168 protein-coding genes, 2 tRNA genes, 8 pseudogenes and 1 other annotated feature (1 of these 179 cut by a window edge) are annotated in these 185,011 nt (G+C 70.2%); of the genes and pseudogenes, 94 read left to right on the top strand and 84 right to left on the bottom strand.

Annotated features, from left to right (window positions below):
- Positions 1 to 790: 790 nt before the first annotated feature.
- Positions 791 to 1,068: pseudogene (locus AC1MGR_RS24530) on the top strand (transposase); the annotation flags it as partial.
- A gap of 268 nt (positions 1,069 to 1,336) precedes the next feature.
- Here the strand turns inward: AC1MGR_RS24530 and AC1MGR_RS24525 are convergent.
- Complete coding sequence (locus AC1MGR_RS24525) at positions 1,337 to 2,380, bottom strand: IS110 family RNA-guided transposase (protein WP_480233119.1); 1,044 nt, start codon at positions 2,378 to 2,380, stop codon at positions 1,337 to 1,339.
- Between the two features lie 72 nt (positions 2,381 to 2,452).
- Here AC1MGR_RS24525 and AC1MGR_RS24520 point away from each other — a divergent pair.
- A pseudogene (locus tag AC1MGR_RS24520) lies at positions 2,453 to 2,614 on the top strand (IS3 family transposase); the annotation flags it as partial.
- Between the two features lie 268 nt (positions 2,615 to 2,882).
- Here AC1MGR_RS24520 and AC1MGR_RS24515 read toward each other — a convergent pair.
- Together AC1MGR_RS24515 and AC1MGR_RS24510 are read right to left on the bottom strand one after the other, a co-directional pair.
- Positions 2,883 to 3,398: a thermonuclease family protein gene (locus AC1MGR_RS24515; protein WP_480233263.1), complete on the bottom strand. Its 516-nt coding sequence runs from the start codon at positions 3,396 to 3,398 to the stop codon at positions 2,883 to 2,885.
- A gap of 910 nt (positions 3,399 to 4,308) precedes the next feature.
- Positions 4,309 to 5,313 (bottom strand): IS481 family transposase, encoded by a 1,005-nt coding sequence (locus AC1MGR_RS24510; protein WP_480231791.1) that lies wholly within the window; start codon positions 5,311 to 5,313, stop codon positions 4,309 to 4,311.
- A gap of 170 nt (positions 5,314 to 5,483) precedes the next feature.
- Between AC1MGR_RS24510 and AC1MGR_RS24505 the strand changes: the two genes are divergently transcribed.
- Positions 5,484 to 6,539, top strand: coding sequence for a Hint domain-containing protein (locus AC1MGR_RS24505; protein ID WP_480233262.1), 1,056 nt, complete (start codon positions 5,484 to 5,486; stop codon positions 6,537 to 6,539).
- Between the two features lie 98 nt (positions 6,540 to 6,637).
- Entirely contained in the window at positions 6,638 to 7,669 is a 1,032-nt protein-coding gene (locus AC1MGR_RS24500; protein ID WP_480233261.1) for a glycosyltransferase, read from the top strand.
- 317 nt (positions 7,670 to 7,986) lie between these two features.
- On the opposite strand, the pseudogene AC1MGR_RS24495 reads toward AC1MGR_RS24500, so the two are convergent.
- Positions 7,987 to 8,190: pseudogene (locus tag AC1MGR_RS24495) on the bottom strand (transposase); the annotation flags it as partial.
- A 54-nt stretch (positions 8,191 to 8,244) separates the two neighbouring features.
- Between AC1MGR_RS24495 and AC1MGR_RS24490 the strand changes: the two are divergent.
- Positions 8,245 to 9,490 (top strand): annotated as a pseudogene (locus tag AC1MGR_RS24490) (IS3 family transposase); the annotation flags it as partial.
- Positions 8,546 to 8,662 (top strand) — a sequence feature (AL1L pseudoknot). It overlaps the preceding pseudogene by 117 nt.
- A gap of 131 nt (positions 9,491 to 9,621) precedes the next feature.
- On the opposite strand, the gene AC1MGR_RS24485 reads toward AC1MGR_RS24490, so the two are convergent.
- The 7 genes from AC1MGR_RS24485 to AC1MGR_RS24455 form a co-directional block, all read right to left on the bottom strand.
- Positions 9,622 to 10,014, bottom strand: coding sequence for a hypothetical protein (locus tag AC1MGR_RS24485; RefSeq protein WP_108037715.1), 393 nt, complete (start codon positions 10,012 to 10,014; stop codon positions 9,622 to 9,624).
- Positions 10,015 to 10,043: 29 nt separating this feature from the next.
- Positions 10,044 to 10,259, bottom strand: coding sequence for a hypothetical protein (locus tag AC1MGR_RS24480; RefSeq protein ID WP_108037717.1), 216 nt, complete (start codon positions 10,257 to 10,259; stop codon positions 10,044 to 10,046).
- An 83-nt stretch (positions 10,260 to 10,342) separates the two neighbouring features.
- Complete coding sequence (locus AC1MGR_RS24475) at positions 10,343 to 11,479, bottom strand: FAD-binding domain-containing protein (protein WP_480233260.1); 1,137 nt, start codon at positions 11,477 to 11,479, stop codon at positions 10,343 to 10,345.
- A 254-nt stretch (positions 11,480 to 11,733) separates the two neighbouring features.
- Positions 11,734 to 11,808 (bottom strand) — tRNA-Thr (locus tag AC1MGR_RS24470).
- A 159-nt stretch (positions 11,809 to 11,967) separates the two neighbouring features.
- The gene (locus tag AC1MGR_RS24465) at positions 11,968 to 12,426 is read right to left on the bottom strand and encodes an NUDIX hydrolase (RefSeq protein ID WP_056212083.1); all 459 of its coding nucleotides are present in this window, start codon (positions 12,424 to 12,426) and stop codon (positions 11,968 to 11,970) included.
- A gap of 333 nt (positions 12,427 to 12,759) precedes the next feature.
- A complete protein-coding gene (locus AC1MGR_RS24460) occupies positions 12,760 to 13,224 on the bottom strand; it encodes a MarR family transcriptional regulator (protein WP_181259704.1) in 465 nt (154 codons plus the stop codon).
- Between the two features lie 216 nt (positions 13,225 to 13,440).
- Complete coding sequence (locus tag AC1MGR_RS24455; RefSeq protein WP_480233259.1) at positions 13,441 to 14,508, bottom strand: HD-GYP domain-containing protein; 1,068 nt, start codon at positions 14,506 to 14,508, stop codon at positions 13,441 to 13,443.
- A 244-nt stretch (positions 14,509 to 14,752) separates the two neighbouring features.
- On the opposite strand from AC1MGR_RS24455, the gene AC1MGR_RS24450 reads away from it, so the two are divergent.
- The 3 genes and pseudogenes from AC1MGR_RS24450 to AC1MGR_RS24440 form a co-directional block, all read left to right on the top strand.
- Positions 14,753 to 14,842: transfer RNA gene (locus AC1MGR_RS24450), tRNA-Ser, on the top strand.
- A gap of 210 nt (positions 14,843 to 15,052) precedes the next feature.
- Complete coding sequence (locus AC1MGR_RS24445) at positions 15,053 to 16,567, top strand: site-specific integrase (protein ID WP_480233258.1); 1,515 nt, start codon at positions 15,053 to 15,055, stop codon at positions 16,565 to 16,567.
- A 302-nt stretch (positions 16,568 to 16,869) separates the two neighbouring features.
- A pseudogene (locus AC1MGR_RS24440) lies at positions 16,870 to 17,269 on the top strand (transposase family protein); the annotation flags it as partial.
- On the opposite strand, the pseudogene AC1MGR_RS24435 reads toward AC1MGR_RS24440, so the two are convergent.
- Positions 17,268 to 17,743 (bottom strand): annotated as a pseudogene (locus tag AC1MGR_RS24435) (transposase); the annotation flags it as partial. The pseudogenes AC1MGR_RS24440 and AC1MGR_RS24435 sit on opposite strands and share 2 nt — an antisense overlap.
- A gap of 178 nt (positions 17,744 to 17,921) precedes the next feature.
- Between AC1MGR_RS24435 and tnpB the strand changes: the two are divergent.
- Positions 17,922 to 18,272 carry an IS66 family insertion sequence element accessory protein TnpB gene (tnpB, locus tag AC1MGR_RS24430; protein ID WP_480233257.1) on the top strand — a complete coding sequence of 117 codons (351 nt, stop codon included), beginning with the start codon at positions 17,922 to 17,924 and terminating at the stop codon, positions 18,270 to 18,272.
- 133 nt (positions 18,273 to 18,405) lie between these two features.
- Here the strand turns inward: tnpB and AC1MGR_RS24425 are convergent, their stop codons facing one another.
- On the bottom strand, positions 18,406 to 18,858 hold the full coding sequence (locus AC1MGR_RS24425; protein ID WP_339158924.1) for a hypothetical protein: 453 nt from the start codon (positions 18,856 to 18,858) through the stop codon (positions 18,406 to 18,408).
- A gap of 370 nt (positions 18,859 to 19,228) precedes the next feature.
- Between AC1MGR_RS24425 and istB the strand changes: the two genes are divergently transcribed.
- Positions 19,229 to 20,047, top strand: coding sequence for an IS21-like element helper ATPase IstB (gene istB / locus AC1MGR_RS24420; RefSeq protein ID WP_480233256.1), 819 nt, complete (start codon positions 19,229 to 19,231; stop codon positions 20,045 to 20,047).
- 406 nt (positions 20,048 to 20,453) lie between these two features.
- Positions 20,454 to 21,692, top strand: coding sequence for a plasmid recombination protein (locus AC1MGR_RS24415; protein ID WP_480233255.1), 1,239 nt, complete (start codon positions 20,454 to 20,456; stop codon positions 21,690 to 21,692).
- Here the strand turns inward: AC1MGR_RS24415 and AC1MGR_RS24410 are convergent.
- The 11 genes and pseudogenes from AC1MGR_RS24410 to AC1MGR_RS24360 form a co-directional block, all read right to left on the bottom strand.
- A pseudogene (locus tag AC1MGR_RS24410) lies at positions 21,689 to 21,925 on the bottom strand (IS481 family transposase); the annotation flags it as partial. The gene AC1MGR_RS24415 and the pseudogene AC1MGR_RS24410 sit on opposite strands and share 4 nt — an antisense overlap.
- 182 nt (positions 21,926 to 22,107) lie before the next feature.
- Positions 22,108 to 22,497, bottom strand: a complete 390-nt coding sequence (locus AC1MGR_RS24405; protein WP_480233254.1) for a nucleotidyltransferase family protein — start codon at positions 22,495 to 22,497, stop codon at positions 22,108 to 22,110.
- A 10-nt stretch (positions 22,498 to 22,507) separates the two neighbouring features.
- Complete coding sequence (locus AC1MGR_RS24400; protein WP_480233253.1) at positions 22,508 to 23,251, bottom strand: PaeR7I family type II restriction endonuclease; 744 nt, start codon at positions 23,249 to 23,251, stop codon at positions 22,508 to 22,510.
- Positions 23,251 to 24,975 carry an Eco57I restriction-modification methylase domain-containing protein gene (locus tag AC1MGR_RS24395; protein WP_480233252.1) on the bottom strand — a complete coding sequence of 575 codons (1,725 nt, stop codon included), beginning with the start codon at positions 24,973 to 24,975 and terminating at the stop codon, positions 23,251 to 23,253. The genes AC1MGR_RS24400 and AC1MGR_RS24395 overlap by 1 nt, the downstream gene beginning before the upstream one ends.
- Before the next feature lie 3 nt (positions 24,976 to 24,978).
- Complete coding sequence (locus AC1MGR_RS24390; protein WP_480233251.1) at positions 24,979 to 25,293, bottom strand: HigA family addiction module antitoxin; 315 nt, start codon at positions 25,291 to 25,293, stop codon at positions 24,979 to 24,981.
- 709 nt (positions 25,294 to 26,002) lie between these two features.
- On the bottom strand, positions 26,003 to 26,722 hold the full coding sequence (locus AC1MGR_RS24385; protein ID WP_480233250.1) for a ribonuclease H-like domain-containing protein: 720 nt from the start codon (positions 26,720 to 26,722) through the stop codon (positions 26,003 to 26,005).
- Between the two features lie 141 nt (positions 26,723 to 26,863).
- Positions 26,864 to 27,181: a DUF6634 family protein gene (locus AC1MGR_RS24380; RefSeq protein WP_339158956.1), complete on the bottom strand. Its 318-nt coding sequence runs from the start codon at positions 27,179 to 27,181 to the stop codon at positions 26,864 to 26,866.
- A 95-nt stretch (positions 27,182 to 27,276) separates the two neighbouring features.
- Positions 27,277 to 29,457 carry an AAA family ATPase gene (locus tag AC1MGR_RS24375; RefSeq protein ID WP_480233249.1) on the bottom strand — a complete coding sequence of 727 codons (2,181 nt, stop codon included), beginning with the start codon at positions 29,455 to 29,457 and terminating at the stop codon, positions 27,277 to 27,279.
- A complete protein-coding gene (locus tag AC1MGR_RS24370; protein ID WP_480233248.1) occupies positions 29,454 to 30,326 on the bottom strand; it encodes a metallophosphoesterase in 873 nt (290 codons plus the stop codon). The genes AC1MGR_RS24375 and AC1MGR_RS24370 overlap by 4 nt, the downstream gene beginning before the upstream one ends.
- Entirely contained in the window at positions 30,326 to 30,904 is a 579-nt protein-coding gene (locus tag AC1MGR_RS24365; RefSeq protein WP_480233247.1) for a GIY-YIG nuclease family protein, read from the bottom strand. The genes AC1MGR_RS24370 and AC1MGR_RS24365 overlap by 1 nt, the downstream gene beginning before the upstream one ends.
- 186 nt (positions 30,905 to 31,090) lie before the next feature.
- Complete coding sequence (locus AC1MGR_RS24360) at positions 31,091 to 31,405, bottom strand: hypothetical protein (RefSeq protein ID WP_339158963.1); 315 nt, start codon at positions 31,403 to 31,405, stop codon at positions 31,091 to 31,093.
- 33 nt (positions 31,406 to 31,438) lie between these two features.
- Between AC1MGR_RS24360 and AC1MGR_RS24355 the strand changes: the two genes are divergently transcribed.
- Positions 31,439 to 31,678: a hypothetical protein gene (locus AC1MGR_RS24355; protein ID WP_480233246.1), complete on the top strand. Its 240-nt coding sequence runs from the start codon at positions 31,439 to 31,441 to the stop codon at positions 31,676 to 31,678.
- A gap of 168 nt (positions 31,679 to 31,846) precedes the next feature.
- Here AC1MGR_RS24355 and AC1MGR_RS24350 read toward each other — a convergent pair whose 3' ends face one another.
- Positions 31,847 to 32,017 carry a hypothetical protein gene (locus AC1MGR_RS24350; protein WP_339158964.1) on the bottom strand — a complete coding sequence of 57 codons (171 nt, stop codon included), beginning with the start codon at positions 32,015 to 32,017 and terminating at the stop codon, positions 31,847 to 31,849.
- A gap of 613 nt (positions 32,018 to 32,630) precedes the next feature.
- A pseudogene (locus AC1MGR_RS24345) lies at positions 32,631 to 32,909 on the bottom strand (PLP-dependent aminotransferase family protein); the annotation flags it as partial.
- Between the two features lie 95 nt (positions 32,910 to 33,004).
- Between AC1MGR_RS24345 and AC1MGR_RS24340 the strand changes: the two are divergent.
- Both AC1MGR_RS24340 and AC1MGR_RS24335 read left to right on the top strand, forming a co-directional pair.
- A complete protein-coding gene (locus AC1MGR_RS24340) occupies positions 33,005 to 33,181 on the top strand; it encodes a hypothetical protein (RefSeq protein WP_480233245.1) in 177 nt (58 codons plus the stop codon).
- On the top strand, positions 33,178 to 39,153 hold the full coding sequence (locus AC1MGR_RS24335) for a DUF3320 domain-containing protein (RefSeq protein ID WP_480233244.1): 5,976 nt from the start codon (positions 33,178 to 33,180) through the stop codon (positions 39,151 to 39,153). The genes AC1MGR_RS24340 and AC1MGR_RS24335 overlap by 4 nt, the downstream gene beginning before the upstream one ends.
- Positions 39,154 to 39,385: 232 nt before the next feature.
- Here AC1MGR_RS24335 and AC1MGR_RS24330 read toward each other — a convergent pair whose 3' ends face one another.
- From AC1MGR_RS24330 to AC1MGR_RS24305, 6 genes are all read right to left on the bottom strand, one after another.
- Positions 39,386 to 40,069 (bottom strand): class I SAM-dependent methyltransferase, encoded by a 684-nt coding sequence (locus AC1MGR_RS24330; RefSeq protein ID WP_480233243.1) that lies wholly within the window; start codon positions 40,067 to 40,069, stop codon positions 39,386 to 39,388.
- 57 nt (positions 40,070 to 40,126) lie between these two features.
- The gene (locus AC1MGR_RS24325; RefSeq protein ID WP_480233242.1) at positions 40,127 to 41,191 is read right to left on the bottom strand and encodes a glycosyltransferase; all 1,065 of its coding nucleotides are present in this window, start codon (positions 41,189 to 41,191) and stop codon (positions 40,127 to 40,129) included.
- Positions 41,188 to 42,105 carry a galactosyltransferase-related protein gene (locus AC1MGR_RS24320; RefSeq protein WP_108037729.1) on the bottom strand — a complete coding sequence of 306 codons (918 nt, stop codon included), beginning with the start codon at positions 42,103 to 42,105 and terminating at the stop codon, positions 41,188 to 41,190. Before AC1MGR_RS24320 ends, AC1MGR_RS24325 begins: the two co-directional genes overlap by 4 nt.
- A gap of 47 nt (positions 42,106 to 42,152) precedes the next feature.
- On the bottom strand, positions 42,153 to 43,286 hold the full coding sequence (locus tag AC1MGR_RS24315; RefSeq protein ID WP_480233241.1) for a glycosyltransferase: 1,134 nt from the start codon (positions 43,284 to 43,286) through the stop codon (positions 42,153 to 42,155).
- 21 nt (positions 43,287 to 43,307) lie between these two features.
- On the bottom strand, positions 43,308 to 44,114 hold the full coding sequence (locus tag AC1MGR_RS24310) for a glycosyltransferase family 2 protein (RefSeq protein WP_480234890.1): 807 nt from the start codon (positions 44,112 to 44,114) through the stop codon (positions 43,308 to 43,310).
- Between the two features lie 106 nt (positions 44,115 to 44,220).
- Positions 44,221 to 46,275 (bottom strand): HAD-IIB family hydrolase, encoded by a 2,055-nt coding sequence (locus AC1MGR_RS24305; RefSeq protein ID WP_480233240.1) that lies wholly within the window; start codon positions 46,273 to 46,275, stop codon positions 44,221 to 44,223.
- A gap of 75 nt (positions 46,276 to 46,350) precedes the next feature.
- On the opposite strand from AC1MGR_RS24305, the gene AC1MGR_RS24300 reads away from it, so the two are divergent.
- On the top strand, positions 46,351 to 47,391 hold the full coding sequence (locus AC1MGR_RS24300) for a glycosyltransferase family 4 protein (RefSeq protein WP_480233239.1): 1,041 nt from the start codon (positions 46,351 to 46,353) through the stop codon (positions 47,389 to 47,391).
- Positions 47,391 to 48,608 (top strand): glycosyltransferase family 4 protein, encoded by a 1,218-nt coding sequence (locus AC1MGR_RS24295; RefSeq protein WP_480233238.1) that lies wholly within the window; start codon positions 47,391 to 47,393, stop codon positions 48,606 to 48,608. Before AC1MGR_RS24300 ends, AC1MGR_RS24295 begins: the two co-directional genes overlap by 1 nt.
- Here AC1MGR_RS24295 and AC1MGR_RS24290 read toward each other — a convergent pair.
- Positions 48,596 to 49,627 carry a glycosyltransferase family protein gene (locus AC1MGR_RS24290; protein WP_480234889.1) on the bottom strand — a complete coding sequence of 344 codons (1,032 nt, stop codon included), beginning with the start codon at positions 49,625 to 49,627 and terminating at the stop codon, positions 48,596 to 48,598. The two genes, AC1MGR_RS24295 and AC1MGR_RS24290, sit on opposite strands and share 13 nt — an antisense overlap.
- 146 nt (positions 49,628 to 49,773) lie before the next feature.
- On the opposite strand from AC1MGR_RS24290, the gene AC1MGR_RS24285 reads away from it, so the two are divergent.
- Together AC1MGR_RS24285 and AC1MGR_RS24280 are read left to right on the top strand one after the other, a co-directional pair.
- Complete coding sequence (locus tag AC1MGR_RS24285; RefSeq protein WP_480233237.1) at positions 49,774 to 50,424, top strand: hypothetical protein; 651 nt, start codon at positions 49,774 to 49,776, stop codon at positions 50,422 to 50,424.
- Positions 50,425 to 50,452: 28 nt separating this feature from the next.
- Positions 50,453 to 51,139 carry a hypothetical protein gene (locus AC1MGR_RS24280; RefSeq protein WP_480233236.1) on the top strand — a complete coding sequence of 229 codons (687 nt, stop codon included), beginning with the start codon at positions 50,453 to 50,455 and terminating at the stop codon, positions 51,137 to 51,139.
- Between the two features lie 49 nt (positions 51,140 to 51,188).
- Here AC1MGR_RS24280 and AC1MGR_RS24275 read toward each other — a convergent pair whose 3' ends face one another.
- Genes AC1MGR_RS24275 through AC1MGR_RS24265 form a run of 3 tightly spaced genes read right to left on the bottom strand, consistent with a single transcriptional unit; the run spans position 51,189 to position 53,868 of the window.
- A complete protein-coding gene (locus AC1MGR_RS24275) occupies positions 51,189 to 52,082 on the bottom strand; it encodes an NAD(+)/NADH kinase (protein WP_480233235.1) in 894 nt (297 codons plus the stop codon).
- Between the two features lie 9 nt (positions 52,083 to 52,091).
- Positions 52,092 to 53,087, bottom strand: a complete 996-nt coding sequence (locus AC1MGR_RS24270; RefSeq protein ID WP_108037744.1) for an SPFH domain-containing protein — start codon at positions 53,085 to 53,087, stop codon at positions 52,092 to 52,094.
- Positions 53,088 to 53,115: 28 nt separating this feature from the next.
- Positions 53,116 to 53,868, bottom strand: coding sequence for an NUDIX hydrolase (locus AC1MGR_RS24265; RefSeq protein WP_480233234.1), 753 nt, complete (start codon positions 53,866 to 53,868; stop codon positions 53,116 to 53,118).
- Between the two features lie 413 nt (positions 53,869 to 54,281).
- On the opposite strand from AC1MGR_RS24265, the gene AC1MGR_RS24260 reads away from it, so the two are divergent.
- Positions 54,282 to 55,265: an NAD(P)H-binding protein gene (locus tag AC1MGR_RS24260; protein WP_480233233.1), complete on the top strand. Its 984-nt coding sequence runs from the start codon at positions 54,282 to 54,284 to the stop codon at positions 55,263 to 55,265.
- A gap of 50 nt (positions 55,266 to 55,315) precedes the next feature.
- On the opposite strand, the gene AC1MGR_RS24255 is transcribed toward AC1MGR_RS24260, so the two are convergent.
- Positions 55,316 to 56,317, bottom strand: coding sequence for a helix-turn-helix domain-containing protein (locus AC1MGR_RS24255; RefSeq protein WP_480233232.1), 1,002 nt, complete (start codon positions 56,315 to 56,317; stop codon positions 55,316 to 55,318).
- Positions 56,318 to 56,407: 90 nt separating this feature from the next.
- Positions 56,408 to 57,280, bottom strand: a complete 873-nt coding sequence (locus AC1MGR_RS24250; protein WP_480233231.1) for a helix-turn-helix transcriptional regulator — start codon at positions 57,278 to 57,280, stop codon at positions 56,408 to 56,410.
- Here AC1MGR_RS24250 and AC1MGR_RS24245 point away from each other — a divergent pair.
- The 4 genes from AC1MGR_RS24245 (at position 57,255) to AC1MGR_RS24230 (ending at position 62,991) form a co-directional block, all read left to right on the top strand.
- Entirely contained in the window at positions 57,255 to 57,488 is a 234-nt protein-coding gene (locus AC1MGR_RS24245; protein ID WP_146180493.1) for a hypothetical protein, read from the top strand. The genes AC1MGR_RS24250 and AC1MGR_RS24245 overlap by 26 nt on opposite strands.
- A 471-nt stretch (positions 57,489 to 57,959) precedes the next feature.
- The gene (locus AC1MGR_RS24240; RefSeq protein WP_480233230.1) at positions 57,960 to 62,015 is read left to right on the top strand and encodes a beta strand repeat-containing protein; all 4,056 of its coding nucleotides are present in this window, start codon (positions 57,960 to 57,962) and stop codon (positions 62,013 to 62,015) included.
- 83 nt (positions 62,016 to 62,098) lie between these two features.
- The gene (locus AC1MGR_RS24235; RefSeq protein WP_480233229.1) at positions 62,099 to 62,533 is read left to right on the top strand and encodes a flagellar biosynthesis repressor FlbT; all 435 of its coding nucleotides are present in this window, start codon (positions 62,099 to 62,101) and stop codon (positions 62,531 to 62,533) included.
- Positions 62,534 to 62,811: 278 nt separating this feature from the next.
- Positions 62,812 to 62,991 carry a hypothetical protein gene (locus AC1MGR_RS24230; protein WP_108037754.1) on the top strand — a complete coding sequence of 60 codons (180 nt, stop codon included), beginning with the start codon at positions 62,812 to 62,814 and terminating at the stop codon, positions 62,989 to 62,991.
- Between the two features lie 102 nt (positions 62,992 to 63,093).
- Here the strand turns inward: AC1MGR_RS24230 and AC1MGR_RS24225 are convergent, their stop codons facing one another.
- Both AC1MGR_RS24225 and AC1MGR_RS24220 read right to left on the bottom strand, forming a co-directional pair.
- Complete coding sequence (locus tag AC1MGR_RS24225; RefSeq protein ID WP_480233228.1) at positions 63,094 to 63,846, bottom strand: TerC family protein; 753 nt, start codon at positions 63,844 to 63,846, stop codon at positions 63,094 to 63,096.
- A gap of 116 nt (positions 63,847 to 63,962) precedes the next feature.
- Complete coding sequence (locus AC1MGR_RS24220) at positions 63,963 to 64,229, bottom strand: hypothetical protein (RefSeq protein ID WP_480233227.1); 267 nt, start codon at positions 64,227 to 64,229, stop codon at positions 63,963 to 63,965.
- A 274-nt stretch (positions 64,230 to 64,503) separates the two neighbouring features.
- On the opposite strand from AC1MGR_RS24220, the gene AC1MGR_RS24215 reads away from it, so the two are divergent.
- Positions 64,504 to 65,298 (top strand): ABC transporter ATP-binding protein, encoded by a 795-nt coding sequence (locus tag AC1MGR_RS24215; RefSeq protein ID WP_480233226.1) that lies wholly within the window; start codon positions 64,504 to 64,506, stop codon positions 65,296 to 65,298.
- Complete coding sequence (locus AC1MGR_RS24210) at positions 65,291 to 66,190, top strand: ABC transporter permease (protein WP_108037760.1); 900 nt, start codon at positions 65,291 to 65,293, stop codon at positions 66,188 to 66,190. The genes AC1MGR_RS24215 and AC1MGR_RS24210 overlap by 8 nt, the downstream gene beginning before the upstream one ends.
- A 30-nt stretch (positions 66,191 to 66,220) precedes the next feature.
- On the opposite strand, the gene AC1MGR_RS24205 is transcribed toward AC1MGR_RS24210, so the two are convergent.
- Complete coding sequence (locus AC1MGR_RS24205; protein ID WP_480233225.1) at positions 66,221 to 66,988, bottom strand: GntR family transcriptional regulator; 768 nt, start codon at positions 66,986 to 66,988, stop codon at positions 66,221 to 66,223.
- A 211-nt stretch (positions 66,989 to 67,199) separates the two neighbouring features.
- Here AC1MGR_RS24205 and AC1MGR_RS24200 point away from each other — a divergent pair, with 211 nt between their 5' ends.
- Genes AC1MGR_RS24200 through AC1MGR_RS24160 form a run of 9 tightly spaced genes read left to right on the top strand, consistent with a single transcriptional unit; the run spans position 67,200 to position 75,852 of the window.
- Positions 67,200 to 68,267, top strand: a complete 1,068-nt coding sequence (locus AC1MGR_RS24200; protein WP_480233224.1) for an ABC transporter substrate-binding protein — start codon at positions 67,200 to 67,202, stop codon at positions 68,265 to 68,267.
- A 3-nt stretch (positions 68,268 to 68,270) separates the two neighbouring features.
- Positions 68,271 to 69,056 (top strand): succinate dehydrogenase/fumarate reductase iron-sulfur subunit, encoded by a 786-nt coding sequence (locus tag AC1MGR_RS24195; RefSeq protein WP_480233223.1) that lies wholly within the window; start codon positions 68,271 to 68,273, stop codon positions 69,054 to 69,056.
- Complete coding sequence (locus AC1MGR_RS24190; RefSeq protein ID WP_480233222.1) at positions 69,053 to 69,382, top strand: succinate dehydrogenase; 330 nt, start codon at positions 69,053 to 69,055, stop codon at positions 69,380 to 69,382. Before AC1MGR_RS24195 ends, AC1MGR_RS24190 begins: the two co-directional genes overlap by 4 nt.
- Positions 69,379 to 69,774: a succinate dehydrogenase, cytochrome b556 subunit gene (locus AC1MGR_RS24185; RefSeq protein ID WP_480233221.1), complete on the top strand. Its 396-nt coding sequence runs from the start codon at positions 69,379 to 69,381 to the stop codon at positions 69,772 to 69,774. Before AC1MGR_RS24190 ends, AC1MGR_RS24185 begins: the two co-directional genes overlap by 4 nt.
- Positions 69,775 to 69,800: 26 nt before the next feature.
- Positions 69,801 to 70,673, top strand: coding sequence for a fumarate hydratase (locus tag AC1MGR_RS24180; RefSeq protein WP_480233220.1), 873 nt, complete (start codon positions 69,801 to 69,803; stop codon positions 70,671 to 70,673).
- A gap of 28 nt (positions 70,674 to 70,701) precedes the next feature.
- Positions 70,702 to 71,307 (top strand): fumarate hydratase C-terminal domain-containing protein, encoded by a 606-nt coding sequence (locus AC1MGR_RS24175; protein WP_480233219.1) that lies wholly within the window; start codon positions 70,702 to 70,704, stop codon positions 71,305 to 71,307.
- Positions 71,307 to 73,037 carry an L-aspartate oxidase gene (locus AC1MGR_RS24170; protein ID WP_480233218.1) on the top strand — a complete coding sequence of 577 codons (1,731 nt, stop codon included), beginning with the start codon at positions 71,307 to 71,309 and terminating at the stop codon, positions 73,035 to 73,037. The genes AC1MGR_RS24175 and AC1MGR_RS24170 overlap by 1 nt, the downstream gene beginning before the upstream one ends.
- 39 nt (positions 73,038 to 73,076) lie before the next feature.
- Positions 73,077 to 74,786 carry a thiamine pyrophosphate-binding protein gene (locus AC1MGR_RS24165; RefSeq protein ID WP_480233217.1) on the top strand — a complete coding sequence of 570 codons (1,710 nt, stop codon included), beginning with the start codon at positions 73,077 to 73,079 and terminating at the stop codon, positions 74,784 to 74,786.
- Positions 74,787 to 74,835: 49 nt separating this feature from the next.
- A complete protein-coding gene (locus AC1MGR_RS24160) occupies positions 74,836 to 75,852 on the top strand; it encodes an ABC transporter substrate-binding protein (protein WP_480233216.1) in 1,017 nt (338 codons plus the stop codon).
- 43 nt (positions 75,853 to 75,895) lie between these two features.
- On the opposite strand, the gene AC1MGR_RS24155 is transcribed toward AC1MGR_RS24160, so the two are convergent.
- Positions 75,896 to 76,414, bottom strand: a complete 519-nt coding sequence (locus AC1MGR_RS24155; RefSeq protein ID WP_480233215.1) for a c-type cytochrome — start codon at positions 76,412 to 76,414, stop codon at positions 75,896 to 75,898.
- A gap of 55 nt (positions 76,415 to 76,469) precedes the next feature.
- A complete protein-coding gene (gene soxC / locus AC1MGR_RS24150; RefSeq protein WP_480233214.1) occupies positions 76,470 to 77,858 on the bottom strand; it encodes a sulfite dehydrogenase in 1,389 nt (462 codons plus the stop codon).
- Positions 77,859 to 78,094: 236 nt separating this feature from the next.
- On the opposite strand from soxC, the gene AC1MGR_RS24145 reads away from it, so the two are divergent.
- Entirely contained in the window at positions 78,095 to 78,277 is a 183-nt protein-coding gene (locus tag AC1MGR_RS24145) for a hypothetical protein (RefSeq protein ID WP_480233213.1), read from the top strand.
- 37 nt (positions 78,278 to 78,314) lie between these two features.
- Here the strand turns inward: AC1MGR_RS24145 and AC1MGR_RS24140 are convergent, their stop codons facing one another.
- Positions 78,315 to 79,418: a PAS domain-containing protein gene (locus AC1MGR_RS24140; protein WP_480233212.1), complete on the bottom strand. Its 1,104-nt coding sequence runs from the start codon at positions 79,416 to 79,418 to the stop codon at positions 78,315 to 78,317.
- 477 nt (positions 79,419 to 79,895) lie between these two features.
- Between AC1MGR_RS24140 and AC1MGR_RS24135 the strand changes: the two genes are divergently transcribed.
- From AC1MGR_RS24135 to AC1MGR_RS24120, 4 genes are all read left to right on the top strand, one after another.
- On the top strand, positions 79,896 to 81,380 hold the full coding sequence (locus AC1MGR_RS24135; RefSeq protein WP_480233211.1) for a methyl-accepting chemotaxis protein: 1,485 nt from the start codon (positions 79,896 to 79,898) through the stop codon (positions 81,378 to 81,380).
- Between the two features lie 191 nt (positions 81,381 to 81,571).
- Positions 81,572 to 83,899 (top strand): putative bifunctional diguanylate cyclase/phosphodiesterase, encoded by a 2,328-nt coding sequence (locus AC1MGR_RS24130; RefSeq protein WP_480233210.1) that lies wholly within the window; start codon positions 81,572 to 81,574, stop codon positions 83,897 to 83,899.
- A gap of 386 nt (positions 83,900 to 84,285) precedes the next feature.
- A complete protein-coding gene (locus tag AC1MGR_RS24125; protein WP_480233209.1) occupies positions 84,286 to 86,160 on the top strand; it encodes a methyl-accepting chemotaxis protein in 1,875 nt (624 codons plus the stop codon).
- A 7-nt stretch (positions 86,161 to 86,167) separates the two neighbouring features.
- On the top strand, positions 86,168 to 86,482 hold the full coding sequence (locus AC1MGR_RS24120; protein WP_480233208.1) for a hypothetical protein: 315 nt from the start codon (positions 86,168 to 86,170) through the stop codon (positions 86,480 to 86,482).
- A 115-nt stretch (positions 86,483 to 86,597) separates the two neighbouring features.
- Here the strand turns inward: AC1MGR_RS24120 and mnhG are convergent, their stop codons facing one another.
- The 7 genes from mnhG to AC1MGR_RS24085 form a co-directional block, all read right to left on the bottom strand.
- A complete protein-coding gene (gene mnhG / locus AC1MGR_RS24115) occupies positions 86,598 to 86,939 on the bottom strand; it encodes a monovalent cation/H(+) antiporter subunit G (protein WP_480233207.1) in 342 nt (113 codons plus the stop codon).
- Positions 86,936 to 87,220: a K+/H+ antiporter subunit F gene (locus tag AC1MGR_RS24110; RefSeq protein WP_055957555.1), complete on the bottom strand. Its 285-nt coding sequence runs from the start codon at positions 87,218 to 87,220 to the stop codon at positions 86,936 to 86,938. Before AC1MGR_RS24110 ends, mnhG begins: the two co-directional genes overlap by 4 nt.
- Positions 87,217 to 87,705, bottom strand: a complete 489-nt coding sequence (locus AC1MGR_RS24105; RefSeq protein WP_108037794.1) for a Na+/H+ antiporter subunit E — start codon at positions 87,703 to 87,705, stop codon at positions 87,217 to 87,219. The genes AC1MGR_RS24110 and AC1MGR_RS24105 overlap by 4 nt, the downstream gene beginning before the upstream one ends.
- On the bottom strand, positions 87,702 to 89,309 hold the full coding sequence (locus tag AC1MGR_RS24100) for a monovalent cation/H+ antiporter subunit D (RefSeq protein WP_480233206.1): 1,608 nt from the start codon (positions 89,307 to 89,309) through the stop codon (positions 87,702 to 87,704). The genes AC1MGR_RS24105 and AC1MGR_RS24100 overlap by 4 nt, the downstream gene beginning before the upstream one ends.
- A gap of 46 nt (positions 89,310 to 89,355) precedes the next feature.
- The gene (locus AC1MGR_RS24095; RefSeq protein ID WP_108037798.1) at positions 89,356 to 89,724 is read right to left on the bottom strand and encodes a Na+/H+ antiporter subunit C; all 369 of its coding nucleotides are present in this window, start codon (positions 89,722 to 89,724) and stop codon (positions 89,356 to 89,358) included.
- Positions 89,724 to 92,657 carry a monovalent cation/H+ antiporter subunit A gene (locus AC1MGR_RS24090; RefSeq protein WP_480233205.1) on the bottom strand — a complete coding sequence of 978 codons (2,934 nt, stop codon included), beginning with the start codon at positions 92,655 to 92,657 and terminating at the stop codon, positions 89,724 to 89,726. The genes AC1MGR_RS24095 and AC1MGR_RS24090 overlap by 1 nt, the downstream gene beginning before the upstream one ends.
- Positions 92,658 to 93,000: 343 nt before the next feature.
- Positions 93,001 to 93,267 carry a hypothetical protein gene (locus tag AC1MGR_RS24085; protein WP_480233173.1) on the bottom strand — a complete coding sequence of 89 codons (267 nt, stop codon included), beginning with the start codon at positions 93,265 to 93,267 and terminating at the stop codon, positions 93,001 to 93,003.
- 520 nt (positions 93,268 to 93,787) lie between these two features.
- Between AC1MGR_RS24085 and AC1MGR_RS24080 the strand changes: the two genes are divergently transcribed.
- Both AC1MGR_RS24080 and AC1MGR_RS24075 read left to right on the top strand, forming a co-directional pair.
- The gene (locus tag AC1MGR_RS24080; RefSeq protein WP_108040014.1) at positions 93,788 to 94,417 is read left to right on the top strand and encodes a recombinase family protein; all 630 of its coding nucleotides are present in this window, start codon (positions 93,788 to 93,790) and stop codon (positions 94,415 to 94,417) included.
- A 121-nt stretch (positions 94,418 to 94,538) separates the two neighbouring features.
- Positions 94,539 to 94,838, top strand: coding sequence for a hypothetical protein (locus tag AC1MGR_RS24075; RefSeq protein ID WP_480233204.1), 300 nt, complete (start codon positions 94,539 to 94,541; stop codon positions 94,836 to 94,838).
- A 16-nt stretch (positions 94,839 to 94,854) separates the two neighbouring features.
- Here AC1MGR_RS24075 and AC1MGR_RS24070 read toward each other — a convergent pair whose 3' ends face one another.
- Both AC1MGR_RS24070 and AC1MGR_RS24065 read right to left on the bottom strand, forming a co-directional pair.
- The gene (locus AC1MGR_RS24070) at positions 94,855 to 96,990 is read right to left on the bottom strand and encodes a carbohydrate porin (protein ID WP_480233203.1); all 2,136 of its coding nucleotides are present in this window, start codon (positions 96,988 to 96,990) and stop codon (positions 94,855 to 94,857) included.
- A gap of 377 nt (positions 96,991 to 97,367) precedes the next feature.
- Positions 97,368 to 97,586, bottom strand: a complete 219-nt coding sequence (locus tag AC1MGR_RS24065; protein ID WP_146180535.1) for a hypothetical protein — start codon at positions 97,584 to 97,586, stop codon at positions 97,368 to 97,370.
- A 455-nt stretch (positions 97,587 to 98,041) separates the two neighbouring features.
- On the opposite strand from AC1MGR_RS24065, the gene AC1MGR_RS24060 reads away from it, so the two are divergent.
- Positions 98,042 to 99,733, top strand: a complete 1,692-nt coding sequence (locus tag AC1MGR_RS24060) for a methyl-accepting chemotaxis protein (protein WP_480233202.1) — start codon at positions 98,042 to 98,044, stop codon at positions 99,731 to 99,733.
- Here AC1MGR_RS24060 and AC1MGR_RS24055 read toward each other — a convergent pair.
- The 4 genes from AC1MGR_RS24055 to gntA all read right to left on the bottom strand — a co-directional run bounded on the left by AC1MGR_RS24055 (position 99,699) and on the right by gntA (position 102,497).
- On the bottom strand, positions 99,699 to 100,334 hold the full coding sequence (locus AC1MGR_RS24055) for a DNA-3-methyladenine glycosylase (RefSeq protein ID WP_480233201.1): 636 nt from the start codon (positions 100,332 to 100,334) through the stop codon (positions 99,699 to 99,701). The genes AC1MGR_RS24060 and AC1MGR_RS24055 overlap by 35 nt on opposite strands.
- The gene (rnhA, locus tag AC1MGR_RS24050; protein WP_480233200.1) at positions 100,331 to 101,095 is read right to left on the bottom strand and encodes a ribonuclease HI; all 765 of its coding nucleotides are present in this window, start codon (positions 101,093 to 101,095) and stop codon (positions 100,331 to 100,333) included. The genes AC1MGR_RS24055 and rnhA overlap by 4 nt, the downstream gene beginning before the upstream one ends.
- Before the next feature lie 105 nt (positions 101,096 to 101,200).
- A complete protein-coding gene (locus AC1MGR_RS24045; protein WP_480233199.1) occupies positions 101,201 to 101,809 on the bottom strand; it encodes a DUF1989 domain-containing protein in 609 nt (202 codons plus the stop codon).
- Positions 101,799 to 102,497, bottom strand: a complete 699-nt coding sequence (gntA, locus tag AC1MGR_RS24040) for a guanitoxin biosynthesis heme-dependent pre-guanitoxin N-hydroxylase GntA (protein ID WP_480233198.1) — start codon at positions 102,495 to 102,497, stop codon at positions 101,799 to 101,801. The genes AC1MGR_RS24045 and gntA overlap by 11 nt, the downstream gene beginning before the upstream one ends.
- A 239-nt stretch (positions 102,498 to 102,736) precedes the next feature.
- Here gntA and AC1MGR_RS24035 point away from each other — a divergent pair, with 239 nt between their 5' ends.
- Positions 102,737 to 103,963, top strand: coding sequence for a phosphatase domain-containing protein (locus AC1MGR_RS24035; protein WP_108039996.1), 1,227 nt, complete (start codon positions 102,737 to 102,739; stop codon positions 103,961 to 103,963).
- A 211-nt stretch (positions 103,964 to 104,174) separates the two neighbouring features.
- Positions 104,175 to 105,314: an HPP family protein gene (locus AC1MGR_RS24030; RefSeq protein ID WP_480233197.1), complete on the top strand. Its 1,140-nt coding sequence runs from the start codon at positions 104,175 to 104,177 to the stop codon at positions 105,312 to 105,314.
- A gap of 287 nt (positions 105,315 to 105,601) precedes the next feature.
- Here AC1MGR_RS24030 and AC1MGR_RS24025 read toward each other — a convergent pair whose 3' ends face one another.
- On the bottom strand, positions 105,602 to 106,513 hold the full coding sequence (locus tag AC1MGR_RS24025) for a DUF3471 domain-containing protein (RefSeq protein WP_108039991.1): 912 nt from the start codon (positions 106,511 to 106,513) through the stop codon (positions 105,602 to 105,604).
- A gap of 166 nt (positions 106,514 to 106,679) precedes the next feature.
- Between AC1MGR_RS24025 and AC1MGR_RS24020 the strand changes: the two genes are divergently transcribed.
- Positions 106,680 to 107,033, top strand: coding sequence for a cupin domain-containing protein (locus tag AC1MGR_RS24020; RefSeq protein ID WP_480233196.1), 354 nt, complete (start codon positions 106,680 to 106,682; stop codon positions 107,031 to 107,033).
- A gap of 4 nt (positions 107,034 to 107,037) precedes the next feature.
- Here the strand turns inward: AC1MGR_RS24020 and AC1MGR_RS24015 are convergent, their stop codons facing one another.
- The 4 genes from AC1MGR_RS24015 to AC1MGR_RS24000 all read right to left on the bottom strand — a co-directional run bounded on the left by AC1MGR_RS24015 (position 107,038) and on the right by AC1MGR_RS24000 (position 109,832).
- On the bottom strand, positions 107,038 to 107,856 hold the full coding sequence (locus AC1MGR_RS24015) for a TetR/AcrR family transcriptional regulator (RefSeq protein ID WP_480233195.1): 819 nt from the start codon (positions 107,854 to 107,856) through the stop codon (positions 107,038 to 107,040).
- Between the two features lie 66 nt (positions 107,857 to 107,922).
- Entirely contained in the window at positions 107,923 to 108,750 is an 828-nt protein-coding gene (proC, locus tag AC1MGR_RS24010) for a pyrroline-5-carboxylate reductase (RefSeq protein WP_108039987.1), read from the bottom strand.
- Positions 108,747 to 109,250, bottom strand: a complete 504-nt coding sequence (locus AC1MGR_RS24005) for a type III secretion system chaperone family protein (RefSeq protein ID WP_055957499.1) — start codon at positions 109,248 to 109,250, stop codon at positions 108,747 to 108,749. The genes proC and AC1MGR_RS24005 overlap by 4 nt, the downstream gene beginning before the upstream one ends.
- Before the next feature lie 303 nt (positions 109,251 to 109,553).
- On the bottom strand, positions 109,554 to 109,832 hold the full coding sequence (locus AC1MGR_RS24000) for an accessory factor UbiK family protein (RefSeq protein ID WP_108039985.1): 279 nt from the start codon (positions 109,830 to 109,832) through the stop codon (positions 109,554 to 109,556).
- 310 nt (positions 109,833 to 110,142) lie between these two features.
- On the opposite strand from AC1MGR_RS24000, the gene AC1MGR_RS23995 reads away from it, so the two are divergent.
- Both AC1MGR_RS23995 and AC1MGR_RS23990 read left to right on the top strand, forming a co-directional pair.
- Complete coding sequence (locus tag AC1MGR_RS23995; RefSeq protein ID WP_108040027.1) at positions 110,143 to 110,871, top strand: response regulator; 729 nt, start codon at positions 110,143 to 110,145, stop codon at positions 110,869 to 110,871.
- Positions 110,872 to 110,897: 26 nt separating this feature from the next.
- Complete coding sequence (locus AC1MGR_RS23990) at positions 110,898 to 112,331, top strand: ATP-binding protein (RefSeq protein WP_480233194.1); 1,434 nt, start codon at positions 110,898 to 110,900, stop codon at positions 112,329 to 112,331.
- A gap of 124 nt (positions 112,332 to 112,455) precedes the next feature.
- On the opposite strand, the gene AC1MGR_RS23985 is transcribed toward AC1MGR_RS23990, so the two are convergent.
- Together AC1MGR_RS23985 and AC1MGR_RS23980 are read right to left on the bottom strand one after the other, a co-directional pair.
- Entirely contained in the window at positions 112,456 to 112,725 is a 270-nt protein-coding gene (locus tag AC1MGR_RS23985) for a hypothetical protein (RefSeq protein WP_108039981.1), read from the bottom strand.
- Positions 112,726 to 112,940: 215 nt separating this feature from the next.
- Positions 112,941 to 113,597 (bottom strand): glutathione S-transferase family protein, encoded by a 657-nt coding sequence (locus AC1MGR_RS23980; protein ID WP_480233193.1) that lies wholly within the window; start codon positions 113,595 to 113,597, stop codon positions 112,941 to 112,943.
- 386 nt (positions 113,598 to 113,983) lie between these two features.
- On the opposite strand from AC1MGR_RS23980, the gene AC1MGR_RS23975 reads away from it, so the two are divergent.
- Complete coding sequence (locus AC1MGR_RS23975) at positions 113,984 to 115,198, top strand: polyhydroxyalkanoate depolymerase (RefSeq protein ID WP_480233192.1); 1,215 nt, start codon at positions 113,984 to 113,986, stop codon at positions 115,196 to 115,198.
- Positions 115,199 to 115,408: 210 nt separating this feature from the next.
- On the opposite strand, the gene AC1MGR_RS23970 is transcribed toward AC1MGR_RS23975, so the two are convergent.
- The 3 genes from AC1MGR_RS23970 to AC1MGR_RS23960 all read right to left on the bottom strand — a co-directional run bounded on the left by AC1MGR_RS23970 (position 115,409) and on the right by AC1MGR_RS23960 (position 119,597).
- A complete protein-coding gene (locus AC1MGR_RS23970) occupies positions 115,409 to 117,172 on the bottom strand; it encodes an ABC transporter ATP-binding protein (protein WP_108039975.1) in 1,764 nt (587 codons plus the stop codon).
- Between the two features lie 257 nt (positions 117,173 to 117,429).
- Positions 117,430 to 118,782: an MFS transporter gene (locus tag AC1MGR_RS23965; RefSeq protein WP_181259761.1), complete on the bottom strand. Its 1,353-nt coding sequence runs from the start codon at positions 118,780 to 118,782 to the stop codon at positions 117,430 to 117,432.
- Positions 118,779 to 119,597 (bottom strand): PRC-barrel domain-containing protein, encoded by an 819-nt coding sequence (locus tag AC1MGR_RS23960; protein ID WP_480233191.1) that lies wholly within the window; start codon positions 119,595 to 119,597, stop codon positions 118,779 to 118,781. The genes AC1MGR_RS23965 and AC1MGR_RS23960 overlap by 4 nt, the downstream gene beginning before the upstream one ends.
- Positions 119,598 to 120,031: 434 nt before the next feature.
- On the opposite strand from AC1MGR_RS23960, the gene AC1MGR_RS23955 reads away from it, so the two are divergent.
- The 4 genes from AC1MGR_RS23955 (at position 120,032) to AC1MGR_RS23940 (ending at position 125,193) form a co-directional block, all read left to right on the top strand.
- Positions 120,032 to 120,409, top strand: coding sequence for a hypothetical protein (locus AC1MGR_RS23955; protein WP_108039973.1), 378 nt, complete (start codon positions 120,032 to 120,034; stop codon positions 120,407 to 120,409).
- A 545-nt stretch (positions 120,410 to 120,954) separates the two neighbouring features.
- Positions 120,955 to 121,695 carry an aquaporin Z gene (gene aqpZ / locus AC1MGR_RS23950; RefSeq protein ID WP_108039971.1) on the top strand — a complete coding sequence of 247 codons (741 nt, stop codon included), beginning with the start codon at positions 120,955 to 120,957 and terminating at the stop codon, positions 121,693 to 121,695.
- A gap of 251 nt (positions 121,696 to 121,946) precedes the next feature.
- On the top strand, positions 121,947 to 124,100 hold the full coding sequence (locus AC1MGR_RS23945) for an FUSC family protein (protein WP_480233190.1): 2,154 nt from the start codon (positions 121,947 to 121,949) through the stop codon (positions 124,098 to 124,100).
- A gap of 418 nt (positions 124,101 to 124,518) precedes the next feature.
- Positions 124,519 to 125,193, top strand: coding sequence for a response regulator transcription factor (locus AC1MGR_RS23940; protein WP_108039967.1), 675 nt, complete (start codon positions 124,519 to 124,521; stop codon positions 125,191 to 125,193).
- A 120-nt stretch (positions 125,194 to 125,313) separates the two neighbouring features.
- Here AC1MGR_RS23940 and AC1MGR_RS23935 read toward each other — a convergent pair whose 3' ends face one another.
- Both AC1MGR_RS23935 and AC1MGR_RS23930 read right to left on the bottom strand, forming a co-directional pair.
- Positions 125,314 to 126,711 carry a flagellin N-terminal helical domain-containing protein gene (locus AC1MGR_RS23935; protein WP_108039965.1) on the bottom strand — a complete coding sequence of 466 codons (1,398 nt, stop codon included), beginning with the start codon at positions 126,709 to 126,711 and terminating at the stop codon, positions 125,314 to 125,316.
- Between the two features lie 342 nt (positions 126,712 to 127,053).
- Positions 127,054 to 127,359, bottom strand: a complete 306-nt coding sequence (locus tag AC1MGR_RS23930) for a PilZ domain-containing protein (protein WP_108039963.1) — start codon at positions 127,357 to 127,359, stop codon at positions 127,054 to 127,056.
- Between the two features lie 164 nt (positions 127,360 to 127,523).
- Here AC1MGR_RS23930 and AC1MGR_RS23925 point away from each other — a divergent pair, with 164 nt between their 5' ends.
- The 5 genes from AC1MGR_RS23925 to AC1MGR_RS23905 all read left to right on the top strand — a co-directional run bounded on the left by AC1MGR_RS23925 (position 127,524) and on the right by AC1MGR_RS23905 (position 132,478).
- Positions 127,524 to 128,075 (top strand): hypothetical protein, encoded by a 552-nt coding sequence (locus AC1MGR_RS23925; protein ID WP_480233189.1) that lies wholly within the window; start codon positions 127,524 to 127,526, stop codon positions 128,073 to 128,075.
- 184 nt (positions 128,076 to 128,259) lie between these two features.
- The gene (locus AC1MGR_RS23920; RefSeq protein ID WP_480233188.1) at positions 128,260 to 129,036 is read left to right on the top strand and encodes a DUF1217 domain-containing protein; all 777 of its coding nucleotides are present in this window, start codon (positions 128,260 to 128,262) and stop codon (positions 129,034 to 129,036) included.
- A gap of 6 nt (positions 129,037 to 129,042) precedes the next feature.
- Positions 129,043 to 129,768, top strand: a complete 726-nt coding sequence (flgF, locus tag AC1MGR_RS23915; RefSeq protein WP_108039959.1) for a flagellar basal-body rod protein FlgF — start codon at positions 129,043 to 129,045, stop codon at positions 129,766 to 129,768.
- Positions 129,769 to 129,772: 4 nt separating this feature from the next.
- Entirely contained in the window at positions 129,773 to 131,098 is a 1,326-nt protein-coding gene (gene fliI / locus AC1MGR_RS23910) for a flagellar protein export ATPase FliI (RefSeq protein ID WP_108039957.1), read from the top strand.
- A gap of 141 nt (positions 131,099 to 131,239) precedes the next feature.
- Complete coding sequence (locus AC1MGR_RS23905; RefSeq protein WP_108039955.1) at positions 131,240 to 132,478, top strand: flagellar hook protein FlgE; 1,239 nt, start codon at positions 131,240 to 131,242, stop codon at positions 132,476 to 132,478.
- Between the two features lie 2 nt (positions 132,479 to 132,480).
- Here AC1MGR_RS23905 and AC1MGR_RS23900 read toward each other — a convergent pair whose 3' ends face one another.
- Positions 132,481 to 132,603 (bottom strand): hypothetical protein, encoded by a 123-nt coding sequence (locus tag AC1MGR_RS23900; RefSeq protein WP_480233187.1) that lies wholly within the window; start codon positions 132,601 to 132,603, stop codon positions 132,481 to 132,483.
- A gap of 5 nt (positions 132,604 to 132,608) precedes the next feature.
- Between AC1MGR_RS23900 and flgK the strand changes: the two genes are divergently transcribed.
- The 6 genes from flgK to AC1MGR_RS23870 all read left to right on the top strand — a co-directional run bounded on the left by flgK (position 132,609) and on the right by AC1MGR_RS23870 (position 137,278).
- Positions 132,609 to 134,504 carry a flagellar hook-associated protein FlgK gene (gene flgK, locus AC1MGR_RS23895; protein ID WP_480233186.1) on the top strand — a complete coding sequence of 632 codons (1,896 nt, stop codon included), beginning with the start codon at positions 132,609 to 132,611 and terminating at the stop codon, positions 134,502 to 134,504.
- Positions 134,505 to 134,509: 5 nt separating this feature from the next.
- Positions 134,510 to 135,559: a flagellar hook-associated family protein gene (locus AC1MGR_RS23890; protein WP_108039951.1), complete on the top strand. Its 1,050-nt coding sequence runs from the start codon at positions 134,510 to 134,512 to the stop codon at positions 135,557 to 135,559.
- 143 nt (positions 135,560 to 135,702) lie between these two features.
- Positions 135,703 to 136,050, top strand: coding sequence for a flagellar biosynthesis regulator FlaF (gene flaF / locus AC1MGR_RS23885; RefSeq protein ID WP_108039949.1), 348 nt, complete (start codon positions 135,703 to 135,705; stop codon positions 136,048 to 136,050).
- An 8-nt stretch (positions 136,051 to 136,058) separates the two neighbouring features.
- A complete protein-coding gene (flbT, locus tag AC1MGR_RS23880) occupies positions 136,059 to 136,508 on the top strand; it encodes a flagellar biosynthesis repressor FlbT (RefSeq protein WP_480234888.1) in 450 nt (149 codons plus the stop codon).
- 28 nt (positions 136,509 to 136,536) lie between these two features.
- Complete coding sequence (gene flgD, locus AC1MGR_RS23875; protein WP_108039945.1) at positions 136,537 to 136,956, top strand: flagellar hook assembly protein FlgD; 420 nt, start codon at positions 136,537 to 136,539, stop codon at positions 136,954 to 136,956.
- Between the two features lie 55 nt (positions 136,957 to 137,011).
- Complete coding sequence (locus AC1MGR_RS23870; protein WP_055957424.1) at positions 137,012 to 137,278, top strand: flagellar biosynthetic protein FliQ; 267 nt, start codon at positions 137,012 to 137,014, stop codon at positions 137,276 to 137,278.
- Here AC1MGR_RS23870 and AC1MGR_RS23865 read toward each other — a convergent pair.
- The 4 genes from AC1MGR_RS23865 to AC1MGR_RS23850 all read right to left on the bottom strand — a co-directional run bounded on the left by AC1MGR_RS23865 (position 137,251) and on the right by AC1MGR_RS23850 (position 140,268).
- A complete protein-coding gene (locus AC1MGR_RS23865) occupies positions 137,251 to 138,075 on the bottom strand; it encodes a 5-oxoprolinase subunit PxpA (RefSeq protein ID WP_480233185.1) in 825 nt (274 codons plus the stop codon). The two genes, AC1MGR_RS23870 and AC1MGR_RS23865, sit on opposite strands and share 28 nt — an antisense overlap.
- 51 nt (positions 138,076 to 138,126) lie before the next feature.
- Entirely contained in the window at positions 138,127 to 139,155 is a 1,029-nt protein-coding gene (locus tag AC1MGR_RS23860; protein ID WP_480234887.1) for a 5-oxoprolinase subunit C family protein, read from the bottom strand.
- A 71-nt stretch (positions 139,156 to 139,226) separates the two neighbouring features.
- Complete coding sequence (locus AC1MGR_RS23855; RefSeq protein ID WP_480233184.1) at positions 139,227 to 139,988, bottom strand: 5-oxoprolinase subunit B family protein; 762 nt, start codon at positions 139,986 to 139,988, stop codon at positions 139,227 to 139,229.
- 43 nt (positions 139,989 to 140,031) lie between these two features.
- Positions 140,032 to 140,268 (bottom strand): hypothetical protein, encoded by a 237-nt coding sequence (locus AC1MGR_RS23850; RefSeq protein ID WP_480233183.1) that lies wholly within the window; start codon positions 140,266 to 140,268, stop codon positions 140,032 to 140,034.
- Positions 140,269 to 140,561: 293 nt separating this feature from the next.
- Here AC1MGR_RS23850 and flhA point away from each other — a divergent pair, with 293 nt between their 5' ends.
- From flhA to AC1MGR_RS23820, 6 genes are all read left to right on the top strand, one after another.
- Positions 140,562 to 142,643 carry a flagellar biosynthesis protein FlhA gene (gene flhA / locus AC1MGR_RS23845; protein WP_108039939.1) on the top strand — a complete coding sequence of 694 codons (2,082 nt, stop codon included), beginning with the start codon at positions 140,562 to 140,564 and terminating at the stop codon, positions 142,641 to 142,643.
- Positions 142,640 to 143,410 (top strand): flagellar biosynthesis protein FliR, encoded by a 771-nt coding sequence (gene fliR, locus AC1MGR_RS23840; protein ID WP_480233182.1) that lies wholly within the window; start codon positions 142,640 to 142,642, stop codon positions 143,408 to 143,410. Before flhA ends, fliR begins: the two co-directional genes overlap by 4 nt.
- A gap of 4 nt (positions 143,411 to 143,414) precedes the next feature.
- Positions 143,415 to 143,816: a hypothetical protein gene (locus tag AC1MGR_RS23835; RefSeq protein ID WP_480233181.1), complete on the top strand. Its 402-nt coding sequence runs from the start codon at positions 143,415 to 143,417 to the stop codon at positions 143,814 to 143,816.
- 82 nt (positions 143,817 to 143,898) lie between these two features.
- A complete protein-coding gene (locus AC1MGR_RS23830) occupies positions 143,899 to 144,375 on the top strand; it encodes a rod-binding protein (RefSeq protein WP_480233180.1) in 477 nt (158 codons plus the stop codon).
- A 6-nt stretch (positions 144,376 to 144,381) separates the two neighbouring features.
- Positions 144,382 to 144,711, top strand: a complete 330-nt coding sequence (locus tag AC1MGR_RS23825; protein ID WP_108039931.1) for a flagellar protein FlgN — start codon at positions 144,382 to 144,384, stop codon at positions 144,709 to 144,711.
- A gap of 15 nt (positions 144,712 to 144,726) precedes the next feature.
- A complete protein-coding gene (locus tag AC1MGR_RS23820) occupies positions 144,727 to 145,173 on the top strand; it encodes a hypothetical protein (RefSeq protein ID WP_056477721.1) in 447 nt (148 codons plus the stop codon).
- A gap of 9 nt (positions 145,174 to 145,182) precedes the next feature.
- Here the strand turns inward: AC1MGR_RS23820 and AC1MGR_RS23815 are convergent, their stop codons facing one another.
- On the bottom strand, positions 145,183 to 147,924 hold the full coding sequence (locus tag AC1MGR_RS23815; protein WP_480233179.1) for a heparinase II/III domain-containing protein: 2,742 nt from the start codon (positions 147,922 to 147,924) through the stop codon (positions 145,183 to 145,185).
- Between the two features lie 455 nt (positions 147,925 to 148,379).
- Here AC1MGR_RS23815 and AC1MGR_RS23810 point away from each other — a divergent pair, with 455 nt between their 5' ends.
- Together AC1MGR_RS23810 and AC1MGR_RS23805 are read left to right on the top strand one after the other, a co-directional pair.
- The gene (locus tag AC1MGR_RS23810; RefSeq protein ID WP_480233178.1) at positions 148,380 to 149,723 is read left to right on the top strand and encodes a lipopolysaccharide biosynthesis protein; all 1,344 of its coding nucleotides are present in this window, start codon (positions 148,380 to 148,382) and stop codon (positions 149,721 to 149,723) included.
- Positions 149,724 to 149,848: 125 nt separating this feature from the next.
- Positions 149,849 to 150,898 carry a glycosyltransferase family 2 protein gene (locus tag AC1MGR_RS23805; RefSeq protein WP_480233177.1) on the top strand — a complete coding sequence of 350 codons (1,050 nt, stop codon included), beginning with the start codon at positions 149,849 to 149,851 and terminating at the stop codon, positions 150,896 to 150,898.
- A 71-nt stretch (positions 150,899 to 150,969) separates the two neighbouring features.
- On the opposite strand, the gene AC1MGR_RS23800 is transcribed toward AC1MGR_RS23805, so the two are convergent.
- From AC1MGR_RS23800 to AC1MGR_RS23790, 3 genes are all read right to left on the bottom strand, one after another.
- Complete coding sequence (locus tag AC1MGR_RS23800) at positions 150,970 to 151,695, bottom strand: lytic transglycosylase domain-containing protein (protein WP_480233176.1); 726 nt, start codon at positions 151,693 to 151,695, stop codon at positions 150,970 to 150,972.
- 457 nt (positions 151,696 to 152,152) lie between these two features.
- On the bottom strand, positions 152,153 to 153,418 hold the full coding sequence (locus tag AC1MGR_RS23795) for an MFS transporter (protein ID WP_480233175.1): 1,266 nt from the start codon (positions 153,416 to 153,418) through the stop codon (positions 152,153 to 152,155).
- A 208-nt stretch (positions 153,419 to 153,626) separates the two neighbouring features.
- Positions 153,627 to 153,947: a hypothetical protein gene (locus tag AC1MGR_RS23790; RefSeq protein ID WP_146180534.1), complete on the bottom strand. Its 321-nt coding sequence runs from the start codon at positions 153,945 to 153,947 to the stop codon at positions 153,627 to 153,629.
- Between the two features lie 1,043 nt (positions 153,948 to 154,990).
- Here AC1MGR_RS23790 and AC1MGR_RS23785 point away from each other — a divergent pair.
- The 3 genes from AC1MGR_RS23785 (at position 154,991) to AC1MGR_RS23775 (ending at position 158,216) form a co-directional block, all read left to right on the top strand.
- Positions 154,991 to 155,745 (top strand): IS5 family transposase gene (locus tag AC1MGR_RS23785; RefSeq protein WP_480233174.1). Its coding sequence is split into 2 segments (ribosomal slippage): positions 154,991 to 155,321 and positions 155,321 to 155,745, totalling 756 coding nucleotides; the frame shifts between segments, so codons are not numbered across the junction.
- Positions 155,746 to 156,321: 576 nt separating this feature from the next.
- Positions 156,322 to 156,588 (top strand): hypothetical protein, encoded by a 267-nt coding sequence (locus AC1MGR_RS23780; RefSeq protein WP_480233173.1) that lies wholly within the window; start codon positions 156,322 to 156,324, stop codon positions 156,586 to 156,588.
- 410 nt (positions 156,589 to 156,998) lie between these two features.
- A complete protein-coding gene (locus tag AC1MGR_RS23775) occupies positions 156,999 to 158,216 on the top strand; it encodes an MFS transporter (RefSeq protein WP_480233172.1) in 1,218 nt (405 codons plus the stop codon).
- A 42-nt stretch (positions 158,217 to 158,258) separates the two neighbouring features.
- On the opposite strand, the gene AC1MGR_RS23770 is transcribed toward AC1MGR_RS23775, so the two are convergent.
- From AC1MGR_RS23770 to ptsP, 4 genes are all read right to left on the bottom strand, one after another.
- Positions 158,259 to 159,749 carry a carbohydrate porin gene (locus AC1MGR_RS23770; protein WP_480234886.1) on the bottom strand — a complete coding sequence of 497 codons (1,491 nt, stop codon included), beginning with the start codon at positions 159,747 to 159,749 and terminating at the stop codon, positions 158,259 to 158,261.
- Between the two features lie 222 nt (positions 159,750 to 159,971).
- Entirely contained in the window at positions 159,972 to 161,759 is a 1,788-nt protein-coding gene (locus AC1MGR_RS23765) for a fructose-specific PTS transporter subunit EIIC (protein ID WP_480233171.1), read from the bottom strand.
- The gene (pfkB, locus tag AC1MGR_RS23760; RefSeq protein ID WP_480233170.1) at positions 161,756 to 162,814 is read right to left on the bottom strand and encodes a 1-phosphofructokinase; all 1,059 of its coding nucleotides are present in this window, start codon (positions 162,812 to 162,814) and stop codon (positions 161,756 to 161,758) included. Before pfkB ends, AC1MGR_RS23765 begins: the two co-directional genes overlap by 4 nt.
- Positions 162,811 to 165,363, bottom strand: a complete 2,553-nt coding sequence (ptsP, locus tag AC1MGR_RS23755; protein WP_480233169.1) for a phosphoenolpyruvate--protein phosphotransferase — start codon at positions 165,361 to 165,363, stop codon at positions 162,811 to 162,813. Before ptsP ends, pfkB begins: the two co-directional genes overlap by 4 nt.
- Before the next feature lie 169 nt (positions 165,364 to 165,532).
- Here ptsP and AC1MGR_RS23750 point away from each other — a divergent pair, with 169 nt between their 5' ends.
- Positions 165,533 to 166,516: a LacI family DNA-binding transcriptional regulator gene (locus tag AC1MGR_RS23750; protein ID WP_480233168.1), complete on the top strand. Its 984-nt coding sequence runs from the start codon at positions 165,533 to 165,535 to the stop codon at positions 166,514 to 166,516.
- Between the two features lie 25 nt (positions 166,517 to 166,541).
- Here AC1MGR_RS23750 and AC1MGR_RS23745 read toward each other — a convergent pair whose 3' ends face one another.
- Complete coding sequence (locus AC1MGR_RS23745) at positions 166,542 to 166,739, bottom strand: hypothetical protein (protein WP_108035326.1); 198 nt, start codon at positions 166,737 to 166,739, stop codon at positions 166,542 to 166,544.
- Between the two features lie 197 nt (positions 166,740 to 166,936).
- Between AC1MGR_RS23745 and AC1MGR_RS23740 the strand changes: the two genes are divergently transcribed.
- From AC1MGR_RS23740 to AC1MGR_RS23650, 19 genes are all read left to right on the top strand, one after another.
- Complete coding sequence (locus AC1MGR_RS23740; protein ID WP_480233167.1) at positions 166,937 to 168,889, top strand: cytochrome C oxidase Cbb3; 1,953 nt, start codon at positions 166,937 to 166,939, stop codon at positions 168,887 to 168,889.
- 32 nt (positions 168,890 to 168,921) lie between these two features.
- Positions 168,922 to 170,232 carry an MFS transporter gene (locus tag AC1MGR_RS23735; protein ID WP_480233166.1) on the top strand — a complete coding sequence of 437 codons (1,311 nt, stop codon included), beginning with the start codon at positions 168,922 to 168,924 and terminating at the stop codon, positions 170,230 to 170,232.
- A 90-nt stretch (positions 170,233 to 170,322) separates the two neighbouring features.
- The gene (gene flgB / locus AC1MGR_RS23730) at positions 170,323 to 170,715 is read left to right on the top strand and encodes a flagellar basal body rod protein FlgB (protein ID WP_480233165.1); all 393 of its coding nucleotides are present in this window, start codon (positions 170,323 to 170,325) and stop codon (positions 170,713 to 170,715) included.
- Entirely contained in the window at positions 170,715 to 171,131 is a 417-nt protein-coding gene (gene flgC, locus AC1MGR_RS23725; protein ID WP_108035323.1) for a flagellar basal body rod protein FlgC, read from the top strand. The genes flgB and flgC overlap by 1 nt, the downstream gene beginning before the upstream one ends.
- A 9-nt stretch (positions 171,132 to 171,140) precedes the next feature.
- Positions 171,141 to 171,485 carry a flagellar hook-basal body complex protein FliE gene (gene fliE, locus AC1MGR_RS23720; protein ID WP_480233164.1) on the top strand — a complete coding sequence of 115 codons (345 nt, stop codon included), beginning with the start codon at positions 171,141 to 171,143 and terminating at the stop codon, positions 171,483 to 171,485.
- Between the two features lie 51 nt (positions 171,486 to 171,536).
- Entirely contained in the window at positions 171,537 to 172,325 is a 789-nt protein-coding gene (flgG, locus tag AC1MGR_RS23715; protein WP_108035321.1) for a flagellar basal-body rod protein FlgG, read from the top strand.
- Between the two features lie 225 nt (positions 172,326 to 172,550).
- The gene (gene flgA, locus AC1MGR_RS23710) at positions 172,551 to 172,934 is read left to right on the top strand and encodes a flagellar basal body P-ring formation chaperone FlgA (protein WP_480234885.1); all 384 of its coding nucleotides are present in this window, start codon (positions 172,551 to 172,553) and stop codon (positions 172,932 to 172,934) included.
- On the top strand, positions 172,934 to 174,049 hold the full coding sequence (gene flgI / locus AC1MGR_RS23705) for a flagellar basal body P-ring protein FlgI (RefSeq protein WP_108035319.1): 1,116 nt from the start codon (positions 172,934 to 172,936) through the stop codon (positions 174,047 to 174,049). Before flgA ends, flgI begins: the two co-directional genes overlap by 1 nt.
- 443 nt (positions 174,050 to 174,492) lie before the next feature.
- Positions 174,493 to 174,975, top strand: coding sequence for a MotE family protein (locus AC1MGR_RS23700; protein WP_480234884.1), 483 nt, complete (start codon positions 174,493 to 174,495; stop codon positions 174,973 to 174,975).
- Complete coding sequence (gene flgH, locus AC1MGR_RS23695; protein WP_480233163.1) at positions 174,975 to 175,691, top strand: flagellar basal body L-ring protein FlgH; 717 nt, start codon at positions 174,975 to 174,977, stop codon at positions 175,689 to 175,691. The genes AC1MGR_RS23700 and flgH overlap by 1 nt, the downstream gene beginning before the upstream one ends.
- 24 nt (positions 175,692 to 175,715) lie before the next feature.
- Positions 175,716 to 176,210: a flagellar basal body-associated FliL family protein gene (locus AC1MGR_RS23690; RefSeq protein ID WP_108035317.1), complete on the top strand. Its 495-nt coding sequence runs from the start codon at positions 175,716 to 175,718 to the stop codon at positions 176,208 to 176,210.
- A 5-nt stretch (positions 176,211 to 176,215) separates the two neighbouring features.
- A complete protein-coding gene (fliP, locus tag AC1MGR_RS23685) occupies positions 176,216 to 176,989 on the top strand; it encodes a flagellar type III secretion system pore protein FliP (protein ID WP_108035316.1) in 774 nt (257 codons plus the stop codon).
- Positions 176,990 to 177,100: 111 nt separating this feature from the next.
- Positions 177,101 to 178,798 (top strand): flagellar basal-body MS-ring/collar protein FliF, encoded by a 1,698-nt coding sequence (gene fliF, locus AC1MGR_RS23680; RefSeq protein WP_108035315.1) that lies wholly within the window; start codon positions 177,101 to 177,103, stop codon positions 178,796 to 178,798.
- The gene (locus tag AC1MGR_RS23675; protein ID WP_108035314.1) at positions 178,798 to 179,481 is read left to right on the top strand and encodes a hypothetical protein; all 684 of its coding nucleotides are present in this window, start codon (positions 178,798 to 178,800) and stop codon (positions 179,479 to 179,481) included. Before fliF ends, AC1MGR_RS23675 begins: the two co-directional genes overlap by 1 nt.
- A 4-nt stretch (positions 179,482 to 179,485) precedes the next feature.
- On the top strand, positions 179,486 to 180,886 hold the full coding sequence (locus AC1MGR_RS23670) for a MotB family protein (protein ID WP_480233162.1): 1,401 nt from the start codon (positions 179,486 to 179,488) through the stop codon (positions 180,884 to 180,886).
- 14 nt (positions 180,887 to 180,900) lie between these two features.
- The gene (locus AC1MGR_RS23665; protein ID WP_480234883.1) at positions 180,901 to 182,178 is read left to right on the top strand and encodes a chemotaxis protein MotC; all 1,278 of its coding nucleotides are present in this window, start codon (positions 180,901 to 180,903) and stop codon (positions 182,176 to 182,178) included.
- A complete protein-coding gene (locus tag AC1MGR_RS23660; protein ID WP_480233161.1) occupies positions 182,175 to 183,902 on the top strand; it encodes a flagellar hook-length control protein FliK in 1,728 nt (575 codons plus the stop codon). The genes AC1MGR_RS23665 and AC1MGR_RS23660 overlap by 4 nt, the downstream gene beginning before the upstream one ends.
- A complete protein-coding gene (locus AC1MGR_RS23655) occupies positions 183,856 to 184,479 on the top strand; it encodes a transglycosylase SLT domain-containing protein (protein WP_480233160.1) in 624 nt (207 codons plus the stop codon). The genes AC1MGR_RS23660 and AC1MGR_RS23655 overlap by 47 nt, the downstream gene beginning before the upstream one ends.
- Before the next feature lie 69 nt (positions 184,480 to 184,548).
- The gene (locus AC1MGR_RS23650) at positions 184,549 to 184,899 is read left to right on the top strand and encodes a cupin domain-containing protein (RefSeq protein ID WP_480233159.1); all 351 of its coding nucleotides are present in this window, start codon (positions 184,549 to 184,551) and stop codon (positions 184,897 to 184,899) included.
- Between the two features lie 24 nt (positions 184,900 to 184,923).
- Here the strand turns inward: AC1MGR_RS23650 and AC1MGR_RS23645 are convergent, their stop codons facing one another.
- Positions 184,924 to 185,011, bottom strand: the 3' portion of a protein-coding gene (locus AC1MGR_RS23645; RefSeq protein ID WP_181259612.1) for a hypothetical protein. 62 nt of this gene lie beyond the right edge of the window; only the last 88 of its 150 coding nucleotides appear in the window; its start codon lies beyond the right edge, outside the window; it ends in the stop codon at positions 184,924 to 184,926.

Raw genomic sequence — 185,011 nt, 5'->3', positions numbered from 1 at the left:
ATATAGCTCTGAGAGACCAAAAAATTTGGCGCGCAACAATATTTAAATTTGCTTTGAGATAACGTGCGGCACTGAGAGAGCGTGCAGGTGTTGTATCACAGTGGAAAGCGCTCATCACGAGGAACTGTCAAAAGGAGAATCACAAAACCCAGGGCAAGCACCAGGAGCATCGCGAGATGGTAGATACAATCCAAGAGCTTTTTTAGTGGTATGCAGGACATCCGCTGCCTGGGCTGATCCTTCAAATGTGAGAGGTGACCGCCCTCGACCTGCTACGGTACGTAGCCCTTCCTCCTGGTGCACCCATCTGTGTTTTCATCCTCCCAGAGAGAGTTGTGGCGGGTTTTCTTCTGGCTGATGTCGCCCACCGAAATAGTAATCAGGTTCAATATCGAGGGAACGCCGTTCTGATCGCAGGATCGTGTGTGCCAACTGTTCGGGAATAACGAACCAATTTAAATCTTGCTGGTATTCCACAAATTGCAATGCACTGCGGCGTGGAGAATCAATGGGGTACGCCCGACCGACACTTGCTGCGTGCGATCTGCCGCAGATGCGATCCTACTCCGCGATCACCCGCCATAGCGATGGACGCATCATCCATGTGCGTGACATCAGAGCTACCAGTGATGCCGAGGCAATCCGTGTCGTCACCGCGAGGGGCAGCACCATTCGGACAGATCTCTGGAGTGATAGAGGACTCGTCAAACGGTCCGGCGAAATATGACCTGACCGGCTGGCTTTGGACCAGGCTGATTGAGAGGATTAGCCGGGACCAAGAGAGTCGAACATGCGGCGAGGTCAGAAGACGAGCGCAGAGCAGGTGGTGCTGACGCTGCGCCAGATCGAGGTGCAAACGGCACAAGTTAAGAGTTTGGCGCTGGCCTGCAGGAGGCGGAGATCTCTGAGTAGAGCTATTACCGCTGGCGCAAGGAATACGGGGGTCTCCAAGGCGACCAGGTCCGGAAGATGAAGGACCTGGAGCGCGAGAACGGTCGGCTGCGGCGGCTCGTTGCGGACCTGTCTTTGGAAAAGCAGGTGCTGGCGGACGTCGCCTCGGGAAACTTATTCTCTATTCGGGGTTCATCGGTCAACTCCCTTTCGTGCGCATCCTAGTTCGGCGCGTGAACGGTCCTGTGGAGCTCTTGCTTCTCTCCGAGGTCGGCGTGGGCCGCCTCATGATGGGATCAGAGGGAGTGGGTGGAGCGATTCTCAAGCCGCGCGCTCGGCAGAACCGACGCTTGAGTTTCCTCGGTCTCACCCGCTCCCGTCGTCCCCACAGGGACCTCCTCCACGCCGGAGGAGCTCGGTGTTGCGTGATGCTGGTGTGCGGGCCTCAGGCCGCCGTAGCGGTCGCGACCGACCAGCGGAAGTCCGTCTCGTCGCGCCACATGCGGTGCAGCACAATCGCCAGCTTGCGGGCGACGGCCACGAGCGCCTTCTGCATGCCCCGCCGCTTGGCCACCGCCAGTCCCCAGACCTTCAGCGAGGACCACCGGCCGCGCGGGCTGGTCAGCAGCACGAGCGCGGCCTCATACAGCGCGGCACGCATCATCGTGTCCCCGCACTTCGAGATCCGTCCGATCCGCATCGTCTCGCCAGACTGGTAGAGCCGCGGCGTCAGACCGTAATGTGCCCCAACGCAGTGCGAGCGCCCGAACCGAGCCGGATTGTCGACGCAGGTGCGGTAGGTCAACGCCACGATCGGCCCGACACCGGGCGCGGTCATCAGCCGCCGGCAGATCGGATCGGTACGGACCTGGTCCAGCAGCATCTTGTGCAGCTTGGCGAGCTGGGTCCGCAGCGCGGAGCGTGCCTCCAGCAGCGGCAGGACCACGGCCGCGACGAACGGCAGATCAAGCACGAGGTTGCGCACGCGCTGCTCGAACCCGGCAGCCCCCACGACGCCGACCTTGAGGCCGAAGTTGCGCAACTGGCCGCGTAGGTCGCTCTCGATGTCGTAGGCCTTGCGCTGCAGGAGCTTGCGCGAGGTCAGGAGCAGGCGGCGTTGCTGGCTGGCCGGCGTCTTGACGTGAACCGGCTTGAACAGGCCGACCCGCATCATCTGGGCAATGCCCATGGCGTCGTTGCGGTCGGTCTTGTTGATGCGCGCCGAGAGGGCGGCGTGCATGTGACGGGTCTCAACGCAGATCGCCGGGAGCCCTGCCTCGACTAGGCCGGCGTAGAGCCAAGGCGAGAGCGGCCCTGCCTCCAGGCCGACACGCCCGTAGCTGTGCCCGAGGTCGCTGAGATGCCGGCTGATAACCTCGGGATGGCTCTCGACCGTGGCGCGGTGCACGACCTTGCCGTGGGGATCGACGATGCAGATCGCGGTCTCCTTCACGGAGACATCGAGGCCGACGTGGTGCTGCTGGTCCATGGCAGGGCTCCGAGGTTGGTTCGGAGCACCATCATGCCGCTTCCACCGCGCGACGCACCCCGAATACCCCATCTAGCCCTCGAGCGACGCAAGCAGACGGTGGATGGGATCCGGGAGAAGTACGGCCTCTTGGAGCGTCACGCCTGCCGGACCGTCGGCCAGCACTGGGGCACGCAGCGCTACGTGCCCACACTGACGGCCGACGAGGATGCGCTGACCCGAGCCATCATCGCCCATGGGTACGGCATGATCTGACGCAGCGCGAAGGATGGATGCAGGCCAAGCACCTGTCCGACCAAGCGCCCGCGGCGGAGGAAGCCAAACCGAAACCTCCGAGCGTCGCGCCGGCGCTTTCAACGGCTGCCATCGCAATGCTGCTCATCGCCGCGTCATTGGCCAGCTACCCGAGCTCGTGCGCTTGCCCCTACAACACTGATCGGGGCCGGCGGTTGTGCGGCCGGTGCAGAGCCTATACCCGCCCTGGCAGATATTCGCCGCTATGCTAGGCCAAGGACATCATATCCGAGATGGTGCAGCCTACTGAGCCAGCCACTGACCCTCGGCCCGGACGAGCCTCTGTTAAGCCCCGCGAGGCGCGCCGCCCAACCGCCTTCGCCTTGTTCTCCGAGCAGAACATGCATTCGCCGGCCGGGTCGTTGATGCGGGTCCGCTCGTAGTCGCACGAGCCAGGCAGCTGGTCGATTTGTTCGCCCCCGGTCGAGATCTTGCCCTTGACGTTACAGCCGCTCGGCGGCGTGACGGTCTCAGGCCGCGAATGCTTGCCGCCTGCGCTCATCTGGCGGCGCCACTCAGACGGCTCTTGGAACGTACCGGCCCAGATGCCCTGTCGCAGCGTCTTCGCGGCGAACACGGAATTGGCGTAGTTTTCGGCGTAGCGCCAGTACGCAATGGCGTCGCCCAGGCGGACCATCCAAGCGTTCAGATCCTCGGTTTCGGCTCGGCAGACGGCCACGACCCGGCCGTAGCGATCGGTGTCGGGTGGATCGCAGGTTACCAAGCGCTCGCCAATGTGGTCGGACAGGGCGAGAGCCGCCGTTTGGCCGCGGTGTAGTCCTTGCCGGCAGTGTCCTTGCAGACCTGCGCGCTCTCGTGCGCGTCGATACTCTGCAGGCAGATCCGGGTTCCGCGGACCTCAAGTGTATAGCCGTCAATCCCGAGGCCCGTCCGACGGTCGAATCGGTTACGATAGGCATGCTGTCTGAATTGGAACGATATCGGGAGGCGGAACTGACTGTGAATGGCAGGCCCGTTACACGGTGCGGACGAAACAACATCGCTATGACCATGCGGTTCGTCAAAGCGCGTAACGCATCAATCGGAGCTAGTTTCAGCAATTTCGGGAAGATCTGGCATTTTATGCGGGAGAATCTAGCAAAAAATGTTGCCATATAGTATTGAGCATGACTGGAACAAAACCATAAAGCAATAATGTGAGCTTATTTTGTGGCAATCAAGCAACACGCTTCTAAATACACCTAATGACTACCGTTATATGAGATTTTCACGAATTTTTAGATTGCAGTTTGGAAACTTATAGGCCATTTTTCGAGATGCAATCTTACCTTCTGTAGGGTAATTGATTTTCGTCAATAATAATATCTTTGGGGAGTAGGTAATGGCGCTGCCGATTACATTTAATAAAACCGTCTTTCAGGCTGGTTTCTTCGGCACAGACGATGGCGGTGTGCCTACAAATGCCACTCGAAGCTTCCGAATTGACGATACTTATGACTTTCCAGTCACCGTTAATGGAACTGTTACGGATAGCAACAGCACGGTCACTTTGACATATACGCTTCCAGGATCATCTACTCCGACGACCCAGACGCTGAATGCGACAAATTTAGATAATCCAGATATGATATTGTTCACGGGGAGTGGTGTCCCCGGGAATCAAGACGGCAGCCTTAGATGTTCGGTCCCGGCATGTGGTGTGACGGATCGAGCCTGAAGCGTTCTGGCTCTTTCGTCCAGGCCTGGCAGATGAACTCGTAGGGGGTAAGGCCGCGTAGGGTCTTGAGCCGGCGTCCGTAGTTGTAGGCATCCACGAACAGCTGCAGGTGCTGCCGGAGTTCTTTGTGGCTCTCGTAATGGTAGCGCTTGACCGTGGCGTCCTTGATAGTTCGGTTCATCCGCTCGACTTGACCGTTCGTCCATGGGCAGCGCGGCTTGGTCAGGCGGTGCTCGATCTTCGTCTGCTCGCACGCCCATTCGAACGAATGCCAGCGGTACAGGCGCGGCCCGTCCTGGGTCGCCCAGTAGGCGGCTGCCTTCGCTTCGACCTCCTCGTTCACTGGCTTGTTGTCGGTAAACTGGATGCCGTTATCAGTGAGCACCGTGTGGATCGTGTAAGGCACCGCCGCGATCAGATCATGTAGAAAGGCTGCAGCGATCCGTTGCGTCGCCTTCTCATGCAGTTGGACGAAGGCGAACTTGCTGGTGCGGTCGATGGCCACGAACAGGTGTAGCTTGCCTTGTTCGGTGCTGACCTGCGCGATGTCGATGTGGAAGTAGCCGATCGGGTAGGCCTTGAACTTCGAACGCTTCGGCTTGTCGCCCTCGACGTCCGGCAGGCGATTGATGCCGTGACGCTGCAGACAGCGATGAAGCGACGAGCGGGTCAGATGCGGCAGGCTCGGTTGCAGCGCGTAGAGGCAGTCGTCCAGCGGCAGCAGAGTGTGCCGGCGGAAAGCGACGATGACCGCCTCGTCCTCCAAGCTAAGTACGCTGGATCGGGGCTCCTTCGGTCCCATCCGAGCATCGGTGCTGGTCTGGCGTGAGCGCCACTTCTGCACCGTCGTGGCGCTGACGCCGTAGCGCTTGGCGGCGGCCCTCACGCTCTCTTGACGAGCTTGGATTGCCCGACGGACCGTCTCAGTCGTCGTGGCGCTGCCGTGAAGAACCTGTCCCATAGCGCGTCCCTCCAAGCGGCATCAGTCGTACCACCACACAGTGGGACCGAACATCTAATCGCTATGTTTTCTCAAATGTTCAGATGTATGGAAATCCGCCCCCGGCCGGTCAGACCCGCACTACCTTTGCTGACGACGGTAACGGTGCATTAGGAGAGTACGCCGCGCCGGTGTGTTTCACCATCGGCACCTTGATTCGTACGTCGCGCGGCGACATAGCAATCGAGAGCCTGTCGGTCGGCGATCTTGCGGTGACCGCATCGGGAGAGCACCGCCCGATACGTTGGATCGGCTCACGACGCATGGACTGCCGCCGGCATCCCAATCCAACCCATGTAATGCCAGTCCGAATCCGCGCCGGCGCGCTCGGCATCAATCGTCCAGCGCGAGACCTGCTCGTCTCACCAGGACACTCTATCGCATTTGATCTCCTGGGAGAGATACTGGTGCCAGCATCTGCCCTCATCAATGGGTGCACCATCGTTCAAGAGGACGTGGAGAGCATCACTTGTTGGCACGTCGAATTGGAAACGCACGACCTGATCCTGGCGGAGGGACAAGCGGTGGAAAGCTACCTCGAAATGGGGAACCGCACCTTTTTCGGCGGAGGTAGCGTAATCGATCTATCTGCTTTACCGGCTGCGATCAGCACAGCATCTCGCACGCACGCCGATTTCTGTCGTCCGTTCTACGACAACGGTGCATTCATTGAAGTGGTACGTACCCAGTTGCGAGCGCGGGCCGAAGCTCTTGGATGGATGCTTGTTACGCCTGGCGTTTGGGAGGATGTGTATTTGGAGGTGGACGGTAGGATCGTGCGCCCACGCAGTGAAGGGCTTTCAGCATCCTTCGAATTTACTGCGGACGCTAGGGAGATTTGGTTGGTGAGCGCAACCAGCGTCCCTGCATATGTCGACCATAACTCGGACGGGCGGACGCTCGGCTTGTGTTTATCGGGGTTGTCCCTAGGTGATGGCGCGACGGAAAGGCGAGCCGTCCCTCTGGACGATCCCCTGCTGTGCATCGGTTTTCATACACTTTCGCCTGGCCATCGGTGGACTACGGGCCGAGCAAAGCTTCCGCACACACTGACATCGGGAATGCACGGCCAAGTTACCTTGCATATCGAACAGGGTAAAGTTTGTCTTCCGCGTTGGGTATTTCCCGATGTCGATCTTTCCGGTAACACAGCACTGGAGGATCTGCAGTTAAGAGCAGTCGCCTGAAACAGTTTCTAAAATTAGGCTTTGTTCCGGCCGACCAGATTGGCCGGAACGAGCCATCGACCGTATCGCGCATCTTCTACTGGCGCGAGACTACAGATATGCAGCCGTTCGAGACAGGTATTCAACGTGTGACCCGCCGCCTCGCTGGTGGCTTGCTTCGACACGGCGTCGATCTTGTACCGACTGGATGGGATCCCGTACGCCGAGCGCTCCGCCTTCCCGAAGCCGCAGGCCGCATTTCAGAGCGGGATTGGCTTCTGGTACCCGAGATCCCATTGTCGATGCTGTGGGACGATCTCGATCCAATCCAAGTTGCACGCGCCTACGGTTTGCAGTCGGCTGCGATCGTCCATGATCTCATCCCAATTCGTTTGGCTCATCTGTACGATGAGGCGAAACGAACGTTGTTCCGACGCTACTACCGCATGTTCACAAGCGCTGATCTCGTGCTGGCCACCACTCATCTCGTTGCAACGCATCTGCGGAATTACCTTCTGAGCGAAGGAATGCCACTGCCGAACATCGTAGTTGTTCCGCTGCCTGCGCAATTCGGCAGCCTGCCGCGGGTTCAAGAGGTGCCTACGCGCCGACAACCAGCTGACTCTTTAAAGCTGCTCACGATCGCCACGTGGGAGCCGCGCAAGAACCTCCCGCAGCTTCTGCGTGCGGTAAAGACAGCGCAGGAACATAGCAAATATTCAATCGAGATGACGCTGGTTGGTCGCCGCAATGTCTACTTGGACTTAGATAGAGAAATCAGGGCGCTTGCCGCTGGAATAGTGGGCGTGAACCTAGTTGGCCAAATCGAGGATCATGTTTTAGCTAGGCTCTATTCTACGCACCACGCTAGCGTGTATCCTTCCTGCGAGGAAGGGTTTGGAATGCCGGTTCTTGAAAGCTTATGGCTCGGGCGGCCCTGCCTTTGCCACGAAGGCTCAGCGATGGCTGAGGTCGCACCGGGTGGGGGCACGCTCATGATCGACATGAGGAACGAAGCAGCCATCGCGAATGCACTTATTCGGCTCGCCGAGCAGCCCGAATTGCTTGATCAGCTTGCAAGCACAGTGTTGCAGCGACCGTTACGAACTTGGAGTGATTATGCAGTCGACGTGGCATCAAAGCTCAACTGATTATTACAAGCAGCAGCCTGTCCAGCAGCTTTTCATCGAAGGTCATGGTGCGCCTGTTCCGTCTTCTATACCTGGATGATCAGTCCGGGCCTCAGTGAGCGCCTCGGCCAGCACCCTTCGACCACTTGCGCCGCAGACCTTGACGTACAAAGCAGACCAATCGAGCCGTGAGATCAAGGGCGACCCGCTCGGCGTGAGGGTGCACCAGCGCCAGCGTCGGCATCCGCCGGCCGCGCAGATCGGCGACGAGATCCTGCCCATCCGTGCAGCGGAAGCGGTAAAACAGCGTGGGCATTAGGTAAGGGGCTCATGCAGGTCTATGCGATGACACAGAAAACGAGCGCGATCGCGGCCAGATAGTTGCAGGCTAAGCGATCATAGCGGGTCGCAACGCGCCGCCAGTTTTTGAGGTAGCTGAACAGCCGCTCGATCTGATTGCGCCGCCGGTAGGCGATCCGGCGGTGCCTGTAGGGCACCGTCCGAGTGGCCGTGGACGGGATGGTGGCGATCACCCGGAGGCTCTACTGAACCGCGCCGTGTTTTCCGGAGGCCTCAACTCTTGCGAGGATGGAGCCATGCCGAAGCGAAGCCCACCTTTTTCCCCTGAGGTCCGTGAACGCGCGGTGCGGATGGTGCTGGAGCACCCGGGCGAGCACGACTCGCAATACGGTGCGGTCCGCTCGATTGCTGCGAAGATCGGCTGCTCGGGCGAGACGCTGCGAAATTGGGTACGCCAGGCCGAGCGCGACCAGGCCCAACGAGCCGGCCCGACGACGGACGAGCGCGAGCGGATGAACGCGCTGGAGCGGGAAATTCGTGAACGCCGGCAGGCCAACGAACCGAAGGACCGCGCAGCGAGATCCTGAGAAAAGCATCGGCGTATTTTGTCCAGGCGGAGCTTGGCCGCCCGTTCAAGCGATGATCGCCTTTATCGACGATCATCGCGGGGCCTACGGGGGCGAGCCGATCTGCCGCGTGCTGCCGATCGCCCCGTCGACGTATCATGCCCATGTCGTGCGCCGGGCCGATCCCAGTCGGCTGCCAGCACGATCCAGGCGGGATGCGGTGCTGATGACCGAGATCCGGCGCGTGTACGAGGCGAATTTCTGCGTCTACGGCGTGCGCAAGATCTGGCGGCAGCTCGCCCGTGAGGGGATCACGGCGGCTCGTTGCACCGTTGCACGGCTGATGCGAGCGATGGGCCTGCAGGGCGTCGTGCGGGGCAAAACAGTCCGCACGACGATCCCTGATCCGGGGGCCGTCTGCCCGCTCGACCGGGTCAACCGGCAGTTCAAGGCCGCGTGTCCGGACAAGCTGTGGGTCGCGGACTTCACCTACGTCGCCACCTGGGGCGGCTTCATTGATGCGGCCTTCGTAGTCGATGTCTTCGCTCGCCGGATCGTGGGCTGGCGCGTGTCGCGCTCGATCCGGGCGGACTTCGTGCTCGCTGCCCTGGAAGAGGCCCTGCACGAGCGCCGCCCCTTCGCCGGCGGCGGTCTCGTCTGCCATTCCGACCGCGGGTCGCAATACGTCAGCGTCCGCTACACCGAGCGCCTCACCGAGGCAGATATCGAACCCTCCGTCGGCAGCGTCGGCGACTCGTGCGATCATGCTCTCGCCGAGACGATCATCGGCCTGGTCAAGACCGAGGTGATCCACCGGCGCGGCCCGTGGCGCTCTTTGAAGGCCGTCGAATTCGCCACCCTCGAAAGGGTCGACTGGTTCAACACCCGCCGCCTGCTCGAACCCATCGGGAATATCCCTCCCGCTGAAGCCGAAGCGCGCGACTATGCCCAAACCGAGGCGCAAGCGTTGGCGGCCCGACCAAAACTAAATCCCCTCCGGAAAACCCGGCGCGGTTCAATCGCGAAGAGGAAGAACCAGCGAGGCATACTGCCGGATAGCACGCTTGTGCATGCCGGTGACATGAAAGGCATCGCGAATAGCATCCGTCAGCGGATGAGCGCGCCTGCCTGCCCGAGCCCGACCCGGTCACCGGCGGCGTTCACGCGGCCTTGACCCAAGACCTTCGTCCGCAGGTGATCGATCGCTTCGATGGCATGGGCACGCGCTGTCGAGATGGCACGGGGTAACTGTCCGACGGTCGCCCCCACGGCGTTCGGACTTCTCTCCGGGTCCATGAGAAGCGTGATGCCTTCCAGCCTCTCGAGGACCACACGGCGTGCCTCCCAGATGCTCTGGTCCGGCTCCAGAAAGCGGAGCGTTCCATCGACCAACCGCATGACGTCGTCGACAAAGCTGGCGGCCGCCGCGCGATGCGCCCGCACCTGATCGCTGGCGGCATCGAGCGCTCGAACGACATCTGCGCGAAGCTGCGTCGACATGCGGGTGATCTCTCAGCCTGGCCGACCGCTCAGTGCTTCACCGTCGCCGGGCTCGGCTTCAGATGCAGGAAACTCCGCTCGCCCGTGGCCGCCTCAGCGATGTGGTCGATCGCGTTCAACAGCTCACCGAGGTTCTGGTCGGCCGAGGGCTGAAGCAGGACACGTCGGGCGGTTGTGCGCCCGGCGATGAGCTGCGCTTCGGTCAGGGGATCGAAATCGGGGCGAACCCGTCGCTTCTGGCTCATCGGTCTTCTAGCTCGCTGATGGCGTCAGCAAGGAGTGCCGACCGCATGGTTAACGAAGCGTTAGCCACCGCTGGAAGACGGTATCAGGCCCCAGTCGCCAGTACGGCCGGAATGGCAGAGCGCAGGCGAGAGTACCCGCGCGTGGATCGCGGCCAGGCAGTCTCGTCCCAGGCCCGGCGGATACGCAGGCAGCCGTCCGGCAACGCCTTCGCCGACGGTCCGACGGGTGCCCAGGCCGTCAGCACCGGCAGGTCGCCCGCCCATCCCGCCCCCGTTGCTTCGGCCGGGCATCCGAAATGCGCTTCGGCGCGGGCCAGCGCATCCGTCATCGCGACCGCGTCCGCGGATCGAACCCAATCGGACGCCCCATCCGCATGGGCGATCAGGCCGCCGACGCGTACAACGGTCGCGCCGCCCAGCGGCAGGCTCTCCGGGTGCAGGTCGTCGAGGTGCAGGAGCAGCGCAACGTCGCCCGACGGTGGGGCATCGGCCGGGAGCAGCGCGATCTCGCGTGGCGGCATCGCCTCGTCCAGCGCATCGGGGTACTCGTCGAGGCCGACGGGATCGTAGCGGCCCTCCGTGTAGCGGTGGATGTTCTCCGCCCGGGCGACGTAGTGCTTGCCGCGGGTGTGCAGCCCCGCCACCCAGCGCCACGACAGCGTATTGCTCGCCGGGTCGCCGTCGAGGAGGTGACGCATGAAGAAGTCCGCCCCGAGGGCCCAGGGCAGCCGCAGGGTGAAGATCCAGATCGAGGCGAACCACATCCGGGCGTGATTGTGCAGCCAGCCGGTCTCGACGAGGTCGCGGGCCCAGTCGTCGAAGCCGTCGATGCCGGTCCGCCCCTCCACGGCCGCCTCGTAGGTGCGGCGCAGGCCCGGCTCGGCAGAGAGGCGCGCGCGGTCCGCGGCGGCCAGCACAAGGGCCTCCGTCCAGGCCGAGGGGTGGGTCTCGAGGTGGCCCTTGAAGTAGGTCCGCCAGAACACCTCCGACACGAACTTCTCCGCGCCCCCGTCGCCGAAGGCTCTGTCGGCGGCGGCCACGACCTCCGCCTCGGTGATGAGACGGCGGCGCAGGTAGGGCGAGAGCGCCGATGTCGTCGGTGTGTGCCCGGGCCCCCGATCGGTGTTGCGGTCGGCGGCATAGGCCGCGCCGGCACCGGCGAGAAATTCGGAGAGGCGGTCGAGCCCGGCGGCACGGGTCATGGGGAAGCTGCGATCCATGCCGCTTACCTAGGGGCGGGCCCAGACCAGCCGATGCGACCCATTCCCTGGTGGCCGAGGAAATTTCGCGGTCGCGGAGGAGAGGGGGACATTCAATCGTCCTGAGCGACGCCAGCCTCAGATGTGGCTCGATGACGTAGGCAGGCACGATCAGGGACTCGCAATTGTGCTGCCCGCATGCTGCCCATAAAAATTTCGGATCAGCGAGCGGCTTGCACCACCGGTCCTAAGTCTTTGCGATTATTAGGAAAAGGTGGTGCTGCTGGACAGGATTGAACTGTCGACCTCCTCATTACCAATGAGGTGCTCTACCACTGAGCTACAGCAGCTAAACGTCCTGGGTTGCGGCGAGGGCCGTGCGAACCGGACGGACGGGCAATTAGCCGATCATCCTCCCCTTGGCAATCGCATCGCAGCGAATTGTGTCGGTTTCTCCCGGGGCGGTGGCCGAATTCCCACGGGCGGGGCGGGGACGTCGCCCGGGCGCCTCAGGCGAGGGCGCCGGTTTCCCGCTTGCAGGCGGCCCGAATGATCGCGGCGAGTCCCGCCTCCGCCACGGCGTCGGCCGCCTCGGAGGGCTTGAACCAGCGATCCTCGCGCTGGTGGCGCTCCGGCCAGTGCTTCAGCTGCTTGCGCACCTCCAGGGGGAACACCTTCACCTGGCACAGCACAGCGTCGCGGCTCTTCAGGCGCTTCTCGTAGAGGTAGAAGCCGAGGGGGCGCTTGCCCACCGTGCCGAGGAGGCCGGCCTCCTCGTAGGCTTCCCGGGCGGCGGCGTCGTAGGGCTTGCGCCCCTTCATCGGCCAGCCCTTCGGGATCACCCAGCGCCGGCTCTCGCGCGACGTGATGAGCATGATCATGAAGCCGCCATCGGGCATCCGCCGGAACGGCAGAACACCAACCTGCCGTCGCGGGGCCAGATCCGCTTCGCCCGCATGCGCACTCATCGGTCGGAAACGCCGGACCGACCGGCAAGTTCGACCCTGCTGTAGTCCGGCCCGGATACGCACCCGGTCCTTGGGCGCGGCCTCGGACATCTGTTCGCCGGACTCCGGGACGGGGTCGCGAGGGCCTGCAGAACCGGTCGCTGGAAATCCACGATACGCTCAATCCCGCACAGGTGTGAACGAGGGCTTGTCCGCGGCATCGCGCGCTCGACGGCACCGCCTTAGCGGCACTGTCCGGTCCGGTTCAAGAAAAACTTACCCGGCAAAGTTCCTAGGCTGTGGCGGTTCGACGGTGTCCGAGGACGGGCTCGGCCGGACCGGCCCGCCGGTCCCTCACCCGGCGGCACTGAGGTTCTCGATCAGGGCGTTCAGGTCGGCCCGCATGGCCTGTACCTCCGGCTCCGACATGTTGAGCTGGCACATCACGGATTCCCGCACCGCGGTCGCCTCGGCCCGGAGCCCCTGTCCGTGCGGCGTGAGCGCGATCTCGACCTCGCGCTCGTCGGAGCGCCGGCGGTTCCGGACGAGAAAGCCCGCCACCTCCAGGCGCTTCAGGACCGGGGTCAGGGTGCCGGAATCGAGGCGCAGGCGCCGCCCGATCTCCGAGACCGTGATGCCGTCGGTCTCCCAGAGCACCAGGAGCACGAGGTATTGCGGGTAGGTCAGGCCCATCCGCTCCAGCATCGGGCGGTAGGACTTCGTCATCCGGTGGGCGGCCGCGTAGAGGGCGTAGCAGAGCTGGTTGTCGAGGAGCAGCGGATCGGTGAGGGGCGCGGTTGTCTCGCGGGAAGCGTCCATCATGCATGCCATGCCACTGAAATCCCGAAGCCCGCGACCGCGGCGTCCCAGCAAGACGACGGGGAACGCCCCTGCGGACAAACGAGGATAGCGGACGTAGATGGCTCTAGTATATGCCTGTTTCGCCGCAGCGGTAACAGGATCCCGGCCTTCTTAGCCCCTCGGATGCGGTGATGTTTCGCGGCGAGAGCCCGGATCAACCGCGTCCGGCCGGGATCAGGCCGCCGCGCTCTCGGGCGGATGCTCCGCGATCAGCACGACGATGTCGTTCCAGCGCGAGACGAAGGCGGCGACGCAGTCGGGATCGAAATGCGTCCCGGCCTGGGCCTCGATGTGCTGGCGGGCCCGCTCCAGGGGCCAGGCCTTCTTGTAGACCCGCTCGGAGATCAGGGCGTCGAACACGTCGGCCACGGCGATGATGCGGCCGGCCAGGGGGATCTCGGTGCGTCTCAGGCCCTGGGGATAGCCCGCGCCGTCCCAGCGCTCGTGATGGGTGAGGGCGATGTCGGAGGCGAGTTGCAGCAGGTGGGACGGGCTGTCGTGGAGCATGCGGTAGCCCCGCAGGGCATGCTGCTTCATCTCCTCGCGCTCGGCCTCGGTGAGGGCGCCCGGCTTCATCAGGATATGGTCCGGAATGCTGATCTTGCCGATGTCGTGCATGGTCGACGCAAAGGCGATGTCGTTCGCATCCTGCTCCGAGAGCCCGAGCCCCTCGGCGATCGCGATGGCGCAGCCGGCGACGCGGGTCAGGTGGCCCCCCGCCTGATCGTCGCGGAACTCGGCGGCCAGCATCAGGCGGCGGATGATCTCCCGCTCCCGGGCGGCGGCCTCGACCACGGCCCGCTCGACGGTGTGGGCCGCCAGCCGGCCCTGGTGCTCGGCGGTCCGGCGGGCGAGGGCGAGCTCGATCAGGTTGCCGACCCGGATGCGCAGATCGAAGGGATCGACCGGATACGCCATGACGTCCGTGGCTCCCGCCGCCGCGGCCTCGCGCCGGACCGGGGCCGCATCCTCGGCCGCGATCAGCAGGATGGGCGTCCGGGCCTGCGCCGCCAGGCCACGCACCCGCGCGATCAGCGCGAGCACGGCGCGCGATTCCTGGGCGCCCGCCTCGACCACGACCAGGTCGCAGGCCGGTAGAGGCCCGCGATCGGTGGCGAGATCCTGGGGCAGGCCGGTGACCGGGCGGATCACGCAGCCGAGGGGGGACAGGACGCGGATGAGATGCAGGGGCGCGGAGCCGGCCAGGATGGCGATCACGGCAGTGGCAGCGTCCAACGCCATCCCTCGGCTTCCCGATCCTGCAATCCCCGTGCGGCGTCCAAGGCGTCGCCGACGGTGGGTTCGATTCGCGTTCCCCCAGACCCTCACACCGGCCCGGTTAAGCAACGCTGAAGGCCCCGCCGCATCCCGACCGGGCCGCCACCGGCCGTATCGTCCGTCCCCGGCCCCGCTTTCCTGCGATCCCCGCTTGTGAAAGCCGGAGCACTCGTGCTAGTGACCGCCCGTCTCATCGAGGCGCCTTCGCGGAGAGGTGGCAGAGCGGTTGAATGCACCGCACTCGAAATGCGGCATGCCTGCAAGGGCATCGGGGGTTCGAATCCCCCCCTCTCCGCCACATTAATTCCCAGAGCGCCGATCCGGCTGGTGAACCGCTACGCACCCGCGATGTACACGGGATTGTACACGCGTGCGAAGCCGACACCTGACTCGTAACGGCCGTGGCTCCGTCTTCCAGATCCGGGTGCCCAAGGCGCTCGATCCCGCTTTGACCCTGGCGCCGATTCGGGTGACCCTCGGATGCATGCCCAATTCGCAGGCTCGTCGCATGGCCGACGTGCTCGGCGGTCTGGCGCGCATCGAGTTCGCACGGATTGGGAACACTCACATGAAGGACGTCTCCCCCGCCGACTCCCGGCGGCAGGTCGAGGACCGGCTGACCCTCGCCCTGCCGACCCTGCTCGGGCTCGGCGTCCTTGGCCAGAGCACGCTGTCGGTCGAGATCGCACCGGCGGCGATCGACGGCGTCTTCGACCTTCTTGCCGAGGTCGGGGCGAAGCGCGTCGCGGGCGACGGGAATGCCATCCGCCTCAGACCGGAAGTGCCGATCGTTACGGCGTTGGCGGACGAGAACACGGCGCGTGGCATGCTCGGGCGCGCACCGGTGAGGCTTCCGCCGAAGCCCGATCCGATCATGGCCGAACTTGCCGCGATCCGGGAGATGATCGGCTGCCAGAAAGGACCACAAGGTCCCTTGTTCAGTGTGGCCGCCGAGCGCTTCATCACCGGCCGGATCAAGACCTACGGTGATCCCCGCCATCCGGAAATCGGCTACCTGCGTCACCGTTCCTCGGTGTTCCTCGCCCTCGTCGGGGACAAGGCCGTCGATGCCTATGACCGCGCGGACTTGCAGCACTTCGCCAACGAGTTGTCGTGGCTACCGCCCAACGTCTCGAAGCAGGAGGGCTACGAACTCGCCCGGGTCGCAGAGTACGTCGCGGCCAACAAGGAGGTCGAGGGACCCGGCTTGGCCGAAAAGTTGATCCGGGAGACCTATCTCAGCCGGATCAAGACGATCCTGCGTGAGGCCTGCGCCGATGCCAAGCTCGCGGTCGCCTTCGAGGGCCGGATCGTGATCCCGAAGCGGGCCGCGCCATCGAAGGCGCGCATCGCACCCGATCAGGACGAGTTCGGCAAGGTCGTGGCCACGGGCATCGCCTCGGGCATTCTCTCCGACGCGCTCCTGCCGTCCCTCGGTCAACTCACCGGCCGGCGGCTCGGCCTGCTCGCCTTCATGCGGCGCGAGAACATCCTGCGCTACAACGGCGTCTGGGTGTATCGGCCGCAGTCGCACCAGATGCGGAACGGGCGCTGGGAGCCGGTGCCGTTCAAGACCGGCGAGTCGCTTGGCCTGTTCGTGCTGCACGATCTCTTCGCCGAGTGCGGTTTCATCGATTGGGCGCTCGGAGCGCCCGGCCCTGTGTTCCCGATGCTGATGCGGGCGGAGGATCCAGCCGATGCGGCACAGAAGCGCATGAAGCGGCTGTACGAACGATCCGGAGCCGATCCCCAACGCTCCGGTACGTTCCACGGCCTGCGCGCAGGCAAAATCCGCAACGACCGCGATCTGGCGCTGCCCGCGCGGGCCGTCCGCCTACAGGTCGGCCACGAGCTCACCGACGTGCACGAGCGCTACGACGGCCAGATGACCGATGGCGAGCTCAAGGCGTTCGCGACCGCGCCCCTGCCACCCAGCGTCGATTGGAGTCTGCTCAAGACGATTGACTTCGAGGCATTCGCTGCGCGTCTGCCTAAGGGCGGACGACCACGTCGATCATCGTGACAATGTGAAACGGCCACCAGTCTGCCTCGACGCGGGTCGAGCGTCTGACCCAACCCAGTCGAAGCGCCCAGATGCTCGGCTATCGCTCACAACCGTAACGAGCAGATTATCCGGGCGTTCGAACTGTTGCGGTGCTTCTGACGAGTTCTGTAGGGGCGGGATCGCGTCACCGTCTGGGATCCTGAGGCGGTCGCCGAGGTAGCGGAAGAACGAGATGATCCTCCCCCGACTTCGCGGTTCTCCCGTAGTTTGCGTGGAAAGGTCACGGCGACGCTGCGCCGATGGGCTGATTCACGGTAGGGATGATTCTGTCTTCATCTCTGCCGGGCTGCATCGTCGACCAAGTCGTCCGCCGCTCAGGTCATCTCATCATCGCTGCCCATGTTCGCCGAGATCGTGGATGCTGCCCCGACTGCGGCGAGCCCTGCTCTGCCGTCCATAGTCGATACATCCGGCAGGCATCCCGCCGATCTTCCGAGCTTTGGCGAGGCCGTGACGCTGCGACTGAAGGTTCGCCGCTTCTACTGCCACCATCCCGCCTGCCTACGGCGCACGTTCGTCGAAGCGCTTCCCCGGCTTCTCGCACCATGCGCACGACGCACCGGTCGGCTTGCCCATGCACAGGCTCGGGTGGGCCTTGCACTGGGTGGCGAAGCCGGCGCTCGCCTCGCCGGCTGTGGTTCACCTTCCAGCCCTCTCACCGCAGCAGGATGTGTAGCCGTCGATAGCCGTAACGGACCCGTGCGGCGGCCAGCTCCTTCAACCGCATGCGCAGCGCGGCCTGCGGGTCCGAGCGCTTCCTGTAGCGCTGGGACGAACGGCCGAAGCCGGTGGCCTGGCAGGCCCGACGCTCGCTGATCCCGTAGGCCACCTGCAGGTGACCGGCGACCTCACGGCGAGCGGCGGGCCTCACCACTTTCGCTTGAGAACGTCCTGCAGCATGGAGCGGTCCAGCGTCAGGTCGGCGACCAGCCGCTTCAGCTTGCCGTTCTCTTCCTCCAGCTGCTTGAGCCGCCGGATCTCTGATACGCCCATGCCGACGAACTGCTTCTTCCAGCGGTAAAACGTCGGCTCGGACACGCCCATCTTCCGGCAGACCTCATCCACCGTCGCACCGTTCTCCGCCTGCCGTAGGGCAAAGGCGATCTGTTCGTTCGTGAAGCGTTTGCGAGGCATGGCATCCACCCTCCTTCAGGGTTCAGGATGCCCGAAAAACTTGCGCTCGGCGCGGACCAGTATGGTGGTCAGGGTCACATGACATGGTACCCCCACCGCGTTGTAAGTCATTGATCGCACAAGATCTTGAAAAAAGGCGACCCCTCCCGCAGGGCGTGATCGCGGCGCTGCTGGGACGATGATCCCGACCCCCTCCGGTTCGCGGGTCTGGCTGGCGACTGGTCACACCGACATGCGCAAGGGCTTCGACGGCCTGGCCAGCCTCGTGCAGGATCACCTCGCGCGGGACCCGTTCTCGGGACAGGCCTTCGTCTTCCGCGGGCGGCAGGGGCATCTGATCAAGGTGCCGTGGTGGGACGGCCAGGGCCTGTGCCTGTTCGCCAAGCGCCTGGAGAAGAACCGCTTCGTCTGGCGGCGGTGCACGCGAGCCTCGGGCTCGGCGACACCCTGCGGGCGGTTGTCGATACGGTGCGGGATCCCGAGCGCCCACGCCGTCCCACCCGTTAAGGTCTTTCTTTCCGCGCAGTGAAATGGCATCGCGTCCCGGCGATGTCTTGATCCGGATGCCCTAAGAAAATCTTGGATGGCTTGGCCGAGCCGCAGCGAGGCTCGGTGCAACCCGGCAGTCTTCGAATGGCGCCAGAACTACGCGACGCGGGAGGCTATCCTTCTCGTCGCCTTATCTCCCGTGCCCGATAGATCGATGGCCGCACTTGGTAGCGCTGCTCCCCGAGGGAATCGAACGTCTTTCCGGATCCCGATCGCGCGTGGAGAAGCTTGTAGGCGCTCTCCTCATCGAATTTAGCGACCTCTTTGCGAGTCGGGACTGTTTGCGTTGTGCTTCTCTGCACTAGGCGTTTGCGGAACTCCGTCACGCCGAAGGTCTCTCCCTCCGCGAATAGTTCGGGCGCACACTCCTCGCAAAGGCCCGCGACGCGCTTCTTCTCGCGTACCTGCGCCTTCCGGTCGTTAGTAAGAGGGCCGTGGACCGTCCTGACAGTGTACGATGCGATCGCGGCCTTGATCACGTCGTTCATCGACTTCCGGCTTCTGGCCGCATACGCCTTAAGGTTCGAATGCTCGCCCTCGTCGAGCAGAACGGCGACCCGGGGCATCGATGATCTCCCTGTGACTCTCGTCAAGCGTTGCCGTCCCGAGGTAGGGCGGGGGGGCATGCCTACCTGTCGTAGCATTGGATTATCACACATTTGCGCAAATGTGTATTTTGGTATCTGCTTGACGGACGTTCGGTAAGGCGCCCTGCTTGTGCCTTGGCCGGGAGAAGCCCTGTGTCATTGCCGCAGCCGAGCCGGAGCGCCGAAAAGCCTTCGATGATCAGCCGCTGCAGGCGACGCGCCGTCTGGTGACAGTGACGTTATTGGGAGGATGAGGCATTCCTCACATCCTTCGTTTTCCGGCCGAGCGACACAATACAGGAGCATATCAAGAATAAGCCTTCAGCAAGCAGGTCATTACCGTGCGCGGGTGGACGCGCACGACTACCTCACCGCGCTGCTGAACTGCCTGAAGCTGACTGTGCTCCGTGATCAGCTCGATAGCCTGATCGACGAGGCGGGACGGCGGGACCTGAAGATTCGCGAGGCGCTGACCCTGTTCTGCGAGCGTGAGGTCGCCCGCCGGGATCAGCGCCGGATCGACATGAGCTTCGGCCTCGCCCACTTCCCATTCGTGCGCGACCTCACCGGCTTCGACTTCGGGGCACAGCCCTCGCTTGACAAGGCGCAGATCCGGGAGATCGCGACCGGCCGCTTCATTGCCAACGGCGAGGCAGTTCTCTTCCTTGGACCACCGGGCATCGGCAAGACGCACCTGGCGGTCGCCCTCGGCCGGGAAGCCATCGTGGCGGCTTATTCCGTGCTGTTCAAGCCGGCCACGACGCTGGTGGCCCAACTCGCAAAAGCGCACGGGGAAGGCCGGCTCGAAGAGCGGCTCACCCATTACGCCAAGCCCAGGGTGCTGATCATCGACGAACTCGGCTACCTGCCCTTCGAGCCCGATGCTGGGCATCTATTCTTCCAGCTCTTGAGCCGGCGCTACGAGCGCGGCGCCATGCTCGTCACCTCGAACCGGGTCGTCGGCGAATGTGGCAGCGTCTTCGGCGATCCGGTGGTGGCCACCGCCATCCTCGATCGGCTGCTCCACCACAGCCACGTGATCACGATCCGGGGCGACAGCTGCCGGCTTCGCGAAAAGCGTCGCAGTGGCCTTCTGCAGAACGCCACTGCGACGCTCAGCCAACATCGATCAGACATGGCAAACGGCATCGGGGTCTGTTCCTCGTGACGCCAAGGGGTCAGTTCCGGATGTCGCTGGACACTACGACGTGAAGAGTACCAAGCTCGTCGCCTGATGACTCCCAGCCGACCGTTATGGTCGCCGCCGGGCGCGGCCGAGAACGGCTTCACGATCCCCCGGGTACGCGGACAGAGCCTGCCTTTGAACGGGACCGCCGTATCTGCACATTTACGTATTTGTGCAAATGTGCAAATGCACACTTCGGTTTGCGGGCCGAGCGATGTCCGGCGGCGACCTCCTGCTTGTGTGCCGGGGACTAAGAAGAGCCCCGCGTCGTCGCCGCAGCCGACCCAGGGCCGCCGGAAGGCCTTGACGATCCGCCGCCGGACGCGCGGGAGGGACCAGCGTGCCAATCTCGCGATGCCTTGCCCGACCGTCAGGTCCATAGTGAGTTATGAACCTGACGAGCCCCCACGCTCGCGGCTTCTTCCTTGCTAGACCATATGGCATAGGATTGCGGTCACGAGGAAGCCGCATCATGGATTGGAAGACCTGCGTCCGTCTGAGGAAGATCAAGACCCACACCAACCTCGCCAGTCTCCAGTCCCACGGCCGGCGGCTCGACCCGTCCTCGAAGGATCGCATCGACCCGGGCCGGACGCAGAGGAACATCGCCTTCTCGGCCTACCTGCCTGAGGATCCCCTGAACCTCGTGGCGGCCTGGGAAGTGGCCACGGCCACGCTCGGGGCCAGCCGATACGGGCGGGCCGCCATTGCCGCGCACGTCCTCGTTATCGTCTCGCCGGGTTGCGTCGATGCCGCCGGGGATCGGCACGATCCCGCCAACCCCATCAATGTCGTACTCGTGCGCGAGGCGGTCGCCTGGGCCGAGCAGGTGTTCGGCACGGGCTCCGTCGTCGCCGGACGCCTCGACGTCGACGAGCATGGGGCCGGGGTCGTCGACCTCTTCGTGATGCCGGTGCGCCTGCGGCCGATGAACGCCAGGGTCTCGAAACGCATCATCACGGTTGCCGGAGCACTGGAAGGGGTTCGTCAGGCCTACGGGACGCTGACGAGCTTCGAGGCCCTCCAGACGTCGTGGTGGCAGCACGCCCGCTCGACCATCGATCCCCGCCTCAAGCGCGGCACCCCGAAGAAGGAGACCGACCGCCGGCATGTCCATGCGGACGTATACCGCACCACCGCGGCAGCGATTGAACCCGAGATCCGTGCCGCGGCGGAGGCCGAGGTCGCGGGGGAGATCGAGGCACGGCGGACGAGGCTGGAGCGTCAGCAGGCGGAGGCTGAGAGGCATCTCGCTGCGCTCGGCCGCCAGCGGAGGGAAGTAGAGGACAAGTTGGCCGCCCTCACTGCGGAGCGCGAGAGACTGTGCGTGGCGGCCGCAGCGATCGAGCGCCGGGCTCGGACCGCCGCGGGCGAGGCTCTCGATGCTCTGTCGACCGGCGTCCGCGCCCTGCTCGACGGTCGCATCGACCGGATCGAGGCGGATGCGGCAGGGCAGAGCGTTCTGAGGTTCGCGACGCAGCTGCCGTCACTGGAGCAGCGCAAGTTGGCCGAGGTTCTGCGACCGGGGTGGTGTATCGGGCTGCCGGAGGCCTTGATGATGCTGCAAGAGCACGGCGCCAACGGGCGCGACATCGATTCGCGGACGACGAGCGGGCCTGTGATCTAGGTGTATGGTCTCGGGATGAGGTGGTGCGGATTGATCCTGAACCGGTCTGGATCTTTGGTCCATGCCTGACAGATGGTCTGGAACGGGGTCTTCCAGCGCAGCGCCTTGAGGTGCTTGGCGAACTTGTAGGCCGTGACGAAGGTCAGGACATGTGCCTTCAGGCTCGCCAGATCTTCGTAATGGAAGACTTTGACGGTCGCGTCCTTGATCGTCCGGTTCATGCGCTCAGCCTGTGAAAAGGCGTCGAAGGTTCACCCCTCCCAGGATTGGGCTCAATACCTTAAAATAAAAGCTAAATTTCGCTTCGGGGTGGGGTCACGATCGATGCCGATCGTGACCCCACCCCGATCTCGATTTTCGCAGATTAGAGAGTACGTTAGCAAAGTTTTTGCCGGGGTCATGCTTCGAAGCCGATTCACAGACTATGGTCCTGGGTAGTTGTGTCCTGCCGCTTTGCAGGCACCAAATCGACATCGTAGCCATTCACGCGAATGTTGATCGATACATTTTGCCTTTTCGGGGTATAGCCGCTGCCCTGCAGCTTTGCGAAAAGGCTTTCGTATATTTCTTTTAGCGTGTTAGTTGTCGTACTTGTAAGAGAGACAAAGAGGTCGATATCCGTGCCGCTGCGGTTCGCCGTTCCCTTTGCGAATGATCCGCTTGGGCTAACGCCGCTCAGCTGCGTGCCAGCCCAGGCCTGAATGATCGGGGCAAGGGTGTTCTGAACGCTGCGGACGGGCGAATTGATGCTCGTATCTACAGCTTCGCGGGCGAGAATTCTCGTGAGATAGTCGTCTGCGCTCATCCCCCTGCCCTCATGATCCGCGCGCCGCCTCGGCCGCCATGTGCCCGGCGAAGGCTGCGACGAAGGATTTCAGGCTGGTCAGCTCCGACATGTCGGCATACGCGCCGGTCGTGACCGCCTCGCGCGGCGATGCCATGGTGCATGCGGCCGTGTAGAGGTTTTCCCGGACCAGCTTCTGGCACAGGAGGTCGTAGCGACCGAGATATGAGACGTTCCGGAACTCGGGAAACACGGGGTAGTGGATCGAGGATTCCCGCTTGCCGGGCCGGCGTGACTTCACGGCGTCCTCGACCATGACGAGCCACCCGACAAAGGGCCGGGCATGGGGCCCGAAGGCTCCTTCCCGATAAGCCGTCCAGAAGTCGTGCGCCGTGCCGATCGCCTCCTCCGCCCGGTTATTGGCGTTGTTGCCGAATGAGGGGCCGACCTGGCTCTTCATTTCGATCGCCGCGACCAAGCGCTTGTCCTGGATGATCAGCACGTCCCACAGCTTCGTCGGGCGGAAATACCCGGGCAGGGTCAGCGCCGCCCGGTTACGGTAGATCGAGGCATGGCCGAGCCCGTTGGCCTCGACCAGGTCGATCATGAGGGCAACAAACCCGTCCATGGTGTTGCCGGCCGTGACCGCGCCGCGCTCGCCGGTGTCGCTCGTGCCGGCCTCGATTTTGGCCTGCATGGCCTTCTGGCGATTACCCCAGAACGCCATCGTGGCGTCGCGCGCCTTGCGCTCGTAATCGGCGAGATCAAGCGCCATCAGTCACCATTTCCGCCGAGCGCAGCCCGTTCGTCCTTCGTGAGTTTGTAGAGCTCGAAAGCCGCCAGGTTGCAGGCAGCAATGTCCTGCCGTGTGGCGGCGTCGATCAGTGCCCTGCGCAGCCGGACCGGCACGTTCTGCCAATGCGGCACACGGATGCGGCGCAGGTACTGCGCCTGGAAGCGCAGGTAACCGCCGCGCATTTTGGTCGAGTAGATCGCCACGAAGAGACGCGCGATCCCGGACTGAAGGACGGCCTGCAGAGCGCGCAGGTCCCACGTCTCGGACGTGATGAAGTAGAGATTGTGATGAGGGTACAGGCACCCCTCCTCGAACACGATGTGGGCTTCGCCCTTGATGTCCGGGATCAGGAGCTTGGGCTTGGCTGCCAGGGCCGGATAGATGCGGTCGATGGTGCGATACCAGTTCGCCGGGATCTTCCGGGCGACATGGCGGCCGGCAATCGCTTCCCGGTGTTGCTCGAGGTGCCGGCGCAGGCGCGGGTAGCGGGCGAGGTCCACGAGGCCGCCATCATCTGCGAAGGGGTTCACCACGCCGAAGCCGCGCCAGGCGACCGTGCCCTGCAGGATGTCGCGCGTCATCACGAGCGGGAGCTTGCGGTCCGGCTCTACGTCGAGCTGATCGAATGGGGCGATGAAGGCCTGATCGGCACCCGTCGCCACGCCAATCCCGACCTTGCAGCCCGCCTCCTCCAATGTCGGCAGGGTTTTCTCAAGCCGCCGAACGAGCGCGAGCTGGTCCGAAGACTCGAGGATCCACGGCTCAGCGCCGGCCGTGACACCCTGCATTTCACGCACGGCGACCTGGTCGGGCGGCAGGGTCTTGGCGAGAAGCGTCTGCGACAGCTGTTTCAGCATCTCGGCGTTGATCGCCGGGCGATGCGCAATGCGCGTGGCTCCGGGCTTCTCCCGGGTGATGATGGTGATGGCAGGATAGGCGATCACGTCCGTGTGGAAGGCGGGCGTGTTGTACATGTCGACATAGACTTTGAGGTGAAACTGGTTCGCGACCATGCCGCGCAGCGGCCCGCCATAGCGGTTTTTCATCCATCGATCGGCACAGATGAAGCCGAGCGTGCCGCCCCGGCCGAGGGTGGTCAGCGATCGTTCAATGAACGGGATGTAGAGGTCGGCGCGATCGTAAATGGTCTTGTACCTGGCGCGGTAAGCCGCGATCAGCGCATCCGGGATCATCTCTTGACGGACGTAGGGTGGATTGCCCACCGCGACATCGAAGCCATCGGGCAGGTCGACCAGGAGGAAATCGCCATAGATCAGCCAGGCGTCGGTGAGAGAGGTCGCCGCATTGCTGGCGATCTTGTTCGCCTGCAGCATCGCGATCAGCCGCGTCCTGGTCGTGCTGAAGGTCTGCCGGTGAAGCTCTACCGCCCGGATACAATCGCGGAGAGTGCGCGCCGGATCTGGGCGTCCCGCGCTTTTCCAGGCCGCCAGCAGGCGCTCGACGGCAGGCAGCAGGAAGTCCCCCTCGCCGAATGACGGCTCGAGCAAGCGCAGCTCGTGGAGTGGCCGATCGGCCGTGTAGCCGGAAAGGTCGAGGATGAAATCCACCACCTCCTGGCGCGTGAAAATGGCGCCGCGGGCTTCGATGCCGGCTTCCGACAGGGCGGTCACGGCTGAGGTTACGGGGCACCATTCCGGGAATGAGGCCTGGTCGAGCGCGATCTTCGGAGCGAGCATGTTCATGGATCAGAACAGCCCCGGCTGCGCATCCGGCTGGCCCTGAGCCGGTAGCGGCTGCACCATGATCGTGTGCGCCCGCCTGCGTGCCAGAGCGAGGTCATAGGCGAGCTGCAGCTGCAGCCACGCCTCGTCCGATCCGCCAAACGCCTTCGCAAGCCGGATGGCCATGTCGGGCGAGATGCCAGCCTTGTGGTTGACGAGGTTGTTGAGAGCCTGTCGCGTAACGCCAAGAATCCGGGCACCATCGGCGACGGTGAGACCATTCGGTTCAAGGCAGTTTTTGCGGACGGCTGTTCCGGGGTGCGGTTCTACGGGTTCCATAGGAACAAAAGTAGAATCTTCCTCGAGAGATCGGCAAGTGACAAGCGTCGCTTACCCACACCTTCTCGAGCTGCTAGCTCCTCGGCACCGAGAAAGGCGCGCTGCTGGGCCTAGGATGATCGCTGAGAGGCCTTAGAGCGTTTTTACGCCTGGGCCCTTCGCCCTAGGAACGGAACCCCTCTCCCAAGCCCATTCCTTTGTTCGACCCCGTCGGAGGCGGGATTGACCATTCCTTCGTCCCGACCTGCCTACAGGCAGGCTAGCGCGCACAGTGCCGGGGAAAGCCTCTTGCCGCGCGTAGCGCGGTCCTGAGGCACAGGGACCCGTTCGCGAAGCGGATGGGTTGTGAAAAGGCGTCGAAGGTTCACCCCTCCCAGGATTGGGCTCAATACCTTAAAATAAAAGCTAAATTTCGCTTCGGGGTGGGGTCACGATCGACGCCGATCGTGACCCCACCCCGATCTCGATTTTCGCAGATCAGAGAGTACGTTAGCAAAGTTTTTGCCGGGGTCATGCTTCGAAGCCGATTCACAGACCATCGAACAGGCGGTCGGACATGAAGTCCATGGCCCAGACCTCGTTGGGTCCACCGATCGCCGGTCGCCCCTGACGGTAGCGCCACGCCCGCTTGCGTTGTCGCCCTCGACGTCTGGCAGACGGCTGATGCCGTGGCGCTGCAGGCAGCGATGCAGGACCAGCACGTCGAGCATCACGTCGGCCGCGTGGCGCTTGCGTCACCGCCCGTGATCGCCGTCCGCGCCAGGAAGGCGGTGAGGTCGGCATCGCTGCGGGCAAACCCGGCCGGAGAGAGGCTCCCGCGCAGGTGCTCATAGGCGAGGAAGAGCCGGTAGGTCGCCACCACGTCGGCACGGCAATAGGCCGCCACTTCGTCGATCCGGCCTTGCGCGACGAAGTCGGCGACGCTGCTGCCGTCGATTCCCTCCGGTTTGCCCGGCATGCCCATCGCCCGGCACAGCGCGTCGAGGCCGATCCGGCCGCGGGCGTCGTAGTTCGCCAGGACATCGCACAGATCGAGCCCAGCGTCGTCGTAGCGCCGGTAGTAGGGCCGGGCGGTCAAGCCGGGCGCGGCGAGGCCATGGACGAGGGCACGATACCGGATCGCGGGCAAATCGAATCCATTGCCGTTGAACGAGACCAGTTTCGGTCGCAACCGTTCGAGCCGGGCGGCGAAGTCGGTGATCAGCCGGGCCTCGGACCGTTCGCCGACATGCGGCGCACCCAGCGCTTGAACCTGCCACGCCCCGTCCAGGCGCTCGGCGATCAGCGCGCCGATGCATACGATCGCGTGGTAGATGAGCTTCGGGAAGCCCGCGCCGAGCTTGGCGCGGGCTCCGTCTAAGTCGGCTGTGTCGAGGCCGTGCACCCGCGCCACCGCCGACAGATCGGGCACGGTTTCCAGGTCGAACACCAGGACGGTCTCTGGCATGGGCATGGGTAGTCCTCCAGGATCTTCGAGAAGCGGCGGAACGGCGAGGCGTGGGCTGCCCGATCCGGGCTTGCGCGCCCTCATCACGGGCATCCTTCGGCGATGAGGCACACCGCTCACGCCTCATGCGGCGGGCGACTTGAGCCGGTACAGCCTGCTCAGGCTGCGTCCCCATCCCGCGGCCTCGTCGAGCGCGAGCAACCGCGAGGTGACGATGCTGCGGGATCCCGGCAGCAGCGGGTGGTCCTCGACCCGGCCGACTAGGGCCGGTTCCGTCGTCGGTACCAGCACGCGGCGCCACCCGGTCAGCAGGGGTGCGGCCGCGAGTTCGTCCCGGGTGGGCGGCATTCCGGTGATGAGCCGGTCGAAGGCGGTCAGCGCACTCTCCAGGCGCACGGCTTCGTCGACGGACAGGTGGAGTTCAAGCGCGGCGTGGCTCACGTCTGCGTCCTCTCTCGGCTCTCGGGGCGGGGAAGCGTCTTGGATCGGGGCTCGCGTCGAAGCGTTCCCTTCGATGGATAGGGATCGGCCGGACCTCACGAGGCCGCGGCGGGACCTAGCCGACCGGTGAAATCCGATCCGGTTGGCCGCGGCGGGACGTCCCGGTGGCCGGCGGGGACACGGAAGCGGGGCCGATTCAGCGCAGCCAACTCAGCGACCTCGTCTCCGGTGAGGACGCGGCGGGTAAGCAGCGCCTCGACTAGCTCCAGGATCGCCGCGCGATCGGCGCGCACCAGGGTCTCGGCCACGCCCTGCAGGCGCCGCAGGTCCGCCTCGACCAGACCGGCCAGCGCCGGATCCTCGCGCAGCAGCATCGCGGCATGCTCCTGATCGACGACCACCCGCAGGGTGTCGCCGAGCCCGAGGCTCGCGTGCACCGCCGCCAGCAGCCGCGTCGCCTCACGCAGATCCTCGCTCGCGCCGGCAGTGGCGCCGTTGCCGAGCACCGCATCGGCGGCGCGCCCGGCGAGCAGGCCGATCACCTGCCGCTCCAGTCCGGCGCGGTCGGGCGTCGGGTCGGACAGGCGCAGTACCGTCGAGCCATCGTGATGCGCCCCGCCTCGGGTCGTGACCTGCACGACGGCGAGGCCGAGACGATGGGCGACCAGTGCATGCCCGGCCTCGTGCAGGGCGACGCCGCGCAGGCGAACCGGGGAGCGCGCGTCGGCCGGGGCGATCTCGGCCAGCAGGTCGTCGAGCCGCATCGGCCTGTCGGCCGCACGAGCCCGGCTCCGTGCGGCGCGCACGCATCCGGCCAGCGTGGCGCCGGTCATGCCGTGCGACAGGCGCGCGGCCGCGGTCAGGTCGGCACCGCCGAGGTCGTCGCCGAGGTGGACACGCAGGATGCCGAGCCGGCCGGCCTCATCCGGCGGCGCGATCAGGAACTGCCGGTCGAATCGTCCAGGGCGCAGCAGCGCGGCGTCGATCCGGTCGACATGGTTGGTCGCGCCGATCAGGACGACACCGGCCTTGCGAAGCGCCTCGAAGCGAAGCAGACAGTATGTAATCACGGTATTCCACCACGAAGCGTTGCGATCATCCAGTCTTGATCGGTTCGGCAGCGCATCGATTTCATCGCAAAAGCCTATCGCGCAGCCGTCTTGCTTTGCTGCAAGCTCCAGACGGTCGCAGAAATGAGCGATCTGCTTCGTTATGCTATCGAGGAAGCCCGGGCTGTTGGCGAACCAGTGACCGACGCTGGTCTCGATGCACACGACGCCCGAGGCTCGCGCGAGCGATCTCGCCAGCGTGGTCTTTCCGGTACCCGGCGGCCCGAACAGTACGGCGCCCTCCAGGCACGAGGCCGGCATCTCGCCCCGGCGCACCCGGGCGATGTCGGCCACGGTGCGGAACGCCCAGGCGTGGGCCTCGCCGTAGCCGGTCAGCCGGTCGAGGGGCGTGACCGCGTCGCCGTCCGGAGCACCGATCCGGGCATGGCTCGCCCGGCGGATCCGACTGAGGCAGACGGCCGGGGTCGAACCCGGCCGCAGGGCCGCGGCCACGTCGGGCAGATCGAGACCGGACAGGTCGCCCGGTGCCATCCCCGCCCGCGTCCGGCGCCCGCACCAGATGCGCACGGCGAGACCCACCTGAGCGGCATCGAGCGGCGGGACGACGACGACGTGGTCGGCGGCGGCCAGCAGCAGCGGCGCGAGCCAGCCCCGGTCCGGGGTGATCGCCACGACGGGGTGACCGCCGGCGACGAGGTCGGCCGCCTCCGCGTCGGGATCGACGGCGGTCGAGGGGCGGGGCTGAGCGGTCCGCGCGAGACACTCCGCCTTGTGGCCGCTGGCGCGCTTGACGACCCCTTCAACCGGCCTCACCCACGCCGCGCTCGGCACGATGACCAGCACCACGACGGGCTCGGCCCGGCGCAGGGCGCGGCGCAGGCGCGCGGACAGCGGCGCTTCGAGGGCGATCTCGGCCAGGAGTTCGACCGGCTGGCCGAGGCCGTCGAAGCGGCGCACGCCTCGCCAGCCGCGCCAGGCGGGTCGCTTCCCACCGGACGCGCTGCCGGCACCGGCCGCATCATCGCCGGCCTCGTCGAAGTCGAGGAGGTCGGGGATCGGCAGGTCGAGGTCGAGCGCCGCCTGGACGGCGTCCACGACCCCACGATTGGTCTCGCTCAAGGTCGCCGGCTGGCTCACGTCCGCATCACCGCGGTGCGACGGGACGGCGTCGGCCGACGCGGGCCGCTCATGCTCGTTGGTGCTCACGTCAGGTCCTCCATGCGTGGCGTGACCGGGATCTCGACGACGAAGGCGGGGTCGAAGGTACCGCGGCATTCGTCGCGGTAACCGTGGGGGTTCGAGACGAGGCGGGTCGGCCCGAGGCAGGTATCGACCGGGTGGTGGGTATGGCCGCTGATCCACACGTCCGGCCGCCGCGTGTCGATCAGCGCGGACAGGTCGCTGGCGAAGGCCGCGCCGAGCGGGTCGCGACCGAAGCGGGGCGCGATACAGACCGGGTGCGGGGCGTGGTGGGTGACCACCACGCTGGGCCCGTCGAACGGCACGGCCAGCGTGGCGTCGAGGAATCGGACCGAGGCCGCGTGCAGGATGGCGGCATCCCCGGGCAGGAACGGCCGCCGCTCGGGCCCGCGCCCGACCGAGATCAGGCGGTGGTCGTTCATGCCGCGCCGGGCCGCGGCTATCGCCACCGCCCGGTGGGCGGGACCGAACAGGGCGTAGTCGGTCCACAGGGTCGCGCCGAGGAAGCGCACGCCGGCGATGACGGCCGCCTCATCCTCCAGCAGGGTGATGCCGAGGCACCCGGCGGCCTCCCGGGCGCGGCCGAGACCGCTCTCGATCGCACTGCCGTAGAACTCGTGATTACCGAGCACCGCGACGATCGGGATCGGCGCCGGGATGTGCCGGCGCAGGTAGGCGAAGGCGGAGGCCGCGCCCGCGCGGGTGTCGCCGACGACGGCGACGAGGTCGGCGCCGGGGGCGAGCCGCAGCTGCCGGGTGTCGACGATGTCGACGTGCAGGTCGCTGACCACCTGGACGCGCAGGGTCCGTCCGGCCACGCTGGCGGACGGGTCGGCGGGGATCGTCCCCGCCGCCGTGTTCAGGAGGCCGGCCATCACGCCGCCTCCGCCAGGAGGGCGGCGACCTGCCGGGCGAGCCGGCTCTGGCTCGGCTGCAGGACGCGCAGGCCGGCGGCGTGGAACAGGCTCAGCCCGAACAGCACCGAGAGGTCGAGCGACTTGCGGTCCGCGTCGCCGAGCGGGAAGCCGGCCAGCGGGCCGCAACCCTTGTGGTAGTCGAGCCCGGGCTCGGCCTGCACGATCTCGGAGAGCTGCTCCTGCAGGTAGACGGTAGCACCCTTGTGGAAGGACGGCGAGACGAGGACGTAGACCTCCTCGACGAAGGCGAGCAGCGGATCGGCCTTGTGGTCGCCGAGCCGCGTCCACAGCTTGACGCCCTCGCCGACGCGGACGCGGGTGCGGCCGTCACGGCGGCCGACGAGGACGTAGACGCCGCCGTAGCGGCGCTCGGCGAGCCACGCCTGCAGGCGGGGCAGGTCGGCCCAGTCGGCGGCGATGACCTGCACGTCGGTGAGGCTGTCGCCGGCGAGCCGGAGACTGGTGCCGGGGACGGGGAAGCTGATGGCGATGGCGAGGCGGAAGAAGTGGAGGAGGCGGGCGAGGAGGAACGGCATGCGATATCTCCGGCACTGCCACGGATGCGCGGACGGTGCGATGGTGCGGACGGGAGGGGTGAGCGGGACGCGCGGCGTCAGGCGCCGCGCGCCATCCGGCCTGAGCCGGGCGCGTGGGGGCGCACGCCGGGCGGGGGCGCGGCGCGAGCGATGCGGGTGATCAGGGATCGCCCGTCGGTGTGGGGATCAGTGGCGCGCGGGGTCGATCCGCCAGACGCGGCAGGAGGCGTCGAAGGCCGAGAACAAGTCGATGGCGAGCAGCCCGGCGTCGACGAGGGCGAGAACGGCCGAGATCGGCTGCGGGTGCGCGGGGATGGCGTCGGCGAGGTCGCCGAGGCAGGCGTCGCCCGTCTCATCCACGGCCGCGAGCAGGGCGACCTGCACGTCGGGCGTGATCAGCGGGTGGACGACAATGTCGTGGTGGGGGAGCTGGGGTCCGGTGAGGGTGGGCCGGACGGTGTTGCGCGCGGACACGGGTCCGCCGTAGATGGCCTCAGCCATTGTGTTGTCTCCTGTCACAGCAGAGAGACGCGGATGGTCAGGTCGCTGGCGCGGCTGGTACCCGCGCTGGCGGCCGCCTCTGGTCAGGCGGACACCGGATCTAACGTCTACGTCGAACAGACATCTGGCCTGCTCTACTCCACCATGTGGCGTACCCAGGGAGCAGCGCAAGCTCAAATCAGCAAGAAGATACCGGGATATTTTGTTAATATTAATTTGACGTCAAATTTGCTGGAATGCCACTTGTTCTGTTTGTCAAAGCTATCCGATTGAGTGTGGATCGGCGCGGGATCTTGAACGTTGACGCCAAAGAACAACAATAATTTGTAAGCCGGATCAAGTCACTGGGGCAGATCACCGGGCAGTGGCGCTTTGCGGTTTGGCTCGGGCGTGAGTCAACGGGCGGTATGGCGCTGCGGGATCTTGATAGCTTTGATACCCTTAGCGCCGGCACAGGGCCACGAACAGCTTCACCGACCACGCGTCCGGCATCGAGAACTTCATCTCGACCGGGGGATCCTGCCGGGCACTCTCGGCGAGCTTGGCCTTCAGCCGCTCGATCGCCGCCCCGGCCGCGTCCCGCTCGCCGATAGTGGCTGCACCGATGTACAAGCGTTCAGCCTTCTCCGGCCGCTCCCGGAACCATTCCGTAGGAGCCGGTCATGCCGGTTCTCAACGAAAGGCGGAAGCGTCAGGTTCATGCCATTTCGAAGCTTGTCGCGCACATCAATGTGCGCCATGTACACATCAACGTAACCTACGCGGGCACGAAGCGGCCGATCCGGCATGTTGACGCTGTAGCTTGGCTTAATTTGGCGGATTATCCCCCCCTCTCCGCCACTAAGCCTGGAAAGCCTTATTTTTGCGACGATCCTAAGGGAAACAGCGACTTCTCGGCCGTCCGGTGGCGCGCACGAGTGGTACACGCGTGGTCCTGGCAATGGCGCATTCTGGCGAGGATCTCGGCTGCCTCCTGTCCGGACTTCAGAGCCAGCAGGTCCGCCGCCGCCTGCCGCATCGCGGATTCCGACGGCTCGTCGGAGCAGCCTCCGAAGCACAGGCCGAGTCCGGACAGGCCGGCGAGCGTCTGCGGCGCGGAGCGCTTCGCCGGGGACGGCCGATTCGACGTGAAGCAGGTGGCGCCTCAGGGAACGGCTCCGGTTGGGGAGAGTGCGCGTAGATTCGGTTTCGCGCCGCGGCCACAAGAGCCCGACCTGGCGTGCATAGTGGAGATCGGCGAGGCCATCACGGTCGCGGCCCTGAGGGCGCCGGCGAGCGGACGGGTGGAGCGGGCGCTCGGGGCCACCAGGACGGCGAGGCGCAGGCCGGCGCCGAGGCACTTGGCGATTCCGGCCACGTGGTAGGTGATCTCGCGGGCGAGTTCCGCGAAGCTCCGGGGCGGCGCCGGGCGGGCCGCCAACGTCCGCGCGAGACGGGCGGCCGCAGGACGGGTCGGCCGCGACCCGTGGGAGAACGGCGCCTCGGACGGATTTCGAATCTGCGGTGGTATTTCCGGATCGTTGCCGATTCAACCTTGAATAGGCCATGCCGACCCGGCAAACCGTAGGGAACAAAGGGATGGGGGGTGGCAGGGTCGAGATGCGCAACCGCATTCGGGGCGAGCACCAGGACGTCCGCGACCGGACCGGCGACGTCAACGATGCCGGGTTCGGCGTGATGCGGGATTCGTTCGGGGAGACCTGCGACGCGGTCGGGCCAAAGCTTGCCCGCCGCGAGCCGGGCTGGCGCTTCGCGAGCCGGTGGATCGCCCCATGAGCAGCGAGACGATCGGAACCGTCGCCGAGGTCGGCGTCCCGGATACGGTACGGGTCGCGTGCACGGCGACGGAGCATGTCAGCCTCGCCTACTACGAGAACGCGATCCCGGTGCTGCGCGAGATCCTGGTCGCGAATGCGTCCGACGACGATCTCGTCGATCTCCGGGTGCGGGTCGAGAGCCGGCCCGCCGTCATACAGCCGCTGACCCTCCGGATCGACCGCGTCCCGGCCGGCTCGAACCATCACATCGAGATGCCGGATCTTCGCCTCGATGCGGCGCTGCTCGCCGGCTTCACCGAGGCGAGCCGCCTCGAACTGACGACCGTCCTGGAGGATGCGGGCGGTGAGCGCGCCCGGGATCGGGCGGAGATCCGCCTGCTGCCGCCGTCGCACTGGGGCGGCGGTCGGAGCGCGCCGGAGCTGCTGGCGGCCTTCGTCCGGCCGAACGACCCCGCCGTCGACGTCGTGCTGCGCGATGCCGCGACGAAGCTCGGCGAGGCCGGCCGCGAGACCGGGTTGGACGGCTACCGTGCGCGCAGGAAGGCCCGGACATGGGAACTGGCCGAGGCGATTTGGGCCGCCATCGCCGACCGGCGCATCGCCTACGTGCTGCCACCGGCGAGCTTCGAGCAGGCCGGCCAGAAGGTGCGCGGTCCGGGCGAGGTTCTGGAGCGCAAGGTCGGCACCTGCCTCGATCTCTCGCTTCTCTACGCCGCCTGCCTGGAACAGGCGGGCCTGAACCCGGTCCTCGTGCTGACGGCGGGCCACGCCTTCGTTGGGCTGTGGCTGCAGGACGACGATTTCGCGAGCGCGACCGTCGACGACATGCAGCTCCTGCGCAAGCGCCGGGACCTGCAGGACCTCCTCCTCGTCGAGACGACGCTGCTGACCGCCAATCCGCCGGCCGCGTTCAAGGTCGCCAGCACGCAAGGCAGCGTGCAGGTCGAGGACGACGCGCCCGCTCCGCTCGAAGTCGCGATCGATGTCCGGCGCTGCCGGCGGCGCGGCATCCGCCCGATGGATCTCGGCGAGGGCAGACCGGCCGATCTCGAACCGGCGCCGACCGCGCCCCTCAACCAGCCGCTCTCCGCGCCGCCCGTCTTCGACGAGGAGGCGCGCCCGCCCGCCGAGGACGCTCCCGAGACCCCGGTCGGCAGACTGGAGCGCTGGAAGCGGAAACTCCTCGACCTGACGCTGCGCAACAAGCTGCTGAACTTCAAGCCCGGCAAGGGGTCGGTCGTCCTCGAATGCATCTCGCCCGGGGCCCTGGAGGACGGCTTGGCGGCCGGGCAGGAATTCCGGCTGAAGCCCGTTTCCGACGTGCTGAGCGGGTCCGACGAGCGCAGTGCCGACCTCTACACCCGGCGGCACCACGACGACGGCCGGCGCAGCTATCTCGAAGCCGCGCTCGCCAGGCGGGAGATCTACACGACCTCGACCGAGGCCGAGCTCGACCACCGCCTGCTCGATCTCTTCCGCTTGGCCCGCAACGGCTTCGAGGAAGGCGGGGCCAACATCCTCTATCTCGCGATCGGCTTCCTGTCGTGGACCCGCAAGGAGGGCGAGGCCGCCTACCGCGCCCCGCTCCTGCTGGTGCCGGTCTCGCTGAAGCGCTCCAGCGTGCGCGCAGGCTTCCGCCTGACGCTGCACGACGACGAGGTGCGGATCAACCCGACCCTGCTGGAGATGCTGCGGGAGGACTTTCGGCTGCGTATGCCGGAGTTCGAGGGCGAACTGCCGCGCGACGCCTCCGGCATCGACGTCGATGCCATCTTCAGAATCGTGCGCGCCCACGTGCGCGACCTGCGCGGATGGGAGGTGGTGCCGGACGTCGTGCTCTCGGCCTTCTCCTTCACCAAGTACCTGATGTGGAAAGACCTGGTCGATCGGGCCGAGCTGCTGAAGCGCAATCCGGTGGTCCGCCACCTCATCGACACGCCGAAGCATTCCTACGGCGACGGGACGCCCTTCCCCGAGCCGGCGAACCTCGATCGCGCCTATCCGCCCGGGACCGTGTTCGCGCCGCTCTCGGCGGATTCCTCGCAGCTCTCCGCCGTCCTGGCTGCCGCCCAGGGCAAGGATTTCGTGCTGTTCGGACCGCCGGGCACGGGGAAGAGCCAGACGATCGGCAACATGATCGCCCAGTGCCTCGCCCAGGGCCGCACGGTGCTGTTCGTCTCACAGAAGACGGCCGCGCTCGAAGTGGTCCAGCGCCGCCTGCAGGAGATCGGGCTCGGCGATTACTGCCTGGAAGTGCACTCGACCAAGGCGCAGAAGTCGGCCGTGCTCGGCCAGTTGCGGAAGGCCTGGCACGAGCGCAGCACGCCCTCACAGGGGACATGGGACGCTGCGACGGGCGAGCTCGCCAGCCTGCGAGAGGAGCTCAACGGCCTCGTGAACGCGCTGCACCGGCGGCGCGAGAACGGGCTGTCGGCCTACGAAGCCTTCGGCCGCGTGATCGCGGCCGGCGGCGACCGCGAGCTCGTGCTCACCTGGCCGAACCATCTGGCGCACGGCGCAGAGACGCTCGCGACGCTCCGCGCCGGCTGCCGGGAACTGCGGCCGGTCCTGGCCTCCGTCGGGTCCCTGGTCGACCACCCCTTGCAGGGCGTCGAGGCCACGCAGTGGTCGCCGGTCTGGCGCGACGCCATGGGCTCCGCGATCCGCGCCAGCACCGAAGCCCTGTCGGCGCTCCGCGTCAGCGGCCAAGCCTTCGCCGAGGCGATCGGCTTGTCCACCTTGCTTCCGACCTATGCCGGCACGCGCGGACTGCTGGTGCTCGGCAACTATCTCGTCCGGCCCGAGGCCCGCTGCGGAGCCGCCTTCCTGGCCGATGCCTCCGGCGACCTGCGCCGGGCCGTCGCCGCGCGCGAGCGCTTCCAGGCGCGGCGCACCGAACTGCTCGGTCGCCTTTCCGGCCTGTACCGTCCGGGCATCCTCGACCAGAACCTCGCCGGCCTGCTCGCGGACTGGGTCGCCGCCCAAGGGTCGAACTTCCTGGTGAAGGGCGGCAAGCTCAGGAAGGTCGCGGCGCAGGTCCAGCCCTACGCGGAGGGACCGCTCCCGGCCGATCTCGGCCCGGATCTCACGGGGCTGATCGACGTCGCCAAGCACATCAAAGCCGGATGCCTGGAGGAGCTGATCCTGGCCCGGCTCGGGTTGCCGTGGAGCAACCCGGACTGTGCGGCGTCCGAGTTCGCGCCGGCGATCACCTGGGCCGAGAAGGTCGAGCAGCTTCTCGACATCCTGGGGCCCCTGTCCCTCGGCATCGACGGCCTGCGTACCCACCTCGTGCAACTCGTCGAGCGGCAGGCCCGGGCGCTGACCGAGGACGGCCGCATCGCGCGGGCTTATGCGGTCTTCGCGCAGGATCGTGCGCGTGCCACCGAGACGATGACGGCACTCGGCCGGCTGGCCGGGCGCGCCGACCCGGGTGAGCCGTTGGCGACGGAGGCCGACTGGATCGAGGGCAGTATCGCGTCGGCGCTGCGCTGGGCCTCCGGGCTGGGGCGGGCCCAGGGCTGGTGCGCGTGGCAGGCGGCTGCGCAGAACGCCCGTGGCCATGGCCTCGCGCCGCTGATCGAGGCGTTGGAAGAGGGTCGCCTCGCGCCCGACCGGGCCGAGGCGGCGTTCGAGACCGCTTATGCGCGCTGGTGGGTCGATCGTGTGGTCAGTGACGACCCGGTGTTGCGCCGGTTCCTCCCGGAGCGCCACGAGGACACGATCGCGCGCTTCCGCGCAGCGGACCGGCGCGTCACCGAACTCTCGAAGCAGGTCGTGCGCTCGCGGCTCGGCGGCGGCATTCCCGGGCCGACCGCCTTCGGCGCCGATCCGGAATGGGGCACGCTCTCGCACGAATTGACGAAGAGGACGCAGCACATGCCGCTGCGCAAGCTCTTCGGCCGGATGCCGAGCGCGCTGACCAAGCTCACCCCCTGCGTGATGATGAGCCCGCTCTCGATCGCGCAGTACCTGCCGCCCGAGAAGGAGCCGTTCGACGTCGTCATCTTCGACGAGGCATCGCAAATTTCGCCCTGGGACGCGGTCGGCGCGATCGCGCGCGGCAAGCAGGTCGTGATCGTGGGCGATCCCGAGCAGCTGCCGCCCACGAATGTCGGCGACCGCGGCGTGGACGACATCGCGGATGGCAGCGACGTCTCGGACCAGGAATCCATCCTCGACGAGTGCCTGGCGGCCAACATCCCGCGGCGGACGCTCGACTGGCACTACCGCAGTCGCCACGAGAGCCTGATCGCCTTCTCGAACGCCCACTACTACGGCGGCCGCCTCGTCACCTTCCCGTCCCCGGTGACCGACGACCGGGCGGTTCGGCTGACCTTCGTGCCCGACGGCGTCTACGAGCGTGGCGCGGGTCGGGTGAACCGGCCCGAGGCCCGGGCCGTCGTGACCGAGATCGTGCGTCGCCTGCGCGACCCGGGCTTCGCGCAGGAGCGTCGCTCGCTCGGCATCGTCACCTTCAACGGCGAGCAGCAGCGCCTGATCGAGAATCTCCTCGACGAACAGCGGCGGTCATACCCGGAACTGGAGCCGTTCTTCGACAGGGACCGCTGGCACGAGCCGGTCTTCGTGAAGAACCTGGAGAACGTGCAGGGCGACGAGCGCGACGCGATCATCTTCTCGGTCGCCGTCGGCCCGGACCAGACGGGCCGGCCCGTCAGCACCGTGTCCTCCCTGAACAAGGACGGCGGCCACCGCCGCCTGAACGTGGCCATCACCCGGGCCCGACGCGAGCTCGTGGTCTTCGCCTCGCTTCGACCCGAGCAGATCGACCTCGGCCGCACCCGGGCGCGCGGCGTGCGCGACTTCAAGCACTTCCTCGAATTCGCCGACCGCGGGGCGCGGGCGCTCGCGGAGGCCTTCGCGCCGACCGGCGGTGACGTCGAATCGCCCTTCGAGGCGGCGGTGCTCGCCGCGCTTCGGGCGAAGAACTGGACCGTGCACACCCAGATCGGTGTGTCGGGCTTCCGGATCGATCTCGGCGTGGTGCATCCGGATGCCCCCGGCCGCTACCTCGCCGGGGTCGAGTGTGATGGCGCGACCTATCACAGCTCGGCCACGGCCCGAGACCGCGACCGCCTGCGCGAGCACGTGCTGACCGATCTCGGCTGGCGCATCCGCCGGGTCTGGAGCACCGAGTGGTGGATGGATGCGGAGGGGGCGCTCGCCAAGCTCGACCAGCGTCTGCGCGAGGACCTGGACGCCGATCGGGCGCGGGCGGCCGAGGCGGCTTCGACCGAAGCGTCCGCTGCGCACCTCACTCCGGCGCCCGACGACCTCGAACCGGTCGACGGGCCGCCCCTCGTCGCGCCCCTCGGGGAACCGCAAGCGGAACTCACGCGCGAAGACCCGGCTCCGTCGGAGCCGGCCGCGCCGCGCCTCTACGCGGATCGGCCCGTGCGGCAGGAGACGCCCTCGACCGCGATCGATCCCATCCAAACCGCGCCGCGTTACAGGCTCGCCGACCTCGCAGGCCTCGGCCTGCCGATCGAACCGGCCCGATTCTACGATGCCTCCTACCGCTCCACTCTCCGGGCCTTGGTGGCGCACGTGGTCAGCCTGGAGGGACCCATCTACGAGGATGTGCTGCTGCGACGGATCGCCCGCGCCCATGGCCTCCAGCGCGTCGGCCCGCTCATTCGCGACGCCGTCCTGGACCAGATCGGACCTGCCATCGCCCAAAGCGAGGACGACGGCCGGACGGTCCTCTGGCCTCCCGAGACGCCGCCGCAAACGAGCTGTGCCTATCGCGCAGCCGATCCCGGTCTGCGCACCCATGCCGATACGCCGATGCCGGAGCTCGTGGGGCTCGCGCGGACCCTGCGCGCCGATGCCTCCGAGGCCGAGCGCGTCCGTCACATGGCGCAGACGCTCGGTCTCTCCCGGATCGAAGCCTCGGCCCGGCAGCGGTTCGAGCGCGCGAGCATCCTCGCGCGCGACGACACGGCTTGAAGGGCCACCGACCAAGCACGGACATCGCGTCCGCTCGGCACGGCGTCCGTCGGGAAAGGGTCGGAACCGGACCTGCGGCTTGCGTCGCCGGGCATCTGCCAGCCGGCGCCGAGGCACCGTTCAGATCTGGGCTCCGATCCGGGCACTCCGCCTCCGCTTGGCAGCATGAGTACCGCCCGCGGCAGCCCGTTGCGCCGCGGCGCCCCCGCGCGGGCGGCCTTCCCTCGGGACCTCAGATCGGCTTGAGAAACTTGCACTTTCCCCCTTGGGCCCAGGGACCCTGCACCCGTGCCTCGGCGCAGAACGCATCGACCGCGCGGGTCACACCGGGGAAGCGGCCGCCCAGGCTGTCGTAATCGTCGGCGATGAGGAGGCCGCCGGGGCGCAGGACCGGCCACCAGGCCCGGAGATCCGCCGCCACGGACGCCTCTTCGTGGCCCGCGTCGAGATGGATGACATCCGCGCTCACGCCGCGCAGGCGCATCAGTTCGGCGGCGTTCACCGAGTCCAGCGGCAGGGGCAGGACCCGGTTCGCGAGACCTTCGCGCAGCACGTTGGCCAGGAAGGTGCGGTACAGGCTCGGATAGCCGTGCTCGGTGGCGAGCTCCGCGAACAGCGCCGGGTCGGCCCAGTGGTCGACGGCCCCGAGCCAGGTATCGACCGCGATGACGGTGCCGTCGACGCCGTGCTCCGCCAGGGTTCTGGCCAGGTGCAGGGTGCTGGCCCCCTTCCAGGCGCCGATCTCCACGACCACGCCGGGGCGGAACGTCCGCACGGCGTCGTCGAGGAAGGGATGGACGCTGCGCCAGCCCTGGAGGTCGCGGAGGCGCAGGTCGTCCGGCGGGTTCGCGAAGGGATCGCGGCCGTGCCAGAGGGCGTCGAGGAGGGCGCGGCGTGTCGTCGGGGGACGGCTCATGGGGTCGGCTCGCGATGCGGGGTGCGCCCGCCCGGGGATCGGGTGCGTCTCGGGGCTTCAGGCATGGGCGGCGCGGTGCGCCTGCGCGTAGAGCGCTTCGCAGCGCGTCAGCCAGCGCTCGCGGGTGAACAGGCGCAGGACCCGCGCGTGCGGGACCGTGCGCGGGATCGCGAGGGCGTCGCCGATCGCCCGGGCGAGGGCCGGCGCATCGTCCGGCGGCACGAGACGTCCGGCCTCGCCGACGACCTCCGCGGCCGCTCCCATGGCGAGGCCCGCCACCGGCACGCCGCAGGCCATCGCCTCGACGGCCACGAGGCCGAAGGGCTCGTCCCAGCAGGGCGTGAACAGGAACACCGAGGCGCGGCCGATCTCAGCCGCCAGGGCCTCGCCGGAGAGATGGCCGCCGTAGCGGATCGCCCCGCCGAGCTGCGGGGCGATCCGCGCGTCCCAGTAGTCCCGGTCCTCGATCGGGCCGAAGAGAGTCAGGGGCAGCCCGGCGCGTCGGGCGGCCTCGACGCCGTGATGCGTGCCCTTGACGGGCGCGATGCGCCCGGACCAGACGGCGCCGCCATCGCCTCGTTCCCGGAAGGGCCAGGCCGCGGGATCGATGCCGTTGTGCAGCACGGACACCTCGGGGGGCGCGCCCTCGGGCCACCAGGCGCCGCGCTGGGCCTCCGAGGTCACGGTGATCCGGTGCCCGGGCACGAGGCTGTCGGTCACGAACCAGCGCAGGGCGTCGTAGGGCGGCACGTGCAGGGACGTGACGGTGGGCACCTGCGCGAGACGCCGGCGCTCCAGGGGCAGGCGGCTCAACGCGTTGTTGTGCAGGACGTCGAAGCCCCCGGCCGCGATCCGGTCGCAGGCGGCAGCGTATCCCGCATCCACGTGGGCCTTGAGCCCGGCATCGCCCCGATGTTCCAGGCCCGGGAAGCTGCGCTCGTAGTGGACCGGGATCACCGGATCGACGGGAAAGCGCGGGTCGCTGTCCCCGGCGGCGAACAGGACGACGTCGTGGCCCCGCGCCGTCAGCCCGTCGGCCAGCGCCCAGCACTGGGCCTCCATGCCGCCCGCGAAGGGCCGCGCCACCGGATGGCGCAGATGGGCGAGGAGCGCGATCCTCACGCGCTCGCCGCCGCGGCGGCCTGGGCCTCGAGGTGGCGGATGACGGAGGCCGAGTTGGTGTAGGGCTGGTGGCTCTGCTGCCCGGTCAGCGCGAAGTCGCCGGCCTCCGGGCGGCGCAGGATGCGGATCGGCCGGTCGGGGGTGTCGTCGATCAGCCCCATCACCTTGAACGCGTAGAGCCAGTGGCCCATCGTCCGGTAGCCCCACTTGGCCTCGAACAGCTCGGCGTTGCGCACCACGCTGTCGAGGTGGTGGACCGGCGGCATGTGGTGGGGGTGGTACTGGTGGTAGGCCAGGCCGCCCTTCATCCAGGCGATGGGGAGGCCGGCCTGGTCGAGGACCTTGCCGAAGTCGGTATCCTCGCCGCCGTAGCCGGTGTAGCGCTCGTCGAAGCCGCCCGTGGCCAGGAAGGTGGCGCGCCGGATGGCGAAGTTCAGGGACCAGAAGCAGCGGTAATCCGGGCAGATCTCGAGGCCTGAGGCCGGGGGCCCCCGGCGGTCGGAATGGCGCTCGGCGACCTGCGCGAACGCTTCGCAGGACCACGCCCCCGCCGTGGCGTGCTCGGGCAGGTGGAGCACCTCGCCCATCAGCAGGCCGTCGAGCTCGGCGAGGCCGCGCGCGTAGTCGGCCACGAGTTCGGGCGCCGGGATGCAGTCGACGTCGAGGAAGACGACGGCGTCGCCGCCCGCCGCCGCGACGCCCCGGTTGCGGGCCGCCGCCAGGGGCAAGTCGGTGCCCGGCACCAGGATCTGGCGGACCGGGAAGCCGACCTCGGGGAGGTCGTAGGGCGCGTCCTGCATCACCGCCACGATGAACTCGGCGGGGCCTTGCGTCTGGCGCTCCAGGCCGAGGAGGACGTTGCGCAGGTGGGCCGGCCGTCCCTTGGCCAGGGTCACGACGGAAACGGTGGACATGGGGCGGTCTGGCTCCGGGAGGTTCGCGCGTCGCGGGTTGGAATGGGTCAGCCGGCGACGACCGTGAGGGCGGCGGGCGCCGTGGCGCCGTGCCAGAGCTCGTCGGTCAGGCCCTCGAGCCAGCCGGCGGCGCGAGCGGCGGCGTCCGGCGCGTAGAGGCTGTGCAGCGGGGCGGTGTCGAGGGCGCGCGCCCGGGCGAGGAGGTCGCGCCAGCCCTGGAGATCGCCGGGCCAGACGGGGGCCTGGACGGCGGCCCCGAGCCGGACCAGGGCCTCGGCCTTCCGGGTCTGCTCGCCGAAATAGCGCCATTCGGGCATCACGATCAGGCGTCCGCCGACGCGGGCCACCTCGTGGATGGTGTTGTCGCCGGCGGAGGCCACCACGATGTCGGCGGCGGCGAGGTAGTCGGTCACCGAGGGCACCCAGCCGAGTTCGCGCAGGTTGGAAAAATCGGTCTCGTGGCCCTCCCGATGGGTCGGTCCCAGGGTCAGCCACAGGGCTTCGGGCACGGCCCGGGCGGCGACCGTCAGGGGCGCGTAGGGCGTACCGCTGCCTCCGCCCCCGGTCACCGCGACGACGATCTCGCGGTCCGGGTCGAGGCCGAGCCGTCCACGGGCCTCGGCCCGATCCGGCACCCGGTCGACGCTGGTACAGAGGCCGCCGCTGTAGAAGGTCTTGGCCCGCAGGGCGGCCGGGTAGTCGTCCTGCTCCAGGCGCGCGTCGAAGGGGGCCAGCATGCCGACGCAGGCCTCGTAGGCGCCGACATGGCCGATGTCGGTGCGGTCGCCGTGCATCCGGATCTGTACCGCCGGCACGCTGGCGATCCGCGCCAGCAGGGCGATCTCCGCCGAGACGTCGACCACGAACAGGCCGACGTCGCGCTCGTCGAGATGGTCGAGGATGCGCCGCATGGTCCGGCGCATGGGCGGCAGGCCCAGCGGCACGCAGTGCATGACCTGGGGCGTCGGCTCCGCGTAGAGGCGCGCCGTCGGCACCTCGGCGCCGATCATGTTGGGCAGCGGCACGATCTCGATGTCGCGGGAGAAGCCGTCAAAGAGCTGCGGACCCGCGGTGAGCACGGAGACCGGCCTGTCCCGGGCGAAGGCGGCGGCCACCGCCATCGTGCGGTTGGCGTGGCCCCGTCCCTGGTGATGGACGAAGAACGCAATGGGCTTTGTCATGGCTGTCGGGGTCGCGATCCGTCAGGAGAACAGGGCGTCGGGCCGCAGGGCGGCAGCGATCTCGGGGTCCGCCGGCCGGCGCAGGACCCGGATCGCGGGGGCGTCGTCGTCCCAGGCGATCAGCCCGGCGGCCCGGAACTGGCCGAGCCAGTAGGTCATGCACCAGCGCCCGTGCGCGGCCCGGAAGCGGGCGGCGTTGGCGAGGATGGACTCGAAGTGCTGCAGCGGCGGCACGTGGACGGGATGGTGCTGGTGATAGGCCCGGGCGCCCCCGACCCAGTAGGTCGGCAGCCCGGAGGCCGCGAGGCGCGCGGCGAGGTCGGTCTCCTCGCCGCCATAGCCGCGATAGGCCTCGTCCATGCCGCCGACGGCGCGCCAGGACCGGGCCGGCAGGGCGAAGGACAATCCCCAGAGCTGGCCGGGATCAGCCTCCCGGCGCAGGCCCTCCGGCGGGACCGCGGGGCGCGCCGGATGGGCGCGGCTCAGCCGGACGCGCGCCGCCTCGTCGGCGGCGGCCTCCGGACCGAGGCCGGGGGGCAGGTACAGGACCTCGCCGAGGAACAGGCCGTCTGTCTCGCGCGCCGCGTCCCGGTAGGCCGCCACGACGGTGGGGGAGGGGATGCAGTCCACGTCGAGGAAGACCAGGAGATCGCCCGTGGCCGCCTCGGCCGCGCGGTTGCGGGCGGCGGCGAGGGGCATCGGCTCCCCCGCCACGTGGCAGTGGCGCACCGGGCAGCCCGGGTCCGGCAGGTCGGGCGCGCGGTCCGGCTGCATCCAGGCGATCACCAGTTCGCTCGGGCGCACGGACTGGCGCGCCAGCCCGGCCATGAGGTTGCGCAGGCGGTCGGCCCGGCCGCGCACCAGGGTGAGGACGCTGGCGCCGGGATCGGCCGAGGAACCGGCGGCAGGACCGGACGATGACCCGGCGGACGGCTCAGCCGGCATCGGCCAGCATCCGGCGGAAATGCCCGACGCCCTCGATGATGCCGCGGGCGTGCGAGGCCCGGGCCACGTAGGAATGCTTCAGGGCGGCGTTGCTGGCGAGGTCGTCGGAGTAGTTGGCGACGATGATCGCCTGCGCCTGGGCGCGCAGCATCTCGACGTCGTTGCCGGAATCCCCGGCCACGAACACGGCCCGCTCGGGCAGGCCGTAGAGGGCCCGGACATGGCCCACCGCCGTGCCCTTCGAGGCCGCCTCCGGCAGGACGTCGAGATAGAGGCCGTGGCTGTGGATCACGTTCGCCGACAGGCCCGCCCGGGCGAGGCCCGCGCGGACCCTCTGGGCCATGGCCGCATCCCCGAAATAGCTGAGCTTGTGCCCGCGCTGCTCCAGGGGTCCCTGGGGCATCAGGCCGTCGAGATCGGCGAGCGCCGCGCGCATGGCCGCCCGGTCCCAACCCGCCGAGACGGTGGCGCGCCAGGCGGCATCGGCCGTGTAGGTCACGCCGTTGGGGTCGAGGTGATAGATCTCCGAGCCCACCGAGGTGATCATCACCTGCGGGCGCGGGCTGGCCTGCTGCTCCAGGATCGCCATGGCGCTGTGGAACGAGCGGCCGGTGGCGACCCCGAAGGCGAGGCCCGCCTGCCGGCTGCGCCAGCGCCGGAAGATGCCGAGCGCCGCCGTGCAGCCCACCAGGGTGTTGTCGATGTCGCAGACGAGGAGCTGGCGCGCATCCGCCAGCGGCGGGGTCGGGGCACGCAGGGCTTGCAGCAGGTCGTGGTACCGGGCGGCGTGCCGGTCCCAGTCGTAGGCGGCGGCCGCGCGGGCGCCCCCCGCCACGCAGCGGTCATAGAGGGCGGGATCGTCGAGGATGCGCAGGCACGCCGCCGCGATGGCGTCGGGGGTGCGCGGATCGACGAGGAGCCCGTTGCCGCAGGTCTCCACGATGTCGTTGGGGCCGCCGCTGTCGGTGGCCACCAGCGGCAGGCCCGCGGCCGACGCCTCCAGCAGGGTCAGGCCGAAGGGTTCGTTGAGGGCGGGATTGACGAAGAGGCCGCCGCGGGCGCGGGCATAGGCGTAGAGCGCCGGCACGTCCTCCGGGCCGTGGGTCTTGGGGTAGGCCACCCGCCCGTAGAGGTCGTAGCGGTCGATCAGCACCAGGATTTCCCGCATGGTGCCGGCCATGTCGCCGTCGAGGGCGTCGATGTTCTCGCGGGTCCCCGCCATCAGCACGAGGTTGGCCCGCGCCTGCAGGGCGGGGCTCTCGCCGTAGGCCCGCACCAGGGCGCCGAGGTTCTTGCGCGCCACCGGGCGGGCGAGCGCCAGCAGCACCGGCTTGCCCGGATCCTGCAGGAAGCGGTCGATGGTGGCGTCCACCCGCGGCAGGGGTTCGGCCGCCGCGAACCGGGCGAGGTCGCTGCCCGGCGGCAGGACGCGGATGCGCCCCGGATCGTAGGCCGCATACCCGGCATACTGCACCTCCGCCTCGTCGCGGGACGAGGCGACGACGAGGCTCGCGCGCGCGAGCGCACCCTCCTCGGCGGCGATGCGGCGGGCGAGGTCGGGGCAGGATTCGGCGCCGTGGCCGAGCATCGCCGCCTTGACCCGCCCGAGGGAATGGGCCGTGAACACGAAGGGGATGCCGAGGGCATCCTCGATGAGCGTCGCCACCGAGGCGGCATCGGCGTAGTGGGCGTGGATGAGATCGGGCGGCCGAGGCTGCGCCGCGATCCAGGCCATGAGGTTCTGCGCGAAGCTGGCGACCTCCGCGTGCATCGCCTCCTTCACGCGGTAATCCGGTGACGCGCTCGCGAGCCGCACGAGCGTGACCTTGTCGGAGATCCGCTCTTCGGGCACGGCGTAATCCGGGCCGAGCGCGCCGTGGAACAGGCGCGTCGCGATCACGATCCGCGCGATGCCGGCATCCTGGGACGAGGCGGCCACCAGATCGAGCAGGTAGCGGATGTGGCCCCCCGTATCGGCGGTGAGACCGAACACGACCCCGCCGCCGCGCAGGCAGCCTTGCAGGGCAACATGCAAGACGAACATCAGGCCGCTTGCAACTCAGGCGTCTTCGAACAAACAGAACTCAGACAAAGAAACGTTGTCGGGGAGGTACATACCGTGATTCGTGTCGCCCAAATCGCCCCCAACATATTTCCCGTTCCCCCTGAGCACCACGGTGGCACGGAGAGGGTGATATATGACCTCAGCACGGCCCTGATTAACCTAGGTGTGGAGGTAACGCTCTTCGCGCCCTCCGACAGTGCGACAGACTTGCCGCGCGTCGGCGACCAGCCGAGCCTCGCCGCCCTGGAGCGGCGCCACGGGCGGGTCGCGCCGGGGGTCCCGGCCGCCCTGGACGCCCTGCAGCTGGAAGCGCTGCGGTGCCGCCTGGACCAGTTCGACATCGTGCATTGCCACGGCGAGTTCGCCCATGCGGCGCTCCTCGGCGTACGCCGGCGCCACAGCCTCACCACGGTGCACTGGCGGGTGGACGAGCTCGACCGGGCGCTGTTCTTCGCGGGCTTCCCCGACCTGCCGGTCGCGGCGATCTCGGCGGCGCAGGCGGCCGGCATCCCGCCGGCGAACCGGGCCGGGATCGTGCATCACGGCCTCGCGCGGGACCGCTACGCCCTGACCACAGAGCCCGGCCCGCACGTCGCCTTCGTGGGCCGGATGACCGATCAGAAGCGGCCGGACACCGCGATCCGGGTGGCGCGGGCCGCCGGCCTGCCGATCCGCCTCGGGGGCACCATCGATGTCGGCAACCCCGATTACTTCGAGCGCGCGGTGCGCCCGCTCCTGGGGGCGGACGCGACCTATCTCGGGCCCGTGGACGACGCCCGCAAGGCCGACCTCCTGGGGAGCGCCCGGGCGCTGCTGTTTCCCATCGACTGGCCTGAGCCCTTCGGCCTGGTGATGATCGAGGCGATGGCCTGCGGCACGCCCGTGGTGGCCTGGAACCGCGGCGCCGTGCCGGAGATCGTCGAGGACGGCGTGACCGGCTTCATCGTCGCCTCCGAGGCGGAGGCGGTGGCGGCGCTGGCACGGATCGGTCGGCTCGACCGGACCCGGATCCGCCAGCACTTCGAGGCGCGCTTCACCGCCGCGCGCATGGCGGCCGACTACCTCGCCCTCTACCAGCGCCTGCTGGCCGCCTGATGCGGGTCGCCTACCTCGCCTGGGACTACCCACCGGCCCCGAGCGGCCTCTCGACCGCGGCCCGCGAGATCGCCGAGAGCCTCGCCGGGGCCGGCGCCGACGTCACGGTCTTCAGCCTCGACCGGAGCGGCATCGAGCGCCGCGACGGCGTCACGGTGGCGGGCTTCGCCCTGCCGCCCGGCGGAGGCCTGGCACGCCTGCGCCGCTGGGGGGCGGCGGGGCACCTCGCGGCGCCGCTCGCCTTCCGGCGCGCCGTGCTGGCGGCCCATGCCCACCAGCCGTTCGACGTGGCGGAATCCACGAACTGGTACGCCCCCGCGGCCTTGCTCGCCGGGCGCCGGGACCTGCCGCTGGTGACCCGAAGCTCGACGCCCGCCGCTTTCACCCGGGACGCCCCCGCGACCCTGCGCGACCGCCTCGACGGGTGGACGGCCGACGCCCTGGAGCGCGCCCAGGCCCGGGGCAGCGCCGGGCTCATTGCCAACACCGCCGCCCACGGGGCGGTGATCGCCCGGGTCTACGGCCTGTCCGGCGGACAGCCGGAGGCGGTGATCGGCCTCAGCCTCCCGCCGGAGGTCACGGCGGCGGCGCGGGGCGCCCCCTACCCGGACGCGACCGGGCCGGTGCGCCTGCTCTTCGTGGGCCGGGCGGAGGCGCGTAAAGGGTTCGACGCGCTCCTCGGCGCGGCCGCGATCCTGGCCGACGCGGCGGCGCGCGGCGCCGGTCCCGCCTTCCGCCTCGACCTGATCGGCGTGCCCCCGGAGGACCTGCCGGGGGACCTGCCCGAGGCGGCCCGTGCCCGCATCCACGCCCGCGGCCGGGTGCCGGCCGGGGCCTTGGCCCAGGCCTATGCGGAGGCCCACGCGGTCCTCGCCCCCTCGCGCTACGAGAGTTTCGGTCTCGTCTACCAGGAGGCCCTCGCCTATGGCCGGCCGGTGGTGGCCTGCGCGGAGGACGCGAGCGCCCGCGCCTTCGTGGGCGCGCCGGGGGCGGGGCCCCTGGCACGCGAGGCCACCGGCGCGGCCCTGGCGGAGGCCCTGCGTCCGCTGATGACCGATCCGGCCCTGCGCGCGGCCTACCGGGGCCGGGCGCTGGCGGCGTCCGGCCGCTTCACCCGGGCGGTCTTGGCGCGCGAGACCCTCGCCCTCTACGACCGGGCCATCGTGGCGGCCCGGGGCCGCCCGGGCGGGCGCGCGTCCGTGCCTCAGTCCCCGTAGGGGCGCAGCAGCGCGGCCTCCTCCTCCGGGCGCCCCTGCCCGGGCGCGAGGCGCTCGTAGTGCCGGGAGCGCGCCAGGACGTGGGCCCGGTCGAGATGATGCGCGATCGTCCCGTGCAGGGTGATGAGGCTGCGCGGCCAGCCGCCGTCGAGCACCGGCCGCTCGTGCACGCGGCCGGCATAGCGCACGGACCGGCGGTTCAGCCGGTACTGGACGTCCGGGTAGACGTCCGAGAGGACGCCGTCGACGTGGTTCCGGCGCGCCAATCCGATCGAGACGACGTCCCCCGTCTCCGCCAGGGCCGCCAGGGCCGGCAGCCGCCGGCCGGCCTCGGCGGCCAGGGTCTCGTCGGCGTCGAGCTGCAGCATCCAGGGATGGCGGGCGAGGTCCTGGAGGGCGTTGCGCTGGGCGGCGAAATCCTGCCCCGATTCATGTCCCGAGCCTTGCCCCGATTCCTGCCCAAATTCTTGGCCCAGGGGCCGGGCCCCCACCCGCAGGGTCCCTTGCGGGAAGCCGGCGGCCGCCGTCGCCGCGGGCGGCCGCGCCGCAGCATCGAGGAGGATCACGACGTCGTCGGTCCAGGCCGCGTGCACCGCGAGCGCTGCCAGGGCCGCCTCCAGGGCGGCGGGGCGGCAGAACAGGCCGAGGGAGACGGGCCGCTCCGCCGCCCCGTCGAGGGCGTAGAGCGTTCCGCGCGCGGCGTGCCGGTCGTGGGGGCGGCGCAAGGCCGTCTCCCCCGCCGCGTCGCAGGGCCGGACACCGAGGCCGTGGCCGGTCGCGGCGCTGCGCAGGGTGTAGAGATCGAGGCCGTAGGGCGCCTCGGGGTCGGAGTCGAAGACCGGTCCGGCGAGCTGCGCGGCGAGATGCGCCCGGCTTTCCGCCGGATCGGCTTCCGGCTCCAGCAGGAGGCCGCAGGCGCCGCAGGCGATCGGGAACGCCCTGACCCGTCCGTTCGGATAGGCGAGGTGACGGTCGCTCGGCCCGAGCATGTCGGCCGCGCAGACGAAGCATCGGCGCATCATCGGTCTCGACGTCTCCTCGTCACCGCGGGAGGGCCGCCCCCGCCGCCGGGATCGGAACGGACCTTGCCCCGCCGGGCCGGCGCCATACCTCCGCTGCTCCGCGAACCCTGCCGCAGTTGGACACCGAGGTCGACTCCCCGCGCATGCTCGACCTGTTTCCCTCCGCAACGGGACCGCTCGCCCTCGTCGGCAACGCGCCGGGGCTCGATGCCGCCGCCGCGATCGACGCGGCGTCCTCGATCGTGCGCTTCAACAACGCGCCGGGCTTCGGCGGGCGCGCCGGCACCCGCGTCACCCATCTCGCCCTGGTCAATCGCGGCGGGCAGATGCGCGAGTGGCTCGCCGATCCGCGCTTCCTCGACCGCCCGGTGGTCCGGCAGGCGCAGGCCTTCATCCTGCCGTTCCCGATGCTGCCGGCGGAGCAGAACCGGCCCGAACCGATCTGCTGGACCCGCGAGGCGCTGGATCGCCTGGCCCCCCTGGGCAAGCCCATCCACATCCTGCCCGAGGACCTGCACCGGGCGGCCCGGCTCCGCCTCGCAGCCCGCCCGGCCGAACCCGGCACGGACGACGCCAGCACGGACGAATCCGGCACAGCCGGGCGGCCGAACCCGAGCACCGGCTTCCTGGTGACGCTGGCCTTCCTCCTGGGCCGTCCCCTCGGGCGCGGTCCGGTGGAGGCGTACGGCTTCGGCTTCGACGGCTGGCCCGGCCATCCCTGGGCGGCCGAGCGCGCCTGGTTCCGGCAGGCCGAGGCGGCCGGGCAGCTCCGCCTCCATCCGTGCCGCCCATGACCCTTCCGACCGGAACCAGGTCCAGCCGATGACGACACTCCTCACCGTCCTGAAGAGCGGCGGCCGCTACGACGCGGCTTGGGTCGAGCGCCTCGCCCGCGGCGTGCGCCGCCATGCCCCGGCCTTCGACCGGATCCTCTGCCTCACGGATCTGCCGCTCGCGGTGACCGGCGTCGAGCGCGTGCCGCTGCGGCACGACTGGCCGGCCTGGTGGGCGAAGATGGAGGCCTTCCGCCCCGGGCTCACCGCGGGACCGACGCTGCTCTGCGACCTCGACACCGTCCTGACCGGGCCGGCCGACGCCCTGGCCGAGCCGGGCTTCACCGCCATGGAGGATTACTTCCACAAGGGCCGCCTCTCCAGCGCCCTGCTGCGCTGGCAGGGCGGCGCCCTCGACGCCCTCTACATCGCCTTCGCCGCCGAGCCGGAGCGCTGGATGGCGCCCGGTTCCTGCGGGCCGGTGCCGAACGGCGTGCACGGGGACCAGGTCGTCATCAACCACCTGCTGCGCCGGGACGGCCTAGCTCCGGATTTCTTCCAGCACCGGTACCCCGCCCTGCTCGACTTCTACGATCCGCGGCGGGCCGAGCACGGCCCGGTGGTCGTCTTCATCGGTGCGTCGAAGCCCGACACCGCCACCGGTCCGGTCCGGATTGCGTGGGACGGAGCGCCGCCGCGGGCCGACGATGGCGCGCCGGCATGCGACCGCCGCTGACGGGGGCACCGCTCCTCCGCGCGACGGAGACGGAACCGGGCCGCGGCCCCTAGCCGACCACCAGGGTCAGGGCCCGGTCCGCGGGCCCGAGCGCCACCCGGCGGCCCCAGTCGAAGGCGAGGAAGTCCTGCTCGATCCCGTCGGCGAAGACCACGCCGCCCTCGTTCATCCGGGAGGTGACCGCGAGGGCGGCCCCGGCGAGCCGGCCGGCCCGGAGGCTCGTCCCGGTGGCCACGCTCGGGAACGGCTCGCGCACCCAGTAGCCGACCGCCGCCTCCTCCGGGCCGATCCCGACGGTGAGATGCGTCGCCTCGCCAATCGAGCGGGCCCAGCCGGTCAGGCCGGTGCCCGAGGCGACGATGAGGCCGCTCGACGACTGGTCCTCGGCGGTGCCGTCGATCGCGATCCGGTAGCGCGCCGATTGATGGCTGCGGTGGCCGACGAAGATCTCGTTCAGGGCCACGAGCCGCTGGCCGCCGTCGAGGGCGGCCTGCACCATGGTGCGCCGCTCCACCGGCGCCGCCCCCGCGGCGCTGGCCGGGAGCAGGCCGCGCAGGCGCTCCACCGCGACCCGCGCGAGGGCGCCGTCGTAGAGGTCGGGGGCCGGATTGACGCCGATCACCGGCTGCGCGCGCAGGTACTTCGCCACGTTGGCGACGAGGCCGTCCTGGCCCACCGTGACCACGACGTCCTCCGGGGCGAACAGGAAGCGGTCGAGGTCCGCCCGCCGGGCCAGCGCCTGTCGCCAGTCTCCCGGCACCGCGGCCCGCGCCTGGCTGAGCACCGCGTGGAAGCGGGCGTGCCGGTCCTCGACCTCCGCGAGGCTCTGGCCGCGGCTCTCCAGGAAGAACCGGGCCTGGCCGCGGGTGGCGTGCCGGGCGAGCAGCGCCTCGTAATCGGTCTCGCGGACGACGAACACGGCGCGCGGGGTGAGGACCGGCATGACCCGTCCTCAGCGCAGCGGGGCGGGGGGCACGACCGGCGGGGCCGCCCCGCGGAACGCGCCGAGGGCGCTCGCCAGCAGGTCCGGGGTGACGTTGACGTGCTCGATGGTCTCGAGCTTGCCCGCGAGCTCGCGGGCGGCCAGCCCGAGGAGCACGGCCGGCGGCAGGTCGCGGTAGATCGCGGCCCGGCGCTGCTCGGCCTCGGCCTGGGCGCCCTCGACGAGGCGGATGCGCTCGGCCTCCGCCGCCGCCTCCAGCCCTTTCGCCTCGGCGAGGCCCGCCGCCCGGTCGCGGGCATTCTCCGCCTCCCGGGCGATGAGCACCGCCTCCTGGCGGGCGAGCTCCGTGCGCGTCTCCAGCTCGTTCTCCGCGATGGCCCGCTCCTTCTCCACCGCCAGGGCGCGCCGGGCGAAGGTCGCCGCATCCGCCTTCTGCTGGAGGGCCTCGAAGGTGGGCGTCTGCAGGGCGCGCTCCAGCTCGCTCGACGGCGTCAGGTTGGTGAGCCGCACCGCGACCACCGCGACGCCGATCTCCGCCAGGGCCGGGGCCGCCCCCAGCACGGCGTCGAGGGACAGGCGCAGGGGCTCGGGCCCGGCATCGAGGAGCGCGCCCACCGGGCTGGCGCCGATCACCGCCAGGACGGCCTGGCCGGCGATGCCGCCGAGGCGCGCCTCGATCCGCTCGATCGGCTCGGCCTGCGGCTTGCCGGTGCGAAGCCCGAGCGAGAAATCGACGCGGCTCGCCAGCAGCTCTGGGTCGACCACGCGCCAGCCGATCGTCCCCTGCACCACCACGGTCTGGAAGTCCCGGCTGCGGCCGCGCACGAACAGGGTCATCTCGCGGTCGTCCATCGGCACCTCGCTGATGCTCGCGGTTTCCGGCCGGAACCAGAAGACGAGGCCCCGCCCGCTCTGCCGGATGCGGCCGTTGCGGTAGCGGATGACGTGGCTGCTCGCCTCGCTTCGGAGCTGGGCGACCGGGCCGAGGTTGCGGATCGTAGCCATGGGACCCTCCTTTCGGGGCGTACGGGGATCAGAGCGGTTTCGCGAACCGGTAGAGCTCGGCGGGCCGGAACGCGGTGCCGGCCTCGCGGGCCCCCGTGGGAGCGAGCCAGCCGCGGTCGAGCATGCGGCGGCGGAAGGCGGGCTTGTTCAGCGACGTGCCCAGGATCGCCTCGTGCACGTCCTGCAGCTGGCGGAGGGTGAAGGCCTCGGGCAGCAGCGCGAAGGCGACGTCGGAATAGTCGAGCTTTCCCCGCAGCCGCTGCACCGCCAGGGCGAGGATCGCGGCGTGGTCGAAGGCGAGGCGCAGGGGCGTCGCCCGGTCGGGATCGCCCGCCGGGAAGGCCGTGACCGGGCCCCCGGCCTCGCCTGCCCAGGGCACCGCGAGGAGGGCCGCCGACAGTCCCGTCGCGCGCGCCAGCGCCCGGGTGAAGGCGGCCTCCGGCATCAGCGCGAGGTAGGCGACCGTGACGATGCGCATGCGCGGGTCCCGGTCGAGGGCGCCGAAGGTGTAGAGCTGCTCCCGGTGCGTCTCCGCCACCTCCGCCGGGGTGAAGCCCGCCTTGGTGCGGAGTACGCGCTCGGCCGCCTCGTCCAGGGTCTCGTCAAGGCGCACGAAGCTGCCGGGCAGCGCCCAGCGGCCGGCATGTGGGTGCTCGGTCCGCGGCATGAGGAGCACGGCCGGGCAGCCTCCGCGCAACCCCATCAGGACGAGGTCGACGGTGAGCGCCGGCCGCGGGAAGGCGGCGGGGTCATAGGCGCGGAGAAAGTCGTCCTCGGTCACGGCAACCCCTTATATCCATCTTGCATCTAACTAAGATACAAAATGGATATAAGTCAAGGGTCGCGTCGCGACGGCGAAGCCGCTTTGGCCGGCAGGGGCGGGGCGGCGATCCGTCCCGTGGATTTCGGTTGCGACCGCGCCCTCGGCGGCCGGAGATCCTGTCCGTCTGCGCGCGTGCCAGCCCGTCGTCTCGCCAGCTCGTGCTCTTGCCAGCCTCGACCTCTTGCCAGCCTGAACCTCTTGCCAGCCTGCACGGATTCGTGCGGATCTCGACGGAGACGAGCGACGAGCCCCCGATCGTGCACGAGACCGAACTGCCCCGGGGCTCCCGCCGGGCGCCGGAACCGGCAAGCCGCGCCGGTGACCATCGCGCGGTGCGCGGGGCCTCGGCGACGGATCGGGAGGGAACGATCATGAGCCAGGATCGACCGGACGGCCCGGGACCGCGCCGCGTTCTCCTGCTGGGCGCCACGGGTACGATCGGGCGGGCCACCGCGCGGGCGCTCGTGGCCCGCGGGCACGCGGTCGTCTGCCTCGTCCGGCGCCCGTCCGGCAATGCGCCCCCGGGCGCCCTCGAACGGATCGTGGACCTCACGGATCCGGCGTCGCTGGCGCGCGACGGCATCCGCGGCGAACGGTTCGACGTCCTGGTCTCGTGCCTCGCCTCGCGGACCGGATTGCCCGAGGACGCCTGGGCGATCGATTACGGCGCGTCGGTGCACGCCCTCGAGGCGAGCCGGGCGGCCGGCGTGACCCATGTGGTCCTGCTGTCGGCGATCTGCGTCCAGAAGCCGATCCTCGCCTTCCAGCGGGCCAAGCTGGCCTTCGAAGGCGTCTTGGTCGCCTCGGGCCTCGACTACACCATCGTTCGGCCGACGGCTTTCTTCAAATCCCTCTCGGGGCAGGTGGAGCGCCTGAAGCGCGGCAAGCCCTTCCTGGTCTTCGGCGACGGAACCCTGACGGCCTGCAAGCCGATCAGCGACGGGGACCTGGGCCGCTACCTCGCCGCGTGCCTCGACGACCCGGCGCGGCGCAACCGCGTGCTGCCGATCGGCGGCCCGGGCGACGCCATCACGCCGCTCGCGCAGGGCGAGCGCCTGTTCGCGCTGCTCGGGCGCACGCCGCGTTTCCGGCACGTTCCGGTCGCCCTGCTCGACGGGATCGTCGCCGTCCTGGCGCTTCTCGGACGCTGGGTGCCGGCGCTGGCCGCCAAGGCCGAGCTCGCGCGGATCGGCCGCTACTACGCCACCGAGTCGATGCTCGTGCGCGATCCCGCGACCGGCCGCTACGAGGCCGCGCTGACCCCCGCGACGGGCTCGGAGACGCTCTTCGACTATTACGCCCAGCTGATCCGCGGCGAGGCGGTCGCCGAGCGCGGCGACCACGCGGTGTTCTGAGGGGCCGCGCGTCGCCTCCGACACGCGGCGGGCGACCGCGCGGCACGGGATCAGGCGGTCAGGGACTTCATCCAGGACAGGAGGATGGGCTCGTCCGGGTTCGCGCCCTGCGGGAAGGTGTCGGCGGGGCCGGCCGCGCGCGGCGCGAACCCGAAGCGGCGGCGGAAGGCACGGCTGAAGGTCTTCTCGTCCGCGAACCCGGCCGCGTAGGCCACGGCGGAGATGCGCAGGCGCGCGCCCGGCCGGGTCAGGAGGCGCAGGGCCCTGAGGAGGCGCCGTTCGCGGATGTAGTGGGCCGCCCCGCCGTCGCTCTCGAACATGCGGTACAGCGACGTGCGCGAGAGGCCGAAATGGCCCAGGATCGTGTCGACGCCGAAGGCCGCGCCGCCCAGCTCCGCCTCGATGAACTGGCGGATCGTGACGTGCAGCCCGTGCCCGGTGGCGCGGGCGAGGCCGTCTCCCGGGTCGAAGCCGGCGCCGCACAGCTCCACCGCGGCCTGGGCGAGGTGGAGGGCCTGGGCCGATCGCACGGCGTCGGCGCAGTCGATCAGGCCCGACAGGTAGGTCTGGACCACGTGCAGGGCGGGGTGCGACACGCAATCGAGGGCCTGCCCGTGCAGATCCTCGATCGTCGTGATGTGGGCGCCGAGGAGCCTGCGGGGGATCACGATGCTGGTCGCCGTCACGCGTCCGGCCTCGATCACCACCGGCTGGGACAGGTCGATGACGACCACCTGACCGGCCGCGACGGTCGACGCGGCCCCTCCCGCCGCGACCCGGCCCTCGCCCGTGCCGTAGAACTGCAGCAGCACGTGATCGACGCCCTGCCGCGCGATCATCGGCGCGGAGCGCTGGAGGCGCTGGGCCGGGGCCGAGACATGCCCGAGCAGCACCTGGCCGAAATTGTAGTTCGTCAGGCTGATCCCGGCCGGGAGGCTGTCGGCCGGGTCGAGCCGCACCTCGAAGAGGGGCGACAGGTCCTCGCACCAGGTCCGTGCGCGGACGGCGGGGTCGGGCGAGGCCTGGAAGCTGTGCTTGGGAACGGCCGGCATGTCAGGGGGTCTCTCGGGATCGAACACGATCGTGCCTGCCGCGGCGGGGGCCGGTGATCGGTCGAGGTCGGTCGAACATCCGCGCGTGTCTCAGGCCGCGGAGGTCGTCAGCCAGCTCAGCAGGGCCGAGGCGTTGTCGTTGGTCCCCGCCTGCTGCGCCGCGCCGCTGCGGGCGTCGCGCGGCAGGTGCCCGAACCGCTTCTTGAAGGCGCGGCTGAACGCCTTCTCGTCGGCGAACCCGGTCGCGTAGGCCACCGCCGAAATGCGCGGCGGCCCCCCGGGCCCGGCCTCGACCAGGAGCTTCCGGGCGCGGACCAGGCGCCGGTCCCGGATGTACTTCACGACGCCGCCCTCGGCGCTGAACAGGCGGTAGAGCGCGGCCCGCGAGACGCCGAAGCGGTCCGCGATGTCCTTCACGTCGAGGGTGGGGTTCAGCAGCTCGTCCTGCACGTGGCGCCGGATGGCGGCGGCCAGCTCGGCATCCGCGATGCGGTGGGTCTCGTCCTCCGCGGGGAAGCAGGCCGCACACAGGGTGGCGGTCGCCCGGGACATCCCCGCGATCTGGTGCGGCAGGAGACCCGCCCCGAGATCGCCGAGGGACCGGAGGTAGCCGTGGAACAGGCGCCGCACCGAGACGTCCCGGTAATCGAAGGCGCGGCCGTGGAGCGCCGCGAGGTGCCCCGCCGCGGTCGGGATCTTCCGCCGGGGAATGAAGACCGCGGTGGCGCTCAGGGCCTCGGCCTCGATGACGACGGGCTGCAGAAGGTCCAGCACCACCACGTCGCGCGCCGTCACGCGGCGCCGGGTCCCATCCGTCACGAGCTGCAGGCTGCCGCTCTCCAGGAAGAGGATCAGGACGTGGTCCAGGTCCTGCCGGGCGATCCTGTCCTCGTCGCGCACGAGGACCTGGGGCGGCCCCTGGACGGCGCCGACCACGATGTCGCCGATCTTCCAGATCGTCATGCCTCCGCCGGGCGGTATCGCGCTGTCCGGATCCAGCCGGGCGCTGAAGAGCGGAGCGATGAAGCGGGACCAGTCCGATCCGGTCAGCGCAGCCTGGGCGGAAGACCTGAAATCCAGGCGCGGAATCGCGGCCTGTTCCGACACGTCAGGCGTCACAGCAGCAATCCTGCGCGAACCCGTCCATCGTCGTCTTCCTTTCCAAAGCTAAGGATCGGACTTCTACGCGTCTGCATTGAACGTGCCAAAGACAAAGTGCGCGGTCTAAATTGAATAAACCAAAAATTCTTCTCATCAAAGCCCATCCCCCGCGAACCGCACGATCGCGCCCCAACGATCACGGTCGGCTGCCTGAACCCGGCCTGTGACCGCCTCCCGGGGCACGGGGCCGCCGGACAGAGGGCGCAGGACGGCCGAGTCCGCCGACGACCCGATCCCCTCATCATGCGGCGAGCCGGTTAAAGGCCAAGACGGGACAAGTCGGCATCCGAAACAAATAGCTCCTTTTTTGATACATTGCTGTATTCAAAGTGTATTTGGAACGAAGTGCTACTTATTCTAGACGAATATAGATCTATTATAGGCCGCGCTGAACTGCAAATTAAAATCCTGGTAAGTCGGCGAGATGAGGCTTCGTTCATCGCAAAATGGAAGCGATGCTTCAAATCAACAGGATTTTCCAATGTCTTCGGGCGTAACTCTTACCGCTGCGACACGTCAGAACCTGCTTTCACTGCAGGGAACGGCCGATCTGGTTGCGACGACGCAGAACCGTCTCGCCACGGGCAAGAAGGTGAACTCGGCGCTGGACAGCCCGACCAACTTCTTCACGGCCAGCGGCCTGTCCGCCCGGTCGGCGGACCTGTCGGGTCTCCTCGACGGCATCAGCAACGGCATCCAGACGATCCAGGCGGCCAATACGGGCCTCACCAAGCTCCAGACGCTGACCAATTCGCTGAAGTCGACGGCCCAGCAGGCGCTGTCCGCGTCGAACGCCTTCACGGCCAAGGCCACCTCGACGTCGAGCGCCCTGACGGGCGCCACGGTCGGCAACCTGCTCTCCACCGGCGCCACCGTCGCAGCCGGCAACAACGCCGTCGGCACCCTGACCGGCGCGACCCCGCCCACCGCCCCCGTGCCCGCGGCCCTGACCGGCAGCATCGACTACAAGCCGACCGCCTCCGCCACCAAGCTGACCGGGGCCGTCTACACGCCGACGGTGCCGAGCGTCGCGACCTCGGCCGGGACGGCCTTCACCGCACCGGCGAACGCCGTGGCGGGCACCGCCGTCGGCGGCACCTACGCCGCCCCCGCCGCGGCCGCGACCCTGTCGATCACCTCCGGCACCGGAGCGGCGATCACCGTCAACCTCGCCACCACCGACACCACGGCCGGCGCCGCCGTCACCAAGATCCAGCAGGCGCTCACCACGGCCGGCTCCACCGTCACGGCGGCCGTCGGAACCGGCGCGAACGCCGGCAAGATCGTGTTCACCGGCGCCACCAACGGCGATTCCCTGAACGTCGTGGGCAGCGACGCCAACCTGGGCTTCGGCACCAATGCCGGAACGTCGGTCACCTCCACCGGCCAGGCGGCCGCGGCGACCCAGACGCTGACGATCAACAATCAGGCCATCACCATCAGCGGCGGCAAGGCGGGCGACACCGCGGCGAGCGTCCTCACCAACGCCATCGCGTCCATCAACGCGGCCAACACCGGCGCCAGCGCCACCGGCGTCAGCGCCGCCGCCGGCCTCGGCGCCGCCGCGGGCACCATCGTGCTCACCGGCAAGGCCGACGGCTCGAACTTCACCGCCTCCGGCAGCACGGCCAACACGCTCGGCTTCGCCGCCAATGCGGCCCCCACCGCCAACGGCGCGCCTGCCGCGAGCCAGACGCTGACGATCAACGGCACGCAGGTCAACATCGCCGGCGGCGCGACCCAGACCCAGGTGCTCGGCCTCATCAACGCGCAATCCGGCACGACCGGCGTGACCGCGTCGCAGGACACCACCGACCCGACCAAGATCGCCCTCACCGGCAAGAGCGACGGCTCGAGCTTCACGGTCTCCTCGACCAACGCGGCCTCCAGCGGCTTCGCGGCCACCCCCGTGACCTCGTCGATCGCCGCCACCGTGGTGGGCGGCGTCTTCGCGCCCACCGGCACCCCGGCCACCGCCACCGGCACCCCCTTCACCATGCCGGCCAACGCCGTGGCGACCACCGCCACCGGGACGGCCTTCACCCTGCCCACCAACGCGGTGGCGGGCACCGCCGTCGGCGGCACCTTCACGGCCGCTGCCGGAAACCTCTCGATCACCTCCGGCGCCGGTGGCCCGATCGGCGTCAGCCTCCTCGGCACCGACAACCTCGCCGCCGCCGTCGGTAAGATCCAGTCGGCCCTCACCACGGCCGGCTCCACCGTCACGGCGGCCGTCGGAACGGGCGCGAATACCGGCAAGATCGTGTTCACCGGGGCGACCAACGGCGACAGCCTGAACGTCGTGGGCACCGACGCCAACCTGGGCTTCGGCACCAATTCCGGCACGTCGGTCACCTCGACCGGCCAGGCCGCCGCCACGTCGCAGACGCTCACCTTCGGCAGCGGCTCGACCGCGAACACGGTGACGGTCGCGGGCGGTCTCGCCGGCAGCCCCGCCAAGACGCTGGCCGACGTCGTCACGGCGGTGAACCTGCAGACCGGCGCAGCCGTCAACCCGACGGGCGTGACCGCCGCGATTAACGGCGCCGGGACGGGCCTCGCCCTCTCCAAGAGCGACGGCAGCAGCTTCACCGTCACCGGCGGCAACGCCAGCACCGGCTTCGCGACCACGCCGACCGTCGTCAACAACGGCACCGCCGCGGCCAGCCAGACGCTGACGATCAACGGCAACGCCATCACCATCAGCGGCGGCAAGGCGGGCGACACGGCGGCGACGGTCACGACGGCCGCGCTCGCGGCGATCAACGCCCAGACCGGCGCCGCCATCAACCCGACGGGTGTGACGGCGACCGCGGTGAACGGCAGCCTCGTGCTCACCGGCGCCACCACCGGCACGAACTTCACGGTCAGCGGAAGTGCCAACAACACCCTCGGCTTCGCCAGCGGTGCCGGCACGACGACCGCCAACGGCACCCCTTCGGGCGCCCAGACCCTAACGGTCAACGGCACCGACATCGCGATCGCGTCCGGGGCGAGCGCCGCCGCCGCCGCCGCCGCGATCAACCTGCAGACGAGCACCACCGGCGTCACCGCCGCCGTGGATCCGTCGACGGGCCATCTCGCGCTGACCGGCAAGGCCGACGGCACGAGCTTCACGGTCGCGTCGTCGAATCCCGCCGCCAGCGGCTTCAGCGGGGCGACCACCACCGTGAACGGCGCGCCCGGCGTCAAGCAGACCCTGACGATCAACAACACGGCCATCAGCATCCCGCCCTCGGCGTCCCTCGACAACGCCATCAAGGCGATCAACCTGCAGAGCGGAACGACGGGCGTCACGGCCTCGAAGAACACCACCAGCGGCGCCAACAAGCTCGTCCTGTCGGGGGCCTCGGACGGGTCGTCCTTCACCATCTCGGGGTCGGCCGGGAATACGCTGGGTCTCTCCTCGACGCCCGCCACCGTCGCCGGCACCCTGGACCCCAGCGCCACCTCCCTGGTCAGCACCCTCGGCTTCCAGGCCAACGACAACTTCTCGGTCAACGGTCAGCTGGTGACCATCGGCGCCAACGACACGATCGCGTCGCTGGTGCAGAAGGTGGGGGCGGCCACCAACGGGTCCGTCAACGCCAGCTACGACCAGACCACGAACAAGTTCAGCTTCACCGCCGCCGATGCCAACACCGCGGTGACCCTCGCCGACGGCTCCACCGCAACCTCGAAGGTGGCCAATCTCGGCTTCACCAGCACCAGCTTCGCGGCGGGCCTGGGCGCGCCGGGCTCGGCGAGCGCCCTGTCGGGCAAATCGCTGACGGTCCAGGTCGGCAGCGGCGCCAACGTCTCCACCACCTCGATCACCTTCGGCTCCGCGCCGGGCCAGATCTCCAACCTGACCCAGCTCAACGCGGCCCTCGCCCCGGCCAACGCCATGGCGACCCTCGACGCCTCCACGGGCAAGCTGTCGATCACCACCACGAACGATTACGGTGCCGACAACCTCTCGGTGATCGCGAGCGGGGCGGGCAATCCCTTCACCACCGGCAACCTCAGCGCGACGGTCGGCGGTGACGGCGCCAACACCCGCAACGGCCTCGTCACCAGCTACAACAACCTGCTCACCCAGATCGATCAGCTGGCCGCCGATTCCGGCTTCAACGGCATCAACCTGCTGACCGGCGACAACCTGAAGATCAGCTTCAACGAGAAGGGCACCTCGTCGCTCTCGGTCCAGGGCAGCGCCGTCTCCGCGGCCAGCCTCGGCCTGAATGCGGTCGGCTCGGACACCTTCCAGGAGAGCAGCTCGATCAACAAGGTGATCAACCAGATCAACTCGGCGACCACGATGCTGAAGTCACAGGCCTCCAGCCTCGGCTCGAACCTGGCGGTGGTTCAGAACCGCCAGGACTTCTCCAAGCAGCTCATCAACATCCTGGATACCGGCGCCGCCAACCTGACGAACGCCGATCTCAACGAGGAGGCCGCCAACTCCCAGGCGCTCTCGACCCGCCAGTCTCTGGGCATCTCCGCCCTCTCGCTGGCCAACCAGGCGCAGCAGGGCGTGCTCCAGCTGCTCCGCTAAGGCCCGACGCAGGGCGCGGGGGAACGGCCGCGCGCCGCCCCCCGCGCCCCTCGCCCCGATCCGTCCAGAAGGGATGCACCCCCATGACCCTGCGCCTCGACCTCAAGCCCTACGAAGGGTTCCTCATCAACGGCGCGCTCATCCGCAACGGCGGGCGGCGGGCCAACATCGCCATTGAGACCCAGTGCAAGTTCCTGCGCGAATCCGAGGTGATCAAGGACAGCGAGGCGGACACCCCCGCCAAGAAGCTCTGCGTGACGCTCCAGGTGCTCTACCTCGCCGACGACCCGGCGGAGGTCGAGGGCCTGTTCCAGAGCCAGGCGCTCGAACTGATGCGATCCACCCCGGCGACGGCCCCGTTCCTGCTCGCGATCTACGAGGAGATCACGGCCGGCCGCCCCTATCAGGCTCTCAAGCGGGGCCGGGACCTGCTGCAGTACGAGAGCAGCCTGATGGATGCGGAATCCGGCCGCGCGCCGGGCCTCGAGACGCGTTGCGCGCGCCACCCCGCGGCGTGAGGCACCGATCCGAGGACCTGTTCCCCGGGCGGGTGATCCGGCCGCGCGGGACCAGCACGGGCCGGCCCCCGATGCTGAAGAGCCCCATATGCTGAAGAATAGTACATTTCTGCCAAGTCGGGATCGCGCAGCATAATGCAGGCAAGAGGGACTCCAGTCTCGCCGGCGCGATCATCCATGCAAGACTGGTATATCTGGCATATCGTATCTGGCATACCAGAGAATGCTGCGATGCGTCATAAGCGGTGCAACGCAATCACCACTCGGGACCGCCCCTCATGACCGCTCTGCTCCTCGTCGCCCTCGCCGGTACCGCCAACGTCGCGCTGGTGGCCTTCGTGGCCGACCGGCTGACCCCGAAGGACGCCGCCCCCGTCATCTCGGCGGGCGAGCTCGCCGTCGTGAACGACAACGCTCGGGCTTCGGCCCCGGCTTCGGCGCTGAAGCTGGCCGCCTGACAGCGCCCGCCACCGCCTTCGGACGACCCCGCCCATCGGCCCCGCCTCCTCGAGGCGGGGCTTTTTCATGTCCGGTCGCGGCGCGGCCGCAGGGGCCGCGGATCAGCCGCCGAGGACGTCCGCCTCGGCCCGGCCCACGGCGTCGGCCTGCTGCCGCGCGATCGCCCGGTCGGACCGGCGCTTGAGTGCCAAGCCGATCCCGACGACGAGGGCGGCGCCGAGGGCGCCCATCGCGTGCGCGACCGCGCCGTGCAGGCTCGCGGGCAGCGCCGCGACCAGCTGCTGCTGAACCAGTCGGTCCGTGGCGATCATCTCGCCGGCCACCCAGCCGAGCAGGCCACCGCCGAACCAGATCAGGATCGGGAACCGGTCGATCAGCCGGGTGATCAGGCTGGCACCGACCACGAGGAGCGGCACCGACAGGGCGAGGCCGATGATGAAGAGTGCGTCGTGCCCCTTGGCGGCCCCCGCCACCGCCACGACGTTGTCGAAGCTCATGACGGCGTCCGCCACCACGATGGTCCAGATCGCCTTGGGCAGGCTCGATTGCTCCTTGACGGCGCTCTCGTCCTCCGCCTCGCCCTGCACGAGCTTGACGGCGATGTGCAGCAGGATGAGGCCGCCCACCACCTTCAGGAGCGGCACCGCCAGCAGGTGCGAGATGACGACCGCGAAGAGGATCCGCAGCAGGGCCGCGGCGGCGGCCCCCGCGAAGACGCCGATCCGCCGCTGCCGCTCGGGCAGGCCCCGGCAGGCCATAGCGATGACCACCGCGTTGTCGCCCGACAGGATGATGTCGATCCAGACGATCTGCAGGAGGGAGAGCAGGAAGGACGAGGTGAGGTAGGAATCCACGCGGAAGAGGCCTCTGCTGCTCCGGCTCGGCGAAGCGGTGGGATGCCCGGCACGGGGCCGGGGCTGGTGACGGGGACCGGCACGGCCTTGCGAGAGGGGCCGGTCCCGGACAGGATCTAGGGATTGGCGTCGGCGGCGGAGCGGAGCACGGCCGTCCACCGTGCGACCTCGCGCGCGACGATGGCCTGCAGGGCGGCGGGCCCGGCTTCGGCCTCCCTGGGCACTGTACCACCCAATTCCAGGATGCGCTTGGTCGTGCCCGGATCCTTGCGCGCCGTGTCGAGGGCCGTGTTGCGGGGGGGGCGACGCGCCGGGCCCGGACCTCCCTCGGCAGGCCCTTCGCGCGTTCCGGCCGGACTGCCGGAATCCGCGCGGCCCGGCACAAGTCCCGTCCGGGACAGTCCGCGCGTGGGTCGCGTCCCGGACGCATCCGGCAGCCCCGGAACATCGCAAGATCAAGACTAAATTCCTGTCTTATAATAGATAGCTATTATATTTACAGGAAGGATCGTGCTTGATATCCAGGTGTCGGACGAACGATTGTGCCGGGACCGACGGTTCGGGGCTCGGGCGACCGGTTGTCCCAAGGCGAGGCGGCTCCAGACCGCCCCTGAAAATCAGTTCGGCCGCGATGCGCGTGGCTAAAGGGAGGATGCGATGAGCTTGGTGACAGGCTTGCCCTCGAACGTCACGGTGCCGCTGCTCGAGGTCGACGGCGTCACGCTGCAGTACAAGACCCCCGACCACCTCGTCACGGCGACCTACCGGGTCAGCTTCCAGGTCTTCCCGAGCGACCGGTTCGTCCTGCTCGGACCCTCGGGCTGCGGGAAATCCACCCTCCTGAAGTCGGTGGGCGGCTACATGGCGCCGACGGAGGGCCAGATCCGCCTCAAGGGGCAGGCCATCACCGAGCCCGGCCCGGACCGGATGATGGTGTTCCAGGAATTCGACCAGCTCCTGCCCTGGAAGACCGTCCGCCAGAACGTCGCCTTCGCCCTCGAAGCCTCGGGGCGCCTGTCGGGCCGGGCCGCCGACGAGCGGGCCATGCACTATATCGACAAGGTCAACCTCTCGTCCTTCGCCGACAGCTATCCGCACATGCTGTCGGGCGGCATGAAGCAGCGGGTGGCCATCGCCCGCGGCATGGCGATGGAGCCCGACATCCTGCTCATGGACGAGCCCTTCGCGGCCCTGGACGCGCTCACCCGCCGGCGGATGCAGGACGAGCTCCTGGCCCTGTGGGAGGAGACCCGCTTCACGGTGCTGTTCGTCACGCACTCGATTCCGGAGGCGATCAAGATCGGCTCGCGCATCCTCCTGCTCTCGCCGCATCCCGGCGAGGTCAAGGCCGAGCTCAACACGGCCGGCTCGCCGCAGGAGACCCTGCTGCTGGAGCAGCGCATCCATCAGATGCTGTTTTCCGAAGAGATCAAGGAGGCGGAGAATGTCTAGGACTGCGAAGGCGCTCGTGTCACCCGTTCTCCTCCGGCCCGCCCGTCCCGAGATCGTCCGCGAGACCGGCGGCGCCTACGGGGGCGCCGTCGTCGAGAAGCCGCTCTCCCCCGTCGAGCGCCTCTACAACCAGGGCTGGCTGCGCAAGCTGGTGATCCTGGCGGCGCTGGCCCTGATCTGGGAGGCCTACGGTCGCTACCTCGACAACGACCTCCTGTTCCCGACCTTCTCCGCCACCGTCTCGGCCTTCGCCCGGGGCGTGGCGGACGGCACCCTGGTGCTGCGGGCCTGGGGCTCGATCAAGGTCCTGCTGATCGGCTACGGCCTCGGGATCGTGCTGGCGACCCTGCTCACCGGCATCGCCATCAGCTCGCGCATCGGCACCGACTTCCTCGAGACGATGACGTCGATGTTCAATCCCCTGCCGGCCATCGCGCTGCTGCCCCTGGCGCTGATCTGGTTCGGGCTGGGCAACGGCAGCCTGATCTTCGTGCTGGTCCACTCGGTGACCTGGGCCATCGCCCTCAACACCCATTCGGGCTTCCTCTCGGTCAGCCGGACCCTCAAGATGGTCGGGCGCAACTACGGCCTGCGCGGCGGACGGCTGATCACCAAGATCCTGATCCCGGCGGCCTTCCCCAGCATCCTCACGGGCCTGAAGGTCGGCTGGGCCTTCGCCTGGCGCACCCTGATCGCGGCGGAGCTCGTCTTCGGCGTCAGCTCGGGCTCGGGCGGCCTCGGCTGGTTCATCTTCGAGAACAAGAACATGCTCGACATCCCCAACGTCTTCGCGGGGCTGCTGACCGTGATCCTCATCGGCCTTTGCGTCGAGAACCTGATCTTCCAGACCATCGAGCGCCACACCCTGCAGCGCTGGGGCATGCAGGCCTGAGGCCGGTCGACCCGAAGGACCTCGGCTCCGTCAGTCGAGGTCGGAGCGGTAGTGGAGCGCCGCCGTCCAGCTCTGGCGATACTCGATGGGGTCGCCCGTGAGGGCGACGGCGACCCGGCGCACCAGCAGCACGGGCGCGCCCGGCGCACAGCCGAGGGCGTCCGCCATGGCCGGGCTCGCCCGGTCGGTGGCGATCGTGTCCCGGGCCCGCGCCACGGTCTGGCCGCAGCGTGCCTGGTAGAGCACGTAGATCTCCTCCAGCATCTCGGCCCCGGGCTCCGGCTTCAGGGCGGCGAAGCGCTCGGCCGGCAGCGCGATGCGCTCGTAGATCAGCGGCACGCCGTCCTCGCTGCGGGTCCGCAGCAGGACCAGCACCCGGGCGCCCGCCCCCAGGCCGAGGGCGGCCCGGTCCTGCGCGTCGGCCCGCGCGGTCCCGGCCGAGAGGACGCGGGCGACGGGCCGGAACGGCCGCCCGTCGCCGTGGACGAAGCGCAGGAAGCGGAAGCGCGACCGGTCGCTCGAATGGGGCACCACCTGCGTGCCGCGCCCGTGCTGGCGCTCCAGCAGGCCCTGCCCGACGAGGTCCTCCATGGCCTTGCGGATCGTCCCGATGGAGACGCCGAGGTCGAGGGCGAGCTGCGGCTCGCTCGGCAGGTAGCCGCCCGGCTTCCAGGTCCCGTCCACGATCCGGCGCAGCAGCAGGTCGCGGGCCTGCAGGTAGAGCGGGCGGCTCGCCAGGGGGGCGGTCCGCGCCGAATCTCCGGGCGCCGGCATGGGTCCGGTCACGGACGCGGTCATGGACGCCGTCGCGGGTTCGATCGTGGGTCCGGTCATGGGCGCGCCCGGCGGCGGGACCTGCGGAGGCGCCTCGGGGTTGGCGGGGCCGCGCATGCGGTTCGACATCGGCAACTCATGTATATGACATATGACTGTTGACAGCGTTCGACGCGAGGCTATCGTGGCCCTCGGCACCGGACCAGAGAATTCGGGCCCAAGGCAGGAGGAACCCATGGCGCTTGGCCATCTCATGGCACCTGGCCGTCTCGTGGCTTTTGGCCGTCTCATCCGGCTCTGCGGCGCCGCGGCCGTGGTTTCGGCAGCGGTCTCGGCGACCCTGTTGGCCGGCGCCGAATCCGCCCGGGCGGAGGCCTCGGTGGTGCGCCTCGCCAAGCAGTTCGGCATCTCCTACCTGCCGCTCACCGTGATGGAGGAGGAGAAGCTCCTCGAGAAGCAGGCCCGCCAGCAGGGCCTGGAGCTCAAGACGGAGTGGCTGCGCTTCACCGGCGGCTCGGGCATGAACGAGGCCCTGCTCTCGGGGAACCTCGACTTCGCCGCCGGCGGCGTCGGGCCGATGCTGACGATCTGGGGGCGCACCCGCGGCAACCTGCAGGTCAAGGGCGTGGCGGCCCTCAACGCCATGCCGCTCTGGCTGGTGAGCGTGAACCCGGCCGTGTCCTCGATCAAGGACTTCACCGAGAAGGACAAGATCGCCCTGCCGACGGTGAAGAGCTCCATCCAGGCCATCACCCTGCAGATGGCCGCCGAGAAGGCCTACGGGCCGGGCCAGCAGGGCAAGCTCGACCCCCTCACGGTCTCGATGGGCCACCCCGACGCGCAGACGGCGATGCTCGGCGGCCGCTCCGAGATCACCGCGCATTTCGGCTCGCCGCCGTTCCAGGAGATGGAGCTGAAGGACCCCAAGGCCCGCAAGGTGCTCGACAGCTACGACGTCCTCGGGGGACCGCACACCTTCAACCTCGTCTGGGCGAGCAGCCGCTTCGTCACCGCCAACCCGAAGATCGTGGCCGCCTTCCGGGCCGCCCTGGAGGAGAGCCTGGCGCTGATCAAGGCCGAGCCGGCGCGGGTCGCCGCCCTCTGGATCAAGGCGGAGAACGCCCGGCTCACCGAGGCGGAGGCGGTGGAGATCATCCGCGCGCCGCAGACCCAGTGGACCAGCGCGCCGCTGAACATGCTGGCCTATCTCGACTACATGAACCGCGCCGGCCTCGTGTCCGCCAAGGCCACCGACCAGGGCGAGCTGTTCTTCCCCGGCGCCGGCGCCAAGGCGGAGCGCTGAGGCATGAACGCTCCGGTTCCCACCCCCTCCCGGGCCGATCCCACGGTCGAGGCCGTGCCCGGCGCGACGCTGACGGTGCGCATCCGGCGGGACGACGGCTTCCAGGCCTTCACCGTGGCGCGGCGCCCGGCCCAGACCATCCTCGACGTGGTCACCGAGATCCAGCGCGAGCAGGACCCGACGCTGGCCTACCGCTTCGCCTGCCGGGTCGGCATGTGCGGCTCCTGCGCCATGACGGTGAACGGGCGCCCGCGCTGGACCTGCCGCACGCGGGTCGCGGCGGTGGCGGAGGAGGACGGCCTCACCCTGGAGCCCCTGCGCAACCTGCCGGTGGTCAAGGATCTGGCCGTCGACATGGAGCCGTTCTTCGAGAAGTGGACCGCCGCCCACGGGGCCTTCGAGCCCGGCGACGCGCCGCCCGCGGACTTCGCCGTGGTGGCACCGGATTCCCCGGAGCGCCGGGCCGTGGATGCCGGCATCGAGTGCATCAATTGCGGCGTCTGCTACGCCGCCTGCGACGTGGTCGCCTGGAACCCGGATTATCTCGGCCCGGCCGCCCTCAACCGGGCCTGGACCCTAGTGAACGACGTCCGCGACCGGGGCCAGGCGGCGCGGCTGGAGGCCGTGTCCGGGGATGCGGGCTGCCAGTCCTGCCACACCCACATGAGCTGCACCGAGCATTGCCCCAAGGCCCTGGCGCCGACCTTCGCCATCGCGGGCCTGAAGCGGGCCACCGCCCGGTCGGCCCTGAAGCGCTTCGGCGCCCGGCACTTCCGGAGGTCGGCATGAGCCCGCTCCTCTACGTGGCGCAGCGCGGCACCGCCGTGATCCTGGCGGTGGCGGTGGCGGTGCATCTCGGCACCATCCTGTACGCCGTGCGCGGCGGCCTCACCGCCGGGGAGATCCTGGGGCGGACGCAGGGCAACCACGCCTTCCTCGTGTTCTACGGCCTCTTCGTCGTGGCGGCGGCGGTCCACGCGCCCATCGGCCTGCGCAGCATTCTGCGGGAGTGGACGCCCTGGCGCGGACGCTCCCTCGACGGGGCGATGCTCGCCGTCGCGGCGCTGCTCGTCGTCCTCGGCCTGCGCGCGGCGCTCGCGGTCTACGTCGCATGAGCGCCGGGACGCAGACCGCAGCCCCGCGGCGCAACGCCCTCCGGGCGGCCCGTCCGCGTGCAGCCCGGCCGCGCGCGGGCTTCGCCGCCGCCCTGCTGCACCGCCTCTCGGGGATCGCCCTGGCGCTGTTCCTGCCGATGCACTTCATCGCCCTCGGCACCGCCCTGCAGGGGGCCGACCGCCTCGAGAGCTTCCTCGGGCTGACCCATAACGGCTTCGTGCGCACGGCCGAGTGGGGCCTCGTCAGCGCGCTCGCCCTGCACATGGTCCTGGGGCTGCGCGTGCTGGCCCTCGAATGGTTCGTCACCCGGGAGCGGACGGCCCTCGTCGTCTCCGCCTGCGTGGCGGCGGGGCTGGCGGTGGGGCTCCTGTTCCTGCTCGGCGGCGCCTGAGCCCAACCCGCGATAAGGAGACCGGCATGGACCTCGACCTCACCGAAGTCGAAGCGGTGTGCATGGACCTCTACGTCCGCGCCCTGAAGCTGCTGCCGCCGGACATCAAGGCGGGCTTCACGGATCTCGCCCGCGACGAGACCAGCGCCACCGGCCGGGCGATCCTCGGCACCATGGTGGAGAACATCGCGGTGGCCGAGCGCACCAAGAACATCCTCTGCCAGGATACCGGCATCCCGATCTACAACGTGGTGATCGGGCGCGACGTGCGCGTCGAGGGCGTCGACCTCAAGGCCGCCATCCGGCGCGGCTGCGCCCGGGCCACCACCGAGCACTCCCTCCGCTCCTCGGTGGTCCACCCGATCACACGCGTGAACGAGCAGACCTCGTGCGGCATCCGCGTGCCGATCATCCACGTGGATTTCGACGACCGGCCCGAGACCGTCTCGGTGGAGATGATCCCGAAGGGCTCGGGCTCGGAGAACGGCTCGTTCCTGCAGATGCTGCTGCCCTCGGACGGCATCAACGCGGTCAAGCGCTTCGTCATCGACCGGGTGATCGAGCTCGGCGGCCGCGTCTGCCCGCCGACCATCGTGGGCGTCGGCATCGGCGGCACCTCGGACCTGTGCATGCACCTCGCCAAGGTGGCGGCCACCCGCAAGCTGCGCACCGCCTGCTCCGACCCCGAGGGAGCCCGGATCGAGGCGGAGCTGTCGCGGGCCGTCAACGAGCTCGGCATCGGCCCGCAGGGGCTCGGCGGCCGCTCCACCAGCTTCGCGGTCCATGTCGAGGTCGCCGCCACCCACATCACCCAGAACCCGGTGGCGGTGAACATCCAGTGCCACTCGGCCCGCCGGGCCCGGGCGACCTTCACCCCGGGCGGCATCGCCTTCGAGTGACCCACGCGGCTTCCGGGAGGGCAGCGCCATGCACCACATCCTCGACATGCCGATCGACGAAGCGCAGGCCCGCGCCCTGAAGGTCGGCGACACCGTCACCCTGCGCAAGACCCTGTTCGGCATCCGCGACGCCACCCTGATCCACATGTTCGACCGGGCGCGCCGGACGCATCTCGACCTCGCCGGCCACGCGGTCATCCACACCGCGCCCAACGTCCACCGGGTGCCGGTCTCGCCCGAGGCGCCCGTGGGCTACGCGCCGTTCTGCATCGGCACCACCACCTCCATGCGGATGGAGCGCTTCACCGACGCCCTGATGCGGCGCGAGGGCGTGCGCCTCATCGTCGGCAAGGGCGGCATGGGCCCCCAGACCCTGGCGGCCTTCGCCGAGCAGGGCGGCGCCTACCTCGCCATCGTCGGCGGCGCCGCCGCCCTGGAGACGACCTGGATCGAGCGGATCGAGGACATCGACCTCGACGACCTCCACCCCGAGAGCCTGTGGAAGTTCGCGATCCGCGACTTCGGACCCCTCCTGGTCGGCATGGATTCCCACGGCGGCTCGCTCTTCGCCGACGTCCAGCGCGACGTCGCCAGCCGGCGGGACGCCGTCATCGAGAGCCTGGGAGCTGCCTGATGCGCGCCGTGCCGACCACGATCGAGACCGACATCCTCATCCTGGGCTCCGGGGGCGCCGGCCTGTTCGCCGCCCTCCACGCCAAGAAGGCCGCCCCGGACCTCGACGTCACCGTCGCGGTGAAGGGTCTGCTCGGCAAGTGCGGCTGCACCCGCATGGTCCAGGGCGGCTACAACGTCGCCCTCGCCCCGGGCGATTCGGTCGAGCGCCACTTCATGGACACGATCGAGGGCGGCAAGTGGCTCAACAACCAGGAACTGGCCTGGACCCTGGTCACCGAGGCGCAGGTCCGCATCCGCGAGCTGGAGACCGAGCTCGGCTGCTTCTTCGACCGCAACCCAGACGGCAGCGTCCACCAGAAGGCCTTCGCCGGGCAGACCTTCGACCGCACCGTGCACAAGGGCGACCTCACCGGCATCGAGATCATCAACCGCCTCTCCGAGCAGGTCTGGCGCCGGGACGTCCGGCGCCTGGAGGACCACCGCGCCCTCGAGCTGATCCCGGCCGCCGACGGCTCCGGCCTCGCCGGCGTGCTGATGCTGGACATGCGGACCGGGGTCCCGGTCCTGGTCCGCGCCCGGGCGACCCTGCTCGCCACCGGCGGCGGCCCGACCATGTACAAGTTCCACACGCCCTCCGGCGACAAGACCTGCGACGGCCTCGCCATGGCGCTCCGCGCCGGCCTGCCCTTGCGCGACATGGAGATGGTCCAGTTCCATCCCACCGGCCTGCTGGCGGGCGCCGGCACCCGGATGACCGGCACCGTGCTGGAGGAGGGGCTCCGGGGCGCGGGCGGCTACCTGCTCGATGCCGGCCGCGAGCGCTTCATGCAGCACTACGATCCCCGCGCGGAGCGGGCGACCCGCGACGTCGTCAGCCGCTCGATCATGCGGCGGATCCGCGACGGCCACGCCACCCCCCACGGCGGCGTCTACATCCAGATGAGCCATCTCGGCCCCGCGGACGTGGCCGCCAAGTTCAAGGGCATGGTGGAGCGCTGCGCCGATTGCGGCTTCGACCTCGCCGGGGGCCTGGTCGAGGTCATCCCCACCGCCCACTACATGATGGGCGGGGTCGCCTTCCGCCCCGGCTGCGGCACCGAACTGCCGCGCCTCTACGCGGCCGGGGAGGATACCGGCGGTGTGCACGGGGCCAACCGCCTCGGCGGCAACGGCGTCGCCAACTCGACGGTGTTCGGGGGCCTGGCCGGCTCCGCCATGGCCCGCGACGTCCGGGCCGTGCGCCGCCTCGCCGAGCCCGATCCCCACGCGGTGGAGGCGGGGCTCGCCCGCGCCTACGGCCCCCTCGGGCGCCCGGCCGGCGACCTGGAGGCGATCCGAGAGACCCTCTACGCCACCATGTGGGACGATGTCGGCATCCTGCGCGACGCGGCCGGGCTGGCCCGGGCCGGGGAACGCCTCGACGGCCTCGCGGCCGCGGTGGCGGAGGCCGGCATCCCCGACGGCGACCGCCGCTACAACCTGACCTGGATGGACCGGCTCAACCTCGAGAACCTCGTCCTCGTCAGCCAGGCGATCCGGGCGGCGGCCCTGGCCCGCACCGACAGCCGCGGGGCGCATTTCCGCGAGGACTTCCCCGACGCCTCCGATCTCGCCACCTCGCACTACACCGTGGTGCGCCAGGGCGTGGACGGGCTCGGCGTCACCCTGGAGCCCGTCGCCTTCACCCATGTGCGCCCGGGCGCCTCCCTGCTCGACGCGGCGGCCTGAGGCCGCGCCCCCACCCGACGGATCGCCGAGAGAGACGCCATGGACCAGTCCCGGGGCCGGCCGCGCGGAGCCGACATCGTCGTCGAGACGCTGGAGCGCCTCGGCGTCCGCCGCATCTTCACCCTGTCGGGCAACCACATCATGCCGATCTTCGATGCCCTGCTGGGCACGGACATCGCGGTGGTGCATGTCCGCCAGGAGGCCGCCTGCGTGCACATGGCCGATGCCTGGGGCCGCCTGACCGGGGAGGTCGGGGTCGCCCTGGTCACCGGCGGCCAGGGACAGACCAACGGCGCCGCCGCCCTGTTCACGGCGCTGGCGGCGGAGAGTCCCGTCCTCCTGCTCTCGGGCCATGCCGGGCTGTCGGAGCTCGGGCGCGGCGCCTTCCAGGAACTCGCCCAGGCCGACATCGCCCGGCCGATGACCAAAGCCTCGTGGACGGCGGCCTCGGTCGACACCCTGGCGGACGACATCGCCCGGGCCCTGCGGATCGCCCGCGAGGGCCGGCCGGGGCCCGTGCATCTCAGCCTGCCGGTCGACCTCCTGGAGGCGTCCGCTCCGGCCGCCCCCTCTGGCGAACCCGCCGCGGCATCTTCGGCCCCGTCCTCAGACCGATCCACGGTCCCGGCCGGGGCCGCGAGCCCGGCCGGCGAGCCCGGCGCCGACCTCGTCGCGGCGGTGACGGCGGAGCTCGAACGGGCGCGGCGCCCCTTGATCCTGTGCGGCCCGGTGGCCTGCGGCGCCGAAGGGCGCGCCCGGATGGCGGCCCTGGAGGCGGCCTCGGGCGTGCCCGTCCTCGGCATGGAGAGCCCGCGCGGCCTCAACGATCCGAGCCTGGGCGCCTTCGCCGAGGTGCTGGCCCAGGCCGATTGCCTCGTGCTCGTGGGCAAGCCCCTCGATTTCACCCTGAAGTTCGGCGAGGCGCCCGCGGTGGCGCCGGCCTGCCGCTTCGTCGTCGTCGACCCCGACCCCGCCCTCGTCGCGCGGGTCGACCCGGACCGCCTCGCCGTCTCGGGCGCGGCCGATGCGCTGCCGACCCTCGCGGCCCTGGCCCGAGTCCCGGGCGAGTGCCGCCCCGCCGGCCGGCCGGACTGGCACGCCGCCGTGCGGGCGGCCGTGGCCTACCGCCCCCTGGAGTGGGACGACCGGCGCGGGCCGGAGGGCCGCCTCCATCCGGTGGAGCTGTGCCGCGGCGTCGCCGCCTTCCTGGACCGGCATCCCGGCGGCACCCTGATCTGCGACGGCGGCGAGATGGGGCAATGGCCCCAGGCCCTGGTGCAGGCCCCCCGGCGCCTTATCAACGGGGTTTCGGGCACCATCGGCGCGTCGCTGCCCTTCGCCCTGGCGGCCCGGCTCCACGATCCGGCGGGGCCCGTGGTGGCGGTCCTGGGGGATGGCACCTTCGGCTTCCACATGGCCGAGTTCGACACCGCCGTGCGCTACGGCCTGCCCTTCATCGCGGTGGTGGGCAACGATGCCCGCTGGAACGCCGAGTACCAGATCCAGCTGCGCCAGTACGGCGCGGCGCGGGCCCGCCACTGCGACCTCCTCAGCTCCCGCTACGACCGCGTCGTGACGGCGCTCGGCGGCCACGGCGCCCTCGTGACCCGGGCCGAGGACCTGCCCGGGGCCCTGGAGGCGGCTTACGCCAGCGGCCTGCCGGCCTGCCTCAACGTGCTGATCGAGAGCGTGCCCGCCCCGGTGATCCGCCGGCCGAAGATGTCCGCGGCGAAAGTCCCCGTTCCGTAAGGCGGCCCGACCGCCCCCACCCTCGCGAGTCCGGTCCAGGGAGGTTCACATGCGCCGACGCGACGTACTGGCCGGGGGACTGCTCGGCGCGGGACTACCGCTCCTCGGAGGCGCGCGCCCGGCCCGGGCCGAGGTGCAGGCGGTCAGCATCGCGCGCCAGCCGAGCCTGGGGCACCTGCCGCTGATGCTCATGGAGGACCGGGGCCTGCTCCAGAAGCACGCCGCGGCCCGGGGCCTGCCGGGGCTCGGCGCCCGCTACGTCACCCTGGCGGGCGGGGCCGCGATGAACGACGCGCTCCTGTCCGGCTCGGTCCAGTTCGTAGCCGGCGGCGTGCCGCCCCTCGTCCTGCTCTGGTCCAAGACCGAGGGCACCGGCATGGCGGTGAAGGGCGTGGCGGCGATGAACGCCATGCCGCTCCTCATGAACACCAACGCGGAGCGCATCCGGTCGCTCGCCGACTTCACCGACCAGGACAAGATCGCCCTGCCGGCCGTGAAGGTCTCCGTCCAGGCGATGTTCCTGCAGATGGCGGCCGAGAAGGAGCTCGGCGCGGCGCGGCGCAACGACCTCGACCGCCTGACCGTGACCCTGTCGCACCCGGACGGCATGGCCGCCCTCCTGGCCGGCCAGGAGGTGACCGCGCATTTCACCGCCGCGCCGATCCAGGAGCTGGAGCTGCGCAGGCCCGGCATCCGGACGATCCTCAATTCCTTCGACGTGCTCGGCGCGCCCTCGACCTTCAACGTGGTCTGGGCCTCCGCCGCCTTCGTGGAGGCCAATCCCCTCGTCCACGCCGCCTTCACGGCGGCCCTGGAGGAGGCGGTCGCGTCCATCGCGGGCGACTCCCGGGCCGCCGCCGAGGCCTATGCGCGCCTCGCCCGCGACGGCTCCGATGTCGGCCTGATCGCCTCGATCCTGGCCTCGCCCCAGGTCAGCTTCACCACCACGCCCCAGGCGATCCTGCCCGTGGTGAGCTTCATGGCCCGCACCAAGGCGATCCGGCGCGGCGCCCAGGACTGGCGGGAGCTGTTCTTCGCCAACGTCCACGCCAAGTCCGGCAGCTGAGGCGAGCCGGACCCCTGAGCCAACCCCGGGCGTCTTCCGCGTCTCAGGGCACGTCGGGGCGCGGGTCCGGCACGAAGCCGTCGCGGTTGGGCATCCGCACGGCGGCGAGGGTCCTGGCGTCCAGGACGGCGTCGTCCGGTACCAGCCCGTTCAGGTTCAGCAGGTAGCCGACGACGGCGTAGACCTCGTCGTCCGTGAGCGATTGCGGCGCGTTCATCGGCATGGCCCGGCGGACGTAGTCGAACAGCGTCGGGGCATAGGGCCAGAAGCTGCCCACCGTCTTCACCGGCTTGGCCGAGGCGAGGGTGCCCTGGCCGCCCACGAGCCGGTCGCCGATGCCGCCCTCGGCCTTCTCGCCGTGGCAGGACGCGCAGCGCTCGGCGAAGAGGGCGCCGCCCTGGGCGACGCTGCCGCGGCCCGCCGGGAGCTTCCGGCCGTCCCGGTCGATGTCGATGTTCCAGGCGGAGACCTCCGCCGCGGTGGCGGGGCGTCCGATCCCGTAGCGGCCCTCGGCCGAGACCGGGCCGGCCGAGACGACGGCGGCCAAACCGATCGCGGTCATTCCGATCGCGGCCAAGGTGACCGCGGGACGTGCGCCCCCCGGGAGCGCGGCGGCGTCACGCTTTCGGATAGCCATTCGACACCTCTCCGCTCTCCGCGATGCGCCAGGGGATGACGGCGTTGTTGTGGTAGAACGAGTTCAGGCCCCGGGCCCCGGCCAGCTCGGAGAAGAGCGGCTGCACGTAGCCGGTCTCGTCGGTGGCCCGGCTCTGGATCACGGCGGGCTCCCCGTTCCAGCTCCAGGCCAAGCGGAACCGGGTCAGCGCCTTGTCGAGGACGGGCGCCTGCAGCTGCGCGTCCTGCCAGCTCCGGCCGTCATCGACCGAGACCTCGACCCGGGCGATCGTGCCCCGCCCGCTCCAGGCGATCCCGGTGATCTCGGTGAAGCCGGGCACGATCCGCTGCGTCCCCGAGGGGCGCGTGATCACCGACTTCGCCTCCATGGTGAAGGTGAACTGCCGCGCGGTCCCGTCCGGCATCAGGTCGGTGTACTTGGCCGTCTCCTCGCGGGAATAGGCCGGCTCGTCCGTGACGTTGAGCCGGCGCAGCCACTTCACGCTCATGTTGCCCTCGTAGCCGGGCAGGAGCACGCGCAGGGGGTAGCCCTGCTGCGGGCGCAGGCGCTCGCCGTTCTGGCTGTAGACGAGCAGCGCGTCGTCGAGGCACTTCGCGATCGGGAGGCTGCGGGTCAGCGCGGCCGCATCCGCGCCCTCGGCGATCACCCACCTGGCGCCCGGCTTCAGTCCGGCCTCCTCCAGCACCGTCTTCAGGCGCACCCCCGTCCATTCGGCGCAGCTTACCAGCCCCACCAGGTCGGAGGCGGTGCGGCCCGCCCGGATCGCCTTGAAGTCGGGGTTCCCCGAGCACTCGATGAAGTGGATCCGCGACACGCTCGGGAAGCGCCGGACGTCGTCCATGGTCAGCACCAGGGGCCGCTCGACCAGGCCGTGGATCATCAGCCGGTGCTGGGCCGGGTCGATCTCGGGGACGCCGCCATGGTGGCGCTCGTAGAACAGCCCGTTGGGCGTGATGATCCCGTCGAGCTCCTGCAGCGGCGTGCGTACCGAGGCCGAGGTGTATTGCTTGAGGGTCTTCGGAATGTTCTTGACGACGTTCTTCTCGAACGGCGATGGCGTCCCGTAGGGCTGCGCCCCGGTGTCCGCGCCGGGGGCCGTCATCCAGGGCGGTACGCCCGGCGGACCGCCGGCCGGGGCCTCCGCCGCGGCCGGATCGGCCGCGAGTTCGGCGACCAGGCCGCCGCCGACGAGGGCCGTGCCCCGCGCCAGGAAGGACCGGCGCGACCTCGACACGACCTGCGTGGTATTCCGGACGCGATCCTCGTCGGATTCTGTACCGCTCACCCTGCACTCCTTCACCGGATCGGGCACCGGATCGGGGCCGTCGTCGGGGGCGGGAGTGTAGAGCCGCGCCTCCGATCCCGTCATCCTCTTCCGGTTCTCGCAGGCACTCTATCGTGACGGACCGGTCGATCCAGCGGAATTGTGCAGGTAAGCCCAAAAGGTATGCATTAAGGTTCTGGACACGAATCGGGTGCGGGCCGCATGATCTCGCTCCCGGATCTCAGGTGGAGGTGCGCGCCATGGGTGGTTATTGGCTCTGTGATACGCCTCAGGGAGCGCTCCGCATCCAGCGAACGCTCCTGGCGCAGAAGGATTGTTACGTGGTTCTGCTGGACCACGACGTTCTCGGAACCTGTGAGTCGGCGGAGCAGGGGCTCAGGATGCTGACCGAGGAGCACGTCTACAAGGCCTCGTGCGGGCTGGACCTTGCGCGCCTGCCGATCCCCCGCTCCCTGGACGGCTGGACCTTCGCACCCGCCGCCGCGCGCCGGACGGCCAACTGAACGATATCTCCGGGGCGGCCCGAGGGCGCCACCCCGCTTACGCCTCGCGGACGCCGGGCTTCTTCCCCGCCTCGAAGATGAACTCGACGCCGACCCCCTCGAGGGCCCGCCGCACGGCCAGGATCGTGTCGTGCCGCGGCTGAATCGTGGAGTTGGAATCCTCCAGTCGATTCAGTGTCGAGACGGAGACGTTGGCGAGCTTGGCCAGTTCCTCCTTCGACAGGCCGGTCAGCCCGCGGGCGGCCCGCACCTGTCCCGAGGACAGTCCGGCCTCGCCGGAATCCGCAACCGCCGCCTGGGGGGAGGGTGGCGGCGAGGCCTCGGTGCCGGAGGCCCCGTACCGGTTCCGGCCCGGGACGTTGAGGCAGACGCCGACCCACTCCCGCACCGAGCCATCGCGGTTCAGGACCGGGGCGCCACGGGCGTTGAACCAGCGGTAGATGCCGTCCGCGCACAGAACCCGGTAGTCGGTGTTGTAGGGCGCGGTATGCGCGACCGCCGTCATCCAGGCCGCCTGGGTCCGGGCGCGATCATCGGGGTGGACGGCGTTCAGCCAGCCCATGCCCTCCATCTCGGTGTGGCTCTGGCCGGTCAGGGCCATCCACTGGGGCATCTCGCTGGGCTCGCCGTTCGCCTTGTTCACCCAGAAGACCGCGGCGGTCGCGGCGATCAGGGCGTTGAGGCGGTCGTGCCGCTGCATGACCGCATTCATGGCATCGTGACGGGCCGTCACGTCGAACACCACGCCCATGCCCTGGTTCGGCTTGCCGTCCGGCCCCAGGATCACCTCGGCATGGTGCAGAAGCCAGCGCTGGGTGCGATCGGGACGGATGATGCGGAACTCGCGGCTGATCGGCTGACCACTCCGCAGCACCGCGATCTGGTCCGCGTGGGCCGCCTTGTCGTCGGGGTGGATCATGTCCATGCCGAACGCGAAGGTCACGCGGGAGGCCGGGTCCAGGCCGAGGATGCGGTAGAGGCCCGGCGATGCATCGAGCCGTTCGGTGCGGAGGTCCGCGGACCAGAAGCCGATCTTGCCCGTATCCTCGATGAGCTTGAGGAAGTGCCGGGAGGAGAACGCCCGCAGGGTCCCGTCGCCGTCGGGTGCCGCCTGGGGGCGCATCAGGACTCTGGTGGGCACGGACTTTCCCTTCCGCTCTCGTGATTCGACCTGCCTGGGGTCTTTATGGCGCCGAAGTGGCTTACAAATCGATGAAAAGACACTTGGCCCGGCATTCCGGCCCTGATCGAACCCCCTGGCTGGGCAACAGGTGGCGTACCACGTCCAACGACATGCGCATCGACGTCTCCGGCGGGACGAAAACAGGTACGAAAACTAACGATCGTCTTGCGCCTTGCCGCTCAATCACGTGCGCGGCCATTCGAAGACCAGAGGAAACACCCTGGTAACGAATGCCGGCTCATCGGCAGCGTCCGACGACTGAGGTGACAGACTTCGTGTCAGCGTGGTGCGTCGCTCGCGCATTCGGGAGAGGATGACAGAAAAATCGACGCGAAAATCCGTAGATACCCCCGAGTTTCGAGAATTCGGCTGCGCTTGCGTTATGCCCGCGTGCCTAATCTGCCCCAACAACGGCAACCTGTCCGTTGCAGGGGAATGACGATGTTCTGGGATGGCGGTGAACTGAAATCGAAGCTGAGCGCGCTCGACGCATCCCAAGCGTTGATCGAGTTCGACCTCGACGGCCGGGTCGTCACAGCCAACCAGAACTTCCTCGACGCGCTGGGTTATCGCCTGGAGGAGATCCGCGGTCAGCACCATGCGATGTTCGTCGAGCCCTCCGAACGGGATGGCGTCGCTTACCGCCAGTTCTGGGAGGCCCTGCGCCGGGGCGAGTACCAGGCCGCGGAGTACAAGCGGATCGGCAAAGGCGGTCGCGAAGTCTGGATCCAGGCGAGCTACAATCCGCTCGTCGGTCGCAACGGCCGGCCCTACGGCGTGTTCAAGTGCGCCACCGACATCACGGCCCAGAAGCGGCGCAACGCCGATTTCGAGGGTAAGCTGAACGCCCTCGACCGGTCTCAGGGCATCATCGAGTTCCATCTCGACGGCACCGTTCTCACCGCCAACGCCAACTTCCTCGCCCTTGTCGGCTACCAAGCCGACGAGGTGACGGGCCAGCACCACGCGATGTTCGTCGAGGCGGGCGAACGGACCGGAGCCGCCTACGGCGCATTCTGGGATGCTCTGCGGCGCGGCGAATACCAGCAGGCGGAGTTCAAGCGCATCGCCAAGGGCGGCCGGGAGGTCTGGATCCAGGCCACCTACAACCCGGTGCGCGATGCCTCCGACCGCCTCGTGAAGGTCGTGAAGTTCGCCACCGACATCACCGCCTCGGTCATCGAGCGGCAACGGCGGACCGCGCTCCAGCGTGCCATCGACCGCGACCTCGACGGCGTCGCCGCCTCCGTGTCGCGGGCTTCCGACCAGGCCATGGGCGCCGCGAGCGCCGCCGAACAGGCATCGGGCAACACACAGAGCGTCGCCGCGGGCGCCGAGGAGCTTGCGGCATCGGTCGGCGAGATCAGCAAGCAGGTCCATCGCGCCCTGCAGGTCACCGGGCGCGCGGTCGAGCAGGCGGAGGCCACCTCGACCGTGATGGCCGGCCTGGCGACGGCGGCCCAGTCCATCGGCGAGGTCATCGACCTCATCGACGACATCGCCCGCCAGACCAACCTCTTGGCGCTGAACGCCACCATCGAGGCGGCCCGGGCCGGGGAATCGGGGCGGGGCTTCGCCGTCGTCGCCGCCGAGGTGAAGAGCCTGGCCGCCCAAACGGCGAAGGCGACCCAGAGTATCGGAAGTCAGATCACCGGCACGCAATCCGCCGCCCGCGAGGCCGCCACCGCCATCGGCCGCATCGGCGAGACCATCGGGCAGGTGAACGACATCTCGGCCTCCATCTCGACCGCCGTCGCGCAGCAGGCCGCGGTGGCGCAGGAGATGTCGGCCAACATGCAGGCGATGACCGGTGCCGTCACCGAGATCAGCCAGAACGTGAGTCTGATCGCAGTCTCCGCCCGCGAGGTCGACGCCGCGACCCGGCAGGTCCGCGAAGCCTCTCGCAGCATGGCCGCCTGATGCCGCCCGCCTCCGAAAAACCCAACCTGCCCGTCCGAGGGGACGGAACCCGGGACCGCGGCGCGGTCCTGGACGAGGGTCGCATCACCCGCGCGCCGGCAAACGCGAACGGCGATATCGGCGCGGACCGCGGCGAGACCGCTCCGGGGCAGGCCGATGCACAGGCCTCCCCGTCCCAGGAGGAAGCACGGTTGAGTGCCGCGGTGCGCGCAGCGATGCTCGGCGAGACGCTGCAGCTCGGCCGCTATTCCGCCTTCACCCAGGCGGCCGTGGCGCTGGCGCTGGCGGCCATCTTCTGGGACATCGCCTCGAAGACCTACCTGGCGGTTTTGGCCGCGGCGGTGACGACGCTCTGCGGTGCCGCCATCATCGCCACGCGCTTCTATCGGGACGGCATCGGCGGGGACGCGTCCTGCCCCTCCACCCGCGAGGCCTTCCGGGCGCTCTGCCTGCTCGCCCTCGGGCGCGGGCTCGCCTGGGCGACGATGCCGGCTGTCCTGCTTCCGACCCTCGACAATGCCTATCGGGTCGTCGTCGGGGCCGTCTGCGCCGCCCTGATCTCGCACGCCTACGTCGCCGGCCCCGTCTTCTCCCTCGCCGTTCTGGCGGTGGCCCCGGTGGTCGCCGGCATCTTCGTCGGCCTGGCAGGGTGCGAGGGGCCGGTCGGCCAGGACGTCGCCCTGCTGCTGACCCTCTATGCGACCTTCGTCTTCGTGAGCGCGCGCCGCCTGTCTCGGCATGCCTATCAGCGTATCCGGGACCGGGTCGTCGTCCAGGCGCAGAGCGAGACGATCGAGCTCCTGCTCAAGGACTTCGCCGAGGGGACGAGCGACTGGCTGTGGGAGATCGATGCCGTCGGCCGCCTGAGGCCGTCGCTCGAGCCGATCGCGGCCCTGCTGGGCGTCGATCCGATCGCCCTGCGTCACCGCACGTTCCAAACGGTCCTGAAGGACTTCGCCGACGAGGCCGGGGGCGCGACGGGTATCGATGCCGTCCTGACCGCCATCGCGGCGCGGAGTCCCTTCCGCGATCACACGGTCCGGCTCCGGACGCCGGCGGGCGGGCGCTGGCTGACCCTCAACGGCCGGCCCGTCTTCGACGCCCTCGGGACCTTCGTCGGATATCGCGGCGTGGGATCGGACGTGACGGCCAGCCGCGAGGCGCAGGCGCGCGTCGCCTTCCTCGCCGGCCACGACACCCTGACGGGCTTGCCCAACCGGGCGGCGTTCCAGGCGGCCCTCGAAGACCTCTGCAGCGCGGCCTCATCGGGGGCGGGCCGGGGCGTGCTGCTCTATCTCGATCTCGACGGGTTCAAGGCGGTGAACGACGGGCGCGGCCATCTCATCGGTGACCGCCTCCTCGGGAAGGTCGCCCTGCGCCTGAGAGACCTCTGCGGGTCGGAGGCTACCGCGTACCGCCTCGGCGGCGACGAGTTCGCGGTTGTCGCCCGCCGGGCCGACAAGGCTGCGGCGGAGACGCTGGCCAAGGGCCTCGTCTCCGCCCTGCGGCAGCCCTTCCGGATCGATGCGGCGCATGTGGAGATCGGCGTGAGCGTCGGCATCGCCTCCGTGCCGGACGATGCGATCGATCCGTCGAGCCTCCTGTCCCGGGCCGACCTCGCGCTCTACAGCGCCAAATCGGCCGGGAAGGGGCGCTGGCACAGCTTCGACCCGTCGCTCGAGGAACGCGCCCATCGTCAGCGTCAGCTGGACACGGACATGCGCGCGGCGCTGGCCGCCGACCAGATGGAGCTGCACTACCAGCCGCTGGTCGACATGCGCAGCGGGCGCGTCACCGGTTTCGAGGCGCTCCTGCGCTGGGACAAGCCCGGGCACGGCTGGATCTCGCCGGGCGAGATCATCCCCATCGCGGAAGCCACCGGCTTCATCGTCGAGATCGGCGGATGGGCCCTGCGCCGCGCCTGCACCGACGCGCGCCGGTGGCCGGACCTCTGCGTCGCGGTGAATATCTCCTCCATCCACGTGCGCATGCCGACCTTCCATGAAGAGGTCGCCGCCATCCTGCGGGAGACGGGGCTCGCGCCCGAACGCCTGGAGATCGAGATCACGGAATCGGTTCTGCTCGACCACGGCGACGAGGTTTTGGAGAACCTGAAGCGGTTGCGTCACCAGGGGGTGCGCATCGCCCTCGACGATTTCGGCACGGGCTATTCCAGCCTGAGCTACCTCACGGAATTCCCGTTCGACAAGGTGAAGGTCGACCGCTCCTTCGTGCGCGACCTTCAGGGGCGGCCCGAAAAGGTCGCCGTCGTCGAGGCGATCGCCCGGATGGCGCGCGCGCTGTCCATGAACGTGACGGTCGAGGGCGTGGAGACCCAGGCGCAGCTCGACGTCCTGCGCGCCAAGCGCTGCGACGTCGCACAGGGCTTCCTCTACAGCCCCGCGCGGCCGGCGTCCGAGGTGATGGCCCTGATTGATCGCATCGAGGCGACGTCCTCGCCGGTGCACGCTCAGGCACTGGATCAGGCGTGGATGCGGACCGCGCTGGCGATCGTTTGAGGCCCGAGGCGGACCATTACCCCTCCGCGTGGGTGAGCCGCTTAGCAAACCTCGGAGATGGCGGAAAACCCATCACGAACGCCGATCGCGCAGAAACAAAATTGTCCTGTCCGGTCTCTGCGCATCGAAAAGACAGGTTTCGCGCGCCGCTCTGAATATTTGATTCAGATATCGTCAAGCGGTGAAGTCTCACAATGGCGTGAGGTCTTAGGCCGGTCATCGCGAAGATCCGGGCAACATGTCTGCACAAAGGGGAAAAATATCCGATGTTCGATTTCATGGGAGCGTCACGTAAATCGCGGTCTGGCGCTGCAATGTTTGGCAGCCTGCGTACGCCGGTTCTTGGGCTCGACGCGCTGTCGATCGTCAGGACGATGAATCCTGCGATGCAAGACTTGCTCGGGCCGAGCGGAATCGACCTTGCCGGTCGCCCCCTCGATGACCTCTGCCGCGACTTGGCTGGCCAGTCCGTCGTCGCTCCCGGCGCCCGCCAGCGGAACGACGTCCTGGTCCGCCTCGGCGGCCGACCCTTCGACGTCGCCGTCACGCCGCTGATGGATGGCCACACGATCGCGGGTTACGCCCTCGAATGGACCGACGCCGCCCCCCGCCTGGAGCGCGAGGACCAGGCCCGGCGCCTCGCCGCGATCGAGGCATCCCAAGCCGTGATCGAGTTCACCCCGGACGGCACCATCGTGTCGGCCAACGCGCCCTTCCTGGATGTCATGGGCTACACCCTCGACGAGGTCCGGGGACGCCATCACAGCCTCTTCGTGGAGGCGGCCTACCGGGACAGCCGCGCCTACACCGCCTTCTGGGACGGCCTGCGCGCCGGGCGTCCCGAGGTCGCCGAGTTCAAGCGCGTCGCCAAGAACGGCAAGGCCGTCTGGATCAAGGGCTCGTACAATCCGATCCGCGACGGCGCCGGTCAGGTCACGCGGGTGGTGAAGTACGCCACCGACATCACGGCCCAGACGGTCGAGACCAACGCGCTTCGCGGGCAGGTCGACGCCATCCGCAAGTCGCAGGCGGTGATCAGCTTCGACCTCGACGGCCGCGTGCTCGAAGCGAATGCCAATTTCCTCGCCGCCGTGGGCTATGCGGCGGCCGAAGTCGTCGGTCAGCATCACAGCATGTTCGTCGACGCCGAGCATCGCGCGACTACCGAGTATGCCCGGTTCTGGGAAGCCCTGCGCCGCGGCGAGTATCAGGCCGGACAGTTCCGCCGCATCGGCAAGGGGGGACGCGAGGTCTGGATCGAGGCCAGCTACAACCCGGTGCTCGATGCCGACGGACGGCCCGTGCAGATCTCCAAGTTCGCCATCGACGTGACGGCGCAGGTCGAGCAGCGGGAACAGGTCCGCCGCCTCGAGGAAGCCTCCGCACGCGAGCGGGTCGAGGCCGAGGCCCGCCACAAGGCCGACCTCGTGCAACTGGCCGACGCCTTCGAGCAGACGGTGGGCGCCGTCCTGGCCTCCGTCGCCTCCGCGGCGACCGAGCTGCAGGCGACCGCTTCCAGCATGTCGGGCATCGCGGCCGAGACCGCGCAGCAATCGACCGCCGTGGCCGCCGCCGCGAGCCAGGCGGCCGCCAATGTGGGCACCGTCGCGGCGGCCGCGGAGGAGCTCGGGGCTTCGGTCGACGAGATCAGCCGGCAGGTCGCGGGCTCCGAGGACCTGGCGGGCCAGGCCGTGGCCGAGGCGGAACAGACCGCGACCCTGGTTCAGGAGCTCAGCGAGGCGGTGCGCAAGATCGGCGACGTCGTCGCCATGATCTCGGCCATCGCGAGCCAGACCAACCTCCTGGCCCTGAATGCCACCATCGAGGCGGCGCGGGCCGGCGAGGCCGGTCGCGGCTTCGCGGTGGTCGCCGCCGAGGTCAAGGAACTCGCCAACCAGACCGCCCGGGCGACGGATGAGATCACCGGGCAGATCGGGCGGATCCAGGGGGCGACGGGCGGCGCCGTCAGTGCCATCGAGGGCATCCGCCGGCGCATCGCGGAGATCAATGCGGTCGCGGGGTCCATCGCGGCTGCCGTGCAGCAGCAGGGGGCGGCGACCCAGGAAATCGTTCGCAACGTGACCGAGGCCGCTACCGGCACCGGCGAGGTCACCAGCAACGTGTCCGGTGTCGCCCGGGCGGCCGAGGAGACCGGAGCGGCGGCGACGCAGGTCCTCACCGCCGCCTCCGACCTGTCGCGCCAGTCCGAGCACCTCGACGGCGAGGTCTCCCGCTTCCTCGCCAAGATCCGGGCGGCGTGAGCCGGTCATGAGCGAGAACCCCCGCTTCCCGATCGACCGGCCCGCCCGGGCGGTCCGCCGCGTCGGTCAGGCGGGGGAAAGCGGTGGCGTGGCGGGTCCCGATGCCGGCGGGGCCGGCCATGGGCTCAGCAGCGCCTCCGCGTCGATCACGCGCTCGCTGCAGGGCCTTCAGGACACCCTCGTCCTCCTGGTCGCCGCGCTGCCGGTAGACGATCCGATGGTACCCCGGCTCCACGTGGCCGCGGAGAACATGACGTGCCTCGCACGGGCCGTCCTGAACTACGTGGCGGTCCACGACCCTCACGCCGGATGGGAGCTCTGACCCGGACCACGGATCCTGAACGACGCGCCCCGCCTCGGGCGGCAGGACCGTCACCCGGGCCTGCCGGGCTTCCGAGACGGAACCGGCCGGCCGCTCGTTTTGGCCGGGGCGGGTGTCAGATCTCCGGCGGTGCGTCGGGCGTGCCCTCGTGCCGGTCGCGATGAGCGGCCGCTCGTGCGAGGAGCAGGAGCGTGACGGGCGTCGAGACGGTCAGGAAGACACCGATCAGGCCGTCGCGCAGGACGAGCCGGCCCTCGATCAGCGAGAGCAGCAGCATGGAACTGATGAGGATCAGGGCCATGCCCAGCGTCGCCCCGAGCGTCGGCGCGTGGACGCGTTCGTAGAAGGTCCGCAGGCGGATGAGGCCGAGGGCTCCGGTCAGCGAGAAGGCGGCGCCGACGATCGCCAGCCCGACGACCAGCCAGGCGGCCCAGAGCGGCAACTCCGCGCCGCTCACTGGATCACCTCGCCCTGCATCAGGAACTTGGCCAGCGCCACGGTGGCGGTGAAGCCGATCATGCCGAGGATCAGGGCCGCCTCGAAATAGAGGCCGCTGCCGGTGCGCATGCCGTGGACCACGATCGCCAGCATGCCGTTGAGGTAGAGGGTGTCGAGCCCGAGGATGCGGTCCTGCGCGCGCGGACCGCGCAGCATCCGCCACGCGGCGAGTGCCATGGCCAGCACCAGCATGCCCTGGGCGAGGCCGAGCCCCCAGTCGAGAACCGTCGTGGCGCTCATGCGAAGACCTCCATCAGGGGACGCTCGTAGCGGTCCTTCACCCGCCGCACCCATTCGTCGCCGCCCGTGTAGTCGAGCACGTGCAGGAGCAGGCAGCCGGTCTGCGAATCGTACTGCACCCACAGCGTGCCGGGGGTGCCGGTGAGGATGATCGACAGGACCGTGATGCCGAAGGGCTCGCGCAGGTCCAGGGGAATCGACACGAAGCCGGTGCGCCGCTCTCCGCTGCGCAGGCCGAGGATGATCCGGGCGACGTCGATGTTCGACCGGACCATGTCGTAGAGGACGACGACCGCGAGGCGCGCGAGGGTGCCCGGCGCGCGCACGTGCACGGCGCGGGGCTGCAGCGCCCGCATCACGGCGGGGACCGACAGCCCGACGAGGAGCGCCAGAACGACGCTGCCGGGGGTCAGCGGTGCGTTCAGCAGCAGCCAGGTCAGGGTAAGGCCGACCGTCAGCAGCGGGTAGGGCAGGAACCGGCTCATGCGCCCGCGCCTCCCCGCGCGGCGCCGAGGACGGCGCGGACGTAATCCTGCGGTTGGGCCAGCCATTGGACGGTGGCGTCCGCATAGGCGAGGGCCGGACCGCCCCAGAGGGCGAGGGCCAGGCAGGCGGCGAGCAATCCGGCGAGCGCCAGGAATTCGGACGGGCGCAGGACCGGCGGCGGGTCGTCGCTCGGAACCCAGAGATACTGGATGCCGAGCCGCACGAGCGGCGCCAGGGTCCCGAAGCTGGAGAGCGTCAGGGCGCCGATCAGCCACCAGGCCGAGGCGCTGATCGGCCCGGTGGCCAACCCGGTGAACATCGCGAGCTTGCCGACGAAACCGGCCAGCGGCGGGATGCCGGCGAGCATCAGCGTACAGAGGAGAAAGCCGCTGCCCAGGATCGCGACCGCCGCCGGAAACGTCCGGCCGATCTCGATCGCGTCGGCGTCGTCGAAGGGGTCGCGGTACTCGTCGGCGAAGACCGCCTGCTGGGCCTGCCCCGGAGCGCGGCCGCGCTGCAGGATCTCGGCCAGGAGGAACAGGGCCCCGGCGGCCAGGGTCGATCCGACGAGGTAGTACAGGGCGCCCGAGAGCGCCGCGGCGCTGCCGCTGCCCAGGACCGCCAGCATCGTGCCGGACGAGATCATGACGGCGTAGCCCGCCGCCCGGGTGATCTCGCGCGCGGCCAGGATCCCGATGGTGCCGTAGGCCATGGTCGCGAGCCCGGCCGCCAGGATCCAGGTCTGGCCGAAGCCGGCGGACAGGCCAGGACCGAACAGGAGCAGGCTCAGCCGGATCACCACGTAGATGCCGACCTTGCTGAGGATCGCCAGGATCGCGGCCGCGGGCGCGCTCGCCGCCGCGTAGGTGGTCGGCAGCCAGAAGCCGAGGGGCCAGGCGCTGCACTTGATCAGAAAGGCGATGCCGAGCACGGCGCAGCCGATCTCGAACAGGGCCGGTTCTGAGGCCGCCGGCGCCGCGAGCCGCCGGGCGAGGTCCGCCATGTTGAGCGTCCCCATGGTTCCGTAGATCAGGCTGACGCCCACGAGGAAGAACAGCGAGGCGACGAGGTTCACGGCGATGTAGCCGAGGCCGGCCCGGATCCGCGTCTCGCCCGAGCCGTGCAGGACGAGGCCGTAGGAGGCGGCCAGCATTACCTCGAAGAAGACGAACAGGTTGAACAGGTCGCCGGTGAGGAACGCCCCGTTGACGCCCATCAGGAGCAGCAGGAACAGGCCGTGGAAGCGGGGGCCCGCCCGGCCCCAGCGGGCGAAGGAGAAGACGAGGGCGCAGAGACCGAGCACGCTCGCCAGCACCAGCATCAGCGCCGAGAGCCGGTCGGCTACCAGGACGATGCCGTAGGGGGCGTCCCAGTTGCCGAGGCGATAGACCTGGGCCGCCGCATCGGCGCGCAGGGCCAGCACCAGGGCGATGCCGAGGAGGAGGACCATCGTGACGAGGCTGAGCCCCGATTTCAGCCGGCGCCGCCGCTCGTCCAGCAGGAACATCACCCCGGCCACGGCGATCGGCAGCACGATCGGCAGCACCACGAGGTGGTCCGACCAAGCGGTCTCGGCGGTGGCGGTCAGGACGGAGGGGGTCATCGGCAACGGATCATCAGGGGGGCGTGCATCATGCTGGGAAAACGCATCACGGGTGCGGAGTCCCGGGCTGCGGCTCGGCCTGGGAGGGCTCGCGGCCATCCACGTGGTCGCTGCCGGTGATGCCGCGGGCAGCCAGCAGGACGACGAGGAAGAGCGCGGTCAGCGCGAAGCCGATCACCAGGGCGGTGAGGACCAGGGCCTGGGGAACCGGATCGTCGACGGAGACCACCTCGGCGCCGGCGCCGAGCACGGGCGGCGCCCCGACCGTCAGCCGCCCCATGGCGAAGATGAAGAGATTCACGGCGTAGCTCAGGAGCGAGATGCCGAGGGCGACCTGGAAGGTGCGCGGGCGCAGCATCAGCCAGATGCCGGAGGCGGCGAAGACGCCGATTCCCAGGGACAGGACGAGCTCCATCAGGCCGGCTCCCTCTCGGCGGTGCGCTCCGCCTCGGCTTCGGCCGCCCGCGTCCGGCGCACGGACTGGTGCGCCAGGGCGACGAGCATCAGCGCGCTCGCCCCCACCACCAGGACCATGATCCCGAGGTCGAACACCAGCGCGCTCGCGACCGGCACCTTTCCGAGCAGCGGCGGCTCCCAGTAGGCGAAGTAGGCGGTGAGGAACGGCCGACCGAACAGCCACGACCCCGCGCCGGCCAGGACGGCGACCAGCAGGCCGACGCCGATCCATGCGATCGGCCGGATACGCAGGCGCGCCTCAACCCACTCGGCCCCCTGGGCCATGTATTGCAGCACGAAGGCGATGGTGAGCGCGATGCCGCCCGCGAAGCCGCCGCCGGGCAGGTCGTGTCCCCGCAGGAACAGGTGCAGGGCGAGCAGGACGATGAAGGGGAACAGCCAGGTCATCACCACCCGAGGCACGAGCAGGGCATCGGCGGCAGTGTCGCCGGGACTGCGCCCGGCCCGCGACGCGTCGTAGGCGTCGTGGCTGACTTGCTGCTTGGGACGCTCCAGGCTGTCCGAGGCGGGGCGGAAGCGGCGCAGGAGCGCGAACACCGTGAGGCCGACGATGCCGAGCACGCAGATCTCGCCGAGCGTGTCGAACGCGCGGAAATCGACCAGCAGGACGTTGACCACGTTGCGCCCGCCCGCCTTCGGGTAGGCCTCCTCCACGAACCAGCGCGCGATGCCGTCGACCGCCGGCCGGGTCATCACCGCGTAGGACAGGCCGGCGAGGCCGAGCCCGGCGAAGGCCGCGATGCAGAGGTCGACGATGCGCCGCCGCCGGGCCCGCGCCGCCTCGGAGGCCGGCGCCTGGATCGCCGCGTCGCGCTTGGGCAGCCAGCGCAAGCCCAGGAGGAGCATCACCGTGGTGACGATCTCCACCAGGATCTGCGTGACCGCGAGGTCGGGGGCCGAGAGCCAGAGGAAGGTCAGGCTGCTCACCAGCCCCGCGCCGCCGACGAAGATCGCGGCGGACAGGCGGTGGTACTTGGCCCGTTCCGCCGCGCCGACGGCGCAGGCCGCGCCCACCAGCCACATCAGTGCGAAGGCGGGGTCGAACGCCGTGCTCTTGCCCGGCGCGAACAGATCGAGCCCCCGCCCGGCCCCCGCCAGCATGGCGGCCAGGAGCACGGTCAGGAAGAGGATGCGCAACTGCACCTGGAGGCGCTCGCTGCCCAGGTACCCCTCAAGCCGGCGGGCCCCGGTCACGAGGCCGGTCATCGCCCGCTCGAACAGCCAGCCGCCGTCGAGCCGGTCCATCAGCCAGGGCCCGCCACGGGGATTGGCGTTGATCCGCCGCCCGAACACCGCGTAGAGCGCGACGCCTCCGACGAGCGCCACGACGCTCAGGGCCAGGGGCGCGTTGAAGCCGTGCCAGATGGCGAGGTCGTAGTCCGGCGTCCGCACGCCGAGGACCGACCGGACCGCGCCCGCGAGGGCGGGCCCGATGGTGAGGTTCGGCACGAGGCCGATGGCGATGCAGACCAGGACCAGCAGCTCGATCGGGATGCGCATCCACCGGACCGGCTCGTGGGGGGCGTGCGGCAGGTCGTGGGGGGCGGGGCCGAAGAAGGTCTGCCGGATGAAGCGCACCGAGTAGAGCATGGTGAAGGCGCTCGCGAGGGTCGCCAGGACCGGCAGGGCGAGGTTGAGCCAGTGCTCGCCGGCGTTGTCGACCGCCTCGGCCAGGAACATCTCCTTCGAGAGGAAGCCGTTGAGGAGGGGCACGCCCGCCATCGCGGCGGCGGCCACCATGGCCAGCGTCGCCGTATAGGGCATCGCCCGCCACAGGCCGCTGAGGCGGCGCATGTCCCGCGTGCCCGTCTCGTGGTCGATGATCCCGGCCGCCATGAAGAGCGAGGCCTTGAAGGTCGCGTGGTTCACGGTGTGGAAGATCGCCGCCACGACGGCGAGGGGCGAGTCGAGGCCGAGTAGGAGGGTGATCAGCCCGAGATGGCTGATCGTCGAGTAGGCGAGCAGCCCCTTGAGGTCGTGCTGGAAAATCGCGCTCCACGCGCCCACCAGCATCGTCGCCATGCCGGCGGTGCCGACGATCCAGTACCAGCTCTCGGTACCGGCCAGCACGGGCCAGAACCGGATCATCAGGAAGATGCCCGCCTTCACCATCGTGGCCGAATGCAGGTAGGCGCTGATCGGCGTCGGGGCCGCCATCGCGCGCGGCAGCCAGATGTGGAAGGGGAACTGCGCCGACTTGGTGAGGGCACCCGCGAGCACCAGCACCAGGGCCGGGAGGTAGAGCGGGCTGGACCGGATCGCATCGCCCGAGGCCAGGACCACCGCGAGGTCGTAGCTCCCGACGATCCGCCCGAGCAGCACCATGCCGACGAAGAGGCAGAGGCCGCCGGCCGCCGTGATGGTGAGGGCCATCCGGGACCCGTCGCGGGCGGAGGCGTTGTCGGTCCAGTAGCCGATCAGCAGGAAGGACACGATGCTGGTCAGTTCCCAGAACACGACCAGCTGGATCAGATTGCCCGAGAGCACGATGCCCAGCATCGCGCCGACGAAGGCGAGGAGATAGCTGAAGAGGCGCGGCACCGGATCTTCGGCCGCCATGTAGTAGCGCGCGTAGAGGACGACGAGCGCGCCGATCCCGAGGACCAGGACCGCGAACAGCCAGGCCAGGCCGTCGAGCCGCAGGACGACCTGGACGCCGAGGGTCGGAAGCCAGTCCGCCGCCCAGACGACGCTGCTGCCGTTCGCGGATACCGCCGGGTAGAGAAGCCCGATGCAGGCGAGGCACACCACCAGGATCGACCCGGCCAGGATCGCGGCGGCGTTGCGGGCCTGTGCGGGAAGGCCGATCACCGCCGCGCTGCCGAGGAAGGGGAGGATCGCGGCGATGGCAAGGAGGAGTTGCGGCGGCATCAGCTCGGGCGATGAGAGGAACGGGCGGACACGGACGGCCTCGGCAGCCGAAGGGGGCGCCGGTCCGCGAGCGGGAACGCGCTGATGCACGTTACACGGCTATAGCCTCCGGGAGACCGGGTGGCGAGCACCGGTAGGCGGGCGCGGCCCAAATCCACGACGCGACCCGCCGCGGCGTGGGCCGGGCGGGTCGGTGTGGGCTCTGGTCGGTGGTGGCTGGGCTACAGGTTGAGGAAAGCCTGGGCCGATCCGACGATGGTGAAGACGAGGCCACCGGCGAAGGCGGCGACCATGGCGTAGGAGAAGCCTTTCAGCAGCATGGGGGTCTCCGTTGCGGGTCCGATCAGCAGCGGTTTCCGCCGGAGGTCTGGCCGTACTGCTGGGTGGGGAAGTTCTGCTGGTTGGCGTTGCCCTCGGCGGCCGAGCTCATCGGGCAGCTATAGGGGTTTCGCAAGGGGGCAACGCTACGGAACTCCAGTGAACCGGTCGTTTCGACGTCGTAGGGCGAGAAAGCGGTGTAACGGGACGGCCTTTCGAAAGCCATAGCGGACGAGATCGGAGCAACGCCGAGGACGAGAGCGGCGGCGAGGGCGGCGATACGGGTCTTCATTGAGGCTAACTGGCTCCTATACAGTACGAACCGGGTTATGTGGTTCGTTTCAACTGTCTGAACCCAATATGGGATCTCGATCTCATCCATGACGTGCGTCCAGGCACGTGGAGGACAGGATTAAACAATCGGTCCCGAGATGACGATTCGAACACGTCTGGATGCATCATGAATACATCTTGGACAAAGACGTCGTAAGTCTCTGGCGAAGGAGGTCCTGGATGAGCTCTCCCGTCGAAGCCGGGGCACCACCACCGAGCGCCAGCGGACATTCGACCGCACGGGAGCGGGATCCGCGTCGAAGGCCGCTGGGAGCCGCACGCCCCCGTGCCGGGTAAGGGGAGGGAGCCCCCCACCCGTCCGGCGTCGGGGAGCGCCGGGCCGCCCCTCAGGCAGCCGGGCCCCTGCCGCCCGCCGCAGCACGCCGCAGCACCTCCGCCATTGGACCGTCGCATGGATTGACACGGGAACGGACGGGCGTCTTCGTGCGGGCCTGGATAGTCGAGTGTGGCCGTGATCGATGAAGACCATTCTGTATGCCCGGGTTTCGACCGGAGACCAGACCATCGCCCTCCAGGAGGCGCAGGCAGCCGCGGCGGGCTTTGCTGTCGACGAGGTCGTGGCCGATGACGGGGTGTCGGGCCTGAGCACCTGCCTGCGGGAGCGCCCGCAGGGGCGCCGGCTGTTCGACCTGCTGCGGCGGGGCGACGTTCTGGTGGTGCGCTGGGTGGACCGCCTCGGCCGCAACTACGCGGACGTCTGCGACACGCTGCGGGAGATGATGCGCCGTGGCGTCGTGGTGCGCACGGTCATCCACCGGCTGACCTTCGACGGGGCCACGGCGGATCCGATGCAGCAGGCGGTGCGCGATGCCCTCATCGGGTTCATGGCGGCGACGGCCCAGGCCCAGGCGGAGGCCATGCGCGAGGCGCAGAAGGCCGGCATCGCCCAGGCGCGGGCACGCAGCGACGTCTATCGTGGACGCAAGCCGAGCTTCAGCCGGGCGCAGTACGAGGCGGTGCGCTCCGCCCTCGTCGCGGGGCGGGGGATCTCGGCGATCGCCGCCGCGACGGGCCTCAGCCGGCAGACGGTCTACCGCATCCGCGACAATGCCGCGGAGGCGGAGGCGGCCCTGGCGCGCTGGGCCTGAGGTCCGGACGGACGGAAGACCTGAGCCGACGGCAGCCCTGGCGCGGCCCGGGCGCTGCTTCGTATGGTCGCCTCCCGCGGGCGGCCGCATCGGCTAGTCTGGGGCGCCTGACCGATGCGGGATGACCATGGGCGCCGCCACTCTCCTCGGGCTCACCACGCTGGCGTTTCTCGCGCCGCTTCCACCTGAGCGGTTCGTTCCGCCGGAGCCGCCGCCCCGTGGGGTCGGCTGGGCGGTCTGTGCCGTGGCCGCGCTGCTCCTGGTGGTCACGGTCGTCCCGCTCAGCCTCGCCCTCGCCGACAAGTGGGCCATGGACGCCCATGTCGCCGAATGCCGGGCCGCGGGCGGCCGATTCGTGCCGGTCGCGTCGGTCAACGGGCGGGCCTATCGCTGCGACCAGCCGGAGCGTCCGCGCTCCTGACGCGACCGCCCGATCCTCAGAAATCCGCGTGGATGCGGGTGCCGAAGAAATCCGCTGGTCCGCGGTCCCGGTTGTAGGCCGGGTTCTCCACGTGCTGGTAATTGACCGACAGGGTCAGGGACTTGCTCAGAGCGAAGGCGTAATAGGCCTCCACCGCGCGCTCGGGCGCGTAGTTGAGCCGGCCGTCGCCGATGAGGAGGCCGACGCCCCCATTGGCGAAGAAGGCGCGATGGCTCGGCGAGATCGCGTTCATCGAGGTGCCGAGGCCCACCGTGTCGCCGGGCCGGCCCCAGGCGGTGCCCTTGAGGGACACGCCGCCGGAGACGGATTGGTCGATGTCGGTGAAGGACAGGCTCTCGGTGCGGCCGTCATTGGCACTGACGCGGGCGAAGACGCCGAGATCCGGCGTCACCGCCTGCTCGAGATTGAGGTAGAACCCGGTCTTGCGCCGGGCGGCCCGCGTGGCGGCGGCCGCGTCGTTGATGTCGCCGAAGCCGCCCGCCTGGGTCAGCGACACCACCTCGCGGAAATCGGCCGTGTTGCCGACATTGGTGAAGAAGCCGATACGCAGCTTGCCGGGCTGGTCGAGGACCGGCAGCACATGGCGCTCCTCGAACTCGATCGTGGTGCCGGCCCGGCGGAAGACGCGTGGATCGAGGACGTCGCTGGAGGGCTCCTTCGGCACCTGGGTGTAGGCGGCCCGGATCGCGAACGCCGCGCGGTTGTACTCGACCATCACGCCCTGGGTGAAGCCGGGCAGGTTCGCCGGGAAGTCGTAGGCGCCCGAGGCCCAGATGCCCCAGTTCATGAAGTCGACCCGCGGATCGTGGGCGTAGACGTTGCCGTCGAAGTAGTCTCCGAGGGCGAACTTGCCCGCCACCACGGTGATCCGCTCGATGTCGCGCCGGGTGGCGACTTGGTTGGGCCCGTCCGGAACATCCTCCGTCTCGCCGCCGAGGCCGAAGGTCTGGCGCACGAAGTAGCGGTTGGAGCGCAGCTTCGGGAACGGCGCGCCCGCTTTCTGCGCCTCGCCGTTGACGAAGCCGGCGACGCCCAGCGTCCGGCTCAGGCCGAAGCCCTGGGAGAATTCCGGGTTGTAGTAGAGCTCCGTGCCCTCGAGGAGCTTCAGCCCCAGGAAGGCGGTGGCGGTGGTGGTCGACTGGACCTGGTGACCGATCAGGCTCGCCGGGCCGGTATAGGGCGCGCGGAAGCCCGGCACGCCCTGGGCGATGAAGGTGGTCTGCCCGTGGAGCGAGAAGCGATCGCCGGAGCCGTCGCCGGGATCGTGCGGGGCGGCCTCGTCGGCCTCCGGCGGCAACACGAAGCCGTTCGGGTGCCAGGACAGGCGCGCCATCATCTGGTGCGAGGTGAAGGAATCCTGCCGTGTCGCCACCGGGCCGAGGCCCGGGACGGCGCCGAGGTTGAACCGGCCGTTGTCGCCGAGGTCAAGGTAGCGGTAGTCGATCCCGAGGGCGAGGCTCTCGGTCACGGCAAACTGCACGCCGGCGCCCAGGGTGAAGCCGAGAGAGGAGAGGTCGCGCCGTGCCGCGGTGACGAGGCCGGTGGCGGGGTCGGGATAGCTCGCGAGGATGCGGGCATTGGCACCGGCGAGCCCGAAGCTCGCATAGACCAGCGACCGCTCGAAGGCGTAGCCGAAGCGCCCCCGCAGGGTGCCGTAGACGTCGGTCTTGGCCCGGATCAGGCCGAGGCCCGGATCGCCGTCGCCGACGAAGCCGGGGGTGGGCAGGAGCACCGGCCGCTTCAGGTTCGCGCCCGCGACATCGGCCTCGATCCCGTACAGCCAGGGGCCGGTCTGCCAGTTGTAACCGCCGAACAGGCCGCCGACGGCGGTGGTCGCGTCGCGGCCGAGGTCGGACCGGCCGGTGGCGTCGCCCGTCTTGAACGCCCGGACCGGGCGGTCGCCGACCGTGGTCTCGCGAAAGTTGTAGGCGCCGTAGGAATTGCCGGCGCTGCCCTCGATCCCGAGATAGGGTCCCGACCAATCGACGAAGGCGGGCGACGGCGCTACGGGACGCGGCGCGTCGAGATCGGCTGCGTGCACGCCGGAAACGGCCGTCAGGGTCAGGAGGGCGAGGCCCGCCGGCCCCGCGCGGTCAGCGCCGCCGCGCCTGAAGCGATCCGCTCTCGTCATACCGCCCCCGCGCCTCTGGATCCTGGATGCGGTATAGGCGATGCTATAACTATGACAATAGGGTTTAATCCTGGCCGGGACAGGACGGGGACCACTGTTGCGCAAACAGCGCAGGAGCGGTTCCGTTGGAATCTCGGCGGTCAGCGCCCGGTTGCCCAGAATCCGGCCCGGCAAGGAGACGGGCTTTCGGAGCTTACCGATCCCTACCCGTGTCGTGCGAAGGCCCGATGACCATCGCGGCACCCTCCATTTGGGGGATGTGAGGCGTAGGTTTCGCGGTCTAGCCTGGATGCCTCCAAGGGTTCGGACCGTCTCGGCTCGCAGGGCACCCGCCTTGCGAGCCTCTTTTTCGGCCGCGGCGACCGATCACCCGTCCGTCAGGCGGTGCCGGTGTCGATTTGCGCGATGAGCGCCGTCAATTCGCCGATGCGAAGGCGAAGGCCTTCCCGGGTGCTCTCGTCCATATCGCGCAGGGCGTACCCGTCCTCGAACTGGCGCTTCTCCGTATGGGCCTCCTGCCCGAGTGCCGCGAGGTCCGCCATCAGGCGGTCGCGCTCGGCCAGGTACTGGGTCTTCCGGTCGTCGGTGACGGGCATGGTCATTCCCTGGTGGATGGCGCGCTGTGCGTCCGCGTCGCCGGTGCGGGGCGCCTGACAGGCAGGCCTTGGCGGGGAAACGCGGACCTTCGACCCCGGGTTCAGGGGGGCGGACCGGAACCATAGCGCCGGCCGGCCGTTGCACCGACGACCCAAGCTCGAAGACCTCATCCCCGCCCGGCTCACGCCGAGGCGGGTTTTTTCGGGCCTGTGCCTTCATTCCGATCCAGCGTCCGTCTCCGACGATCTGCGTCCGTGGAGGTATTGCCGTCGCTTCAACCCGGGTGAGACACTGCTCCAGTCCGTAATGGAGTACGTCGAGAAACAAACTTGGAAGTAAATATAATGCAGTATCTTTGAGGTTCAGCACAAAAGATGAGCTGTTACGATCCTTTAGCGGTGCCTTAAGTTTCCGGCTGCTAGCTCTGGCACCGATACCGGTCCGGAGATCTCTCGTGGCTTTGCTCGCGCGCTTCAGCATCATCACCAAATTGATCGCGGTGGTCAGTCTGATCGGGGTCATCGTCAGTGGCTGCCTCTGGTACGCCACCGCCCAGATGACGCGGATCGACGAGGCCTACAGCCGCTTCGTCTCCCACGATACGAAGGCGATCGCCGATCTGCGGACGGTCAACCGGCTGGTCTTCACGATGAGCTACTTCAACTTCCGCAACATCGCCGAGGTCAGCCCCAACGAGATGCAGAAGACCGACAAGGGGTTCGACGAGGCGAGCGAGCGCCTGAACAAGGTGCTGGCGGAATTGCGGGATGCCGCGCCCAGCTTCGCGCCGCGCATCGATGGCCTGAAGCAGAAGGTCAACCGCTTCATGGCTGACAGCTCCGAGGCGCGCACCCTGGCGAGCAGCGGCCTCAAGGCCGAGGCCGTCGCCCTGCTGCACCAGACCGTCGACCCAACCTTCGACGCGATGGTGTCGGAAGGAAGCGCCCTCGGGCGGGACATCCGGGGCTTCGTCGACGCGGGCGCCCGCGATCTCGCCGCGATGACGGACCGGACCCGGACCAACACCCTGCTCCTCGGCGGCCTCGGCCTGCTGGCGGGCCTCGCGGCGGCCGGGCTCGTCGCCGTGTTCGGCATCACCCGGCCGATCGGCCAGCTGGTCGAGGCCCTGCGCCGGATGGCGCGCGGGGACAGCGACGCGGTGATCCGCGGGCGCGACCGGCGCGACGAGGTCGGCGCGGTGGGCCGTGCGGTGGAGGAGATCCGCGCCCTTGTCGCCCGCAAGGCCTCGGAGGAGGCCGAGCGCCGGCAGATCGCCGATGCGGCGGCCGCCGCCGAGCGCCAGCGCACCATGCACGAGCTCGCCGACGGCTTCGAGGCGGCGGTCGGCTCGATCATCGCCACGGTGTCGGCCTCGGCCGGCGCGCTGCAGGAGACCGCCGAGGCGATGAGCACCAACGCGGCCCGGACCACCGACCAGTCGGTCACGGTGGCGGCGGCCGCCGAGGAGGCGGCTTCCAACGTCAACACCGTGGCCGCCGCGGCCGAGGAGCTCGGCTCCTCGGTGCAGGAGATCGGCCGTCAGGTCGACGGCTCGGCCAACCTCGCCCTGCGCGCGGTGGAGGAGGCGGCCCAGACGGCCGGCCTCGTCCAGGACCTCAGCACCGCCGCCGCGCGGATCGGCGACGTCGTGGCGCTGATCACCACCATCGCGGGCCAGACCAACCTCCTGGCGCTGAATGCCACCATCGAGGCGGCTCGCGCCGGCGAGGCGGGCCGCGGCTTCGCCGTGGTGGCCGCCGAGGTCAAGGAACTCGCCAACCAGACCACGCGGGCGACCCACGAGATCGAGGAGCAGATCGGCCGCATCCAAGCCTCGACGGAGCAGGCGGTCGGGGCGATCCGCACCATCAGCGGCCGGATCGGCGAGATCAGCCAGGTCACGACCTCGATCGCGGCGGCGGTGGAGGAGCAGGGCTCGGCGACCCAGGAGATCGTTCGCAACGTCGGCCAGGCCGCCAGCGGCACCAGCGAGGTCACCGAGAATATCTCCGGCGTCGCCCACGCGGCCGAGGAGACCGGCGCCGCCGCCCGTCAGGTGCTCGTCTCGGCCTCCGACCTCACTGCCCAGTCGGAACACCTCACCGTGCAGGTCACGCGCTTCCTGGAGACGGTCCGGGCGGCGTGAGGGCAACGCCCGGCGTCGCGTGGCGCGAGGGCGGCCGGCTCACGGCCCGCGAGCCGGCGAGCAGGAAGCGCCAGGGCGTCTCGACCGCGCGGGAGATGCCGATCCGGCGATCGGCGATCCAGGCCGGTGCCGTTTCGGGCGCCGCCAGCGCGAAGGGCGGCGCGTCGAGGGGGAGGCCGTCTATCGCGAGGGTGACGGCGAGCGCTTGGCACAGGCGGCCGGGTCCGGCGCAGAGCAGGCGCGGGTCGGACAGATGCCGCCGCGCCGCCATCGCGTCGAGCCCGTGGCGGGGCTCCAGCGCCCGGATCAGCACCGCGCTGCCCGGCTCGCAGACGAGGTTCAGGCACCAGTGCATGCCGTAGGAGCGATAGACGTAGGCGTGCCCCGGTGGTCCGAACATGCTGGCATTGCGCCGGGTCGGGCCGTTGACGCTGTGCGAGGCCGGGTCGCTCCGGTCGTAGGCCTCCGTCTCGACGATGATCCCGCCGATTCCCTCGACCCTCAGGTCGCAGCCGATGAGGGACGCGGCCACCTCCGCCGCCGGCCGGGCGAAGAACCCGGCCGGAAGGGAGGCACCGAGGGAATCGCCCGTCGAACTCACGGGGTGGGAGCGCCCTTGGCGTCCTTGGCGCCGCGCAGATCGGCACGGGCGCGCTCCAGCCCCTCGGGACCGAGATCGAGAGCGAGCCGGACGGCGCGCTCCACGTAGGCCTGCGGCGTCAGGCCGGAGGCCTTCGCGGCCCGCGACACCTCCAGCCCGAGGCCGAGATCGAGGGGGATCGCGCTCGTGCGCGCCGGGGCGGGCTCGGCCGCGGCGGGCGCCGTGGCCAGGGCCGCCTGCGAGACGCCTTGGGACGCCGCCGGAGCCATCGCCGCGCGTAGGGCCGCCGTGCCGGTGAGCGGCGCCGGTCCGCTCTCCGGGCGCGGCGTCAGGCCGAGGGCCTCGCGCCGCCCCTGCGCGGCCAGCCGATCCGCGCGTTCGTTGCCGGCCTCGCCCGCATGGCCCCGGACCCAGGTCCAGCGGACGTCGCGGCGGGCCGCCAGGCCATCGAGTTCCTGCATCAGCTCGACGTTCTTCACCGGGCCGGTGGCGGTGCGCCAGCCCTTGGCCTTCCAGCCGCGCATCCACTCGGTCACCGACTTGATGACGTACTGGCTGTCGCAGCGCATCTCGATCTGCGCGCCCTCGGGGAAGTGGCGCAGGGCGTTGATCGCGGCGGTGAGTTCCATCCGGTTGTTGGTGGTGGCCCGGTCGCCGCCGCAGAGTTCGATCCGGCCGCTCTCGGCCTCGATGACCACGCCCCAGCCGCCGGGGCCGGGATTGGGATCGCATCCGCCGTCGGCATAGACGATGGTTCGCATGGGGCTCGCTTCGACCTGTTCACGACGGGCCGCCCCGGGGAGAGGCGGCGCCGGGGCATCCGGGCGCCGCCCATAGCACGGGCGCGGGTGCCTCGGGCACCCGCCTCAGGCGTGGGCAGGGTCGATGCGGTAGCGGATCGGCTTGAAGCTGTTGTTGTTGGATTGCAGGGCCGAGCAGGCGGTCAGCCCGATCACGAGGTCGCATTCCGCCTCGAAGGTGACGTGGTCGCCGGCCCGGCTCAGGGGCGGCTCCACCTTGAGCTCGCCCGTGCCGCCATCCACCGTGACGTTCATGAACACGTTGAAGGCCACCGGAATCCGGTCCGGCACGACGCCGTAGGGCGCCAGCGCCGCCGCGAGGTTGCCGAAGCAGCCCCGGTGCGGATGGGTGTCGCCGTAGATGATCCGGAAGGTGTCGGCCGAGCACGGGGTCAGCAGGAAATCGTGCCGGCCCACCGTGTCTTCGACGATGCGCAGGAGCACGTTCGAGCGGTTGGAATAGATCTGGTCGCCGGTGGTGAGGTAGATCCGGCTGGCATAGTCCAGGGTCCGGCCCGACGAGATCACCTCGTCGAGGTCCCCGCGCACGAAGGCGAGGAGGTCGGCCACCTGCTCGCCCTGCGGGTCGATCACGGTGAGGCGCTCGCCCTTGTCGAGGGTGAAGGCCACGCCCGACCGGGGCGCGATCTCGAAGGTCTGTGTCTCAGGCGGCATCGCGCGCCTCCGCGTCGCGGCCCCGGAACGGGCAGACCCAGTCGGCCCCGACGGCCCGGCCGCTGTACTGGCGCGCCTCCGACGCGTCGCCGTGCCGGGCGAGCATCGGGTTGATCGAGCCGGCCAGGGCCTCGTCGCGGGACAGGATCGCGCTGCGAAGCTTCTCGTAGCGCCCTTCGGCGCGCAGCTGCTCGAACTGGGCGCGCAGGTTGAACACCAGCACGGGGTGCGGGAAGCGCCGGGCCGGGCGACTGGCGCCGGGATGCATGCCCACGACGAAGAACGCCTCGCCGCCGAAGGAGAGAGAGAAATGCGGATCGTCCGGATCGGCCTCGACGCGGGTGTCGTAGCGCTGGCCCAGGAACGCATCCTTGTCCGACAGCGACTGCACGCGGTCCCAGAGATGGCCCTCGAAATCTTCCTCGCCGAGGTCCGTCGGACCCTCGAAGATGACGGCGAAGCTCTGGAACAGGTCGGGCTTGGCGCGGTAGCGGCAGATGAAGGCGAGAAGCGCGGGGTAGAGCCGGGGGTCGTCCCAGCTCGAGGCGATGCTGCGCGCCACGACGATCTTCATCTGGCCCTTCGAGAGGGCGGATTTCGCGCCGACGCAGGGAAAGGGTTGGCTCCTGATGAAATCCTGGAAGTCCACGGCCAGGGGATGGCCGCTGTCGTCGGTGGGGAGATGCATGGGGACTCGACGCTGATCGCACCCGGAACGCAGGGTACAGAAGGTGAACCGGGCCTGGGCGGCCGAGTTCCGTCCGCGCGACGGCATGGCACCCATGCTCCACAGCTTCGCGCGCGGCCGGCGACGACAGGGCGCCGAACCTTGATTGATGCGAACCCTCGCCCGTGCCGAACCTTTGCCGGCGCCGGGCATTAACCGGCGATGCCGACACGGGGCCCGACCACGATGACGACCCAACCATGACCGGCCGACGGGGGGCCGCCCGGTTCGCGAAGGGCACCTTGCGCGCGCTGCGCCTGCTGGCCAAGCCCGTGCGCCGGTCCCAGGGTCGCGCCGGCACGGTGGTCGAGACCTATCGGGGCTACGGGTCCCGCGACGAAGTCTTCCTGATCGGCCGGGTCTTTCGGCAGTCGAGCCGCGCCGCCGACGCGCCGGACGAGGGCTGGGCCGCCGAACTGCGCGATATCCGGCGCCGCATCACCCGCCGCACGGTGCCGGGCGCGGTGCTCACCGCGCGCTTCTTCGGCTGCGAGGAGCAGGTCGTCACCGACCGGGACGGCTACTTTCGCGTCCGCCTGCGCCCGAACCTGCCCGCGCCGCCACAGGCCTCCTGGCACAGTATGGAGCTCGATCTGGCCGGGCCCGAGCCCGTGCGGGCGAAGGGGCAGGTGTTCATCCCCTCGGCCGAGTGCCGGCGGGTGGTGATCAGCGACATCGACGACACGATCATGCGCACGGGCGTGGCCAACAAGGTCAAGATGCTCTGGCGCCTGTTCGTGGAGGATGCCGAGAACCGCGTCGCCTTCCCGGGCGCCGCCGCCCTCTACCGGGCCCTCTATGCCGGGCCGTGCGGGGCGGAGGGCAACCCGATGCTCTACGTCTCGCGGGCGCCGTGGGGCATCTACGACATGCTCAGCGAATTCTTCGTCATGCACCGGATCCCGGTCGGGCCCGTGCTGTTCCTGCGCGAATGGGGCCTGTCCTGGACCAGTCCGCTGCCGCGCCGGGCCGAGGATCACAAGCGCCACCTCATCGACCATATGCTGGCGCTCTACCACGACCTGCCCTTCGTACTCATCGGCGACAGCGGCCAGCACGATCCCGAAGTCTATGCGGGCATCGTCGCCGCCCATCCCGGCCGGGTGGCGGCGGTCTATATCCGCAACGTCTCGCGGGATGCGGGCCGGCTGGAGGAGATCGCCAAGCTCGCCGAGGCGGTGGAGGCCGCCGGCAGCAGCCTGGTCCTCGCCGCCGACAGCCTCGCCATGGCCGAGCATGCCGCCGAGCACGGCCTGATCGCCCGCACCGCCGTAGCCGACGTGGCGCGGGAATACGGCGCCGTGCCGGAGACCCGTCGCCGGGCCGACCGCACCCGCGCCCGCGCCTTGCGCAAGGTCCTCGACGGGGCCGGGCCGACACCGCCCAACGTCGTCGTCGAGCCCAGCCGGTCCGACCCGCCGGCCTGACCCGCCCTGGAGCGGTGGCCTAGCGGCCTCGGCCGTGCCGGGAAACCCTCGGTCTCGGAGCGGACGGTTCTGCCGTCACGGTGGGCAATCTGCCCGAACCGTTTGCAATTCTGTCCGCGCCCTATAAGGTCTCTCTGGTATACCAGAGACGCTAGCCTGCATTTCGGGCGTTTGCCCGTGAGGTGGACGCTTCACGAGACAGGGGTAGAGGATGTCCGACAGCGCCGGTCCCGACCGCCACGCCAGCACTTTGCTCGTCTCCCGCCTGTTCCGGCCGATCCTGGCCGGCGCCACCCTGCGCGAGCGCCTGATCGGCTGCCTCGGCGCCCTCATCGGCATTGCCCTGACGGGGCTCATGACGGGCTGGATGGTCGGGCAGGGCCCGCACATTCCCCTGATCGTCGCCCCCATGGGCGCCACGGCGGTGCTACTCTTCGCGGTGCCGGCGAGCCCGCTGGCCCAGCCCTGGCCGATCATCGGCGGCAATACGATCTCGGCGCTGATCGGCGTGACCGCCGCCCACTTCATCCCCAATCCAGTGCTGGCCATCGGGGTCGGCGTCTCGCTGGCCATCGCGGCGATGTCGTTCACCCGCAGCCTGCATCCGCCGGGCGGCGCCGTGGCGCTCACCGCGCTCATCGGCGGCCCGGCCATCGCCTCCTCGGGCTTCCTGTTCCCCTTCGTGCCGGTCTGCCTGAACTCCATCATCCTGGTCAGCCTCGGCATCGCCTTCCACCGGATTTCCGGCCGCAAGTACCCGCACGTGCCGGCGGCACCCCCGGCGAACCTGCACGGCACGGCGGACCTTCCGGCCCCCCTCCGGGTCGGCTTCAATGCCCGCGACGTCGATGCCGCGCTCCTCAACCTCAACGAGACCCTCGACATCGACCGTAGCGACCTCGACCGGCTGCTGCGGGAGGTCGAGAGCCAGGCCCTGGTGCGGGCGCACGGCGCCCTGGAGTGCCAGGCGGTGATGTCCCGCGACGTGGTGACGATCGGTCTGCACGAGCCACTCGCCCGGGCACGCGACCTCCTGCTCCGGCACAACATCCGGACCCTGCCGGTGGTGGACGAGGCGGGCCGCCTCGCCGGGACCCTGGGCCTGCGCGAGCTGGCCCTGCGCGGGGAGGGCACCATCGCGCAGGTGATGTCCGAGGCGCGGACCGTCACGGCCAACGAGCCCGTGGTGAGCCTGGTGGAGCCGCTGACCAACGGCCACACCCACGCCGTGCTGGTGACGGGCGCGGACCGTCGAATCCTCGGGATCGTCACCCAGACCGACCTCCTCGCCGTTCTGACCCGCCTCGCCTCAGACAGGGTCTTCGACGCGAGCCCCGCTGCGACCGCCTGACCGGGATGGCACCGGCGCATCGCCCCGTCCCTGCCTCGGTCGCTGCAGGCTTGGCGCGGTTGTTGCACGGGAACCGCGCTCTCCTCGCACAGGAGCCCACGGGTTCGAGCCGATGCACGACGCGCCGCTTCTCCTCCACCTCCTGTACGCCACCCTGATGGTGGCGAGCATGATGCTGACTTGGCAGGTGCATCGGCTCCTCGGCCGCGGCTGACGGCCGGCTGCGCGGTGCGGCGGCAGGGACGCCCTGCCGCCGCCGCTGATGCGCAGCTCGCGCCGGACCTGTCCTAGGGCGTCAATCGGAAGCTGGCGCTCTCGATCGTCTCGGGGCCGTTCATAGTGAGCCGCCATTCGCTCTCTGCGGCGGAGAAGACGACGGTGAAGACATCGCTGTCGTCGATGCGGGAGACACCCTTGAAGTCGACCGACACGAGGTCGCCCCAGGATCTCACCGTCCTCAAGTTGTCGGGCAACTGTTCGTCGAACGCCCGTGCGAGCGGCTTGCTCATGCGCGCGAGTTCCGGGCTGCCCTGCTGGGTGGCCTCGATGATCCGCCGCAGCGCCGCCTCACTTCCGGGGGCCGGCGTATTCGCAGCCTGCCGCGCCGCCCGCCGTGCCTCAATGGCGTTCGCCCGGTCTCCCGTAATCCGCGGAGACGTCTGTTCGAGCCCGTTCTGATGAAGGGTGGCGGCGGTCGCAATGCCATCCGGACCAACGGTGAAGCTGATCTGTGCCTGGATGGTGCTATTTCGAAAGAAAAACTTCCGACGGCTTTCGGGCACGATCGCGTAGAACGCCTGTCCGGTGAGGCGAACGATAAGATCGTTTTCGTCGCGCTGGACCACGAGGATAATCTTCGGAGTCAGTTCGTAGAAGCCGAGATATCCGTCCACGACCGTCGGATCGATCGAGACTTCCGTTCGCGGACGCGCCTGCTCGATCCTGAGCCGCTCCATGCGTTCTTTGCCGGTCTCCGTCCGCCCCTCGGTCAACTTCCGGACTTCAGCCAAGAGACGGCGCCAACTAGGGAAACCGTAGTCACGAGCGAGATCGCGTTGCGCCGTGGCGAGCTGCGCCGTCGGGTCGGTGGCGCGTGCCTGCTTCAACCGCGACTTGGCTTCGTTGCGCAGGTGTTCGAGGTTGGGGCGGTCCGGGAGTGCGCGCACGGGAGCGGCACCCGACAAAAGCGTAGCCGTCATCGAATCCTTCCTTCCTCAGCGCCCTTTGTCCGCGTTCTCGGGCAGGAAGTCGGGGAATGATCAGACGACGACGAATGGGCTGAGCCCTTTACGCGGACCGTTGGCCTATCCGGAGGCCGAGGCGATGCTAAGATCGGACCCGCAAAACGGCAAGAGGACCCGGCGCATGACCCGCCCCGCTCACGCGGGCAACCTGCTCGCGGACCTGCCCGACGCCGCAGCGGGCGAGGTCTTCACCGAACTCCTCGCCCTACCGGGCTGCCGGATCGAGCGCATCGTCTCGCAGGGTCAGGTCACGCCGCCGGACCAGCCTTACTGCCAGGCCCAGGACGAGTGGGTGCTGCTCCTCGCCGGGGCGGCCCGCGTTGCGCTGGTGGATACGGAGATCGTGCTCAGGCCGGGGGACACCCTGTTCATCCCGGCCGGGTGCGTGCACCGGGTTACCTTCACCGATCCCGACCGGCCGACGGTCTGGCTCGCCGTCCATCTCGGCGAGACCGCCCGCCCGGCCGGGAGCTGAGGCTTCAGATCGCGGCGGCCGGATCGCCACCGAGGGGGTTGCCCGCATCCTCGTTGCGGTCGTCCGCCGCCTGCCGTTCCCGGCGGGCGCGACCGCCGCGATCGAGCAGCGAGCGACCCAGGGCCCGGAATGGGGCCGTGAGGCGGCGGGCATCGTCGGCACGCTCCATGAAGCGCTCGCCGTTGCGGATCTCCTTGTCGAGGCGCGCCATGGTGCGGGCCAGGGCCGGATCGTCGTCGTCGAGCCAGACCTCCACCGTGCGGGCAAAGGCGATGACCACGCCCTGGAGCTTGAGGCGGCCCAGAGGCCCCTCGGTGTTGATGCCGGCGGCGGCCAGCATGAAGCGGTGCGAGTTCAGCGCGACGCCGTTCAGCGCCAGCATCGACAGCGGATCGCCGCGCAGGGCGTAGGAGATCCGGCGCAGGGCGTCCTTGTAGGGGGTCATCGCGTCGAGGCGGCGCATCAGCACGTCGAACAGGCGCTCGCGGGTCGGCTCGTCGGCGAGATCGCTGGTGTCGCCCTCCAGCACCTTGCGGTCGATGAGGCGCGACAGGCCACCGAGCACGGCGCCCTTCGAGGGGAACAGGTCGCGGAACTCCGCCAGCGTCAGACCGGCCTCCCGGGCGATGTCGCCGACCTCGATGTCGTTCCAGGGCTGCTCGGCCGCGAGCCGCATCAGCGCCTCGACCGCCGCCTCGCGCGGGGGCAGCGCCTTCTCGGCGGGGGCTGCCGACACCGCCACGGCGCCGGTGGAACCCGTTTCCTGCGGGTGGGACTCGTGCGTGTCGGTCTCGGGCTTGGGAGAGCCGGGGCGTTTGGCCATGGTCGTGCGATCCTCGTCCAATCAGGCCTTCATGTAGGGTCCCGCGGCCGGATCGTCAGGGCCGTATCAGCCCGCGAGGGCCCCGGCGCGGCGCCGCGCCGCGTCCACGGCCTCGCGCATCAGGTCCGGCAGGCCGCCGCTGCGCATCAGCACGGCGAGGGCCTCGGCCGTGGTGCCGCCCGGCGAGGTCACGTCCTGGCGCAGCAGCGCGGCGTCGCGGGGATTGGCCGCGAGGAGCGCGGCGGCCCCCGAGACGGTCTCGCGGGCGAGGCGCGTGGCCATGTCCGCGGGCAGGCCGGCGGCGATGCCGGCGTCCGCCATGACCTCGGCCAGGAGGAAGACGTAGGCGGGGCCGGAGCCCGACACGGCCGTCAGGGCATCGATCAACCCCTCGTTGTCGAGCCATTCCACCAGGCCTACGCTGGCGAGGAGCGCGTGCGCCTGCGCCCGCTGCCCGGCATCGACCTCGGGGCTGGCCACCGCACCGGTGGCTCCCCGGCCGATGCTGGCGGGCAGGTTCGGCATCGCCCGCACGATCGCGCGGGCGCCGGGCAGCCGGTCGCGCAGGTTGGCGATGGTCTTGCCGGCCAGGATCGACACGACCAGCGTTCCGGGGCCGATCAGCGGCGCCAGCGCGGGTGCGGCGCCCTCCAGCCCCTGCGGCTTCATGGCGAGCACCAGAGCGTCGGCGACCGGGGGCGCGGCGGGGTTCAGGGCGAGCCCCTGCGCGGCGCAGAGCGCCCGCATCTCGGGGGAGGCCTGCGGATCGAGAACGGTGGTGCGGGCCGGGTCGAGCCCGCCCGCCAGCCAGCCGGAGAGCATGGCGCCCCCCATCTTGCCGGCCCCCACCAGGGTGAGGGAGGCGGGGAGGGCGGCGTCGACGGGCGCGCTCACGCCTCGCCTTCGGTCTCGAACAGCACCGCGTCGAGGGCCTCGCGGGCGGATTTTCCGGCCCAGAGCACGAACTGGAACGCCTGGTAGTAGCGCTCGCAGGCATCGACCGCCGACTTCAGCATCATGGTGCACTGGCCCTGCGTCGGGGCCGCGCCGCCGGTCAGCAGCAGCGAGTGGCGGAACATCACGACGTTGTCGGTGGACCACAGGTCGAAATGCCCGACCCACAATTGCTCGTTGACCAGGGAGACCAGCGTCAGGATCTCGGTGCGCCGGCGCTCGGGCACCTTGAGGTCGAAGGCGGAGGCGACGTGCAGCGCCTCCACGTCCTCGATCCAGGTGAACGCCACGTGGTAGTCGGCCCAGCGCCCGGCGACGGAGACGGACATCTCGTCGGTCTCGGCCCGGTCGAAGATCCAGTCGCGCAGCGACGCGAGGCGCTCGACGATGTCGAGGGGATGCTCGTGCCGATCGTGATCTTCGATGTGGAGTTGGGTCATGGCGGTCCAGTATGTCGATCTCGTCGAAGATCGGCGAAGTCGTTGTGAAACTCGCTCCGGTGACCGTGGGCACTGTGTTCCGGACTTGCTCGACGCCCACCCGCAAGGGTGTGCCGGGCGGCGATTCTGTTCGGTTCAGGGTGGTTCGGGGCGGGAGCGAATCAGGTCATGACTCACTATAGACCGTGCCGGACTCGCGTTTCAAAGCGGCCCGGGAAGCCGGTGAACAGGAAAGCGACCGTCCACCGTTCCTTCCTGTGCACAAGCGTGGCGGGGCCGGAGCCCCCGCGAATCAACCTGGAATCAGATCGCCTCGCTGGCGCCGGCCACCGGATCGGGGCCGAGTTTCGCCTCGAGCGCGGTCACCCGCGCGGCCAGGGCGTCGTTCTGGCTGCGCAGCGCCGAGACGAGGTCGCGCAGCACGTCGAGCTCCTCGCGGGAGGCGATGTCCATGTCGCGGATCAGGCGCTCGACCTGCGCCTTGAACACCGTCTCCGCCTCGCGGCGCACGCCCTGCGCGGCCCCGGCGGCATCGGTCATCAGGCGGGCGAAATCGTCGAACAGCCGGTTCGAGCCTTGCATCGTCGTCTCCCGGGAGCAGTGAGGCCGCCATCCGTCCGTGACGGCCACGAGACCGGCGCCTGTGCGCCACGACATAAGAATCCCCGCGCGTCCCGGCAATCCGCGCCGGTGTTCTGAAAGCCCCGACGGGGATGTTTCCGGCCATGTCCGGCGTGGCGGTCCGAAACAGGTATTTACAAATCCCCGCCCCGCCGGCCCTTACGAACTCTCTGCGCCCGGGCGCATACTCGCGCGTTGACGGAGATCCGCAGGGGGCCGGCCCCCGGATGCGGAGGGAGCCGCGATGCTCGGGACCATGACCCAGACGACCATGACGCAGACGACCACGACCCACCCGCACATCCTCCTCGTGGAGGACGATCGCGAGATCAGCGCCCTCGTCGCCCGCTACCTGCGCGCCAACGAGTGCCGGGTCAGCCTCGCCGGGGACGGGGCGGCCATGGACAAGGTCCTGGCCGATGCCCGGGTCGATCTCGTCGTGCTCGACCTGATGCTGCCGGGCGAGGACGGCTTGAGCCTGTGCCGGCGCCTGCGCGCCACCTCGCGCATCCCCATCCTGATGCTCACCGCCAAGGCCGAGGAGATCGACCGGATCATCGGCCTCGAGATCGGCGCCGACGACTATCTCGGCAAGCCCTTCAACCCGCGCGAACTCCTGGCGCGCATCCGCGCAATCCTGCGGCGGGGCTCGGGTGCGGAGGCCGAGGCGGAGGAGGGCGTGCGCCGCCTGCACTTCCTGGGCTGGACCCTCGACGTCTCCCTGCGCCAGCTCCTCAGCCCGGAGGATGCGCGCATCGCCATCACGGGTGCGGAGTTTGACCTGCTGCACGCCCTCTGCCTGCGCCCCGGCCGGGTGCTCTCCCGCGACCAGCTCCTCGACCTGACGCAGGGCCGCGCCGCCGGCCCGTTCGAGCGCAGCATCGACGTCCTGATCAGCCGCATCCGCCAGAAGATCGAGCAGGATCCGCGCAACCCCGAGATCATCCGTACCATCCGCTCCGGCGGCTACCTCTTCACCCCCGAGGTCACGCGTGCATAAGGTCACCCGCGTATGAAGACCGCCTCATGAGCGCCCCCTGGAGCCGCCTGCGCGCCCTCGTGCCGTCGAGCGTCGCCGGGCAGATCGCCCTGCTCATCGTCGCCGCCGTGGTGCTGGCCCACGCCATGGCGACCCTGGCCTTCTTCACCCTGCGCGAGCCCTGGCGGCCCGACGATCATCCCGGCGTGGCTGCCACCCGCCTCGCCACGGTCTCCCGCCTCCTCGACGGCGCGAGCCCGGCCGATCGCCCGGCGCTCCTCGCCAACGCCGCCCGGATGCTGCCGACCCTGCGGATCGAGCCCTGGGACGGCACCGCCCCCGAGATCGCCGGGCCCGACACGACGGCGGGGGACCGGATCGGCGACCATTCCATGGTCCAGCGCCTGCGCGATGGCTTCGGCCGGCCCCTCGCCATCACCGACCTGTGGGCGGCCCGGCGCCCGGCGGATGCGCCCGCGGGCGTACGGGTGGGCATCGCGACGCCGGGGGGCGCCCGGCTCTCCGCCCTGGTGCCGGACGACGACCGCCCGCCCATGCGGCAGGGCGCGATCATTTTCACCTTCGTGTTCCTGGGCGTGGCCGTCTCGCTGATCTGCCTCTGGGCCACGCGGGCGCTGACCGCGCCCCTGGCGCGCCTCGCCGAGGCCGCGGACGTCTTCGGCACCCGCATGAACCTCGTGGATCTGCCCGAGAACGGCCCGCGCGAGGTCGTCACCCTGTCCCGGGCGCTCGACCGGATGCGGGCCCGCGTGCGCCGCCTGATCGACGACCGCACCCAGATGCTCGCGGCCATCAGCCACGACCTGCGCACCCCGATCACCCGCCTGCGCCTGCGCGCCGAGTTCATCGAGGACGACCACGCGCGGACCATGACCCTGCGCGACCTCGACCAGATGAACGGCCTCGTGGAGGCGGCCCTGTCCTTCGTGCGGGACGGCCACGGCCCGGAGGGCGGCGCGAAGATGTTGGTCGACCTCGCCTCCGTCGTCCAGACCGTCGCCGACGAGTTCGCCGATATCGGCGCCGATGTCCGGGTCACCGAGAGCCGCCACGTGCTGGTCCAGGGCCGGCCGGACGAGCTTCAGCGCGCGATCATGAACCTCGTGGACAACGCGGTGAAGTATGGCGGTGCGGCCCGGCTGACGGTGACCCAGACCGAGCGCGGCGTCGCCGTGGAGGTCAGCGACGACGGCCCCGGCATCCCGGAGGCGGAGCGGGAGGCCATGCTCCAGCCCTTCGTGCGCGGCGACCGGGCGCGCAACCTGGACACCGCCAGCGGCTTCGGCCTCGGCCTCTCCATCGTGCTCGCCATCGCGGATTCGCACGAGGGCCGCTTTACCTTGCGCAACCGGACCCCGCGCGGCCTCACGGCCCGGATCGAGCTGCCGCGCGCCGCCTCCGCCCCGGCCCATCCGCCGCTCGCCGCGGCCGATCCGGAGCACCGCCTCGCCGCCGAGTGATCGCCCGGCGGGAAACACGAAAAAGGCCCGCACCTCGCGGGCGGGCCTTCCTGCAGAGCCTGCCTGCACACCTTGCCTGCAGGGCCGGGCGCTTGGCGCCGGCGATTGTCACGCCCTCAGGGCGTCAGCAGCGCGGGCCGCCCGAGGTCTGGCCATACTGCTGGACCGGGAAGTTCTGCTGGTTGGCATTGCCCTGGCTCGCCGAATTGTTCGCGCAGCGGCCGGTGGCTGGGACGTCGTAGGAGCGGATCGACCCCGTCGTGATGTCGTCGTAGCGCGAGGCCGGCACATCGCCGTAGGTCGGCGCGACGCGGTCGAACGCGAAGCTGCCGGTCGCCGGAGCCGCAACGGCAAGAACAGTCGCGGCAACGAGGGCGAAAAGACGATGTTTCATGGAAAGATGATCACTCCTGTGTGAGACGAGGACTGCATGTCCCTGCGTCTCGACTGCGATAAGAGTGATATGGGAAGCGCCTGCCCGGGACGACGTGCCACCGCGCACCCGGCCGGAGGCGGCGCATGACGCGGCGCCCCGGGCCGTTGCGGCTCCGACGTCGTGACGCTTCGGAACGCAGATTGTCAGAGCGCGACGTTTCAGAACTCGACGTTTCAGAACTCCATGTCGAGTTCCTCGATCTCGTCGGGCTCCCGCGCCGCTTCCGCCGCCCATTCCTCCATCAGCGGCCAGGCCAGAATGGTGTCGCGATAGGCTTCGGTCCGGCGCGGCAGGCTGACGTCGTAGGTGCGGAAGCGCGTGCAGACGGGGGCGTACATCGCGTCGGCGAGGCTCGGGGTCTCGCCGAACAGGAACGGGCCGTCGTAGCGGCCCAGGCACTCGTCGACGATCGTCACGATGCGCTCGATGTCGCCGCGCGCGCCATTGAAGATCTTGAAGTTGGCGTGGCGCGCCTTGAGGTTCATCGGCAGCGCGGAGCGCAGGTTGATGAAGCCGCCATGCATCTCGCCCGAGATCGAGCGGCAATGGGCGCGCGCCACGGCATTGCGCGGCAGGAACCCCGCCTCCGGACGGATCTCGTTGAGGTACTGCGCGATGGCGAGGGTGTCCCAGACGATGATCTCGCCGTGGACCAGGCGGGGAACGAGGAACGAGGGCGACAGGTGCAACAGCTCCGCCCGGGTGGAGGCGTCGTTGCCCGACAGGAGCTCCGTCTCGAAATCGAGGCCGGCCATGCGGCAGACCAGCCAACCCCGCAGCGACCACGACGAGTAATTCCGGCTTGAAATCGTCAGCGTTGCCGCAGGCATCGTTCCGTCCCCCCTTTTGGTCCCTCGCCGACACGTGATCCAAGACTCGTGCCGCCCGACGCGCCCGACACGCAGGATGTTTCCGGTTCGCTCGACGCACCCGCCCACGGCACGGGACCTTTTTCCCACCGCAAAGGTTGAGCTTTCACAGTCAAGACCCCCGCACGACCCCCGGCGATCCGATGTTCACTTGTTATTCCGAAGCGGCACGCGACACATCCGCGGTGATGCATACGCACAACAACCGCAGGATATCACACGTTAAGGCCGTTGCGTCCGGGCCCTGCCTGCCGCAGCCTAGCGACCCATCGTCGACGGCTCTGCCGTCGCGCCCGCTTGCCGCGGACGTTCTGCGATTTGACCGTTCGCCGAGGAGTTCGGGCAGCATGCTCTATCGTGCCTTCGATGCCCAGTCGGACCTGGCGGAGCAGACGCGCGCCTGGGGTCGGCTCGTCCACGACGCCGTCTCACCCTGGACCGCGGCCGGCTTCAAGGAGCCGCTGAGCTGGTGGTCGGCCGGCGCCCGGATGATGATGCGGGCCGGCCTGACCTTCTCACGGCCCGCCTACGGCATCGACAGCGTGACGGTGGGCAACCGCGAGGTGCCGGTGACGGAGGAGGCGGCGTTCGCGACGCCGTTCGGGACCCTGCTGCGGTTCAAGAAGGACATCGACAGCGACCAGCCCCGCGTCCTCGTGGTGGCGCCCCTGTCGGGCCACTTCGCCACGCTGCTGCGGGGCACGGTGCGCACCCTGCTGCCCGATCACGACGTCTACATCACCGACTGGCACAACGCCCGGGACGTGCCGCTCGAGGCCGGGCCGTTCGGCTTCGACGACTATGTCGACCACCTCGTGCAGTTCCTCAGGGTGATCGGGGAGGGGGCCCACCTCGTCGCCGTGTGCCAGCCAGCCGTGCAGGCGCTGGCCGCCGCCGCCGTCATGGCGCATTCGAAGGATGTCGCGCATCCGCGCAGCATGACGCTGATGGCCGGCCCGGTGGATTGCCGGATCTCGCCGACATCGGTGAACCACCTCGCCACCTCGAAGCCGATCGACTGGTTCGAGAAGAACCTGATCGCCACCGTGCCCGACCGGCACAAGGGCGCCGGGCGACGGGTCTATCCGGGCTTCATGCAGGTCTCGGCCTTCGTCTCGATGAACGCCAAGCGCCACATCCAGGGCCATGCCGACCTGTTCTGGCACCTCGCCAACGGGGAGACCGAGAAGGCGCGCCAGATCGAGGGTTTCTACGACGAGTATTTCGCCGTCCTCGACCTCGCGGCGGAGTTCTACATCGAGACGGTCAAGACCGTGTTCCAGGACTACACCCTGGCCAAGAACGAGCTGACCTATCGGGGCAATCCGATCGACATGGGCGCCATCCGCAAGACCGCTCTCATGACGGTCGAGGGGGAGCGCGACGACATCTGCGCCGTGGGCCAGACCATGGCGGCGCACGACCTCTGCACCAGCCTGCCGCACCACATGAAGAGCCACCACCTCCAGGCCGGCGTCGGCCATTACGGGGTGTTCTCCGGCCGCAAGTGGGAGAGCCAGACCTACCCGCTGGTTCGCAACTTCATCCAGTCGCACAACTGAGCCGGCGCCCCTCGCCGCCGGATCCTCCCGGCGGCGAGGGGCGTTGCGTCGACGATCTCCAGCCCGACCGAGCCATCCGGATCGCGCGACCACCTGCCGACGTCCCCCGTATCGCCACAGCAAAACGCCCTCCCCGTGGGGGGAGGGCGCTGATCGGCAGCGGGACTTCGGGTCGGGCGCGTGGGGTCGGGCGCGTGGCCCCCGCGCGCCTCAGGCGGCGGCAAGCGCCATCGACATGGATTCCTTCTTCATCAGCTCGCGGTAGAAGCCGTCGAGGTGGGTCAGCTTGTCGGGCGAGCCGTCCTGGATGATGCGGCCGCCTTCCAGCACCACGATCCTGTCGAAGTCCTTCAGGGTCGAGAGGCGGTGCGCGATCGCGATCACCGTGCGGCCCTTCATCAGGTTGGCCAGGGCGTGGCGGATCGCCTCCTCGGATTCCGCGTCGAGCGCCGACGTAGCTTCGTCGAGAAGCAAGATCGGCGAATCCTTGAGGATGGCCCGCGCGATGGCGATGCGCTGGCGCTGGCCGCCGGAGAGCTTCACGCCGCGGTCGCCCACGATGGTGTCGAAGCCCTCGGGCAGCGCCTCGATGAAGTCGGTGCAGTGGGCGGCGGCCGCGGCCTTCCAGACATCCTCGTCCGGCGCATCGGGCCGGCCGTAGCGGATGTTCTCGCGCAGGGTCCGGTGGAACATCGAGACGTCCTGCGGCACCACCGTGATGGCCTCGCGCAGGGATTCCTGGGTGATGCGCTGGATGTCCTGGCCGTTGATCAGGATGCGGCCGCCCTGCGCGTCGTAGAAGCGCTGCAGCAGGGAGAACAGGGTCGACTTGCCGCCGCCCGACTTGCCCACGAGGCCGACCCGCTGGCCGGGCTGGATCACGAGGTCGAAGTCGGTGAAGACGCCGCGCCCGTCCGGGTAGGAGAAGGCCACGTGGTCGAAGGTGATCTCGGCGCCGGTGCCGGTGAGCGGCTCCGCCTCCGGGTGATCGATGAGGTCGTGGGGCTGCAGGAGGGTGTGGAGCGCCTCCGAGAGCCGGGCGGTGTGCTGGGTCGCGTCCACCAGCGCCACGGCGAGGTCGCGGGTGGCGGCGAGGATGCGGATGCCGAGGGTGCAGACGAGCACGACCTGGCCGTTGGTGGCCTGGCCCGCCTCCCACATGGTGATGGCCCAGTAGAGCAGGCCGAGCACCGCCAGCACCGTCAGGATGGCGTGCACGATGCGCAGCTTCTCGAGGTAGAGCAGCGAGGAGCGGCGCGAGCGCATCTCCTGGCCGATGGTCCCGTCGAAGCGGGTGAACTCGCGCTTGAAGGCCGAGAAGGCCCGGACCAGGGGCATGTTGCCGACGAGGTCGACCATCTCGCCGTCCACCGAGGCGGCCTTGGCGGCGAAGTCGTGGTGCAGGGGCTTTCCGGCCGCCGCCATCTTGAACATGAGCAGCACGACCGCGGCGAAGATGCCGGCCAGCACCAGGGCCATCGTGAGGTTGACGGTGCCGATGTAGAGGATCGAGCCGAAGGCCGCGACGCAGGGCGGCATCACGTTGAACACGAACATGTTCTCGACCGTGAAGATCGCGTTCGAGGTCGCGGTGATGCGCGAGGCCAGGGTGCCCGGCTGCCGGTCGGCGAAGAAGGTCGGCGAGTGCCCGGTCATGTGCCGGAACAGGTCGCGCCGGATGTCGCCGGTCACGCCCACGAAGGTGAACGAGCCCACGAGGCTCGCCACGCGCCAGAGCATGTTGTCGGCCGCGATGAAGGCGATGAGGAGGGCGAGGGCGCCCCAGATCAGGCCGGCCTGCGGGCCCTTGCTCAGCGCATCGACCACGCCCTTGAGGGCATAGTCCGTGCTGACGGAGAAGCCCACGGCGCCGAGCACGGCGCACAGGATGACGATGTGCGGCAGGGCGCGTCGGCGCAGATAGCGTCCCACGAAGGCGAACGGCCTATCGGCATAAACGCAGAGGTCTTCCATCGCGGTGACCGTCCCGGTTTCGAGGGTCCGCCCGGACGTTGGGTGGACCGGCTTCTGTTAAGGCGTCCTCGCGGACCCTGGTTTCCCGCGCGTGCCCCACACAGGATTTGGAGCCCCCCGGCCTCGCAACGCGAAGCAAACGCAAGCGTTGCAGTGTCTGGCGGAGGTTTGCGCGTTTTAGCGTGCAAACCTGAACATCGCTTGAGCGGCAAGCGAATTCGATGCCGCTCGGGTTTCATCTGGCGACCCGCCGGAGGTTACATCGCGGGGTCGCGGCGCGTCTCCGGCATGATGAGTACCACCAGGGCGAAGGCCGCGAAGCCCACGATCGCGAGCCCGAGGAAGGCGGTGTGGCTGCCGAGCCGATCCGCCATCACGCCGGCCAGCGAGGTGGACAGGGCGGCGCCGATGCCCATGGCGGTGCCGACCGCCCCGAGGGCGAGGTTGAAGTGGCCGGTCCTGCGGGTGGCGTCCGAGACCACGAGGGGGACCATCACGCCGAACACCGCCGCCGAGATGCCGTCGAAGACCTGCACGGCCACGAGCAGTTCCGGGCTGTCGACGTAGGCGAAGAGCAGCCCGCGGATCGGCAGGGCGGCGAAGCCGAGGAGCAGCAGCGGGCGGCGGCCCCAGCGCTCGGCCAGGCGCCCGATGGTGGGCGCCGACACCGCCAGCACCACCTGGGGCACGACGATGCAGGCGGCGATCAGCGCCGTGGCGGTCTCGCTGGCCCGCAGGGTCAGCATGCTGCCCACCAGCGGCAGCATCGCGGCGTTGGCGAGGAAGAACAGGGTCATGCAGGCGCCGAAGCAGAGGAGCGCGCGGTTGGTGAGGAGGGCGCGCAGCCCGGCCCCGCCCGGCGTGGAGCCGGTGTCGCCGGTCGCCTTGACGTGGGCCGGCCCGTCGATCTCCTCCGCCCGGATCCGCGACAGCGCGATCAGGGTCGGCACCATCAGGGCGGCGGTGAGGTAGAACACCGCGTCGTTCGAGAGGTAGTAGCCGCAGGCGCCCATGCCGGCCGCGGCCACGGCATTGCCGAGGGCCGAGAAGCTGGCGTTGCGGCCCAGCCGCTCGCCCGCCCGGGCATGGCCGACGAGGCCGATGCTGATCGCCGCGATGGCGGGGGTGAGGATGCAGCTCGCCGCCGAGTGGGCGGCCATCGCCAGGAGCACGACGAGGAAGTTCGGCCACATGGCCAGCGCGAAGGCGCTCAGCGCGATCGCCACGACCGAGAAGCCGGCGGCGAACCGGCGCGAGCGCACCGCGTCCACGAAGGCGCCGCCGGGCACCTGGCCGAGCAGGCTCACGAGGCTCCCGACCGTCAGCGCGAAGCCGATGTCGGACTGCGTCCACTTCGCCTGGGTGAAGTAGACCGCCAGGAACGGTCCGAAGCCGGTCTGGAGGTTCGCCACGAAGAACGCGAACCCGTCGAGGCCGCGCGTGCTCCGGCGCGAGATCACCTTCATGTCGGCCGGGTTCTCCGCTGCCGTCGCCGGCGGGGCGTCGTCCGTGAGGGCGTCGCGGCGCGGGAGCGGCCGCGGCCGGAACTCCGGGCGCGCCACCTCCCGCGGCTTGAGGGCCCGGCGATCCTTCGGAAGCGGGACCGTCATCGATCCGGCGACTTCTCGGCCGGCTTGTCCGGCGCTTTCTCAGGGAGCGGCGCGGCGGCCGGAGCGGGCGGCACGGGCGCGGCGGCGGGCGGCGCCGCGACGACCGCCGGCGGCGCGACCGGACCCTGGACCGGTGCCGCCGCCTGCTCGCCCTCGGCCGGGGCGGCCGGGCTCGCCGGGCCGAGCACCACGATCGGCTCGCCCGGCTTGTATTCCGGCGAGACGCGGACCTGGTTGCGGCTGAGCTGGAGCACCGGGCGGCTCGCCTTGCCGTCGGTGGTGAAGCGCATGGCGCGCCAGTCCACCGCGATCTTGCGGGAGCCGACGCCGAGGAAGCCGCCGAAATCGATGATGGCCGCGCGCGGACGCCCGTCCTTGTCGAGGATGATGTCGATGATCCGACCCATATCCTCGCCGGTGGAACTGCGCACGGCCTTGCCGAGGACGCCCTCGTAATCCTGGGTGTCGAGGACGGTGGCGGGCGTGCCCGTCGCGGGCGCCCCGGCGGCGGGGGCGCTCGGCGCGGGCGGGCCGGCCACGGGCGGCGTCCCGGGCGCCGCCGGCTGGGCGGGCGCCGGGACGGAGGCCGGGGCCTGCGTGGCGGGTGTCTGCGTGGCGGGTGTCTGGGCGGGTTGCGCGGGCGCTTGCGCCGGCGGCGTCTGGACAGGCGGAGTCGGGGCCGGGGCGGATGCCGGCGGCGTGGACGAGCCCGTCGTCACCTCGCCGGGGCTCGGCGCGGCGTCCTTGCCCGGCGCGGCCGGGGTCTCGGCGGCCGCGGAGGCGGCCAACAGGGTGATCGTCGCAGTGGCGATCATCCGGACAGTTCTGAACACGCGCGTTCCCCGAGTGGTGCGTCTCGCCGGCCTGACACAATGGCAGCTTGGGCGGCGGGTTCCGCCACACGGGCGGTTCCGGCCTCATTGCGCGTGGACCAAGGCGAAGTTGTGGATGGGCGACAGGAATGGACATGCGAGCGGTGTCCTCCTGCGATCCCCGGGACGGGTCGAGATGGACCCCGGAGGCGGCAGGACGACGTGATCGCGCGCAAGAAACGGACCGGGCTGCGACCGATCTTCGTTCCGACACCAGCACGCTGATGCCGAGCCGAGCGTGCACCGGCCCAAGCGTGGCCGCAATCCTCTGACGCACCGGAGCGTGTCTGGTTTTCGACAAAACTGCGTCGTACAGAGGCGATTAGCTTGCGTGGGCGTCCGAATGCGGTCGCCGGTGTTACCGAGGACCAGAAACGATGTCCCTTCCGTCCAGAGCCTGCGCCGTCGCGCTCGTTGCCGCCGCGCTCGCCGGGTGCCAAGCGCTCGGCGGTGGTGGTGGCGTGATGCCCGAGACGGAAGTCGGGCCGCCGCCCTCCATGCGCGGCGCCGTTCCGGGCCCCCAGCGCAGCCGCTCCGCCGAGGTCGATCCCGACGGCGCCCCGCTGCAGACCGCGCCGACGCGCCGCCTCAACCTGCCGAGCTCCGCCGGCGGCCAGACCCGCGCGGCCGCGAACGAGGAGCGTCGGATCCGGCGCGAGGATATCGAGGGCGAGACGACGACCCGGACGAGCTCCGGCGGCCTCGCCCCGCAGATGGGCCAGAGCGGCAGCGTCGGGCTCGGCGGCAAATTCTGACGCAAAATCCGACGACCGGGACGCGGTTCACGGCCGGGACCTGACGGTCGCGGCCTGAACCGGCGAGGTCGACGATTCGGCACCGCGGCGCGGGCCGGACCCGCGCAGAGACCTCTGCGCGGACGCCGCGTCCTGCATACCTTGGCGCGGCGTCCGCGCCGAGCCGGGGCACGCCTCCTGTCCGGCCGCCTTCCGAAGATCGGCTTGCCGCGGGCCGATGGGCGGCACCCGAACACCGGGCCCCGAGACCCCTCGCCCTGACAGGGATGGCCCGCGCATCGATCTCCGTCCGTCAGGGTGCCTCACCTAATCAGTCTCTGGGCCGGACCTTCGCCGCCGAAAACTGAGATATGGCAGTTTTCAGTGCGAGGAAGGTACGTGACAATTTGATCTCTCGGCGTCGTTGCTGTCATTCGGCGACTGTGTAATCCTCGATACGTCGCCGGTTCGGCGGCGCAGGGGATTCGGTCTCGCGTCGTGCCGACGGTGGCGGCGAACCCGCCATGGGACGAGCGCCTCGCATCATGCGAGCGGGAGGCAGCGTCATGGATCACGATACGATGCGGCGGGCGACCGCCGAGTTCTTCGGGACGTTCTGGCTGACTTTCGGCGGCTGCGGCGCCGCAATCCTGTCGGCGGCCTTCCCCGAACTCGGGATCGGCTTCCTCGGGGTCGCCCTGGCCTTCGGCCTCACGGTGCTGACGATGGCCTACGCGGTGGGGCACATCTCCGGCGGGCACTTCAACCCGGCCGTGACCCTCGGGCTGTGGTCGGCCCAGCGCTGCGCCAACCGGCACGTCCTGCCCTACATCGTCGCCCAGGTGACGGGGGCGCTCCTGGCGGCGGTCGTCCTCTATTCGATCGCCTCGGGCAAGGCCGGGTGGGTGCCGAACGGGTTCGCGTCGAACGGCTACGGCGAGCTGAGCCCGGGCAAGTACAGCCTCGCGGCCTGCCTCATCACCGAGTTCCTCACGACGTTCTTCTTCCTCGTCATCATCGTCGGCACCACCTCGAAGGGGGCCGCGACGGGCTTTGCCGGCATCCCGATCGGGTTCGCCCTGGTGCTGATCCACCTGATCTCGATCCCGGTGACCAACACTTCGGTCAATCCGGCGCGCAGCACCGGTCCGGCCCTGATCGCGGGGGGCGAGTACGTGGCGCAACTCTGGCTGTTCTGGCTCGCGCCGATCGTCGGCGCGATGGCGGCGGGGGCCATGACGCGCTGGCTCTACGAGCCCGCGGACGTGGTGAACACGACCGTGGTCGAGAAGGGCAGCGCGATCTGATCGCCCGCACCGGCGCCGAGCCCTGCGGGAGCCGGAAGGCTCCCGCGTCACGCAGGGCTCCCGTGCCGAGCCTGGCGGTTCCAGGCGGGGCGAAGACGCCCTAGATCGCGGATGTACGGCGGGCCTGCGCCCTCCCGGAGTTCCTGACGTCCGCGATGCCCCCGTCTTCCACCCCGTCCGCGTCCAGCCGGTCCGCGCCAGGTTCGTCCGCCACCGCCCCGACCGGCCCCCAGGCCGGCCGGCGCCGGCGGATGCGCGCGGCCGCCTTCCTGCGCGGCCGCGGCACGCTGACCAATCCGGGGCTCGACCTCACGCGCCTGCCGATCGGCCTCGACCCCCGCGGCCTCAGCCTCGTCGACGGGGTGCGGGCGGCCCTGGCCTTCGGCCTCGTCATTCTGCTGCACGAATGGTTTCCGTGGCCGCCGCTCCTCACCGTGGCGCTCGCGGCCAACCTCGCCTGCTTCGCCGATGCGGGCGGGCCGATGCGCTCGCGCCTCCTCGTGCTCACGGTCTTCTCGCTCCTCGGCGGACTCATCTGGGGGCTGTTCGGCCTGATGCAGCCGCTCGGGCCGGTCCCGGTGGTGCCGCTCGCCGGCATCGTCATCTTCGGCTGCACCTATGCCCGGGTCTGGGGCGTGCAGGCCCAGGCCGCCGGCAACGTCCTCGTTCTGGTGCTGTGCTTCGCCCTCGACCGGCCGCTCACGCCCGACCAGGCCCTGGTGGCCGGGCTGGTCTTCACCGCCGGAGGCCTGTGGGCGACGCTGCTGGCGCTCCTGCTGTGGCGCCTCCATCCCTATCGTCCGACGCATCGCGCGGTGGCCGAGGTCTGGCGCCGCCTGACCCGCCTCTGCGACGATCTCGAGGACCTCGCCTCCCTGGCCTGGCCGGAGAAGCCCGAGACCCGGAATGCGGGCGGCGGGGCCCGCCAGATCTTCGACCGCCAGACCTTCGACCTCCAGGCCTTCGACCGGCATGCCCGCGCCCACCGCCGGGGCGTGCGCGAGGCGATCGAGCAGGCCCGCACGGTGATCGTCGACCTCGCCCGCAGCCGCGAGCGCATCTCCGACCGCACCGCCCAGGCCCTGATCCGCCTGGAGGCGGCGGAGCAGATCTTCGCCGCCCTCATCGCCCTCTCGGACCTCATCGAGGGCGAGCCGGACCCGCGCCGGCGCCGGATGGCGCGCCGCCTCCTGCGCCGGCTCCGACCGCTCCTCGGGGTGATCGCCCGGGCCATCCGCGACGACAGCGTGATCGACCTCGCCCGCCTGGACCGGGCGATCGACCGGAGCACCCGGCGCCTCGCCCATGACCGCGGGCTGCACGATCTCGCCACCCGGATCCTCGACCGCGTCCGCATCGGCGCCAAGCTCTCCACGCCGGACGGCTACCGGCCCGGCGGCGCCCTGCTGGGCCGGGCGAGCCTTCCCCTCGGGACCCGCCTCCTCGGCCCGCTCAGCACCAACTTCACCTTCGCCTCCGCCAACCTGCGCCATGCCGTGCGCGCCACCGTGGTGGCGGCCCCCGCCCTCTGGGCCACCCTGGTCTGGGCCGGGCCCTTCGCCCACTGGCTGACCATGACGGTGGTGCTGACGATGCAGCCCTTCTACGCCGCCACCTGGCAGCGGGCCCTGGAGCGGATCGGCGGCACGGTGCTGGGTGGCCTGATCGGGGCGATCCTCGCCAGCTTCGCCACCTCGCCCCTGGCCCTGGCCGCCTTGGTCTTTCCCTTGAGCATCATCGGCTTCGCCGCCCGGCAGGTCAGCTACGGCGTCTTCATCGCCTGCCTGACCCCCCTCGTGGTCCTCCTCGTCGAGGTGGTGGAGCCCGGGCACGGTTCCTGGGAGGTGGCCGGGATGCGCGCGCTCCTCACCCTCCTCGGCGGCCTCATCGCGGTGGCGAGCGCCCTCGTGCTCTGGCCGATCTGGGAGCCCGATCAGGTGCGCCTCGAACTGCGCAAGGCGGTGCGGGCCCATGCGGCCTTCGCCCGGGCGGTTCTCTGCGCCGGATCGGAGGCGGAGGCCAGCGGCCTGCGGGCCCAGGCCGCCCGGGGCGCCGGCCTCGCCCTCAACGACCTCGAAGCCGCGCTTGCCCGAGCCCTGCAGCAGCCCCGGGCCGGGCGACACCCCCAGGTGGAATCCGCCATGGTGGCGGACGCCACCCTGCGGCGGATTTCGGCCCGCCTCATGGCCCTGCGCTACGCCGTCGAGGTGGCCGAGCCCGAGGCCCTCGCGGCCTGGAGCGGCTGGATCACCGCGACCCTGTCGACCCTCGGGGGCGAGGGTGAAGACCCGTCGCCGCCGATGCCCTCCGTGCCCCGCAGCGAAGGCCTGACCCGCCTCGTCGCCCAGATCGAACTCCTGGGCGAGACCCTGGCGCCCCCCGCGGCCCGGAGCGCCCGGGGATAGTCGCGCCCGGCGGCCATCGGCCCCGCGCGATCCGTCGAATCCGGCGATCCGGACACGTCCCGCCCGCCATCCGCGCGATTCGTTCGGCATGGAACGGGCGCGCCCGCCCGCTCGCGAAACCGTGATCGATTTGTCACATCGGTTGGGCTGGAGGCCTCTCTTGGTATGCCAAAGGCCCGAAAATCGGCCCGGGATCACAGGACGCCGAACCACTTAATGCAAAATTAACCATTTCCTTAAAGAAACATTTCCAACGCAAACAGCCTGACGGCAGCGAATACATCCCTCGCAGAGATGCCGCTGCGAAGTCATCATCAAGTAAAACCTGGATTGGAAGGGCGAACAACGAAGTCGCTCCCCATCCAAGGTGATCGCCAGGCGGGTTTGCATAACAGTTCGTTTTCGGCGGGGCGCTGAAATGTATATCGTGGTGGATGAGCGGCACTCGGTGGCCGCCGAGTACGTGGCGGGCTTCAACGCGCAGTCGGTTCCGGCGCGCAGCTCCAATGCTGACGATTTCCTGGCCTGGCTCGCCGGAAACCCGGCGGATGCTCTCCAGGGCATCGTGCTCGGCGAATGCGCCGACCGGGCCGGCCGGACCGCCGTGATCCGCAGCTTCTCCCAGGCCCCGATCATCGCCCTCAACGAGACCCGCTCCCTGGAGCAGACCCTCGACCTCTTCACCGCCGGCATCGACGACGTCGTGCGCCGCCCGGTCCATGTCCGCGAGATCCTGGCCCGGGCCGAGGCGATCCGCCGGCGCGGCATCCGCGGCGAGATCCAGGTGCCCGCCGCCCAGGATCGCAGCGGTCGCCTCAAGGTGTTCGCCGACGGCCGCGATCCCGAGATCGACGGGACCAGCCTGATCCTGCCGCGCCGCGAGCGCCATATCCTCGAGTACTTCGCCAGCCATCGCGGCCGGCAACTCAGCCGGGCGCAGATCTTCACCGCGGTCTATGCCGACCACGGCACCGACGTGGAGGAGAGCGTGGTCGAGGGCCACATCAGCAAGCTGCGCAAGAAGCTGCGGATGCGCCTCGGCTACGACCCGATCGAGGCCAAGCGGCTGGCCGGCTACACCTTCGTCGGCTGAGCCGGACCCCTCGACCGCTCCGGAGCGGGGACTCGGAATCAGAAAGGCCACGCCCCCTCGCGGAGGCGTGGCCTTTCTGCGTCAGGCGCCCCCGGAACCTCCCCGGGGGCGCTGTCGACCTTACCGGAAGAGCGAGAGGACGTTCTGGCTCGCCCCGTTGGCGATGCTGAGGGCCTGCACGCCGAGCTGCTGCTGGGTCTGCAGGGCCTTGAGCTTGGTGGACTCCTCCTCGATGTCGGCATCGACGAGGGTGCCGATGGTGCGGTCGTTGGCCTTCATCAGGGTGTCGATGAAGGACTTCTGGCCGTCGATCTGGGTCTTGTTGGCGCCGAGCTTGGTGCCGGCGTCGGTGACCTTGGCGAGGGCCTTCTCGACCTGCGTGATGATGTTCTGCAGGGTCGTGTCACCGGCCGTCCCGACCAGGGTCGAGATGTCGATCGTGCTGACGGCAAAGCTCGTGCTCGCGTCGACCGTATCGAGGATGCCCTTGCCCGAGGTGGTGCCGGCCGCCGTACCCTTGCCGGTGCGCGCGTCGGTGGCGGCGGGGGTGCCGGCGCCGAAGCCGACATCGACGAGGGTGTTGCCGCCGCTGGCGGCGAGGTTCAGGACGGTGACCTGTGCGTTGGTGCCCGAACCCGTCGCCGTCGTGGTGAAGGCGAGGCGACCGACCGAGTCGAGGGAGGCCTTCACCTTGCCGGCGAGCGGCGTCGTGGTCGTGTCGGCCGCGATCTGGTTGTTGATCGCGTCCAGGAACTCCTGCGTCGTGACCTTGGTCAGGTCCGCGGCCGCAGACGCCATCGTAGTCTTGTTGACCAGGATGTTCGCGGTGGAGCCATCGGCGAGGCTGAGCGAGAAGCTCACCTCGTTGGTGGTGCTGAAGTCCGCCGTGCCGCCCGTGGCGAAGGCGGGCGTTCCGGTGAGCGAGGTGGAGCCGACCACCTGACCGGCCGTCGCGGCCGTGGTGATGCTGCTGGCGTTGAGATCGAAGAGCTTGATCGCGTTGACGTCGACCATGATGTTCGAGAACGTCACGGTGCCGGTCGAAGCGCGCGAGAAGCCGGCAACGATGTTCGGCGTCGCCTGATAGTTGGTGTTGCTCACCGCCGAGTTGACCGAGAGCCAGTTCTGGCCGCTCGACGTCGACGAGTCGGCGGTCGCCTGCATCTTGTTCTGGATGGCCTTGATCTCGACCTGCACCTTGGCGCGATCGACGCCGGGGGTCAGCGCAGTCTGCAGCTTGGTGCGCAGGTTCTGCATGTCGGTCAGGATGCTGTTGAGGCCGTTATAGGCCGTGTCGACAGCCGACGAGCCGAGGCCGAGGGAGTCCTTCACGGCGGAGAGCGAGGCGTTGTCGGTGCGGACCGTGGTGGCGATCGACCAGTAGGCGGCGTTGTCCGCGGCGCTCGAGACGCGCTGACCGGTCGAGACCCGGTTGCTGGTCATGTCGAGCTGGGTGTTGATGCTCTTGAGGGTCGTCAACGCCGTCATGGCGGCGTTGTTGGTCAGCAGGCTGGTCATTGCGAGGATGTCCGGTTGACAGGAATTGCAAGGAATTCGTGTGCTTCGCCGAGCAATACGCCGCGAGGGCTAAGGCATCTCTGAGCAGAGGCCTAATATTGCTTCATACATCCCGGAGTTTCACCGGACCGGTGGGACGACATCATGTCTATAGGTCCACGAAACCTATCCACCGCGTTCGTATCGAGGGGCTTCCGTCTCGATCTGGGACAGTCGCTTGCCGATGAGGCGACTATGACCGGTCCGGCTTAGCAGGAGCTTAAGGGCGATCGCCCGGGCCTGTGCCCGGATGCGCCGGATGCCGGTCCAGGACGGGTCGCAGGCCCGTTTCCGAGCCTGGTCTCAGGCTTGGGTCCGGTCCTGGCCCAGGAAGGTGACGCCGGCGAAGTCGGCGCGCTGCCAGCGCAGCTGGACCGCGACGGTCCGGAGCTCGTGGCCGGCGATGACGAGGTCGAAGCGCTCGGGCAGGGGGGTCGGGCGCGGCAGGCGCAGGCTGGCGCCCTTCGGCGAGAGGTCCCGGACGATGCAGGGCACCAGGCTTTCCGGGCCGAGGACGATGCGCCCCTGCTGCATCACGCGGAAGCGCTTCGGCGCGGGCGTGCGCGCGGGCCGGTCTCCCCGGGCAACCGCCTCCTGCCAATCCGCCATCGCCCCGCCGTCCTGTCCTGACCCCGCCTGAGAACCTGTCCGAGATCTCGGGGCAGGCTTAACAGCGGGTTTCCGGACTGTCGATCCGGGCCCGATTTTAACGCCTTGGTAACTATAACATGGGAGGGTTTCGGCTCGTCCGCCGGCTTCCTCTTGCGATGGCCATGACCACGACCCTCTCCCGTCGCGCCGCCACCCCGCTCTCGCCGCGTCCCGGCTACACCCGGCCGTCCGCCGGGGCCGAGATCCTGCGCCGGTCCCGGGCCGCCGCCGTGGAGCGCGCCGCCATCGGACTCTGCCTCGGCCTCGCCGTGGTCTCGGGCACCTTCGCGGCCTACGCGATCTCGGGCGCGTCGAACACCTACTCGGTCCAGCCGTTCCTGCCGGCGGTGGGCGGCGGTTTCGCCTGGAAGCGGACGGCGACCCCCGTCCGCGAGGCGGCCCTCGACCTCGATCCGACCACCACCGGCGCGCTGCCCGACCCCGTCCCGCCGCGCGCCGACGAGGAGCGCAGCGAATCCACCGCGAAGGGGCGGGGCTACGTCCTGCGCCGGGTGACGGAGGGCGCCGCCCTGGTCGAGGGTCCGGAAGGCCTCCGGCAGGTGGTGCCGGGCGCCGTGCTGCCGGGCGCGGGCCGCATCCTCTCCATCCGCGCCACCGGGTCCGGCTGGGTCGTGATCACCTCGGAGACGATCATCGGGCCGACGCCGCTGTGACGGTCGCCCGCGGCCCGGGCTCGGCGCCAGCCTCCGGCAAGCCATGCGGCCTATGCGGGAGGGGGTCCGCCCCGGCTTCGGTCGTCGAAGCTCCGGACCTCGCAGCCGCCCGCGCCCGGCCGTCCCACCCCTCTCTCCGCAATCCGGCGATGCCACCGCGCCGCACGAGCGATCGCGCCCTGCCATGACCAGCACCTTCACGAGCTACAGCCTGCTCGCCCGCGACCTCGACGCGACCCTGGCGCGCAAGGCCGCGCAGCCCGACGTCGCCCGCGAGACCGCCTACTACAAGGCCAAGATCGGCGACGTGAAATCCATCGACGACTTCCTTGGAGACCGGCGCCTCTACGCCTACGCGATGAAGGCCTACGGCCTGGAGGACATGACCTACGCCAAGGCCTTCATGCGCAAGGTCCTGACCGAAGGCGTCTCGGATTCGAAGGCCTTCGCCAACCGCCTCGCCGACGATCGCTACGTCGCCTTCGCCAAGGCCTTCGACTTCGACACCTACGGCGCCTTCACCACGACGCTACCCGCCACCACCACGGACACCACCGCCGCCTACCTGCGCCAGAGCCTGGAAACCGATGCCGGCAGCGAGGATGCCGGCGTGCGCCTCGCGCTGTACTTCGCCCGCATGGCGCCGACCGTCACCTCCGGCTACGGCGTGCTGGGCGACCCGGCCCTGTCGCAGGTGATCAAGACCGTCCTGGGCCTGCCCGACGTGTCCAGCGCGGACGGCATCGCCAATCAGGCGGCGATCATCGAGAGGCGGGTCGATCTCGCGAGCTTCAAGGATCCGGACAAGCTGCAGCGCTTCGTGCAGCGCTTCACCGCGATCTGGGATGCGCAGAACAACGCCACCGCGGCGCCCGTCCTCAACCTGTTCGCCGATTCCGCGACGCAGGGGCTCGACGCGAGCCTGCTCCTCAGCCTGCAGCGCATCCGAACGGGGAATTGAGGCGCCATGCAGAACGCCCTCTACGTCTCGCTCTCCGCCCAGATCTCGATGGAGAAGCGGCTGAACACGGTCGCCAACAACGTCGCCAACCTGTCCACCAGCGGATACCGCGCCGAGGACACCAAGTTCACCGCGCTCCTCGCCCAGGCCAGCAAGGGCGCCGTTGCCTTCACCTCCTCGGGCGACACCTACATCTCCCAGCGGGCCGGGCCGACGATCAAGACGGACAGCCCCCTCGACGTGGCGGTGCAGGGCGAGGCCTGGTTCGCGGTGCGCGGCGCCAAGGGGCCCGTCTACACCCGCGACGGCCGCATGACGATGGACGCGCTGGGCCAGCTGCGCAGCCTGACCGGCCAGCCGATGCTGGATCCCGGCGGCGCGCCGATCCTGCTCGATCCGCAGGCCGGTCCGCCCACCATCGGGCGCGACGGCAGCGTCTCGCAGGGCATCAACCAGGTCGGGGCCATCGGTCTCTTCACCCTCGACCCGAAGAGCACACTCACCCGCGCCGAACCCAACGGCGTCAGCACCAGCCTGCCGGCGACGCCGGTGCAGGACTTCACCCGCACGGGCATGGTCCAGGGCTACGTGGAGGGCGCCAACGTCAACCCGGTGCTGGAGATGACCAAGCTCATCACCATCCAGCGCGCCTTCGAGAGCGCGGCGACGCTGACCTCCGAGACCGAGACCACCTTCTCCGGGGCGATCCGCTCCCTGAGCCCGCAGGGCTGAGCCGATGCCCGATGTCCTCGACCGTCTCGGCGCGGCCCTGGCGAGGGGCCGCGAGGCCCTGCCCCTGGTTCGGGTCGGCGGCCCGATCCAGGAGGTCACCGCCAGCGCGGCCCGCGTCGCCGGCGTGGCGCCGTTCATGACCCTCGGCGACCGCATGGGCTTCCTGGCCAACGGCCGCGAGCAGGTCGGCGAGGTCGTGCGCGTGGATGCGGGCGGCGTGACCGTGAAGCCGTTCGACACCCGGATCGAGGCCGGCATCGGAACCCTGGCCTATCGCCTGGGCGACCCGACCCTGCGGCCGGACCCGAGCTGGAAGGGCCGGGTGATCGATGCCCTCGGGCGTCCCATCGACGGCCTCGGCGACCTCGTCCCGGGCTCCCGCGCCGTGCCGCTGGAGGCCGCGCCGCCGCCGGCCATGGCGCGGGCGCGGGTGACGAAGCCCCTGCGCACGGGGGTTCGCGCCCTCGACCTGTTCACCCCCCTCTGCCTCGGCCAGCGCATCGGCATCTTCGCCGGCTCCGGCGTCGGCAAGTCGACCCTGCTGGCGATGCTGGCCGGGGCCACCGGCTTCGACAGCGTCGTGGTGGCCCTGGTGGGCGAGCGCGGCCGCGAGGTGCGCGAGTTCCTGGAAGGGGCGATGGCGCCCAACCGGGCCCGGTCCGTCATCGTCGTCTCTACCGGGGACGAGAGCCCGATGATGCGCCGGCAGGCGCCCAAGATGGCGCTCGCCATCGCGGAGTCGTTCCGCGATGCCGGCGAGTCCGTGCTGCTCATCGTGGATTCCGTGACCCGCTACGCCCATGCGGCCCGCGACGTCGCCCTGGCGGCCGGCGAGCCCGCGGTGGCGCGAGGCTATCCGCCGAGCGTGTTCTCCGACCTGCCCCGCCTCCTTGAGCGGGCCGGCCCCGGCCTCGACGGCACCGGCACCATCACGGGCGTGTTCTCGGTGCTGGTCGACGGCGACGACCACAACGACCCCGTGGCGGACTCGATCCGCGGTACCCTCGACGGGCACGTGGTCCTCGACCGGGCCATCGCCGAGCAGGGCCGCTATCCGGCCGTGCATCTCCTCGGCTCGATCTCGCGCCTCGCCTCGGAGGTCTGGACGCCCGAGCAGCGCGAGCTCGTCCGGCGCCTCAAGGCCATGATGGCCCGGTTCGAGGAGACCCGCGACCTGCGCCTGATGGGCGGCTACCGCGCCGGCGAGGATGCCGAGCTCGACCAGGCCATCCTCCTGGTGCCGCGGATCTACGAGGCCCTGCGCCAGGAGCCCGGCATGGCGGCGAGCGAGGATGCCTTCCTCGAACTCGCCCAATCCCTGCGGAGCTGAGGCGCCGATGCCGCCCGCTCCGACGTCCGTCCCGTTTCGTCCCCGTCGCGCCGGGGCGTCCAGCCCCGCGCAAGCCTGCCTTCCTTTAGTGCCCGCCAGTCCTTCGCGCCGCGCCGCGATCCCCGTCTCCGAGGTGACGTCATGAGTCTCATCAGCGTTTTGCGCACCGGCGTCTCCGGCATGAACGCGCAGTCGAACCGCATCTCCACCGTCGCCGAGAACGTCCAGAATTCGAGCACCACGGGCTACAAGCGCTCGGCGGCCGAGTTCTCGTCCCTGCTGATCGATGGCGGCTCCACCGCGAACTACACCTCCGGCGCGGTCGAGACCACGATCCGCCGGTCGATCGGCAGCCAGGGCCCGGTCACCTTCACCTCGTCGAAGACCGACCTCGCCATCCAGGGCAACGGCTTCTTCGTGGTGCAGGACGACAACAAGGCGTCCTACCTGACCCGCGCCGGCAACTTCGTGGTGGACGGCCCGACGGGCAACCTCGTCAATGCCGGCGGCTTCACCCTGATGGGCTACAGCCTCGTCGACGGCCAGGCGCCCACCCCCGCCCTCAACAGCACCGACGGTCTGGTGCCCGTGAACATGGCGAGCCTCGCCCTGCGGGCCTCGCCCTCCACCAAGGCGACGGTGGGCGGCAACCTCGCCGCCGACACGCCGACGCTCGGCGGGACCGTGTCGCCGACGAACTATTCGAAGAAGACCTCGCTCGTCACCTACGACAAGCTCGGCAACAGCGTCACGCTCGACATCTACCTGAAGCACACGCCCGCCGATGCCACCGCGACGCCTCCGGTCCTTCCCAACACCTGGACCGCGGCGGTCTATGCGCCGGACCAGACGGCCCTGGCCGGGCCGGTCCAGTTCGTGTTCAACGCGGACGGCAAGCTGACCGGCTCGACCACCGCGAGCTTCACGATCCCCGGCGGCGAGCCCTTCACCCTCGACATGAGCGGCATGACGCAGCTCGCCGGGGCCGACGCCCTCAAGGGCACCGCCAACGGCAAGGCGCCCTCGGCCGTGACCGGCACCGAGTTCGGCCCGGACGGCCTCGTCTACGCGACCTATGCCGACGGCACCCGCCTCGAAGCCTTCAAGATCCCGGTCGCCGAGGTGAAGAGCCCCGACAATCTCGATCCGCGCGCCGGCAACGTCTACCTGCCCTCGCTGAACTCCGGCGACCTCCAGATCGGCTTCGCCGGCCTCGGCGGCCTCGGCACCATCAAGGCGAGCGCGCTGGAGCAGTCCAACGTCGACGTCAGCACCGAGCTGACCTCGATGATCGAGTCGCAGACCGTCTACACCGCCAACTCCAAGGTGTTCATGACCGGCAACGAGCTGCTCGAGACCCTGATGAACCTCAAGCGCTGAGGTCATCCGAAGTCCGGGGCCGGATTGCCGAACCGGACTTCGGCGCCGAACCGCGCGACCCCGTCCGCCGCGCCCTCCGGTGCGGCGGCGCCCGCCGACCACCACCCGCCCGCTTGCCAGGACATACCCGATGGGCCTCGCCCTCGCCCTCAACTCCGCCCGGACCTCGCTGCTCGCGACCTCGACGCAGATCGCCGTCGCCGCGCGCAACACGGCCGGGGCGAACGACCCGTTCTACACCCGCAAGATCGCCAACCTGGTGGCGGCCGGCGGCGGCAGCGCGGTCTCGATCCAGCGGGCCACCGACCTCGCCCTGTTCGACCGCAAGCTCGCCGGGACCTCCTCCGTGGCGGCGAGCGAGGCCGTGCTCAACGGTCTCACCACCCTCCAGGGCACCATCGGCGACACCGGCGACGGCACCTCCCCGGCCGCGCGCCTCGGGGCCCTCAACGCGGCCCTGAAGGCCGCGGCCAACCAGCCCGACAACGTGGCGCTCGCGCGCGACGCGGTCGACCGGGCCCGCGATCTCGCGACGAGCCTGAACAACAGTGCGGCCGCCGTCGAGACCGTGCGGACGCAGGCCGATGCCGACCTCGCCGAGTCGGTCTCGCGCATCAACGATCTCCTGGGCCAGTTCGAGGCCGCCAACCGCGTCGTCACCCGCGGGACCGCGAACGGCAGCGACGTGAGCGATGCCCTCGACGACCGCGACCGCATCCTCGCCGGCCTCTCGCAGGAGATCGGCATCTCCACGGTCGTGCGCGCCGGCAACGACGTCGCGATCTACACCGACAGCGGCGTTCCCCTGTTCGAGCGCGGCGCCCGGCGCGTCTCCTTCACTCCCACCGCCGCCTACTCCGCCGGCACGACCGGGGGCGCCGTCATCGTCGACGGCGTGCCGGTGACGGGCGCCGATTCCCCGATGCCGGTGCAGTCCGGCCGCATCGCCGGCCTGGCGGAGCTGCGCGACGGCGTGGCGACCCGCTACGAATCCCAGCTCGACGGGATCGCCGCCAGCCTCGTCGACGCCTTCGCCGAGACCGGGACCCGCGTCCTGAACCAGTCGACGCGCCAGGTGAGCGGCCTCGCCGCGCTCGCCACCACGGAAGCCTTCCGCCCGGGGGCCGCCGCGGGCACGGCCGGGACGGCGGATCTCGGCGGCGCCAACGAGATCGCGTTCTCCCTCAGCCTCGCCGACGGCTCCGCCGTGAAGATCGTGCTGAATGCCGGCACGATGGCGGGTGCGGCCGCGGACCTGTCCAAGGTGACCCCGGCCGAGCTCGTCGCCGCGATCAACGGCCGGATCGCCGGCGACACCGCGACGCCCTCCCTGGCCGGCAAGGTCACCGCCGCCCTCGACGGCGCCGGGCGCCTCGCCTTCACCACCGCGGCGGCCACGGGCGCCGCCGCGCGGCTCACCGTCCAGAACGTGGACGCGACCGCCGGCAGGATCCTGGTGGATGTCGGCTTCGGCGTCGTCGGGGGTGTCCCGCCGCGGGCGGCCGGCCTGTTCGCGGCGGAGGCCGGCGGATCGGTCCCGAGCGGTCCCCTCGCGGCGGTCGGTCTGGCCGCCCGGCTCCGGGTCAACGCCGCGGTCGATCCGCAGCGCGGCGGCGACGTCGCGCTGCTGCGGGACGGCGGCATCGCGGGGGCCGATTACCGCTCGAACCCGGCGGCCACCGGGAGCACCGCCTTCGCCGGCCGCCTGCGGACGCTGGCCTCGGTCCTGACGGCCGACCGTGCCTTCGACGGCTCCACGGACCTTCCCACCCGCGGCAGCCTCCAGGATTACGCCACCGCGTCCGTGGGCTGGCTCGCGGCCAAGCGGCAGGCCGCCACCGCGGAGTCGAACTACCAGTCGACGCTGCTCGCCCGCGCCTCCGACGCCTATTCCAGCGCCACCGGCGTCAACACCGACGACGAGACAGCCGCCACCCTCGCACTCGAACAGTCCTACACCGCCTCGGCCAAGCTGCTGACCCTGGTGAACGATCTCCTGAAAACCCTGATGGACGCGGTGCGATAGACCTCATGCGGACCAACGCCCTCTCCACCCTCAGCTTCTGGAACACGCCGCGCATCGGCGTGGCCCGCATGCAGGCCGACATGGCGCAGGCCAACCAGGAGATCGTCACCGGCCGGTATGCCGATGTCGGCCTGGCGCTCGGCAGCCGCACCGGCCTCGCCGTCGGGCTGCGCCAGAAGACCGCCGAACTTGGCGCCCTGCGCGACAGCAACAACGCCGCGAGCCTCCGGCTCGGCACCTCGCAGGCCGTCCTGAAGCAGATCCAGGCCGGGGCCGACGACACCCTGAAGGCGCTGACGGGCGTCCCCGAGGACAAGCGGGCCGGCGTCCTCAGGGACATGGCGGCGAACGGGCTCAGCAGCCTCACCGCGCTGCTCAACACCTCCGCGGGCGGCCAGTTCGTCTTCGGCGGCGACCGGACCGCCCAGGCCCCGATGGCCCCCTACGCGACGAGCCCGGCCTCCCCGGCGAAGAGCGCCGTCGATGCCGCCTTCCGCGCGGCCTTCGGGATGTCGCAGGACAGCCCCGGCGTGAGCGCGATCTCGGAGACCGACATGGCGGCCTTCCTCGATGGGCCGGCCTTCCAGGGCCTGTTCGACGAGGCCTCCTGGGGGACGACCTGGTCCGCGGCCGGTACCGCGCCCCTGACCAACCAGATCTCGCTCAGCGAGACGGTGGAGACCTCGGCCAGCGCCAACGCACCGGCCCTGCGCAAGCTCGCCATGGCCTACGTGATGGCTTCCGACCTCGGGTCGGACACGCTCTCGGCGGCGGCGCAGAGCGTCCTGACCACGCGGGTCGCCGGCCTGCTGGGCGAGGCCAGCAAGGGCCTGATCACCCTCCAGGCCGATCTCGGCCGCTCGCAGGCCGCGATCACGGCGGCCAACACCCGGCTCGAATCGCAGACCTCGCTGCTCGCCTCCCAGATCGCCGACATGGAGGGCGTCGACCAGGCCGAGGCCAAGACCCGCGTCGACCGCCTGTCGACGCAGGTGCAGATCTCCTACGCCCTGACCGCGCAGCTGCGGCAGCTCTCTCTCGTCAACTACCTCTAGCGCAGCGCGGGGCTCGGGCGGCCGAGCCCCGTCACGACCCGGCGGCGGTCGCCTTCCCCCGAAGGCCCCGCCGGCCCCAACGGCTCATCGGCCCGATCCGCGCCCCGGCGCGGCGGGCCGCGGATACACGGGACAGGACCGATATGTACCAGTTTTCCTACGCCGAGATCCTGGAGGAGGCCCCGGCCATCGCGCGCGAGCGCGAGCGCGCCGCCTTCGACCGGGCCCTCGACCTGATGCGCATCGCCGACCGGCCCGATGCCCAGCAGACGGACCGCGCCATGGCGGCCGGCTTCCTGCAGAGCCTCTGGGGCGTGTTGATCGAGGACCTCCAGAGCGAGGAGAACGGCCTGCCGCCGGACCTGCGCGCCGACCTCGTCTCCATCGGCCTGTGGAGCATGCACGAGGCCAACGCCGTCATCGCCGAGCCCGACCGCGCCCTGTCGGCGCTGATCGCGGTCAACACCTCGATCCGGGACGGCCTGCGGTGAGCCGGACCATGCGCCTGTCCCTGCGCGCCGGCGAGCGCGTCTACGTGAACGGCGCAGTCCTGCGCGTCGACCGGAAGGTCTCCCTGGAGCTTCTGAACGACGCGACCTTCCTGCTCGAGACCCACGTGCTGCAGGCGGAGGCGGCGACCACGCCCCTGCGCCAGCTCTACTTCGCGGTCCAGGCCCTGGTGATCGATCCGGCCAACGCGGACCGCGCCCGCGCGCTCTGCCGCACCCTCCAGGCCGGTCTCCTCGCCGTCGTCGCCGATGCGGAGATCCGCGAGGGGGTCCTCGGCGCCGGCCAGCTCGTCGAGGCGGGCCGGCTGATCGAGGCCCTCAAGCTGATCCGCGGGCTCTACGCGGCGGAGGCCGCCCTCATGGCCGCCCCCGCACGGGAAGAGGCCGCGGCCCCGGCGCTTCGGGCCGCGCCCGCCGAATCCCCCGTCCACCCGGCCTGACCGGGCCATCGAACCAGGAGGCCCGCCGATGAGCGTCGCCAGCGTCCCCAGCACGGCCACATCCCAGACGGCCACCACCGCCGCCGCCACCAAGTCCGCGACCGGCATCGCCGCCTCGATGAACGCCGACACCTTCCTGACCCTGCTGATGACGCAGCTGAAGAACCAGGACCCGACGAAGCCGATGGATTCCACGGCCTATGTCAGCGAGCTGGCGACCTTCTCGCAGGTGGAGCAGGCGACCAAGACCAACACTAAGCTGGATTCCCTGCTCTCGTCGAGCTTCCTGTCGCAGGCCGACCAGATCATCGGCCGGACCGTCACCTCCTCGGACGGCACCGTCTCGGGCGAGGTCCAGTCGGTGAAGATCACCAGCGAGGGCGCGCTCGCCCGCCTGACCAACGGCCAGGACGTGCTCCTGGAGCAGGGCATCTCGCTGTCCCAGTGACGGGTTCCGGGCTAGACACGGTCCGTACCCTCCGCACGATGAGGCACCCCACCGGATGAACGAGGTCGACGCCCTCGAACTCGTGCGCGCCGCGATCTGGACCGTGATCGTCGCGGCGGGGCCCGCGATCGGCGCCGCGATGCTGATCGGCATCGCCGTGGCGCTGCTGCAGGCGCTGACGCAGATCCAGGAGGTGACGCTCACCTTCGTGCCGAAGATCGTGGTGATCCTGCTGGTGCTCCTCGTGACCAGCTCCTTCATCGGAGCGCAGATCTACACCTTCGCCGAGGCCACCTACGGGCGCATCGTCACCGGGTTCTGACCGAGCCCCCGTGGGTTCTGATCGAGCCCCCGCGGGTTCTGATCGAGCCCCCGCAGGGTGATCCCGGCGGTCTCCAGCCGCGCCCGCACCGCCCGCGCCAGGCCGACCGCGTGCGCGCTGTCGCCGTGCACGCAGACCGAGTCGATCCGCGTCGGCAGCAGGGTGCCCTCGGCCGTGAGGATGCCCCCGGCCTGGACCATCGCCAGGACCCGGTCCGCCGCCACCTCGGCCTCCGTGACCAGCGCGCCGGTCCGGCCGCGCGGGATCAGCTGGCCCGCCTCGGTGTAGCCGCGGTCGGCGAAGATTTCGGCATGGACGGCGAGGCCCGCCGCCTCGCCGGCCACAACCTGCTCGGTCCGGGCGATGGCCAGGAGACCGAGGCCGGGATCGACCGCGCGCACCGCCCGCGCGATCGCATCCGCCACGTCGCGCTCCGCCGCCGCGCGGTTGGCCAGCGCCCCGTGCGCCTTGACGTAGGTCAGGCGATGGCCCGCCAGGGCGGCCAGCGCCTGCGCGGCGCCGACCTGGTAGGCGACCTGCCGCTCGATCTCGGCCGGGCCGAACGGCATCGGCCGGCGCCCGAAGCCGGCGAGGTCGGGATAGCCCGGATGCGCGCCCACGGCGACGCCCCGTTCCCGCGCCAGGGCGAAGGTCCCGGCCATGATCTCCGGATCGCCGGCATGGAAGCCGCAGGCGACGTTGGCCGAGGTGACGAGGGCGAGCATCGCCGCGTCGTCGCTGCAGCGATAGGCGCCGAAGCCTTCCCCCAGATCGGCATTCAGGTCGATGGTCGGCATCGGTGGTGCCTCCGGCAGCGGCGCGGTCCTGAGGCCGCGGGAAACGCGATCCTAACCGACGACGCCGTCGATGAGGTTGGTCCCGAGCAGGAATTCAGACGGGAATTCGGTGCGCAGCACGGGGTCCCGGGGGATGTCCGGGACCAGGGCGTCGCGCTCCGCCCGCCGTGCCGCCACGGCCTGCGCGCGCTCGACGGCGACGAAGCGCAGCGTCGTGCCCGCCTGGGCCTGGGCCAGGCGACCGAGATCGGCGCCGATCACCGTGGCGATCTTCGGGTAGCCGCCGGTGGGCTGGCGGTCGGCCATGAGCACCAGGGGCTGGCCCGAGCCCGGGACCTGGATCGCCCCCATGGCGATGCCGTCGGAGACGATGTCGTGGCTCCGGGCCCGGAGGGGCGGCCCTTCCAGGAAGGTCGCCATGCGGTCGCCGCGCGGACCGATCCGCCAGGGCCCCGCCAGGAAGGCCTCGCGGACGGAGGCCGCGAAGAGGTCGTCCTGCGGCCCCGGGAGGACGCGGATCACCTCCGGCGGCCGGTGGAGCCAGGGGGCCGCGAGGCGGCACGGGTCGCCGACCGCGACGCGTGGGTTCCGGACCGCGAGGGTGTCGCCCGCCCGCAGGCCGCGTCCGTCCAGGCCGCCGAGCCCCGAGCGGGTATGGGTCGCGGTCGAGCCCAGCACCGGCGCCACCGCGATCTCCCCCGCCACCGCGAGGCTGCACCAGGCCCCGGCCCGGCCCGCCCGGAGGGTGAGCCGGGCACCCGGCCGCAGGGTGAGGACGACGGCGCCGGGCAGGGCGCGCCCGTCGAGGTCGATGCGCAGGTCGCCGCCTGCCAGGGCGACGTCGAGGGCGGACCGCTCGGTCGTGAGCGACACCCCGCCGAGGGAGACCTCGATGGCGGTGGCGCCCGGGGCATTGCCGAGGGCGCGGTTGGCGGTGGCGTGGGCGAGGGGGTCCATCGGCCCCGCCGGGGTGATGCCGTAGCGGAGGTAACCGTGCCGGCCGGCATCCTGCAGGGTGACGCCGCCCCCGGCCGAGAGGATCCGGAGCGTGGCTTCCGCTGCCGCGGGCCCCGCGGTCACGGCCCCCTCGGTCACGGGCGCTTCGGTCACGGGCGCTTCGGTCACGGCCCCTTCCTTCACGGCCCCTTCCTTCACGGGTCCCTCCGCGCCAGGATCTCCCCGCGCGCCGCCCGGTCCTCGAGGGCGGCGAAGGTCGCCGCGTCGATCGGCTCGAAGCGCACGCCGTCGCCGGGCTCCACGAGGAAGCTCTGCGGGCGGGCCTCGGAATAGAGCCGCTCCGGGGTCCGGCCGAGGACGTACCAGCCCGTGGGCATCGGAAAGGTCGCCACTGCCGCGAGGCCGCCGCCCACCAGGAGGGCATTGGCGGGATGGGGCGGCCGCGGCACCTGGCGGCGGGGAATCGCGAGGGCGTCCGGCAGGCCGCCCAGATAGGCGAAGCCCGGCGCGAAGCCGTACATGTAGACCCGGTAGGTCGCGCTCGCGTGGCGCGCGGCGACCTCCGCGGGCGCCAGTCCGGCCCAGTCGGCGACGGCCCCGAGGTCCTCGGCCAAATCCTCCGCCACGGCGGGGTCGTAGCAGCAGGGCAGCGTCCAGGTGCAGCCGGGGCGCGCTCCTGCCGGGGGCCTGTCGAGGAGGCAACCGACCCGGGCCGCGAGGGCGTCGCGGTCCAGCACCAGCGGGTCGTAGTGGATCATCAGCGAGCGATAGGTCGGCACCGTCTCCAGGATGCCGGCGACCGGGTCCTGACCCAGGGCCGCGTCCAGGGCGAGCACCCGCCCGTTCAGGGCCGGATCGACCCGCGCGCCGAATTCGACGACGAGCGCCGCCTCGCCGGCATCGCGGAACCGGACGACGTCCGAATCGGTCGGCGTGCTGGCCTCTGGCTGCGACACGGCGTGATCCTGAGCGGTACGAGACGAGAGGCCCGGCCGGCCCTCAGCGGGTGGACTTCTTCTCGCGCTGATAGGTCCGGATCGCCCGGGCACAGTCCGGCGAGAGCTTGCGCAGGTTCTGGCGGAAGCAGGCCTCGACCTCCGGCCCGCCGGGCGGGTGCATGCTGCAATGCTCCAGGTAGTCCCCGGTGCAGGAGAGCTTGAGCAACTCGCGGATCGGCGTGGGTTCGGCCGAGGCGCTGCCCGAGATCACGAGGGCACCGAGGAGAGGGAGGGCCAACCGAAGAGCCGGCAGGCGAAGGATGGGCAACGGAAGATCAGGCATGGGGCGATCGGGACTTTCCAGGGCTACGACGTAGACGCCGGGATCTGGGTTCGAAATCCCAGCGCGCGGCGCCGATGCAGACAATGATCTTAGCACGCGCGCACCCGCACGGCGGAATCGTCGCGTCCTCAACGCACGCGGCGTCGGTTCGGTCGCGTCCCCGGGGGGCGCGGCCGGTGCCACGCGATCCTCGCGCAAGCTTGCGGCGCGACAAGCCCGTGTTGATTCACGGGGGTTGAGTATCCGCCATGGCGGCAAGCGCCACGATCGCAGGAGAGCGCCGGTCCCAGAGGGACATCGGGTTCGCGGCGGGCATCGTCGCCATCCTGGCGATCCTGTTCCTGCCGGTGCCGGCGATCCTGCTCGATATCGGGCTCGCCTTCTCGATCGCCCTGTCGGTGCTGATCCTGATGGTGGCGCTCTGGATCAAGAAGCCGCTGGAATTCTCGGCCTTCCCCACCGTCCTGCTGATCGCCACCCTGCTGCGCCTGGCCCTCGGCATCGCCACGACCCGGTTGATCCTGGCCAACGGCCAGCACGGCGTTTCGGCGGCGGGCCACGTCATCCAGGGCTTCTCGCAGTTCGTGATGAGCGGCGACTTCGTCATCGGGATCGTGGTCTTCCTGATCCTGATCACGGTGAACTTCCTCGTCATCACCAAGGGCGCCACCCGCATCGCCGAGGTGGGCGCGCGCTTCACCCTCGACGCGATCCCCGGCAAGCAGATGGCGATCGACGCCGATCTCAATGCCGGCCTGATCGACGACAAGGAGGCCCAGCACCGCCGGCGCGAGCTGGAGGAGGAGAGCGCCTTCTTCGGCTCCATGGACGGTGCCTCGAAGTTCGTGCGCGGCGAGGCCATCGCCTCCCTCATCACCATCGCCGTCAACGTGTTCGGCGGCATCATCATCGGCACGACCCGCCACGGCATGCCGCTCGGCCAGGCGGCCGACGTGTTCACCAAGCTCTCGGTGGGCGACGGCCTCGTCTCGCAGATCCCCGCCCTGATCGTCTCGCTGGCTGCCGGCCTCCTGGTCTCGAAGGGCGGCACGCGGGGCACCGCCGAGCAGGCGGTGATGGGGCAGCTCGGCGCCTATCCCCGCGCCCTGTCGGTGGCCGCGGCCCTGATGTTCATGTTCGCCCTGGTTCCGGGCCTGCCCTTCGTGCCCTTCATGGTGCTCTCCGGGCTGATGGCCTTCACCGCCTACGCGATCCCGAAGAAGCTCGCCGCCCAGAAGGCGATCGTCGACGCCAAGGCGGAGGCCGAGGAGGAGCAGAAGCAGGTCGCGCTGCGCGAATCCGTCAAGGAATCGCTGAAGACCCCGGAGATCGAGCTCTGCCTCGGGCGCCAGATCGCGGCCCAGGTCCAGGGGACGCAGTCCGAGCTGTCGCACCGGGTCGCCAAGATGCGCCGCAAGTTCGCGCGCCAGTACGGCTTCGTCGTGCCCGACATCAAGCTCACCGACAGCCTCGCCGTGCCGCCGAAATGCTACCAGATCCTCATCCACGGCACCGTGGTGGCGACCCAGGAGCTGCGCCCCGGCGAACTCCTCGTGGTCACCGGCGACGGCCCCGTGCCGGACGTGCCGAGCGACGAGGTCCGCGAGCCCGCCTTCGGCATGAAGGCGCGCTGGGTCCTCGACGCCTATGCGGGCGAGGTCCGGCGCGGCGGCTTCGAGCCCATCGACGGCTCATCGGTGCTGCTGACCCACCTCTCCGAGGTCATCCGCAACAACTTGCCCACGCTCCTGTCCTACAAGGACATGCGCAACCTGCTCGACCGGCTCGACCCCGAGTACAAGCGCCTGCTCGACGAGATCTGCCCGTCGCAGATCTCCTATTCGGGCCTGCAGGCGGTGTTGAAGCTCCTGCTCTCCGAGCGGGTGTCGATCCGCAACCTGCACCTGATCCTGGAGGCCGTGGCCGAGATCACGCCCCATGCCCGCCGGGCGGAGCAGATCGCCGAGCACGTCCGCATGCGCATCGCCCAGCAGATCTGCGGCGACCTCGCCGAGAACGGCGTGCTCGCGGTGCTGCGCCTCGGCAGCGCCTGGGACCTCTCCTTCCACCAGAGCCTGAAGCGCGACGGCAAGGGCGAGGTCATCGAGTTCGACATCGACCCGCGCCTCGTCGAGCAGTTCGGCACCGAGGCGTCGGAGGCGATCCGCAAGCAGATGCGCGAGACCCGCAACTTCGCCCTGGTCACCGCGCCGGATGCCCGCCCCTACGTGCGGATGATCATCGAGCGGCTCTACCCGACCCTCGCCGTGCTCTCGCACCTGGAGATCGCGCGCGGGGTCGAGATCCGCTCCCTGGGTACGATTTCGTGACGGGGCCGCTCCTGGCGGTGCTCGGCCCCGAGAGCTTTCTCGGGGTGTTCCTGATCTTCTGCCGGGTCGGCGCCTGCCTCCTCATCGTGCCGGGCTTCTCCAGCCCCCGGGTGCCCGCGCAGGTCCGCCTCCTCATCTCCCTGGCGGTCTCCCTGGCCCTGACCCCGCTGCTGCTGCCCCTGTTCCAGGGCAAGCTCGCGGCCCAGGATCCCGGCGCCACCCTGAGCTGGATCGTCACCGAGAGCCTGACCGGCCTCGTCATCGGCTTCCTCGGCCGGGTCTACTACGTGGTGCTGGAGACCGTCGTGAACGCCGCCGCCACCATGGTGGGCTTCGGCGGCATGCCGGGGTCGGTGGCCGAGGGCATGGACCCGGTGCCGGCGGTGGAGGCGATGATCATGATGGCGGCGGCCGCGCTGCTGTTCGCCGCCGACCTGCACTGGGAGCTGTTCCGCGGCCTCGTCGATTCCTACGGCCGGATCCCGCCCGGCGAGGGCATCGGCTCGCAGGTCGCCCTGGTGCGCATCGTCGACCAGGTCACGACCGCCTTCGTGCTGGGCCTGCGCATCACCGCGCCGTTCCTCGTCTACGCGGTGGCGGTGAACCTCGCCGCCGGCTTCGTCAACAAGCTCGTGCCGCAGATCCCCGTCTACTTCATCGCCACGCCGTTCATCATGGCCGGCGGGCTGCTGCTGCTCTACGCCATCAGCAACGAGTTCCTGATGCAGTTCGTCATGGGCTACTTCGACTACCTGCGCCGGGGCTGAGCCGATGACCACCCGCCTCCGGCTCCAGCGCGCCCAGCGCCTGCTCAAGGTCCAGGAGCAGATGCGGGGCCTCGCCGAGCGCGAACTCGCCGCAAACCGCGCCCAGACCGCCCGGGTCGAGGCCGACCGGGCGGCCATGCTGGCGACCCTGGCCGGCGAGACCATGCACGGCCTGTTCCTCGACGCCGCCGCGCGGCGCCTGCGCGCCCTCGCGACGGAGGCGACCGAACTCGGCGCGACCTCGACACGACTGTCTGAAATACTGAAGGCCCGCGGCCTCGCCGAAAAGCGCGCCGAGCGCCAGGCCGAGAGCCTCCTGAAGCTGCGCGACCACGAGCGCGAGCAGCACGCCCTGCTCGAGCAGCTCGACCTCATGACCGCCCGCGGCGCACGGCCCCTCGACTGAGCGCCACGATGCAAGCCTGCCGAAAGCCAGGGCGCCTATGCCTGTCGGGGACCGGCTCCCCGAACCCGCTGAAGCGCCTGCCATGAGCATCTCGCCTCCCTCCGACATCGTCCTCGATGTGGCCCGCGCCGCCGATCCCGGCCGTCTGCAGGAGGCCGCCGCCAAGCTGTCGGCTCCCGGGACCGATCCGGCGGCGTTCGGCGATGCCTACCGCATGGCCGGCGTCTCGGTGCACATGCCCCTCGATGCCCGCGGCGCGCTCACCGCCCTGCAGACCGACAACGCGATCTCGGGCGCCGGCAAGGCCGGTGATCCCTACAAGCAGTTCGAGGCGTTCGTCCTGCGCCAGTTCGTCGAGACCATGATGCCCTCGAAGGCCAGCGCCGTCTTCGGCAAGGGCAATGCCGGCGGGATCTGGAAGTCGATGCTCGCCGACCAGGTCGGGACGCAGGTCGCCAAGGCCGGCGGCGTCGGCATCGCCCGGATGCTCGAGGCGGCGCGTCCGCTGAACCCGCCCACGGGCGGCGTCGCCCCGTCGACCAAGACCTCGGAGAGCTGAGACCCCATGCTGCTCGCATCCCTGAAGCGCCTGGAAGCCACCGTGACGGCGGAGACCGAGGCCCTGCTGGCCCATCAGCCCGTCGACCAGGAGACGGTGAACCTGCGCAAGAGCCAGAGCCTGCTCGAACTGACCCGCCTGACCCGCGACCTCGATCCCGCCGAACTCGACGCGCCGGTACGCGCCCAGCTGCTCCGCGTGCGGAGCGCCCTGGAGCGCAACCAGGACGCCGTCGGCCTGCACCTGCGGGCCGTCGAGGAGATCTCCGGCATCGTCGCGGAGTCCCTGCGCGCGGCGGAATCCGACGGCACCTATTCCGGCCACGTCCGGCGCTGAGGCCCGCTCCCCGCCATGCGCATCCTCGTCACCGGCCTGTGGATCTGCGGTCTCACCATCCTGTCCTGCTACGGCGCGGTGACCTGGGGGGCGGGGCTATTCGCCAAGAAGACCGAACCCTACCTCGAAGGTCTCCAGTACCAGAAGCTGCCGCCCATCAACGTACCGATGGTCGTCGACGGCAAGGTGCAGGGCTACATCGTCGCTGTCCTGGTCTTCACCGCCGATGCGCGACTGATGCACACCCTCTCGGTGCCGCCGAACGCCTTCGTCGTCGACGAGACCTTCCGGCAGATCTACACGGACCCGGCGATCGATTTCAAACGCCTGTCCCGCTACAACGTCACCCAACGCCTCGCCGAGATCCGCAAGCAGGTGAACGCCCGCCTCGGCTCCGACGTGGTCAAGGACGTACTGGTGGAGGAATTCAACTTCGTCGCGAAGCGCGAAGTGCGCTCCTGAGAGGGGGCCCTACGCCTCCGTGAGCAGGCGCTCGAAGGCGGCTTCGCCGAGGAGCGCGGTGAGCCGCCGGTCCGCATCCGCATCGGCCGCCAGGGCGAGACCGCCGCAGACCGTGGCGGTTCCGGCGAAGGCGTAGCCGAGCACGCTCGTCGGCTGCAGGCCGCCCGCCGCGGCGGCGACGAAGCCCCGCAGGGCGCCCGGATGGGCGTTGCAGCCGTTGCGGATCGTCAGGCCGGCGCAGCGCCCGGCGACCGCCAGGGGGGAGAGCGAGAGCCGGTGGCGCCCGGCCTGGGCCATGGCCCGGCGCGGACCCGCCAAGGCCAGCAGGATCTCCGGCGACAGGTGGACCGCGCCCTCGAAGCTGAGGCTGCCCGACCCGCTGAAGCGGTCGAACACCGCCAGGCCGGAGAGGTCGTCGAGGACGAGGAATACGCGCCGGTGCGCGACGTCGGGACCGTAGGCCTGCGTGGCGAGGCGATGGGCGGTGGCGCCGATGAGGCGCTCCGCTCCGAGGTAGAGGGCCGGCCCCGCCATCGGTTCGCGCTGGTCGAGGCTCGCCACGTTGTGGCCGGCCCCCGAGAGGAGGTGATGGCGTGCGGCGCCGGTCTCGACCTGGCTCGACCCGCCGGCCTCGACGATCCAGCGCACCCCTTCGCAGGCGTAAACGAAGGAGCCGACGTCCCGGTGACCCGATCCGAGGCCCTGGCCCTGGCTGGCGAAGGTGCAGGCGAAGTGGCCCCAGCCGCGGCCGGGGGCGTCGTGGCGCTGCGCGATCATGCCCGAGGACGGGTCGACGCGGCCCGCCGCGGGCTCGAGGGTGATGCGCGGTATACTGGGACGGTCGCGACGAGGTCGCGCGTGTCCGGACCAGCGCTCGGCGCTGAGCGCGCGACCCGCCTCCGCGCCGAGGCGCCCGATCCAGCCGGCGGCATCCTCGCCCGCGGGCGCATCCCCGAATGGCGGCAGGCGCCCGGTCGGATCGAGGAGACCGGCGACCGCCGGGAGCCCGGCCGCGACGAGCCGGTCGAGGCGGGCCTTCAGGGCGGACTCGGCGGGGTCGTCGGCATCGAGGCCGAGGCCGAGGGCGCGCAGGAGGGTCAGGAGTTCGAGGCGCGGGTGCAGGGCCGGGTCGGAGAACCGCCCGTCCGCGTCGAGGAGCGGCGCCAGGCCGGCCTCGAGGGCGGCCTCGGCCAGGGAGAGCCAGTGCGCCGCGAGCGGCAGCAGCGGCAGGGCGCGGGCGACGAGGCGCAGAACCGCCGCCGCCTGGAGCTGGTGGATCGAGCGGCCGAAGGTGTTCTGGCCGAGAATCTCGGCGAGGGCGAAGCCGTGCCGCACCGCCTCGCCCGTGAGGATGAGGGAGGCCGGCCCGCCGGGCTTGCCGGCCCGGGCGAGGAGCCGCACCACGGTCTCGGTGCGGGCGGCGAGGGCCGCCGGGTGCAGGGCGAGGCCGTCGGTGGGCGCCCCCCAGGGGTTGGCCCGCGACCAGGACAGGGCGAGGCCGACGGCGGCGGCGGCACCGCCGGGGGCCTCGGCCAGCGCCCCGAGCCAGGCCAGGGACTGGTACTCCAGGCGCCAGGGCACCGAGCGGAACGGATCCTCGGTCCAGTCCGGCGCCTCCGGCAGGGTCCAGGCGGATTGGCCGGCGAGGCGTAGGGCCCGGTCGAGGCCGGCGGCGCGGTGGCCCTCGCCGCGCTGGATCGCCCGGGCGCGGGCGAGCACCCCGGGCAGGGCGGCGACGGCCTCGGGCTGTGGGCACCAGCCGGCGAAGGCGGCGCCGGGCAGGGACAGGCGCTCGGCCAGGCGGGCGAGGAAATCCGGGGCGGCGAGGAGGTCGTCGGCGCAGAGGCTCTCCAGCCGCATCCGGTCCTCCAGGGCCACCTCCGGCGGAGCGAGGAGTTCCGCCTCCGGCCCGTCCGCCTCCCAGGTGGCGAAGCCGACCGCCACCCGCGCCGCCCCGGCGGGGGGCTGGAGCTCCAGGGTGAAGCGCCGGGCCTGCTGGTGGGCGGAGAGGTCGACCAGGGCGCCGAGCCCCGGCACCGAGATGGTCCCGGGATAGGGTGGGTCGAGCTCCGCCCCCGACCGGTCCCGGTAGACGATGCGGGCGAGCGCCGCGTGGGTGCCGGGCTGCGGCGTGTGGAGCTGGCCGCGCAGCACGAGGCCGCAGCCCGGCACCAGGGCGTGGTCGCGCCAGGCCGGCTCCGGCCCGAGGCGGTGCCGGGTCCGGGGGATCAGGGAGGGGGCGGGCGGAAGCGCCGTCCCCTGTGTCAGGCGCGCCTCCGCCACCGTGAAGGGGTGGGTGTTGCGCCAGGAGCGGAGGGTCACGGTGATCCGGGTGGCGGGGGCCGGCACCCGGAAGGCGAGCTGGAGGCGGCCGGCCCGCGCCCCGTGCGTCTCCGGCGGCAGGGCGGCCGGGCCGGCGATCCAGGTGCCGTGCGGGTCGAGGAGCGTCCGGTCGAGGCCGGGCACGTGGTCGAAGTCGAGGCTCGACCCGTCCTCGGCCAGGAAGTCGATCCCCACCAGGGCGAAGTCGAGGGCGGAGCCGGCGGCCTCCTCCGCCGCCCAGGCGAGACGGAAGCCGAGGCAGCACCACGCCTCCGGCACCAGCCCCCCGAAGGGCAGCACCACCCGTGACCAGCGGTTCTTAGCCGGAATCCAGTGCTCGGTCTCCCCCGGTCCGACCAGCGCCCCCCCGGCATGGCGGGCGGCGTCGGGCAGCAGGACGCGGAGGCCGGGGGCGCTCGGTTCGCTCACGGGGCGGACCGGGCGGAATCGGGGGGAGGGGACATCGGCAGGGTGGGGTGCAAAGCGGGGGGTAAGCCGATCCGGCCGACGTCGTGGACTGGGGCGCCCCGGTCTCGGCGCGATGAGGCCACTGAGGCGGTCGGGTCGCTCCGTGTCAAGCATCCGCCGGACGGCCGGGGCCGGGATGCCCAACAGACGGCGCCCGGTCCCGACCGGCGGTGCGTGCTGGCTTCTTCGCGTCGACCCTGTCAGATCCTGTGGACCCTTCGGCCCCGGCAGGGACGTTGCTGTGCGGGGCCCTGCAATTCCGGGGTCCTGCAATTCCGGGGTCCTCGGGCAGGTCTCGGGACGGTTGGGAGACAGCCGAAGGCACGGGATCGACGACGGCGAGGAGCTATCATCCGCATGATTGTCACGACCGTCGCCGGGCGTCCGGTTTCTCTCAGCGGGTGCGCCGAGGGACCATGAGCGAGAACCGGACGCTGCGATCGCGCGCGATGCAGGGGCTGTTCTGGTCCCTGCTGCAGAACATCGTCGGCCGCCTGATGAGCGTGCTGCTGTTCATCCTGCTCGCGCGCTTCGTCACCCCCGATGAATTCGGCTTCGCCTCCACGGCGATCGTGGTCGTCAGCTTCCTGGCGGTGATCGCCGATTTCGGCATGGGCGACGCGCTCGTGCAGCGTCCGCAGTTGCGGCCGGGCGATCCCGATCTCGCCCTGTACGCCTCCCTGGCCGGCAGCGTGATCCTGGCCGGTCTCCTCATCGTCGCCGCCGTGCCGGTCGCCCGGATCATGAAGGCGGAGGCGCTGGCGCCGTACCTACAATACGCCGCGCTGTTCTGTCCGATCCTCGTCGCGATCAGCTTCCAGGAAGCTTTGTATCGGCGCGCCGAGCTGTTTCGCGCGCTCGCCCTGCGGACCGTCTTCGGGATCTTCGCCAGCGGGGTGGTCGGCCTCACCCTGGCGCTGAACCACTGGGGCGCCTGGGCGCTGCTCGGCCAGTTCAGCACGCAGGTCGTCATCTCGGCCCTCTGGCTGTGGTCTCGCTCGACCTGGCGTCCGTCCCGGGCGCTCGATCCGGCCGTGTTGCATCAGCTGTTGCGCTTCGGGGTCAGCCTCGTCCTCCTGCGGGCAATCGACTTCGTGGCCATGCGAAGTATCGATTTCGTGATCCTCAGTCGCCACGGCGCCACCGCCCTGGGGCTCTTTGCCGTCTCCATGCGGATCGACCAGACGCTGACCCAGCTGGTCCAGGTCAGCGTCTCGGCCGTGGCACTCAGTTTCCTGTCCCGCATCGCGTCCGATCCGCAGCGGCTGGCCCGGTCGTTCCTCCGGACGGTGTCGCTCTGCGCCACCTTCGGAACGCCGGCTTTTCTCGGTGTGGCCGCTTTGTCACCAGATCTCGTTCGTATTGCGCTCGGAGGCCAATGGATTGGTGCCGATGAGATCGTGCGTCCACTCCTGATTGTCGGAGGCGTTCAGTGTATCCAATTCATTTGCGGCTCTTATCTCATAGCGATGGGGCGCCCCGGAACATTGCTGGGCCTCATCGTGGTAAAAACGCTGATTGTGATCTTGGGAATTTTAATCGTGAAAAATCAAAATCTTCAAGAGACAGTCATCACCTACTCGCTCCTGCTTTTGTGCGAGGCGCCTATCACGTTTGGCGTAATGGTTTATAGTTTGTCAATAATTGGAGCGACCTCGCGACTGCGATTATTGCGCCATGCGGTGCCTCAATCTTATCTTTTGTTGTATCCGAGGTCGTTCGTGGCGAATTTACAGCCCAGTTGTCACCAAATCTTTTGATGGTCTTGATTTTTGCGATTTTCGTGACAGTGTTCTTCGGTATCTTGATTTCCTGCGCGCTCGGGCAGTTCAAAGACAACGTTGGTTTTGTATTGGGCGGCTTGAGAAGGCAATAAAAAGCGCGCATGGGACAAAATCTGGAAAGGAGGAGCGATCAAATCGATAGACAGAAAGATCTGATATCCATCTGTATTCCAACCTGCAACCGTCCGGACTTTCTCAAGCAGGCCATCGAGAGCTGTCTGGCTCAGCAATACCGTCCATTGGAAATCCTTGTTGGGGACGACTCGAGCGGAACCGTCAGCGAGGCGATGGTTTCCAGCATGCCCGCGGCGTCCGAAGTGGAAATCCATTACCGGCACAACGCGCCGCGCGCCGGGCAGGCGCGAAATATCAATGCGTTGTTCGCGGCGGCCAAGGGCGCGAGGCTGATCCTGCTGCATGACGATGATCGCCTGCGTGACGATGCGATCAGGACGCTCGCGCGCACCTGGGATGCGCATCCGGGGTGTCTGTGCGTGTACGGCAAGCAGCGCGTCATCGATGAGACCGGCCGGGTGCTGCCGAAGCGCACCCAGACCTGGAACCGCACCTATCATCGCGTCCCGGAAGAGGCCGGCCCTCAGGCGATGCCCCTCGTCGCCGCGCTCCTGCAGCAGATGCCCAACAACAGCTACCTGGTCTCCTCGGCGCGGGCCCATGCGACGGCCTTCCGGTTCGAGGACGAGGTCGGGGATTGCGTCGACGCCGATTTCGGCATTCGCCTCGGTAAGACGGCCGATCCGCACGCATTCGTCTTCGTCGACACGTTCGTCTCGGACTATCGGCTGACCCCGAATTCCATCGCACGATCGGACCTGATCAACCGCAGGCAGGACCTGTTCTTTGAATCCGTCCTGGCAATCCGCGGCGGGACGGAGATTTGCGCGGCCCGCGATGTGCTCCTTGCCAGGGTTGCCGTCGGCGCCACGGTCGATGCCGCCATGGCGGGGCGGAAATGGATGGCCCTCCGCATCCTGCTGTCCCGGCATTATCGCCTGCCGCTCTTCAGTCGATGGACCATGTTCCGGCTGGTCTGCATCGGCTCGCCGCGGATCGCCCTGACGCTGCGCCGTCGGCTCCGCGCCTATTTCCTGGTGCGGACCGCGCACGACTTCACCCTCGAAGATTCCTGAGCGCGTCCGAGACACGCGGCTCGATCGGCCCCGACGGATTCGCGTGCCGCCTCGGCGGCCGTCTTCGGCGCCTAGACGGGCTTTGCGCTCCGCGCCCGCCAGTTGGCCTGAAGGCGCGCCTTGAGCTTCGCGATGCGGGCCTCGTGCGCGGCCCAGTAGGCCGCTTCGAATTCCGGCGTCCCCCGCTTCAATCCCTTCGGCAGCGGCGTCCTGGTCAGGGACGCCCGCGTGGCGCTTCGGAGTCCGGGAGGTGCCGGCGCCGCGCGTTGGGCCTCCGGGATATCGAGAGCCGCCTGGGCGCGGCGACAATAGGTGATCGACAGGGGCGACATGACCTCCGACCCATGGCCGGCCCGGTACTTCATCAGGGTGCGGCAGAGGTCGCCCTTGGCCAGGCGCCAGGCTTCGGCCAGGTAGCGGACGCCGTAGTGGACGTTGAGGTCGGGTTGGGCCAGTTCCGCCGTGCTTCCCCGGAAGCCCAGCATCGCGGCGGTGGTCGGCAGAACCTGCATCAGGCCGATCTCGCCCGCGCCTCCGATCACGGTCGGGTCGTAGCCGCTCTCGATCTGCATCACGGCGTCGGCGATCTCGGCCGGCAGTCCCTCCGCCGCCGCCGCGCGCTGCACGATCTGCCGGTACGCCGACCGGGCACTCGGCGGGCTTGGGCGGAGACCCGTGTCCGCCAGGAGCGGGATCAGATGCTCGGCGTGCGCCAGGACCATGCGGGTGGGCTGGGCCTGCGCCTCCGCGGCGACGCAGAGCAGACCCAGGGCGATCAGCGATCCGGCCTTCGGCACTTCGATGTCCCTCGTTTGCCGCACGCCCCGGGTGCTGGGCGGAGGCGTGCAGGACCCCAACGGGAGGTCTGTCCAGACAGTTGCGCGAAAGGTGACATTCGCGTCGCCTTTATGGCATAGCTTCCAGCAGGGTGCCGCTCGTAACTTGCGAGTCTCCGTCGAGGCGCATGCTCATGGATTTGTTAACAGCGTACTGGGATAGTTTTGTCGCGTTCATCCTCCCTTACTGGGACGCATGCGTTGCCTACGTTGCCAGCATACCGGCGCCAATCATCCTGGGATGGTACGTGCCAGGACTGATCTTACTGGGATTTATTCTTGGTTATGCGCTCCGGGCCTCGATCTCCCGCAGACGCAGGAACCGCGCGCGGCGGGCGCGAAACGGCTGGTAGCGCGCAGGCCGGGCCGGCTCGTCCGGGCTCGGCGCCATGCCGGACAGGCCTTGAGCCACCGCCCATCACCCGGGCGAGGCCCAGGCGACGCGGGTTCCGATGAGGAACAGCAGGGCGACGCCGAGGGCGACGAGGCCTGAGGGAACCGCCGCGGCGAGGCCGCCGGCGAGGGCCGAGCCGGCGACGTCGCCGAGATTCATCGCCGCCATGTAGATCTGGAACTGCGTGGCCGAGGCCCGTCCCCGGCGGGTCGCCAGGAGCACGGTGGGCAGCAGGGCGACGTAGAGCAGGGCCGGCACGACGTTGGCGAGGCCCAGGATGAGGGGCCCCGTGGCGGCCTCCAGCCCGGCCGCGATCAGTCCGCCCGCGATCCCGAAGGCCGACGCGCAGGCGAGGAGGAGGGCGCGCAGGGCCGGCCCCGGACCGAGGCGGTCGACGGAGGCGCCGATGCCCGCCGCCCCGAGGGTTCCGCCCAGGAGGGCGAGTAGGGCCTGCAGGCGCGAGAGGCCGCCGGCATCCCAGCCATGGACCTGCACCAGGGCGACGGCGAAGGGCACCTGGAACAGCGCCAGCCCGAAATCGATGGCAAAGCACAGCGCCAGCAAGCGGGCGGCGTCGCGGCTGCGGAAGTCGTCGGCGAGCCCGCGGACGAAGGCGACCGCCGCGGCGACGCGGCCCGGTCCGGCCACGGGGGCCGTCCCCCTCTGCGGCCAGGCGAGGAGCCGGTCCCCCGGCGCCTCGCGCACGAGCGCGGCCGCGAGGGCGATCGGAGTGGTGACGCCGAGGAGGGCGCCCGCCGCGGCGGCGAAGCCCCCCGCCTCCAGCACCCAGGCGAAGAGCGCGGTTCCGGCCGCGCTGCCGAGCACGAAGCCCGCCCGCGTTGCCGCGCTGGTGCGCCCGAGCTCGCCGGCCGGCACGCTGCCGGCGATCAGGCGGTCGGTGGCGGTGTCGGCCAGGGAGGCGGCCAGGCTGTGCAGGAGGAGGACGAGGCTGACGGCCGTGAGGCCCGGCGCGCCGCCGAGAAGGAACAGGCCCGCGAGGCTCGCCTGCGCGCCGACCAGGGCGAGGACGAGCCAGCGGCGGCGCGGCCCCATGTGGTCGGGCGTCGCCCGGTCGATCACCGGCCCCCAGAGCAGGGGCTGCAGGACCCAGGGCAGGCCGACCACGGCGAGGTGGCGGCCCACCTCCGCGGTGGAGGCGCCCATGGCGGCGAAGTGGTTGGCCAGCGCCGTCAGGGCGAAGCCGGCGACGAGCCCCTGGTAGAGGTAGAGCAGGCTGAAGAGGCCGACCCGCCAGCGCGCGTCCTGCAGGCTCGGCGGCCACGGGGGCATCGGTTCCGGTCCTCGCTCCCGCCGGCCAGGCGCCACTGTCCGGGCCGCGCGGGCCCCGTGCTTAGCCGACGCGACCGGCCGGCGTCACCCCGTCTGGCGGGATGCGCCGGCCGGCCGGGCCGGCGGGGGCATCGGAGAGGTTGGGGGCGGACCCGGACACCCGCGCACGGCGACGCCCGGCGCCTGGGTCCGCCCGGTCCGGCAGGCCTCAGTAGCGCGGGCCGCCCGAGGTGTTGCCGCGCTGCTGGGCGTAGCCGGGCAGCATCGGGTTGCGGGCGTTCGGATCGCCATGCATCAGGCGGTTGCGGGTGTGGTGCAGGCGATGGGCGCGCGAATGGTGGATCGCGTCGTGGCGATGGCCGCGATGGCGCATGTGGTACTTGCGCGCCTTGTAGTTGCCCGCGTGGCCGATCGACGAGCTGGCGCGCATCCGCTCGGCCGAGGTCAGGCCCGGGGCGGCCGAGGCGGAGCCGAGGGAAAAGCTGGCGAACATCAGGCCGGAGGCCAGAACCATTGCGAGGGTTTTCATGTTAGACTTCCAGTCATGTGCTCACGAGCGGCACAGTGCGGCTGTAAGTCTGCCCCGACCTTGATGTTCCACGGTGTTGCTTGACATTAATGTCATGGATTATCCGGCCTGGCCTGCGCGTGGACTTCAGGCGTTGGCGAAAAATTCAGTATACCACGCGCAGGCGGCGTCTCTGTTTTTGGGCATGAGCGCGGCGCGGAGGTGCTGAAAACTGGCTTGTTTGGGCGACTTGAGAACGAGAACCGGTGGTCGGGTCAATCCGGATGTTCAAAAAATCTCCGCTGGTTTTGGTGGCGGTTTTCTACCCTGGAAAGACATTGTCTTTGAGAGTTCGATTTCCGGCTCCCGAAACGCAAGGATTTTAACGGTGCCGGGTTTTCTTAGATGCGCCAAGGCGGTTTCTAGACAATTTTTCGTAGTGGCATGTACATTGGCACTCGTATGCCTTCTTGAGGGCGCTAATGCTGCAAGCGCAAAAAACGAAAATAACTATATGCTTCCCTCCCAGGGGCAGGTAGTTTATTTATGTATGTATGAAAACGCTCCAGACGACGGCTCGTCTTTTTGTAATTACGCGTGCCCTAATGGAACGACTCCCTTTTTTAGGAAAGTCGCAGGCTCTGTTTGTCAAGGCTTCTTGAGACAAAAATAAGTAATCAGATTTTTCTAAATGATCGATATTGATCAATGTTAGGAAATATTGATCTATCATAATCAATTTGTGGTGTTTGGCATTATCGATTGTGAGTCTGGAGACGTATTCAAAGATCCCATTCAATGATTGGGAAAAATGTATCATAAACGTCAAGAGGAGTTTGATAGTATGACTAGGCACAAACTATCCTCGGAGCCTGATGTTTTCATAACAGATCGAGTTTTATCGTATGCAAATATCCTTATTGAACAAGCGGAGAATATTTCAGGAAAAATGGATATGGCCGTTGTTATTTGCTGGCTCAATTCAATGAGAATACTAGCGTCCGGACCCATAAGGGTGGCGCGGACGGCGTAGGTGTGATTCACGGCTCCCATGGGAGGGGCCGATGGATCAGTTCTGGCTGACGGACGAGCAGTTTGCGCGGATCGCGCCGCACCTGCCCACCGACACGCGGGGCAAGGAGCGCGTGGACGACCGGCGGGTGATCAGTGGTATCGTCCACGTGCTCAAGTCCGGCGGCCGCTGGACGGACGCGCCGCGGGACGTCTACGGGCCGAAGAAGACGCTCTACAACCGCTTCGTGCGCTGGGCGGCCAAGGGGGTCTGGGTCGGGTTATTCGAGACACTGTCCCAGGCCGGCGGGCCGCCCTCCCAGGTGCTGATCGACTCCACCGCCGTGAAAGCCCATCGCTGCGCCGCCGGGGGTAAAGGGGGGAGCAAAACCAGGCCATCGGCCGCTCGCGGGGCGGGCGCACGACCAAGATCCACGCTCTCACCGACCGCGGCTGCCGCCCGCTCGCCTTCCTGCTGACTGGCGGGCAGGTCGCCGACTGCAAGGCCGGTGCGCTGCTGCTCGCACGCCTGCCCGCCTGCCGCGTCGTGCTGGCTGACAAGGGCTACGACAGCGATGCCATCCGCCGACAAATCGAGGCGGCCGGAGCCGCGCCCAACATCCCGCCCAAGGTCAACCGGCGCTGGAAGCCGTGCTTCTCGCCTGTGCTCTATCGGGGCCGCAACAGCATCGAGCGGATGTTCGGTCGCCTGAAAGACTTCCGCCGCATCGCTACGCGCTACGACCGCTCGGCGGTCAACTACCTCGCCGCCGTCTGCCTCGCCGCGACCGTCAGCTACTGGTTATGAGTCCGGACGCTAAGTGATGAGGAGGCCAAGGAATTAAAAAATTTCGAAAAATCAACGCTAGCGCCCGGACGCGACTCAGCAATCGAGAATAAATTTCTGTCTCTGGGAACCGCGGTGGAGCCTCATGTCTCGCTTGGAGTATCAGAGATCGATAAATGTAAAAATATTACTGCAATCGGAAATATAAGATTTTCTATCGATAAAGATAGCTTGTCGAAATTAAATCTATCCGAAATTACAGTCGATATCGAGGATTTTGATGAAGGGCCTTATATTCTGGGAGATGTAGACCTATTCCCTTAGGGATAAAATTTGTTATGTGCTTTTGTCCAGCGCAATGCGCGACCTGAGCGGCGCGGGCAGGCCTTCGCCAGAGACTTACGACGTCTTTGTCCAAGATGTATTCATGATGCATCCAGACGTGTTCGAATCGTCATCTCGGGACCGATCGTTTAATCCTGTCCTCCACGTGCCTGGACGCACGTCATGGATGAGATCGAGACCCCATATTGGGTTCAGACAGATAAAGCGAACCATATAACCCGGTTCGTACTGTATAGGAGCCCGTTAGCCTCAATGAAGACCCGTATCGCCGCCCTCGCCGCCGCCCTCGTCCTCGGCGTTGCTCCGATCTCGTCCGCCATGGCTTTCGAAAGGCCGTCCCGTTACACCGCTTTCTCGCCCTACGACGTCGAAACGACCGGTTCATTGGAGTTCCGTAGCGTCGCCCCCTTGCGAAACCCCTATAGCTGCCCGATGAGCTCGGCCGCCGAGGGCAACGCCAACCAGCAGAACTTCCCCACCCAGCAATACGGCCAGACCTCCGGCGGTAACCGCTGCTGATCGGACCCGCAACGGAGACCCCCATGCTGCTGAAAGGCTTCTCCTACGCCATGGTCGCCGCCTTCGCCGGTGGCCTCGTCTTCACCATCGTCGGATCGGCCCAGGCTTTCCTCAACCTGTAGCCCAGCCACCACCGACCGGAGCCCACACCGACCCGCCCGGCCCACGCCGCGGCGGGTCGCGTCGTGTCCACCCGGACGCGGCGATGCCCGACCCCTCGCCGTCGTCCCGATGCCACCTGCACGGGAACGGAATGACCGCCGGGGCGTCACACCCGGTCACAGCGAGACCGGAACGGGCAATACAGAGCGATGGCGCACAGGGCGGGGCGGGACGGGGAACCGGACGACGGGCAAGATTGCAAGCGGCAAGATTGCAAGGGGCAGGACGGCAAGGGGCAGGACGGCAACGTGGAGAAGGGCCAGGGCGGGGCGGGCACCGCGAAGGACCTGCATCCGCGCAAGTTCGACTTCCTGAACCTCACCCTGGTCGACGTGAACGGGGGGCTGCGGCCCTACCTCAATGTCTTCCTGCTGGTGCACCGCGAGTGGAGCGCGACCACGGTCGGCCTCGTGACCACCCTGGCGGGCCTCGTCGGCGTCGGTCTGCAGGCGCCGCTCGGAGCGGTCATCGACCGCGCGCGCGACAAGCGCTGGGCCATCGTCGCCGCCCTGCTGGCGGCCTCCGCCGGGGCGGTGGTCATCGCGCTCTGGCCGCAATTCTGGCCGGTGCTCCTGGCCTTCACGGTCCTGACCGCGGCGGGCAGCAGCTTCACCCCGACCATCGCGGGCCTCACCCTCGGCATCTTCCCGAAGGCCCGCCTGTCGCGCCGGATGGGCCGCAACAGCGCCTGGTACCGGGGCGGCAACGTCGTCATCGCGGTCCTGATCGCGCTGGTCGGTTACGGCTTCCCCGACCGGGCGGTGTTCTTCCTCGTGCCCGCCCTGTCGTTCGCGGCCGCCGCGGCGGTCCTGTCGGTTCCCCGCGACCTCGTCGGGCGGGAACTGGCCGAGGGGGTGAAGCCGAAGCCACGCTCGGGCGCCGCCTTCAAGGTGCTCCTCGGCAACCGCCCGCTCCTCGTCTTCGCCGCGTCGATCTTCCTGTTCCAGCTGGCCAACGGGCCGATGGCTTCCCTGGTCGCGCAGAAGATCTCCCTGGCCCACGAGAACTGGTCGGCCGCCATCACCTCGACGACCATCGTGGCGGCGCAGGCGGTGATGTTGCCCATGGCCATCCTGGTCGGGCGCTTCGCCGATGGCTGGGGCCGCAAGCCGATCCTCCTGTTCGCCTTCGCGATGCTGCCGGTGCGCGCGCTGCTCTACACCCTGTCGGACGACGCGGTCTGGTTGTTCGCGGTGCAGGCCCTGGAGGGCGTCAGCACCGGCCTCTACAGCGCCATCAAGCCCCTGGTGATCGCCGACCTCATGGAGGACAAGGCCCGCTACAACCTCGCCTCGGGGGTGGTGGCCACCGTCCAGGGCGTCGCCATCGCCCTCTCGAACGTGCTCGCCGGAAGCATCGTCGATTGGCGCGGTTTCACGGCGGCGTTCCTGGTCTCGTCCGCCATCGGCATCGGCGCGGCGCTCCTTCTCACGCGCATGCCGGAGCCTTCGGCGGAGCGGGCCTGACGGAGAGGCCGGCCGCCGAAGGCGGGGCGCGGGGCTGTCGGCTCAGAGCCCCGGCCCGGTTGCGAGGCCGGCGAGGGTGAAGAGGTCGACGGAGAGCTTCGCGCCGACGACGAGGGCGTCGGGGATGTTCCTGGTGTAGGCGGGAAAGCGGGTCTGGTCGGGGTTGACGATGTACTGGAGGTTGGGGGTGAGGCGGACGGCGGGGGTGACCTGGATGCCGTAGTTGAGCTCCATCATGATCTGCTGGCGGGGCAGGGGGCGGCCGAGGCCGAGGCTGGCCTGGACGGCGCTGATGTTGGACAGGGCCAGGGGCGAGAAGCACTGGGTGTTGACGACGAAGCCGAGGGTGTCGAAGGGGCGGCCCGGGAAGGTGCCGGTCTGGAGGGCGCCGATCTCGAGGAAGTAGTCCTCGACGAGGCGCCCGGAGGTGCCCGCCATGGCGACGCCGAAGAGGGTCAGGCCCTGGATGGCGGCGGGATCGGGGCGCCAGACCATCTGGTCGAAGCGGGCATAGACGCCCGAGCGTCCGAAGCGGGTGGCGGGGGCGAGGCCGGTGAGGACGGCGCGCTGGCCGGTGAGGTCACGGACGGGGTCGGCGTAGTCGGAGGCGTCGTACCATCCGCCGATGCCGTAGTTGCGGGGCAGGGGATCGTTGGCGAAGGTGGTGGAGTAGCCGAGCTCGACGGGCAGGATCGCGCCGGTGGCGCCGCGGGTGGAGAAGTCGAGGCCGTTGTCGCCGGGCTGCTGGTGGCGGGGATTGACCTCGTAGACGCCGGCATGGACGAAGATGCGGTCGGTGAGCCAGGCCTTGGCGTGGGCGCCCCAGCTGGCGACGGGCCAGAAGGTGAAGTTCGAGGTCTTGAAGACGAAGGTCGGGTTTCCGCAGGCGGAATTGGACTGGAAGTTGCAGTAGATCGGCGAGTTGAGGAAGGCGATGTTGGCCACGAGGCGGCCGAACTCGACCACGAGGCGGTCGTCGAGGAGCTTCTGCTCGTAGCTGAGCAGGGTGAGGCGGGTGGTCTGTCCGCCGCCGTAGATTTCCTGGACGGAGGTGTTGTTGCCGATGAAGTCGCCCGCGAGGTTGTCGCCGTGGCGGTTGGTGACGGCGACGTGGAGGGCGCCGCCGGCGAGGCCGGCGATGCGGTCGAGGTCGGCGTCGATGCCGAAGAACAGCTGCCCGGCATAGGCGCTGCCCTGGCGGATGCCGCCGATGGGGTTGGCGGCGGCCTGTCCGGTGTAGTTGGCGCTGAGGCTGAGGCCGTGGCCGAGGTCGAACACGCCGGGGGGCAGGGTGGCGGGGGTGGCGCTCTGGCCGAGGGTGTCCGCGGCGCCCGCCGCGCTCTGGGCCCCCGTGATGTCCTGGCCGTCAGGACGGGGCGGCAGGCGGCCCGGGCGGCCCGGGGCCGGCGGCCGGGCCGCCACGGGAACGCCGGGTCCGACGGCCCCCGCATCCTGCGCGCGTGCCCCCGAGTCGAGTGTCAGCGTCGCCAAGCTCAAGGCCAGACCCAAACTCAAGCTCAAGCCCGTGCCCATGCCCAGGCGTGAGCCGGCCGCGACGGCGATCGATCCCTTGTTCATCGTGTGCCCCCTCCGATTTCATGGTGTTCGCGTCCCCGGTCTTGCTGCCGGGTATTCGGTGCGGGTCGCCGGCCGTTCGCCGGCGCCCAAGTCACGGCGCCCAAGTCACGGCGCCCAAGTCACGGCGCCCAAGTCACGGCGCCCAAGTCACGGCGCCCGGGTCGAGCGCCGGCAGCGTCAGGCGGCGCGCTTCTTCAGCAGGCCGACGAGCAGTCCGGTGACGAGGGTGCCGACCACCAGGGCGATCAGCGCGCCGGGGACGTTGGTCACCGCGTTGGGGATCGGCAGGACGAAGAGGCCGCCATGCGGCACCTTCAGTTCGACCCCGAGGCTGAGCGCCACGGCGCCGGCCAGGGCCGAGCCCGCCACCATGGCGGGGATCACCCGCAGGGGGTCGGCCGCCGCGAAGGGGATCGCCCCCTCGGTGATGAAGGCGGCGCCGAGCACCGCGGCGGCGGCGCCGGCCTCGCGCTCGGCCTTCGAGAAGCGCCCGGGGAACAGGCGGGTGGCGAGCGCGATCCCCAGCGGAGGCGTCATGCCGCCGATCATCACGGCGGCCATGGGCGCCGTGATGCCCGAGGCTATCAGGGCGGCGGCGGAGGCATAGGCCGCCTTGTTGACCGGGCCGCCCATATCCACCGCCATCATGCCGCCGAGCACCAGGCCGAGCACGACGGCGCTGGCCCCCTGCATGCTGCGCAGCCAATCGGTGAGCGCCGCCAGGATCGCCGCCACGGGGACGCCGACGACGTAGATCATCAGCAGGCCGGTCACGGCGGTGGCCAGCAGCGGCAGGATCAGGACGGGCTTCAGGCCTTCCAGGTTCCTGTGCAGGCGGATGTGCCGGTTGAGGAAGGCGGTGGTGGTCCCGGCGATGAAGCCCGCCGCGATGCCGCCGAGGAAGCCGGCCTGCAGGTTGGCGGCGAGCATGCCGCCGATCATGCCCGGCGCGATGCCGGGCCGGTCCGCGATGGAGAAGGCGATGTAGCCGGCCAGCACCGGCACGATCAGGGCGAAGGCCGCCTTGGCGCCGATCTCGCCGAGGGCGAAGCCGAGGCTGCCGGCGTGGTCGGGCTTCATCGCGTCGATGCCCCCGAAGGCGAAGGCCAGGGCGATGAGCAGGCCGCCCGCCACCACGAAGGGCAGCATGAACGAGACGCCGGTCATCAGGTGCTTGTAGGCGCCCGCTTTCTTCTCCTCTGCCGCCGCCGGACGGGCCGAGCCGTCCGCCGCATCGCTTCCGGCGGCGGGCTGGCGCTGCGCCTCGGCGAGGGCCGTGGCCAGCAGGCCCTTGCCGTCGCGGATCGCCGCCTTGGTGTTGGTGGCGTAGAGCCGCTTGCCGGCAAAGCGCGTTCGGTCGACGCCGGTATCGGCGGCGATCAGCACGATGTCGGCCACCGCGATCTCGTCGGCCGTCAGGGCGTCGCGGGCGCCCACCGATCCCTGCGTCTCGACCCGGACGTCGTGCCCGAGGGCCTCGGCCGCCGCCTGGATGCCCTCGGCGGCCATGAAGGTATGGGCGATGCCGGTGGGGCAGGAGGTGATGGCGACGATCCGCTTGCGCCCGTTCGGCGGCGCGTCCGTCGGTGAACCCCGCTCGCCCGTATTCCCTTCGCCCGTGCCCTCTTCGCCCATGCCCCCTTCGCCCATGCCCCCTTCGCCCGCCCCGCCGAGGAACCGGTCGAGCACCGCATGGGCATCGGTGAGCACGTCCTCGATGCGGATCCGGGCCCGGCGCATGGCCCCGAAGCGGCCCTCGTCGAGGTCGCCGTCGCCGACCAGCAGCACCGCCTCGGCGTTGGCGATGGCGCCCGCGCTGAGGGCGTTGCCGGTCACGCCCTTGCCGCGCAATTCCAGGTCGAGGGGCTGGTTGCGCCGGCCCGCCGCCTTGCGCAGGGCCTCGCCGGCCAGCACCGCGTGCAGGCCGAGATCCCCGCCTCCCACCACTGCGAGCACCTGTGTCATGGCATCCTCCCCATGGCGTCCTCCCGTTGCGCCGCGTCCCGGCCCGCCGGCGCGTCGCCGTCCTGTGTCGCCGTCCGGCGTCGGATCTCCGTGCCTCCGTCCGAGGCCGCGAGGGGCTCCACCCGCACCGTCCCGGCGAGCGCCAGGACCGTGTCGCGGGCGGGCAGGTTGGCGCCCGGCAGGGTGAGCTTGCCGGCGGCGAAGGCCAGGGCGAGCCGGGCGGTGACGAGCCGGTCCAGGTTCGCATGCAGGCCCGCCACGAGGCCGGCCACGAGGGCGTCGCCCGCGCCCACCGTGCTGGTCACCCGGGTCGCGGGCGGATGGGCCAGGGCCGTGCCCTCGGCGGTGGCGAACAGCGCCCCCTCGGCGCCGAGCGACACCACCACCAGGGGGATGCCGCGCGCCAAGAGGCCCTGGGCCGCCGCCGCCACCCCGGCCAGATCCGGCAGGGACCGCCCGGCCCACTCCTCGAGCTCGTGCCGGTTGGGCTTGACCGCGAAGGGCAGCGCCTCGGCCGGTGCGGCCAGGGCCGCCGCCAGGGCCGGGCCGGACGCGTCGAGGACGAGGCGGGCGCCCAGCGGCCGCAGCTCGGCGGCGATCTCGGCGTAGATCGCCGGGGACACGCCGCCCGGCAGGCTGCCGGCCAGCACCACCAGGGTGCCGGGCTCCACGGCCTGGCGCAGCATCGCCCGGACGGCGTCGAGGCTGCCGGCCTCGACGGTGAGGCCCGGCAGGTTGATGTCGGTGGTGTCGCCGCCGGCGCCGTCGACCAGCTTCAGGTTGGTCCGGGTCTCGCCCGGGATCCGGACGAAGCGATCCGCGATGCCCTTGGCCGCGAGCAGGGTCTCGAACGGCCCGGCATTGTCCTGGCCGAGGAGGCCGGCGGCCGCGACCGGGACGCCCCAGTCGGCGAGGCAGGCGGCGACGTTGACGCCCTTGCCGCCCGCATCCGAGCGGGTGCTGCGCGCCCGGTGGACGTGGCCGGGCCGGAGGTCGTCGAGGATCACGGTCCTGTCGAGGGCCGGATTGAGCGTGAGGGTGACGACGCGGGTCATGCGGGCTCTCCGTCGAGGAGAACCGCCAGGGCCCGGACCGCGGCCGCGTCCTCCTGGGCGCAGGCCCGGGCGGCCAGGGCCCGCAGGGCGCCCATCTCGCTCGTCCGCAGCCGCGCCTTGACGGAGGCCACGTCGCGCGGGGTCATCGACAGCTCGTGGACCCCGAGGCCGGCGAGCAGGCAGGCGCCGAACGGATCGCCGGCGATGCCGCCGCAGACGCCGACCCAGCGCTTGTGCCGGGCGGCGCCCTCGCAGGTCATGTGGATCAGCCGCAGGACCGCCGGATGCAGGGAATCGGCCTCGGGCGCGAGCTCGGTGTTCTGGCGGTCGATCGCCAGGGCGTACTGCGTCAGGTCGTTGGTGCCGATCGAGAAGAAGTCGCAGTGCCGGGCCAGGGCATCGGCCTGGATCGCGGCGGCCGGCACCTCGATCATGATGCCGAGCGGCAGCTCCGGGGCGTCGAGCTCGGCCCGGATGCGCGCGCAATGGGCGCGGAGCGCCAGCACCTCCGGCACCGAGGTGATCATCGGGAACATGATCGACAGGGGGGCATCCTTGCCGGTGGCGGCGCCGGCCGCGATGCCGTCCCGCGCCGCCCGGTACAGGGCCCGCAGCTGCGGCTCCATCAGGTCGGGCCGGCGCAGGAGCAGCCGGGCGCCGCGCACGCCCAGGAAGGGGTTTTCCTCCCGGGGCAGGTGCAGGTGGGCCACCTGCTTGTCGCCGCCGATGTCGAGGGTGCGCACGATGAGGGGCCGGCCGGCGAGCGCGTCCAGCATCGCCCGGTACGTGGCGTACTGGTCGTCCTCCGTGGGCGTGTCGCCGCGCTCGAGGAAGAGGAACTCGGTGCGCATCAGGCCCACGCCCTCGGCGCCCTGGTCCAGGGCGAAGGGCACCTGCTCGGGATTGTTGACGTTGGCCCCGATGGCGAGCGCGTGCCCGTCCCGGGTGCGGGCGGGCAGGGCGCGCGCGCGGGCCTCCTCCTCGGCCTTGGCGCGCTGGCGCGCGCTCCAGTCCCGGGCCGAGGCGAGGTCGGCCGCGCTCGGATCGAGGTAGAGCCGGCCGGTGCCGCCGTCGAGGATCGCGGTGGTGTGGTTCTCCAGGGCGAGCAGGGTGGGGCCGCCCGCCACCATGGCGGGAATCCCCAGGGTGCGGGCGAGGATCGCGGTGTGCGAGGTCGGGCCGCCCTGGGCCGTGGCGAGGCCGATCACCCGGGTCGGGTCGAGGCCCGCGGTGTCGGACGGGGCGAGGTCGGGGGCGATGAGGATGCAGGGCGCGTCCGGCAGGTCGTGGCCGCTCTTCAGCGACGGGTCGATCTGCGCTAGCACCCGCCGGCCGACGTCGCGCAGGTCCGCCGCGCGGGCGGCGAGCACGGGATTGCCCAGGGCCGAAAGGCGGCCGGCCATCCGCTCCACCGCCTGGTTCCAGGCGAAGGCGACCCCGTGTCCCTCCACCATCAGCTGGCAGGCCAGGGTGATCAGGTCGGTGTCGGCGATGAGCTCGCCCTGGGCCCGGAAGATGCCCGCATCGGTCTTGCCGAGGCGGCGCTCGGTGTCGTCCGCCAGGGCCCGGAGCTGGCCCTCGGTGGCGGCCAAAGCCGCGTGCAGGCGGTCGCCGCCCGAGGTCAGGGGCTCGGGCTCGTCCCGGACCGCGACCTCCGTCTGGCTCAGCACGTGGATGGGACCGATGGTGAGGCCGGGGCTCGCGCCGAGGCCCGCCAGCACCCGGGGCGCATCGGCGGGATTCCAGCCGGCCACCGGGCCAGCCGCGCGGGCGGCGGCGTCGGCCGCGGCCTGGGCGGCGGCCTTCTCTCCCGCGCTCAGGCTCGTCACCGCCGCGCAGATTCGCGCGAGGGCGCCGGCCTCGTCGTCCCCCTCCGCCGAGATCGTCACCGCGTCGCCGCAGCGCAGGCCGAGCTGGAGCAGGGCGATCAGGTTCTTGGCGTCGGCCACCTCGGCGCCGTGGCGCACCTGGATCCGGGCGGGGGAGGCGCGGGCCGTCTCGACCCAGTGGGCGGCCGGGCGGGCATGGAGGCCGGTGGGATAGTCGACGGTCCAGTCGAAGCGCTGCCTGAGATCGCCGGCCGGGCCGGCGGCGCCGGGGGCCGGCGCGTCCTCGGTGAGGGCCGCGGCGATGTCCTCCTTGCGGGTGGTGGTGCGCAGGGCCGCGAGGCGCGCCTCGTCCTGGATCAGCCGGGTGAGGCGGCGCAGGATGGTGATGTGGGTATCGGACTGCGCCGCGATGGCGACCACCAGGTGGGCGACCTGGCCGTCGTGCCATGTGATCCCGTCCGGAACCTGCAGGACCGCCAGCCCGCTGGCGCGGACGTGGTGGCGGTCGTCGACCATGCCGTGGGGGATGACCACGCCGTGGCCCAGATAGGTGTTCGACACGCCCTCGCGCCGCAGCATGCTGGCCTCGTAGGGCGCATCGATGCAGCCGGAGGCGACGAGGAGCTGGGCCGCCGCGCGGATCGCCGCGTCCTTGCTGGCCGGGGCCGCGCCCAGCTGGATCAGCAGGCGGGGGGGTAGGGTCGGCGTCGGCGCGAGCATGGCGTGCTCCTCCCGTGAAGATTGTTGCCGTGACGGCTGTTGCCCCTATGAAAACGTTTTCACAATCTCTGTCAACGCGATTCGGCGCAATAATGCCGTTTCTGCGCTTGTCGGTGGCGAGGGGGGGATGCCAGAACGGCGTTATGAAGCTGAAAACGTTCTCTGTCCGATGAGTGCCAGTATTCGTGACGTGGCACGCGCCGCCGGTGTCTCGACCGCCACGGTCTCCCGAGCTCTCGGGCGAGGGCCGGTCAGCGACGTCCTGCGCCAGCAGGTCGAGGCGGCGGTTCGGGCGACGGGCTATCGCCCGAACCTGTCCGCGCGGCGCCTGCGCTCCCAATCGACGCAGACCATCGGGTTGATCGTCGCCGATATCCGCAACCCGTTCTTCACGGCGGTGAGCCGGGCGGTGGAGGATGCAGCCTACGCCGCCGGCATGCGCGTGATCCTGTGCAACACCGACGAGGACCCGGAGCGCGAGCGCCTGTACCTCCGGTTGATGGAGGAGGAGCGCGTCACCGGCGTGATCTTCGCGCCCACGCGCGGGACCGCCGAATCGCTCAAGGCCGACAGCCTCGACGTGCCGGTCGTCTTCATCGACCGCACCGGCCCGGCGGGGACCTACGACAGCGTCGTCCTCGACAACGCGGCGGCGACCGGCGCCCTGGTCGATCATCTTTGGGACCGCGGCTACCGCCGGATCGGCGGCCTGTTCGGCTCGACCAGCTCCACGGCGCAGGAGCGTCGCACCGCCTACGAGGCGGCGCTGCGGCGCCTCGGTGCGGAACCCCGGACCCGCGTGGCGTCCCCCACCGCGGAGGCGGCGGAGGCCACGCTCACCCGCTGGCTGGCCGAGCCCGACCGGCCCGACGCACTGGTCCTGTCGAACGGGCTGACGCTGATGGGCGCGGTGCGCGCCGCGCGCACCCTCGGCCTCGCGGTTCCGGACCAGCTCGGCCTCGCGGGCTTCGACAACGATCCGTGGACCGACCTCGTGGAGCCCGGTCTCACGGTGATCGAGCAGCCCGTGGCGCAGATCGGCGCCCAGGCCATGGCCCTGCTGTTCGACCGGTTGAAGGCCCCGGGCGAGGCCGTCCGCAAGGTCACCCTGAGCGGCCGGCTCGTGGTCCGGGGGTCGTCGGGGCGCGGCTAGCTCCACGCCCGCCGCGGCAGGGCGTTCAGCGCAGGGTCGGCGACTCGCCGGGCTCCAGCGGGCGGTCCTCGTCCGGCCCGCTGACGGCGTTCAGGCGCTCGAGATGGTCGAAGACATGCGCGAAGGCGTCCGTGACGGCCTTCTCGAAGCTGCCGTCGGAGCGTCCCTGGGCGGCCTTCAGGGCGCTGAGCAGGGCTTGATGCGTTTCGGTGTCACGCGACATGGCTGTCCTCCCGACCGGACGGATGGCCCGCCCGGGAGAGCAAGCGCCTGGCGGGAGCGCCGGTTCCGAGGCGCCGGAACCGCGGGGCTCCGGGCACCCGGCCGACGCGGCGCGCCGACTCGCGCATCTGTCATCGAACCTTGGCCGTCGGCACCCGTTATCCGCCGGCCCCTGCAGGCCGGAGACACCCCCTCGGCATGCGTTCCCGCTTCCTTCTCGTCGGTACCCTCGTCGTCCTCGCCGCCGGGGCGGGCCTCGCCGCCTTCGGCCGCTTCAGCTACGCGCCGACACCGTCGCGCGACTCCCTCGCCAACCCCGACCGCTACCCGATCTCGACCGCCTACGACGTCCTCGGGCGTCGCATCGGCCGCGAGGAGGCCGCGACCCTGCGCACCACCGAAGCGGGACGCCGGACGCTGTCGCCCGAGGCCGGCGCCTTCGCCATCGACGAGGCCGTCATCGCGCGCGGGCGGGAGGCCTTCTACACCGAGACCTTCGGGAACGAGGTCTTCCTCACCGACGTGATGGGGATGCTCGACGGCGCCCTGACGCCCTACGAGGTCGCCCGCGCCGTGGTGCTGCTGGGCGGCCAGGCCACCAACAACCTTCAGGTCCGGGTCGCCCAGGACGTGCGGATCGGCGCGCGCCAGTGGCGCAAGGGCGACCTGGTCTCGACCGGCCTCGACGTCGAGAAAGGCGGCCTCGGCATCATCGGCCTGAAGACCTTCTACGACCGGGGCCACCTGCGCCTCGGCATCACCTGCGCCCTCTGCCACGCGGCGGTCGATTCCCGCTCCGGCAAGGTCGTGGAGGGTGCGCCGAACGCCGACCTCAATGCCGGGCTGCTCCTCGCCCTCTCGGCCAACGCCTCCGCCTACTTCATGCACGGCAGCATCGACCTCGCGGCCCTGGCGGGCGATCCCGCGCGCACGGTCCCGACCGCCAACGGAGGGACCGCGGTGCTGCCGGACCGGGACAGGCTAGAAGCGGCGGCCAAGGTCGAAGTCGCGAGCTGGCCGCCGGGCAGCTTCGATTCCTCCGCCGACCGGGTGACGAACCCGACCTCGATCCCGTCGAGCTTCTCGGCCTACGGCGAGCCCTACAGCTGGAGCGGGCGCGAGGCGGTCGGGCCCTTCCACGGCCTGTCGTCCCTGAACAACAACGTGCACGCGGCCAATTCCGACACGACGCAGCTCGCCGCCGCCGCGCCGTGGCTGTTCGGCCTCGATCCGGATCTCTATCTCAGCATCCTGTTCCAGGGGGCGGTGAACCCGGCCCTGCGCTACGACCCGACGAAGGACACGCGGCCGAGCGCGATCCTGGCCGCCTTCGACCCGACACCGGCCTCGCCGGGCCTCAACCGCTACGCCGTCCTGCCGAGCTTTCCGGCGACCAACTACATGACCGACAACGGGTTGTTCGCCTCGGCGGACGGGGAGCCGGCGAACTTCGCCAACAACGCCATGTCGGCCTTCCAGAACCTCCTGCGTCCGCCGGCCGCCCCGAAGGCCGGGGCCGATGCCGGCCGCGCGGTGTTCGCGCGGGCCGGCTGTGCCGGCTGCCATGCCGGCCCGGCGCTGACCAACAACCGGATCGTGCCAGTGGGCGAGATCGGCACCGAGCCGACCCGGGCCCGCGCCGGCGCCAAGATGGAGGCGCACCTCGCAACCCCGGCGATGTTTTCGACCGACACGCCCTTCCCCCTGCCGGCCGACCCCAGGATCGTGCCGATCCCCCTGGAGGGCGAGGCCCTGAAGCAGGTCCAGCTCGGCTGGGCCCATGCCGGCACCGAGGGCGGCTACAAGGTGCCGAACCTCGTCGGCCTCGCCTGGTCGGCGCCCTACCTGCACGACGGCGGCGTGGCGGTGGGGACCGACCCGGCCGGCCAGCTCGGCGTGCCCGGCACCCTGGAGCGCGGCCTCGCGCCGGACCCGTGCAACAGCCTGCGGGCCCTGGTGGACCGGGACCTGCGCGGCCGGGTCGTGGCCGCCAACCGCGCCTCCGCCACGGCGCGGACGGCGCGCGTGACGGGCGAGGGGCACGGCTACTGGGTCGACGCCGCGTCCGGCTACAGCGCCGCCGACCAGGAGGCGCTGCTGGGCTACCTGCTCTCCATCGATGCCCTGACGCAGGACGTGCCGGTGCCATGAGCCCGGCCCGGGACCCGCACGCGGAGACGACCATGCACACGTCCGGGACCTCCGAGGGGCCCCCGCGCCTCGAACGCAAGGCGGTCGCCGCCGTTGTGCTCGGCAACGCCCTCGAATTCTACGACTTCACCATCTACGCCTTCTTCGCCAAACCCATCGGCGAGGCGTTCTTCCCCTCGGAGAACGCCACCGACAGCCTGCTCGCCTCCCTGGCCCTGTTCGGCATCGGCTACGTGATGCGGCCCATCGGGGGCATCCTCATCGGGGCCTTCGCGGACCGGGCGGGGCGCAAGCCCGCCATGCTGATCACCATCGCGCTGATGGCCATCGGCATGGTGATGCTGGCGGCCGCCCCCGGCTACGCCACCCTCGGGGGCTGGTCGCAGGTCATCGTCATCGTGGGCCGGCTGATCCAGGGGCTGGCCCTGGGCGGCGAGGTCGGCCCCTCCACCGCCTACCTCCTGGAGGCCGCGCCGGGGAAGCACCGCGGCTTCGTGGCGAGCTGGCAGATCGCCAGCCAGGGCTGCGCCGCCCTGATCGCCGGCCTCGTGGCCTCGGCCCTGACCTACGCGGTCGGCGACGACGCCATGGCAAGCTGGGGCTGGCGCGTGATGTTCGCGCTCGGCATCGGCGTCGTCCCCGTCGGCCTGATCATCCGCAGCCACCTCCCCGAGACCGCCGGCGAGCACGCCGACCCGGCCGCGGCTGAATCCACGTTCGCGGTGGTCCGGCGCCTGGTGCGCGAGCACGGCCGGATGCTGGTCCTGACCTTCCTCATCATCGCGGCCTCCACCGTCTCCAACGCGGTGGGCACCAACATGCCCGTCTATGCCCAGGCCACCCTCGGCCTCACCGAGACGATCTCCACCGCCGTGCCGATCGCCCTCGGCCTCGCCTCCATCGCCTTCCCGCTGCTGGGCGGCTGGCTCGCCGACCGGTTCGGCCGGCGCCCGGTGATGATCTGGCCCCGCGCGCTCATCGTCGTGCTGACGGTGCCGGCCTTCGCCTGGCTCGTGCGCGACCCGACCGGCCCGGCGGTCTACGCCGTGACCTTCCTGCTCTCGGCCCTGTCCTCGATCAACGCCGCGGCGATCATCGTGGCGATCCCCGAATCCCTGCCGCGGGCGGTGCGCAGCGCGGGCCTCTCCATCGTGTACGCCTTCTCGGTCTCGATCTTCGGCGGCAGCACGAACTACGTCGTGAACAAGCTCATCGCCCTCACGGGCGACAAGCTGGCCCCGGCCTACTACCTCGTGGCCTTCAGCATCGTGGGCACGATCGCGGCCTTCCTGATGCCCGAGACCCGCGGCCGGGACCTCGAGGCGAACGCCGAGGCGCGCTGAGCGGTCGCCTCCGGGCGCCACCCCCGTCAGCCTCGGACAAGATAGGCTGCCTAAAGCTTCGGTCATGAATGATCGGGACCGGAGCCGGCCGTGACAGGCGTCTACCTCTTCGACTTGGCCTCGCAGCAGGCGCGCTACCTCGCGGTGCGTCAGGCGACGATCGCCAGCAACGTCGCGAACGCCAACACGCCCGACTACAAGGCCCGGGACGTGGTGCCGTTCTCCGAGGTGATGGCGCGCACGGCCTCCGCGGCCTCCATGGGCATGGCCATGACGGAGAGCGCCCACATCACCGCCGGCGATAACCGCATCCCGACGAAGCCGGTCTCCTCGGCCGATGCCTGGGACGCGCTCTCGACCTCGAGCTCGGTGAGCCTGGAGCAGGAGATGCTGAAGGCCGGCGAGGTCAGCCGCGACCACAACCTCAACATGGGCATCGTCAAATCCTTCGACCGGATGCTCAAGGCGGCGGTGAAGAGCTGATGATCGATCCGCTCGCCGCCTCCACCCGTCTCGCCAGCGCCGGCATGGAGGCGCAGTCCCTGCGCCTGCGCATCGCCGCCGAGAACGTCGCCAACGCGCAATCCGTCGGCGACGGCCCCGGGGCGGACCCCTATGCCCGCAAGACCGTGACCTTCCGGGCCGCCATGGACCGGGCGGCCGGCGGCCCCAGCGTCGCCCTTGGCAAGATCGGCACCGACGACGCGCCCTTCCGCATCGAGCGCGACCCCGGCAACCCGGCGGCCGATGCCGACGGCAACGTCAAGATGCCCAACGTCAACGTGCTGGTGGAAATGGCCGACATCCGCGAGGCCAACCGCTCCTACGAAGCCAACGTCCAGGTGATCAAGCAGGCCCGCGCCATGGTCGCCAGCGTCATCGACCTCCTGAGGACCTGAGACTAAGCGATGATCGAAGCCCTCACCTCGCTCGCCGCCTTCGACCGGGCCGCCGGCATCACCCGCACCGAGACCGCCGCGCCCCTGGCGCGCACCAGCTTCCCCGTGAGCCCGGCGGCCTCCACCGCCGGCCCCGGCACCGATTTCGGGGACGTCATGGCCCAGCTCGCCGGCGGCCTGCGCACCTCCCTGCGCACCGGCGAGGCCACCGCCATCTCGGGCCTCCAGGGCAAGGCCTCGACGCAGCAGGTGGTCGAGGCGGTGATGTCGGCCGAGCAGAGCCTGCAGACCGCCATCGCCGTCCGGGACAAGGTGGTCGCCGCCTATCTCGAACTCAGCCGCATGCCGATCTGACGATGATCGCCCGGACCACCCTGCCCAACGCTTCGACGGGACCGTGACACCATGAGAGCGCTCGCCATCGCGGCCACGGGCATGAACGCCCAGCAGATGAACCTCGAGGTCATCGCCAACAACATCGCCAACCTGAACACCACCGGGTTCAAGGGCGCGCGGGCCGAGTTCACCGACCTGCTCTACCAGGCCGAGCGCCAGCAGGGCGTGCCGAACCAGGCCGGCCAGGAGCCGGTGCCGGAGGGTGCGATGCTCGGCCTCGGCGTGCGCACGGCCGCCATCCGCAACCTGCACCGGCAGGGGCCGCTCGCCAACACCGCCAACCAGCTCGACCTCGCGGTGAACGGGCGGGGCTACTTCCAGATCACCAACCCCAACGGCGAGATCAACTACACCCGCGCCGGCTCCTTCAACCGCAACAACACCGGCCAGATCGTCACCCTGGAGGGCTACGCCCTCGACCCGGCGATCCTCATCCCCAACGGCGCCGTCGACGTGGTGATCAACCAGTCGGGACAGGTCTTCGCCAAGGTGGACGGGCAGGTGCAGGCGCAGAACCTCGGCCAGATCACGCTGGCGAACTTCGCCAACGATGCCGGCCTGGAGCCCCTGGGCAACGGCCTCTACCGCGAGACCGCGGCCTCCGGCGCCCCCGTCACCGGCGTGCCCGGCGACCCGAGCTTCGGCAAGCTGCAGCAGGGCTACCTGGAGAGCTCGAACGTCGATCCCGTCAAGGAGATCACCAACATGATCACGGCCCAGCGCGCCTTCGAGATGAACTCGAAGGTGATCCAGGCCGCCGACGAGATGGCCGGCACGGTCTCCAAGGGCATCCGCTGAACGCGCCGGGCGGCGCCGCCGCCTGAGCCCCACACCCCCACCTCCGCGCGGCGGCGACGGGCGGCACCGGCTCTGCGCCGGGCCGCGGCCGCCCGTCCGGGCATTCTCCAAGGGCGCGACCACGTCATGGGTATTCACCTTCCGGGCCTCTCGCCGCGCAGCCGGTGCCGCCTCGCCGCCGTCGGGCTGGCGCTGCTGGCCGGGCCGGCCGCGGCCGAGGACCTGATGCTGCCGGTGCCGACGGTGACGATCTATCCCGGCGACACCATCAAGCCGTCGATGCTGCGGATGCAGGCCTATCCGGAGACCTTCAAGGCCCGCACCGCCGTGGTCGACGCCGCCCTGGCGATCTCCGGGCGAGTCGCCAAGCGGATGCTGCTGCCGGGCGAGCCGGTGCCGGTCAACGCCATCGACGATCCCCGCCTCGTCAGCCGGGGCACGCCGACCCAGATCGTGTTCGAGGAGCAGGGCCTGCTCATCACCGCCGTCGGCGCGCCGCTCCAGAACGGCGGCCTCGGCGACGTCATCCGCGTGCGCAACACCGACACCAACCGCATCGTCCTCGGCACCGTGATGGCCGACGGCCGAATCCGGACCGGGGACCGCTGATGCGCCGCCTCGTGGGCAAGATCCCGGCCCTCTGTGCGGCGCTGCTCCTGGCGCTGCCCGGCCCGGCCCTGGCCGGCACCCGGATCAAGGACATCGCCACCCTGAAGGGCGTGCGCGACAACCAGCTCGTGGGCTACGGCCTCGTCACCGGCCTGCAGGGCACCGGCGACACCCTGCGCAACGCCCAGTTCACCGAGCAGTCGCTGCAGTCGATGCTCGACCGCATGGGCATCAACGTCCGCGACGCCCGCCTGCGCACCCGCAACGTCGCCGCCGTGATGGTGACCGCCGACCTGCCGCCCTATACCGGCACCGGCTCGCGCATCGACGTCACCGTGACCTCGCTCGGCGACGCCACCTCCCTCAAGGGCGGCACCCTGCTGATGACGCCCCTGATGGGCGGCGACAGCCTGACCTACGCCGCCGCGCAGGGGCCCCTCGCGGTCTCCGGCTTCAGCGTCGGCGGCCAGGCCGAGACCGTGACCCAGGGCGTGCCGACGGCCGGGCGCATCCCCAACGGCGCCCTGATCGAGCGCGAGGTGCCGGGCACCTTCCGGGACCTGCCGGAGCTGGTGTTCGAGCTGAAAAACCCCGACTTCAAGACCGCCACCATGGTGGCCGACGCCATCAACGCCTACGCCCTCGCGCGCTTCAACCGCCGGGTCGCGGCCCCCCGCGACCAGCGGGCCATCACCCTGATGCGGCCGAGCAACATCGCCCAGACCCGGTTCGTGGCCGAGATCGGCGACCTCACCGTCAACCCCGACACGCCGGCCCGGGTCGTCGTCGACCAGCGCACCGGGACGGTGGTCATCGGCCGCAACGTCCAGATCTCCACCGTGGCGGTGACGCACGGCAACCTGACGGTGCGGGTGACCGAGGCCCCGGAGGTGTCGCAGCCGGCGCCGTTCTCGAACGGGCAGACGGCGGTGGTGCCGCGCACGGAGGTCGCGGTCAACGAGCAGTCCGGCCGGATGGCGATCATCGGCGGCTCGGACCTCCAGACCCTGGTGCGCGGCCTGAACAACGTCGGGCTGAAGCCCAGCGACATCATCTCGATCCTCCAGGCGGTGAAGACCTCCGGGGCGCTCCAGGCGGAGCTCGTGGTGCAATGAGCGCGGCGAACGGCCTTCCCCTGCCGGCCGAGACGGCCCGCCTCGTGGTGCGCCCGCCCGGCCTGACGCGGCCCCCCCGCTGGCTCGCCCTGATGGCGCTGCGGGTGCTGCTGCTCGTCGGCCTGCTGGCGCTCGCCTCCTTCGGCCTCGGCCCGGCCGGCGCCGTCGAGGGCGGCCGCCCGGCGATCTCGGGCCTGAACCCGGGCCCCCTCCCGAAGGCCGCGCCGAAGCCGGCCGCGCCCCGCCTCGCCGTCGCGGCCAAACCTGTTTCCGACAAGCCTGTCGCGGTCACGCCCGTCGCCGGCGTCCCCCAGCCGCTCGGCCCGGCCGAACCCGTCACGGTGGTGTCCCAGCCGATCGAGACCACGGGGGCGATCGACGCCAAGGCCTCCGAGACCAAGGCCTCTGAGACCAAGGCGTCCGAGGCGAAGCCCGCCGAGCCGGTGCAGGTCGCTGAGGTCCGCGCGCTCGAACCCGAGCCGGTCAAGCCTGCGCCGAAGCCGCCGGCCTATTGCGCCAGCATCGCGGACGCCGCCGCCGATGCGCGCTTCGCCTGGCAGAAGGAGCAGCTGGCGAGCCTGGAGAAGCAGGTCGAGGAGCGGATCGCCGCCCTGGAGGCCAAGCGCGCCGAGTACGAGACCTGGCTCGCCCGCCGCGACGCGTTCCTGGCCAAGGCCGACGAGGGCGTGGTGGCGATCTACACCAAGATGCGGGCGGATGCCGCCGCGCTCCAGCTCGCCAACATGCCCGACGAGGGCGCCGCCGCGATCCTGACCAAGCTCAACGCCCGCACGGCGAGCGCGATCCTGAGCGAGATGGAGGCCGCGCGCGCCGCGCAGCTGGCCCGCATGATGACCGAGATGGGCAAGACCGGCGCCGGCAAGACCGAGTCTGGCAAGAAGCCCCGCACGAGCGAGAAATCCTGATGCTCCCCAACACGTTCCGGGCCGGCCTGATCCTGGTGCTGGCGGCGCCCATCCTCGGCGCCTGCAACACGCCGGTGGACCGGATCGGCCAGGCGCCGCTGCTGACGCCGATCGGCACCGGCCTGCAGCCGCCGCGCGAGGCCCTGCCGACCACCTACGGCTCCCTCGGGCGCCACACCTACCACTCGACCTGGGCGCCGGGCAGCGCCGAGATGTTCCAGGATCCGCGCGCCCGCAACATCGGCGACGTCATCACGGTCTCGATCCTGATCGACGACAAGGCGCAGTTCGGCAATTCGAGCGACCGCTCGCGCAGCCAGAAGTCGGGCCTCGGCTTCGATTTCGGCTACGGCGTCTCGGGCCTGAAGGATTCCGCCACCGCCGATGCCGGCATCCGCTCGTCCACGGAGACCAAGGGCGCGGGCAACATCGACCGCTCGGAGGTGCTGCGCCTGCAGGTCGCCGCCATCGTCACCGAGCAGATGCCCAACGGCAACGTCGTGATCAGCGGTTCGCAGGAGGTGCGGGTCAACAACGAGGTCCGCGTCCTCACCGTGGCGGGCATCGTGCGGCCGCGGGACATCTCGCGCAAGAACACCATCGACTACGACAAGATCGCCGAGGCGCGCATCTCCTATGGCGGGCGCGGCCGCATCTCGGACGTGCAGGCGCCGACCTTCGGTCAGCAGGTCTTCGAGACCCTGGCGCCGTTCTAGGACCTGGCGAGCGGGAGCGGACCCATGGCGGCCAAGGACGACAAGACGGCAGCGAAGAAGGGCGGCGGCAAGGGCTGGATCCTGGCCCTCGCCCTGACCAGCCTCGTCGCCATCGGCACGGGCGGCGGTCTGGGCATGTACCTCCTGTCCACCGTCGAGAAGGCGGTGGACGTCAAGAAGAAGGACGAGGAGGACAAGGCGGTCAAGGTGCTGAAATACACCGGCGACCTGTCGCTGCGCAGCGTCGGCTCGGTGGTCACCAACCTCGCCGACACCAACGATGCCTGGGTCCGCCTCGAATCCTCGGTGGTGTTCAAGACCGGCAGCGTGCCGAACCCCGACGTGGCCCTGGCCGAGATCCGCTCCGACATCGTCGCCTACCTGCGCACCCTCTCGATGCGGCAGCTCGAGGGCCCCAGCGGCCTGCAGCACCTGCGCGAGGACCTCAACGAGCGGGTGGCGCTCCGCACGAAGGGGCAGGTGCGCGAGCTGATCGTCGAGATGCTGGTGGTGCAGTAGGGCCCATGACCGTGCGCACCGTCCCCAGGCTCGTCACCACCGGCCTCGTCCTCGCTGCCGGCCTCGCCCTCGCGGGGCCGGCGCTGGCCCAGTCGGCCACCGGCCTGCCCGCCCTCGATGCGCTGCTGCCGGCCGGCAACGGGGCGGCGAGCGGGCGCATCCTGCAGCTCGTGGCGCTGCTCACCGTGCTGTCCCTGGCCCCCGGCCTCCTCGTCATGGTGACGAGCTTCACCCGGTTCGCCATCGCGTTCTCGTTCCTGCGCTCGGGCCTCGGCCTCCAGAGCACGCCGGCCAACATCTTCCTCGTCAGCCTGTCGCTGTTCATGACCTTCTACGTGATGGCCCCGACCTTCGACCGGGCCTGGAACGAGGGCCTGAAGCCGCTCACCGAGAACCGCATCTCCGAGGAGGAGGCGATCCCGAAGCTCGTGGAGCCGTTCCGGGAATTCATGACCCAGCATGTCCGTCCGAAGGACCTTCAGACCTTCACGGACCTCGCCAGCCGCAACATCCCGAAGGCCGAGGGCGGTGAGAAGATCGACCTGCGCATCCTGATCCCGGCCTTCATGATCTCGGAGCTGCGCCGCGGCTTCGAGATCGGCTTCCTGATCGCCCTGCCGTTCCTGGTGATCGACATGATCGTCTCCACCATCGTCATGTCGATGGGCATGATGATGCTGCCGCCCACCGTGATCTCGCTGCCGTTCAAGGTGCTGTTCTTCATCCTGATCGACGGTTGGAACATGCTGGTGGGGGGGCTGGTCCGGTCGTTCTTCTAGCGTTTGGGCGGAGGGCGGGCCGCCCGGCGCGGCGCGACGCAATCTCCGCGCAAGGCTGGCGGGCGACAGGACGCTATCGGATCGCGGATCCGAAGCGGAGCAGCCCACCGAATGTCCGGTCTTCAGCACGCCGAACGGCTCTGGAACAACATCCTCGCGCTCGGCGGACGGCGCATCGCCGCCCTCTCGCTGATCGGCGTGGTGGTGTTCCTCGCCGTCGGCCTCGGCGCCTTCTACCTGAGCCGTCCGGCCCAGGAGCCCCTCTATACGGGCCTCAGCCGCGAGGATGTCGGGCGCATCGGCAGCGTCCTGAAGGACGCCAACATCCCCTTCGACGTCAGCGCCGACGGCGCGGCGGTGCTGGTCGCCTACGGACACACCGCCCAGGCCCGGATGCTGCTCGCCGAGAAGGGCCTGCCGCAGAGCGCCAAGTCCGGCTACGAGCTGTTCAACGACCTCGGCTCGCTGGGCATGACCTCGTTCATGCAGGAGGTGACCCGCGTGCGCGCCCTGGAAGGCGAGATCGCCCGCACGATCCAGGGCATGAAGGGCGTGAAGGCCGCCCGCGTGCACATCGTCCTGCCCGACCGCGGCTCGTTCCGCCGCGACCAGCAGCCCCCCTCCGCCTCGGTGGTGGTGCGGACCGAGCCCGCCGACGACGTCAGCGGCGCCCAGTCGATCCGCCACCTCGTCGCCTCCGCGGTGCCCGGCATGAAGCCAGACCGCGTCACCGTGATCGGCTCGGACGGCTCGCTCCTGCTCTCCGGGGACGATGCCAGCGCCGTGCCCACCGGCAAGATGGCGACCCTGGAGAAGACCATCGGCCACGAGGTCCAGGACAACATCCGCCGCACCCTCACGCCCTATCTCGGCGTCGGCAACTTCGAGGTCAGCGTCGCGGCGCGTCTCAACACCGACAAGACGGTGCAGAACGAGACGATCTTCAATCCCGACCAGCGCGTCGAGCGCTCCACCCGGGCCGTGCGCGAGACCGAGAACTCGCAGAACCGCAACGCCGCCCAGCGCCCGACCTCCACGCAACAGAATCTGCCCGACCAGCGCGCCCGCTCGGATGGCGGCGACACCGCCAGCAACGAGACGCAGAAACGCGAGGACCTGACGAACTACGAGATCTCCTCGAAGACGATCCAGACGGTGAGCGACGGCTACAACATCAAGCAGATCTCGGTGGCGGTCCTCGTCAACCGCGCCCGCCTCGCCGCGCTGGCCGGGCCCGATGCCAGCAAGGCCGCCATCGACGCCCAGGTCGCCGAGATCGAGCAACTCGTCGGCTCGGCCGCGGGCTTCAACAAGGAGCGCGGCGACAACGTGAAGGTCGCCGCCGTCGGCTTCGTCAATGACGGCCAGCCCCTGGAGCCGGTGGCGCCCCTCAGCCTCACCGACGTGCTGATGCGCCAGTCGGCGACCCTCATCAACGCCGGCACCATCCTGCTGGTGGCGGGCCTGCTGATCTGGTTCGGCCTGCGCCCCGCCATGCGGGCCATCCTGGAGATCCCGGCGGCCCAGCAGGAGGAGGCGCGGGCGCTGGCCGCCGTGGCGGAGGCCCAGGCCCTCGCCGCCGCCGCGCCGAACGCGGCGCTCGCCGGTCCCAACGCCGCCCCCGGGGCCGATCCGGACGCCGTCCCGAGCCTCGCGGCCCCCGGCCAGAGCCCGGTCGCCAGCATGATCGAGGACCTCACCGAGAAGCTGAACCGTTCGCCCCAGAAGAGGCTTGAGCAGATGATCGAGGCCGACGAGGCGCAGGCCGCCGAGATCCTGAAGCGCTGGTTGATGCGTGAGGCCGCGTGATGGCTCCCGCGATCGCCCGCCTGCTTCCCGATTTCTCCGACGCCGTGATGCCGGTGCGCGGGGCCCCCGCGCCCCGTGCCGCCGCGCCCGCCGCGGCCGCGGTGTCCCGTCCCCCCGAAGGGCTCGCGGCCCTGCTGCGCAAGCCCGCGGAACCGCCCGAGGACCGCGAGGCCCTGCTCCGCGCCGCCGAGGCCCGGGGCCTGGAGCGGGGCCGCGAGCTCGGCCGGGCCGAGGCCGCCGCCGAATCCGCCTCGGTGATCGCCTGCCTTCAGGCGGATCACGAGGCCCGCCTCGTCGAGCTGCGCCAGGCCTGGTGCACGGAGGAGGGCGACCGCCTCGCGGCCGGCTTCTCCGACGCGCTCCAGGCCCTCGGCGCCGGCCTCACCGACCGGGTCGGGCATCTCCTCGTGCCGGTGCTGACCGAGGCCCTGCGCCGGCAGGCCGTGGACGAGCTGGCCCAGAGCCTCGCCCGCATCCTCGGCGACGCCCGTGCGCCCGTGCGGGTGAGCGGACCGGCCGACCTTCTCGACGCCGTGGCGGGCCGGCTCGGCCCGTTCGAGGCCACCATCGCGTTCCAGCCCTCCGACGCCGTCGACGTCTCGGTGCAGGCCGACCAGACCGTGATCGAGACCCAGCTCGGCGCCTGGGGCCGCCTGATGACCGAAGCGGTCCAGGGAGCCTGACCCGATGGCGGACGAGGGGCACCACGAGATCATCATCATCAAGCGCCACGGCGACCACGAGGACGGTCACCACGGCGGCGCCTGGAAGATCGCGCTCGCCGACTTCATGACCGCCATGATGGCGCTGTTCCTGGTGCTGTGGCTGATCGGCTCCACCACCAAGGAGACGAAGTCGGCCATCGCCGAGTACTTCAACCCGGTGAAGCTCGCCGACGTGAGCTTCGATCGGAAGGGCCTGCGCGATCCCCAGAACAAGCCCGGCGAGCCCGCGCCGGAAGAGGGCAAGCCCGACGGCGGCACCGGCGAGAGCAGCACCGAGGGCAAGGGCGGCAAGTCCGACGCCAAGTCGGACGCCAAGACCGACGGCAAGGGCGCATCCGGCCCGCCGGGCAGCCGCGCCCGCGAGGCGGCCCTGTTCCAGGACCCCTACGCGGTCCTGGCCAAGCTCGCCGCCGAGTTCGAGCCCGGCCCGGAGACGGCCTCGGCCGACGCGGTCGCGACCGAGACCGGCGAGCCCGGCATCAAGGGCGGCGAGGCCGCCCGCGATCCCTTCGATCCGCTCTACTGGCAGGTGGCGCCCCTCGCCAAGACCCGCACCGAGCAGGCCGGGTCCACCGGCACGGTGACGCCCCTGCCGCGGGAGAGCCGCCCCGACGTGCGCGCGGCCGCGTCCGGGGCGAAGCCGGCGGCGATCAAGGTCGCCTCGGCCCTGCCGGGCGAGACCGACGCCAAGGTGATGGCGCTCCTCGCCAAGGCCGAACCGCCCAAGGTCGAACCGCCCAAGGTCGAGCCTCCGAAGGACGCGAAGGGGGAGGCCAAGGCTGCGCAGGAGGCCAAGGCCGCGCAGGACACCAAGGCTCCGGCGGACGAGAAGGCGATCGCGGAGGCCAGATCCGCGGAGGCCAGATCCGCGGAGGCGAAGGCGGCCGAGGCCGCCGAGACCGCGACGATGGCCGAGATCAAGGCCGAGATCGCCAAGGTGCTGCCGACGCAGGGCAGCGCCCCGGCGCCCCGCATGGAGGTCCGCCGCACCGGCGAGGGCATCCTCATCAGCCTCACCGACGAGGTGAACTTCGCGATGTTCGGCGTCGGCTCGGCGGAGCCGCAGGCAAAGGTGGTGCGGGCCCTGGAGCAGGTCGCCCGCATCCTCAAGGACCGGCCCGGCCGGATCGTCGTGCGCGGCCACACCGACGCGCGCCCCTTCCGCTCGGAGGTCTACGACAACTGGCGGCTGTCCTCGGCCCGGGCGCAGATGGCCTCCTACATGCTCGTGCGCGGCGGCGTGCCCGATGCGCGCCTGGAGCGCATCGAGGGCTACGCCGACCGCCAGCCGCGCAACACCGCCGATCCGAAGGCGGCCGAGAACCGGCGCATCGAGATCCTGCTGCGGGCGCGGCCCGAGTGATGCGGGCCGCCGGGATGCGCCGCGTGCGGATCGCCTGCCTACTCCTCCTCGCCGGCCTGGGCGTCGTCCCGGCCGCCCGGGGGGCGGAGTCCCACGGCGGCGGCGATCACGGTGCGCCCGGCCAAGGGCCGGCCAGTCACGGCGCGGGCGATCACGGCGCCGCGCCGGCCGCCCCGATCGAGCCGCTGCCCGTCGCCCCGCGCCCGGTCCCGGTCGAGCTGGTTCGGACTCTGCAGCTGCTGCAGGACCGGATTGCCCAGGGCTCGGCCCAGGCCCACCAGGGCCAGCGCGCCTTCCTGTCCCTGGCCGAGTCGCGCATGCTCGGCCTCGATCCCGAGGTCTGGGCCGACCCCGTCAGCGTGCACGCGGCGGTCACCTTCGGGCTCGGCGGCGGCGGGCCGGCGCTGCTGCGCCACCTCGTCGCCTCGGGCAAGGTGCCGGAGGCCGAGCGTCCCGTGGTGTTCGGCGCGCTCGCCTATCTCGAAGGGCGCGAGAAGGAGGCCCGCGCCCTCCTGGTGAAGATCGACCCGCTGGTCGTGCCGGTGAGCCTCGGCGCGCAGCTCGCCCTGGCGCAATCCGCCCTGGTGGTGCGCGACGATCCCACCCAGTCGATCCGCCTCCTCGACCTCGCGCGCCTGCTCGCCCCCGGCACCCTGGTGGAGGAGGGGGCCCTGCGCCGCGAGATCTTCGTGCTGGCCCAGGCCAACGACCTGGCGAAATTCGAGACTTTGGCGGTGCAGTACCTGCGGCGCTTCCGCCACTCGGTCTATGCCGGCAACTTCCGCCAGCGCTTCGCCGCCGCGCTCACCCGCCTCGACTTTGCCGGCGACGACGTCCGCTTCGCCCGCCTCCAGGCCATGCTCGACGAGATCGAGGTCGAGGGGCGGCGCGAGCTCTACCTCCTCCTCGCGCGGGCCGCCCTCGATCAGGGCAAGACCAGCACGGCGGTGTTCTCCGCCGAGCGCGGCGTCACCCTGGCGGAGCCCCGATCCCCGGAGATGGTGCGCGCGCGCCTCTACCGGGCGGCGGCCCTCCTCGTCGTGGACGGGCGCTTCGACGAATCCGTCGAGACCCTGCGGATGACCGACCGCACCGTGCTGGAGTCCGCGGATCGCGACCTCCTCGACGCCGCGCTCTCGACCGCCCGGGAGATCCGGGCCGGGCCGCCCGCCCCGATCGCGGCGCAGGCGGACCCGACCGGTCCCCGCGTCCTGCCGGTCGCGCCTTCCATCGCCCGGGCGCAGGACGCCATCGGCCGCGTCGACGAGATCATGCGCAGGAGCGAGCGTTGAACACCCTCGGAGCCACCAACCCCGGCCCCCGCGCCCTGCCGGACGCGCCCGGCCCCCGCAGCGCCGGTCCGGAGACGCCGGAGGCGAGCCGCGACGCCTTCGGGGCCGTGCTGGGGGCCCTCGCGGGGGGGCGCAGCGCGGACGAGACGACGCCCGGCGCCGACCGGCCCGGCCGCCGCCGCGACGACGAGGCCGCCCCGGCCCCGTCCGGCGAGGAGACCGACCCGCTGGCCCTGCTCGCCCTCGTGGTCCCGGCGACCGCTCCCGCCGGCGCCCCGGCGCCGAAGCCGCAGGCGATTTCCCTCGAGACCCTGGTCGCGCGCGCCCTGCCGAACCCCGTTCCGGCCCAGGCCGTGACGGCCGGGGCGGCGACCCAGCCCGGGGCGGACCCGCTGACCGGGGCAACCCTGACGGCGGGCACGGACCCCGGCGCCGCCGGCCTCGTGCCGCAGGCCGCGGGCGCCGAGGCGCGGACCCGCATCGCCGTGCTCCAGCGCGAGACCCACTTCGCGCCCGTGCTCCCGAGCCTCCTCGGCGGCGCACCGGCGGCCGTCCCGGCCCCGGATGCGCCCGGCCTGCCGACCCCCGCGGCGTTTCCGCCGGATGCCGCGGCGGTCTTGCCAGATGCCGCGGCGCTCCTGCCAGATGCCGCGGCGCTTCTGCCCGGTGCCGCGGGGGGCCAGGCCCCCGGCGGAGCCGCTGCCGCGGCCGGCCCGAGCCCGGCGTCCCGCCTTCCGACCCCGGCCGCCCTGCCGGGCGCCGCGTCGGCACAGGCCGCGACCGGGGCCGCCCTGCCGGCCGGCCCAGCGAGCCTGCCCGCAGGGGGGGCTCCGGCCCTTCCGGTGCAGCCCCCGGCGGCGCAGCCTGCTGCCGCGCCGGCCGCCCTCGTCTCCGCCGCCGCGGCGGCCGGTCCCACCCGCACGCCGGGATCGCCCCCGGGCGACGGCGCGGTGCCCCCGCGCGATCCCGCCCGCAGCGGCGCGGGACCGGTCGCGACCGAGCGGCCCCCCGGGACGCCGTCTCCGATCCTGCGGGTCGAACCGGTCGCGGCCTCCGCCGAGGCCGGCACCGCGGCCGCGCGCGCGGCCCGGGCCGGTCTCGAGCCGGTCCTCCCGGGCATTGCCGAAGCGAACCTCTCCCCCACGCCGTCCCTGCCCGCCGGGGCCCTGTCGGGTCCGGCCGCCGCGCCGACCCAGCAGGTGGCCGCCGCCGTCCTGGCGGAGCTGCCGCGCGGACCGGCCGGGGCCGTCCCGGGGGCACTGCCCGGGGCTCCGGCGGGGGAGGGGCCTTTGAAGCTGCTCACGCTGCAGCTTCATCCGGCGGACCTCGGCACCGTGCTGGTGCGGATGCGCCTGCGCGACGGTCAGCTCGAGATGAACCTGCAGGCCAGCCGCGAGGATTCGGCGCGCCTGCTCCGCGAGGGCGGCGAGGTCCTCAACGACCTCCTGCGCCAGGGCGGCTACCGGCCCGAGAGCGTCACCGTCACCGTCGCGTCGAACGCGGCCGACAGCCGGGGCGCATCGGGGAATCCAGGCTCGCAACAGGGACAGGGCGCACAGGGCTTCCCGGGTCAGGGCGAGTCCGGTGCGAACCAGGGCCGCCCCACCCCGGACCAGGCCGGGCGCCGGTCCTCCCCGGGCGGCGATCCGGCCGCCTCCGACCTCAGCGAGCGGAAGCATGAGAGCGTTTCGAGCAGCCCCGATCGCAGCGGCGTTTACCTGTAGCCTCGGCGCGGCCCTCTTGAGCCCGGGCTTAGCCCTGGCCAACAGCGCCCCGCCGGCGCCGGGCAAGGCCGCCGCGCTGCCGGCCTCGGCCAATATCTGCGAGCGCGAGATGGCGGGCGCCTCGGCCAAGCACGGGGTGCCGCTCGGCGTCCTCTACGCGGTCGGCTTGACGGAGAGCGGCAAGCGCGGCTCGCTGCAGCCCTACGCCATGAACATCCAGGGCCGGGCCTATTTCGGCACCAGCGCCGCCGACGTGATGAGCCAGCTCGCCCAGGCGCGGGCGAGCGGCATCAAGCTCGTCGACCTCGGCTGCATGCAGATCAACCACCACTATCACCGCGAGAAGTTCGCCAGCCTGGAGGCGATGATCGACCCGCGCCAGAACGTCGAGTACGCGACGCTGTTCCTGAAGCAGCTGAAGGCGCGTGAGGGCAGCTGGACCCTGGCGGTGGCACGCTATCATGCGGGGCCGAACAACAATCCGGCCCAGAAGCAGTATGTCTGCCGGGTCATCACCAACATGGTGGCCACGGGCTTCGGCGCCTGGACGCCGGGCGCGCGCAGCTTCTGCCAGTAAGGCGCGCCCGTCCGGGGACCGAGAGGTGGCGCCGGCTTTGCGAGCGTCCCGGCTCAGGAAGGAACACGAATGGCCTTTGCCTGCACCATCCCGGCGGTCCCCACCCTTCAGCAGGACGACGCGACCGTCCGCATCACGCGCTGGGATTTCGCGCCCGGCGCTGTCACCGGCTGGCACGCGCACGGCTGGCCCTACTTCGTGGTGATGCTGGTGGCCGGGACCCTCCGGGTCCACGACGGCGACCGGGTCACCGACAGCGCCCTGGAGGCCGGACAGGCCTACAGCCGCCCGGCCGGCATCCGGCACGATGTGATGAACGGCTCAGACCACCCGATCGCCTTCGTCGAGATCGAGGTCAAGCGCCCGGAGGCCCTTGTCACGGAGCCCGGCGACGGGCCGTCGCCGCCGGCACGGTCCTGAACCCTCCCGGGCTCGGGTGCGTCCTCACGCCGAGGCGGCCCATCGCTGCTGCATCAGCCCCATCGACGGCGGCAGGCCGAGGACGCGGCGATAGACGGCGATGCGCCTCAGG

The sequence above is a fragment of the Methylobacterium sp. BI1 genome (assembly GCF_056680125.1).
The sequence above is the reverse complement of the archived record's forward strand: the minus strand, read 5'-3'. Positions and strand labels throughout refer to the sequence as shown.

What these genes read in the sequence shown, in the direction of transcription:
- AC1MGR_RS24525 (WP_480233119.1), bottom strand. Translation starts at nt 2,380, where the DNA reads ATGGACCAGCAGCACCACGTCGGCCTCGATGTCTCCGTGAAGGAGACC.
- AC1MGR_RS24510 (WP_480231791.1), bottom strand. Translation starts at nt 5,313, where the DNA reads ATGGGACAGGTTCTTCACGGCAGCGCCACGACGACTGAGACGGTCCGT.
- AC1MGR_RS24500 (WP_480233261.1), top strand. Translation starts at nt 6,638, where the DNA reads ATGCAGCCGTTCGAGACAGGTATTCAACGTGTGACCCGCCGCCTCGCT.
- AC1MGR_RS24485 (WP_108037715.1), bottom strand. Translation starts at nt 10,014, where the DNA reads ATGTCGACGCAGCTTCGCGCAGATGTCGTTCGAGCGCTCGATGCCGCC.
- AC1MGR_RS24480 (WP_108037717.1), bottom strand. Translation starts at nt 10,259, where the DNA reads ATGAGCCAGAAGCGACGGGTTCGCCCCGATTTCGATCCCCTGACCGAA.
- AC1MGR_RS24475 (WP_480233260.1), bottom strand. Translation starts at nt 11,479, where the DNA reads ATGGATCGCAGCTTCCCCATGACCCGTGCCGCCGGGCTCGACCGCCTC.
- AC1MGR_RS24465 (WP_056212083.1), bottom strand. Translation starts at nt 12,426, where the DNA reads ATGAGTGCGCATGCGGGCGAAGCGGATCTGGCCCCGCGACGGCAGGTT.
- AC1MGR_RS24460 (WP_181259704.1), bottom strand. Translation starts at nt 13,224, where the DNA reads ATGGACGCTTCCCGCGAGACAACCGCGCCCCTCACCGATCCGCTGCTC.
- AC1MGR_RS24455 (WP_480233259.1), bottom strand. Translation starts at nt 14,508, where the DNA reads ATGGCGTTGGACGCTGCCACTGCCGTGATCGCCATCCTGGCCGGCTCC.
- AC1MGR_RS24445 (WP_480233258.1), top strand. Translation starts at nt 15,053, where the DNA reads ATGGCCGACGTGCTCGGCGGTCTGGCGCGCATCGAGTTCGCACGGATT.
- tnpB (WP_480233257.1), top strand. Translation starts at nt 17,922, where the DNA reads ATGATCCCGACCCCCTCCGGTTCGCGGGTCTGGCTGGCGACTGGTCAC.
- AC1MGR_RS24425 (WP_339158924.1), bottom strand. Translation starts at nt 18,858, where the DNA reads ATGCCCCGGGTCGCCGTTCTGCTCGACGAGGGCGAGCATTCGAACCTT.
- AC1MGR_RS24415 (WP_480233255.1), top strand. Translation starts at nt 20,454, where the DNA reads ATGAACCTGACGAGCCCCCACGCTCGCGGCTTCTTCCTTGCTAGACCA.
- AC1MGR_RS24405 (WP_480233254.1), bottom strand. Translation starts at nt 22,497, where the DNA reads ATGAGCGCAGACGACTATCTCACGAGAATTCTCGCCCGCGAAGCTGTA.
- AC1MGR_RS24400 (WP_480233253.1), bottom strand. Translation starts at nt 23,251, where the DNA reads ATGGCGCTTGATCTCGCCGATTACGAGCGCAAGGCGCGCGACGCCACG.
- AC1MGR_RS24395 (WP_480233252.1), bottom strand. Translation starts at nt 24,975, where the DNA reads ATGAACATGCTCGCTCCGAAGATCGCGCTCGACCAGGCCTCATTCCCG.
- AC1MGR_RS24390 (WP_480233251.1), bottom strand. Translation starts at nt 25,293, where the DNA reads ATGGAACCCGTAGAACCGCACCCCGGAACAGCCGTCCGCAAAAACTGC.
- AC1MGR_RS24370 (WP_480233248.1), bottom strand. Translation starts at nt 30,326, where the DNA reads ATGGCCGGCCTCCTGAACACGGCGGCGGGGACGATCCCCGCCGACCCG.
- AC1MGR_RS24365 (WP_480233247.1), bottom strand. Translation starts at nt 30,904, where the DNA reads ATGCCGTTCCTCCTCGCCCGCCTCCTCCACTTCTTCCGCCTCGCCATC.
- AC1MGR_RS24360 (WP_339158963.1), bottom strand. Translation starts at nt 31,405, where the DNA reads ATGGCTGAGGCCATCTACGGCGGACCCGTGTCCGCGCGCAACACCGTC.
- AC1MGR_RS24355 (WP_480233246.1), top strand. Translation starts at nt 31,439, where the DNA reads ATGGTCAGGTCGCTGGCGCGGCTGGTACCCGCGCTGGCGGCCGCCTCT.
- AC1MGR_RS24340 (WP_480233245.1), top strand. Translation starts at nt 33,005, where the DNA reads ATGCGCAACCGCATTCGGGGCGAGCACCAGGACGTCCGCGACCGGACC.
- AC1MGR_RS24335 (WP_480233244.1), top strand. Translation starts at nt 33,178, where the DNA reads ATGAGCAGCGAGACGATCGGAACCGTCGCCGAGGTCGGCGTCCCGGAT.
- AC1MGR_RS24330 (WP_480233243.1), bottom strand. Translation starts at nt 40,069, where the DNA reads ATGAGCCGTCCCCCGACGACACGCCGCGCCCTCCTCGACGCCCTCTGG.
- AC1MGR_RS24320 (WP_108037729.1), bottom strand. Translation starts at nt 42,105, where the DNA reads ATGTCCACCGTTTCCGTCGTGACCCTGGCCAAGGGACGGCCGGCCCAC.
- AC1MGR_RS24315 (WP_480233241.1), bottom strand. Translation starts at nt 43,286, where the DNA reads ATGACAAAGCCCATTGCGTTCTTCGTCCATCACCAGGGACGGGGCCAC.
- AC1MGR_RS24310 (WP_480234890.1), bottom strand. Translation starts at nt 44,114, where the DNA reads ATGGCCGGGCTGGCGCGCCAGTCCGTGCGCCCGAGCGAACTGGTGATC.
- AC1MGR_RS24305 (WP_480233240.1), bottom strand. Translation starts at nt 46,275, where the DNA reads ATGTTCGTCTTGCATGTTGCCCTGCAAGGCTGCCTGCGCGGCGGCGGG.
- AC1MGR_RS24295 (WP_480233238.1), top strand. Translation starts at nt 47,391, where the DNA reads ATGCGGGTCGCCTACCTCGCCTGGGACTACCCACCGGCCCCGAGCGGC.
- AC1MGR_RS24290 (WP_480234889.1), bottom strand. Translation starts at nt 49,627, where the DNA reads ATGCGCCGATGCTTCGTCTGCGCGGCCGACATGCTCGGGCCGAGCGAC.
- AC1MGR_RS24285 (WP_480233237.1), top strand. Translation starts at nt 49,774, where the DNA reads ATGCTCGACCTGTTTCCCTCCGCAACGGGACCGCTCGCCCTCGTCGGC.
- AC1MGR_RS24280 (WP_480233236.1), top strand. Translation starts at nt 50,453, where the DNA reads ATGACGACACTCCTCACCGTCCTGAAGAGCGGCGGCCGCTACGACGCG.
- AC1MGR_RS24275 (WP_480233235.1), bottom strand. Translation starts at nt 52,082, where the DNA reads ATGCCGGTCCTCACCCCGCGCGCCGTGTTCGTCGTCCGCGAGACCGAT.
- AC1MGR_RS24270 (WP_108037744.1), bottom strand. Translation starts at nt 53,087, where the DNA reads ATGGCTACGATCCGCAACCTCGGCCCGGTCGCCCAGCTCCGAAGCGAG.
- AC1MGR_RS24260 (WP_480233233.1), top strand. Translation starts at nt 54,282, where the DNA reads ATGAGCCAGGATCGACCGGACGGCCCGGGACCGCGCCGCGTTCTCCTG.
- AC1MGR_RS24255 (WP_480233232.1), bottom strand. Translation starts at nt 56,317, where the DNA reads ATGCCGGCCGTTCCCAAGCACAGCTTCCAGGCCTCGCCCGACCCCGCC.
- AC1MGR_RS24245 (WP_146180493.1), top strand. Translation starts at nt 57,255, where the DNA reads ATGTCGCCGATCTTCCAGATCGTCATGCCTCCGCCGGGCGGTATCGCG.
- AC1MGR_RS24250 (WP_480233231.1), bottom strand. Translation starts at nt 57,280, where the DNA reads ATGACGATCTGGAAGATCGGCGACATCGTGGTCGGCGCCGTCCAGGGG.
- AC1MGR_RS24240 (WP_480233230.1), top strand. Translation starts at nt 57,960, where the DNA reads ATGTCTTCGGGCGTAACTCTTACCGCTGCGACACGTCAGAACCTGCTT.
- AC1MGR_RS24235 (WP_480233229.1), top strand. Translation starts at nt 62,099, where the DNA reads ATGACCCTGCGCCTCGACCTCAAGCCCTACGAAGGGTTCCTCATCAAC.
- AC1MGR_RS24230 (WP_108037754.1), top strand. Translation starts at nt 62,812, where the DNA reads ATGACCGCTCTGCTCCTCGTCGCCCTCGCCGGTACCGCCAACGTCGCG.
- AC1MGR_RS24215 (WP_480233226.1), top strand. Translation starts at nt 64,504, where the DNA reads ATGAGCTTGGTGACAGGCTTGCCCTCGAACGTCACGGTGCCGCTGCTC.
- AC1MGR_RS24210 (WP_108037760.1), top strand. Translation starts at nt 65,291, where the DNA reads ATGTCTAGGACTGCGAAGGCGCTCGTGTCACCCGTTCTCCTCCGGCCC.
- AC1MGR_RS24205 (WP_480233225.1), bottom strand. Translation starts at nt 66,988, where the DNA reads ATGACCGCGTCCGTGACCGGACCCATGCCGGCGCCCGGAGATTCGGCG.
- AC1MGR_RS24200 (WP_480233224.1), top strand. Translation starts at nt 67,200, where the DNA reads ATGGCGCTTGGCCATCTCATGGCACCTGGCCGTCTCGTGGCTTTTGGC.
- AC1MGR_RS24195 (WP_480233223.1), top strand. Translation starts at nt 68,271, where the DNA reads ATGAACGCTCCGGTTCCCACCCCCTCCCGGGCCGATCCCACGGTCGAG.
- AC1MGR_RS24190 (WP_480233222.1), top strand. Translation starts at nt 69,053, where the DNA reads ATGAGCCCGCTCCTCTACGTGGCGCAGCGCGGCACCGCCGTGATCCTG.
- AC1MGR_RS24185 (WP_480233221.1), top strand. Translation starts at nt 69,379, where the DNA reads ATGAGCGCCGGGACGCAGACCGCAGCCCCGCGGCGCAACGCCCTCCGG.
- AC1MGR_RS24180 (WP_480233220.1), top strand. Translation starts at nt 69,801, where the DNA reads ATGGACCTCGACCTCACCGAAGTCGAAGCGGTGTGCATGGACCTCTAC.
- AC1MGR_RS24175 (WP_480233219.1), top strand. Translation starts at nt 70,702, where the DNA reads ATGCACCACATCCTCGACATGCCGATCGACGAAGCGCAGGCCCGCGCC.
- AC1MGR_RS24170 (WP_480233218.1), top strand. Translation starts at nt 71,307, where the DNA reads ATGCGCGCCGTGCCGACCACGATCGAGACCGACATCCTCATCCTGGGC.
- AC1MGR_RS24165 (WP_480233217.1), top strand. Translation starts at nt 73,077, where the DNA reads ATGGACCAGTCCCGGGGCCGGCCGCGCGGAGCCGACATCGTCGTCGAG.
- AC1MGR_RS24160 (WP_480233216.1), top strand. Translation starts at nt 74,836, where the DNA reads ATGCGCCGACGCGACGTACTGGCCGGGGGACTGCTCGGCGCGGGACTA.
- AC1MGR_RS24155 (WP_480233215.1), bottom strand. Translation starts at nt 76,414, where the DNA reads ATGACCGCGATCGGTTTGGCCGCCGTCGTCTCGGCCGGCCCGGTCTCG.
- soxC (WP_480233214.1), bottom strand. Translation starts at nt 77,858, where the DNA reads ATGACGGGATCGGAGGCGCGGCTCTACACTCCCGCCCCCGACGACGGC.
- AC1MGR_RS24135 (WP_480233211.1), top strand. Translation starts at nt 79,896, where the DNA reads ATGACGATGTTCTGGGATGGCGGTGAACTGAAATCGAAGCTGAGCGCG.
- AC1MGR_RS24125 (WP_480233209.1), top strand. Translation starts at nt 84,286, where the DNA reads ATGCAAGACTTGCTCGGGCCGAGCGGAATCGACCTTGCCGGTCGCCCC.
- AC1MGR_RS24120 (WP_480233208.1), top strand. Translation starts at nt 86,168, where the DNA reads ATGAGCGAGAACCCCCGCTTCCCGATCGACCGGCCCGCCCGGGCGGTC.
- AC1MGR_RS24110 (WP_055957555.1), bottom strand. Translation starts at nt 87,220, where the DNA reads ATGAGCGCCACGACGGTTCTCGACTGGGGGCTCGGCCTCGCCCAGGGC.
- AC1MGR_RS24105 (WP_108037794.1), bottom strand. Translation starts at nt 87,705, where the DNA reads ATGAGCCGGTTCCTGCCCTACCCGCTGCTGACGGTCGGCCTTACCCTG.
- AC1MGR_RS24100 (WP_480233206.1), bottom strand. Translation starts at nt 89,309, where the DNA reads ATGACCCCCTCCGTCCTGACCGCCACCGCCGAGACCGCTTGGTCGGAC.
- AC1MGR_RS24095 (WP_108037798.1), bottom strand. Translation starts at nt 89,724, where the DNA reads ATGGAGCTCGTCCTGTCCCTGGGAATCGGCGTCTTCGCCGCCTCCGGC.
- AC1MGR_RS24090 (WP_480233205.1), bottom strand. Translation starts at nt 92,657, where the DNA reads ATGCCGCCGCAACTCCTCCTTGCCATCGCCGCGATCCTCCCCTTCCTC.
- AC1MGR_RS24085 (WP_480233173.1), bottom strand. Translation starts at nt 93,267, where the DNA reads ATGAAGACCCGTATCGCCGCCCTCGCCGCCGCTCTCGTCCTCGGCGTT.
- AC1MGR_RS24080 (WP_108040014.1), top strand. Translation starts at nt 93,788, where the DNA reads ATGAAGACCATTCTGTATGCCCGGGTTTCGACCGGAGACCAGACCATC.
- AC1MGR_RS24075 (WP_480233204.1), top strand. Translation starts at nt 94,539, where the DNA reads ATGACCATGGGCGCCGCCACTCTCCTCGGGCTCACCACGCTGGCGTTT.
- AC1MGR_RS24070 (WP_480233203.1), bottom strand. Translation starts at nt 96,990, where the DNA reads ATGACGAGAGCGGATCGCTTCAGGCGCGGCGGCGCTGACCGCGCGGGG.
- AC1MGR_RS24065 (WP_146180535.1), bottom strand. Translation starts at nt 97,586, where the DNA reads ATGCCCGTCACCGACGACCGGAAGACCCAGTACCTGGCCGAGCGCGAC.
- rnhA (WP_480233200.1), bottom strand. Translation starts at nt 101,095, where the DNA reads ATGCGAACCATCGTCTATGCCGACGGCGGATGCGATCCCAATCCCGGC.
- AC1MGR_RS24045 (WP_480233199.1), bottom strand. Translation starts at nt 101,809, where the DNA reads ATGCCGCCTGAGACACAGACCTTCGAGATCGCGCCCCGGTCGGGCGTG.
- gntA (WP_480233198.1), bottom strand. Translation starts at nt 102,497, where the DNA reads ATGCATCTCCCCACCGACGACAGCGGCCATCCCCTGGCCGTGGACTTC.
- AC1MGR_RS24035 (WP_108039996.1), top strand. Translation starts at nt 102,737, where the DNA reads ATGACCGGCCGACGGGGGGCCGCCCGGTTCGCGAAGGGCACCTTGCGC.
- AC1MGR_RS24030 (WP_480233197.1), top strand. Translation starts at nt 104,175, where the DNA reads ATGTCCGACAGCGCCGGTCCCGACCGCCACGCCAGCACTTTGCTCGTC.
- AC1MGR_RS24025 (WP_108039991.1), bottom strand. Translation starts at nt 106,513, where the DNA reads ATGACGGCTACGCTTTTGTCGGGTGCCGCTCCCGTGCGCGCACTCCCG.
- AC1MGR_RS24020 (WP_480233196.1), top strand. Translation starts at nt 106,680, where the DNA reads ATGACCCGCCCCGCTCACGCGGGCAACCTGCTCGCGGACCTGCCCGAC.
- AC1MGR_RS24015 (WP_480233195.1), bottom strand. Translation starts at nt 107,856, where the DNA reads ATGGCCAAACGCCCCGGCTCTCCCAAGCCCGAGACCGACACGCACGAG.
- AC1MGR_RS24005 (WP_055957499.1), bottom strand. Translation starts at nt 109,250, where the DNA reads ATGACCCAACTCCACATCGAAGATCACGATCGGCACGAGCATCCCCTC.
- AC1MGR_RS24000 (WP_108039985.1), bottom strand. Translation starts at nt 109,832, where the DNA reads ATGCAAGGCTCGAACCGGCTGTTCGACGATTTCGCCCGCCTGATGACC.
- AC1MGR_RS23995 (WP_108040027.1), top strand. Translation starts at nt 110,143, where the DNA reads ATGACGCAGACGACCACGACCCACCCGCACATCCTCCTCGTGGAGGAC.
- AC1MGR_RS23990 (WP_480233194.1), top strand. Translation starts at nt 110,898, where the DNA reads ATGAGCGCCCCCTGGAGCCGCCTGCGCGCCCTCGTGCCGTCGAGCGTC.
- AC1MGR_RS23985 (WP_108039981.1), bottom strand. Translation starts at nt 112,725, where the DNA reads ATGAAACATCGTCTTTTCGCCCTCGTTGCCGCGACTGTTCTTGCCGTT.
- AC1MGR_RS23980 (WP_480233193.1), bottom strand. Translation starts at nt 113,597, where the DNA reads ATGCCTGCGGCAACGCTGACGATTTCAAGCCGGAATTACTCGTCGTGG.
- AC1MGR_RS23975 (WP_480233192.1), top strand. Translation starts at nt 113,984, where the DNA reads ATGCTCTATCGTGCCTTCGATGCCCAGTCGGACCTGGCGGAGCAGACG.
- AC1MGR_RS23970 (WP_108039975.1), bottom strand. Translation starts at nt 117,172, where the DNA reads ATGGAAGACCTCTGCGTTTATGCCGATAGGCCGTTCGCCTTCGTGGGA.
- AC1MGR_RS23965 (WP_181259761.1), bottom strand. Translation starts at nt 118,782, where the DNA reads ATGACGGTCCCGCTTCCGAAGGATCGCCGGGCCCTCAAGCCGCGGGAG.
- AC1MGR_RS23960 (WP_480233191.1), bottom strand. Translation starts at nt 119,597, where the DNA reads ATGATCGCCACTGCGACGATCACCCTGTTGGCCGCCTCCGCGGCCGCC.
- AC1MGR_RS23955 (WP_108039973.1), top strand. Translation starts at nt 120,032, where the DNA reads ATGTCCCTTCCGTCCAGAGCCTGCGCCGTCGCGCTCGTTGCCGCCGCG.
- aqpZ (WP_108039971.1), top strand. Translation starts at nt 120,955, where the DNA reads ATGGATCACGATACGATGCGGCGGGCGACCGCCGAGTTCTTCGGGACG.
- AC1MGR_RS23945 (WP_480233190.1), top strand. Translation starts at nt 121,947, where the DNA reads ATGCGCGCGGCCGCCTTCCTGCGCGGCCGCGGCACGCTGACCAATCCG.
- AC1MGR_RS23940 (WP_108039967.1), top strand. Translation starts at nt 124,519, where the DNA reads ATGTATATCGTGGTGGATGAGCGGCACTCGGTGGCCGCCGAGTACGTG.
- AC1MGR_RS23935 (WP_108039965.1), bottom strand. Translation starts at nt 126,711, where the DNA reads ATGACCAGCCTGCTGACCAACAACGCCGCCATGACGGCGTTGACGACC.
- AC1MGR_RS23930 (WP_108039963.1), bottom strand. Translation starts at nt 127,359, where the DNA reads ATGGCGGATTGGCAGGAGGCGGTTGCCCGGGGAGACCGGCCCGCGCGC.
- AC1MGR_RS23925 (WP_480233189.1), top strand. Translation starts at nt 127,524, where the DNA reads ATGACCACGACCCTCTCCCGTCGCGCCGCCACCCCGCTCTCGCCGCGT.
- AC1MGR_RS23920 (WP_480233188.1), top strand. Translation starts at nt 128,260, where the DNA reads ATGACCAGCACCTTCACGAGCTACAGCCTGCTCGCCCGCGACCTCGAC.
- flgF (WP_108039959.1), top strand. Translation starts at nt 129,043, where the DNA reads ATGCAGAACGCCCTCTACGTCTCGCTCTCCGCCCAGATCTCGATGGAG.
- fliI (WP_108039957.1), top strand. Translation starts at nt 129,773, where the DNA reads ATGCCCGATGTCCTCGACCGTCTCGGCGCGGCCCTGGCGAGGGGCCGC.
- AC1MGR_RS23905 (WP_108039955.1), top strand. Translation starts at nt 131,240, where the DNA reads ATGAGTCTCATCAGCGTTTTGCGCACCGGCGTCTCCGGCATGAACGCG.
- AC1MGR_RS23900 (WP_480233187.1), bottom strand. Translation starts at nt 132,603, where the DNA reads ATGTCCTGGCAAGCGGGCGGGTGGTGGTCGGCGGGCGCCGCCGCACCG.
- flgK (WP_480233186.1), top strand. Translation starts at nt 132,609, where the DNA reads ATGGGCCTCGCCCTCGCCCTCAACTCCGCCCGGACCTCGCTGCTCGCG.
- AC1MGR_RS23890 (WP_108039951.1), top strand. Translation starts at nt 134,510, where the DNA reads ATGCGGACCAACGCCCTCTCCACCCTCAGCTTCTGGAACACGCCGCGC.
- flaF (WP_108039949.1), top strand. Translation starts at nt 135,703, where the DNA reads ATGTACCAGTTTTCCTACGCCGAGATCCTGGAGGAGGCCCCGGCCATC.
- flbT (WP_480234888.1), top strand. Translation starts at nt 136,059, where the DNA reads ATGCGCCTGTCCCTGCGCGCCGGCGAGCGCGTCTACGTGAACGGCGCA.
- flgD (WP_108039945.1), top strand. Translation starts at nt 136,537, where the DNA reads ATGAGCGTCGCCAGCGTCCCCAGCACGGCCACATCCCAGACGGCCACC.
- AC1MGR_RS23870 (WP_055957424.1), top strand. Translation starts at nt 137,012, where the DNA reads ATGAACGAGGTCGACGCCCTCGAACTCGTGCGCGCCGCGATCTGGACC.
- AC1MGR_RS23865 (WP_480233185.1), bottom strand. Translation starts at nt 138,075, where the DNA reads ATGCCGACCATCGACCTGAATGCCGATCTGGGGGAAGGCTTCGGCGCC.
- flhA (WP_108039939.1), top strand. Translation starts at nt 140,562, where the DNA reads ATGGCGGCAAGCGCCACGATCGCAGGAGAGCGCCGGTCCCAGAGGGAC.
- AC1MGR_RS23835 (WP_480233181.1), top strand. Translation starts at nt 143,415, where the DNA reads ATGACCACCCGCCTCCGGCTCCAGCGCGCCCAGCGCCTGCTCAAGGTC.
- AC1MGR_RS23830 (WP_480233180.1), top strand. Translation starts at nt 143,899, where the DNA reads ATGAGCATCTCGCCTCCCTCCGACATCGTCCTCGATGTGGCCCGCGCC.
- AC1MGR_RS23825 (WP_108039931.1), top strand. Translation starts at nt 144,382, where the DNA reads ATGCTGCTCGCATCCCTGAAGCGCCTGGAAGCCACCGTGACGGCGGAG.
- AC1MGR_RS23820 (WP_056477721.1), top strand. Translation starts at nt 144,727, where the DNA reads ATGCGCATCCTCGTCACCGGCCTGTGGATCTGCGGTCTCACCATCCTG.
- AC1MGR_RS23810 (WP_480233178.1), top strand. Translation starts at nt 148,380, where the DNA reads ATGAGCGAGAACCGGACGCTGCGATCGCGCGCGATGCAGGGGCTGTTC.
- AC1MGR_RS23805 (WP_480233177.1), top strand. Translation starts at nt 149,849, where the DNA reads ATGGGACAAAATCTGGAAAGGAGGAGCGATCAAATCGATAGACAGAAA.
- AC1MGR_RS23795 (WP_480233175.1), bottom strand. Translation starts at nt 153,418, where the DNA reads ATGCCCCCGTGGCCGCCGAGCCTGCAGGACGCGCGCTGGCGGGTCGGC.
- AC1MGR_RS23790 (WP_146180534.1), bottom strand. Translation starts at nt 153,947, where the DNA reads ATGAAAACCCTCGCAATGGTTCTGGCCTCCGGCCTGATGTTCGCCAGC.
- AC1MGR_RS23780 (WP_480233173.1), top strand. Translation starts at nt 156,322, where the DNA reads ATGAAGACCCGTATCGCCGCCCTCGCCGCCGCCCTCGTCCTCGGCGTT.
- AC1MGR_RS23770 (WP_480234886.1), bottom strand. Translation starts at nt 159,749, where the DNA reads ATGGGCACGGGCTTGAGCTTGAGTTTGGGTCTGGCCTTGAGCTTGGCG.
- AC1MGR_RS23765 (WP_480233171.1), bottom strand. Translation starts at nt 161,759, where the DNA reads ATGACACAGGTGCTCGCAGTGGTGGGAGGCGGGGATCTCGGCCTGCAC.
- pfkB (WP_480233170.1), bottom strand. Translation starts at nt 162,814, where the DNA reads ATGACCCGCGTCGTCACCCTCACGCTCAATCCGGCCCTCGACAGGACC.
- ptsP (WP_480233169.1), bottom strand. Translation starts at nt 165,363, where the DNA reads ATGCTCGCGCCGACGCCGACCCTACCCCCCCGCCTGCTGATCCAGCTG.
- AC1MGR_RS23750 (WP_480233168.1), top strand. Translation starts at nt 165,533, where the DNA reads ATGAGTGCCAGTATTCGTGACGTGGCACGCGCCGCCGGTGTCTCGACC.
- AC1MGR_RS23745 (WP_108035326.1), bottom strand. Translation starts at nt 166,739, where the DNA reads ATGTCGCGTGACACCGAAACGCATCAAGCCCTGCTCAGCGCCCTGAAG.
- AC1MGR_RS23740 (WP_480233167.1), top strand. Translation starts at nt 166,937, where the DNA reads ATGCGTTCCCGCTTCCTTCTCGTCGGTACCCTCGTCGTCCTCGCCGCC.
- AC1MGR_RS23735 (WP_480233166.1), top strand. Translation starts at nt 168,922, where the DNA reads ATGCACACGTCCGGGACCTCCGAGGGGCCCCCGCGCCTCGAACGCAAG.
- flgC (WP_108035323.1), top strand. Translation starts at nt 170,715, where the DNA reads ATGATCGATCCGCTCGCCGCCTCCACCCGTCTCGCCAGCGCCGGCATG.
- fliE (WP_480233164.1), top strand. Translation starts at nt 171,141, where the DNA reads ATGATCGAAGCCCTCACCTCGCTCGCCGCCTTCGACCGGGCCGCCGGC.
- flgG (WP_108035321.1), top strand. Translation starts at nt 171,537, where the DNA reads ATGAGAGCGCTCGCCATCGCGGCCACGGGCATGAACGCCCAGCAGATG.
- flgA (WP_480234885.1), top strand. Translation starts at nt 172,551, where the DNA reads ATGCTGCCGGTGCCGACGGTGACGATCTATCCCGGCGACACCATCAAG.
- flgI (WP_108035319.1), top strand. Translation starts at nt 172,934, where the DNA reads ATGCGCCGCCTCGTGGGCAAGATCCCGGCCCTCTGTGCGGCGCTGCTC.
- flgH (WP_480233163.1), top strand. Translation starts at nt 174,975, where the DNA reads ATGCTCCCCAACACGTTCCGGGCCGGCCTGATCCTGGTGCTGGCGGCG.
- AC1MGR_RS23690 (WP_108035317.1), top strand. Translation starts at nt 175,716, where the DNA reads ATGGCGGCCAAGGACGACAAGACGGCAGCGAAGAAGGGCGGCGGCAAG.
- fliP (WP_108035316.1), top strand. Translation starts at nt 176,216, where the DNA reads ATGACCGTGCGCACCGTCCCCAGGCTCGTCACCACCGGCCTCGTCCTC.
- fliF (WP_108035315.1), top strand. Translation starts at nt 177,101, where the DNA reads ATGTCCGGTCTTCAGCACGCCGAACGGCTCTGGAACAACATCCTCGCG.
- AC1MGR_RS23675 (WP_108035314.1), top strand. Translation starts at nt 178,798, where the DNA reads ATGGCTCCCGCGATCGCCCGCCTGCTTCCCGATTTCTCCGACGCCGTG.
- AC1MGR_RS23670 (WP_480233162.1), top strand. Translation starts at nt 179,486, where the DNA reads ATGGCGGACGAGGGGCACCACGAGATCATCATCATCAAGCGCCACGGC.
- AC1MGR_RS23665 (WP_480234883.1), top strand. Translation starts at nt 180,901, where the DNA reads ATGCGCCGCGTGCGGATCGCCTGCCTACTCCTCCTCGCCGGCCTGGGC.
- AC1MGR_RS23655 (WP_480233160.1), top strand. Translation starts at nt 183,856, where the DNA reads ATGAGAGCGTTTCGAGCAGCCCCGATCGCAGCGGCGTTTACCTGTAGC.
- AC1MGR_RS23650 (WP_480233159.1), top strand. Translation starts at nt 184,549, where the DNA reads ATGGCCTTTGCCTGCACCATCCCGGCGGTCCCCACCCTTCAGCAGGAC.